Genomic DNA, 230686 nt, shown 5'->3' with positions numbered 1-230686 from the left:
GAGACCGAGGTCTGGGAGCGCCTCCGGATCATCCGCGACACGTTTGTGCTGCGCACCGACCGCGACTGATCCCTCTGCCCCCCTTGCCCATCCCCTCTTCCCCATCACTCTTGCCCATTCGCCAGGAACTACCAGGAATCGTCAGGAACGAAATGTCTGTGATGAAAGTCCCCGACGCCCGCGTCGTCATGGCCGGATACAGCGCGGGACTCCTCTCGGATCTCGACGGTCTGCTCCCGCCCCGGTCCGTGCTGGTGCTGGAGGAACCGGAAATCATCCGCGTCCGGCGCGTGCGCGAGCGCGCGGCGGACTTCGCCTGCCTCGCGGGCGTCCTCCCCGCCGCCACCCAGGACGAGGACGGCGCGGTGCCGATGGCCGCGGGGATGCCCCGTCCCGAAGGGGTCCGGGCGGTGATCCCGGGGGTCGAGTACGGAGTGGTCGCGGCGGCGGCGCTCGCGGCCGAGTGGGGCCTGCCGGGTGCCGGGCTGCCCGCCGCCCGTATCCTGCGGGACAAACTGGCGCTGCGGGACGCCGCCGCCGCGGCGGACATCCCGCAGCCCGCGTGGCGTCCGGCGTACGGCGCGGGCGACGTGGCCGCGTTCCGGGCGGCGCACGGCGGGGCGTGTGTCCTCAAGCCCGCCAACCGGCAGGCGAGCCTGGGCGTACAGCTCCTGGGGCCGGACGACGACATCGGCGCCGCATGGGCCCGTACCGCCACGGCGGACGAGCCGACGCTGCGGGCCGCGCATGCGATACCCGGCCGCTACCTCGTGGAACAGCGCTTGGCGGGCCCCGAAGTGAGCGTTGAGACGCTGGTCCGGGAGGGCGTGCCGGTGTTCTTCAACATCACGGCGAAGAGCGTCCAGCCGGGCCGCCATCCGGTGGAGCTGGGCCATGTGGTCCCCGCCGACCTGCCCCCGCAGACGGGCGACGCGCTCCACGCGGCCATGAGCTCCCTGATCAAGGCCACCGGTTTTGAATGCGGCATCCTGCACGGGGAGTGGATTCTCGTGGACGGGGTCAGCCCGCATCTGGTGGAGTGCGCGGGACGCGGCCCCGGGGACAGCATCGACACCCTGATCGACCTCGCCCACGGCGGAAGCCTGCTGGAGCGGATGCTCACCCTCCTCCAGGGCGAGACTCCCGCGCTCCCGCAAGCCCCGGTCCGGGCGGCGGCGATCCGTTTCCTCACCGCCCCGCACGGGCGGGTGCGGGACGTCACGGGGACCGAGCGGGCGGCAGAGCTGCCGGGCGTGCTGGAGGTGCGCGTCGCCGTCGCGAAGGACGGGAACGTGGCCGCGGTCACCAACTCCTGGGAGCGCCCCGGGCACGTCGTCGCCACCGGCGCCACGGCACAAGAAGCGGCCGAGACCGCGGAGCGTGCCGTGGCGGCCATCGCCGTGACCGTCACGGACGACGTGCAGGGCGCCACGGATGCCGGTACGGGGGACGGCGCCGAGTGAACACCACCTGGGTGAAGCAGTACGTTCCGGCGCACGCCGCGGGCCGCACCTTCGCCTTCACCGCGCTGGTCGACTCCGTGGGCACCGGACTGTATCTCGCCGGTTCCGCCATCTTCTTCGTCCGCACCATCGGGCTGACCAGCGCTCAGGTCGGGGTCGGGCTGGCGGTCGCCGGATGCGCCGGTCTGCTCGCCACGGTGCCGCTGGGTGCCGTCGGCGACCGGTACGGGGCCCGGCGCACCCTGGTGCTGTTGCAGTTGTGGCGAGCGGTGTGCTTCACGGCGCTGGCGTTCGTCAACGGCCCGGTCGCCTTCGTCGCCGTCTCCGTGATGCTGGGTGCGGCGGAAGCCGCCGTGCCGCCGCTGACCCAGGCGGTGGTGGCGAGCACCACGCAGGACGGCGACCGTGTGCGGACGCTCGCCATCGTGCGTACGGTCCGCAACGTCGGCTTCTCGCTGGGCGCGCTGTCCGCGGTCCCGCTGCTGGCCACCGACTCGGTGTGGACCTACCGGGCCATCGTGCTCGGCGACGCGGTCACCTTCGTGCTGGCCGCCGGGATGCTCGCACGGATCCGGCTGATCCGGCGGATCGAGCCGGAGCGGGCCACATCGGTCCTGCGTACGGTGCGCGGTTTCCGTGACTGGCGTTACCTCCGACTGGCCGGCCTGAACGGAGTCCTCTCCCTCCACATGACGATCCTGTCGGTGGGCATCCCGCTGTGGACCATCCAGTCGACCGAGGCCCCGGCCGGCGCCGTCCCCGTCACGGTCATCGTCAACACGGTGCTGGCGGTGGTCCTCCAAGTCCCTTTCTCCCGGCTGGCGGAGACCCTGGACGGCAGCAGGCGTGCCCTGCGGCTGGCGGGCCTGGCGCTGGGTGGCTGCTGCGTCGCCCTGGCCGCGGCGGGCCGCGCCGGTCCGTGGACGGCGACGGCCCTGCTGCTCGGGGCCACGGTGCTGATGACCCTCGGCGAGCTGTGGCAGGCGGTCGGCTCCTGGGAACTGTCCTACCGGTACGCGCCCGAGGATCTGCGCGGCACCTATCTCTCGGTGTTCAGCCTCGGCCCGGCCCTCCAGGAGATCTGCGGGCCGCTCCTGATCACCGCGGGCGCGATCAAGGCGGGTCCGTACGGCTGGGGCGTGCTCGGTGTCGTTCTCTGCCTGACGGGAGCTGTGAGCGCCCGCGTGTCGGCTCCGAAGGCGCGACCGGTGCCGACGTCGGGTGGCGCGTGAACGACGTGTCCGGGGTACGGGGGCAGGGGGCTTCCACCTTGATCGTGGATTGCTCCGGCCGCGATCAGTCGGCCGAACGGATCAGCTCATTGATCGCACCGGAAACCTCGGCACTCTTCTCGAACATCAGTCCGTGACCACCGTCCAGCTCCAGCAACCGCGCACCCTTGATACCGGCAGCCATCTCGCGTGAGTGAACAGGGTCGACGAAGTTGTCATGGATGCCTGCAATGACCAAGGCCGGAGCCTCCACGAGAGCAAGATCCGCCTCAACATCGGTCGCGAGGGTGAGCGCGATCTGCTGTCGGGTGCCCGGCGTCGGAGCTGAACCAATCTGCCCGATCATGCCTTGCAACATCTCGTCCGGCATTTGCGCGGCCGCTTCCTCCGTCAGGCCGAAGAGCAGCAGCAACCGGCCCACAACGTCCTCTCCCAGGGGAAGTACGGACCGATAGATCTCCTGCCGCAGCCGCAAACCGGTCCTGGGGCGAGCGAATCCGCACACCGATACCACATGCGAGACCCGTTCCGGGAACATGGCCGCGACCTTGACAGCAATGGGGCCACCCAGCGAGGCACCGGCAATCGCGAAATTTTCCAGGCCCGCTTCCGTAGCGACATCAGCAATCTGTGCCGCGATCTCGCCCATGTCCAACTCCGCGCCATCGGGCAGAACGCTGTTCCCTGATCCCGGCAGATAGGGCAGCACCACCGTGTGTGAAGCGGCCAGCTCCGCGATGCACGGACCCCACGTTCCGGCCGGCGTACTGCCCGTCCCATGCACGAGCACCAGCCCGGGACCCCGCCCCTGCACTTCGAAAGCAAGCTCCGGCATAACGATCCTCCAGACACCAACAAGCCAACCATCGGAATGGTAGCCACACCCCCAATCCCCTGTGTCCTTGGTGGGCGTGGCTCAGATCGGGACTGAAGCCCTTGCCTTTGAGCGCTGTCCGCAGGCTCTGGTCCTCGTGGACGCGGCGGATCAGGGTGTGCCAGCGCATAGTACGGTCAGCGGCGGGTCGGGGATCGTTGCTGTTGGGGGCCTTCTTCAGGTCCAGGTGATGGCTCTCCTCGAACAGGCCGCCATCAACGGCGGCCTGTCCGGGCCGGGATCGCGCAGCGGGTTACGCTGCCCGCTGTCCCAGCACCCCGCAGTCTCCGTGAGGTTGCTCTACCTCCTCACCGGCGAGAGCCACCCGCACGGCATGGCCGCCCTCATCCTGGCCCGACAGAATCCATGCGAGTAGACCATGGGAGGTGAATGAACGCCGACGGTCACGAGAGGGCTTCCTCCAGGCAGGGGTAGTCGGTGTAGCCGCGGTGGTCGCCGCGGTAGAACGTGGTCTCGTCGGCCTCGGCGAGCGGCGCGCCGACGCGGAGGCGGTGGACGAGGTCGGGGTTGGAGATGAACAGCGTCCCGAACGAGAGGATGTCCGCCAGCCCGTCGTCGACCAGGCGCAGTTGCCGGGGGCCGGCGGGCCAGTCATGGTGGGTCTCGTGCGGATTGAGCATGAACACTCCTGACCAGTGCTCCCGCAGCTTCACCGTGAGGTCGCGGTGGCCCGGAAACTCGAATACGTGCAGGTACGCCAGGTCGCGTGGCAGACCGTCGACCAGGGTCAGGTAGAGCTCGTGCAGGTCCGGCTCGTCGAGGCCGAACGCGGTGCAGCCGGGGGAGATCCGCAGTGCGAGCCGCTCGGATCCGATGCGCGCGGCGACGGCATCGACGAGGTCGAGCGGGAACCGGACACGCCCGGCGACGCTGCCGCCGTAGCGATCGGTGCGGCGGTTGGCGTTGCCGGAGAGGAACTGCTGAATGAGGTAACCGTAGGCTCCATGCAGTTCGACACCGTCGAACCCGGCGTCGATCGCGTTCGCGGCCGCATCGGCGAAGTCGGCGATGGTATCCGCGATGCCCTGCATGGTCAGGACCTCTGGTGTCGGATACGGCTTGCGCACGGCCGGTTCGCCGCCGTGGACTCGCACGACGCCTTCGGCGGCACACGCGGACGGCGCGACCGGGTGCAGCCCGCCGCCGAGGAGTTCGGGGTGGCTGTTACGGCCGGCGTGCATGAGCTGTGTGTAGATCCGGCCGCCCGCATGGTGCACGGCGTCGGTGACCGGGTGCCAGGACGCGACCTGCGCCGTGTCATGCAGGCCGGGGGTGTCGGTGTAGCCCTGGCCGACACGACTGGGTTGGGCGGCTTCGGCGACGATCAGCCCGGCGGTCGCGCGCTGCCGGTAGTACTCGACCATGAGCGGGGTAGCCGACAGGCCGTCGCCGTAGGCGCGGCGGCGGGTCAGCGGGGCCATGGCGACGCGGTTGGGCAGGGTAAGCGGTCCGACGGTGATCGGGTCGAATGCGTTGGGCATCAGGAGTTCTTTCTCGGAGCGATGTATTTTCGTGCCCCGCCACAATCCCCTCGCGCTGAGCCCCTCGGCAGGAACACCGCCCCAGCGGGCGCTATCCGACACGAAGGGCCTCGTACGCGGCGCTATCCGACGGTCGGAGACGCCCCCTTGACCACCCGCATACTCGGCGCGGTCTCCACCGACAGCAGCCCGGGCAATGCCGCCACCGGGCCCGTCAGGTATTCGTACAGCGCCGTGCCAGTGGGACACTGCACGCTCGCGTACAGGTTGGACACACCGGTGGTGGCAGCCGCGAAGCTCACCTGCGGATGCTCCGCCAGCGCCTCACCCGCAGCCGCCAGCTCACCCGGAGCGACGGTCAGCCACAACCCCGCCGATGTCCACGACCCCAGCAACGCCGGGTCGACATCGACGTCGAAGTACACCACCCCGCCCGAGCGCAGCTCCGCCAGCCGCCGCCGCACAGTCGTCTGCGACCAGCCCGTCGCCCAGGCCAGCGACCGGAACCCCGCCCGCCCGTCCAGCGCGAGCGCCTCCAGCAACGCGTTGTCCTCCGCCGTCAGTTCCACGGGCCCGGTCACGCGTTTCGCCGCCGGCGGCGACAGCTGCGCGCACTGCTCCGCCGTGAGCGGCCCGTTCTTCGTCAGCGGACTCTCGCTTCCGCCGAAGAACGGGTGCAGCACCCGGTGCGCACTCACCCCGGTGACCCGGGGCGTGCGGGGCAGGCGAGACAGCACGGTCGACTCCGCGGCCGACGTGTCCGTCACCGTCTGAACCATGCACAGGACCTCCGCGCCGCCCGAGGCGATCTGCACCCACGACGTCTCCGCCCGCTTCGCCAGCGCTCGCGCGAGTCCCTCCACCGCCTCCGGTACGCACCGCACCCGCACCAGCCACAACTGCCGCCCCACCGCCTCCGGCCACACCGCACCGACCACCCGAACACCCGCCTCGTTCCGCAGCCGCGCGTACCGGCGCGCCACTGTCTGGTCCGAAACCCCCAGCACCGCACCGACCAGCGAGAACGCGACCCGCCCATCGATCTGGAGCGCCTGAAGCAGTCCACGTTCGACCGCGTCCAACATGTGTCCCGTCCTACCGATCCGACTCATCCGGCGCGCCCCGTGTGCGCCCCCGGGATAAGAAGATCGCACAGACGGGCTCGCTACCGTGTCTGACAGTTCAGGTGCGGCTGGTCAGCACCGTGTCCGTGGCGGGGGGCTGGTCTCTTCGACTCCGATTTTTCCGAGGTTGTCCTTGAACAGCTGATCCCACCGGCCGGAGGAGATTTCCTTCTCGAGGGCGTCGCACACCAGCTCATGCAGTACGGAGTCGTTCTTCTCCATGCCGATCCCGTATTTCTCATGGCTCATGTCGCCGCCGATGGTCACGAGTTGGTTCGGGTACTTGGCCTGATACCCGGCAAGGATCACGTCATCGGTGCTCAACACCTCGTAGGTCGTGTCCAACAGCCCCGAGATGCAGAGGTCGTAGTCCGTGAGCGGCGTGACGTCGAACTGTTTCTCGCCCGATTCGGTTTTCAGGCTCTCCAGCTTCTTCTGGGATGTCGAGTCCGCAGCGGTACAGACGTCCGTTTTTGGGGGCAGATCCACGTACGAACGCACCTCCTTGGTGTAGAGGGATCCCGTCTCATCATCGTTGACCCATACCGTCCCCTCGGTGTCGCCTCTGCGCATGAGCAGGCGCTGTCCGGTGAGGAGGTACGGGCCGGCGAAGGCGACTTCCTTCTCCCGTTCCGCGTTGATGCTGTAGGACCCCACGACCAGGTCCACTTTTTTGTTCTTGATCATGGTCTCGCGGGAATTGGTCCCTACCGGCACGAACTTGATCTTGTCTTCCGGGAAACCGAGGCGGTCGGCGATCCTTCTGGCCAGCTCCACATCGAACCCGGACCACTTCCCGTCCTTCTCCATGCTCAGTCCGGGCTGGCCCGCCTTGGTCCCGATGACGAGCTTTCCCAGCCTGTCCGCCCTCCGCAGCACCTGCGAATCGGAAGGTGACGGCTGCCACTGGTCCCGGGCGAACCAGACCCCGGCAGCCAGCAGGCTCAAACACACCATCCCCACCAGCACCGTCCGTCGGCCCGGGCGGCGTCGGCCTCGTGGCCCGCCGGCCGCACCTGCCGCCGAGCCACCGGCGCCCGGGGTGTTCGCACGGGTGCGGTCGGGAGAGGCAAGAGCGGCAGAGCCGTCCGCGTTGTCCGTGGAATCGGCGCGGACGGAACCGCTGCTGGTGGGGGCGTTGTCCGGGCTGTCCGTGGACGGGTCGGGGACAACCTGGCCGAGGATGGTTCGGGGCCGCTGGGATTGTGACGGGGCGGGGATGCCGAGCCGTTCCCGGATAGCGCTCAGGCGGGCGCTGTGGGCGTGGAGCTGAGCGTCAGCGGCTTCCAGGGCGTGGTCGTACTCCCACAGCTGTGGCAGCGTCACCGCACCGGTCTCCTCATCCACCGGCTCGGTGGGGGTGTCTCCGGTGCGCTGTTCGTAGGCGCGGCGGTGCTGTTCGGCTCGCTGGAGCGCGCGGATGCGTACGTATTCGGCTTCCTGCTGTTCCCAGCGGGTGCGGGCCAGCAGGTCTTCGACGCCTTCGAGTCGCTGTTCGGTCTCGGCCAGCTGTTGTTCGGTTGCGGCGAGGTGCTGTTCGGTCTCGGCCAGGCGCTGCTGGGTGACCGTCGCGTTCGTTTCCTCAAGGCGTTGGCGGGCCTGGTCGCGTTCGGCCTCCAGGGTGGCGCAGCGCTGCCGTAGATCGGCCACCATGCTGAGGAATGTATAGATGAGCCGGGTGAGGCTGTGCAGCGTCTGCTGCGCCTGGATCTGGCCCTGGCGGGCGTCGTCCAGACGGATCTGGAGTTCGTGCGCGGTGCCGTCGGGCAGCTGCGGCGCATGGGCCGCCCGACGTGCCGCATCGGCGTGTTCGGCGGCTTCCAGCAGTTCGCGTCCGATGGCCCGCTGCATCTGCTGATTCTGCGGGCCGGGGACCAGTGCGGTGACGACGTCTTCCAGCAGCCACAGAGGAATCAGCTTGCGGCCCCTCAAAAACTCGCTCCACTGGCTACGGCCATAGCGGAAGCGCTCGGCCAACTGCCGTACGGTCAGCCCGGCGGTGCGCTCCCGCAGCCACTGCGCCAGTTCAGCGGCCTGAGGTGTATCGCCTTCGACCGGGCCGGGCCGGGCTCCCTGTCGCTGCGAGGGCCGCTCCTCATCGTCATTCACCCATACCGCCTTCTTCCCCCTGCTGAGCCTGTCCGCGCTTTGTCCCCGGGATTCACGGCCGTGACGTGCGCGGACACCGACGGACGTAAATGGACATCAGATCACCAACCCACTCTGGCCTTCCACCAGTTCGACAAACTCGGAAGGCAACCGCAATGCCGAAGTCCTCCCACAACCGCAGCAGGCTCCTCGCCCGACGCAGGCTCGCCGTCACCATCGGCGTCCTGACCGCCATCGCGATCCTCGTCCCCCTGGGGCTTCTTCCCTCCTACTGGATCGACCTGGCCGCACTCGCCCTCGCCGCCGCGGCATCCCCGCAGGCCGACACCCACCACACCGCCATCACCGATCGCAGGCGACACCGCAATCGCACCACAAACCAGCGCCCGCACCACCGGCACCACAACGGCCAGGATCGGCGTGGCACAGAATGACCGCGCACAGCAGCACGTAGACGGGAAGGACCGCGGTGGCGTGTCGAGAACAGTCCGTTGCCGGTGGGATCGAGTCGAGTATCGCTCAGTCCGCCGGTCCGAGGACGGTCAATCGGCGGTCGGGTGCTTGCCTTGTGTCGACCGAACAGCGTGTTGGGCGAAAGGCACAGGCATGAGCACCGCGGACGTACAGGGGATCTCTCTCCACTACGAGACTCATGGAGATCCGGGGGCCCCGCCCATTCTTCTCATCTCCGGGTTGGGCGGGGTGGGAGCGAGCTGGGGCACGCAGGTCGCCCGCTTCGCCGAGAAGTACCACGTGATCCTGCCGGACCAGCGGGGCACCGGGCGCACGACCCGGGCTCTGGACGGCTACACCACGCAGCAGCTCGCGGCCGACATGGCCGCGCTCGTCGAGGAACTCGGCGTCGGCCCGGTCCACATCGTCGGTGCGTCGACGGGTGGCGCCATCGCGCAGTACATGGCGCTGGAGCATCCATCGCTTGTGCGCTCGCTGACGCTGAGCTCCACGTTCGCGCGTTTCGACGCGTTCACCAGGCGCGAGTTCGAGGTGCGGCGCAGGCTGGCCGCGGAGTGGGACAGGCGCGATCTGCTCACCGCCTACTCGCTGTTCCTGTTCGGCCCGCAATACACCCGTGAGCACCCCGAGGCCGTCGTGGAGTGGATCGACCACGCGGCTGCCCTTCCGGCTCACCCGGACGACCGGCGGATCGGCCTGGCGCGGATCGACATGATCGCGGCACACGACACGTCCGCCCGGCTCGGCGAGATCACCCGGCCAACCCTGGTGCTGTGCGGCGAGCACAACTTCTGCACGCCGCTGCCGCTGTCACGGGAGCTGGCGCACGGCATCCCGAACGCCGGGCTGACCGTCTTCGAGGACGCGGGCGAACTCATCGAGCTGGAGCAGCCCGCGCGGTTCTTCGCCGAGGTGAACGCCTTCGTCGAGGGGCTGAACGGCCCGGATCAGGGCTGAGGCGGGCCGCGTGATGAGACTCGACCTGCCCGACGCCTCCCTTGCCTACGAGGACTGCGGCGACACCGGCGGGGGTGAACCGCTGGTGTTCCTGCACGGTTCGCTGTGCGCCGACTGGTTGACGCCCATGGCCCGCGAGCTGATGGGCTTCCGATGCGTCGTCATCCACCGGGCCGGCTACGGCCGCAGTGAGGACCGCACAAGCGGTGGCGCCGGCGTGCCCGCACAGGCCGCCCACTGCGCCGCGGTGCTGGAGCGGTGCGGAATACCGCGCGTCCACCTGGTGGGGCACTCCGCCGGGGCGGACGTCGCCCTCCACCTGGCCCATGACCGGCCGGAACTGGTCGCCTCGCTGGTCCTCCTGGAACCCGCGCTGCCCCGGGCGGCGGGCGAGCCCGCGAGCGCGGCGATGCCGAACGCGATCGCCGCGGCCCGGGCCGCGGCGTGGGAAGCGGCGTTCGACGCCTTCCTCACCGGGGTGTGCGGGCCCGGCGTACGCGGACTGCTCGCCGACCGGCTCGGCGAGGAAGGGCTCACAGCGGCCGTCGGCACCAGCCGCCACTTCTTCACCCGGGAGTCCACCGCCTTCGCCGACTGGGAGTTCGGCGCGCCGCAGCTCAGCGCCGTGCGGGCGCCCGTGCTGCTCGTCGTCGGCGGCGGAGGAGACCGGCTCGGCACACCCCACCGGGCGCGGGCGGCGTCCATCGCGGCCCACCTCCCGCACGCCGAGACCGTGGTCGTCGACGGCCTCACCCACGCCATGCCGCTGGAGGACCCCGTACGGATGGCGGCCGTCGTCCGCGGGTTCGTCGCCCGTCATCCGCTGACCGGCCCGGCCGGCTGAGGCCAGGTCGCCGTCACGGCTCGCGGGCGCCGCGCGGAGACCTGGCGCGCGGCGCCGACGGACGGGGAAAGAGGGCCACGGCGCCCTTCACCGGGCGCAGGGCCGGCACCGTTTCGACGTCCCGCACGCCGGGCAGCGCTCCCACCACCGACGTCAGGAACCGCCACAACGCGGGCGTGTCCCGCGTCGAGACACTCGCGAACAGGTTGCCGGACCCGGTGACCCCCGCCGCGAACGCCACCTCAGGACGCGCGGCGAGAGCGGCGCCCGCCGCGGGCAGCGCGTCGATCCCGACGGTGAGCCACAGCAAGGTGCGCACCGGCACGTCGAAAGCGGTGAGCCCGACATCGACGTCGAAGTGCAGCACCCCGCCGGCCCGCAGCTCGCGCAGTCTGCGGCGCACCGTGCCCGCCGACGCCCCCGTGGCGGCCGTCAACTCGTCGAGCGGGGCCCGCCCATCCGCCCGCAGCACCTCCAGCATGCGGCGGCTGATCCGATCCATCCGCGGCGGCGGCCCGACCCCGGCCGGGACGTGCCGCGCAAGGCGGGCGGTCTGGCTCTCCGTGAGCGGCCCCCGCTTGGTGAACGGCTGGCCGGCACCGCCGTAGAAGACGTGCAGCACCTCGTGCGCCCACACATCGAGGATGTGACGGGTACGCGGCAGCGCCTCGAAGAGCAGCGACTCGACACCGTCGCCGCCGGCCGACGCGACGATCTCCGTCCCGCCCGAGCACAGGCTGATCCAGCTGGTGTCCGCGCGCCTGGCCAGCGCTTCGGCGACCTCCGTCGCGGCCTCGGGGGCCGCCCGGACACGCAGAACCCACTGGCGCTCGCACAGCACCACCGGATCGGCCAGGGCGAGCACACGCAGACCGAGGACGTCCGACAGCCGCCCGAATCGCCGCGCCACGGTCTGATCGGACACCCCGAGCACCTCGCCGATGCGCCGGAACGGGGCACGCCCGTCGACCTGGAGGGCGTGGATCACCGCCTGGTCGAGCTCGTCCACACCGTCCCGTGTCACACCGGCAACACTAGCCCGCAACTCGTCATCGACTTCCCACGGCTTCGGCCGCGCCACTCCACACCTCCGGATCAACAGTCGTCGACGCTGAGGGCCGGGACGGGGTCCGGCTTCGCCGTCCAGCGCCGGGGTGTTTCTACCCGGATGAGGAGCGAGGGGCGGCTCCGCTCCCGCCGGTGCGGTGACTCCCCCGCGCACCTCGACGGTTCGGTCCGGTTCTCCACCAGGGGACCGTTTCGCCGTGGAGGTCCAAGAACTGGAGGCCGGGGGCGCCGGTCTGTGCTTCGAGTACGTCAACGACGGCGGGGATGCTCTCCTGGGGAACGAGCGGTGCGCCAGGGCCGCCGAGCTGAGTCTGATTGTGGCCGGGGTCGATGAGCAGCTTGGTCTGTCCGTCGCCGGCATGGCGGGTGGCGTAACTGCGCATCAGCTGGTTGAGGGCTGCCTTGCTGGCCTTGTAGAGCTCATAGCCGCCCTCGGTATTCCGCGAGATGCTGCCCTGGTCGGAGGACATGACCGCGACGGTTCCGCCCGGTGCGACGAGTCCGCGGAGGGTTTCCAGGGCGCGTAGCGGGCTCAATGCGTTGGTGATCACCACCCCGACACCGACGCCACAATCGACGCCCTTATCGGCCCGATCGTCTCGGTGACCCTTTCCACGGCCCTCTGCATATAGAAAGCGTGAAATTCGAACAGATCGCCTCACGTACACGGCGCGCCACCGGCTTACCGGAATGAGGCATTCGACCATCAATTAACGACAAGGAGCAATGGACATTATTCCCTAAGTCAGACAAAACGACACGTTCCGCACTCGGAAATCCCTTGCTAGGACTGTCTCGATTGGGTAACTTTCCAACCAGGGAGAACCTGGGGGTAGTCATCAATCGGGATCAGTCTGAAACAGACAGTACACAATTTACTCACGACCCCGTGGAACACGCACTGCTGCAAGCGAGGAATCTCATCGATTCCGCCGTTCTTGAATTTCGTTCTCTTCCCGCGCCGCGTTTCGTGAAATTGTCCGCCGACAAGCGGCAGGAGGCGCCCGGTGCCACCCTGACGGACCTGGTGGCCCAGGCCCGCCGCACCGTGCTGATCTCGCTGTCCGGTCGGAGCGGGCAGCTGGCGGCCGTACGCACCATGCTGAGCGACCTCAGGGCCCGGGCCCAGGCCGGTCCGGGCCGGATTACCGTCCGCGTGCTCGGGTCCGCCTCGGCACTGCGGGAGCTGCCGGCCTGGGCGGGGGCTGCCGACCTGGCGGAACTGCGGGTGACCGGGCGCCCGCTCGCCGAGACCCTGGTGGTGGACGTCGCGGAGGCGCTGCTCCATGCGCCGGGCGACAGCACGGGGGGCCTGCTGGTTCGCGACCGGGCCGTGGTCCGCGTACTGACCTCGCTGTTCATGGGGGCCTGGGAAGCCTCGCTGCATTGGCCGGACTATCTGCTGCTGGACGCCTATCTCGCCACCGACACCGCGCGCGGGGTTCTGGCCCAGCTGTATGCCGGCTCCACCGACGCGGTCGCGGCCCGTGAACTGGGCCTGTCCCTGCGCACGTACCGCCGGCACGTCGCCAGAATCCTGGAGTCCCTGGAAGTCAGTTCCCGTTTTTCCGGTGGCACCCGAGCAGCCGAATTACAGCTGTTTGACACGCTCTGAAGGGAATAAACGTGTTGCCGACCACGAAAATTCTGGAGCAGGATCTGCTCAAGGTCCGGGGCCTGGTGGAATCATTGGCCGCACAATGGCGTAGCCAGACGACGAACGATTCACTCGTCACCCAGCTCTCCGTAAGCCGAGAAACCCTGGGAGAAGCGGCCGAAAACTTCATGTCCCAGGCTTCGGAATCCCTCTGTCTGATAATCGACGAACGCTCCGAGACGACCACCGCCGTCGTTGCCGCCCTTCGCCGGATCGCCCCGACGCTGGCCTCGGACGTCACCGTACGGGCGCTCGTCCCACCGGGCAGCCGGACCCGGTGGGCGCTCGACGCAGTGTTTCCGGAAGAGGCCGAGGTGCGGCTCGCGGCGCTCCCGGGGCTCACCGCGGTCGTCTCCGACACGGAGTCGACACTGGTGTCGAACACCCCGGGCGACCCGGCACTCATACGCAGTACGTCCGTGGCGACGAACCTGCGCGCGCTCTTCGACACCATCTGGCCGACCGCGCCGGTACTGGACCCACGTCTGCGCTTAAGGGAACTTACCCAGGCCGAAGAATTACGCCGGGTCCTCGGCTGTCTCCAGGAGGGGCTCATCGATGACGTCGCGGCCCGCAAGCTCTCCATGTCCGTGCGCACCTACCGGCGCCACGTCGCCGACATCATGGCACTGCTGCGCACCAACTCCCGGTTCCAGGCCGGCGCCCGGGCGATCGAGACGGGCCTGCTGCCACGGCGGTCGACGCGCATGGCGGATGGGCCCGTTCCGGCAGACATCGTCAACCGCGTATCCCCAGCGTGCAGCACTTGACGGCCGGCGTGGTGTCGAGGTGGTAGTAGCGCGGGTCGGTCAGGTCGGCGGTGTGGCCGAGTTCGCGGTACAGGGCGTACAGCCGCTCCCACCGGGCGACGGCCAGATTCGGGGTGAGCAGGGCTGACCCGGGGTGCGCGGCACGGTGGTGCCGGGCACCCCGGCGCCGGCGGGAAGGGGGCTGGAGGCGGCGCCCGCGGGTCAGCGAGCCGTGGCCAGCAGCTCCTCCATGTGCGGGAACCGGGACGCGATCGGGTCGCCGGTGAATGCCTCGTCCCAGTCGGTCTCGGCGACGTAGATGTGCAGGGCGGCGAAGTCGGGCGTCTCCCCCATGTCGAACCAGTGCCGTACGCCGGCGGGCGTGCACACCAGGTCGCCCGGCTCGGAGATCAACACGTGGACGGTCTCGTCGTCGGCCAGCCGCAGATAGAAGCCGCACCGGCCCTGGGCGAAGAACCAGACCTCGTCCGAGCGGTGGGTGTGCTCGTTGAAGTAGCGGTCACGCGAAGCGCGGGCCTCGGTGGCCCACCGCGGGTCGGAGTCGTCCGGTGCCATCCGGACCACCTCGACATGTCCCAGGCCGGTCTCGGCGGAGAATCGGTCCACTTCCGTCCGGTACAGGCCGAGCACATCGTCGTCGCCGAAGCCGGCCGCCAGGTCCTTGAGGGCCCACCGCTCGAACCGGGCGCCGTGCACTCCGAGTTCGGCCGCGATGCGGTCGGGGTCCTGGGTGGTGAGCAGCGGCTTCGCCTCGCCCGTGGCGGGCAGAACCTGGAGCAGTGTCATGGCAGTCGCCTTTCGAGGATGCGGACGTACGGCACGGCGCCCGGTCAGTGGCCGGGCTCGAAGTGCAGCTGGCTGAGGAAGCAGTCCCGGGGCTGGTTGACGGCGAAGGTGACGCATTCCGCGAGGGACTGCGCCGTCAGGGTGTCCTTGGGGGTGCGCGAGGCGCCCTCCCAGGCGGGCGACAGCGGGTCGATGTTGTCGAAGTCCGGCGGGAACAGGGAGATGACGCGGATGCCCTCCGCGCGCAGCCGCTTGGACAGGATGCCGGTGAACGCGGCCTGTCCGCCCTTGGCCGCGTAGAACGCCTCGTGGCCCGCGCAGCCGGTGTAGTTCGGCGTCGCGGCTGCCGACACCAGGGTGACGATGTCGGGCCGCCGCGAGGCGCGCAGTAGCGGGAGGAAGTGCTTGACCATCAGGACGGTGCCTCCGGCGGACGCGGTGGTGGCGAGGATGTCGGCATCGTCCGCGGTGGTCAGGTCCTCGCTCTCCAGCCAGTTGGCCCCGTTGTTCAGGAGTACGTCGACGGCTCCGGCCTTCTCCCGGACGCCGTCCGCGAAGGCGCGTACGGACTCCGGATCGGTGATATCGCAGGCGAAGGCGTGCACCCGGTCGCTGCCGAGGTCACGGATCTCCTGCTCGGTGCGGCGGGCGCCCTCCAGGCTGCGCGCCGAGAGGAACACCTCGGCGCCCTGCCGGGCGAAGACGATGGCCAGGGTGCGCCCGAAGTCCCGGGCGGCACCGGTGATGACGACGCGGAGGTTCTCCATTGCAGTGGTGCCTCATCAGTTCGGGGAGTCGGCCATCCGGCAGACCCCGGGTGGTAGCCGTCCGGCAGGTGAGCACTCGTGATTCCTGGACGTTGAGTCCTGACGAAAGACCGTGCCCCTGCCTGTCGGCCCGGAGAGTTGATCGCTGATGGGATGTCGTGCCCACCGCTGAGCGGCGGTGTGAGCACAGCTTGATCAGGTCGCGGACGGTTCTCCGGCAGGCCGCTGAAGGGGATCGGCATCGAGAGCGGAAGGACCGTTGCGACTGTTCGTGGGGGACGACTGGGGTTCTCCAGTCGATTGCTCGGAGGGGCATGCTCGTCGGCCGAGGAGGTGGGAGGTCACCGGCCGAGGGGCTGCCCGGCGTCGGCCGCGACGGCGAAGACGCCCTCCCGGTTGCGCTGTTGGCAGAACTCGACGTCGGCGAGCAGGATTTCCTCTTCCTGGTTCCTCAACAGGATGGCGCCCGCCCCGCCTTCTCCGGTGGTCGGGGTGATCGTCTCGCCCGGAGTCGGCAGGAAGATGTCACCGGCGTAGGAGCGCAGCGCCCGGATCTCGTCCAGCTCTTCGATGCGGACCAGCCGTCCGCCTTCGCGAGCGACGAAGGCGTAGTCGGCGACGAAGCCCGGCTCGGCCGGACGTCCGGCCAGTGCCCGGGAGCCGCCGGCGAGCGCGGCCGCCTGATCGGGCAGGCCGAGCAGGGAGCAGAGGTGCGGCAGGGGGTGACCCGCGGCCCGGGCCGCGAACTTGACCACTTTCACGGTCCCGCCGGCGCCCGTGACCGCCTCGAACGTGACGGGCCCCGAGGCCAGGCCGACGCCCTTCACCACGGGCGACAGCCGGTGGGCCAGTTCGCGCTCCCGCGGCGAGCCGGGCGCGAGGTTCACCACGCTGGTGAGCAGTGACCTGGGACCTTCCTCCAGCGAGAAGCACCGCCAGACGTCGGTGAGGTGGAGCACGCCGTCGAGGACGACACCGTTGACGAAGCACGGGGTGCCGGGCACATGGTCGTGGGCGACGATCCGGCCGCCCCGTTCCCACAGCCGCCGGATCTCGGGTTCCGGCGGCGCGGCTCCGGGCCGGACCAGCACGGCGGAGCCGGTGTCGTCGGAGATCTCCGGCCGCAGGACGACCGTACGGTCCCGGCGGGCCGCCAGGTGGGCGGTCAGCTCCGCCGGGCCGGCGAGAACGTGCAGGTCGAAGGCGAGATCCGGGTCGGCGGCCGCGACGGCCTCGTGCTGACGTATCTTGCTGGACCACGGGTCGGCCACCACGGTGCCGGCTTCGGACACGGTCGTCTCCTTCGGGTTGGTCCGGTGGATGCGGATCGCCTGCCGAGCCCGCGGCCGGGCTTACGGCCCGGGAACCGTCAGAGAAGCCCCGTTGGGCTCCTTCGGTACCTGGTGCAGCAGATAGTCGGCCGCCACCTGTGCCCAGGCTTCGGGGCCCGGGTACTCGGTGTGCTCGTCCGGCAGACAGGTGGCGAGCATGGCGGTGTCCACGCCACCGCCCGGGTCGACGGCGACGGCGGTGACGCCCGGCAGCAGTTCCTCGGCCTCCTGGGCGATGGCCCGGGTGAAGCCCTCGACGGCGAACTTGCTCGCGGTGTAGGCGGCCAGCCTGCCGCGCGGGTTGCGGCCCCAGCCCGAGGAGACGGCGACGAAGGTACCGCCGGTCGCCATCCGCGGCAGGAAGGCGCGGGCCAGGGTGTAGACGCCGACGACGTTGACATCGACGGTGGTGCGGAAGTCCGCCGGGCTGGTCTCCCACACCGGGGCCTGGGGGCTGATGTACCCGGCGTTGGCGACGACCAGGGCGGGCGCGCCGAGCCGCCGTACGGTCTCCCCGGCCCACCGCTCCACGGCGTCGGCGTCGGTGACGTCGGTGACGGTGATCAGGTGGCCCTCGCCGAGGTCGGCGCGGAGCCTGTCCAGGGCCTCGCGGTCGCGGCCGCAGCCGGCGACGCGGTGGCCCAGTGCGGCGAAGCGCCGGGCCAGGGCGGCGCCGAGACCCCGGCTCACGCCGGAGATGACGACGGACGTGCTGGTGCTGACGGAATTCATGGTGCTCTTTCAGGTGGTCTGTTCGAAGTGGAACGCCTTGATGAAGCAGTCCCGTGGCTGGTCGATCGCGAACATGACGCACTCCACGAGGGAGTGGGCGGTGAGCCCGCAGCCCGCCCCGCGGGGCGTCGTGTCCCAGTCCGGGCCCAGCGGATCCGGGTTGCTGAAGTCGGGCGGGTACAGCGAGATGACGCGCACGCCGTGCGGGCGCAGTTGGGGGGAGAGCAGGTCGGCGAGGCCGGCCTGCCCGTGCTTGGCCGCGTAGAACGCGGCGTGGGCCCGGGTACGGTGGTTGCCGGTGAGCCCGGCCGACGAGATCAGGTTGACCACGTCGGGCCGGTCGGACTTCAGCAGCAGCGGCAGCAGGTGCTTGGTGACGAGGACGGTGCCGGTCACGGTCGAGGCGACGGTGGCGGCGATGTCCTCGTCGGTGGCGGAGGCGAGGTCCCCGCCGGACAGCCAGCGGGCCCCATTGTTGACCAGCACGTCGACGTGGTCGGTCACCGTGGCGATCTCGTCGGCGAAGGCGCGTACCGACGCCGGGTCCGCCAGGTCGCAGCGCAGGGCGTGGACCCTGTCGGACCCGAGGCCGCGGATCTCGTCGGCCACGTGCTCGGCCGCCGCCAGGTCCCGGGCGGAGAGCAGGACTTCGTCGCCCCGGCGGGCGAAGAAGAGGGCGAGCGTCCGGCCGAAGTCCCGGCCGGCCCCGGTGATGACCACGCGCCGGGGGCGGGGCTCACGGCGGGCAGGGGCGGGCTCGTTGCCGTTCTGAGGTGTCACTGTGGGGTTTCCCGTGTTCGCGGTCTCAGGGTGTGCGGGGCTCAGGTCAGTGCCCCGGAGGACCCTCGTACGCTCCGGTGCCGATCAGCAAGCCGCCGGGGTCCAATCCGGCCGCGACGAGGGAGCTTTGGCGGTCCGCCCCGTCGAGCACCTGGGCGGGCGGGAAGAATCCGTGCCCGGTGACGAGCACGAAGCCCATGCCGACCGCCTGGGCGGCGAGGAGGTCCTGCCGCGAGTCGCCGAGCAGGACCGCCTCGCCGGGGTCGGCGCCCACGGCGGCGAGCGCTGTGGACAGCCGCCGCGCCTTGGGTTCCTCGCCGCCGAGCACGGCCCGGAACTCGCCGGCCAGCCCGTGTCCGTCCAGGACCCGTTCCGCCTCGGCGGTCAGGGTGCCGGTGCCCACGTACAGCGGCAGGCCGCGCTCGGACAGGCCGCGGACCAGCCGGTCGGCGTCGGGGCACAGCGGCGCCTTGGGGTAGCGCTCGGCGAGCAGCTCGGCATAACGGCCCGCGCAGCGCTGGTAGAACGTCTCGAATCCCTCCCCCGTGGCCTGTTCTCCGCCCAGGTGGTCCTGGTGGAAGGCGAGGAAGTGCTCACGGCGGGAGCGGCCGAAGGTCCGGCGGAACTCGTGGACACAGGGGTCCACGAGTTCCGGTCCGAACTCCGCCAGCGCCTCGCGCACGCACTCCACCTTCAGCTCATTGGAGTCCACGAGCACCCCGTCGAGGTCGAACACGACAAGGCGGTGGGTGGCCAGCGTCCGATCGAGGCGCTCGCCGGCGCGGTCAGACAGCGGCATGGCGGAGTGCGCCCTCCAGCGACGCCGCGGAGAAGGACGTCTTGCGGTTCCGGGCGAGGAAGTCCAGGGCGCGCAGTTTGACGTCGACGTCCCGCTCCAGGCCCTCCTCCAGACGCTGGACGTAGGTCGGGTGGATCCGGCGCATGCCCGCGATGGCGTAGAGGGCGCTGGCGCCCCAGCGGTACTTGTGCATGAGCGGTTCGAAGCGGCGGGCCACCAGGTCCAGCATCGGCTGGAGCGCCCGCTGGTCCGTGCCGAGCGCCGCCAGGAGCTGTTCGGTCCTGGTGTTGCCTGCGCCCCGGCCCATGCCGAGGACGGTGGCGTCCAGCCAGGTGGCGCCCGCCTGGGCGGCGGCAAGGGTGTTGTGCAGCGCGAAGCCCTGGTTGTCGTGGCCGTGCAGGCCCACGGGGGCGGCCTGGCCGGCCCTGAACTCCTCGACCAGTTCGGCGATCCGGGGGGCGTGCAGGGAACCCAGGGAGTCGGCGACGTACAGCGACTCCAGCGGGCCCAGGCCGGCCACCAGACGGACCAGGCCGGCCACTTCGGCGGGGGTTGCCAGGTCCACCTGCATCAGGTTCAGGCAGACCCCGAAGCCGGCCTCGCGCAGGGAGTCGACGGCTTCGGCGACACCGGCCGCCCGGCTGTGGTGGACGGCCACGCGGACCAGGTCGACCGGCAGCGGCCCGTCGGCCAGCAGCCTGCGCAGCCGCGGGCCGGCCTCGGCCGCCGGGACCTCGGCCAGCGCGGGCGCGTCCACCATGACGGCGAAGCGCAGCCGGTGGCCGTCGGGCAGGGAGTCGCGCAGCGCGGGCGTGACACCCGACGGGAACCTGCCGTACGGGCCGCGGTCGCTCGGGGTGAACTGGGTGTAGCCGAGTTCGACCACGTCCACGCCGGTCGCCACGCATGCCGTGAGGTACTCCTCGACGAGGGTGTCCTCGAACTCCCAGTTCGTGTAGTAACCGCCGTCCCGCAGCGTGCAGTCCAGGACGGTGACGTCCTGACGGGCCACCGCGCTCACTTGTCCTCCAGGTCCGGAAGGGTGTTGGTGAAGTCGACGTGGTGGACGCGGCGCATCGGCGCCCAGTTGAGGCGGCCGTCGTTGCCCGGGTGCCGGACCAGGAGGCTGCCCTCGCCGTCGTGCATCATGTCGTCCCACTCCTGAACCCTGGGGTGCAGGTCGTTGGCGCGCAGGAAGTCGTGCACGGGCTCGAAGTGGTCCTCGGCCTCGACGTACATGAAGAGCGTGAGCGGGTCGATGTAGAAGATCTGTAGCTTGCGGACGCCGATGGTCTCCAGGGCGCCACCCGGTCCGACGACCTCGGGCCACACCTCCCGGTGGAGCTCGATGTACTTCTCCGCGGCGGCCTCGTCCCGGAGGCGGATGGTGAAGGCGTGGTTCTTCATCGAGCGAGCTCCTTCGCAAGGGTGAGCAGGTGCCGGTACGTGTGGTGGACCTCGGTCCAGGACTCGTCGTCGAGGACGTGGCGGCTCGGACCGCGGACATGGGTGGTCTTGATCAGGCCACGTTCTTTCAGGAAGCGCTTGGCGATCGACAGGTAGTAGTCGGTGCTGTTCATCATGTGGCACATGAGGTACGACAGCGGGTAGCCGATCCGTTCGGCCTTCTCCCGCTCACCGGCCTCCAGCAGCCGCCACAGGGTCACCACGATCTCGGCGATCTCGGTGGCGGGGATCGTTCCGGCCAGGCCCCGGCGGTGACAGTCGAGGAGCATCATGCCGCCGTCGCCCTCGAAGATGCGGGCCCGCCCGCCGCTGGCGTCGCGCAGCTCGCTGACCCTGGGCGGCGAGGGCTGGGCCTCGGGCTTGAACAGCACCCGGTCGGGGCCGTACCGCTCCAGCATCCGGACCTGGGCGGCGATGGTCAGGGGCTGCTTGGCCAGGCTCTTGGCGTGATGGATGATCACGGGGATCCGGACCGACTCCACGACCCGGGTGAAGTACTCCACCATCCCGTTCTCGTCCAGCGGGATCGTGGCCGGGTGCATGACGAGCAGGGCGTCCACTCCGACGGACTCGGCGTGCCGGCTGTACTCGATGGCGGCCTCGGGTGTCTCGGCACCGGTGCTCATCACGGACACACCGCGTCCGACGGCGGCCTTCGCGCTCAGCTCGGCCACGCGCAGCCGCTCGGTGTGTGTCAGCCGCAGCACCTCGGAGACCTGGCCGACCACGAACCCGTCGCAGCCGACGTCGAACATGTGCTCCGTCTGGGCGAGGAAGTCCTCCTCGTCGAGGGCGCCGTCGTCGGTGAACGGCATGATGACGACCGGCAGAACCCCCTTGATCTCGCTGGTCCCGTCGGGCCGTTGCAGACTCATGGGTTCTCTCCGTTCATGTCGCGCCGCCTCCGCGGCCCCGTCCGACCGGTCATGCCAGACCGGCCAGCCTTGCGATCTCGGCGGCCGCCCAGGGCGCCATCTTGAATCCGCCCCCGTTGAAGCCGGTGGCCAGCAGCAGCGCGGGGGCGTCCGGATGCGCCGTGACACGGGCGCGGCCGCCCGGGGCCCAGCACTCCGCGGCGCGCAGCCCGCCGAGGTGGCGGCTGCCGGGCAGCCATGCCCAGCGCCGGGCGCCCGCCGCGGCGGCCAGCCGGGACTGGGCCGCGTCCATCTGCTCCCGGCCGGGCGGCGAGGGCAGCCGGTGGTACGTGGGGTGTCCGACGTAGACCCCGCCGGAGTCCGGGTCGGGTCGGCCGTTGATGTCGAACTCGTCGTCGGTGTAGGCGGGTTGGCCGGACACCGGCGCCTCGGGCTGGAACAGCTCGACCTGGACGGCCTGGGCCCACAGGTCGTGTGCCAGTCCCCAGGAGGTCAGCAGGTGCGCGGTGGCGGCGCCGGTGGCCAGGACCACCCGGTCGGCACGGACCGCTCCGGCGCTCGTACGCACCCCGGTGATCCGGCCGTCGCCCACGCGCATGAGGCTGTGCACGGCGACCCCTTCGAGGACCGTGCCGCCCCGGCGCCGGCCGGCGCGCAGGAAGCCGTGGGTCACCTCGGCCGGGTCCAGCCAGCCGGACTCCGGCTCCCACACCGCCCCGCGGCCGGCCGGTCCGGCCAGCAGGTGGCCGAAGTGCTTGGTCACCTCCTCGGCCTCCAACCAGGTCACGGGCAGCTGAGCGCCGAGCCGGGCCGCCTCCGCGCGGGCGCCCGCCGCGCGGTCCGGGGCCGGCAGGTACAGGAACCCGCTGGTGTGGAAGGCCGCCGGTTCCCCGGTGTGTCCGGCGAAGTCCCGGAAGTACCGCCAGCCGGCCGCCGCCCGGTCGGAGAGGACCGGGTCGTCGTGGTGGCAGCGGACGATGGCGCCGCTCCAGGCCGTCGTGCCCAGCCCGGCACGGTCCCGCTCGACCAGGGTCACACGGGCGCCGCGGGAGGCCAGTTCGTGGAAGACGGCCGTACCGACCACTCCGGCGCCGACCACGGCCACATCCGTCCGGTGGACAGGGTCAGTCATGCGCCGCACCTTCCAGGGCGAGCGGTTCGTCGTCGTTGTGCAGCGCCGCCTCCCGGTGCTCCAGCACCGAGCGGAGGATCTCGCCGGAGCGGACCGCGACCATCGACAGCAGCGAGGACGTGATGCCGTGCGTGTGCTCGGTGCCGCCCTGGATGTAGATCCCGGCGTTCTCCAGGCCGTCCACAGTCAGCCGGTAGTCGCGGCCGACGCGCAGCCGTCCGGCGGCGTCCCGGGCGCAGTACGGGGCCAGGGAGCCGAGCAGCGGCAGCGGGTCCTGCTCGTCGTAGCCGGTGGCGAAGACGGCCGCGTCGGCGGCGACCTCCTGCTCCGTGCCGGTGGCCTGCGAGCGGACGCGGACCGTGACGCCGGAGCCCTCGTCCCGTATGTCGGTGACCTCGCTGACGCCCTGTATGTGCAGCCGGGAGCGGCCGCGCACCTTCTCCTGGTACGCCCGCCGGTACAGCTCCTCGATCAGATCGAGGTCCACGACCGCGTAGTTGGTGTTGCGGTGGTAGGCCATCAACCGGTTCTTGGCGGCCTCGTCGGCGTCGTAGTAGACGTCGACGGCCTCGGGGTCGAAGACCCGGTTGGCGTACGGGCTGTCGTCGGCCGGGCTGTAGCCGTAGCGGGCGAAGACCGCCTCCACGTCGGCCTGCGGATAGGTGCGGTGCAGGTACTCGGCCGCCTCGGCGGCGCTCTGTCCGGCGCCGACCACCACGAACCGGCGGACGTCCGCGGTCCGCCCGGCGAGCCGGGTCAGCAGCTCGCTGCTGTGCCAGACGTTCGCGCCGGCCTTCACCCCGTCGGGCATCCGGGGCTGTAGGCCACAGGCGACGACCACATTGCGCGCACGGTGCACGGTGCTGCCGCCGGGGCCGGGGACGACCACTTCGAGCAGGTCGCCGGCCGCGCGGACCTCGGTCACCTCGCTGGAGTAGGAGACCAGGTGGTCGACCCCGGCCGCCGCCCACTCGAGGTAGTCGTGGAACTCCTCGCGAGTGGGGTAAAGGATCTTGTGGTTGATGAAGTCCACCAGCCTGCCGCGTGCGTGCAGGTAGGGGACGAACCCGAAGCGGCTGGTCGGGTTGCGCAGGGTGGCCAGATCCTTCAGGAACGACACCTGCATGGTGGCGCCGTCGATGAGCATCCCCCGGTGCCAGCCGAAGCTGGGCTGCCGCTCCAGGAAGAGTGCGGTGACCGCCTGGTCGCGTCGAGCGCTCTCATTGTGTTCCTCAAGGGCGATGGCCAAGGCCAGATTGGCCGGCCCGAAACCGATTCCCACAACGTCGTGAACCGGCGAGAAATTGTCGTGCGGATTCCCCATCAGGACATTTCCCTTTCCGTCGGACCGTTGGTTCGATATGCCATTGCCCGAGGCGAGTCAGAAAGCTATCCCGGATCCCGGCCGAGTAGCCGACAGGTAGCGGAGCGTGGCAGCGAGCTGCCATCCGGCACGTGCCCCACCCCGCCAAATGGTTCAATATAGCCACCTATTACACCCTTTGGTCGGTGACACCTTCCTGTAAGGTCACCCGACTCCGCTGGCTCAACGCCGAGGTCGGCACGCACAGTCGACCGGGACGGAAAAAGGCATGCAATTGCCCCTGCCCCACCAGCCGAGCGCTCCTTTACGGGATATGGATAATGCATGATCACCAAATTTCGGATACATGAAGGCGCCGCTGTCAGCGAGTTCGGCATGGCGTGCCAGCGGATCATTCCCTGGCAAGCACAGGAGGGCCAGGAGGAACCGCCTTTCGGCGGCATGGCCTGCTTCTTACCGGCCGGCGCCTCCTCGGACCCCGACTGCCACGACCAGGACGAGGTCATGGTGATCCTCTCCGGTTCCGGCAGCCTCGACCTCGCCGGCGAAAAGGCCGGGTTCACCACCGGAGACGTGGTCGTCCTGCCCCGCAACCAGGAGCATGTCGTGCACAATCCGGGGTCCGGGACCCTGACCTGGCTCTCGGTCTACTGGCCGCTGCACGAGCCGAAGCGGACCGAGGGTGCGGAGGGGACCGCGTGAGCGCTCCGGTCTGGATCACCGCCACCCCGCCCACCCCCAACGGCGACCTCCACATCGGTCACATCGCCGGACCCTACGTCGCCGGCGACGTACTGCGCCGCTTCCTCGCCGCCGACGGGACCGAGGTCCGCTACACCACCGGCCTGGACGACCACCAGAGCTATGTCCCGGTGCGCGGTCTGAAGGACGGCGGGCGCTCCGGCGAGGAGGTCGCCGACAGCTACGGCGCGTCCATCGCCCGGGTCTGGCAGCGGGCCGAGGTCGGTTTCGACCGCGTGGTGCGTCCGCGCGAGGAGGACGGCTACCTCGCCTACGTCCAGGACTTCCTGCGCCGCCTCCACGACGCCGGGCACGTCGTCGCCCGTACCCGGCCGCTGCCGTACTGCGCCCCGTGCGAGCGCTGGCTGTACGAGGCGTACCTGACGGGCAAGTGCCCGCACTGCGGCTCCTCGTCCAACGGCAACGCCTGCGAGCCCTGCGGCCGGCCCAACGACTGCGCCGATCTGGGCGAGCCGCGGTGCACCATCTGCGACACCCCGGCCGAGATCCGCGACGCCGCCCGGCTGTACTTCCCGCTGGCACCGTTCGCCGACCGGCTGGAGGCGTTCTGGGCAGAGGTCGACATGCCGCCGCATCTGCGGGCCCTGTGCGACCGGATGCTTGCCGACGGGCTGCCGGAGATCGCGGTGAGCCACCCCGGCGAGTGGGGCGTGCCGGTGACCGTGCCCGGCTTCGAGGACCAGCGGGCCTATGTGTGGTTCGAGATGGCGCCTGGCTATCTGTGGGAGCTGCCCGAGCAGGAGCGGGAGAAGGGCGACTGGCCCGCCCCGGTGCAGTTCTTCGGCTTCGACAACGGCTACTTCCACGCGGTGCTGTTCCCCGCCCTGTACGCCGCCCTGCACCCCGGGGCCGCCCTGGCGCGGGCCTTCGTGGTCAACGAGTTCTACCAGCTGGACGGGGCGAAGTTCTCGACCAGCCGACGGCACGCCATCTGGGTCCACGAGGCGCTCGCCGAGGCCGGCTCCGACGTCCTGCGCCACCATGTGCTCGCCGACCGGCCCAACGGCCGCCAGACCAGCTTCACCCGCGCGGACCTGGAACGCACCCAGGCGCTGCTGACCGCCCAGTGGAACGGCTGGCTGGAGCGGCTCTTCGCGGCGGTCGCCCGCCACAGCGACGGCCGGGTCCCCGAAGAGAGGCCCGAGGGACCCGCCTGGCAGCGGCTGCGGGCCTGGCTGGAGCGCACCGTGGCGGAGCTGCGCGAGGCATACGGCGTCGAGGGCTTCGACACACGCCGTGTCGTCGCCCTCCTCGACGAGATCGTCGCCGGCGCGAACGACTTCTGGTACGTCCACGAGCACGAGCGGGACCGGTCGCCCTCCGCGCACCGTGCCGGCCTGACCGCCCAACTGGCCGTCGCCGGCGCCCTGTCGGCGTGGGCCGCGCCCGTCATGCCGGCCGGCGCGGCACGGCTCGCCGCGCTGCTGGGCGAGGGCGCGGACCGCGCGGTCGACGCGGCCGCGCTGACCCCGCCCCCGGCGGGCCGGCCGCTGACCGTGCCCGACCGCCCGGTCTTCGGTGACTGAGGTCATGGCACGACAGGATGACACCGAGGTGCGCGTGGCCGTCGTCGGACCCTTCAGCGGTCCGCGGGCGGCCTGGGGCGAGCTGCTCACCCGGGCCGCTGCCGACCACGGCGATCCGGGCGTCGTCTGGGAGTTCCACGACGACCGGGGCGACGCCGACGCGGCCGAAGGCGTCGCGCGTGCCCTGACGGCGGAGCCCGTCGTGCGAGCCGTCATCGGGCACTTCAACAGCCTGGGCGCCGCACGGGCCCTGCCGCACTACCGGCGGGCCGGTCTCCCGGTGCTGCTGCCGCTGGCCACCGACCCGGACCTGCTCGCCTCCGGCGGCGGTGGAGCGCTGCGCTGGTGCCCGCATGACCTGGGTCAGCCCGCGGCGATCCGCCGGGCCGCCCAGGACCTCGGCATCGGCACCCTGGCCGCCGTCGACGACGGCAGCCCCTACGGGCGCCGGCTCGCCGAACGGTTCGCCGCCCTGTCCCCGGACCCGGCCGCGACGGGCCAGGCTCTCGTCGTCTGCGGCACCCACCACGGCGCGGCGGACACGGCCCGGCGCCTGCGCGCGGACGGGCACGACGGGCCGCTGTTCTTCACCGACGACTGCGCCGTGGCGGAATTCGCCGATCTGCTCGGCGCCCCGGCGTCTTCCGCCCGGGTCGTACGGCTGCGCGGCGGCCCGCACCGCCAGGTCGAGGCGGCCTTCGCGGCGCTCGTACGGGCCCTGCGCTCGGACCCGGCCGCCACGGGTGACCGGCTCCTCGCGGCCGTCCGCGCGGCCGCCCGCCTCTCCTTCGACGCGGACGGCGATCCCGTCGACGCGGACGACGACGCCGGCTGGGAGGTCGTCCCGGTCGCCCTGCTCTCGGCCCCGGCAGCACCACGCCCGGCCGGAGCCCCGGTCACCGGGTACGACGTCGTGGTCGTCGGCGCCGGTGCGGTGGGCGCCGCCACCGCGGCGGAACTGGCCTCGGCGGGCCTCAGCGTGGCGGTCGCCGACCTCGGCCCCGGCGCCGGGTCGGCCACCCGCGCCTCCGGGGGCCTGGTCCGGGCGTACGAACCGGAGCCCGTCGTACGCGCCCTGGCCGTGCGCAGCCACCAGTTGCTGTGGGGCACCGCCTCCCCGCCCCGGTCGGCCGGGTTCCGCCGCACCGGCTCGGTGGTGCTGCTGGGCCCCGACGATGTCGCCGAGGCCGAACGCGGCATCGGCGAGTTGTCCGCGGCCGGGATCAAGGCTGACCTGCTCACGCCCCGCGAACTGAGCGTGCGCTGGCCCGACTTGGCCGCGGACGGCGTGGCCGCCGCGGTGTGGGAGCCGGGCGGCGGCTACGCCGACCCGGTCGGCACCGCCGCGCTGTATCTCACCCGGGCCCTGCGGCACGGGGCCGTCCTGCTGCCCCCGGGACCGGTGCACGCCCTGGAGCCGCACCGGCGCGGGGTGCGCGTGTGCACCCCGGCGGGCGAGCTGACCGCCCGCTGTGCCGTGGTGGCGGCGGGCGGCGGGACCCCGGCGCTGCTCGGCGACCGGCTGCCGCCCCGCCCCGGCGGCCCGGCCCCCCGCACCAAACGCATCCGTTATGCCTTCTTCCGCGGACCCGGCCGGCCACTGCCCGCGGTCAGCGACCTGACCTGCGGCATCTGGGGCCGCCCGCAGCTGGACGAGCCGTTCGCCGGCGGTCAGCTGACCGGCCGACCGGTCGAGGAGTGGGACGTGTCGGCCGGCGTCGGCGACGCCCTCACCGACGAGCAGGTCGCCCATATCCGCGCCGGGGTCGTCCACCGCTGGCCCTGGGTCTCCCGAGCGCCGTACCTGGGCGGGCGGTTCGGGGCCGACCTGTACCATCCTGACGGGCCGTTCCTGGGCCTTCTTCCCGGTGAGCCCCCGGTCGTGGTGGCCGCGTGCTGGTCCGGAGCCGGTTTCAAGACGGCGCCTGGCGCCGCCGAAGAGGCGGCGGCCGCCGTGCGGTGTCTGCCGCGGTGGCAGGGTGCCACACCGTGACCGCTCCGCCCCCGGCACACAGCGAAGGTGACACCTTGAGCACTTCCCCGCACCAGCCCCTCGGCACCGAACTCCCGGTCACGGACCGGACACGTCTGCGCCGTATGAAGGAGAAGGGCCGCACCGCCCGCGCGGACCTGGACGCCGTCCTCGCCGCCGGGTTCGTCTGCCACCTCGGCGTCGTCGTCGACGGCGCCCCCGTGGTCGTACCCACCGTGTACGGCGCCGCCGAGGACACCCTCTACTTCCACGGCTCCGTCGCCGCGCGCAGCCTGACCTCGGCCCCGGGCCGGACCGTCTGCGTGACCGTCACCCACGTCGACGGGATCGTGCTGGCCCGCTCGCTCTTCGAGCACAGCATCAACTACCGCAGCGCCATGATCTACGGCGTCCCACGCCCGGTCACCGACCCGGAGGAGACCCTGGCCGGGCTGCGCCTGATCACCGAGCAGGCCCAGCCCGGCCAGTGGGACTACGCCCGCCGCCCCAGCCGCAAGGAACTGGCCGCGACGACGCTGCTGGCCCTGAGCCTGGAAGAGGCGTCGGTCAAGCTGCGCACCGGACCGCCGGACGACGGCGACAGCCCCGACGCCGCGCTCGGCCTGTGGGCGGGCGTCGTCCCCGTGCGCCTCGTACGCGGCGCCCCGGTGCCCGACCCCGCGCTCGCACCGGACATCCCGCTCCCCCACCACCTCGGCTGACGACCCCGCCCGGGGCCCGAGACGTAAGACGACGTCACACAGAAAGGCGAACGCCATGTGCGGTCTGAGCGGTTGGGTCTCCTACGGACGGGACCTGCGAAAGGAGCGGGAGACGGTCGCCGCCATGACCGCGACCATGGCCTGCCGCGGCCCGGACGACTCCGGCCTGTGGACCCGGCCGCACGTGGCACTCGGCCACCGCCGGCTCGCCGTCATCGACATCGAGGGCGGCCGCCAGCCGATGTCCTACGACACCGGCGGCGGCGAGGTGGCCCTCGCCTACACGGGCGAGATCTACAACTTCGTCGAGCTGCGCGACGAACTGCGCCACCGCGGCCACACCTTCCGCACCCGCAGTGACACCGAGGTCGTGCTGCACGCCTACCTGGAGTGGGGCGAGGCGCTGGCCGAGCGGCTGAACGGCATGTACGCCTTCGTCGTCTGGGACGGCCGCACCGAGCGGCTGCTGCTCGTCCGGGACCGCCTCGGCGTCAAACCGCTGTACTACTACCCGACCCGGGACGGAGTGCTCTTCGGCTCCGAACCCAAGGCCATCCTCGCGCACCCCTGCGCGGAGAAGGCTGTCGACCTCGACGGGCTGCGGGAGGCGTTCGCCTGGATCCGTACCCCCGGGCACGCCGTGTGGCGCGGCATGCGGGAGATCCGGCCGGGCACCCTGGTCACCGTCGACCGCGGCGGCGAACGCACCCACACCTACTGGAGGCTGGAGGCCACCGAGCACACCGACGACAGGGCCGCCTCCGTGGCCCGGGTGCGCGAGCTGCTCACCGACATCGTGCGCCGCCAGCTGGTCACCGATGTGCCGCGCTGCACCCTGCTCTCCGGCGGCCTCGACTCCAGCGCCATCACCGCGCTCGCCCAGCGGGAACTCGGCGACAGCGAGCAGATCCGCAGCTTCTCCGTCGACTTCGCCCGGCACGAGGAGAACTTCACCGCCGACCCCTTCCGGGCGGACGCCGACGCCCCGTTCGCCAAGGAGACCGCCGCGCACTGCGGCACCGCGCACGAGAACCTCGTGTTCGACGCCCAGAGCATGGCCGATCCGGCCGTACGGCGGGCCGTGGTGGCCGCGAAGGACCTGCCGGTGGGGTTCGGCGACGCCGACAACTCCCTCTACCTGCTGTTCAAGGCGATCCGGGAACGTTCCACGGTCGCCCTGTCCGGAGAGTCCGCCGACGAGGTGTTCGGCGGCTACAAGTGGCTGCACCAGCCCGAGGCCCAGCGAGCCGACACCTTCCCCTGGGTCGACCACACGCATGTGACCAGCCCGCACACCGGCACCGGGGTGTACGACAAGGGCCTGCTGGCCGCCCTCGACCTGCCCGGCTACATCCGCCGGCGGTACGCGGAGGCGGTCGCGGAAGCCCCCCGGCTGGCCGGCGAGGACGCGTTCGAGGCGCGGATGCGGCTGGTGTGCTACCTGCATCTGACCCGGTACCTGCGCATCCTGCTGGACCGCAAGGACCGGCTCAGCATGGCCGTGGGCCTGGAGGTCCGGGTGCCGTTCTGCGACCACCGGCTGGTCGAGTACGTCTTCAACACGCCGTGGTCGATGAAGACCTTCGACGGCCGCGAGAAGAGCCTGCTGCGGGCGGCCTCCGCCGATCTGCTGCCGCGGTCGGTGGTGGAGCGCCGCAAGGCCCCCTACCCATCCACCCGCGACCCGTTCTACACGGCCGCGCTCCAGCAGCACGCCAAGGAGGTGCTCGCCGACCGGGGTCACGCCGTGCACACGCTCACCGACCAGGCGTGGGTGCAGCAGACGGTGGCCCGGACCGCCGACGAGGTCGACGGCGCGACCCGCACCGGCCTGGAGCGCTGGCTCGACTTGGCGACCTGGCTGGAGATCCACGCCCCCCGGCTGGTCCTGTCGGACTGAGCCCACGCGGTCGGCCCGACACACCGATCGTCGCCGTCCGGGCCGGCGAGATCCGAGACAGGGAGGCGAACGATGAGTCAACCATCGATCAAGTTCCGCATTCTGGGGCCGGTCGAGTACCACGACGGCGACAACTGGGTCCCCATCAAGGCCGCCAAGCAGCGCGCGCTCATGGCACTGCTGCTCCTCAACGCGAACCATCTGGTTCCCGCACAGCAGCTGCACTCGGAGCTGTGGAGCGACGGACCCTCCAGCCACGTGGGCCGCTTGCTGGCCGGCTGTGTGTGGCGGCTGCGCGCCGCCATCGGCGACCCCGCCGGGCAGACCCTTCTCACCCGGCCCGCCGGGTACCAACTGGCCGTGCCTCCCGGGAGCCTCGACCTCCACGAGTACGAGTCACTCGTCGCCTCCGGCCGCACGCAGCGCGCCTCGGGGAATCTGGTCGAGGCCATGAAGTCCTTCAGCGCCGCGCTGGAACTCTGGCGGGGCTCGCCCCTCGCCGACGTTGCCCTCACCTCCTCGATCATGGCCGAGTCCGCGCGTCTGGAGGAGTCCCGGCTGGCGGTGATGGAGGCGAACTTCGGCGTGCGGATCGCCTTGGGGCAACACGAGGACGTACTGCCCGAACTCAAACTCCTGGTCGCCCAGCACCCGTTGCGCGAACGGCTCCACGAGCACCTGATGATGGCGCTGTACGGGACCGGGCAACAGGCCGAGGCGCTGGGGGCGTACCGGGACCTCCACCACCTGCTCGCCGACGAGCTGGGGATCGATCCGAGCCGGCCGCTGCGCGAGCTTCAGCAGCGCATCCTGGAAGAGGATCCGCGTCTGAACGACCGGGGCGCCCCGCATGGCGCGACGGCATCCGGTCCCAGGGAGCGTGCTGTGTCATCGGATGCGGCACCGTGTCCGCTCCCGCACCAGCCCTCGCTGTTCGTCGGCCGGACGTCCGAACTGGCCACGATCGCCGAGTACTTGGCGGAGGGGCGCCCGGCGGTCGCGATCCACGGGCTGGCGGGATCGGGCAAGAGCGCCTTGGCGATCGCGGCCGCGCATGCCGCGGCCGGTGACTTCCCCGGCGGGCAGGTCTATGTGGACATGCGGGGTACGACAGGCGACTTTGCCCTGCGGCCCGACCAGGCGATGCGGCTTGTGCTGCGTTCGTTCGGAACGGAGCAGGGCGGCGGTGGCGCGGCGGCGCCGCATACGTGGGCCGGTCCGGCCGGGGGCAGGGCTTTGATCGTGCTCGACAACGTCCGCGACTCCGACCAGATCCAGGGATTCCGCGCCGCGCCGCCGGGCTGCTCACTTCTCATCACGAGCCGCTCGCCCATAGGAGGCGTGGACGGGCTCATGCATCTGCGTCTGGGACGGCTGACCGTGTCCGCCTCGATCGACCTGCTCCGGCGAAGCGTTGGCGTAGCGCGCATCGACGCGGAACCCGCCCCCGCTTCCGAACTCGCCAGGTCCTGCGATTACCTGCCCTTCGCGCTCCGCCTCGCCGCCGACCGGCTCGCGACACGGCCCGACTGGTCGGTCGCGGACTTCGCACGGTATGTGGCCGAGCCGCACCAGCGGCTCGACTTCCTGGCCGGCGGCAACGTCAGCCTGCGCGACTCACTGCTGGCGAGCCTCCCCCTTCTGTCCGACGAGTCGGGCGGGACGGCGGTGACAGCGGTGACGGCACTGCGGAGACTGGGCTTCCTGGATCTGACCATGGTCACCGTCGAGGCGCTGGCCGTGCTTCTCAGTACGACGGAGGGTGAGGCGCACAAGATCGCCGAACGGCTTGTCGATGCCGGGCTCATCGAGTCGCTCGCGATCGACCGCTACCGCGTTCCGCAGAGTGTCCGGGCCCTGGCGCGAGAGATCACAGGTTCGGACCACGAGGCCACCGAGGCCGTACAACGCGTTGTCGACCACTACGCCATCGCCGCGCGGGAACAGCCGAGGCCGACTCTGGGAGCGTGGTACCGCCGAGAGCGGGAGACTCTCAACGCCCTGGTCACATCCGACAGGACCGGGACCTTGATCGAATCTCTTGACAGAATGCGTTGCGTGCTGGGCGCGAGCGGATCTACCGTGCGGCGGGAGCGGACCGGGTCAGCACCCGGACTCCGCCCACCGGGCGGTCCACGTCCGCCGCGGCCATGACCAGGACGTCATCCATGTCGCGCATCATCCGCACCACGGTCTCCTCCTCGTAGACCTCGGTGTTGTACTCGATCTCGGCGAGGGTCCCGTCGTCGCCGTCCCAGTAGGCGACGGTCATATCGGCCCGGGCGGCGCGGTTCGGGCCCTGGAGCATGGTCAGGCCGATGTCGCCGAGCGTCAGGTCCCGGCCGATCGGCCCGAGGTAGTTGAGGGTCAGCTTGATGTTGGCCAGGCGTGACCGGGTCTCCTCCGGGAGGGCCGCGTGCACGACCGGGAAGGGCACGCCCTGGTGGGCCAGCAGGTTCCAGGTCGCCTCCCGTGCCGCCGTGGCCACCTCACGGATCGATGCCTGATCGTCGACCGTGGCGCGGACCAGGCAGGAGTTGCTGACGAACCCGACCAGTGCCTGCTCGCTGCGGGTGCTCCGGTTCATGGTGATGACCCCGACGGTCGGCTCGCGTTCCCCGCCCCGCGCCAGAACGATCTGCCAGGCGGCCAGCATCACGGAGAACGGAGTGGCACCGAGTTCCTGGGCCAGTGCCGCACGTCCCGAGTCGGCCTGTGAGGTGAACCGGTATTGCACGGTCCTGCCGGGATCGCCGACCGCCGTGGGCCGGCGGGGCTCGCGATCGTGGGCCACCGTGGTGAGGACGGCCCCGTCAAGTGCCGTACGCCAATGGTCGAGGCTTCGTCGCCATCGGCCCCGTTCTTCCTCCGAGCGCAGCTTCTCGGCGTAGCCGTGGAAAGTGACGGCGTCGCTGATGAAGACCGGCTTCTCGCCTCGGACCAGGCTCGCGTACGCGGCGGAGAGGTCGTTGAGCAGAACGGTCGTCCCCCAGCCGTCCACAATGATGTGATGGACCGTCAGGATCAGTTCTTCCCGCGCCCCGATCCTGACCAGGGCCAGCCGGGCCAAGGGGCCCGCGTCCAGATGGAACTCCTGTGTGTGGAGTTCCACGGCGAGGCGCAGGAACTCCTGAGCGGCCTGGTCAACGTCCGGTACGTCCGGTTCGACCAGCCGCGCGGTAACGTCCAACGCCGGTTGGATGACCATGTCCAACTCGCCGTCGTGCGCGACGAACCGGGCGCGCAGGCTGTCGTGGCGGTCCGTCACCGTCTGCCAGGCGGCGGCGAGGGCGTCGAAGTCGACGCGTCCGGCGCACCCCAGTCGCCAGGTGATGTGGTACACGGAACGATCCCTTGCGCTCCGCAACGCATTCCAGCGGGCGGCCTGTTGGGCCGTCGCCGGGATGACCAGAGGTCTGGCGTTCACACTCGTCTCCTCGGTCACTCGGTGACTTGTACAACAACTGGTCGGGTCGGACACTGAACCCTCGTCAGGCCGCGAACTCGTCGGTCAGCCGCTTGCGGTCCACCTTCCCGACGGTGGTCAGCGGGAGCGACTCGCGGTGGTGGTAGCTGCGCGGACGCATATAGCGGGGCAGGGCGGAGACCAGCTTCGTGAATTCGTCCGCCGGGACCTCCTTGCCGGTGTACACGGCGCGCAGTTCGTTCTCGCCATCAGCGGCGGGGACGACGAGGACTATGGCCTCCTCGATCGAGAGGTGACACCGCAGCGCCGACTCGATCTCACCGAGTTCGATCCGGTTGCCGCGGATCTTGACCTGTCCGTCGACGCGTCCGAGGTGGACCAGTTCGCCGCCCTCGAGCCGGCACCGGTCGCCCGTGCGGTAGTAGTGTTCCGGCGTGACCGGCTCCCGGCCGTCGTGGACGCGGCCGCGGTCCGGGTCGGTGTCCGAGCCCGATTCCATCAGGACGAACCGCCCGGCGTTCTCCCCGGGGTCCAGATAGCCGGGGAAGCGCTGCGGGCCACGCACACACAGCTCACCGTCGTCGGCGGGCCGCAGGTCCTCGTCCAGCAGGAGCCAGTCCATACGCGGGTGCGGGAGGCCGATGGGGATGGACCGGTTGGTGGTCTCCGGCCAGTCGGCCCGCTCCCGCGGAACCTCGTACCCGGTGATGACGATCGTGGTCTCCGTCGGGCCGTAGCAGTTGGTCATGACCGCGTTCGGCGCCGCGGCGCACCAAGCCTCGGCCTGGTCGACGCCGAGCCTCTCCCCGCCGAACAGGCCACGCCGCAGCGTGGGCATGCTTCCGGGGGCCAGTGCCCGCAGGCGCTTGGCGAAGGAGATGACGGACGGCACCGACATCCAGTGGGTGAGCCGCCTGGTGTTGACGATCCGCACCGGGGTGAACACATCACCGTGCTGCGCCACGCAGAGGGTCGAGCCGGACCCCCAGGTGCTGAACATCTCGGACACCGAGCCGTCGAAGGACATCTCGAAGTTCTGCGAAACCCGGCAGCCGGGGCCGAGTTCATAGCGCGGAATGACCTCCGTGAGGAACGCGTTCACGCTGGCGTACGTGGTGGGCACGCCCTTGGGCCTGCCGGTGGTTCCGCTGGTGAAGATGATGTACGCCGTGCCGGTCTCGGGCTGGTGGACCTGGTCCGGGATGTCGTCCGAGGGGTCCGGTGCGAGCAGGGGGCGCCACTTCTCGCCCGTCATGTCGAGCAGCCCTACTCCGGCGTCGCGCCGGTACTCCGCCGCGCCGTCACCCGCGGTGTCGTCGAACACCGTGAGATCGAGTCCGCCCTCCTTGGTGATGTCGACGTTGCGCGACGCCGGGGCGGCGGGATTCAGCGGCACCGCGGTGGCACCGAGCCGCTGCACCGCCAGATAGGCGACATAGCTGACCGCGGTGCGTGAGGTGAGCAGGCCCACTCGATCCGGCCGGCCACCCATCGCTTCGACCATGCGGGCCGACATCCACTCGGCGGCGGCCCGCAGTTCCGCGTAGGTGAGGGTGACGTCGAGCACCTCAAGGGCCGGGTCCTCCGGACGCGCCTCGGCGGAGGCCCGGAACCAGTCGTAGAGGGTGCGGGTCGTCATGGTGCTTCCCTTCCGGAGGAGACGCTGATCGAGAGGTCCAAGGAGTGGGGTACTGCTCGCGCCCGGACGTGCCGCCGTGCGCCCGTCACCACATGAACTGTCCGCCGTCCACGACGAGCTTCTGTCCCGTCATATACGCGCTGTTCGGGCCGACGAGGAATTCGAGGGCGTCCGCGATCTCCTCCGGGTCGGCGATCCGCCGCTGCGGTATCTCGTCGAGCATTCCGCGCCGGGCGTCCGGATCGTTCAGGTTGAACCGCTCGACCAGTTCGTCGGTCTCGGTGTTGCCGGGGATCAGGCAGTTGACCCGGACGCGGGGGGCCAGTTCGAGCGCGAGGCACTTGGTCAGATGCAGCAGACCCGCCTTGCTCGCACAGTAGTTGGCGCCGTTGCGACGGGGGCGGATGCCCGTGGTGGCGCCGACGTTGACGATCGTCGCGTCGGTCTCGGAGTCCACCATCGCCGGGGCGAGCGCGCGGGTCAGATAGAAGACACCGGAGAGGTTGGTGTCGATGACCCGCCGCCAGTCGTCGTGGCTCATCTCCAGGAACGGCCGGTCGACGTTCATCCCGGCGTTGTTGACCAGGACCACCGGCGGCCCGTACTCCGCCACAACGGCCTCCGCCGCTTCGGCCACCGAGGCTCCGTCGGACAGGTCCACCCGTACGGTGTTCAGCCTGGGGCCCAACTCCCGCACCGCACCGCGCGCACCGTCCTCGTCGGACCGGTACAGCGCGTTCACCCGGAAACCCAGCTTCACCAGACGGCGGCTGAAGGCGAGGCCGATACCGCGGGTTCCGCCGCTGACGACGGCTGTTGGAGGCCGAGTCGCCGCTGTCGTCCCGGCAACAGCCGCGGCCGTCATGCCCGGGCCTCGCCTTCGGCGTCGTCGGCATCTCGTGCGTCCCGGGCGTCTCGTGCGTCTCGTGCGTCCCGGGCGTCTTCGGCCAGGCTCGCCCGTACGAGTTCGGCGAGCGTCGCGATGGTGGGCGACCGGAAGAACTCGGGTACCGGGACCGTCGTGCCGTACTCCTCCTCGATCTCGGCGAAGGCCGTGAAGATGTTCAGGGAGTGGGCTCCGTAATCGATCAGGGACCGGTCGCGGGCGATGCTGTCGGTCCCCAGGATCGACGACCAGATGGCGGCCAGTCCGCGCTCCAGATCGGAGGCGTATTCGACCGCGGTCGTGGCCGCGTTCGTCTTCCGCTCGGTGATGAGCCGGTCCGCCAGGGCGGCCAGGGCTTCCCGGTCGGTCTTGCCGGTGCGCGACGTCGGTATCCCGTCGGTGTCGAAGATCCAGGACGGCGACATGTACGACGGCAGCGCCGCGGAGATCCGGGCCTGGAGCTCCGCGTGATCGGGGTCGGCGCCCGGCTCCGCATCGAGGAAGAGGACCAGTTCCCGGTCGGCCCCGAGCCCCCTCGCCACCGCGACGGACTGCCTGACTCCGGCCGCGGTGTTGGCGATCGCCTCGATTTCGCCGAGCTCCACCCGGTAACCGCGGATCTTCGTCTGGCCGTCCCGCCGGCCGAGGAAGATCAGTGTCCCGTCGGCGTCCCGCACCACCTGGTCACCTGTGCGGTACATGCGCGAGGCGGCGTCGCCGGAGAACCGGTCGGGCAGGAAGCCGGCCGCCGTCCGTTCCGCGTCGAGATAGCCGTCCGCGGGGCTGACGCCGCCGAGGTGGAGCTCGCCGGGTACGCCGACGGGTGCGAGATGGCCCGTCCCGTCGACCACGTACGCCGCGACACCCGGCAACGGGCGGCCGATCGGTGCGTGGGCGGGCCACCGCGCGTCGTCGCCCCGCATCTCGTGCACCGTGGCGGCGTTGGTCTCGGTGGGACCGTAGAGGTTGACGAGCACACACTCCGGGTGGTCGGCGAAGAACCGGCGGATCTCGTCGTCGACGAGGAGCTGCTCACCGGAGACGCAGACGCGCCGCAGGCCGGGAAAGCGGGCCGAGGCACGACGTGCGGCCTGGACGAACGGGCGGAGGGCCGCCACCGGCAGGAAGACGTGGCTGACCCGTGTCTCCTCGACGCGCCGGATCAGCGCCGGGAAGTCCCGCCGGTCGGCCGGCTCGCGGGAGACGACGGTGCCGCCCGAGGCGAGTGTCGGAATGATCTCCTGGAAAGAGACGTCGAAGCCGAGGGGCGCGTACTGGAGGAAGCGCGTCGTCGCGTCGTGCTCCATGGCGGAGATCTGCCACGCCGCCAGGTTCAGCAGGGGCCGGTGGCCCATCACCACCCCCTTGGGGACGCCACTCGATCCCGACGTGAACATCAGGTACACCGCCGAGTCGGCGGAGCCGCCCACGGCACGGGGCCCGTCGCCGGGGACGGAGAGTTCGGCCAGGCCGGTGGTGCGCGTCCCGGGGAGGCCGATGCCGCGGCCGACGATCAGGCGACAACCTGCCTGGTCCACCATATGAGCGAGGCGTTCCCACGGCAGGCTCGTGTCCAGCGGCAGATAGGTGGCACCGCGGCGCAGGATCGCGAGCATCGCGATCACGGTGTCGCACAGCCCGTCCAGGCACAGGCCGACGACCTGCCCCGGTGTGACGCCCTGCCGGGCCAGTCCGTCGGCGGTTCGCCCGGCGGCGGCCAGGAGTTCGCCGTACGTCAGGTTCCGCAGGGGCTCCTCGACGGCGATCGCGTCGGGCGTACGGCGAGCGGCCTGCTCGATCCACTCCGCGAGACCGCCTGCCGGAACCGGTGCCGGACGGCCGGCATCCGCCGGCTCGACCGCCGTGCCCGGAAGGTCGCCATCGGTGATCCAGTCGGTGAACAGATCGGCCAACGGACGGGTGCCGTCTTCGAGCGTGCGACGCAGTGCCGTGCGCAGCGACGCGAGCAGCGCGTCCGCGACAGCCTCCGAGATCAGATGCCGGTCGTACTCGAGCTCCAGCAACCAGCGGCTCTCCACCTTCGTGGCACCGAGCCACAGGTCGAACTTCGCCGTTCCGTTGCCGGGTTCCCGCACCCCGACGACGGCGCCGGTCGATTTCCCGTCGAAGGTGTCCTGCATCGCGAGCATGCAGGAGAACAAGGGGTTGCGGTTGCTGGTGCGGTCCTGTCCGACACCCGCCACGAGCTGGTCGAGCGTGACGGCGACCCTGGCGCGGCAGTAGTCGACGGCTTCCCGGACGGTCCCGGCGATGTGCTCGTCCACCGTGCGCGACCAGTCCACGTCGACCGTGACCGGCAGAGTGTTGACGAAGAAGCCGCAGAGGTCGTACGAGCGGACCGTGCGCCTGGCCGACAGGGGACTGCCGATCAGGACCGTGGACACACCGCCGTGCCGGGCGAGTACGGCCCCGTAGACGGCGCTCAGCAGGACGAAGGGCGTGACGGAGAGCCGCTTGCAGGTCTCCTGGAAGTCGATCGCTTCTCGCTCACTGAGCAGCCACGAAAGGCGTGCGCCGGAGAAGTCCGTCTCCTCCGGCCGCCCCGGCCGGGGATTCAGCACAAGAGGCGGTACAGCACGCAGCCGCTCGGCCCATACCTTGACCTGCTCGGCCGTCTCCGGCGAGCCGGAGGCCCGGTTCTGCGCCTCGAGTTCCCTGAGGAAGGCCGATTCGCGTGCTTCGCGCAGCGTCTCGATGTCCTCCGTGGTGAGCTTCGAGGTCAGCGCGGATTCCAGGTCACGGATGATCGGCCCCGTCGAGACGCCGTCGCCGATGAGGTGATGGCCGCACAGCAGAATGGCGGCCGCGGAGCCGTCAGTGGCGCGTACGAATCCGAATCGATAGGCCGGCCCTGCCGCGAGGTCGAACGGGCGTTGCCCGAGCCGCCTCGCCAATGCCTCGGCAGCGGCGGCGTACTCGTCCGGCGGTACGTCCACCCGCTCGACCGGCACATGTCCCGTCTCCGGCGGAGGGGTGAATCTGGAATGCATCCTCGGCAGGTGGCCGAAGACCTGGCGCAGCGCCGGCTGAACCGTGACCAGTACCGCGAGGGCATGGTCCACGACATCGTCCGACAGCCGCGGATCGAGGTCGAACTGCATGATCTGGTTGTAGATCTCGCGGGTCGGCACCCTGCTGTCGACGACGAGCAGCCCCTTCTGGGCATTGGTCAGCGGCAGCAGGGCCGGGTCCGCCGCGCCAGGGGCCGTGGTGTTCTTCAGCATGCGGCACCGGTCTCATCCGCGTCCTTCGGGAACAGGCTGATGAGCCAGACCTTGAGGTCCCCGACCGTCCGTACGTCGACCAGGCCCGCGGCGTCGATCTCCGCATCCTCGTCGGCGACCTCAACAGCAAGGCGCAGGAGCGACAGTGACTCCAGACCGGCCTCCTGGATCAATGTGGAGTCGACGAAATCCGCCGTGGCGTATTGCGCGATCCTCGAATCAAGGTCTGTCGGTGTGATCAGCACGTTGTCTCCACCTCATGCCGATGGCTCGTACGCCGAGCGTGGGTCCGCTCGTGCAACGGATAACGGCGGGCGCGGCCCGCGAAGGGGCCCCGCCGGGCGCTTACGACGCCTGCACGGAGATTCTTCCGAGCCGAGTTGTTCTCTCGATGTGCTGTCGATGCGCCGGCCCTGTGACGTGCGTCGACCGTCACATGCCGAGTCGCTTGCCGAAAGAGCCGGCCTCCTCCCGACCGTCAGCGGGCAGCGATCCGCGCTTCGACTTCGATGAGTGCCTTCGGCGTGAAGACCCGCAGGAAGGGAACGATGACCACCGCCGTGGCCACGGCGAAGAGGCCGAACGTCACCCGGTACCCCAGCCACTGGGCGAGCGCCCCCGACACCGCGGCACCGACCGGGATGGAGCCCCAGGAGAAGAGCCGGGCGGCGGCGCTGTAGCGGCCCATCAACTCGGCACCCACCAGTGTCTGACTGATGCTGCGGGAGTTGACCACCCACAGGGTGCCCCCCATGCCGCCGAGGAACGCGGCCGCACCGATGGCCCAAACGTTGCTGGTCAACGCCGGGACAGCGACCATGGAAGCGGAGAAGAAGACGTTTCCGAACATGACCCACCGCCGGCCGAGGAGCCGGTTGGCGAGGCCGACGCTCATCGTGCCCACGACACCGCCGACGCCCAGCGCCCCCACGAGCATGCCGTAACGGTCCGCGCTCAGGCCCAGCTCCTTCGTCGTGATCAGCGGCATCAGGGCGAACCAGGCGGCCCAGCAGGTGATGAGCCCGGTGACCGTCAGCGAGAGCATCCGCAGCAGCCGCTGGTTCCACAGGAACCGCAGACCTTCGCCAATCTGCTGATTGACGGTCAACTCCGGCTGGCCGGAGCGGCGCGGGACCCGGAACCGGCCCACCAGGAAGGGAAGGACGAGGATGGCCAGCGCATATCCGCCGATGGTCGCGCCGAGCGCGATCGAAGCGCTCCCGGCGACGAGGATGCCGCCCACGAACGGCCCGGCGAACTCGTTGCACAGCGTCTCCGCCGCTGTCACCCAGGTGTTGGCCCGCTCGCGACCGGCCGGTGCCACGGCGTCCGGGACCAGCGCCGCGGCGGATGTCAGGGCTATCACCTCCGCGACACCGAGGATCAGCCCGCCCCCGTAGAGCATGGGAAGGCTGACCACGTCAGCCACCAGGGCAGTGAAAAGGCCGAGCACCACGGTCATGCGCATGGCGTTGGCCAGCCACAGCAGCTTGCGGCGATCGGACCGGTCGACCAGCACGCCCACATGCAACGCGACCAGCAGCCACGGCAGGGTCAGGGTGAGCAGCACACCCGAGACCAGCGCGGGTGAGTCGGTCAGTGACGTGGCGATGAGAGGGAGCGCCACCTTGGTCACGCCGTCGGTCAGGTTGGTCACGGCGGTGAACGACACCAGCACCCAGGTGTTGCGCGTGCTGGCGTCCGCCGGGGGCGACTGTGGGGACAGTCCCGGCGACGAAGTGCTGGACACCGTAGGTTCTGCCATAGGAACTCCCGATTCCGATCCGCCTCGTGGCCGGGGCACACAGCACGACGTCAGATAAGTCCCGAACAAGTGACCTTCCCGATAGATCAGGCATCAGCCCGTGGGCGAGTTTAGCCAGTTGGCGATATGGCGCAACGCGCCGAATAGCCGCCCGCGCAAGGGCGGACGTCATGGAAAGCGCTGAATTCCGCGGGTGCGCGAGCGCCCGACAGCGGCGGCGAATCGGCAGCACATTGAGAGAACACCACCCCCGGCAACCATCTCTTCCTGGAAGCGGCCACCGCCTCTCCGATCTCTCATATCGACTGCCTAGGTTCAGGCGAGGAGACCATGCGGGATGGAATCAACGACGGCACTGGCAACCGGGTCGTCATCAAGGTCGGAACTTCATCCCTGATCACTCGGGGAAAGGTGGACCCCGTCAAGCTCGACGCCCTCTGCGCGACGGTGTCGAAGGGAATCGAGGCCGGTTTGGCGCCGGTGCTCGTCACCTCGGGGGCCATCGCACTGGGCCGGACCATGCACAGCACTTTGGCACAGGACACGGCGGAGGCCGCACAGACCGCGGCGGCGCTCGGCCAGGGAGTGCTGTACTCCGCGCTCCACGCCCGATTTGCCGCGCACGGCCTGGAGACAGGACAGATCCTGCTGACGCCGCGCGCTCTCGTCGCACCGGAACGCGGTGGGGGCGTCCGCCGCACGCTCGACCTGATGCGGTCGCTGGGCATGGTGCCCATCGTCAACGAGAACGACGCGCTGGGCGTGCGCAACAACGACGTACTGGCCGCTCTGCTCAGCGGGTTCATCGAAGCGCGGCTGCTTCTGCTGCTCACCAACGTGGCCGGCCTCTACGACGGCAACCCGCTGCTCGGCGAGGACGCCGTGCGCATCGCCGAGGTGACGGGGCCGATCTCCGAGGTCGAGGCGGTGGCCGGGGGATCCACCGGGGACAGCGGAACCGGCGGCATGCTCGTGAAACTGAGCGCCTGCTGGATCGCCACGCACGCCGGGGTCCGCACCGTGGTGGCCGACGCCATGGACTCCACCGCCCTGGTCGCGGCCTTCCGGGGCGACGAGGTGGCGGGGACCGTCTTCCCGCCGCGCACCTCTCACTCCACCGCACCCGATCTGGGCCGCCTGTGGCGTGCGTTCCGGAACCCCCCGAGCGGGTCCGTGGTCTGCGACGCCACGGGGCAGCAGGCCATCGAGTCGGGCCGAGCCCTGCTCGGCGGGAGCGTCGACGCGATCAAGGGGTCGTTCGGCAGTGGCGACGTCGTGGACATCGTCGGCTCGGACTCCCGGGTGATCGCCCGCGGCAGCGTCCGCCTCAGCTCGGCGGAGGCCGGGGCCGGCGGCCGGCCTGCCTCTGCATTGTTCAACCACTGTGACTACGTACGGATTTTGGAGGGCTAGTCGTGTCGGTAACCGAGATCTGCCGTGCTGCCGCGGAGGCGTCCGCCGCCGTCAAGCAGCTGACCACGGCCCAGAAGAACCAGGTCCTCCTGGACATGGCGGCCGCCATCGAGCGCCACCGGGACTCGATCACCAAGGCGAACGAGCAGGACATCGGGGCCGCCCGCGCGGCCGGCGTCACCCCCACCCTCATCGACCGCCTGACCCTCACCGAGAGCAGGATGGCCGGCCTGGTGAAGGCCGTCCACACGGTGGCATCGCTGGCGGACCCGGTCGGTGAGGTCGTCAAGGGCTGGACGCGGCCCAACGGGCTGCTGGTCGAGCAGGTGCGGGAGCCGCTGGGTGTCATCGCGGTGATCTACGAGGCTCGGCCCAATGTCACGGCCGAGGTCGCGGCGCTGTGTCTGAAGACCGGCAACTGCGCGGTGCTGCGCGGCTCGTCCATGGCCGCTGCCACCAATGCCGCGATCATGGCGGCCCTGGCGGAGGCCGTCTCCGAGCACGACGAAGTGCCCGCCGCGGCCGTTCAGCTGATATCCGACCCGTCCCGTGACGCCGCCATGGAACTCATGCGCGCCAAGGGGTACGTCGATCTGCTCGTTCCGCGAGGCGGCCCGGAGCTGATCGCCTCCGTCGAGCAGAACGCCACCGTACCCACGGTGATCGACGGCGCGGGCAACTGCCACACCTACATCGACGGCTCCGCCGACCTGGACATCGCGACCGCGGTGACCATCAACGCGAAGACCTCCCGGCCCAGCGTGTGCAATGCGATGGAGACCCTGCTGGTCCACGAGGACCTGGCGGAGTCCTGGCTGCCCGGTGTCCTCGAGCTACTGGCCGAGGCGGGCGTGGAGGTCCGCGGCGACGAGACCGTGCGGCACGTCTGGCCGAAGGCGGTCGCCGCGACCGAGGAGGACTGGGGCACCGAGTACCTGCGGCTCGTGCTCGCGGTCAAGGTCGTTCCCGATGCCGACGGCGCCATCGCGCACATCCGCCGGTGGGGCACCTCCAACGCGGAGGGCATCGTGGCCAAGGACATCGACGTGGCGCGGCGCTTCACCCGGGAGGTCGACTCCGGCAGCGTCTTCGTCAACACCTCCACCCGCTACTCCGACGGTGGGGAGTTCGGCTATGGCGTGGAGATCGGCGTCTCCACCCAGAAGCTGCATGTGCGGGGGCCCATGGGGCTGGACGCGCTCACCACCGTGAAGAACGTGGTCTGGGGCAGTGGCCAGACGAGGACGATCTGATGGGGGGACAGCCGCACACCGCGACGAAGCAGCCGTTGCGCACCTCCTTGCTGATGGAGGACATCGGCCAGGCACTGTCGGTCCAGTACAACAACCTCGTCTACGACATGAAGGCCGCCGGACGGGACATCATCACGCTGTCCCTCGGCGAGGCATTCTTCGACCTGCCGCTGCCGGCGTTCGACGGGCTCACGACGCCCGGTCTGCACCACTACTCGCACTCCCGGGGACTGCCGGAGCTGCGGCGGCTGCTGGCCAAGTACTACGAGACCAGGTTCGCGCTCCCGGTGGACCCCGACACCGAGGTGATCGTCACCGCCGGATCGAAGGCCGCCATCCACATGGCGCTCATGGCCATCCTCGACCCCGGCGACCAGGTGATCGTGCCGGAGCCGTACTGGCTGAGCTATCCGGCGCAGATCCGTATGTGCCGTGGCGAGCCGGTGATGGTTCCCCACGATGTGCCGGTCTTCGACTTCGAACGGTTCATCACCGCGCGCACACGTGCCGTCATCATCAACAACCCGAACAACCCGAGCGGGCACATCTACACCCGGGCGGAGCTGGTGTACCTGCACGAACTGGCCGACCGTCATGGGCTCTTGCTGATCGTCGACGAGGCGTACAACGAGTTCGTGCCGCCGGGCACCGAGTTCCTCGCGGCCGGGGCGCTCGACCCGGACAAGGAGCACACGGTCACGGTCAACTCGATGTCGAAGAACTACGGCGTCTCGGGCTGGCGGATCGGATACCTCATCGCCAACCAGCGGCTCACCGACCAAGTTCTGAAGATCAACCAGCATCTGGTCACCTGTGCGCCGACCATTCTGGCCGCCTATCTCGCCGAACGTTTCGACGACCTTCTGGACATCACCAGACCGCAGATCCAGCACACCGTCCAACTGCGCAACCGCGTCGGTACCTGGTTCGCGGACCACGGCATCGACACCCTGCCCGGCACGTCGACGTTCTATCTCTTCGCCTCCCTGGGCGGATCCAGCCTCGACTCCACCGAGTTCGCCGGCCGGCTGCTGAAGGAGAGCGCGATCAGCGTGGTGCCCGGCATCGGGTACGGGGACTCCTGCGATCGCTACATCCGGGTCTCCGTGGGCAGCGAGTCCGAAGACCGCATCACCCGCGGCGTGGCCGCGATCCGCGACCTCGTCGAGACCACCACTCCCGCGCACCTCGCCGCTCGCCCGGGTTCGACATCGTTCGCCGGAGGGCCGAATCCAGGGGTGTGACCCGGATCGCACTCCGGCTCCGTCCCCCCGACGAGGACACCTCCCCCGACCTCGGGACGCGCATGGATTCCGAGGTCGATGTCGGCGAACATCGCCCTCGGCGCGCGGACCCCGCCCGCGGCCGCGGGTGGGATGTGGTGGACCTCCTGACGCGGCAGCCGCAGCGACACCGGCTGCACTGCTACCGCCCGAGCCGCCGCGACGGGGTTTGCCGGACCATCCCCGGCCGGCCCTACCAGGTCGCCGCCCCCGCCGGTGATGACCAGGGGGTACGGGCTGCCGATGGCCAGGACGTCGGAGAGGAGCCGACGGTGGAGATCGCTGAGGTTCACGCCGCGGCTGCCGGACGAGCCGAAGCCAGCTCGGGGAAAGCCTCTTCCCACACATCGCGGATGGCGCGGCTGATCAACGTGCGCAGGACAGGCCACTGAGTGACCAGGAGGTCCCGGTTCAGCAGGGCGATCAGGTCATCGTGCTGCCCTTCGGCCAGCACCGTGCGGTACATGCTCATCCGCGACCGCGGCCGGTCCAGATCGAACCGCGTCAGGCCCGACCACGCCACATGCAGCGGCAGCTGGACGGAGCCATGCGCCGGCCCGGCCAGCTCGCCGAGCGCGCCGGGAAGCCTTCGTACATAGCGCTGCCGCAGCACCTCGGCAGCGGACGGTGGCGGCTCAGCCGTCGGCATGGCAGACATGCCACCAGTATGAGCGATGAGCACGCGGTTCGTGGCAGAGGGAACCGGGTGGCTGGGGATGATCCGCCATCGGGCCACAAGTGCTAACGACGGACTAGCGGCGCAGGACACTGGTGATCTACCCAGTCCGGACGTGTCGGCGAAAGAGTACCGTACCGACATGTATCCACCGTTGAGGGGAGCGCTCGTGCGTGAGCAGGACAACGCCAAGGAGCGGGACCGCGGGAACGGGCTGGCGGGGCACCGGCCGCGGCCGCATCGGGTGCCCGAATGGGCAACCCACATCCTCTGCCGGACACCATCCGCACGCGGGCGGAGACGTTCTACGGCAACGACGTCTCAGCCGCCGTTCTCCACGACGGACCGGTGGCCCCAACGCGCCGCGGAGACGATGGGGGCTCAGGCGATGACGGTGGGCAGGTGCTGTGTATAGCGGTACCTGCCGTGAAGGATACGAACTCGTCGCACGCGAGGACGAACTCGGTATTCTACAGAGGTCTCTGGAACAAGCGAGCAGCGGCCAGGGCGTCGTGGTCACCGTCACCGGCCCAATCGCCTGCGGCAAGACAGAACTGCTTGACGCGGCTGCCGCGAAGGCTGAGGCCATCATTCTGCGCGCGGTGTGCGCGCCAGAAGAGCGGGCTATGCCGTACGCCATGATCGGGCAGCTCATCGACGACCCGGCGCTCGCGCATCGGGCGCCGGGGCTGGCTGATCGGATAGCCCAGGGCGGGCAGCTGTCGCTGAGGGCCGAGAACCGACTGCGCAGGGATCTCACCCGTGCCCTGCTGGCGCTTGCCGTGGACCGGCCTGTGCTGATCGGCGTCGACGATGTGCATCACGCCGACACCGCCTCTTTGAACTGTCTGCTGCATTTGGCCCGCCGGGTCCGTCCGGCCCGGATATCCATGATCTTCACCGAGTTGCGCAGCCTCACCCCTACTCAGTCACGATTCAAGGCGGAGCTGCTCAGCCTGCCGTACCACCACGAGATCGCGCTGCGTCCATTCGGACCGGAGCAATCGGCGGAGCTGGCTCGCGCCGCCTTCGGCCCGGGCCTCGCCGAGGATGTGCTCGCGGGGTTGTATAAAACGACCAGGGGCAATCTGAGTCTCAGCCGTGGACTGATCAGCGATGTGCGGGAGGCCCTGGCCAACGGAGAGAGCGCTTTGGAGGCGGGCCGCGCGTTCCGGCTGGCGTACCTCGGCTCGCTCTACCGCTGTGGCCCGGTCGCGCTGCGGGTCGCCCGAGTGGCTGCCGTGCTGGGCCCAAGCGCCACCACCACGCTGGTGCGCCGGCTAAGCGGGCTCAGCGCGGAGACGATAGACCGGGCAACCAAGATCCTCACTGAGGGCGGGCTGCTGCTCGACCAGCAGTTCCCGCACCCGGCCGCCCGCTCGGTGGTGCTCGATGACATGTCCGCCCAGGAACGACGCAGCCTGCACACTCTCGCCCTGGAACTGCTGGACGAGGCGCCGGTTGAAGTGCTCGCGCACCACCAGGTCGGCGCCGGTCTCATACACGGGCCCAAGGCTGCGGAGATGTTCGCCAAGGCCGGCAAGGCTCTGGTCGTACGCAACGAGTTGGGCGACGCGGCCGAATACCTGCAACTGGCTCACCGGGCCTCCGACGATGTCTCCACCCGGGCCGCCTTACGGGTCGAGGCCGTGGCGATCGAGCGCCGCCGCAATCCGCTGGCCTCCAGTCGGCACATGGACGAGCTGAGCGCCGCCGGCCGCGCCGGTCTGCTTTCCCCCAAGCATGCGGCGCTGGCCGTCTTCTGGCTGGCCGACGGCGGGCGATCCGGCGAGGCAGCCGAGGTGCTGGCGTCGGAACGCCCGCTCGCGACCACCGATCAGAACCGGGCCCACCTGCGATTTGTCGAGGTGACTCTCGCGCTGTTCTCTCCCGGCGCCTTCGGCTCGGACCGGCGCCCACCTCCGCTGACGCCGGACGAACTCGCCAGCCTGCCGAAGGCGGCCTGGCAATGCGCGGTCGCCGACAACGCGGCCATGACCGCCTTGCACGGTCATCCAGAACTTGCCACCGCTCAGGCGGAAACAGTTCTGCGGCAGGCTGACTCGGCAGCCGACGCGATCCCCGCCGCGCTGATCGCCCTGTTGTACGCGGAGAACACCGAGTCCGCTCATATCTGGGCCGACAAGCTGGGCAGCATGAATGCCGGGGTATCGAACGAGGCGGAAGCGGGCTACGCCGGCCCATGCGCCGAGATCGCCCTGCGGCGCGGCGACCTGGCCACGGCGTTCGAGGCTGGTAGCACCGTCCTGGACGGCCGGTCACTGCCGTCGCTCGGCATCACCGCCGCATTGCTGTTGAGCAGCAAGACGGTCGCCGCTGTCCGGCTGGGCGAACTCGAGCGTGCGGAGAAGCTGCTCGCCGAGCCGCTTCCGAACGGCGTCCAGGACAGCCTTTTCGGTCTGCACCTGCTCTCGGCGTACGGCCAGTACAGCCTCGCGATGGGCCGATATGAATCGGCTCACCGGGCGTTTCAAACCTGCGGAGAACGTATGCGCAGCTGGGATGTTGACGTGCCTGGTCTGGCCCTGTGGCGTGTCGACGCCGCCGAGGCGCTGCTCAGCCTCGACCGGAACGAGGGCCAGCGGCTCATCGACGAACAACTCACCCGTCCGATGGGACCTCGTTCCCGCGCGTTAACGCTGCGGATCAAGGCGGCATACCTCCCGCGGACGAAGCGGATCCCCCTGCTCCATGAGGCGGCTGAGCTGCTGCTCCCCTGCCCCGACCCGTACGAGCAAGCGCGGGTGCTCGCCGACCTGGGCGACACGCTCAGCGCGCTCAGACGCTATAGCCGGGCGCGTGGAGTTCTCCGGCAGGCTCGTCACCTGGCCACCCAGTGCGGTGCTGTCCCGCTGCTGCGCCGACTCGGGGGCGAGCCCGGCCGGATCGACGACGCCGGCCTGCCGCAGCGGAGCACATCGTTGACCGATGCGGAGCGGCGGGTGGCGGCGCTGGCCGCGGCCGGACAGACCAACCGGGAGATCGCCGAACAGCTGTTCGTCACGGCCAGCACAGTGGAACAGCACCTCACAAGCGTCTTCCGCAAGCTGGGCGTCAAGGGCCGCAAGCAGCTGCCGACCGCGCTGGCCGACGTGGAACAGACCTGAGCTTCCTCCATCCCCGGACACCCGAGGTCTGGGGTCAACAGCCGTGATCTGAGGGGGCCGGTGAACATGTCCGTCTCGGCGGCCGGCGCCACGGCTGCCCGGGAACTCCCCGGCACCGGCAGCGCCTCGATCTCCTCGGCGGTGGCGGAGGCACCGAGGACGGTGTCGAGCAGTTCTCTCATCGGACCCCTCAGGTCACATGGGGAATCAGATCGTCGGATTGCCGAACTCCCGATCGATGAAGTCGAGGATCTCGCCGGCATCCGCGTTCGCCAGCGCGACAGTGGCCACATCGGCCGAACGGGAGATCTGCTGCCATTTGCCGAGGGCAGCCGACAGCCGGTCCTTCACCAGGGATGCCTGCTTCTCGTCGAAGGTGACGGAGTCGAACATCCCCTCGATCCGGTCGAGTTCGGCCAGCAGAGCCGTGGACGAGACGCGCGGATTCATCAGGTCGTCAAGCCGAGCGGCCAGACTGGCCGGGGTCGGATAGTCGAACACCATCGTGGCCGGCAGCCGCAGCCCCGTGCTCTTCGCCAGGCTGTTGCGCAGCTCGACCGCGGTCAGCGAGTCCAGGCCCAGATCCTTGAACGCGGCGGTCACCGGGATCGTGCCGGCGTCGGCGTGGCCGAGGACCACCGCGGCGGTATCCCGCACCACCTTCATGAGCGCGCCTTCGCGCTCCTCCGGCGCCAGCCCGGCCAGCCACTGAGCCGACGCGTCGGCGGTGGTTCCCCGCCGCGTGGCCCTGCGATGCAACGACCGCAGCAGGGCGGGAACCTCGCCGTCCCGGACCGGGGCCATGGGGGCGGCAAGCAAGACCGGCTCGCCGTGCTGGGTGGCGGTGTCGAACATCCGCATGCCGCGCTCGGCGGTGATGGTCTGCAATCCCCCGCGACGGATCCGGTCCCGGTCGGCGCCGGTCAGATTCGCCGTCAGGCCGGTCGTTTCCTCCCAGAAACCCCACGCCAGCGAGAGCGCGGGCAAACCCTCCGCACGACGTTCTACCGCGAGCGCGTCCAGGAAGGCGTTGGCTGCCGCGTAGTTGCCCTGTCCGGGGCTGCCCATGAGGCCCGCGGCGGAGGAGTACATGACGAACGCCGCCAGATCCCGGTCGCGGGTGAGCTCGTGCAGATGCCAGGCACCGTCCGCCTTGGCCCGCAACACCGTGTCGAGGCGCTGCGGGGTCAGCGATTCCATCACCCCGTCGTCGAGGACTCCCGCGGTGTGGATCACCGCCGTCAGGGATGGCACACCCGCCAGCACCCGCGCCAGCGCCGCACGGTCGGACACGTCGCAGACCGCGGTACCGACCTCGGCGCCCAGCTCGGTCAGCTCGCTGATCAGGGCGTCGTCGGGGACGCTACGCGAGACGAGCAGCAGGCGGCGTGCCTTGTTCTCGGCCACCAGATGCCGGGCGAGAATACCGGCCAGGGCGCCGGAGCCACCGGTGATCAGCACCATGCCGTCGGGGTTCCAAGCGGCCTCCTGCACGGGTTCCGCGCTGAGGCGGATCAGCCGCGGCACCTCGTACCGGCCGCCGTCGACCCGCAGCCACGGCTCGTCCGGTCCGATCGCCACTGGCGAGCTGTCGCCCTCGACCAGGATGAACCGGTCGGGATGCTCCGACTGGGCCGAGCGGACCAGCCCCGACACCGCGGCGGAGGCCAGGTCGGTGCCGGTCCGCACGACCAGGGTGCTGTCGGCGAAGCGCGGCTCGCCGAGCCACCGCTGAATCGCCTCCAGAACCCGGGCTGTCAGCGCACGGGCCCGCACCAGTGGGTCTGCGTCGACGTCGGGCAGCGCGGTGAACACCACCAGCTCGGGGACCGGGCCGTCGTCGGCGAGGTCCTCGAACCGGCCAACCGTCCGGCCGCCCTGCCCGGGAGGTGGGATCTCGTTCCAGGTCAGCGCGAACAGGTCCTCGGCGGTGGCGCCGAGCCCGGCCACCGGCCTGGCCACCACCGAGCCGACAGTGGCCACGGGCCGCCCGGCATCGTCGGTGGCCTGGATGGTCCAGCCGTCGGCCACCGGAGTCACCGCGACCCGCAGCGTCGCCGCGCCGGTCGTATGGAACTGAACCTGACCCCAGGAGAACGGCAGCCGCAGGTCGCCGGACGCGTTCAGGATGTTGGCCTGTAGGGCGGCGTCCAGCAGCGCGGGATGCACCGTAAACCGGGCCGCCTCCAGCGTCTGATCCTCGGCGAGGACGACCTCGGCATAAATGGTCTCCCCGGCACGCCAGGCCGCCCGCAAGCCCTGGAAAGCGGCCCCGTACTCGTAGCCCGCCGCCGCCAGCTCGTCATAGAAGCGGGCCACCTCCACCGGCTCCGCCTGCGCGGGCGGCCACACCTCGAACTCCGGCAGCGAGACGATCGGACCGGACGGGCTGATCGTGGCCGTGACGTGCCGGACCCATGCCTCGGTCTCGTCCGCCTGCGAGTGGACGGTCACCGGCCGATGACCGGCGTCGTCGGCCTCACCGACCGACACCGACAGCTGGACACCGCCGCTCGCGGGAAGCAGCAGCGGAGCCTCGATCACCAGCTCGTCGACGACCGCACAGCCGACCTCGGCCGCGGCCCGGGCCACCATCTCCACGAACCCGGTGCCCGGCAACAGCACCGTCCCCCGCACCGCGTGATCGGCCAGCCAGGCATGCGTGGCCAGCGAGATCCTGCCGGTCAGCACCACACCGTCCGCGCCCGGCAACGCCACGACGGTGTCCAGCAGCGGGTGTCCGTCGCCGGCGGGCCGGTCGGTGCTCGCCGCCCAGTAGCGCTGGTGCTGGAAGGCATAGGTGGGCAGGTCCAGCACCCGCCCGGTGGTGGTCCCCAGGATCGCCGGCCAGTCGATGGGTACGCCCTGTACGTGCAGTTCCGCCAGTGCGGCGACCACGGCGTGTTGCTCGTCGTCGCCGTGCAACGTCGGGATGCCGTCGATCAGCCGCGACAGTGTCCGGTCCGGACCGATCTCCAGGAAGACCGCATCCTCGAACGCGGCGACCTGGTCACCGAAGCGGACGGTGTCACGGACCTGCCGCACCCAATACTCGGGTGTGGTGACCTGCTCACCGGCGGCCATCACGATGCGCGGTTCCTGGTAGGTCAGCTGGGATGCCACTTGCCGGAACTCCTCCAGCATGGGCTCCATCCGCGCCGAGTGGAAGGCGTGGCTGGCCGACAGCCTCGTCCACCTGCCCAGCCCCTCCGCGACCTGCAACACGGCGGATTCGTCGCCGGAGAGCACCACCGAGGCGGGCCCGTTGACCGCGGCGATCTCCACACCATCGACCAGCACCGCCCGCGCCCGCTCCTCCGAAACCGGCACCGCCACCATCGCACCACCGGCCGGCAACGCCTGCATCAGCCGGGCCCGCGCAGACACCAGCGCACACGCGTCCTCCAACGACCACACCCCGGCCACATACCCCGCGGCAACCTCACCAACAGAATGACCGATCACCGCCCGCGGACGCACACCCCACGACTCCAGCAACCCGAACAACGCCACCTGCAACGCAAACAAAGCCGGCTGAACATACCCCGTATCGTCCACATCAAGATCGGGAACATCCAGCAGATCCCACACCTGCCGATGCAACCGCGCGAACAACGGGAAAGCCGCAGCCAACTCCTCACCCATCCCAACCCGCTGCGACCCCTGACCGGAGAAGACGAAAACGATACGCGGATCCGGGATCGCAGTGCCGGTGACGGTCTCCTCGCCCAACAGCACGGCGCGATGCTCGAATACCGACCGGGTCGTCGCCAGTGTTGATGCCACGGCGGGCAGGTCGGTCTCGGGTGTGGCGGTCAGGTAGGCGCGGAGCTGGTCTTCAAGGCCGGTCAGGGCGGGCAAGCTCTTGGCCGAGATCGGCAACGGCACCACACCGGTCGTGACGGTCGGCGCCGGAGTGTCCACGGGTGGGGTGGGCTGGGCGGGTGCGCTTTCGAGGATGACATGCGCATTGGTGCCACTGAAACCGAACGAGGACACCGCCGCCCGGCGGGCCCGGCCCGTCTCCGGCCACGACTGGTTCTCCGTCACCAGCTCGACAGCTCCAGCAGTCCAGTCCACGTGTCGTGACGGTTCCTCGACGTGCAGGGTGCGGGGCACCACGCCGTTCTGGAGGGCCATGACCATCTTGATGACACCGGAGACACCCGCGGCGGCCTGGGTATGGCCGAGGTTCGATTTGAGTGAGCCGAGCAGCACGGGCTGGTCACGGTGCTGGCCGTAGGTGGCGATCACCGCCTGGGCCTCAATCGGGTCGCCGAGTGTGGTGCCGGTGCCGTGGGCCTCGACCACATCCACCTCGGCCGTGGTCAGCCCGGCGCTGGTGAGCGCGGATCGGATCACCCGCTGCTGAGAGGGGCCATTCGGAGCGGTCAGACCGTTGGACGCACCGTCCTGATTCACCGCCGATCCCCGTACCACAGCCAGGATGTTGTGGCCCTTGGCCTGGGCGTCGGACAGCCGCTCGACCAGCAGCACACCGACACCCTCGGACCAACCGGTGCCATCAGCGCTGTCGGCGAACGCCTTGCACCGGCCGTCGTCCGCCAGGTTTTGCTGCTGGGAGAACTCCACGAACATGACCGGCGTGGGCATCACCGTGACACCGCCGACCAGAGCGAGCGAACACTCGCCCTGCCGCAGCGCGTAGGCCGCCTGGTGCAACGCGACCAGCGACGACGAACACGCAGTGTCCACCGTCATGGCAGGGCCTTCAAGACCGAAGAAGTACGACACCCGGCCCGCCAGCACGCTGCCCGCACGCCCGGTCAGCATGAAACCGCCAAGCTCGGCGCCGATGCCGTAGCCGCCGGGGTAGGCACCCATGAACACACCGGTGTCGCTGCCCCGCACCGACCCCGGTTCGATGCCAGCACGCTCGAAGGCTTCCCAGGAGACTTCCATGGCAAGACGTTGCTGCGGGTCCATGGCTACAGCTTCGCGGGGGCTGATGCCGAAGAACGATGCGTCGAAGCCGGCGACGTCGTCCAAGAACCCGCCGTGCAGGGTGGTGGACTTGCCCGGCGCGTCGGGGTCCGGGTCGTACAGGTTGTCCACGTCCCAGCCGCGGTCGGTGGGGAACCCGGTGATGGCGTCGAAGCCGGACTCGACCAGGCGCCACAGGTCCTCCGGCGAAGACACTCCGCCGGGCAGACGGCACGCCATGCCCACGATCGCCAGCGGCTCGTCCGAAGCCGTGGCCCTGCGCACCACAGCGGCCGTCGCGGGTGTCGTCTCGCCTGCGAGCAGTTCGCCGAGCCGTCCGGCCAGCGCGGCCGGTGTCGGGTAGTCGAACACCATGGTGGCGGGTAGTCGCAGGCCGGTGGCCTTGGCCAGGCTGTTGCGCAGCTCGACCGCGATCAGTGAATCGAGGCCGAGTTCCTGGAAGGCGGTTGCTGCGGGAACGGTGTCGGCGTTGGCATGGCCCAGGACCATGGCGGCGCTGTCGCGCACCACCTTCAGGAGCGCTTCCGGTGTCAGGTCGGCCGGACGGCCGTTGGTGGTTGCGGCTCGGCGGGCGACCGGGCGATGCAACGTACGCAGCAGCGCGGGGACTTCGCCCTCCCCTGCCGGGTTCATTGCGGTGGCGACCAGTACCGGTTCGCTGCGGCCGGACGCCTTGTCGAGCAGGCGCATCCCGTGTTCGGCGGTGATGGCCCGCTGGCCGCTGCGGCGGATGCGGCGGTGGTCGGTGCCGGACAAGGACGCGGTCATACCGTCTGCGTCGTCCCACATACCCCATGCCAGGGAGAGCGCGGGCAAGCCGTCAGCGCGACGGTGCTCGGCCAGGGCATCGAGGAACGCGTTGGCCGCCGCGTAGTTGCCCTGGCCCGCAGCACCCATCACACCAGCCGCGGAAGAGTACATGACGAACGCCGCCAAGTCCCGGTCACGGGTGAGCTCGTGCAGATACCAGGCACCGTCCGCCTTGGGCATCAGGACGGTGTCGAGGCGCTGCGGGGTCAGCGATTCCACCACACCGTCGTCCAGAGCGCCTGCCGTGTGGAACACCGCGGTCAGATTGACGCCGTCCAGGACGCGGGCCAGCGCGGCGCGGTCAGAGACATCGCAGGCCGCGACATCGACGTGGGCGCCCAGCTCCCTCAGCTCGTCGATCAGGACCGTGGAGGGGACGCTGCGGGAGACCAGTAGCAGGTGACGCACGCCGCGTTCGGTGACGAGGTGCCGGGCGAGGATGCCGGCCAGGGCGCCGGAGCCACCAGTGATCAGCACCGTGCCGTCCGGGTCCCAGACAGGCTCGGACACGGCGGTGGCGGCGGTGGTGGTGGTTTTGGTCAGCCGGGGTACTTCGTAGTGGCCGTCGGTGATGCGCAGCCAGGGCTCATCGAGCCCGGCGACCGCGGCGAGTTGATCCGGGGTGAGGGTCTCGCCGTCGGATTCGACCAGGATGAATCGGTCGGGATGTTCGGACTGGGCTGAGCGGACCAGGCCGGATACTGCGGCGGAGGCCAGGCCGGTGCCGGTGTGCACGACCAGCGGCCGGTCCTCCCCCGCCAGTGATGCCTGGATGCTGTGCAATACCTGGGCGGTCAGGGTGCGGGTCTGGGCCAGCGGATCGCCGTCGGGCTCGGGCAGAGCGGTGCACACCGCGACGTCGGCGGGATCGCCCGGCCCGGGGGCGGGGATCTCGGTCCACGTCAGGGCGAACAGGTCGTCGGTGTTGGAGCCGAGCGTCTCCGCGGTCACCGGGCGACTCACCAGCGCGCCGATCGTGGCCACCGGCCGACCCGTGCTGTCGGCGGCGTGCACGATCCAGCGGTCGGCCACCGGTGTCACCGCGACGCGCAGTATCGCCGCGCCGGTCGCGTGGAACTCGATCTGGTTCCAGGAGAACGGGAGCCGGAGGTCGTCGGGTGTCTTCAGGACGCTGGTCTGGAGGGCGGCATCCAGCAGGGCGGGGTGCACCAGGAACTGGTCTGCTTCCCGCGCCTCCTCGTCGGCCAGAACGATCTCGGCGTAGATGGTGTCCCCGTCACGCCACGCGGCCCGCAAACCCTGGAACGCCGGACCCCACTGCCAGTCGGCCCTGGCCAACCGCTCGTAGAAGTTCGACACGTCCACTGGCTCGGCCTGCACCGGCGGCCATACCTCGAGCTCCGGCAGCGAGACGGCAGGGCCGGCGGGGCTGATCGTGGCCGTGACCTGCCGGACCCAGACCTCCGCGTCGTCCGCCTGGGCGAACACGGTCACCGGCCGACGCCCGGCGCCGTCTGCCTCACCGACCGACACCGATAGGTGGACACCGCCGTGCTCCGGCAGCAGTAGCGGAGCCTCGATCAGCAACTCGTCGATGACCCCGCAGCCGACCTCAGCCGCGGCCCGGGCCACCATCTCCACAAACCCGGTGCCCGGCAGCAGCACCGTCCCCCGCACCACGTGGTCGGCCAGCCAGGCATGCGTGGCCAGCGAGATCCTGCCGGTCAGCACCACACCGTCCGAGTTCGGCAACGCCATCACCGAACCGAGCAGTGGATGCTCCACCTTCCCCAGCAGCGGATGTCCCTCGTCCGCGTTCGCCATCCAGTAGCGCTCGTGCTGGAAGGCATAGGTGGGCAGGTCCAGCACCCGCCCCGTGGTCGTCCCCAGGATCGCCGGCCAGTCGACCCCGACCCCTTGGACATGCATCACGGCCAGCGCGGCAACCGCAGCGCGCACCTCATCGTCGCCGTCCAACATCGCGATGCCATCGATCAGCCGCGACAGCGTCCGGTCCGGACCGATCTCCAGGAAAACCGCATCCCCGAACGCAGCAACCTGGTCACCGAAGCGGACGGTGTCACGGACCTGCCGCACCCAATACTCGGGCGTCGTGACCTGCTCACCGGCGGCCATCACGATACGCGGTTCCCGATAGGTCAGCTCGGATGCCACCTGACCGAACTCCTCCAGCATGGGCTCCATCCGCACCGAGTGGAACGCATGGCTGGCCGACAGCCTCGTCCACCTCCCCAACCCCTCAGCCACCCGCAACACGGCGGATTCGTCGCCGGAGAGCACGACCGAGGCGGGCCCGTTGACCGCCGCGATCTCCACACCATCGACCAGCACCGCCCGCGCCCGCTCCTCCGAAACCGGCACCGCCACCATCGCACCACCCGCCGGCAACGCCTGCATCAGCCGGGCCCGCGCAGACACCAGCGCACACGCATCCTCCAACGACCACACCCCGGCCACATACCCCGCAGCAACCTCACCAACAGAATGACCGATCACCGCCCGCGGACGCACACCCCACGACTCCAGCAACCCGAACAACGCCACCTGCAACGCAAACAAAGCCGGCTGAACATACCCAGTATCATCCACATCAAGATCCGGAACATCCAGCAGATCCCACACCTGCCGATGCAACCGCGCAAACAACGGGAAAGCCGCAGCCAACTCCTCACCCATCCCAACCCGCTGCGACCCCTGACCGGAGAAGACAAACACAATGCGCGGATCCGGGATCGCGGTGCCGGTGACGGTGTCCTCGCCCAGCAGCACGGCGCGATGCTCGAACACCGACCGGGTCATCGCCAATGTCGACGCCACAGCGGGCAGGTCGGTCTCGGGCGTGGTGGTCAGGTAGGCACGCAGCCGGTCTTCGAGATCGGCCAGGGCGGGCACGGTCCTGGCCGAGATCGGCAACGGCACCACACCAGCCGTAACAGCCGACACCGGAGTGTCCACGGGTGGGACAGGCTGGGCGGGTGCGCTCTCCAGGATGACATGCGCATTGGTGCCACTGACGCCGAAGGCTGAGACCGCTGCCCGGCGCGGTCGGTCGAGTTCAGGCCAGGGCTGGTTCTCGGTGACCAACTCGACAGCGCCGGCCGTCCAGTCGATATGCCGTGACGGCTGGTCCGCGTGCAGGGTGCGGGGCACCACGCCGTTCTGGAGGGCCATGACCATCTTGATGACACCGGAGACACCCGCGGCGGCCTGGGTGTGGCCGAGGTTCGATTTGAGTGAGCCGAGCAGCACGGGCTGGTCGCGATCCTGGCCGTAGGTGGCGATCACCGCCTGGGCCTCGATCGGGTCGCCGAGTGTGGTGCCGGTGCCGTGGGCCTCGACCACATCCACCTCGGCCGTCGTCAGGCCGGCGCTGGTGAGCGCGGATCGGATCACCCGCTGCTGAGAGGGGCCATTCGGAGCGGTCAGACCGTTGGACGCACCGTCCTGATTGACCGCCGATCCCCGTACCACAGCCAGGATGTTGTGCCCCCTGGCCTGAGCGTCGGACAGCCGCTGAACCAGCAACACACCGACACCCTCGGACCAACCGGTGCCATCAGCGCTGTCGGCGAACGCCTTGCACCGGCCGTCGGCGGCCAGGCCGCGCTGGCGGGAGAACTCGATGAAGATCTGCGGGTTGGCTATCACGGTCACTCCGCCGACCAGGGCCAGGGAGCACTCGCCCTGTCGTAGAGCGGATCCCGCTTGGTGCAGGGCGACCAGCGATGAGGAACAGGCGGTGTCGACCGTCATGGCAGGGCCTTCGAGGCCGAAGAAGTACGACAGGCGGCCGGAGAGCACGCTGCCCGCGCCCGCGGTGGCGCCGAAACCGCCGAGGTCGGCGCCGATGCCGTAACCGCCGGGATAGGCACCCATGAACACACCGGTGTCACTGCCCCGCACCGAGCCCGGTTCAATACCCGCGCGTTCGAACGCCTCCCAGGCGGCTTCCAGCACGAGCCGCTGCTGCGGATCCATCGCCCGCGCCTCACGCGGACTGATGCCGAAGAACGATGCGTCGAAGCCGGCGACGTCGTCCAGGAAGCCGCCGTGCACGGTGTAGGTCTTGCCGGGGGTGTCGGGGTCCGGGTCGAACAGGTCGTCCATGTCCCAGCCGCGGTCGGTGGGGAAGTCGGTGATGGCGTCGGTGCCGGACTCGACCAGGCGCCACAGGTCCTCCGGAGACGACACTCCGCCGGGCAGACGGCACGCCATGCCCACGATCGCCAGCGGCTCATCCGAAGCCGTGGCCGTCCGTACGGTGGCGTGCCTCTGGGGTGCCACTCCCGCGAGCAGTTCGCCGAGCCGCCCGGCCAGCACCGTCGGAGTCGGATAGTCGAACACCAACGTGGCAGGCAACCGTAGGCCAGTGGCCTTGGCCAGACTGTTCCGCAACTCGACCGCGATCAGCGAATCCACGCCCAGATCCCTGAACGCGGTCGTTGCGGCGATCGCGTCGGTGTTGGGGTGGCCGAGCATCAGGGCGGCGCTGTCGCGCACGATTTTCAGGAGCGCTTCTGGTGACAGTTCTTGGATCGGCTGGCTCTTTCGTGCTGTTTTGGGATACAGCGAGCGCAGCAGGGCGGGCAGGTCCGTGTCCGGGATTGGGTTCATTGCGGTGGCGACCAGTACCGGTTCGCTGCGGCCGGACGCCTTGTCGAGCAGGCGCATCCCGTGTTCGGCGGTGATGGCCCGCTGACCGCTGCGGCGGATCCGGCGGTGGTCGGTGCCGGACAAGGACGCGGTCATACCGTCTGCGTCGTCCCACATACCCCATGCCAGGGAGAGCGCGGGCAACCCGTCAGCGCGACGGTGCTCGGCCAGGGCATCGAGGAACGCGTTGGCCGCCGCGTAGTTGGCCTGGCCCGCGGCACCCATCACACCGGCCGCGGAGGAGTACATGACGAACGCCGCCAAGTCCCGGTCGCGGGTGAGCTCGTGCAGATGCCAGGCACCGTCCGCCTTGGGCATCAGGACGGTGTCGAGGCGTTGCGGGGTCAGCGATTCCACGACACCGTCATCGAGGGCGCCTGCCGTGTGGAACACCGCGGTTAGATTGACGCCGTCGAGGATTTCGGCCAGTGCGGCGCGGTCGGAGACGTCGCAGGCCGCGGTTTCGATGTGGGCGCCCAGCTCCCTCAGCTCGTCGATCAGGATCGTGGAGGGGGCGCTGCGGGAGACCAGCAGCAGGTGACGCACGCCGCGTTCGGTGACGAGGTGCCGGGCGAGGATGCCGGCCAGGGCGCCGGAGCCACCGGTGATCAGCACCGTGCCGTCCGGGTCCCAAACAGGCTCGGACACGGCGGTGGTGGCGGTGGTGGTGGTTTTGGTCAGCCGGGGTACTTCGTAGTGGCCGCCGGTGATGCGTAGCCAGGGCTCATCGAGCCCGGCGACCGCGGCGAGCTGTGCTTGCGTGAGTGAGTCGTCGGATTCGACCAGGATGAATCGGTCGGGGTGTTCGGACTGGGCCGAGCGGACCAGGCCGGATACGGCGGCGGAGGCCAGGCCGGTGCCGGTGTGCACGACCAGCGGCCGGTCCTCCCCGGTCAGTGATGCCTGGATGCTGTGCAATACCTGGGCGGTCAGAGTGCGGGTCTGGGCCAGCGGATCGCCGTCGGGCTCGGGCAGGGCGGTGCACACCACGATGTCGGCGCCATCGCCCGGCCCGGGGGTGGGGATCTGGGTCCATGTGAGGGTGAGCAGGTCGTCGGCTGGGGTGGTGGGTGTGTGGACGGGGATCGTGGTCGGGGTGGCGGCATGTGCGGTCAGGACGGGTTGTCCGGTCGTATCGGTGGCGGTGATGGTCAGTGTGCCGTCGTCGCCCGGGGTGATGTGGGTGTGGAGTTCGGTGGCGTTGCCGGTGTGCAGGGTCAGGTCGTGCCAGATGGCGGGTGCCTCGTCGCCGGTGAGGGTGAGGGCGGTGGTGATGAGGCCGGGATGCGGGGTGTGTGTGGTGGCGGGTGTGGTGGTGTCCAGGGTCGCGGTGGCCAGGCGGGTCCACGGCTCGGTATCGCGGTAGCGGGCGTGGATGGTGAGCCGGTGCTCGCCGACCCAGGTCTGGAGCTCGGCGGTGCCGTCGTCCGGGATGTACAGCAACGCGTCCACGGACAGTTCACGGATCGGCTGGCCGCCGCCCGCGGCGAAAGCCATTTCCACGAACGCCGCCACGGGCAGCACAGGCCCGTCCTGCCGAGCGACCCTCCCCGTATACAACCTCCCGCCAGCCTCCGCGACCGGCACCCCCCAGCCCAGCAACGGATGCCCTTCCCCACCCACCCGACCAGTACTCACCATCCAGTAACGCTCGTGCTGGAAGGCATACGTGGGCAGATCCAGCACCCGCCCCGTGGTCGTCCCCAGGACCGCCGGCCAGTCGACCCCGACCCCTTGGACATGCATCACGGCCAACGCGGCAACCGCAGCGCGCACCTCATCGTCGCCGTCCAACATCGCAATGCCATCGATCAGCCGCGACAGCGTCCGGTCCGGACCGATCTCCAGGAAAACCGCATCCCCGAACGCAGCAACCTGGTCACCGAAGCGGACGGTGTCACGGACCTGCCGCACCCAATACTCAGGTGTCGTGACCTGCTCACCAGCGGCCATCACGATACGCGGTTCCCGATAGGTCAGCTCGGATGCCACCTGACCGAACTCCTCCAGCATGGGCTCCATCCGCACCGAATGGAACGCATGGCTGGCCGACAGCCTCGTCCACCTCCCCAACCCCTCAGCCACCCGCAGCACAGCGGATTCGTCGCCGGAGAGCACGACCGAGGCGGGCCCGTTGACCGCCGCGATCTCCACACCATCGACCAGCGCCGCCCGTGCCTGCTCCTCCGATACCGGCACCGCGACCATCGCACCACCGGCCGGCAACGCCTGCATCAGCCGGGCCCGCGCAGACACCAGGGTGCACGCGTCTTCCAACGACCAGACCCCGGCCACATACCCCGCGGCAACCTCACCGACGGAATGACCGATCACCGCCTGCGGGCGCACACCCCACGACTCCAGCAATCCGAACAGCGCTACCTGCAACGCGAACAAAGCCGGCTGAACATACCCGGTATCGTCGACATCAAGATCCGGAACATCCAGCAGATCCCACACCTGCCGATGCAACCGCGCGAACAACGGGAAAGCCGCAGCCAACTCCTCACCCATCCCAACCCGCTGCGACCCCTGACCCGAGAAGACAAACACCACCCGCGGATCCGACACCGCGATACCGGTAACGGTCTCCTCCCCCAGCAGCACGGCACGATGCTCGAACACCGACCGGGTCATCGCCAGCGTCGACGCCACAGCAGGCAGATCAGTCTCGGGTGTGCTGGTCAGGTAGGCACGCACCCGATCTTCGAGATCGGCCAGGGCAGGCACGGTCCTGGCCGAGATCGGCAACGGCACCACACCAGCCGTAACAGCCGACACCAGAGTGCCCACGGGTGCGACAGGCTGGGCGGGCGCGCTCTCCAGGATGACATGCGCGTTGGTGCCACTGATGCCGAACGAGGACACCGCTGCCCGGCGGGCCCGGCCCGTCTCCGGCCACGACTGGTTCTCCGTCACCAGCTCGACAGCGCCGGCCGTCCAGTCGATATGCCGGGAGGGCTCGTCGATATGCAGGGTGCGGGGCACCACGCCGTTCTGGAGAGCCATGACCATCTTGATGACACCGGAGACACCCGCGGCAGCCTGGGTATGCCCAAGGTTCGACTTCAGGGAGCCGAGCAGCACGGGCTGATCGCGGTCCTGGCCGTAGGTGGCGATCACCGCCTGGGCCTCGATCGGGTCGCCCAGCGTCGTACCCGTGCCGTGCGCCTCGACCACATCCACCTCGGCACCGGCCAGACCCGCGTTGGCCAGGGCCTGCCGGATCACCCGCTGCTGAGAGGGGCCATTCGGAGCGGTCAGACCGTTGGACGCACCGTCCTGATTCACCGCCGATCCCCGTACCACAGCCAGGATGTTGTGACCCCTGGCCTGAGCATCCGACAACCGCTCGACCAGCAGCACACCGACACCCTCAGAGAAGCCGGTACCATCAGCGCTGTCGGCGAACGCCTTGCACCGGCCATCGGCCGCCAGACCACGCTGGCGGGAGAACTCCACGAACGTCTGCGGCGTGGGCATCACCGTCACCCCGCCGACCAGAGCCAGCGAACACTCACCCTGCCGCAACGCCGAACCCGCCTGATGCAACGCCACCAGCGACGACGAACACGCCGTGTCCACCGTCATCGCAGGGCCTTCAAGACCGAAGAAATACGACACCCGGCCCGCCAGCACACTCACCGCGACCGACGTCATCCCGAAACCACCCAGATCCGTACCCACGCCATAACCGCCCGGGTAGGCACCCATGAACACACCCGTGTCACTGCCCCGCACCGACCCCGGCTCAATACCCGCGCGTTCGAACGCCTCCCAGGAAACTTCCAGCACAAGACGCTGCTGCGGATCCATCGCCTGCGCCTCACGCGGACTGATCCCGAAGAACGACGCATCAAACCCCGCCGCCCCATCCAGGAAACCACCCCGCACCGCGTAACTCTTACCCGCCGCATCCGGATCAGGATCGAACAGATTCTCCACGTCCCAGCCCCGATCGACCGGGAAACCGGAAATCGCATCCCCACCGGACTCGACCAGACGCCACAAATCCTCCGGCGACAACACCCCACCCGGCAGACGACACGCCATACCCACGATCGCCAGCGGCTCATCCGAAGCCGCAGCCCTGCGCACCACAGCGGCCCTCACCGGCGCCGTCCCGCCCGCGAGCAGCTCACCGAGCCGCCCGGCCAGCACCATCGGAGTCGGATAGTCGAACACCAACGTGGCAGGCAACCGCAGACCCGTAGCCTTCGCCAGACTGTTCCGCAACTCAACCGCAGTCAGCGAATCCACACCCAGATCCCTGAACGCCGCCGCCACAGGAACCGCATCGGCATCCACATGACCCAGCACAGCTGCCGCACGACCACAGACCAGTTTCAGCAGCGCTTCGGGCGTCAAGTCGGCCGGGCGGCCGTTGGCTGTTGCGGCTCGGCGGGCCACGGGGCGGTGCAACGTACGTAGCAGCGCGGGGACTTCGCCCTGCCGCGTCAGGTTCAAGGGTGAGGCGAGCAGGACCGGCTCGCCCTGTCGCGTCGCGGTGTCGAACAGCCGCATCCCGTGCTCGGCGGCGATGGCCTCCAGCCCGCCGCGGCGGATCCGGTCGTGGTCGGTTTCGGTGAGGCCAGCGCTCAGGCCGCTGGTGTCCTCCCACAGGCCCCACGCCAAGGAGAGAGCCGGCAAGCCCTCACGACGGCGGTGTGCGGCCAGAGCGTCCAGGAAGGCGTTGGCCGCCGCGTAGTTGCCCTGCCCGGCCGCGCCCATGATGCCGGCGACCGAGGAATACATCACGAACGCGGCCAGGTCGGCGTCGCGGGTGAGCTCGTGCAGATACCAGGCAGCGTCGGCCTTGGGCCGCAGGACCGTGTCGACGCGCTGCGGGGTCAGCGATTCCACTACGCCGTCGTCGAGCGCCGCGGCGGTGTGGAAGACGGCCGTCAGCGGCACCCCGTCCAGCACCTGCTCCAGCGCGGCCCGATCGGACACGTCGCAGGCCGCGGTCTCGACCTGAGCCCCCAACGCGGTCAACTCACTGATCAGAGCCTCGGACGGGGCGCTGCGGGAGACCAGGAGCAGGTGACGCGCGCCGCGCTCGGCGACGAGGTGGCGGGCGAGAATCCCGGCGAGGACACCGGAGCCGCCGGAGATCAGGACCGTGCCGTCCGGATCGAGCTGCTGGGGGATGGTGAGCACGATCTTGCCGATGTGGCGGGCGCGGCTCATCCAGGTGAACGCGTCCCGCGCTTGGCGGATGTCCCAGGCTTGAACCGGCAGGGGGCGCAGGACGCCCTGCTCGAACAGGCCGAGCAGTTCGGCGATGATCTCCCGTACCCGGTCGGGGCCTGCGTCCATGAGGTCGAAGGCGCGGTAGGTGGCGTGCGTGATCTGTTCCGCATCGCGGATGTCGGTCTTGCCCATCTCGATGAACCGGCCGCCTTCGGCCAGCACGTCGAGGGACGCGTCGACGAAGTCGCCGCTGAGGGAGTTCAGGACCACGTCGACGCCGCGGCCCTGGGTGCTGTCGCGGAAGGTCTCGCGGAAGCCGGTGGTGCGGGAGTCGGCGATCCGGTCGTCGCCCAGACCGGCGTCCCGCAGGATGTGCTGCTTGGCGATGCCCGCGGTCCCGTAGATCTCGGCGCCGAGGTGCCGGGCGATCTGGGTGGCGGCCATGCCCACGCCGCCGGTCGCGGCGTGGATCAGCACCGATTCGCCCGCTCGCAGCCCGGCCAGGTCGACCAGACCGTAGTAGGCGGTGGCGAACACGACCGGAATGGATGCCGCCGTGGTGAACGACCAGCCGTCGGGGATCACGGCCAGGAGGCGGCGATCGGCGATCGCGACCGAGCCGAATCCGCCGTCGAGGATGCCGAACACCCGGTCGCCCGGGCTCAGATCCTCCACGCCGGGGCCGGTCTCGAGGACGACGCCCGCTGCTTCGCCGCCGGCCGGGCGGGGGTCGGTGACCATGCCGAGGGCCACGACCACGTCGCGGAAGTTCAGACCGCCGGCGCGTACGCCGACCCGAACCTCACCCCGCCGCAGCGGCCGTTCGGCGGTGTCGGTGGGGATCACGCGGAGATCCCGCAACGTACCGCTGCCGGGCAGTTCGAGCAGCCACGCGCGGTCCTCGGGAACCGTCAGCGACGCATCCTCGCGGGCTAGGCGTGGCACCTCGTAGTGGCCGCCGTCGATCCGGATCCGGGGTTCGTCCAACCCGGCGGTTCCGGCCAGCTGTTCCGGGGTGAGCGCGTCGTCGCTTTCCACCAGGATCAACCGGCCGGGATGTTCCGACTGGGCCGAGCGCACCAGACCGGATACCGCGGCCGAGGCCAGGTCGGTGCCGGTGCGCACGACCAGGGGGCGGTCCTCGCCGGCCAGCCATTGCTGGACGGTCTGCAACACCTGGGCGGTAAGCGCACGGGTCTGCGTCAGCGGATCGCCGCCGACCTCGGGCAACGCGGTGAAGACTCCGACGTCGGAGGGATCGCCGGGTTCGGGGGCGGTGATCTCGGTCCAGACCACGGCGAACAGGTCGTCGGTAGTGGAGCCGAGCATGTCGGTGGTCACCGGCCGGGTCACCAGCGACCCGATGGTGGCCACGGGGCGGCCGTTGTCGGCGGCGGCGCGCACGCTCCAGCCGTCGGCCAGCGGCGTCACCGCGACCCTCAGCGTCGTCGCGCCTGTCGAGTGGACCTGGATCCCATTCCAGGAGAACGGCAGTCGTACTCCCTGCCCGGTCCCCGCGGTGTTGACCATGCTGGCTTGCAGAGCCGCGTCCAGCAGGGCGGGGTGGACCGCGTACCGGTCCACCTCGTGTGCCTGCTCCTCGGCCAGGACGACCTCGGCGTAGACGGTGTCGCCGTCACGCCACGCGGCCCGCAGGCCCTGGAACGCCGGCCCGTACTCGTAATCAGCCGCGGCCAACTCGTCGTAGAAGCCGGTGACGTCGACCGGCTCGACCTGCGCGGGCGGCCAGGCGACAGGATCCGGCAGCGACGCGGCGCGGCCGATGGTGGCGGTGACGTGCCGGGTCCACGCGTCGGTGCCGTCCGCCTGGGAGAACACGGTCACCGGTCGGCGGCCGGACTCGTCGGCCTCCCCGACCGTCGCCGACAGCTGGACAGCGCCGGTCTGCGGCAGCGGCAGCGGAGCTTCGATCACCAGCTCGTCGATGACCGGACAGTCCACCTCGGTGGCCGCGCGGGTCACGAGCTCCACGAACGCGGTGCCGGGTAGCAGCGCGGTGCCCCGGACCGCGTGGTCGGCCAGCCAGGCGTGCGTGGCCAACGAGACCCGGCCGGTCAGCGCCACGCCGCCGGACGCCGGCAACGGCACGACCGTCTCCACCATCGGGTGCCCGGCGTCGGACGGCCGGTCGGCGCTGACGGCCCAGTACCGCTGATGCTCGAAGGCATAGGTCGGAAGGTCCAGCACCCGGGTGGTGCTGCCGAAGACTCGGGGCCAGTCGACGATGACGCCATGGGCGTGGGCCTCGGCCAGAGCGGTGAGCATCCGGTCCGGGGTGCCGTCGTCGCGGCGCAGGGTGGCGACGGTGACCGCGTCGTTCATGGCCGGCAGCAGCACCGGGCTGGCGCTCATCTCCAGGAACACGTTCTCGCCGCGGGCCTGGAGCAGGTCGACGGCCGGGCCGAAGCCGACGGGTTCGCGGAGGTTCCGCCACCAGTAGGCGGGGTCCAGGGGTGCTTCGATCCATATGCCGTCGGCGGTGGACAACCACGGCACCACCGGCGTGCGGGACGGGATGCTCGCGCTGATGCCGAGCAGTTCGGTGCGGATCTTCTCGCCGAGCGGTGAATGCGAGGCGACGGCCGCGGTGATCCTCCGTACCCGAGCCCCTCGCTCCTCGCAGGCGGCGACAACAGCCTCGACGGCCTCCGGCGTGCCGGAGATGACCGTGGAGGACGGGCCGTTGCGGGCACCGATCCACACCCCGTCGACCAGGGGGATGTCGTCGGCGGGCAGAGCGACGGCCGCCATCACCCCGTGACCGACCATCTCGCGAGCGAGCAGTTGACTGCGCAACGCCACGATCCGGGCGGCATCGCGCAGCGACAACGCCCCGGCCACACATGCCGCCGCGATCTCGCCCTGCGAATGGCCGATCACCGCGTCCGGGCGGACCCCGGCGGCCTGCCACACCGCGGCCAGCGACATCATGACCGCCCAGCAGGCCGGTTGGAGCACGTCGATGCGGTCGATCACAGCGGGGTCGTCGAGCATGGTGAACAGATCCCAGTCGACGAACTCGCTCAGTGCCGCCGCGCACTCGGCCATCCGCGCGGCGAACACCGGCGACGACTCGCGCAGCGCCCTGCCCATGCCGAGCTGCTGCCAGCCCTGGCCGGGAAACACGAACACCACTCGCGGGTCGGCGCCCGCCACGGTGCCCGTGATCGTGTTCTCGCCCAGCAGCACGGCACGGTGCTCGAACACCGACCGGGCGGTCGCCAGCGTCGACGCCACCGCCCGCGGGTCGGCCCCGGGGGCGGCGGCCAGGTAGGCACGCAGCCGGTTCTCCATCTCGGCCAGGGCCGCCGGGGTCTTCGCCGAGATCACCAGCGGCACCCGGTCGGACGCGACGACCGGCGCCACGGCCTCCGGCGGCGAGACGGGCTGCTCGGGTGCGCTCTCGAGGATGACGTGCGCGTTGGTGCCGCTGATCCCGAACGAGGACACACCGGCCCGACGCACCCGGCCGGTCTCCGGCCACGGCCGGTTCTCGGTCACCAGTTCCACCGCACCGGCGGTCCAGTCCACGTGCCGCGACGGCGCATCCACGTGCAAGGTGGCCGGTACGGTGTCGTGTTGCAGCGCCATGACCATCTTGATGACACCGGAGACACCCGCTGCGGCCTGCGTGTGACCGACGTTGGACTTGAGCGAACCGAGCAGCAGCGGCTGCTCACGGTCCTGGCCGTAGGTCGCGATCACGGCCTGGGCCTCGATCGGGTCGCCCAGCGTCGTACCCGTGCCGTGCGCCTCGACCACATCGACCTCGTGCGGCGCCAGACCGGCGTTGGCGAGCGCCTGCCGGATCACGCGCTGCTGGGACGGCCCGTTCGGCGCGGACAGGCCGTTGGAGGCCCCGTCCTGATTGACCGCCGAGCCACGGATGACGCCCCAGATCTGGTGGCCCTTGGCCCGGGCGTCTGACAGCCGCTCGACCACCAGCACACCGACGCCCTCGGCCCAGCCCGCGCCGTCCGCAGCGTCGGCGAAGGCTTTGCTTCGTCCGTCGAGGGCCAGGCCACGCTGGCGGGAGAACTCCACGAACGTCTGCGGGGTGGCCAGCACGGTCACGCCACCGACCAGGGCCAGCGAGCACTCACCCTGCCGCAGCGCGGAACTCGCCTGATGCAACGCCACCAGCGACGACGAGCACGCCGTGTCCACCGTGATAGCGGGGCCTTCGAGGCCGAAGAAGTACGACACCCGGCCCGACAACACGCTCACCGCGTCGCCGGTCATGCCGAACTCCTCGAGGCCGGCGTTGTACCCGCTCGGGAAGGCCCCCATGAAGACGCCCGTGTCGCTGCCGCGGACGGAGCGAGGCGGAATGCCGGCATGTTCGAACGCCTCCCAGGAGACCTCGAGCATGAGGCGCTGCTGGGGATCCATCGCCAGGGCTTCCCGCGGGCTGATGCCGAAGAACGACGCGTCGAATCCGGCGACCCCGTCCAGGAAGCCGCCGAGCACGGTGTACGTCTTGCCCGGCGCGTCCGGATCCGGGTCGTACAGGTTGTCCACGTCCCAGCCGCGGTCGGCGGGGAACTCGGAGATCGCGTCCGTGCCCGCCGCGACCAGACGCCACAGATCATCCGGCGACGACACGCCACCCGGCAGGCGGCAGGCCATGCCCACGATGGCCAGCGGCTCGTCCTGGGCCACCGCCCGCGCCGCCGTACGCGCCGGGGCCGGGTTCTCCCCCGCGAGCAGCTCCCGCATCCGGCCGGTCAGCACGGCCGGGGTCGGGTAGTCGAACACCATCGTGGTCGGCAACGGCAGCCCAGTGGCCTTCGCCAGGCTGTTGCGCAGCCCGACCGCGGTGAGGGAGTCGATGCCCATCTCACGGAAGGTCCGGTCGGGGGCGTAGCGGTCGGCCGTGGGCAGGCTCAGGATGTCCACGACGTTTGCCCGGATCAGATCGAGCAGCGCCTCTTCCCGATCGGCCCCCGCGGCCTCGAACCGGTGCGGCCATGCCGGCTGCCCGGTTTCCTCGGGCTCGGCACGGATCAGGTTCCGGAGGAGGGGCGGGAGCGCGTTGGCCGCGGTCAGGGCCCGCAGACCGGCGGTGTTCACGCGCGCGACGATCTGAGCCTGCTCGGCGGAGGCCAACGCGCGGCCCAGCAGGTGTTCGTCGGCCACGACCGGGTCGGCTTCCGGGATGCCCCAGGCGATGGTCCGGACCGGCAGGCCGTGGGCCCGGCGGCTGCGGGCGAACGCCTCGACGGCGGCGGGCGCGTCCTGGCTGAAGACGACGAAGTCGGTGAGGTCGAGGCTCTCGGTGAGATCGTGCAGCCGGCGGATCTCGTCGGTGACCGCGGCCCCACCGGTGTGGATCACCGCCGTCAGCGGGTGATCAGGCGACAGGTCGGCCAGCACGCGCTCCAGCGCGTCATGATCCGACACATCGCACACCACGGCGTCCGGCGCCGCGTCCGCGACGCCTCGGTCCAGCAGCAGATGTCGTACGCCCAGGTGCCGGGCGGCGATCCGGGCCAGTGCCTCGGAGTCGCCGGCGATCAGCACCGTGCCGCCGGGGTCGATCCGCTGGGGCATGGTGAGCACCATCTTGCCGGTGTGGCGCCCGCCGCTCATCCAGCTGAACGCCTCACGGGCGTGGCGGATGTCCCAGGTGTGCACCGGCGACGGCCGTAAGACCCCCTGCTCGAACAGGGCGAGCAGCTCGGCGATGATCTCTCGCAGGCGGTCCGGTCCGGCGTTCATCCGGGTGAAGGAGTGATAGGTGGTGCCGGGTCGCTCGGCCGCGATCTCGCCGGCGTCGCGGATGTCGGTCTGGCCCAGCTCGAGGAACCGGCCGCCGTCCGCCAGCAAGTCGAGCGAGGCGTCGACGAAGTCGCCCTTGAGGGAATTGAGAACCACGTCGACGCCGCGGCCCTGGGTGCTGCCGCGGAACGCCTCCCGAAAGTCCGTGGTGCGCGAGTCGGCGATCCGGTCGTCGCCCAGACCGGCGTCCCGCAGGATGTGCTGCTTGCCGACGCCGGCGGTCGCGTAGACCTGTGCGCCGAGGTGCCGGGCGATCTGGGTGGCGGCCATACCCACGCCGCCGGTGGCCGCGTGGATCAGCACCGATTCGCCCGCCCGCAGCCCGGCCAGGTCCACCAGCCCGTAGTAGGCGATGACGAACACTTCCGGCACCGAGGCCGCCGTGGCGAACGACCAGCCCTCGGGGATCACGGCCAGCATGCGCCGATCGGCGATCGTGATCGACCCGTGCCCGCCTTCGAGGAGGCCGAATACCCGGTCGCCCGGCCGCAAATCCCGTACGTCGGAGCCGGTCTCGAGGACGACACCGGCGCCCTCGGCGCCGAACACGCCGTCGCCGAGATCGGTGCCCAGTGCGACCAGCACGTCGCGGAAGTTCAGGCCCGCGGCACGCACCTCGATCCGTACCTCGCCGGGCCGCAAAGGACGCACATCGGTGTCGGCGGCGACCAATGCCAGCTCCTGAAGGACGCCGCTGCGGTCGGGCTCGAGCACCCACGCGCGCTCGCCGGGAATGGTGAGGGCCGGGGACTTCTCACGGGCCAGTCGCGCGACGAGCGGTGTGTCGTCGCGTACCACGATCTGCGGTTCTCCGAGCGAGGCGAGAGCGGACAGTCGCGCGTCGTCGACGTCCGCGCCGTCGAGGTCGATGAGGACGGGGCCGCCCGGCCCGGTCTGCTCCCCGCGGAGCGCGTCCCAGGTCGCTGCCTGCTCCTGGTCGGGGAGGTCGGCGGGCCCGGTGGCCACCGCACGGCGAGTCACGTGTACGGCCACAGGGTCGCCCGTGCCGACCGGGGGCGTCTCGGCGGGCACCCATTCCAGCCGGTACAGGGACCCGTTTCCGCTCGCGGCGGAGAGCAGCTCCGCCGGCGCTTCGGTGAGGGCGGCCCGCTTCACCTTGCCGGACAGGGTTCTCGGAATGGCGTCGACCCGGTAGATCTCCTCGGGCACCTTGAAGTACGACAGCTTCTCCCGGCACGCCGCGAGCACCGCCTCGGCGTCCACGCCGTCCGCGTCCGGCACGAGGTACAGGGCGGGGATCTCCCCCAGGACGGGATGCTGCTTCCCGGCCGCGGCGGCGTCCCGCACCCCGGGCAGCTCGAGGGCGACGGCCTCGATGTCGCGCGGGTGGACGTTCTCGCCACCGCGGATGATGAGTTCCTTGACCCGGCCGGTGATGGTGATGTGTCCCGTCTCGCTTCGGCGGGCCAGGTCACCGGTGCGGTACCACCCGTCGGAGAGCACCTCACGGGTGGCGTCGGGACGCCCGTGATAGCCGATCATCAGGCTCGGTCCGCTCGCCCACAGCTCGCCCTCCTCGCCCTCCGCGACCTCGGCGCCGGTGTGCGGATCGACGAACCGCAGAGCGATCCCCGGCACGGCCTGGCCGCAGGAGCCGGGCATTCGCGGACCGCTGAGCCGGTTCACCGTCAGGGAACCGGTGGTCTCGGTGCAGCCGTAGGTGTCCAGCAGCGGCACCCCGAAGACCCGCTCGAAACCCTCGATCAGTGCGGGCGGCGAGACGGCGCCGGCGACCAGGCCCATCTTCAGCGAGGGCAGCCGCGGTCCGGCCTCGCCGACAGCGCCGAGCAGGTAGTGGTACATCGTCGGCACGCCCACGAGCACGGTGCACGCATGCTCCTCGAGCTCGTGCAGCACCTCACCCGCCACGAAACCGCTCATGATCCGTGCGGTCGCGCCGACGGCGGTGGTGGCCAGCAGGCAGAGGTGGTGCGCGAGGCTGTGGAACAGCGGTGCCGGCCAGAGCAGGACGTCGTTCTCGGTCAGTTCCCAGGCGGGCACGTCGCAATTGGCCGCGGACCACAGGCCGCTGCCCTGGGTCGACACGACGCCCTTCGGGGTGCCCGTGGTCCCCGAGGTGTAGAGCATCCACGCCGCCTCGTCGAGGCCCAGATCGTCTCGGGCCGGCGTAGGCGGCTCGGCGGTGGCCAGTTCCGCGAACGACCGCGTCCCCGCCGGGAGCGGTCCCTCGTCCACCAGGACGACGGTCACCGCGGGAGCGGCACGCCGCACGTCGTCCAGGTGGGCGGAGTCGGTGATGACCAGCACGGCGCCGCTGTCCGCCAGGAAATGCGCGACCTCGGCCCCGGTCGCATCCGGATTGAGGGGTACGGCGATCGCACCGGCCCGGGCGATCGCCAGGTAACTCTCGATGGTCTCGACACGGTTGCCCAGCAGAATGGCGACCCGGTCCCCGCGCTCCACGGCGAGGTCCACCAGGTGCCCGGCGATCCGCCCGGTCCGGGTCCGCAGTTCGGCGTGGGTGAGCTCGCGCCGCGAATCCACGTAGGCAATTTTGTCCCCGAGGCGTTCGGCATTCACGCGAAGCAAATCATGAATCGGTTGAATAAATTCCTCGCGAGACATTCATACCCTTCCGGCGAAGTGCAGTTCACCCGGTAATGCATTCCGGACCGTAGCAGTCCGATACAGACGTCCGCCATGCCGTGCCACCCTTGTTTTTCACCCCCCTACGCCCGTTTCGCCTGGCCGGAAACCTAGGGGGTTGCGTGGAAAGCACCGGCGGGTGTTCGCTTGCACAGCGCCACCTCGGGCATTTTCTGGATGCGCGAGCAATACCTTTCCGGGAGAGGTGAATGGCTTCCAAAAGTCCCCGGCTGCGCCGTAAACCGGACGGCAATGGCATCGGTCCGGTGGACCGTAACCGGCCTCTTCCGGCGTCCTTCGCGCAACAGCGCCTCTGGCTGATGCACCAGATCGCACCGGCGAGCAACTCCTACAACCTGCCGATCGTGCAACGGCTGCGGGGCCCCCTCGACCCGACGGTGCTGGGGCGGGCGCTGCGTCTCGTCGTGGACCGTCACGAGGCCCTCCGGACCGTGTTCGACACCGACGACGGCGAACCGCGCCAGCGGATCCTGCCGGGAGGTGCCACCGGCTTGCGGCAGGTGGACGCCCGGGACGAGGAGCACGCCCGGACGTTGATCCGGCGGGAGACGGCCGAGCCGTTCGACCTGAGCACCGGCCCCGTCCTGAGGGCGTTGCTGGTACGGCTCGCGGACGACGACCACGTGCTGGCACTCACGGTTCATCATGTGGCCGGTGACGGCTGGTCGCTGGCCATCCTCCAGATGGAACTGTCGGCGCAATACTCGGCCCTGCTCCGCGGTACGCGGGCCGACCTGCCCGAGCTGCCGGTGCAGTACGCGGACTTCGCCCAGTGGGAACGCCGCATGCTGTCCGGCCCCCGGCTCGAGAAGCGGCTGGCCTACTGGCAGGACCATCTGCGGGGCGCTCCCCCGGTGCTGGACCTGCCGGCCGACCGGCCCCGACCGGCGATCGGCGACTCCGACGCGGGCAGCGTGTCGTGGTCCCCGCCGGCGGAGCTGGTGGCCGCGGCCCGGGAGGTGGGCCGCTCGTCGGGCACCACGTTGTTCATGACCCTGTTGGCCGCCTTCCAGGTGACGCTGTCGCGCTACGCGCGTACCGACGACGTCCTGGTCGCCACCCCGACCGCCAACCGCAACCGCGCGGAGGTGGAGGGGCTGGTCGGCATGTTCGTCAACACGCTGGCGCTGCGCGGGGACCTCTCCGGCGATCCCACCTTCCGTGAGCTGCTGCGGCGGACCCGGACGGCCGCCACCGGCGCGTTCGCCAACGCGGACCTGCCGTTCGACCTGCTCGTGGAGCGGCTGGCACCGCCCCGCGACCTCGCGATCAACCCGGTCGTGCAGGTGCTCTTCCAGCTCCTGCCGATGCTGCCGAACCCCGTCACCCTGCCCGGGGTCACGGCCGAGCCGTTCGCCATGGACCAGTTCTTCACCCGCATGGACCTGGAGTTCCATGTCTACGAGGACGCCGCCGACGACCGGCTGCTGGGACATATGTGGTACAGCCGGGCGCTGTTCGACCAGGCCCGGATCGAGCAGCTGCTGGATCATCTGACGCTCGTTCTGCGCAGCGTGCTGAACCGCCCGGACGATCCGATCTCGACGGTCCCGCTCACACCGGACGGCGAGACCCGCCTGCCCGCGCTTCCGTCCAACGACACCGAGCGGGCCCTGCCGGTCGACTCGCTCCCGGAGCTGCTGGCGGTCGCCGCGGCCCGGACCCCGGACGCCGTCGCCGTCATCGACGAGCAGGTCACCCTCACGTACGCCGAACTCGGCCGCCGGGCCAACAGGCTGGCACACCTGCTCATCCACCGGGGTGTCCGCCCCGGCACCCTGGTCGGGCTCTGCCTCGACCGGGGCGCCCAGATGATCGTCGGGATGCTCGGCATCCTCAAGGCCGGCGCGGCCTACGTGCCGATCGACCCGGAGCATCCCCTCGAACGCACCCGCTTCGTGCTCGCCGACTCCGACATCGCCACGGTGGTGACGCAGCCGGAGCACCGGTCCCGGTTCGAGGACGTCCGCGACGTCATCCCGCTGGACGACCCGGGCCTGCGCGAGCAGCCGGACAGCGCGCCCGACGTGCGGCTGGACCGCGACAGCCTGGCCTACGCGATCTACACCTCCGGCTCCACCGGCCGCCCCAAGGCCGTGCTCATGCCCGGCATCAGCGTCGTCAACCTGCTGCTGTGGCAGGAGCGCACGATGGGCCGCGAGCCGGACAGCCGGACCGTCCAATTCATCACGTCGACCTTCGACTATTCGGTGCAGGAGATCTTCTCCGCGCTGCTCGGCGGCACGCTCGTCATCCCCTCCGACGAGGTGCGGCTGGATCCCGCCCGGCTGGTGCGGTGGATGGACGACAACCGAATCACCCGCATCTACGCGCCGACCACGGTGCTGCGCGCGATCGTCGAGCACGTCGACCCGTACGGGAACGGCCTGTCCGCCCTGCGCCACCTCTGCCAGGGCGGCGAGCCGCTCGTGCTGGACACCAGGCTGCGCGAGCTGTGCCGGCACCGTCCCCACCTGCGGGTGCACAACCACTACGGTCCGGCGGAGAGCCAGCTGGTCACCGGCTATACGCTGCCCGCGGACGTCTCCACCTGGCCGGCCACGGCGCCCATCGGGCCACCGATCGACAACACCCGCATCCACCTCCTCGACGACGCCCTGCGTCCCGTGCCCGACGGCGTTCCCGGACAGCTCTGCATCGCAGGCATCGGTCTGGCCCGCGGCTACCTGGCCCGCCCCGACCTGGTCCGGGAGCGGTTCATCGCCGGGGGAACCGGCTCGGAGCCCCGGATGTATATCTCCGGTGACCTGGCCCGCAGGCTGCCGGACGGCAACCTCGAGTTCCTGGGCCGGATCGACAACCAGGTCAAGATCCGCGGCATCCGGATCGAGCTCGGCGAGATCGAGACGGTCCTGTCCGAACACGAGGCCGTCAGGCAGGCCGCGGTGGCCGTGCACAAGGACGACCGCGGTGACGATCGTTTGGTCGCGTACGTGGTGACCGACGCGGACGCCGCGACGATCGGCGCCGAACTGCGTGACCACGTCGAGCGGCTGCTCCCCTCGGCGTTGACGCCGTCCGCGTTCGTCGTCCTGGACGCGATGCCGCTGACGACGAGCAGAAAGACCGACCGCCGTGCGCTGCCCGACCCGGAGACCTGGTCGACGCCCTCGTCCTCACCGGTCGCCCCGCGCAATCCGACGGAGTCCGCCGTGTGCGGCATCTACGCCGATGTCCTGGAGACGCCGGCCGTCGGCGTGAACGATGACTTCTTCGCCCTGGGCGGGCACTCCCTCCTCGCCTCCCGCGTGGTGTCCCGCATCCGCGCCGAACTGAACTGCGACCTGCCGATGCGGACACTGTTCGACGGTCGGACGCCTGCCCGCCTCGCCGAGGCCATCGACTCGGCCTCGGCGACCGGCATACCGGCCATCACACCACGCTCGGGGGCCACACCCGCACCGATCACGCTCGCCCAGCGGCAGCTGCTCATGACCCGTGACTCGCTGCTCGACGAGGCGGTCTTCCCCGTCAGCCCATACGGATTCCGGCTGAGCGGCAGGGTCGACCGCGACGTCCTCGACCGCGCCCTGACCCGGATCGTCGCCCGCCACGAGTCGCTGCGCACCGGGTTCCGCGACGACGGCGACGGCTTCGTGCTCATGGTCCGCGATCCCGCACCGGTCAGCGCCGACGTCGTGCACGTCACGGCCGAGGACGCGGCGGCCGACGCCATCCGGGCCGAGCTCGCACGTCCCTTCGACCTGACCGGCGGCACCCTGCTGCGCGCCGTCCTGGTGCGGATCGCCGAGGACGAACACCTCCTGCTGCTGATACTGCACCACATCGCGGGCGACGGCTGGTCGTTCGATCTGCTGGTCCGCGAGCTGTCGGCCCTGTACACCGAGCTGGCCGGTGGTCCCGTCGCCGTGCTGCCGGAGATCACCACGACGTACTCGGACTTCGCCCAGTGGGAGCACGGCGTGATGTCCGGGCTCGTGCTGGCCGAGCACCAGGACTACTGGCGTACGAACCTCTCAGGCGCCGCGGCCCTGCGACTGCCGACCGAGCGGCCACGCGGGCACGGGGCCCCGGCCGGCCGCTCCCAAGCCTGGACCGTCTCGCCCGAGGCGACCTCGGCGGCCCGGCGGCTCGCGGAGGCGGAGGGCACGACGCTGTACGAGACCCTGCTGGCCGCCTTCGCGCTCGCGGCGGCCGGCCTGTCGGGCCTGGACGACATCGTGGTGACCACCCCGTTCGCCAACCGCGGCCGGCCCGAGACCGACCACCTGATCGGCTTCTTCGCAAAGGTCGCCGCCCTCCGCGTCGACCTGTCCGACGATCCGACGTTCCGCGAGGTCCTGCGGCGCGTGCACACGACCGTGCTGGGCGCGCACACCCATCAGAACCTCCCCTACGCGTCGATGCGGGCCGCCACGCCCGGCCTGCCCGAGCCGTTGGTCCAGTTCCAGCTGATCAGCTCGCTCGCCTCCGACCTCGTCCTGCCCGGCGTCACCAGCCGGCGGTTCTGGATGATCGAGACCGACCTGGGCATCACCAACGGTGAGCTGGCGATGTGGTTCTTCGACGATGCCGGCACGCTGCACGGCACGGTCGTCTTCGACGAATCCCTGCTTGCCCCGGCCACGATCGAGAAGCTGCTCGCCGCGCTGGAGTCGACCCTGCACGTCGTCTCCGCCACTCCCCTTGCGCGCGTATCCGAGGCACACGCTGCGAACGTCTCTGTAAGGAGTTAGCGCCAATGCCCGATCACGACAAGCTGGTCGAGTATCTCCGTTGGGCGACCGCCGAGCTGCACACGACCCGCGCGAAGCTGCAAGCGGCCACCGAGGCCGGCACCCAGCCGCTGGCGATCGTGGGCATGGCGTGCCGTCTGCCGGGTGGCGTGTCGTCGCCGGAGGACCTGTGGCGCCTGGTCGAGTCCGGTACGGATGCGATCTCCGGTTTCCCAGTCGATCGGGGCTGGGACGTGGACGGCCTGTACGACCCGGATCCGGACGTGCCCGGGAAGTCGTACACCGTCGAGGGCGGCTTCCTCGACGCGGTGACCGGGTTCGACGCGCCATTCTTCGGTATCAGCCCCCGCGAGGCTCTGGCCATGGATCCGCAGCAGCGGCTGGTGCTGGAGGCGTCCTGGGAAGCCTTCGAACGCGCCGGTATCGAACCGGGCTCGGTGCGGGGCAGTGACACCGGTGTCTTCATGGGCGCCTTCCCCGGCGGCTACGGCACCGGCGCCGACCTCGGCGGGTTCGGGATGACCGGCGGCGCGGCGAGTGTGCTGTCGGGCCGGGTGTCGTACTTCTTCGGCCTCGAAGGCCCCGCCATGACCGTGGACACGGTGTGCTCGTCGTCGCTGGTGGCGTTGCATCAAGCGGGATACGCGCTGCGGCACGGCGAATGCTCCCTGGCCCTGGTCGGCGGTGTCACGGTGATGTCCACGCCGCAGACGTTCGTGGAGTTCTCCCGCCAGCGCGGCCTGGCCGCCGACGGCCGGTGCAAGGCATTCGCCGACAACGCGGACGGCACCGGATGGTCCGAGGGTGTCGGTGTGCTGCTGGTCGAGCGGCTGTCCGACGCCCAGGCCAGGGGCCACAACATCCTGGCTGTGGTCCGCGGATCGGCGGTCAACCAGGACGGAGCATCCAACGGTCTGACCGCCCCCAACGGCCCCTCCCAGCAACGGGTCATCCGACAGGCCCTGGCCAACGCCGGTCTGACCAAGGCCGACGTGGACGTGGTCGAGGCCCACGGCACCGGCACCACACTCGGCGACCCGATCGAGGCCCAAGCGGTGATCGCCACCTACGGCCAGGACCGCGACCGGCCGATCCTGCTCGGCTCCCTGAAGTCGAACCTCGGCCACACCCAGGCCGCCGCGGGTGTCTCCGGTGTCATCAAGATGGTCATGGCCCTCCAGAACGGCGTGGTACCCCGCACCCTGCACGTCGAAGAACCGTCACGACACGTCGACTGGACGGCCGGAGCTGTCGAGCTGGTGACGGAGAACCAGCCCTGGCCGGAGCTCGGCCGGGCCCGCCGGGCAGCGGTGTCCTCGTTCGGGCTCAGTGGCACCAATGCGCATGTCATCCTGGAGAGCGCGCCCGACCAACCCCCGGCGTCGGCCACGGACACCCCGGCGCCAGCTGCCACGGCCGGTGTGGTGCCGTTGCCGATCTCGGCCAAGACCGTGCCCGCCCTGGCCGATCTCGAAGACCGACTCCGCGCCTACCTGACCACCACACCCGAGACCGACCTGCCCGCCGTGGCATCAACACTGGCGACGACCCGATCGCTGTTCGAGCATCGCGCCGTGCTGCTGGGCGAGGACACCGTCACCGGCACCGCGATCCCCGATCCACGGGTGGTGTTCGTCTTCCCCGGCCAGGGCTGGCAATGGCAGGGCATGGGCAGCGCCCTCCTCACGTCATCGACCGTGTTCGCCGAACGGATGGCGGAATGCGCTGCCGCCCTGAGCGAGTTCGTGGACTGGGACCTGCTCACCGTGCTCGACGACCCCTCCATAGTCGATCAGGTGGACGTCGTGCAACCGGCCTGCTGGGCGGTCATGATCTCACTGGCCGCCGTCTGGCAAGCCGCCGGTATACACCCCGACATCGTCCTCGGCCACTCCCAGGGCGAAATCGCAGCAGCCTGCCTCGCCGGAGCCATCAGCCTGCCCGACGCCGCCCGCATCGTCGCTCAACGCAGCCAACTGATCGCCCACCAGCTCACGGGCCACGGCGCCATGGCATCGGTATCCCTCCCCGTCGATGACATCCCCATCACCGACGAGGTCTGGATCGCCGCCCACAACGGCACATCCACCGTCATCGCCGGTGACCCACAAGCCCTCGAGGCCGTCCTCGCCACGTGTGAAACACGCGGCGCACGCGTCCGGAAGATCAACGTCGATTACGCCTCACACACCCCGCACGTCGAACAGATCCGCACCGAACTACTCGACATCACCACCGGCATCGAAGCCCACACCCCGGCAGTGCCCTGGCTGTCGACCATCGACAACACCTGGATCGACCAGCCCCTCGACCCCGCCTACTGGTACCGCAACCTACGCGAACCCGTCCGCTTCGGCCCCGCCATCGACCTGCTGCAAACCCAGGACAACAACCTATTCATCGAAATCAGCGCCAGCCCCGTCCTCCTCCAGACAATGGACAACGCCGCCACCGTCGCCACCCTGCGCCGCAACGAAGACACCACCCAACGGCTCCTCACCGCCTTCGCCGAAGCCCACGTCCACGGTGCCACCATCAACTGGCCCACCGTCCTCAACACCACCACAACACCGGTGCTGGACCTGCCGACCTACCCCTTCCAACGCCAGCGCTACTGGGCCACCAGCAACGGCCGCCCCACCAGCCAGGGCCACCCGTTGCTGGAGACCGTCGTGGCACTGCCCGGCACCGACGGGGTGGCACTGACCGGCCGAATCTCACTCGCCACCCACCCCTGGCTAACCGACCACACAGTCCGCGGCACCGTCCTACTACCCGGCACCGCATTCGTGGAACTGGCAACCCGTGCCGCAACCGAGGTGAACTGCCAAGTCATCGACGAGCTGGTAATCGAGAAGCCTTTGACGCTGCCGCAGACCGACGGCGTCCAGCTCTCGGTCACCGTCGGGGAAGCCGACGAGGCCGGTCACCGCCCGGTGACCGTGTACTCCCAGACGGACGAGTCCGATGATTGGGTCCAGCACGTCACCGCCATCATCGGCCCCGGCGCGTCACTGCCGGAAACCGCCGCCTGGCCACCCGCCCACGCCGAACCGGTCAACGTCACCGGCCTCTACGACAACCTGGCCGCGGCGGGCTACGAGTACGGGCCCGCGTTCCAGGGTTTGCAGGCCGCGTGGCGTGCGGGCGACACCGTCTACGCCGAGGTCACTCTCGCCGAGGAACAGGCCCAGGAAACAGCCCGCTTCACCATGCATCCCGCCCTGCTCGACGCCGCCCTGCACACCATCGCCCTGCACGACACCGCCGACCTGCAACTCCCGTTCTCCTGGCGCCAGGTGCAGTTCCACGGCACCGGCGCGGCGACGCTACGGGTCGCGGTGACCCCGGCGGCGGACGGCTGGAACATCCGCGCCACCGACGACACCGGCCAGGCCGTAGCCACCATCGGCTCGCTCGTGACCCGGCCGATGGCCGCCGAGACAACGGACGACCTGCTCGCCCTGACGTGGACCGAGATCCCGGCTCCCGAGCCCGTCGATCCCACCGACGTGGTCGTGTTCATCGCGTTGCCTGACACCGTCGAGGACGTGCCGGCCCAGACCCGCGCGCTGACCACCCGGGTCCTGCACACCATCCAGGAATGGCTCGCCGACGATGACCGCACCCTGATCGTACGGACCGGCACCGACCTGGCCTCCGCCGCGGTATCCGGGCTGGTGCGCTCGGCCCAGTCGGAACACCCCGGCCGGTTCATACTCGTGGAAAGCGACGACGAAACCCTCACCCCGGAGCAGATCGCAGCAACCCCCGGGCTGGACGAACCCCGACTACGTATCACCGGCGGCCGTTACGAGGTGCCCCGCCTGACCCGCGAGGACACCGCACTCGCGGTTCCCACGGATCGCGCATGGCTGCTGGAACAACCCCGTAGCGGCTCGCTGGAAGACCTGGCCTTGCTACCCACCGATGCCGCCGAGCGTCCCCTGCAAGCCGGTGAGGTACGCATCGGCGTACGCGCCGCCGGCATGAACTTTCGCGACGTCGTGGTCGCCCTCGGCATGGTCACCGACACCCGCCTGGCCGGCGGCGAAGCAGCGGGCGTGGTCCTCGATGTCGGCACGGACGTGAATGACTTCCGTCCGGGCGACCGGGTGTTCGGCATCCTGGAGGGCGGATTCGGTTCCGTCGCCATATGCGACCATCGCACCCTGGCCGTGATCCCCGACGGCTGGTCGTTCACCACAGCGGCATCCGTCCCGATCGCGTTCGCCACCGCCTACTACGGTCTGGTCGACCTGGCCGGGCTGCGAGCGGGCGAATCGGTGCTGATCCACGCGGCCACCGGCGGCGTCGGCATCGCGGCGACCCAGATCGCCCGGCACCTCGGCGCCGAGATCTACGGCACCGCGAGCGTCGGCAAGCAGCACGTGCTGCGCGACGCCGGTCTGGCCGACGACCGGATCGCCGACTCCCGCACCACCGACTTCCGGGACACCTTCCGCGACGGCACCCAGGGCCGCGGCGTCGACGTCGTTCTGAACTCGTTGCGCGGCGACTTCATCGACGCCTCCCTCGACCTGCTGGTCGACGGCGGCCGGTTCATCGAGATGGGCAAGACCGACATCCGCGACGCCGCACAGATCCCGGATGCCACCTACCATGCCTTCGACCTGATGGATGCCGGCCGCGACCGGCTCCGCGAGATCATGACCGAGTTGCTCGCCCTGTTCGAGCAGGGTGTCCTGCACCCCATGCCGGTGCATGCCTTCGACATCCGGCAGGCTCGTGAGGCGTTCAGCTGGATGAGCCGGGCCCGCCACATCGGCAAGCTCGTACTCACCATCCCCCAGCCGATCGACCCCGACGGCACCGTGCTGATCACCGGCGGCTCCGGCGTCCTCGCCGGTATCGTCGCCCGGTATCTGGTGACCGAGAACCGGGCGCGGCGCCTCCTGCTGCTGTCACGCAGCGCCCCCTCCGCATCCCTGATCGACGAGCTGACCGCGTTGGGCGCCCACGTCGATGTCGCGGCCTGCGACGTCGCCGACCGCGCCGCGCTGGCCGAAATCCTCGACGGCGTCGACCTGACCGCGGTGATCCACACCGCCGGCGCCCTCGACGACGGTGTCGTGGAATCACTGACCCCGCAACGCCTCGACACCGTCCTGACCCCCAAGGCCGACGGCGCCTGGCACCTGCACGAGCTCACCCGCGACCGGGACTTGGCCGCATTCATCGTGTACTCGTCCGCCGCCGGCGTCCTGGGCGCCGCCGGACAAGGTAACTACGCTGCGGCCAACGCGTTCCTGGACGCTCTGGCCGTACACCGCCGCCTTGAGGGTTTGCCTGGTTTGTCCCTGGCCTGGGGACTGTGGGAGGACGCGAGCGGCCTGACCGCCGATCTCACCGACGCCGACCACGACCGGATCCGCCGCAGCGGCCAGCGTGCCATCACCGCCACGTACGGGATGCGGATGCTCGATGCCGCCACCCGGCAGAGCGAGGCGGTCCTGCTCGCCGCGCCGATCAGCCCGATCCAGGACGGGGACGTCCCCGCGATCCTGCGGTCACTGCACCGCCGGGTCGGCCGCCGAGCGTCTGTCGCTCATGGACACCCGGCCGATCTGACACCGGAAGCGCTTCTGAAGGTGGTGCGTGACAGCGCCGCCATGGTCCTGGGCCACGCCAACGCCGACACCGTCCCCACAGCAACCGCCTTCCAGGAACTCGGCCTCGATTCACTGACCGCGGTCGAACTCCGCAACAGCCTCACCAAAGCCACCGGCCTGCGACTGCCCGCCACCATGGCCTTCGACTACCCCACCCCGGACGCGCTGGCCGCCCGGCTCGGCGAACTACTCGCGGGCGAGGCGGCACCCAAGGCGGCCGCCGCGGTGCGCAGGGCCACGGCTTCGGATGAGCCGCTGGCGATCGTCGGCATGGCCTGCCGCCTGCCCGGCGGAGTGTCCACACCGGAAGACCTGTGGCGCCTGGTCGAGTCCGGCACCGACGCCATCACCGACTTCCCCACCGACCGCGGCTGGGACACCGACACCCTCTTCGACCCGGACCCCGACACCCCCGGCAAGACCTACACCGTGCACGGCGGCTTCCTGGACGACGTCGCCGGCTTCGACGCGCCGTTCTTCGGGATCAGCCCCCGCGAGGCCGTCGCCATGGACCCGCAGCAGCGCCTCGTGCTGGAATCTTCTTGGGAGGCGTTCGAGCGCGCCGGTATCCAGCCGGACTCAATTCGGGGTAGCGACACCGGGGTCTTCATGGGTGCCTACCCCGACGGCTACGGCATCGGTGCCGACCTCGCCGGATTTGGGGTCACCGCGGGCGCGGGCAGCGTGCTGTCCGGCCGCGTGTCGTACTTCTTCGGCCTCGAAGGCCCCGCCATGACGGTCGACACCGCTTGTTCGTCGTCGCTGGTCGCCCTGCACCAGGCGGCCTACGCGCTGCGGCAGGGCGAGTGCTCCCTCGCCCTCGTCGGCGGCGTGACCGTGATGCCATCCCCACGCACGTTCATCGAGTTCTCCCGCCAGCGCGGCCTGGCCACCGACGGGCGCAGCAAGGCGTTCGCCGACGCGGCGGACGGCACCGGCTTCTCCGAGGGTGTCGGCGTGCTCTTGGTCGAGCGGCTGTCCGACGCACAGGCCAAGGGCCACAACATCCTTGCTTTGGTGCGCAGCTCCGCGGTCAACCAGGACGGGGCATCCAACGGCCTGACCGCCCCCAACGGCCCCTCCCAGCAGCGGGTGATTCAGTCCGCACTGGCCGGCGCCGGGCTGACCAGCGCCGACGTGGACGTCGTGGAAGCACACGGCACGGGTACGACGCTGGGCGACCCGATCGAAGCCCAGGCCGTCCTCGCCACCTACGGCCAGGACCGCGACCAGCCCGTACTGCTCGGCTCACTCAAATCGAACCTCGGGCATACCCAGGCCGCCGCGGGTGTCTCCGGTGTCATCAAGATGGTCATGGCACTGCAACACAACACCGTCCCGGCCACCTTGCACGTGGATCAGCCGTCGCGGCACGTGGACTGGACGGCCGGCGCAGTGCGACTGGCGACCGAAAACCAGCCCTGGCCGGAAACCAACAGGCCACGACGAGCAGGCGTCTCGTCATTCGGCGTGAGTGGCACCAACGCGCACGTGATCCTCGAGCAGGCGCCCGCCGCGGGCCCGGTCGAGCCGGTGGACACAACCGACGTGGTGATCCCGCTGGTGGTGTCCGCGCGGAGTTCGGGCTCGCTCAGCGACCAGGCCGACCGGCTCGCGGCGCTCGTCGGCTCTCCGGACGCGCCCGCTCTCACAAGTCTGGCGGACGCGTTGCTCACCCGGCGAACCGTATTCTCGCAACGTGCGGTGGTGGTGGCGGATTCGCATGGGCAGGCGGCGGCCGGTCTGCGTGCGCTGGCCGCGGGCGATTCGCATCCTGCCCTGGTGACCGGCGCGGCCGGCCCCGCCCGTGGGGTGGTGCTGGTGTTCCCGGGCCAGGGTTCGCAATGGGCAGGCATGGGCGCCGAGCTGCTGGACGCCTCCCCGGTGTTCGCCGCCCGAATCGCCGAGTGCGCCGAGGCGTTGCGCCCGTGGGTCGACTGGTCGCTGGACGAGGTGTTGCGGGGTGACGCTTCCGCCGATGTGCTGCGGCGCGTCGACGTCGTGCAGCCGGCCAGCTTCGCGGTCATGGTGGGTCTGGCCGCCGTCTGGGAGTCGGCCGGTGTCAGGCCGGACGCGGTGCTGGGGCATTCGCAGGGGGAGATCGCCGCCGCGTACGTCGCCGGAGCTCTGTCGCTGACGGACGCAGCGAAGATCGTCGCCGTACGCAGTCGGCTGATCGCCGCCCGGCTGGCCGGGCGGGGCGGCATGGCGTCGGTCGCGCTCGCGCCGGAGGAGGCGGCGGCGAAGCTCGGCCGGACCGAACTGGCGGCGGTGAACGGTCCGGCCTCGGTGGTGATCGCCGGCGACGCCGAAGCCCTGGATGAGACGCTCGCGATGCTGGAGGGCGAGGGTGTCCGGGTCCGGCGGGTGGCGGTGGACTACGCCTCGCACACCCCGCATGTGGAGGAGCTCGAGCAGTCCATGGCCGAGGCGCTCGCCGATGTGCGGAGCCGGCAGCCGCGGGTCGGGTTCCTGTCGACGGTGACCGGTGACTGGGTGACCGACGCCGGTGCTCTCGACGGCGGCTATTGGTACCGGAACCTGCGGCAGCCGGTGCGGTTCGGCCCGGCGGTGGCGTCGCTGGCGGAGGCCGGGTACGCCGTGTTCGTGGAGGCCAGCGCACACCCGGTGCTGGTCCAACCGGTCACCGAGACCCTGGACCGGACCGATGCCGTGGTGACGGGAACGCTGCGTCGCCGGGACGGCGGCCTGCCGCGTCTGCTGACGTCGATGGCCGAGCTGTTCGTCGGCGGTGTGCCGGTCAACTGGCCGGTCCTGCTGCCCGCGGGCGCCGTGCGCGGCTGGGTGGACCTGCCGACGTACGCCTTCGACCACCAGCGCTACTGGCTGGAGAACAGGGTGGCCACCGACGCGGCGGCCCTCGGCCTGGCCGGAGCCGACCATCCGCTCCTCGGCGCGATCGTCGCCGTACCGCAGTCGGGTGGCGTGGCCATGACGTCGCGGCTGTCGCCGCGGAACCATCCGTGGCTGGCGGAACACACGCTCGGGGGTGTTCCGACGGTGCCGACGTCCGTCCTGGTCGAGCTTGCGGTCCGGGCCGGGGACGAGGTCGGCTGCGGTGTCGTCGAGGAGTTGACCGTCGACGCGCCGCTGCTGCTGCCCGAACGTGGCGGCGTACGCGTCCAGGTCATCGTCGGGGCGACCGACGCGAACGGCCAACGCGGCCTGGACATCTTCTCGGCCCCCGAGGACACCGGTCAGGAAGCATGGACCCGGCACGCGACGGGCACTCTGGCGCCCGGCGGCGACATCGCTGCCGACGTCGACCTCTCGGCCTGGCCACCGGCGAACGCACAACCGGTCGACGTGACCGACGGCTACGACCTGCTGGAACGAGCCGGGTACGGCTACGGCCCGGCGTTCCAGGGCGTACGCGCGATCTGGCGCCGTGGCGAAGAGCTGTTCGCCGAGGTCGCGTTGGAGCCGGAGCAGACCGACACAGCGGCGAGGTTCGGTCTGCATCCGGCCCTGCTGGACGCGGCCTGGCATCCGGAGCTGCGCGACGAAGTGGCCGAGACGAGCCCGGACGGCCGACGCTGGTGGTCGCAACCGTCGCGATGGGCCGGGCTTCGTCTGCACACGGCGGGAGCGACCGTCCTGCGGGTGCGGCTGGCGCCGGTCGACGCCGACTCGATGTCGCTCCAGGCGGCCGACGAGACCGGTGCCCCGGTGCTGACGGTGGACTCGCTGTCCTTGTGCGCGGTGTCCGCCGACCAGCTGACCACGGCCGAGAGCAGCGACGACGCGCTGTTCCGCCTGGAGTGGACGCCGCTGTCCAAGGCTCCGACCGCGGCGAGGTCGTGGGTGCCGGTGGAGACCGGCGCCGACGTGGCCGCCCTCGACGGGCAGGCCGTCGTCGACGCGGTGATGCTGGAGGCGGCCGGCACCGGGGACGCGCTGGAGCTGACCTGCCGGGTGCTGGAGGTCGTCCAGGCATGGCTGACCCTGCCGGGCTGGGACGAGTCGCGGCTCGTGGTGGTGACCCGGGGTGCTGTCGGCGCCGTCGGCGATCCGGCGGGGTCGGCGGTGTGGGGTCTGGTGCGTGCCGCGCAGGCGGAGAACCCGGACCGGATCGCGCTGCTGGACCTCGACGCCGGACGGCCGGTTGAGCCGCTGCTCGCCGAGGGTGAGCCTCAGCTGGCGATCCGGGGTGCTGAGGCGCTGGTCCCCCGGCTCATCCGGGCAGCCGCGGCAACGGATGCGCCCGCCCTGTTCGACGAGTCGCAGACGGTTCTCATCACCGGCGGAACCGGCTCGCTGGGCGGACTGCTGGCCCGGCATCTGGTCGGCCGGTACGGCCTGCGGCGTCTGGTACTGGTGAGCCGCCGCGGCCCCGACGCACCCGGCGCGTACGAGTTGGCGGCCGAACTGGCCGCGCACGGCGCCGAGGCCGCGCTGGTCGCGTGCGATCTGACCGACCGGGACGCGGTTGCCCGGCTGTTGACCGAGCACCACCCGACCGCGGTCGTGCATGCGGCCGGTGTGTCCGACGACGGCGTGATCGGCACACTGACTTCCGACCGGCTGGCTTACGTGTTCGGGCCGAAGGCGACCGCGGCCCGGCATCTGGACGAGCTGACCCGCGAGTTGCTCCCCGACCTGGCGGCGTTCGTCACCTACTCCTCCATCTCCGCGGTGTTCCTGGGCGCGGGCTCCGGCGGTTACGCGGCCGCGAACGCCTACCTCGACGGCCTGATGGCCAGGCGGCACGCCGAAGGGCTGCCCGGCCTGTCCCTGGCGTGGGGCCTGTGGGACCAGGAAGCCGACGGTGGCGGCATGGCCGCCGGCCTCCAGGACATCACCAGGAACCGGATGCGGCGCCGCGGCGGCGTGCTGTCGTTCACCCCGGCCGAGGGCATGGCGCTCTTCGACGCGGCCATGGCCACCGGCGAGGCGCTGGTGGTGCCGGTCCGGCTCGACCTGCCCGCCCTCCGCGCCGAAGCGGTCGCCGAGGGCCGCAGCGCTCCCGTCCTGCTGCGCGGCCTGGTCCGGCCTGGCCGACGGCTGGCCCGCACGGTGTCCGGCGGTACGGGCGTCCTGGCCGACTTGACGCCCGAAGCGCTGCTGAAACTGGTCTGTGGTCGTGCGGCAGCTGTGCTGGGTCATGTGGATGCGGATGCGGTTCCTGTGGCGGCGGCGTTCAGGGATCTGGGTGTGGATTCGCTGACTGCGGTTGAGTTGCGGAACAGTCTGGCGAAGGCTACGGGTCTGCGGTTGCCTGCCACGTTGGTGTTCGACTATCCGACTCCGACGGTGCTGGCTGGGCGGCTCGGTGAGCTGCTCGCGGGCGGGACGGCGCCGGTGAGGGCCGCTGTGGTGCGCAGGGCTGCGGCTTCGGATGAGCCGCTGGCGATCGTGGGTATGGCGTGCCGTCTGCCGGGTGGGGTGTTGTCGCCGGAGGATTTGTGGCGTCTGGTCGAGTCCGGTGGGGATGCGATTTCCGGTTTCCCGGTCGATCGGGGCTGGGACGTGGAGAATCTGTTCGATCCTGATCCGGACGCGGCGGGTAGGACGTACGCGGTGCGGGGTGGTTTCCTGGATGGGGCGGCGGGGTTTGATGCGTCGTTCTTCGGGATCAGTCCGCGTGAGGCGCAGGCGATGGATCCGCAGCAGCGTCTTGTGCTGGAAGTTTCCTGGGAGGCGTTCGAACGCGCGGGTATTGAGCCGGGGTCGGTGCGGGGCAGTGACACCGGTGTGTTCATGGGTGCCTACCCGGGCGGTTACGGCATGGGTACCGATCTGGGTGGTTTCGGGATGACGTCGGTCGCGGTGAGTGTGCTGGCGGGCCGGGTGTCGTATTTCTTCGGTCTTGAAGGCCCTGCGATGACGGTGGACACGGCGTGTTCGTCGTCGCTGGTGGCGTTGCATCAGGCGGGTTCGGCGTTGCGGCAGGGTGAGTGTTCGCTGGCTCTGGTCGGCGGGGTGACGGTGATGCCCACGCCGCAGACGTTTGTGGAGTTTTCCCGCCAGCGTGGTCTGGCGGCCGATGGCCGGTGCAAGGCGTTCGCCGATGCGGCGGATGGTACCGGCTTCTCCGAGGGTGTCGGTGTGCTGCTGGTCGAGCGGTTGTCGGATGCTCAGGCCAGGGGCCACAACATCCTGGCTGTGGTACGGGGATCGGCGGTCAATCAGGACGGGGCGTCCAACGGTCTGACCGCCCCGAACGGCCCCTCTCAGCAGCGGGTGATTCAGTCCGCACTGGCCGGCGCCGGGCTGACCAGCGCCGACGTGGACGTGGTGGAAGCACACGGCACGGGTACGACGCTGGGCGACCCGATCGAGGCCCAGGCGGTGATCGCCACCTACGGCCAGGACCGCGACCAGCCCGTGCTGCTCGGCTCCCTGAAGTCGAATCTCGGGCATACCCAGGCTGCCGCGGGTGTCTCCGGTGTCATCAAGATGGTCATGGCCCTCCAGAACGGCGTGGTACCCCGCACCCTGCATATCGACGAGCCCTCCCGGCATATCGACTGGACGGCCGGCGCTGTCGAGCTGGTGACGGAGAACCAGTCGTGGCCGGAGACGGGCCGGGCCCGCCGGGCGGCGGTGTCCTCGTTCGGCATCAGTGGCACCAATGCGCATGTCATCCTCGAAAGCGCACCCGACCAGCCCCAGGCGTCGGCCACGGGTATCCCGGTGTCGGACGTTACGGCCGATGTGGTGCCGTTGCCGATCTCGGCCAAGACCGTGCCCGCCCTGGCCGATCTCGAAGACCGACTCCGCGCCTACCTGACCACCGCACACGAGACCGACCTGCCCGCCGTGGCATCGACGCTGGCGATGACCCGGTCGGTGTTCGAGCATCGCGCCGTGCTGCTGGGGGAGGAGACCGTCACCGGTATCGCGGTGTCGGATCCGCGGGTGGTGTTCGTCTTCTCCGGTCAGGGGTCGCAGCGGGCTGGGATGGGTGAGGAGTTGGCTGCCGTGTTCCCGTTGTTCGCGCGGTTGCATCGGCAGGTGTGGGATCTGCTGGATGTTCCCGATCTTGATGTCGACGATACCGGGTATGTTCAGCCGGCTTTGTTTGCGTTGCAGGTGGCGCTGTTCGGGTTGCTGGAGTCGTGGGGTGTGCGTCCCCAGGCGGTGATCGGCCATTCCGTCGGTGAAGTTGCCGCGGGGTATGTGGCCGGGGTCTGGTCGTTGGAAGACGCGTGCACCCTGGTGTCTGCACGGGCCCGGCTGATGCAGGCGTTGCCGGCCGGTGGTGCGATGGTGGCGGTGCCGGTTTCGGAGGAGCGGGCACGGGCGGTGCTGGTCGATGGTGTGGAGATCGCCGCGGTCAACGGACCCGCCTCGGTCGTGCTCTCCGGCGACGAATCCGCCGTGTTGCGGGTCGCGGAGGGGCTGGGCAGGTGGACGAGGCTGTCGGCCAGCCACGCCTTCCACTCGGTCCGGATGGAGCCCATGCTGGAGGAGTTCCGGCAGGTTGCATCCGAGCTGACCTACCAGGAACCGCGCATCGTGATGGCCGCCGGTGAGCAGGTCACCACCCCCGAGTATTGGGTGCGGCAGGTCCGTGACACCGTCCGCTTCGGTGACCAGGTAGCCGCGTTCGAGGATGCGGTCTTCCTGGAGATCGGTCCGGACCGGACACTGTCGCGGCTGATCGACGGCATCCCGACATTGCACGGCGACGACGAGCAACACGCCGTGGTTACCGCACTGGCGGAACTGCACGTACAGGGCGTACCCATCGACTGGTCCTCGATTTTGGGTGTGAACCCGGCTCGCGTGCTGGACCTGCCCACCTACGCCTTCCAGCACGAGCGTTACTGGATGGTGAGTACTGGTCGGGTGGGTGGGGAGGGGCATCCGTTGCTGGGCTGGGGGGTGCCGGTCGCGGAGGCTGACGGGAGGTTGTACACCGGGAGGGTCGCTCGGCAGGACGGGCCTGTGCTGCCCGTGGCGGCGTTCGTCGAAATGGCCTTCGCGGCGGCCGGTGGCCAGCCGATCCGTGAACTGTCCGTGGACGCGTTGCTGTACATCCCGGACGACGGCACCGCCGAGCTCCAGACCTGGGTCGGCGAGCACCGGCTCACCATCCACGCCCGCTACCGCGATACCGAGCCGTGGACCCGACTGGCCAAAGCGACCCTGGACACCACCGCACCCGCCACCACACACACCCCGCATCCCGGCCTCATCACCACCGCCCTCACCCTCACCGGCGACGAGGCACCCGCCATCTGGCACGACCTGACCCTGCACACCAGCAACGCCACCGAACTCCACACCCACATCACCCCGGGCGACGACGGCACACTGACCATCACCGCCACCGATACGACCGGACAACCCGTCCTGACCGCACATACCGCCACCCCGACCACGATCCCCGTCCACACACCCACCACCCCAGCCGACGACCTGCTCACCCTCACGTGGACCCAGATCCCCACCCCCGGGCCGGGCGATGGCGCCGATGTCGTGGTGTGCACCGCTCTGCCCGAGCCCGACGGCGATCCACTGACCCAGACCCGCACCCTGACCGCCCAGGTGTTGCACAGCATCCAGACAGTACTGACCGGGGAGGACCGGCCGCTGGTCGTGCACACCGGCACCGGCCTGGCCTCCGCCGCCGTATCCGGCCTGGTCCGCTCAGCCCAGTCCGAACACCCCGACCGCTTCATCCTGGTCGAATCCGACGACGGGACCCTCACCCCGGATCAACTCGCCGCGGCCGCCGGGCTCGATGAGCCCTGGCTGCGCATCACCGGCGGCCGCTACGAAGTACCCCGGCTGACCAAAACCACCACCACCGCCACCACCGCCGTGTCCGAGCCTGTCTGGGACCCGGACGGCACGGTGCTGATCACCGGTGGCTCCGGTGCCCTGGCCGGCATCCTCGCCCGGCACCTCGTCACCGAACGCGGCGTGCGTCACCTGCTGCTGATCTCCCGCAGCACCCCCTCCACGACCCTGATCAACGAACTGAGGGAGCTGGGCGCCCACATCGAAACCGCGGCCTGCGATGTCTCCGACCGCGCCGCACTGGCCCACGTCCTGGACGGCGTCGACCTGACCGCGGTGTTCCACACCGCCGGAGCCCTCGATGACGGTGTCGTGGAGTCGTTGACTCCGCAGCGGGTTGATGCTGTTTTGCGGCCCAAGGCGGATGGTGCCTGGTATCTGCACGAGCTCACCCGCGACCGGGACTTGGCGGCGTTCGTCATGTACTCCTCTGCGGCCGGTGTGATGGGTGCCGCGGGCCAGGGCAACTACGCGGCGGCCAACGCGTTCCTCGATGCCCTGGCCGAACACCGTCACGCTGACGGGTTGCCCGCGCTCTCCCTGGCATGGGGCATGTGGGACGACACAGACGGCATGACCGCATCCCTGTCCGACACCGACCACCGCCGCATCCGCCGCAGCGGCCAGCGCGCCATCACCGCCGAACACGGGATGCGCCTGCTCGACAAGGCGTCCGGCCGCAGCGAACCGGTACTGGTCGCCACCGCAATGAACCCGATCCCCGACACGGACCTGCCCGCCCTGCTGCGCTCGCTGTATCCCAAAACAGCACGAAAGAGCCAGCCAATCCAAGAACTATCGCCGGAAGCGCTCCTGAAAATCGTGCGCGACAGCGCCGCCATGGTCCTGGGCCATGCCAACGCCGACACCGTTCCCGCAGCAACCGCCTTCCAGGAACTCGGCCTCGATTCACTGACCGCGGTCGAACTCCGCAACAGCCTCACCAAGGCCACCGGCCTGCGACTACCCGCCACCATGGTGTTCGACTACCCGACACCGACCGCGCTGGCCGGACGGCTCGGCGAACTGCTAGGCGAGACGACACCCGCGACGGCCGCCGTGGTGCGCAGGGCCACGGCTTCGGACGAGCCGCTGGCGATCGTCGGCATGGCCTGCCGCCTGCCCGGCGGAGTGTCCACACCGGAAGACCTATGGCGCCTGGTCGAGTCCGGCACCGACGCCATCACCGACTTCCCCACCGACCGCGGCTGGGACACCGACACCCTCTTCGACCCGGACCCCGACACCCCCGGCAAGACCTACACCGTGCACGGCGGCTTCCTGGACGACGTCGCCGGCTTCGACGCATCGTTCTTCGGCATCAGCCCCCGCGAAGCCCTCGCCATGGACTCCCAACAACGCCTCGTACTCGAAGCCGCCTGGGAGGCGTTCGAACGCGCGGGTATCGAACCGGGCTCGGTGCGGGGCAGCGACACCGGCGTGTTCATGGGCGCCTACCCCGACGGCTACGGCATCGGCGCCGACCTCGGCGGCTTCGGCGCCACCGCAGGCGCGGGCAGCGTGCTCTCCGGCCGCCTGTCGTACTTCTTCGGCCTCGAAGGCCCTGCCATGACGGTCGACACCGCCTGTTCCTCATCGCTGGTCGCCCTGCACCAAGCGGGATCCGCTCTACGACAGGGCGAGTGCTCCCTGGCCCTGGTCGGCGGAGTGACCGTGATAGCCAACCCGCAGATCTTTGTCGAGTTCTCCCGCCAGCGCGGCCTGGCCGCCGACGGCCGGTGCAAGGCATTCGCCGACAACGCGGACGGCACCGGCTTCTCCGAAGGCGTCGGTGTGCTGCTGGTCGAGCGGCTGTCCGACGCCCAGGCCAAGGGCCACAACATCCTGGCTGTGGTCCGCGGATCGGCGGTCAACCAGGACGGGGCATCCAACGGTCTGACCGCCCCCAACGGCCCCTCCCAGCAACGGGTCATCGGACAGGCCCTGGCCAACGCCGGTCTGACCACGGCCGACGTGGACGTGGTCGAGGCCCACGGCACGGGTACGACACTCGGCGACCCGATCGAGGCCCAGGCGGTGATCGCCACCTACGGCCAGGACCGCGACCAGCCCGTGCTGCTCGGCTCCCTGAAGTCGAACCTCGGCCACACCCAGGCCGCCGCGGGTGTCTCCGGTGTCATCAAGATGGTCATGGCACTGCGCCATGACACCGTCCCGGCCACCCTGCATATCGACGAGCCCTCCCGGCATATCGACTGGACGGCCGGCGCTGTGGAACTGGTGACGGAGAACCAGCCCTGGCCTGAACTCGACCGACCGCGCCGGGCAGCGGTCTCAGCCTTCGGCGTCAGCGGCACCAATGCGCATGTCATCCTGGAGAGCGCGCCCGACCAACCCCCAGCGTCGGCCACGGACACCCCGGCGCCGGCCGTCACGGCCGGTGTGGTGCCGTTGCCGATCTCGGCCAAGACCGTGCCCGCCCTGGCCGACCTCGAAGACCGACTCCGCGCCTACCTCACCACCACACCCGAGACCGACCTGCCCGCCGTGGCATCAACACTGGCGACGACCCGATCGCTGTTCGAGCATCGCGCCGTGCTGCTGGGCGAGGACACCGTCACCGGTATCGCGATCGCGGATCCACGGGTGGTGTTCGTCTTCCCCGGCCAGGGCTGGCAATGGCAGGGCATGGGCAGCGCCCTGCTCGCGTCATCGACCGTGTTCGCCGAACGGATGGCGGAATGCGCTGCCGCCCTGAGCGAGTTCGTCGACTGGGACCTGCTCACCGTGCTCGACGACCCCTCCATAGTCGACCGAGTGGACGTCGTGCAACCGGCCTGCTGGGCGGTCATGATCTCACTGGCCGCCGTCTGGCAAGCCGCCGGTATACACCCCGACATCGTCCTCGGCCACTCCCAGGGCGAAATCGCAGCAGCCTGCCTCGCCGGAGCCATCAGCCTGCCCGACGCCGCCCGCATCGTCGCCCAACGCAGCCAACTGATCGCCCACCAACTCACCGGCCACGGCGCCATGGCATCCATATCCCTCCCCGCCGACGACATCCCCACCACCGACAAAGTCTGGATCGCCGCCCACAACGGCACATCCACCGTCATCGCCGGCGACCCACAGGCCCTCGACACCCTCCTCGCCACATGCGAAACACGCGGCGCACGCGTCCGGAAGATCAACGTCGACTACGCCTCACACACACCCCACGTCGAGCAGATCCGCACCGAACTACTCGACATCACCACCGACATCACAACCCACACCCCGACAGTGCCCTGGCTGTCGACCACCGACAACACCTGGATCGACCAGCCCCTCGACCCCACCTACTGGTACCGCAACCTACGCGAACCCGTCCGCTTCGGCCCCGCCATCGACCTGCTGCAAACCCAGGACAACAACCTATTCATCGAAATCAGCGCCAGCCCCGTCCTGCTCCAGACAATGGACAACGCAACCACCGTCGCCACCCTGCGCCGCGACGAAGACACCACCCAACGGCTCCTCACCGCCTTCGCCGAAGCCCACGTCCACGGTGCCACCATCGACTGGCCCACCGTCCTCGACACCACCACAACACCGGTGCTGGACCTGCCGACCTACCCCTTCCAACGCCAGCGCTACTGGGCCACCAGCAACGGCCGCCCCACCAGCCAGGGCCACCCCTTGCTGGAAACCGTCGTAGCACTGCCCGGCACCGACGGGGTCGCACTCACCGGCCGAATCTCACTCGCCACCCACACCTGGCTAACCGACCACACAGTCCGCAGCACCGTCCTACTACCCGGCACCGCATTCGTAGAACTGGTAACCCATGCCGCAACCGAGGCGAACTGCCAGATCATCGACGAGCTGATAATCGAGGCACCACTGCCGCTGCCGCAGAACGGCGGCGTCCAGCTCTCGGTGACGGTGGGCCAGGCCGACGAGGCTGGGTGTCGCCCGGTGACCGTGTACTCCCAGACGGACGAGTCCGATGATTGGATCCAGCACGTCACCGCCACCATCGCCCCCGGCGCGTCACTGCCGGAAACCGCCGCCTGGCCGCCCGCCCACGCCGAACCGGTCAACGTCACCGGCCTCTACGACAACCTGGCCGCGGCGGGCTACGAGTACGGGCCCGCGTTCCAGGGTTTGCAGGCCGCGTGGCGTGCGGGCGACACCGTCTACGCCGAGGTCACTCTCGCCGAGGAACAGGCCCAGGAAACAGCCCGCTTCACCATGCATCCCGCCCTGCTCGATGCCGCCCTGCACACCATCGCCCTGCACGACACCGGCGACCTGCACCTGCCGTTCTCCTGGACTCGGGTGCAGTTCCACGGTACCGGCGCGGCGACACTACGGGTGGCGGTGACCCCGGCGGCGGACGGCTGGAACATCCGCGCCACCGACAACACCGGCCAGACCGTAGCCACCATCGGATCCCTGGTGACCCGGCCGATGGCCGCCGAGACAACGAACGACCTGCTCGCCCTGACGTGGACCGAGATCCCGGCTCCCGAGCCCGTCGATCCGGCGGATGTCGTGGTTTTCACCGCATTGCCCGAGCCCGGCAGTGACCCGCTGACCCAGACCCGCACGCTGACCACCCGGGTCCTGCACACCATCCAGGAATGGCTCGCCGACGATGACCGCACCCTGATCGTACGAACCGGCACCGACCTGGCCTCGGCCGCGGTATCCGGGCTGGTGCGCTCGGCCCAGTCGGAACACCCCGGCCGGTTCATACTCGTGGAAAGCGACGACGAGACCCTCACCCACGAGCAGCTCGCAGCAACCGCCCGGCTGGACGAACCCCGACTACGTATCACCGACGGCCATTACGAGGTCCCCCGCCTGACCCGCGAGGACACCGCACTCGCGGTTCCCGAAGTCGGTGCCTGGATGCTCGATCAGCCGTCTCGTAGCGGCACCTTGCAGGACCTCCGCCTGGTCCCCACCGATGCCGCCGAACGGCCGCTGCGGCCCGGGGAGGTACGCGTCGGTGTACGCGCGGCGGGTTTGAACTTCCGCGACGTGGCCGTCGCCCTCGGCATGGTCACCGACACCCGTCTGATCGGCGGTGAGGGCGCCGGTGTCGTCCTCGAGGCCGGCCCCGGCGTGGAGGATCTGAGGCCGGGCGACCGCGTGTTCGGCCTTCTCGAAGGCGGATTCGGGCCGGTCGCCATCGCCGACCGCCGTGCCCTCGCCCTGATCCCCGACGGCTGGTCGTTCACCACAGCGGCATCCGTCCCGATCGCGTTCGCCACCGCCTACTACGGTCTGCTCGACCTGGCCGAGCTGCGAGCGGGCGAATCGGTGCTGATCCACGCCGCCACCGGCGGCGTCGGCATGGCCGCCACCCAGATCGCCCGATACCTCGGCGCCGATGTCTACGCCACCGCCAGCACCGGAAAGCAGCATGTCCTGCGGGACGCCGGTCTCAGTGACGACCGGATCGCCGACTCCCGCACCACCGGCTTCCGCGAGACCTTCCGCGACAGCACCGACGGCCGCGGTGTCGACGTGGTCCTCAACTCCCTCAAGGGCGACTTCGTCGACGCGTCCCTCGACCTGCTGGTCGAAGGCGGCCGGTTCATCGAGATGGGCAAGACCGACATCCGCGACGCCGCTCAGATCCCGGATGCCACCTATCGGGCCTTCGACCTCATGGACGCCGGCCCGGAGCGCCTGCGGGAGATCATCACCGAGTTGCTCGCCCTGTTCGAGCAGGGCGTCCTGCGGCCGTTGCCGGTGCATGCCTTCGACGTCCGGCAGGCCCGCGACGCGTTCGGCTGGATGAGCCGGGCCCGCCACATCGGCAAGCTCGTACTCACCATCCCCCAGCCGATCGACCCCGACGGCACCGTGCTGATCACCGGCGGCTCCGGCGTCCTCGCCGGCATCGTCGCCCGCCACCTCGTGACCGCCGAGGGCCTGCGGAACTTGCTCCTCCTCTCCCGCAGCGCCCCGTCCGAGGCTTTGATCGGTGAGCTGACCGCGTTGGGGGCTCGCGTCGAGACCGCGGCCTGCGACGTCGCCGACCGCGCCGCGCTGGCCCGAGTCCTCGACGGCGTTCCGCTGACCGCGGTGATCCATACCGCCGGCGCCCTCGACGACGGTGTCGTGGAGTCGCTCGACCCGCAACGCCTCGACTCCGTTCTGACGCCCAAGGCCGACGGCGCCTGGCACCTGCACGAGCTCACCCGCGACAGGGATCTTGCCGCGTTCATCATGTACTCCTCCGCAGCCGGTGTGCTGGGCGCTGCCGGACAGGGCAATTACGCGGCTGCCAACGCGTTCGTGGACGCTCTGGCCGTACACCGCCGCCTTGAGGGTTTGCCTGCTCTTTCCCTGGCCTGGGGCTTGTGGGACGACACGAGCGCCCTGACTGCCGGCCTCACGGACAGCGACCACGGCCGGATCCGCCGCAGCGGTGCGCGGACCATCACCGCCGAGCACGGGATGCGGATGTTCGACGCCGCCACCCGGCAGAGCGAGGCGGTCCTGCTCGCCGCGCCGATGGGCCCGATCCGCGGCGAGGACGTCCCGGCTCTGCTGCGCGGGCTGGCGACGGTGCGGCAACCGCGGACGAGGGCCAAGCGCGACATGGGCCCGGAGCGGCTGCGGGATCGGCTCAACGGCCGGACGAGCGTCGAGCAGCACCGCATCATGGTCGAACTGGTGCTGGCGCACGCGACGTCGGTACTCGGCCACGAGTCGCCGGACGCGATCGCGCCGGACCGGGCGTTCAAGGATCTGGGCATGGACTCGCTGACCGCGATCGAGCTCCGCAACCACCTCGTGGCGGAGACCGGGGTGCGGCTGCCCGCCACGACGGCGTTCGACCACCCGACCGCGGACGACCTGGCCAAGCGGCTCCTCGCAGAGGTCGGGCTCGCCCAGGCGCCGCAGCGCACCGAGGCCGGCATCCGCGAAGAGGTCGTGGTCCGCGAACCGGCCGGCGACGACTCCTGGACCAGCGAGCCGATCGCCATCGTGTCGATGTCGTGCCGCGCACCCGGTGGGGTCGATTCTCCCGAGAGCCTGTGGCGTCTGGTCGAGTCCGGCACCGACGCGATCACCGACTTCCCCGGCGACCGCGGCTGGGACGTGGCCGGCCTGTACTCGCCGGACCCCGACACCGGTTACAAGACCTACTGCGTGCAGGGCGGCTTCCTGGACGCCGCGGCCGACTTCGACGCCGCCTTCTTCGGCATCAGCCCGCGTGAGGCGCTGGGCATGGACCCGCAGCAGCGGCTGCTGCTGGAGACCTCCTGGGAGGCGATCGAGCGGGCGAGGATCGATCCAAGGTCACTGCGTGGCCGCAATGTCGGTGTCTACGTGGGCGGAGCGGCCCAGGGGTACGGCGTGGGCGCCATCGATCAGCAGCGGGACAACGTGATCACCGGCAGCTCGATCAGCCTGCTGTCCGGACGGTTGTCGTACGCGCTCGGTCTGGAGGGCCCCGGCGTCACCGTCGACACGGCCTGCTCCTCCTCTCTGGTGGCCCTGCACCTCGCGTGCCAGGCGCTGCGGCAGCGCGAGTGCTCGATGGCGCTGGTGAGCGGGGTTTCGGTGATCCCCACCCCGGACGTGTTCGTGGAGTTCTCACGTCAGCGCGGCCTCGCGGCCGACGGCCGGTGCAAGTCGTTCTCCGCGTCGGCGGACGGCACGATCTGGGCCGAGGGCGTGGGCGTCCTGGTGCTGGAGCGGCTTTCCGAGGCGACCCGGCTGGGCCACCGGGTCCTGGCCGTCGTCCGGGGCAGCGCGGTCAACTCCGACGGCGCCTCGAACGGGCTGACCGCACCGAACGGCGTCTCCCAGCAGCGGGTGATCCGCCAGGCGCTGACCGGCGCCGGCCTCACCGCGGCGGACGTGGACGTGGTCGAGGCGCACGGCACCGGCACGAAGCTCGGTGATCCCATCGAGGCGGAGGCCATCCTGGCGACCTACGGGCAGGACCGTTCGACGCCCGTGTGCCTGGGCTCGCTGAAGTCGAACATCGGCCACGCCATGGCGGCGTCGGGCGTCCTCGCCGTGATCAAGATGGTGGAGGCGATGCGGCACGGGATGATCCCGCGGACCCTGCACGTGGAAGAGCCGTCGCCGCACGTCGACTGGGCGTCGGGCGACGTCGCTCTGCTGACCGAGAACCAGCCGTGGCCGGATGACGCCAAACTGCGCCGGGCCGGGGTGTCCTCCTTCGGGCTCAGCGGCACCAACGCGCACGTGGTGCTCGAACAGTACCGGGCGCCGGCGGCGCCCGACATCACCACCACCGAGCACCAACCGCTGGCCTGGACGCTGTCGGCCCGCGACCCGAAGGCGCTGCGCGAGCAGGCGGGCCGGTTGCATGCCGCCCTGACCGAGTCCCCGCAGTGGCGTCCGCTGGACATCGGCTACTCCCTGGCGACGACCCGCTCGAACTTCGCGCACCGGGCCGTCGCGGTCGGCTCCGACCGCGAAGACCTTCTGCGCGCACTGTCGAAGCTGGCGGACGGCTCCGCGTGGCCGGCCCTGGTCACCGCGACCGCCAAGGACCGGCGGGTCGCCTACCTGTTCGACGGGCAGGGCAGCCAGCGGCCGGACATGGGCAGCGGCCTGTACGAGCGCTTCCCTGCCTTCGCACGCGCCTGGGACCGGATCAGCGCCGAGTTCGGCAAACACCTCGACCACTCGCTGACCGACGTCTACCTCGGCCGGGGCGACGCGGCGACGGCCGACCTCGTCGACGACACCCTCTACGCGCAGGCGGGCCTCTTCACCATGGAGATCGCGCTGTTCGAACTGCTGGCGGAGTGGGGCGTGCGCCCCGACTTCGTCAGCGGGCACTCGATCGGTGAGACGGCCGCGGCGTACGCCGCGGGAGTGCTCTCGCTCGAGGACGTCACCACGCTGATCGTCGCGCGGGGACGAGCGCTGCGGCAGGTCCCGCCCGGCGCCATGGTCGCGCTGCGGGCGGGCGAGGACGAGGCGCGGGAGTTCCTCGGGCGTACGGGTGCGGCGCTCGATCTCGCAGCGGTCAACAGCCCGACGTCGGTGGTGGTGTCGGGTGCGTCCGAGGCGGTGGCCGGCTTCCGGGCCCGGTGGACGGAGTCCGGGCGGGAGGCCAGGACCTTGAACGTCCGCCACGCCTTCCACTCGCGCCATGTGGAGGCCGTGCTCGGTGAGTTCAGGGAGGTGCTGGAGTCGCTGACCTTCCGTACCCCGGCGCTCCCCGTGGTGTCCACCGTGACCGGACACCTGATCGAGCCGACAGAGCTGAGCACATCGGAGTACTGGCTGCGCCAGGTCAGGCAGACCGTACGCTTCCACGACGCCGTCCGCGAACTGTCCGGTCAAGGCGTCGGCACGTTCGTGGAGATCGGCCCCTCGGGTGCGCTCGCCTCGGCCGGGCTCGAATGCCTCGGCGACGAAGCCTCGTTCCACGCGGTGCAACGCCCGGGGTCACCGGGAGACGTCTGCCTGATGACGGCCGTCGCGGAGTTGCACGCGGGCGGGACGACCGTCGACTGGGCGACGGTCCTGGCCGGCGGCCGGGCCACGGATCTGCCGGTCTATCCGTTCCAGCACGGGTCCTACTGGCTCGCCCCGGTCACGCGTGCCGCCGACGGTGCCCCGTCCGCGGGTGTGCCGGCCCCCGGCGAGTACGCCCGGCCCTCCGCCCCGGAGGAGCCCCGGACCATGCTGGAACTCGTCCGGCTGGAAGCGGCGATCGCCCTGAGCATCACCGACCCCGGCCTCATCGCGGACGACTCGTCCTTCCTCGATCTGGGCTTCGACTCGATCAGCGCCCTGCGGCTGAGCAATCGGCTGGCCGCGGTCACCGGCCTGGACCTGCCGCCCTCCCTGCTGTTCGACCACCCCACACCGGCCGAACTGGCCGCGCGGCTGGACGAGCTGAGCGCCGCCGACCTCGACGGCGCCGGTGTGTACGCCCTGCTCGAGGAGATCGACGAGCTGGACGACGAGGACTTGGACATGACCGAGGAGGAACACACCGCCATCTCCGAGCTGCTGACAAAGCTCTCCGCCAAGTGGAGCCGATGACGCGGCTGATGCTGGGCAGCACCGCCGCCGGCCAGGCGTGGCCGGCGAGGCGCCGCCCAACGGCGCGCGCTCTCGCGGCGGTGAACCTCAGCCCTGCAACGAGTACGGGTCGAGGACGTCCTCGGGAGTGGACTCGATGGCCATCTTCTGACCGAGGCCGAGTTCGTCGGCGAAGCCGAGCAGCACGTCGAACGCGATGTGGTCGGCGAACGCGCTGCCGGTCGAGTCGAGAACACTCAGGTTTTCCCGGTATGCGACGGCAGTCTCGGGCGCCGCGCACAGCTCGGCCAGGGACGGGCCGAGGTCCCGGTCGGGCAGCTGCTGGAACTCGCCCTCGGCCCGTGCCTGCCCGGGGTGGTCGACGCAGATGAACGCCTCGTCCAGCAGCGCCCGGGGCAGCTCGAATTTGCCCGGCTCGTCCGCACCGACCGCGTTGATGTGCAGATGCTGTAGGCGCGGCGCCGCCGGAACGACCGGTCCCCCACCGGCCGGCACCGACGTCACCGTGCAGAGGACGTCCGCCGAGGCGGTCGCGGTCGCCGCGTCGGTGACCTCGACGGGCAGGCCGAGGAAGCCGGCCCGGCCCACGAACGACGCCGCGTGCTCGGGCTTGATGTCGCTGACCAGGATGCGCTCGAGCGGAAGGATGCGGCTGAGCGCGTGCGCCTGGGTGACCGCCTGGGCGCCGGCGCCGACCAGGGCGAGGGTGGTGCTGCCGGGCCGGGCGAACAGCCGGGTGGCGATGGCGGCGACCGCGCCGGTCCGCATGGCGGTGATGGCGCCGGCGTCCGCCAGCGCGACCAGGCTGCCGCTGTCGTCGTCGAATCGCGTCAGTGTTCCGACGATTGTCGGCAGGTGCAGACGTTCGGGATTCCGCGGGCTGTAACTGACCGTCTTCATCGTCACGCCCGCACCCGCCGCGCGATGGGGCATGAATTCGATGACGCCGGGAACGTTGCCGTCGCGGGTGAATCCGGTGCGCGGTGGCGGCCCGCCGACCTCACCGCGGCCCAGCCGCGCGAAGGCGCTGTACAACTCGCTGATCAACCGGTCCATCAGGACATCGCGGCCGACGACCGAGAGGATCCGCTTGATGTCGCGCTGGCACAGAATCCTGGTTTGCACGTGTTCCCTCTCCCATGGCAATAACCATTCACGAAACGCATTCATCGGGGACTCACGCCCAAATAATGGGAACGCTAGCAGCCGGTCGGCGACCATAACCCCCCGATGATCCCCCTGAATCGCCCGGCGATTACCAGCGCCCGTTCTAGGGGGTTGCGGGGAGTGGCGCGCACATATTTCGCTGTGCTGGTGCGTACCCCAGGACCGCGAAGGCGGTCGAGACGATCAGCCACGCCGCACTGCTCCTTCGAGAAGATCGCGTCGCCCGACCTCGCCGACGACGAGACGGTGCTCGGCGTCATCGAACACCGCACCGGGCACAGCGGGGTGGCCCTGATCGACGGCCGCCCGCACACCGCGGTGCACACGACCACCGACGAGAGCGAGTCGTTCGCCGAGGTGTGGCGGGTGGACGGTCCGAAGGAGTCGGGCAGCCACGGCGGCATCGCCTGGGCCCGGACGGCCGACTATCTCTTCGGCGTCGCCCGGGTTCCGGAGGGAGACCGGTACGCGGACGGCACCACGGCCGTCTACACCGGGATCTTCGACCTGATCGGCGAGCTGGGACACCCCCGGCTGGCCCGGACCTGGAACTACGTCAGCGGCATCAACACGCTGAACGCCGACGGCATGGAGGTCTACCGCGACTTCTGTGTGGGCCGCGCCGAAGCGCTGGACGCCCGCGGGGTCGAACCGGCCGGCATGCCGGCGGCAACCGGCATCGGCACCCACGGCGGCGGCATCGCCTGCTACTTCCTCGCCGCCCGCGCCGGTGAGCGGGTCAACCTGGAGAACCCCGCCGTGCTGACGGCTCACCGCTACCCACGGCAGTACGGCCCCCGCCCGCCGATCTTCGCCCGCGCCACCTGGCTCGCGCCGCCCGGATCGGACGACGGCCGGCTCTATGTCTCGGCGACCGCCGGCATCCGCGGCCACGAGACCGTGCACCACGGGGACGTCGCCCGGCAGTGCGACGTGGCGCTGGAGAACATCGCCCAGGTGATCAGTGCCGAGAACCTGCGGCGGCACGGGCTTCGGCGGGGGTACACGCTGGCCGACGTCGACCACCTGAAGGTCTACGTACGACACCGCGAGGACGTTCGGGCCGTACGCCGGATCTGCGCCGAGCGGTTTTCCCGCGAGGCCACAGTGGCCGTGCTGCACACCGACATCGCACGCACCGACCTCCTGGTCGAGATCGAGGGAGTGGTGGCGTGACCGCACCTGCCCGCCCACATCTGGAGGACCGCCGATGAGCACCGAGGTTCAACAAGAGACCACCCCCGTCGGCCGCTGCCCGTTCGCGATCCAGGACGAGCAGCGCGCGCTGCTGGACAGCGGCGTCATCGGCTCGTACGACCTCTACGGCGTCAAGCACTGGCTGCTGGCCTCGGCCGAGGACGTCAGGCTGGTCACCAACGACCCCCGGTTCAGCTCGGCCGTGCCGTCCGAGGTGCTGCCCATCGACCGCCCGGGCTGGTTCTCCGGCATGGATTCGCCGGAGCACAACCGCTACCGGCAGAAGATCGCCCGCGACTTCACCCTCCGAGCGGCCCGCAAGCAGGAGGAGATCGCGATCCGGGTGGCGAATGCCTGCCTCGACGACATCGAGGCGGCCGGACCCGGCACCGACCTGATCCCCGGCTACGCCAAGCGCCTGCCCTCCGAGGTCATCAACGAGGTCTACGGCCTGAGCGAGGAGGAGGGCGCCGCGCTCGAGGCCAGCATGCGGGCCGTCGTCGGCGCCACCGACATGGCCGCCATCAAGACGCTGAGCAACGAGTTCTTCACTCACGCGGTGTCGCTGGTCCGCCTCAAGCGGGACCAGCAGGGCGACCGGCTGCTGCACCGGCTGGCCGAGGCCGGCGACGACGAGGTCCTGCTCAGCGAGGAAGAGGCGACCGGTGTGTTCGCCGTGCTGCTGTTCGCCGGGCACGACTCGGTGCAGCAGATGGTCGGCTACTGTTTGTACGCGCTACTGGCCCATCCCGAGCAGCAGGCGGCCCTACGGGCGAACCCGGATCTGATCGACGGCGCGGTCGAGGAGATGCTGCGCTATCTGCCGCTCAACCCGCTGGGCGTCCCGCGGGTCTGCGTCGAGGACGTCGAGCTGCACGGGCAGACCATCAAGGCCGGTGACAACGTCATCCCGCTCTACTCCACGGCCAACCGGGATCCCAAGGCGTTCGACGAGCCGAACACCTTCGACGTCACCCGCCGGCCCGAGCAGCACCTCGCGTTCGGGCACGGCATCCACAAGTGTCCCGGCCAGCATCTCGCCCGTGTGCTGATCAAGGTCGCGGCGCAGCGTCTGTTCGAGCGTTTCCCGGACATACGCCTGGCCGGCGACGTGCCGATGAACCCCACGGGCCTGTTCAGCCCGGCCGAGTTGCAGGTCACCTGGGGTCCGGCCGCCTGACCCCGCCTACCTGGAGGACCACTGATGAGTACCGAGGTTCAGCAAGAGAGCAAACCCACCGATCGCTGTCCGTTCGACCTCGAGCAGGGGCAGCGCGCGCTGCTGGACAGCGGCGTGATCGGCTCGTACGACCTCTTCGGCGTCAAGCACTGGCTGCTGGGCTCGGCCGAGGACGTCAAGCTGGTCACCAACGACCCCCGGTTCAGCTCGGCGGCGGCGGCCGGGATCATGCCTGACGAACGCCCCGGCTGGTTCTCCGGCATGGACTCACCCGAGCACAACCGCTACCGGCAGAAGATCGCCCGCGACTTCACCCTCCGAGCGGCCCGCAAACAGGAGGAGATCGTCGTCCGGCTGGCCGACGCCTGCCTCGACGACATCGAGGCGGCCGGACCCGGCACCGACCTGATCCCCGGCTACGCCCGACGCCTGCCGTCCCAGGTCATTAACGACCTCTACGGCCTCACCGAAGAGGAGGGCGCCGCGCTCGAGGCCAAGATGGAGGCCGTCGTCGGCGCCACCGCCGACAACACCGACCTGGAGGCATCGGCGCGGGTGCTGGGTGAGTTCTTCGCCCACGCTCTGTCTTTGGTACGCGCGAAGCGCGACCAGCCGGGCGACCGGCTGCTGCACCGGCTGGCCGAGGCCGGCGACGACGAGATCCTGCTCAGCGAGGGCGAGGCGACCGGTGTGTTCGCCGTGCTCCTGCTGGCCGGCCACGGCTCGGTACAGCAGATGGTCGGCTACTGCTTGTACGCGCTACTGGCCCACCCCGAGCAGCAGGCGGCCCTACGGGCGAACCCGGATCTGATCGACGGCGCGGTCGAGGAGATGCTGCGGTTCCTGCCGCTCAACACCCTGGGCATCCCGCGGATCTGCGTCGAGGACGTCGAGCTGCACGGCCAGACCATCAAGGCGGGCGACAACGTCATCCCGTTGTACTCCTCGGCCAACCGCGATCCGGGCGTCTTCGACGAGCCGGACACGTTCGATATCACCCGCAAGCCGGAACAGCATCTCGCGTTCGGGCACGGCATCCACAAGTGCCCGGGTCAGCACCTCGCCCGGCTGCTGATCAAGGTCGCCGTGCTACGCCTGTTCGAGCGCTTCCCGGACGTACGGCTCGCCGGTGAGGTGCCGATGAACGAGCACCACGGCCAGTTCGGCCCGGTCGAACTGCGGGTCACCTGGGGCGCGGCCGCGTGACCGGCGTCCGGACCGCGTCACCCGTACGTCGGCGACGCGGTCCGGTGCCCGCCGGGCCACCGCTCGGCGTCGGTCAGCGCCTGGCCCCTCGAGGCGGGCCGGGGGCACCGGCCTGTTCGGGCTCCGCCCCGAGTCGCAACTCGCCGCGGCCTTCAGGATCTCGTTCGCCCGCTTCAGCTCGGCGTTCTCCTTCTTCAACGCCTCGAACCCCGGAGCGGTTCATCATCTACTGCCCCGCCATCGAGCGCGCATCACCCAGCCACCGGCCACCGCCAGGGCCACCACCATGCCGACCGCAAGCACTCGCCCGCGGCCCGAACCGGTCCCGCTCACCGGTGCCGCCGCGGCAGCCGCCACCACGCCGGCCCCCGCCCAGGCCGCGGCCGCCTCCGCCCACACGCGCGCCGTCCCTCGCCCCCACCGCCACGGCCATGTCTCACTCATCACCAGGTAGGCGACCAACAGCCCCGCCACACAGGCCCCCTCCCACCACGCCGGATCCCCGAAGGCCGCGGTCACCACAATGGCGCCCGCCAGCACCGTCGTCCGGTGCCGCAGCAGCCGGTAGGACCACCGGGCGGACTCCAGCGACGGCCGCCGGTCCAGCGCGGGCGCCGCCCACACCGCGAACGCGGCCACACATCCGGGCAGTACCGCGTCCCCCGCCGTATCCACCGTCGCCCACGGCCGCCACGCCATCACGACAGCCGCCACCGCGATCACCCTCACCGGCAAGGTGCCGACCCAGTACCCCGGGTACTCCCGCAGCCCGGCCCGCCTGTCCAGCGCCGTCATCCCGCGCGCCCCCTCCCGCCGATCCGCCCCGACAGCAGCGGTGCCAGCGCCAGATCCAGTGACTCACCCACGACGTGCCGCACCACCGGCACCCCGCTGTCCCGCAGGGCGAAGCGCATCGCGTCCCGCTCCGCGCGCCACAGTCGCAGACCCAACTCGCCCGCCTCGTCACCGGGTTCCACCTGTGGGTCGCCGCTCGGGATCTCCACGACGACCGGGCGCCGCCCCCGCGACTGAAGATCCCGCAGCACCTTCAGGATCCGTGCGTCGCTCAACGGGGTGAACACGTACACCAGTGCCCCCTCCGGCAGCGCGGGCGGCGGCACCCGCTCAAGGCCGGGCCCCTCGAACCGCCGGTCCTTGCGGACGTCGAGGACGCTCTCGACAATGCGGTAGAACGCCGCGTCCCCGGTGCCCGGTGCCAGCCATCGTGTGGTGCCCCCGGTCGAGACGACCCCCACCCGGTCGTGGGTGCGCAGATAGGCGCGGGCGAGTCCGGTGGCGGCCCGCACCGTCTCGTCAAGAGCCGACCCCCCGGTCACCGGGTCGACGATGTCCACGAACGCGTCGATCAACATCACCGCGTCGGCCGCCCGTTCGGCCGCGAACCGGTGCAGCTGCACGCTCCCGCGCCGGGTCGTCGACGGCCAGTGAATGCGCCGCTGCCGTTCCCCAGGCACCCATGGCCCCACCCCGATGACCTCGACCCCTTCACCGGCCTGCGGCGACGCGTGCTCGCCGAGCCGCTGCGGAAGCCGCGCCGGGATCGGCGTGAACCGGGCCTGCGTCGCGTATGGGAACACGGACACCTCGGCCGCCTCGACGCGCACAGTGCGGCGCACGGTGCCCCCGGCGTCGTACACGTCGAGGTCCACCGGGCCGAGCGTCCATCGTCCCCAGTGCAGCGCGGTGTGGCGCAGCATCACCGACGACGGGCCGACGACGACCTCGTCGAGCCGCATGCCGGGGCCGAGCGTGACGCCGGGGTCGAGGCGGACGGCGTCACCGCCGTGGGCCACCGAGACGCGGAGGGTGACGGTGTCGCCCTCGAAGCAGCGCTCCGGTTCGACGGTCGTCGACGTCTCGACACGGTGGGCGTACGCGCGCGGCAGCGCGAGCGCGAGCAGCACCAGCGGCGCCGCCGCGAGCGCGAACAGCCACGCCCGGCCGGTCAGCAGCGCGGCTGACAGCGCGACCACGGCGACGGTCAGCAGACGCAGCGTCCGCTCGCCCGGGCGCGGTCCGCCGGGCGGCGGGGGCGGCGGCTGGACCGGGGAGGTGCGCCCCTCCAGGGCGCGGACCACCGCGGCGCCCGGCCGGGGCACGGGTGTGGGCGCGGTCACGACGGCACGGCGGCCGTACGCCGCGTCGTCGGTGTGCCGACGCTGCCGACGATCTCGCGCAGCACGTCGTCCGTGGACATCTCGCGCACCCACAACTCCGGCCGCAGCGACACCCGGTGGGCCAGCGCGGGCACCGCGAGGCTCTTGACGTCCTCCGGGACGACGTAGTCGCGGCCGTCCAGCACAGCGCGGGCGCGCGCGAGCTGGACCAGGGCGAGTCCGCCGCGCGGCGAGGCGCCGATGCTGATCTGGGGGTGGTCGCGGGTCGCGCCGACCAGGGCGACGGCGTACTCCAGCAGGTCGTCGTCGATCTCCACGCGTTCCACGACGGCCCGCCACGCCACGACGTCGTCCGGCCCCGCGAGCCGTTCGAGCACGGCCTCGGGCGCGGCCCGGTCGACCCTCGCCCGCAGCATCGCCAGCTCCTCCGGCGCGGCCAGGTATCCCATCCGCACCCGCAGCTGGAACCGGTCGAGCTGGGCTTCGGGAAGTGAGTACGTGCCCTCGTACTCCACGGGGTTGGCGGTCGCGACGACCAGGAACGGCTCGGCCAGCGGCCGCGTCTCGCCGTCCACGGTCACCTGCGACTCGGCCATCGCCTCCAGCAGCGCGGCCTGGGTCTTGGGCGGCGTCCGGTTGATCTCGTCGGCGAGCAGCAGGTGCGTGAAGACCGGGCCGGGGTGGAACACCATCTCGCCGGTGCGCTGGTCGTACAGCGGCGTTCCGGTGACGTCCGACGGCAGCAGGTCGGGCGTGAACTGGATCCGGCGGAAGTCCAGTCCCAGCGTGGTGGCGAAGGACCGGGCGAGGAGCGTCTTGCCGAGCCCCGGCAGGTCCTCGACGAGGACGTGCCCGCCGGCCAGCACGCCCAGCATCACCAGTTCGAGGGCGTCCGGCTTGCCGACGACGGCACGGCCGATCTCGCGCAGTACGGCGCCCGCCTGCTCGCCGACCTGTTCGGCGGTGCGCGGCTGGGGCGTGGGGTCAGTCGTCACGTCGCTTCGTCCTTACCAGTACGAGGGCTGCGGGGGTACGGGTGCGGGCTGCGGGGCGCGCCGAGTGTCTCGAGCCGGTCGACGAGGCGGCGCAGCACGTCGACGGGGATCTCGCCGTCCGGTCCGGTCCGCGGTGTCTCGAACCCGAGCCACGGCCACAGTTCGGGGCCGATCAGCTCGGCGGCCTTCTCGGGCTGCTGGTCGAGCGACACATGGTGGTGCTCGGTGAGCGCGGCGGCGTACAGGCGGCGCAGTTCGGGGCGGAGCACCGCACGGTAGTAGAGGGCACCGTCGGGTCCTGTGGAGGTCCGTACGTTCCGCCGCCACTCGCCCATGCCCGGCACCCGCGTCCGCAGCAGCCACACCTCGTGGCGCTGCCCGGAGTCGAGGGCACCCGCCCCGGCGGCGTACCGGGCGACGAACAGCGCCACGGCGGTGAGCAGGGCCACGAGGGCCCCGGCCGCCTCCGGGCCGTCGAGGAGGAGGACGAGCACGACGCCGGAGCCGACGACCGCGCCGCCCAGCCATCCGAGCCGCCGCAGTGTGAGCATGTCCTGGCCTCCGGTTGCCTCCACTCCCCGCGTCTTCTCGGTTGTCTCCGTTTTCCCCGCGGACCGGTTCACCGTCCGGCCTCCGGCTCCTGGTGCCGCACCGGAGGCTGATCCTGCGCGGGCTCCTGGTTATGCGGCAGTGACGCGATCTCCTTCAGGGCGCCGACGGCGACCTCCCGGTGCGAGCTGTCCATCGGGTGCGAGGAGTAACGGGCCTCGCGGAACAGCGCGGCCAGGCGCTGCGCGGCGGGACCCGGTGCGAGGCCCGCGTCGGCGGCGCGGGTCAGCAGGTCGGCGGGGCTGTCGGAGGCGTGCCGCGGCACGCCGGACGCGACGAGGGCGTCCTCCATCGCGGCGTAACAGGCGATGACGGCCGTACGGGCGTCGGCGCCCGTGTCGGCCAGGGCCCGGCGGCCCGACCGCACGGCGGACAGGAGCAGGTGCGCGTCGTCGTCCTGAGGCACCGCGCCCACCGGGTCGAGGCGGTGCGGCACCCTCAGCCCGAGCCGTCGCAGCCGCCGTACGACGGCCACCGCGACGAGCACGACGACGACCGCAGCCAGCAGGCCGAAGACGAGATACAGCGGCAGGGAGGGGGGCCCTGAATCTCCCGCTTCCTGCTGCGGCACGGCTGCGCTGGGGGCCGCCGGTGCGTGGTCCTGCGCCGGGACGGCGTGCGGTGGAGTGCTGTCGCGCGGGAACCGGTGCAGGACCAGGGTCAGGACGCCAATGGCACCCGCCGTGACAAGCAGCAGCGGCCCGGCCGCCTCACGCAGTCTTTCCTCGCCCGGCGGCAGCGACATGCGGTCGGCGCCGAAGAAGGGCCGAAGGCGCCGGACGACCAGCATGGTTGCGAGCGTCCAGGCGACGGCCAACGCGATCGCGACGATACCCCAGCGGCCGAGAGGCCCCTTGCCGGAGTGCAGCAGCACCTCTGCGGGCCGCAGCGCCAGCGCCGCGACGGCCAGCGTCCCCACCACTCCGAGGGCCACCACCGCCCCCGGCACCGTCCGGTGTCCCGTCCGCTCCCCATACTCCATGCCGCCCCCCGGGTGAACGCGCCGCCCCCGAAAGCCTGTTCACTGCCATCTTGGCACATGCCCCGCCGGCTATTCCCTGGACAAAACGCCTCCGCGATCGGTGTGATCGTGCCGGAGCCGGACGGAGTCCAGAGCGCGGACGAGGCCCCGGGCATCGGTAAGGCCCGGGGCGGCGGAGATCAGCGTCCTCGGGGGCATCAGCGAGTCGGAGCGGCAGCACGTCCAAGCGCGTGTGCGGGCCGGGAAGGGCGCTCAGGTGGTCAACGAGGGACCGTGCCAAGGGAGTCGGCACCGTGCGCGTTGGTGTTCGGGTTCTGTCATCCCATGACGGTTCCGGTCGTGCGCCCGCCGGCCCGGCGGAGCCGGGAGAAGGCGCTGAGGTCGATCCGGTGCCCGCAGTACATCCCGGTGAACGTCACCGGCTCGGCGTCGTGGTCACCGCCGAGCTCGCAGTACTCGATGATCGCGGCCATGAACTTGCCGACGAGCGGGGCATTCTTGAACTGATTTCCGCTGGTGCCGATGGCCACGTAGAAGCCGGGGACATCGGTCTTGTCATAGACCGGGATCCAGTCATCGGACACGTCGTAGACGCCGACGATGCCCCTTGGGCGGTTCGGCACGGCCACCTGCGAGAACCGGCGCGCGGCCCGGGTCACCTGGGCGTTGAACAGGTCGCTCGTCACATGGAGGTCCACGGCGTCGGGGTCCTCGGCCCACTGGAACGGATCGCACTCCGGCTCCGTTCCACCGACGAGGACGCCTCCCCCGACCTCGGGACGCGCATAGATTCCGAGGTCGACGTCGGCGAACATCGCCCTCGGCGCGCGGGCCCCGCCCGCGGCCGCGGGCGGGATGTGGTGGACCTCCTGACGCAGCGGCCGCAGCGACACCGCGAAATCCCCGCCAGCGCCGGCCAGTTGGTTCACCCGGCCCGACCACGGCCCGGCAGCGTTGACCACGATGTCGGCGTCGATGCGCGTCCCGTCATCGAGGACCACACCTCCCACCCGGCCACCGCGGCGTACGACCTCGACAACCGCCTTACCCAGCAGGAAGGTCGCACCGTGCCGGGCGGCGGCTTCCGCGAGGTTCGCGGCAGCCAGCTGCGGATCGGACACATAGCCGGCGTCCGGCGTGTGGACGGCCCCGAGCCGGCCGGCGGCGTCATCCCAGAAGCGCGGGTCCTCGAGGCGCTTGGGCGGCCAGTACCGTCCGTTGTCGACACCTGAAACCTCCTCGGCGAGCCGGTCGGCATCCCACTGTTCATAGGGGACGCCAACGTCGTCGAACAGCGGCAGATACAGCGAGCGCGGAGCAATGTCAACATCGAGGAAGACCAGGCCACAGCGGACGTACTCGGCGAGGTTCCCGCTGTCGGTGCCGAGGTGCTCGGCCCAATTCTCCCAGTGGAACCTGGACTCCCAGGCCGTGGCAACGCCCGACCAGGTGGAGAAGTTGAACCGCACCACCGCGCTGGAGGCACTCGTCGAGCCGTGCCCGATGGCGCGACCCTTGTCGACAACCCGGACGCGGTACCCGGACTTTGCCAGCTCCAGAGCGATCGATGTACCCATCACGCCCGCACCGATGACGATTGCGGCACTATGCATGTCTTGCCTCCGGGCCCGGATGACCGGCTGAGCCTCAGCCATGCAACAGGGCAGTCAGGAAAACGGGGTCAGAGAGCCTGTTCAGGCGGTTCGAACACCACGCTAACGAGCGCGACCTCAACGAAACAGCTCACCATGTCGCGCATTCCGACGATTTCGTTCTACACATGATGATCGTGTCAGGAAGGGCGGCCGGGGCTGAGCCGGCTCAGTTTCAACGCCAGGTGCAGGGTCAGCCGGTCCAGACCGTTGTCGAGGTCCAGTCCGGTGATGACCTCGACACGCTTGAGGCGGTGATAGAGCGTCGTCCGGTGGACGTGCAGGGCAGCGGCCGTCCGGCTGACGTCGCCGGCCCGGTCGAGAAACTCCTCCAGGCTCGAGACGAGAATCTGCTGCTCCGGGTCGGCGAGCAGGTCGCGCACACCGGGGAACGGCAGGTCCTCGGTCAGCTGGTCGAGGTCGATCCGCAGCAGCAGGGCGAACGGACCCAGCGAGGCCCAGGACGTCACGTCCCCGAACATGGGCAGGAGCAGTGCGGCGCGTGCCGCGGTGGTCGCCTGCCGGTGGGAGTCGGCCGCGCCTTCGAGCCCCTGTGCGTCACCACCGACACCGACGGCGCAGCGGTAGCGGGCCGAGTCGGCGAGCTGGAAGAAGCGGTCGCGCAGTTGCGCTGCAAGCTCGCGCGCCGCCTGATCACCGAGCGGCCGCGCGCCGCTGACCAGCAGGACGAGTCGTCGTCCGCGGACGAAGCCCAGCACCGATCTCGGCGTGAGTCTGCGTTCCACGTACTCGGCAGCAGCCTCCAGCGCGACGGTCGCGTCCTCGCCGGGGTTCCTGTCGATCTCGGCGACGAGGACGGCGGTGTGGGCGGTGCTCGCGAGCAGGGAGTCTTCCTCGATCTCGGTGACCGCGCGGGCCCGGTCTTCCCGGTCCGGGGAGAGCAGCAGGCGCAGCGAGGATTCGGCCTGCGAGCGTTCGCGCTCGTGCAGCAGCATCTTGCGGTAGAGGAGGACCGCGATGCTGTCCGCGGCCTCCTCCACCAAGGCGATCAGGCCGGGGGCGACATCGTCGATGGTGCCGACCGACTCGATCAGCCACAGGAAGCCGAGCAGTATCCCGTTGCAGCGGACCGGGCAGCACAGCCTGGGGGCGAAGTCGTACTGTCCGTCGCCGTTGAGGATCCCCGGGCCGGTCCAGTCGCTGATGCCGCTGGCGAGCACCTGCTGCTGGAGTTCGGCCGGGATCTGGCGATCGAGCACCGAGCGCACTCGCAGAGCGTCCTCGTCACCGAAGTGGCGGCTCGCGGCGATCAGGCGGATGGCAGGGTCGTCGACGGCCACGGAGCGGCCCAGACGCGTCGCCAGTGCGTCCACGACCGCCTGGATGCCGTCACCAACCACCGTGTCACCTCGTTGCCTGGGAGCCGCGCGACGATCGTTTCGTGATTCGTCGCCCGACGCAACGAGTGCCGTCTGCCGCTTCAGCATCACTGCGCTCCGCCGGTCGCGAGGTGTTCGTCGAGGAAGCCGATCATGCGGGCGCACTGGTCGACGAGCGCGGCGCTCCCCCGGACGCCGTGTCCCTCGTCCTGGTAGATCACCAGGGTGCTGTCGGCGCCGTGCTCGACCAAGGCACGGTGGAACATCGACGCCTGCTCCGGAGGCGTGGCAAGGTCGTGCGCACCGGCGATGAGGAGCATGGGTGTCCGCACGTGAGCGGCCAGGTAGAAGGGGCTCCGGGCGCGATAGCTCGACTGAGGGTCCAGGGGATGGCCGGTGAGGCACATCCGGTCGAAGCCGGGGATGTTGGACGTGTAGTGCTGGCTGACCCAGTCCGTGACGGGCGAGCGGGCGATCGCGGCGGCGAATCGGTTCGTCGTGGCGACGAGCCATGCCGCCATGAACCCCCCGTAGCTGTTGCCGGTGACCCCGACGCGTGCCGGGTCCACCCGGCCGGTCGCCGCGAGCGCGTCGATCCCCGCGACGACGTCGGCCGCGTCGACTCCGCCCATGTCGTGCAGCCCGTCCCTGATGAACTTCTGGCCTCGGCCGAGGCTTCCGCGCATGTTCGGGTGGAGGACGGCGTAGCCGCGGCTCGCAAGCAGCGGGGTGTGGGGGTAGTGCATGGACCATTCGTCCCGCCAGGCCCAGACGGGGCCGCCGTGGATGTTGATGACGAGCGGGTGCGGGCCGGGCCCGTGGGGACTGACGAGCAGGCCCTCGATGGTGACACCGTCGGGAGACTCCCATGCGACGCGCTCGATCGTGCCGCCTACATCGGCGAGATGGTCGGTGCCGTCGTGGGCGAAGCTCACGAGTTCGCGTGGAGCCGTACCGGTCTCCAGCACGGTCAGTGCGGGAGGGCTGCCGTACCCGCTCGTCGTGCAGGCGATGATGCCTGAGCTGCCTGAGCTGACGGTGATCTCCGGCGTCATCGCCCCGCAGGTCGCTTCCAGGACGCCGAGTACCTCGGTTGTGCACGTGTCCACGTGGTACCGCCCGATCACGGTGTCCAGTCCACGCATACCGGCGAAGACGATCGTGGTGTCACCGTCCCAGTGCTGGCTGGTGACATCGACGCCGCCGAGGGCGACCGCGGTGTACGTTCCGTCGTCCGGGTCGATCAGGACCAGGTCGCCGACGTACAGGCCGCGGTCGCTCATCGCGCCGATCACCGCGGACAGACGGCTGCCCGAGGGATTCGCGGCCGGGAGCGCGGCCTGGCCATCGCCGGAGGGCAGCGGACGCAGCGTGCGGGTGGCCGGGTCGAGTACGACCAGTTCGGCGCCGTACCAGGCAGATTCCGAAGGGTCGTCGGAGGTCACGCACAGGATCGACGATCCACCCGCCCAAGCGGCCTGCCAGACGGTGGCCTCTGGCGGCGACACCCTGGTGCCGTCCCCGGAAGCGGGATCCAACAGCCACACGCCCCGCCCGCCCGAACGCGGCCGGGCCCGGCCGGCTTCGACCACGGGCACGCCGGGCTGCCGCTCGGCCGCGTCGACCCGCATGAGGCCCGATCCGTCGACATCCGAGCGAGCCGCCCCGTACTCGGCGACGCCTACCAGCAGGGCACTCCCGTCGGGGCGCCAGAGGAGATACTCGGGCACGCCCTCGACCGGGAAGGTACGGGGCCGGGAGTCGGAGTCGAGCTCACGGACGGTGATGTGCTTGTCGGTCAACCAGGCGAGCCGGCTGCCGCTCGGGTCCCAGCGCGGTGCATGTCCCGGTCCCCAATGGGTGAGCCTTGAGGTGGCTACGTCGATGACCGCGATGTGGCGTACGGGATCGGGCTCACCGGCGGTGGCGACGACCGCGGTGAACGCGATCCGTCCCCCGTCGGGTGCGAGGTCGAGATCGGTGGCGGTGGTGATGACGAAGTCCGCGCCGCCGCGCGTCCGGGCGAAGAACTCCTCGACGTAGGCGGTGGCGTCCGTGTGGGAGGTCGATGCGGTGTTCACCGGCGCTCCGGCATCGCGGCGGCGACCTCGCGCTCGGTCGTGAACGCCCCGCTCTCGAAACGGTCCAGCCGGTAGGGGGAAGGGTCGACCCAGTTCGATCCGCCGCCGTGGACGATGTCGGCCATCATCGCTCCCAGGCCGGGGCCGTGGGTCACTCCGGCCTCGTTGTCGCCGCCGAGGAAGTAGAGGCCGCCGACGTCCGGGACCGGCCCGGCGAGGAAGCGGCGGTCCGGGGTCATGCACGGGATGCCCTGGATCCACCAGCCGATGGAGGTGTCATGGACAGGCACGAGCTTGCGCAGCTCCGGGCCGAATTTCGTGCTGAGTCGCTCGACCAGCTCGGGGAACCGCGGTTGGCTCGTCGCGCCGACCGTGTCGTCCAGGTCGTACGAGGGACTGTAGCCGTCGCCGTTGCCCCACGTCAGTCCGCCGCGGTGGGAACGCAGCCACAGCCCGAAGAGGTCGGGGACCATCACGGTGGGCATCGTGTCCGGGACCCCGGAGGGCGGGGAGATCACCCGGGTCGCGACGATGCGCAGCAGCGGCGGGCGGTATCCGAACGGGCGGAGCAGCTCGGCCGACCAGGCGCCGCAGGCGAGCACGACGCTCCGCGCGCGGATCGGGCCGCCGGCGGTCCGCACGCCGGTCACGGCGCCGTCGGTGGTGAGCAGCCCGGTGGCCTTGGTCCTCTCGCGGATCTCCCCTCCCATGCCGCGAACGCGCGCGGCGAGCGCGCGGGTGGCGCGGCCCGCGCTGATCTGGATGCCGCCGGGGTGGAGCACTCCGCCGCATACGCTGGTGGCGGGGATGACGTCACCGGTGAGCGCCGCGACCTCGCGCGGTTCGAGGTCCCGGGTTCCTTCGGGCGCGAGCGGGTGACGCAGGACCGGCTCGACCCACTTGGACCACCCGGTGTAGTTGGTGCCGAGGAAGAGGTTTCCGTTGGTCTTGCAGTCGATGTCGGCGCCGTCGGCGGACAGCCGCCGGTAGAAGTCGATGCCGTACTGCTCCAGCGTGAGGTCGTCGCCGGTGAAGAAGTCGGCGTAGCCGGCTCCCCAGAGTCCGACGAATCCGGCGCCTGCGCCGCTGGTAGCCGACGCGGGGGCCCCTTCGTCGAGCACGACGACGCTTCCGGCCCGGCGTTGCAACAGGTGGTAGGCGAGTGAGGTGCCGAGGACGCCGGCCCCCACGATGACGACGTCAGCATCCACGAAGTCAGACATCATGCTTCCTTGTCCGGTCGGATCGGGTCGGGTCCGGTCGCGTCAGAGATCTTCGGCCTCGAGGAGGTCGGCGTAGGCGCGGTAGAAGTCGACGACGGCGGTTTCATCGGCGGAGAGCGGCCCGGGTACGTAGGACCGTGAGCGCACGCCCAGTTGCGCGCGTTCGCACAGCGCCCAGTCCTGCTGGTTGGTCTCGTTCCATACCTTGACGAGGATGTCGAGGTCGTAGTCGGTGCCGTCGACGGCGTCGTCGTGGACGAACCAGCTCATCCGGACTTCCGTGCGGTCCACGGAGACCGGGCGTTCGGACAGTACGACGGCGTAGTCGGGGCAACCGACCAGCGCGAAGGTCGGCTTGAGGTGGATCGATGCGGTGTAGGGCGCCAGTCCCGCGCCGAACGCGCCGAGCGGTTTGCGGGACGCGTACCGGCCGTCGAGGGTGAGCGACACGGCTCCCGGGCGCAGGGGGAAGCGACCGTGCACCACCCGCGGGTCGAGGCTGGGCGTGGTCTTCGTTTCAAGGCGGCCGGTGGCGTTCAGTCCGGCCACGTCGAACGTCTTGATCAGCTCGGGGTGGTTGACGTTGCAGTGGTAGCACTCCTGGGCGTTCTCCCAGACCAGCTTCCAGTTCGCCTCGACCTGGTAGCTGATGGTGTGCGCGACCTTGGTGTCGGCGATGCCGAAGGCGGCCATCAGCTCCTCGCCCGTGCCGAGCAGATCCGCGATGGGTTCCGGAGCGGCGTCGCCCAGATGAACGAAGACGAGGCCGTGCCACACCGCGACATGTGCGGTCGGCAAGGGGTGGCGCGCGGGGTCGAAGGAGTCCGGCATCCGTGGCGCGCCCTGTAGCGTTCCGTCGAGGCGGTAGGTCCACTGGTGGTAGGGGCAGACGAACCGCCGCTTGGTTCCGCATCCGGGGTCGACCAGGCGCGCGCCTCGGTGCCTGCACACGTTCGAGAAGGCCGTCAGCCGGCCGTCGCGTCCTCGGGCCACGATCGCGCTTTCGGTGCCGCACTCGACGGTCAGGTACTGTCCCGGCCCGGTCAGTTGGGACTCATGGCCGGCGTACAGCCAGCTGCGTCCGAAGATTCCGGTCATTTCCTCGGCGAAGAGCTCCTGCGAGAGGTAGAGCTCACGCGGTATGCCGATGCCCCGCTCGATGTGGTCGCGCACGGTCCGGCTGTAGGAGATGCCGTCTGCTGCGGCTGCCATCACTGCTCCCATCCGTTCAGGAATTCTCGAATGATCCCCAGGTAGGTGGCCACGTTGTGGGCTTCGAACATGTCATGGCTGTTGTTGTTCATGGTCAGCCACTCGGCGTGGCGGATGCCGTGGGCGAGGGCCCTGTTGGACTCGGGCGAGGACATGTCGCTGCCGCCGTGGATGACCAGTGTCGGCGCGGTGATCTCGCCGAGGCGTGGTTCGACGTCCCAGCCGCGGACGGCCCCGTTGGCGAACCACAGTCGGTCGCCCCACAGCCCGTGTCCGGCGGGGCCGGGATCGAGGGCCTCGGATGTCAGGGCGGCCAGTCCTTCCTCGTCCGCCGTCCCGTAGCGCCCGAGCCACTTGGCGACCGCTTCGAGGTAGTCCGGGCTGTTGTGCTCGCCGAGCGCGTCCGCGGTGACCGCGGCGCATGCCTTCGCCGGTGGCATGAGGGTGGAGAGCTGCGCGATGGCGTCAAGGGTGATCCGTGCGCTGCTTGCGGTGGTGTTGGACAGGACGAGGCGGCCGACCCGGTCCGGGTGGTCCAGGGTGTACTGGAGCGCGAGCATGCCGCCGTAGGAGTGGCCGAGGAGGTCGATCCGCTCGGCGCCGCAGGCTCGGCGGACGGCGTCGACGTCGGCGACCGCCGCCGAGAGGGTCCACGCGTAGTCGGCGGGCGGGGTGTCGGACTGGCCGGTGCCGAGCTGGTCGAAGGTCACCACCTTGCGGGCGGGGGACGCCAGCCGGTGCAACGGCTTGAGGTAGTCCCCGCCGGCCCCGCCGGGGCCGCCGTGCAGGCCGATCAGCGCGTGGCCGCCGTCGCCGGACACGACGGTGTGCAGTGCGTGGCCGTCGGGGCCGGTCACCCGGGCCGGGCGCGGAGTGTCAGTCGGCATGGGCCACCACCATGGGGGTGCGGGGCAGGGAGGACAGGAAGCGGGGCCCGCTGTCCTCGAAGACGACGGTGTCGACCATCGCGAGGAACGCGCCGGTCTCGTAGTTGGTGACCAGGCCCGCCTCGATCACTGCTTCAGTGCTGTCGTCTTCACTGGACCAGCAGAACTCCCCCACCCAGTCGGGCATCAGCGACACTCCGAGTTCGTAGCCGCCCGCCCAGCCCTCGATGCCCGCCTCGGCGAAGTACTTCCTCAGGGCGCGGTGCACGTCGCGGAAGGGCACGCCCACCTTCGCCGTGGACTCCATGACCTCGTAGGAGCCGGCGAGGACTTCGGCGAGCCGGGTGAAGGCCACGGGGGGTTCCCCGATCAGAAACGGGCGGGTGAGCCGGGCGTGGTAGCGGTCGACCGCGCACGCCGCATCGGGGTGGAACACCTCCCCGCGTCCGATCGGCCGCCTGCTGCTGAGCGCGTGTACGGCCGGCATCGCGGGCCCGGTGGCGACGGTCTCATGGATGGCCGCGGGCTCTCCCCCGGCCTCGATGACCCCGGTCATCAGGAGGTTCCATGCCTGTAGTTCGGTCATACCGGGCCGGATGTGGTCGCGCAGATGGAGCAGGCCCGCGTCGCACGCGGCGGCCGCCTCTTCGATGATGCCGAGTTCCTCGCGTGACTTGAGGCGCCGGAGCGAACGGATCGGCACCGAGGCGTCGACGATCGTGGCGCCGTGGTCGGTCAAGGCCGAGGTGATCATCTCGGCGACGGCCGGGTTGGGCACGCTGCTCCAGCGCTCGACCCCGATCCTGCCGCCCAGCCGGCCCCGGGCGCCCAGCTCGCTGAGCAGGACCGTGAGGAAATCGGGCACCGTCGGCTCGTCGGCCTGGTCCGGGACGCCGATGAACTCGTCGGCGCAGGAGGTCAGCCGTACCAGCTGTTCGTGGCCGGCGGTCTCGATGAGCACGATCCGGTCGTGGTCGACGTGGACGACCGTGCAGTGCACCGGGGGGAGCTTGGTCGAGGAGTGCGAGCGGTACCAGCGGGTGGTGAAGCCGTGCAGCCAGCACATCGTGTCGGGGGCGGTGAGCAGCACCGTGTCGATGTGCTCGTCGGCCATCTTCTTGCGCAGGCGGGCGAGGCGGTCGGCGTACTCGCCCCGGGTGAAGGGCAGATCGGGAGCGCGGGAGGCGAAGTCGGCTCCCTGCGCCGCGATGTAGTCGCTGATCTCGTCGAGGGATGCGGTCACGACAGGGCCTCCGGGGTCGGGTCCGGCAAGGTGGGCGCGGCGTCGACCAGGCGCCTGGTGTAGGGGTGTTCCGGTGCGGACAGCAGTCGCTCGGTCGGTCCGTTCTCGCGGATGCGTCCTCGTTCGAGAACAATGACCCGGTCCGCCACCACGGACACGACGCCGAGGTCATGCGTGATGAACAGCATCGAGACCCCGAGGTCGTCGCGGAGTTCGGCGAGGACCTCCAGGACGGCGGCCTGCACCGAGACGTCCAGGGCGGAGGTGACCTCGTCGCACACCAGGACATCCGGTCGGGCTGCCAGGGCCCGGGCGATCGCGACCCGCTGGCGCTCTCCCCCGGAGAGCTGCGCCGGGTACCGGTCGGCGGCGCGCTGCGGCAGTCGCACTCGTTCCAGGAGGCCGGGGACTTCGGCCCTGGCCTGGTCGAGGGAGAGGCCGCGCAGCACCTGCCCGGGGCGGGCCAGGTCCTCGCCGATGCGCCGCCGCGGGTTGAGCGACTGGAACGGGTTCTGGAACACGTACTGGATGCCGCGCCGCTGGTCGAGGGTGCGGTCGCGGATCCGTGGCGGCAGCTCCCGGCCGTGCAGCAGGATGCTGCCCCGGTCGGTTCGGTGCAGCCCCACGATCGAGCGGGCGATCGTGGTCTTCCCGCTGCCCGACTCGCCGACCAGCGCGAGGCATTCGCCCCGGCCGAGGTCGAAGGAGATATCCGCGGCGGCCACGACCGTCCCGCCCCGTCCGCGGTGCGTGGCCGTAAGACCGCGGACGGAGACCGTGGGCGCCGGGTCGGTCGACCTGCGCTCGACGGTCGCGCGGACCAACGGCGGCTCGGTCCGGCGCCAGTGCGTGCACCGCACCTCGTGCCGCTCGGTGACGGGTTCGAGCAGCGGCGGGGCCACGGTGCAGTCGTCGGTCCGCTGCGCGCAGCGGGGAGCGAACGGGCATCCGGCAGGCCGGTCCTCGAGCCCGGGCGCGGTGCCCGGCATCGGGGCCAGGCGGACACGTTGCCGGTGGTCGGGGATCGACTGGAGCAAGCCACGGGTGTAGGGGTGCCTGGGGCGTGTCAGCAGTGCGGATGTGGGTCCCTGCTCCACGACGCGGCCGGCGTACATCACCGCGATCCGGTCGGCGAGCTGGGAGACGACAGCGAGGTCGTGGGAGACGTACACCAGGGAGGCACCTTCGTCGTCGCGCAGTCGGGCGATCTCGGTGAGCACGCTGCGCTGGGTGACGACGTCGAGTCCGGTGGTGGGCTCGTCCATCACGATGACGGGAGGTTCGCAGGCCAGCGACATGGCGATGGTGACCCGCTGCTGCTGGCCGCCCGAGAGCTGGTGGGGCAGGCGCCTGGCGAACTCCGGTGTCCCGGGCAGGTCGACGGCCGACAGCAGGGAGGGCACGTCCGCGGGCTTCTCGCGCGGGCGGCGGCGCAGCACATCGGTGAGCGAGCCTTTGATCCGCAGTGCGGGGTTGAGTGCCTGGGCGGCGTCCTGCGGCACGTAGGAGATGATCCTGCCGCGTACCTCCCGCAGGGCGGGCGGGGCCAGTGCGAGCACATCCTGACCGGCGATGGTCACCGTGCCCTCGGCGATACGGGCCCCGCGCTGGGCGTAGCCGAGCAGGGCCAGTGCGGTCGTGGTCTTGCCGCTGCCGGACTCGCCGACGATGCCGAGGATCTCGCCGCGGCGAAGGTGGAGGTCGACGCCGTCGACGATCGTGGTTCCGGAGTCGAGGGCGATCCGGAGACCGCTGACGTCGAGGATGGTCTCGTGGGTGGTGGTCACTCCTTGCCTCCTGCCAGCGCGTCACCGAGGAGGTTGATCCCCAGCGTGAGGGCCCCCAGCAGGGCCGCGGGAACGAGCATCACGGCCGGGTTGGTGGCGATGCCGCCCCGGTTTTCGGAGACCATCAGGCCCCAGTCGGAGGCAGGTGGTTGCAGTCCCAGGCCGAGGAAGTTGACGCTCGCGATGAGCAGGACCGACCAGCTGAACCGCACGCCGACATCGGCGGACAGGGGCCGCGCGATGTTCGGCAGGATCTCCCGGCGCAGCACCGAGAGTGTGCTCTCGCCCCGGGAGACGGCGGCTTCGACGTATCCACGGACGGATTGCTCGAGCGTGGCCGAGCGCACGATGCGGATGATCGGTGGCAGCTGGATGATCGCGGTGGCGACGACGATGCCCGTGATGCCCGGTCCGAAGGCGGTGGCCAGCAGGATCAGGAAGACCAGCGCGGGAAAGGAGAGCAGGACGTCGGTGGATCGCATCAGCACGGTTGCGAGCCAGGTCCGGGTGTAGCCGGCGAGCAGGCCGGCCAGTAGTCCCACCGTGTAGGCGGCGATGGTGGCGATGCCCGCGTAGAACACGACGGTCAGACCTCCGTACAGCACCCGGGACAGAACGTCCCGGCCGAGGAAGTCCAGCCCCAGCCAGTGGGCTCGGCTGGGTGGTGCGTAGGGGATGCCGACGGTGAGATCGGGCTGGTCCGGCGCGGCCAGCGGGCCGAGCAGGGCGACCGCGAGGACCACGACGAGGATGGTGAGCCCGGCTTTGCCGGACGGCGATGCCGGTATCCACTGGCGAACGCGCGCGCAGAGGGTGTTCATCGCGAGGCCCCCGTCCTGAGCTTCGGTACGACGATCATGACGAGGAGGTCGGCGACGATGGTCACGGCCACGTAGAACGCGGCGAGCAGCATCGTCACGGATTGGACCTCGAGGTTGTCGTGGATGGTCACGGCGTCGACGAGTTCCTTGCCGATCCCCGGATACCCGAACAGGTTCTCGACGATGAGGAGGCCACCGATGAGGTACTGGGCGATCAGGGCGAACACCTGGATGCTCGGGGCCAGGGCGTTGCGCAGTGCGTAGCGTCGGACGACCCGGCCTTCGCGCAGTCCGTTCAGCCGGGCCACCGTCACGGTGTCGGCTTCCAGCGCCTCCAGCATGCCGGCCCTGATCATCCGGGCCGCCGGGCCGACCGTGACGCCCACCAAAGTGAGTATCGGCAGGACGAGGGTGGCGGGGTTCGAGAGGGGGCTGGTGCCCGGTACGACGAAGGACACCGGCGGCAGGAAGTCCAGCCAGGTGAACAGCACCGCGAGCAGCACCGTTCCGAGGACGAACTCCGGGAGCGCGGCGGGCACCAGCGTCACCGTGGTGAGCAGCTGGTCCTGCCAGCGCCCGGCCTTCAGCGCGGTGTACACGCCGGCCAATACCGACAGCACGACGATCGGTACGAAGGCCATGCCGGCGATGATCAGCGAGTGGCCGAGCTTGCCGCTGATCTGGCTCCAGACGCTGACCTGCCCGCCCGCGGCGTAGCCGGCGGCGGTGTTTCCCAGGTCGCCGTGGAGCAGGCCGGACAGCCAGTGTCCGTATTGGCTGATGAGGGGCTGGTCCGAGCCCATGGCGTGGCGCATGGTCTTGAGTGCGGGACCGGTGGCCTGCTTGCCGAGCATTGAGCTGGCCGCGTCGCCGGGGAGTACCGCGGTGGCGAGGAAGACGAGGAGGGACAGCGCGAACAGCGTGATGATGCCCTCGAGTATTCGGCGCCCCGCGAGGCGGGCCGGCGGATATCCGATCTTCTTCGCCGGAGTGGTCTCGACGGCGGCTGTCGCGGCGCTCATGAGGCCAGGAACGCTTCGGTGAGCCCGGTCGGGAGGCCGAGGTTCTGGTATGGGCCGGGGACGAGGCCGCCGACCTTGTTCGACGCGGCGTCGATGTTGTCGATGTTGCCCCACCAGATGTAGCCGCCGCTGTCGTACTGCTCGGCTTGGACCCGGGCCCAGGCTGCCTGCGCGGCACGGGCGTCGGGAGCTGCGATGGCGGCTGCCACGAGGGCGTCGGTGTGCTTGTTCGCCCAGTGGGTCTCGTCCCCGACCGCACCGGTGACCACTGATGAGCTGTAGAAATCGCCCAAGGTGTAGAACCCCTGCCAGAACGACTGCGCGAACGGCATCTTCAGGTAGTCGCGGGTCGGGTCGAAGTACGAGGTCGGGTCGACCTGGGTGACGTTGATCGTGACGTTGGCCTTCTTGGCCTGCTGCTGGAAGAGCGTCGCGGCCTCGACCATGCCGGGGGCGACCGTGGACGTCCGCAGATTCAGGGTCAGACCTGTCGCGTGGCCTGCCGCGGCAAGCAGTTCTTTTGCCCTGCGGATATCGCGGGTGCGTTGCGGCAGGGCGCCGTCGAAGTAGGGCAGGCCCTTGCCGAACAGGTCGTTCGCCACTGAGCCGTAGCCGAGGAGGGCGACGTCGACCAGCTGCCGGCGGTCGACGATGAGTCGCATCGCCTGGCGCACTCTGACGTCGTTGAACGGATGCCGGTCGACGGCCATGTAGAAGCACTGCGCACTGGTGCCGGTGCTGCGTATCAGCCTCAGGTCGCCGTACAGCTGCGTCCTCGCCTGTGTGGCGGGGACCTGCGCCATGATGTCGATCTCTCCGGCCAGCAGGGCGTTGAGTCGGGCGGTGTCGTCCTGGAGGGAGTAGAGAGTCAGCTGGTTGACGTAGGGCTTGCCGGTGTCCCAGTAGGCGGGGTTGCGTCGGCAGGTGGACCGCTCGCCCCGGGCCAGCGAGCCGAAGACGAATGGCCCGGTTCCGACCGGCCTGGTGAAGTCGGTCGTCTTGTTCTTGATGATCCAGGCCATGCTGAGGCTGTACGGGAACAGCGGGCCGGCCTGCTTCAGCGGGATCGTGACGGTGTACGGGCCGGTCTTCTTCAGATGGTCGAGGTCCACGGCTGCCACGTTGGCGTTCATGCCGTTGCCGGGTTTGGCCATCCAGCGCAGGGAGTAGAGGACGTCGTCCGCGGTGAACTCGGTGCCGTCGTGCCAGCGGACGCCCTGCCTGAGTTGGAAGGTCCAGGTCTCAGATGCCGCGTCGGCCGACCATGACGTCGCGAGCATGGGCCTGAGCCGGCCGCTCGGGGTGATGCTGAGCAGGCAGTCGAAGACGGCGCAGCACATCGCTACGTTGATCAGTGCTGATGTGGCTTGGGCGGGGTTGAACGACTCGTTCTTGCCGGCACCCACCATCCCGACCCGTAGGTTGCCTCCCCTCCGTGGTGGGCCGGCCGGTCCCCCTGCCGTCGTCACCGGTTGGCGGCCGCAGGAGGCAAGCCCCGCGCCGCCCGCCAGGACGAGACCAAGCGCGGCCGATCGGCGCAGCAGACTCCGACGAGCAACCATGCGAACGGATGGGGTCGCCATGGGTGGACCGCTCATCGTGGCTCCTGGGTTCTTGCGACCTGACGGGATGCCGAGGCCCGCAGGATCGCGAATCCGCTCGTCACTGCGGGGGCCGAACGTGGAGATGAGTCTGACACCGCGGTCCCGCGAAAGCATGCATCAGTTGATGCGTGATGTGACGGCCTCGCGCAGCATTGCGTGAAGCGGTGAGCGGTCGCCCCCGGACCGACGCCATGCCGGTGCCCGGGAGCGCGGTGATCAGCTGCTGCCGGCGGCCCCGGGCCTTGGCCCAGTGGAGGAGCCGGTGGGCGTCCAGCGCGCTGCCGACCTGGCGGTCGGTGCGGTAGTCCGGGCCCTCGCGGCGGGCTCGGACGGCGGCCTGTTCGTCCATGGCCGGGCCCTGCGGGCCGAGGGGCGCCGCCTGAGGGGACGGGGACGATCAGCTCGACGTCGGCGCCGCGAGCGGCCTCGTGGGAATCTCCTTGGCGAAGGCCGTGAGGTTGCGGGATGAGGTGTCGACGGGGTGTCCGGACGTCAGCGGACGAGATGGCGGCTGATGACCAGCCGCTGGATCTGATTCGTGCCCTCGAAGATCTGCATGATCTTCGCCTCACGCATGTACCGCTCGACAGGGAAGTCGCGGGTGTAGCCGTAGCCGCCCAGTACTTGGACGGCGTCGGTGGTGACCTTCATCGCGGCGTCTGTGGCCACCAGTTTGGCGACGCTGGCCTGGCGGCTGAAGGGGCGTCCCAGGTCGCGTCGATGCGCGGCGTCCAAATAGGTGGCGCGGGCGGAGTCCACTGCGGCGGCCATGTCGGCGAGAAGGAAGCCCAGGCCCTGATGATCGACGATCTTACGGCCGAAGGTGGTGCGCTCGTTGGCGTAGGCGACGGCCGTGTCCAGGGCTGCCTGAGCGAGCCCAGTGGCGCAGGCGGCGATGCCCAGTCGCCCACCATCCAGGGCGCTGAACGCGATCTCAAGGCCCTGTCCCTCGTCGCCGATCAGTCGGTCGGAATCAATGACCGCACCGTCCCACATGGCTGAGGTGGTCGGGATGGCGTTCAGGCCCATCTTGCGTTCGGGTCGGCCGAAGGCGAGGCCCTCTGTCGCGCCTGGTGCGAGGAAGCAGGAGACGCCACGGGTACCCGGCGCCGTTCGGGCGAAGAGGGCGTAGAAGTCGGCCTTGCCGCCGTGGGTGATCCACGCCTTGGTTCCGCTGATGCGATATCCGTCTTCGACACGTTCGGCCTTGCAGGTCAGGGCTGCCGCGTCTGAGCCGGCTTGCGGCTCGGACAAGCTGTAGCCGCCGAGGAATTCGCCGGCCAGCATGCGGGGCAGCCAGCGTTCTCGCTGTGCCGAGGTGCCGAAGGCGTGCAAGGGGTAGCAGGCCAAAGTATGCACGCTGGTGGCCACTGCGACGGCGGCCCACTGGATCGCCAGTTCTTCCAGAACTTGCAGGTATACCTCGTACGGCTGACCCCCACCGCCGTGCTCCTCCGGGTACGGCAGGCCCAGAAGTCCAGCCCGGCCGAGCAGCGCAAATAGCCCGTCCGGGTAGCGCTCGTCCACCTCGTGCTCATCGACCCGTTTGCCGAGTTCCTTCTCGGCGAGTTCGCGGGTCAGATCGATCAGGTCCTCGGCCTCCTGCGTGGGAAGCGTGCGGTCGACGGCCATCATAGCTCCAAGTGGTACTCAAAGCGGTACGCCAGTACCGCTCAAGGTAGCGCTTAACGGCCGTGGCGTCACCTCTGGGATACTTACCGAATGATCAAGACCTCCCCACCAACCGGCCCGAAGCTCACGGGCCGGGGTTCCGCCCGGCGCTCCGAGTTGTTCGAGGAGCTCGTGGCACTGCTGATCGAGGAAGGTTTCGCCGGCTTCACCCTGGACGAGGTGGCGGCACGTCTTCGCTGCTCCAAGCGCACCCTGTACGGGTTGGCCGACAGTAAGGAGCAGCTGGTCCGCGCCGCGGTGGTGCACTTCTTTCGGGGAGCCACCGAGCGTGTCGAGGCCGCCGTGGCCGCCGAAAGTGATCCCGCGGCTCGGCTGGCGGCGTATCTCCACTCCGTGGCGGCCGAGCTCGGTCCGCTGTCTCCTCAGTTCTTCGAAGATATGGCCGTTTTCGAGCCCGCTGCGGAGATCTATGAGCGCAACACGCGCGCGGCCGCCCGCCGTGTGGAGCAGTTGATCGACGAGGGCGTCACGGCGGGTGTGTTCCGCGATGTGCACGTGGCGTTCGCCGCCGATGTCATCACTGCGGTGATGGTGCGGATCCAACAGCGCCAGGTAGCCGCGGCCACCGGCCTTGGCGATGCCGAGGCATACGCTCAGCTCTCCGAGCTCCTGGTGCGCGGTTTGGCCCGCTAGTTGTACTGACCTGGAGGGTTGCCGATTCGGGTGATGGGTGGCCGGCCCGCGAGTGCGGTGCGGCCGCGTGAGGGGATCCCGGCGGCGGCTGAGCGTTTGGGTTACTCGCGGACCTGAGCGTTCACTGTGGGGTGCGCGTCATCGCTTTCCGCGTCCAGGCTCGCGAGCAGGCGCAGCCCGTCCTCGGCGGGGCTGCCGGGGGCCGCGGACAGCACCAGCAGCTCCATGCCTGATTCGTCCGGTAGCGCGAAGTTCTCCTGGTGCAGTTCCAGCAGTCCGACCAGCGGGTGCCGGTACGTCTTGCGTCCGTGTGTGCGGGCGCGCACGTCCGCACGGGCCCAGAGGCGGCGAAAGCGTTCGCTGCCCATCGCCAGCTCGCCGATGAGCGAGGCCAGGCGGGGGTCCTCGGGATATTTGCCGGCAGCCAGGCGCAGGTGCCCGACCACGTCGAGGGTGCATTTCTCCCAGTCCACGTAAAGGCCGCGCTCGGTCTCCTCGAGGAAGATGTGCCGGGCGATGTTCAAACCCGGCGTCGACCGGCCGTAGAGGAGCCCGGCGAGGCGGTTCTCGGCGAGCACGTCCAGGCGGTGGTTCATGATCATCACGGGTGCGTCGGCGACCAGGGCGAGGATGCGCAGCAGCTCCGGCCGGACCCGCCCGCCCGGTACCTTCGCGCGGCGGCGGCGCTGTTGGGAGAGCCGGTAAAGGTGCCCGCGTTCGGTCTCGTCGAGGCCGAGGACGCGGGCGAGCGCGTCGAGAACCTGCTCGGAGGGCTGGGTCGCGCGGCCCTGCTCCAGGCGTACGTAGTAGTCGACGCTGACTCCGGACAGATGCGCGACCTCTTCACGGCGCAGCCCTTCGACCCGGCGGCGGCTGTCCGTTGGGATGCCGACGACAGCCGGGTCGACCCGGGAACGCCGGGTCCGCAGGAAGCCCGCGAGATCGTCCATGATCCCAGTATGGCGCGTTGCTGTCCGGGAGGGTGGTCCTGCCATTACCAGGAAGTCCCGTCCGATGGAAGAAGTGTCCCTGGATGCCGGGCGCCGCAGTACCCAGGATCGAACACCGCCGATCCGAAGGAGTTTCAATGAAGACGCTGATCGTCTACGCCCACCCGGAGCCGAGGTCGCTCAACAGCTCGCTGAAGGACCACGCGGTATCCACACTGGAGACCGCCGGGCACGAGGTACGGGTGAGCGATCTGTACGCGATGAACTGGAAGGCGGTCGTGGACGCCGCGGACTTCGGCCCCAACGCATCAAATCCGCTGAACGTCGCCCACGACTCCGGCCGGGCCTTCAAGGCCGGGACGCTCGCCCCGGACATCCTCGCCGAGCAGGAGAAAGTGCTGTGGGCCGACACGATCATCATGCAGTTCCCGATGTGGTGGTACACGATGCCCGCGATTCTCAAAGGCTGGGTGGAAAGGGTGTTCACCTTCAACTTTGCGTACGGCGTCGGCGAACACAGCGACGCCAGGTTCGGCGACCGCTTCGGAGAAGGCACCCTCATGGGCAGGAAGGCTCTGCTGTCGGTGACCATCGGCGCCCCGGAGCCGCATTACGCCCCTCGCGGGATCCAGGGCCCCATCGATGATCTGCTGTTCCCGATCCAGCACGGCATCCTCTGGTATCCGGGCATCGAGGTGCTGCCGCCGTTCGTGGTATTCGGTACCGCGCGGATGACCAGCGAGGACTATCCGGACATCGCCAAAGCCTGGGAGCAGCGCCTGCTCACCCTGGAGTCGACCGAGCCGATCCCGTTCCGGCCGCAGAACTTCGGCGATTACGAGATGCCCTCGCTGCACCTGAAGGAGGGGCTGGAGCCCGCGGGCCGCACGGGTTTCGGGCTGCACGTGCGCGGCTGACCACCGACGGTGGTACCCCTCAACCGCCACACCGCCCCCAAGTCCCGGAGAACGTTGGCTTCACCCAGTCGGCTACCGAGGGCACGGAACCGCTCCAACACCTGCCCTAGCAGGTCGGCCGCACCCCTGTAATCACCCATCGGCTGTCGCACACCACCCAGGTCCCACAGGGCGCCCGCCTCGCCGAGGCGATCTTGGCGTGGTGTGCGACTGGTGGTCGGCCTAGAGGGTTTCCAGGCGGCGTCGTGCCTGGGCCCCTCGGCCGGATCGCCACCATGGAGGAAGACCTCAACGCATACGTGACGGTCGTTGCCGAATCCGCGCGCCGCGCAGCGGCCCGGGCCGAGCGGGAGATCGCCGCGGCCGGTCACCGCAGCCCGCTCCACGGGCAGCCCCAGAGCGCGCCCATCTCATGGATGTACGCGCCAGAAACATTCGGGGCGAGTGGGGAGGACGGCTTCGGCTCCGGCGGGCGCCGGTGTTGTCGAGGCGGTCGGCGCTCAGGTGCCGGCAGGCGCCGACGGCGTGTTGCGGAAGCGCCTTGCCGCTCGCTATGCGGGGCCTTCCAGACCGTGGGCGCGGGAGCCCAGAACGCGTCGTGACACTTCCGCCTCCATCGTGCCGTCGAACGGCGTTGCCGATGCTGCTTCGCGGGCCTCGGCGGCACGTCGGGCGTCTTCGAGGATGAGGTCCATGTTGATGGCGCCGCCTGCGGTGTTTCCCGCACCGGCCGACTGGGGCACGGCAGCGAGGACGTCGCTGACGTTCCCCGCGGCCCACACACCTTGGACGCCGGTGAATCCGGAGGGGTCGACGGCGACCTGGACGCCGGGGACGGCGGGGTGGGGGTTGAGTGTGAGGCCGAGGTCTTCGAGGAAGCCGCCGCGGGCGGTGAAGGTGGGGGCGACGACGAGGGTGTCGAGGGGGATGACGGTGCCGGAGGCCAGACGGGCGCCGGTCAGCTTGTTCTGTTCGGTGTCGGCCTCCAGGGCGGTGACGGCGCCGTGGACCACTTCGATGCCGAGGGCGGCGAGCTGTTCCCACTGCTCGTCGGTAAGTTCCCCCGGTGCGTGGTGGGCGAAGAGGGTGACCCGGTCAGTCATCTGACGGAACAGCAGGGCTTGGTGGAAGTTGCCCAGGACGCCGACCTTGGTATCGCGTGCTTCCCAGCCGTGGCAGTACACGCAGTGGATCACGTCGTGCCCCCACCGCTCGGCCAGGCCGGGGATGTCGGGCAGTTCGTCGATCAGGCCGGTGGTCACCAGGACGCGCCGGGCATGGACGCGCCGTCCGTCCTGGGTGGTGATGGTGAAGGTGCTGCCGCCACGCTCGACGCGCTCGACCCGGCCGCTGACGACTTCTCCTCCGTAGGAGGCGGCTTCCTCCCGGCCTATCCGAAGGAGTTCCAGGGGGGAGATGCCTTCGCGGCCCAGGATGTTGTGGGCGCCGACTCGCGCGGCGGGGGCGTTGCGGGGTTCGCCTGCGTCGATGACGAGGACGGAGCGCCGTACGCGAGTCAGCAGCAGCGCGGCGGACAGGCCGGCGACGCCCCCGCCGACCACGACGACGTCCCAGGTACGGCCTTCGGTGCTCTTCAGCTCATTGGTGTCCATATCGGCACTGTCACCCCGCACCACCATCCACAGCAAACCGTTTTGCTGTTTCCGCAACGAACCGGATCACGGGTTCGCGTCTTGCGTATTCAGCAATTGTGTTCGCTGCTTTCGGGCGATGCGGCGCACAGTGAGGCCGCGCTTGAGGAAGGAGCCGGGCCGATGAATTCGCCTGCCGCGCTCTCTCCGGAAAAGGAGATCTTGATGACCACGCCCGACAGCATCGAGCCGGCCCGGTTCTGGGAGGACCGCTACCGCAAGTGCGGACGCGTCTGGAGCGGTGAGCCGAACGAGCTGCTGGTCCGCGAAGCGGGCAATCTGGCGCCGGGAAGTGCGTTGGAGCTGGGCTGCGGCGAGGGCGCGGACGCCTTGTGGCTGGCGTCCTGGGGCTGGCAGGTGACCGCTGTCGACATCTCCACCACAGCCCTGCGACGGGCCGCCGCCCAGGCGATCGAGCTGGGCCTGTCCGGGCGGGTCACCTTTCAGCACCACGACCTCGGGCAGACGTTTCCCGGCGGCAACTTCGACCTCGTCGCCGCGCAGTATCTACAGTCACCGGTCGCTCTGAACCAGACGGCCATCCTGCGGCAGGCGGCGCGCGCCGTCGCACCCGGCGGCACATTGATCATCACCATGCACGCCGGATGGCCGACCTGGAGCAGCGCCGCGCAGCAGCCCGCCAATGTCGCGTTCCCCACTCTGGAGGGCCTGCTGACCGCCCTTGCCCTGCCTCCCACCTGGAAGGTGGACACCCTCGCCAGCGTCCGGCGGCCCGCTCCCTCACCCGAGGGATGCACCGGCACCCGCACCGACCATGTGTGGCGCCTGACCCGCACCACCTGAACCGCCCCGCCTCCGTACCCCCGCAGCGAGCGGAGCCCTACCGCCCCACCCGACGAAGGAGAGCCATGTCCACTACACCGGCAGACGACCAACTCGTTCACGACACAGAGGCCGTGCTCGGCTCGGTCGGGCCCCATCTGCGCGACGCCCGCCAAGCCCTCGCTGCGCAGGCATGGCGGTTACGAATGGCTGTACGTCCTGACCGGCGCCATCGTCCTCACCCTCGGCACCACGACCACCCGAGTGCGCGCCAGTGAAGCCGCCGAATTCGACACCCGCATACCCCACGCCATGACCAGCGCCGACCACGACGCGGCAGCCGAAGTCCTGGCTCTGTTCTCCACCAGCGGCGAACAGCTCCACGTCCGCCAGTGCTGACACTTCGCTCGCCCCCGCGGCCCTCGCCCTGATCGCGCGAACCGAATTGCCGATTCAGCAAGGCTGTTTGCCATCCTTGGGCTTGTGCGTGCAGGCTTTATCCAGAAAGTGCTGGCTCACAAGCCAAAACCGGTACCTCTCGACTCGGCCGTGTTCCCTCATTCGCCTGAAACCTGCCCGGCTCGAGCGGTACGTCAGACGTCGTAATTGCCTTACAGGACAGAGGAGCGGCAGATGGAAAATCACCACGTCGTGATCATTCCGACTGAGATCGACGAGGAGAAGGAAAGCGCTTATCTCGACACCTGGCAGGGCGCTGCGGCCGTGATGGCCACTCAACCCGGTTTCATTCGGACGTACATGTTCCGCACAATCATCCCGGGGAGCAAATTCCTTCTCGTCAACGTGGCGGAATGGGAGTCCACCGCACACTGGGAAGAGGCGATGAACGTCTGCCCGATGCTGGAACAGCAGATAGCCGTCGCCCATGCCTCGAACTACGTGGCGATCCGGACGGTCCTGCCCGCCACGCAGCAGGGCCCGGGCTCCGGCGACGGTCACACGCCCGCTGACCTGTCTCCTGCCGAGGCGCGTCGCCGCGTCGCGGACGGGGAACTCACTCTGGTCGATGTCCGCGAAGACGATGAATGGGCGGCGCGTCACCCGGTCGGCGCCGTCCACGCCGCGCTCAGCACCTTGCCGGCCTCGCTGTCGGATTTGCCTGACGGCCCGCTGGCCTTCGTATGCCGCACGGGCACACGCAGCGTGCGGGGTGGCGCACAGGCGATCCGCGCGGGCCGGTCCTCCGTTTACAGCGTGGCAGGCGGCCTTGAGGCATGGGAAGCGGCAGGGCTGCCGGTCACCTTTCCCGGCCGCGAGGCCGCGGTGAAAAACGGCGACCGTGCCAAAGCCGCGGTACGTGAGGACTAACGAAAGCAGAACCGGCGGATGACCGCCGGACACGTCCGCTGACATGAGGCCGGCCAGGCACGCCATCCGCCTTGCGCCCTCGGGAAACTGCTTCATTTCAGGCGCTGATCGTTTGCGCAAATGGCGGCGGTTTTCCGAGACGGGAATTTCCCGGGTACGCCATCCCGGAAAGGAGTCATACCGTGTTTTTTGTCGATACCCTGGAGTTTGAGGGGCTGGGCAATCGCAGTTACCTGGCCGGCGGTCCGCGAGCGGCGGTCGTGGTCGATCCACCGCGGGACGTCGACCAGGTGATCGCCACAGCCGCCCGGCGAGGGGTGCGTATCGCCTACGTAGCGGAGACGCACTTGCACAACGACTACGTCACCGGCGGGCTGGAACTGGCCCGCCTCACCGGCGCCCGTTACCTGGTCCCAGCCGACGCCGGCGTCTCCTTCTCTCGCACTCCTGTCGCGGACGGCGACACGGCCGAGGTGGACGAGCACCTGACGCTGCGTGCGATAGCCACCCCCGGCCACACTCCGCACCACACCTCATACGCGCTGGAGGAGGACGGCCGCGCGATAGCGGTCTTCACCGGCGGCTCACTGCTGATCGGCACCGTGGGGCGTCCGGACCTGGTGGACCCGCGGCTGACCGAACACCTGGCCCGCGCGCAGCACGCCTCCGCCCACCGGCTGGCGGCAACGCTCGACGACGAGGTACCCGTGCTGCCCACGCACGGCTTCGGCAGCTTCTGCGCCTCCTCCCAGACCGAGGGCGATGCGACCACGATCGGCGACGAACGCACCAGCAACGACGCTTTCACCCTGGATGTGGACACCTTCGTGAAGCGGCTCCTGGCCGGGCTGGAGGACGTGCCCGCCTACTACACGCACATGGGCCCGGCCAACGCCGCCGGCCCCGGGCCCGTCGACCTGACGCCGCCCGAGCCCGCCGACGCCGCACAGATCGCCGAACGACTGGCGGCGGGTGAGTGGGTGGTGGACCTGCGCAGCCGGGTCGCCTTCGCCGACGGCCATGTGGCCGGATCGTTCAACTTCGAGGGCACGGGGAAGCCGGCCACCTATATCGCCTGGCTGATCCCGTGGGGCAAGCCGGTCACCCTGCTCGGCGACACTCCGGCGCAGATCGCCGACGCGCAACGAGAGCTGACCCGGGTCGGTATCGACCGCCCGGCTGCCGCCGCCACGGGAGATCCAGCCGCCTGGGTCCGTGAGGGGGAACAGCTCGCCTCCTTCCCCCGCGCCAGTTTCGCCGACCTCGCCGATGCACACGAGCGCGGCGGGGACGTGGTGGTGCTGGATGTGCGCCGGGATTCCGAACGCGCGAACGGCTTCATCGAGGGCTCTGTGCACATGCCACTCCACGAGCTGCACGGCCGGGTCGGCGAGGTGCCGGACGGCACGGTGTGGGTGCACTGCGCCGGCGGGATGCGCGCGGCGATCGCCGCTTCCCTCCTGGACGCGACCGGACGAAAGGTGATCGCCATCGATGACGGCTTCGAGGCCGCCGCCAACGCGGGCCTGAGCGTTGCCCGACCATGAATCCCCTGCTCCACCTGCACAGAAGGCACGCGATGCTCCTCTCCCGCCAGGGTCCTGGCCGCCTCGTCCCCGAATCGGCCCACCCCCGCGTCACCGGGATCGGGCTGCCGGCGGCCGACGACGGCGGACGCAGTGGGGGAACAGCGTGACCGCCCTGATCCTGGCCCTGATCGCCGGAGCCGTCGTCGGCCTGACGCTCGGCGCCCTCGGCGGCGGCAGCAGCGTCCTGGCGGTGCCCGCCCTGATATACCTGCTCGGCTTCACCCCCGCCGCGGCCACCACCGCCAGCCTGATCATCGTCACCGCCACATCTCTGACCGCCCTGTACGCGCATGCCCGTGCCGGGCAGGTGCGGTGGAAGGCCGGAGCGGCGTTCGCGGCCGCCGGGATTCTCCCGGCGGCCGCCGCTGGAGCCGCCTCCACCCACCTGCCCCCAGCCGTCCTCACCATCGCCTTCGCCGCTACGGCCGTCCTCTCCGCCGTCAACATGCTCCGGCCTGCTGACACCGTCCGCCCCGGGAGCGGCGACGTGCAGCCGGGCAAGGCAGCCGGGGCCGGTGCCGGCCTGGGCACGCTGACCGGACTACTTGGTGTGGGCGGCGGCTTTCTCGCCGTCCCCGCCCTGGTCACCGTCCTGGCCTTCGAGATGGAGGCCGCAGTCGGCACCAGCCTGCTGGTCATCACGGCCAACTCACTGGCGTCCCTGGCCACTCGCTCCGGCGCCGCCACCTCGCTCGACTGGACGGCGATCGGCCCGTTCATCGGAACCGCGATCCTGGGTGCCTGGGACGGCAAGCGCATGGCCGCGAAGGTCTCCGGGCCCCGCTTGCAGCGCATTTTCGCGGTGGTCCTGCTGACCGTGGCTGCCTTCATGCTCGCCGACGCCGTGACGTGATGGCCGGCGCGTACTGGGTGTTGCCGTTTCGGCATGAGAATCCGGTGCTCCGTGAGCGCGATCGTTAGCCTGTGCCCGCCCTCGCAGCAGGGCATCAAAGCGACATGAGAACGGAAGGCGCGCTATGGGCTTCAACCGTGAAGAACGATCCAAAGTATCTGGAACATGCGACGCGCGCTTCTTGGCGGTCCGTGAAGTCTTCGCAGAGGCGGTCGCGTCGGGCGAGGAGCTCGGCGCGAGCCTTGCCGTCGACGTCGGTGGGCACAGCGTCCTCGATCTCTGGGGTGGGTTCCGTGACCCGGAGCACACAGCCCCCTGGGAGGAGAACACGATCACGAACCTGTGGTCGACCACGAAGACGGTGACCGCACTCGCCGCGTTGTTCCTCATCGACCGTGGCCTGCTCGACCCCTACGAGCGTGTGGCCACGTACTGGCCGGAGTTCGGGGTCAACGACAAGGAAGACATCGAGGTCCGGCACATCCTCAGCCACACATCCGGGGTCTCCGGCTGGGATCCGCCCTTCACGATCGAGGATCTCGACGACCACACCAGCGCGGCATCGAGGCTGGCCCGGCAGGCCCCGTGGTGGGAGCCGGGCACTGCTTCCGGCTACCACGTCGCGACCTACGGCACCCTGATCGATGAGCTGGTGCGCCGTGTGACCGGCGCGCCGCTGAACGATCTCATCACGGGCGAACTCGCCGTTGCTCTGGATGCCGACATTCAGTTGGGAGCGCGGGAGACGGACTGGACGCGGATCGCTCCGATCGTTCCACCGCCACCGGTGAAGGCCGATCTCAGCGCGGTCTCTCCGGACAGCCCGGCCTTCCGAACGTTCAGCGCACCGGTCCTCCTGGCGGAAGCCGCGAACACCGCTTGGTGGAGGCGAGCTCGGCTCGGTGCGATGAACGGGCACGGGAATGCCCGCTCGCTAGTGCGCTCGCTCCGGGTGATTTCGGGTGAGGGGGTCGTGGGCAGCGAGCGCCTGCTGTCCCGCGACACGATCGACCTCGTTTTCCACGAGCAGAGTGAGGGCTCTGATCTCGTACTTGGCGTGCCTTTGCGGTTCGGGATCGGATTCGCGCTGTCGGGATCGAGTGCGATGCCCTATGTGCCCGAAGGGCGTACGTGCTACTGGACCGGATGGGGCGGGTCGGCCGTCATCGCCGATGCGGACCGCGGTGTCACGATCGGCTATGCGATGAACAGAATGTCGTCCAGCTTCATCGGGTCGTCTCGGCTCCGTCGATACGTCGAGACGGTCGTCGACTGTCTCGCATCGTCATAGCCGGGGTGATCCGTCGGGCCGTCGGCGGCAGGTCCGCGGGCAACGCCGACCTACAGCGGGAAGTCCCCAAGGCGGCGGCCGTCGTGAGACACCGGGCGGCCAGGTTGGCTGAACCATCGCGGGCAACCCTACGAAAGCCATACCCGGTGTCTGTGGGCCTCCAGACCCTACAGGTGGCCTTGATCAACCCGATCAAGAAGGTAGAGCCCGTCTGAGATTCGGGAAGTCCGTGTCCCACCACTCCTGCTTTGATGACCTCGGGCTCTCAGCGATCTCGAGCTCGCGCATCCGGAGCTCGACTCGCCGGATCTTCCCCGAGATCGTCTTCGGCAGCTCAATGAACTCGATCCGACGGACCCGCTGATACGGGGCGAGGTGCTCCCTGGCGTAGCGCAAGATGGAGAGCGCCGTATCGTCGCTCGCTTCATGGCCCGGGGCGAGCGCGATGTACGCCTTCGGGACCGCGAGGCGAACAGGATCCGGAGCCGGCACGACCGCCGCCTCCAGGACCGCGGGGTGCTCGACGAGGACTGATTCGACCTCGAACGGGCTGATCTTGTAGTCCGATGCCTTGAAGACGTCGTCCGTACGGCCGACGAACGTGATGTAGCCGCGTTCGTCGACGGTCGCGACATCGCCGGTGTGATAGAGCCCGCCGTGCGTGGCCTCGACATTGCGCGCTTCGTCGTCCAGGTATCCGCGCATGAAGTTCACCGGGTGCTGAGCCAGGTCGAGGCAGATCTCGCCTTCCCCGGTGCCCGCCACCCGAGTCCCGGTGGCGGGGTCGACAAGCACGACCGGCACGCCCGGGAGGGGGCGGCCCATTGAGCCGATCTTGATCGGAATGCCCGGTGGGTTTCCGATCTGCGCCGTCGTCTCGGTCTGGCCATAGCCGTCCCGGATCTCCAGGCCCCAGTACGTGCGCACCTGATCGATCACTTCGGGGTTAAGGGGCTCTCCGGCCCCGATCACCTCCCTGAGCGAGCCGCGGCCTCCAGAGAGGTCCGCGTTGATGAGCATCCGCCAGACGGTCGGAGGCGCGCAGAAGGTCGTCACGCCGTGCATCCGTATCTGCTCGAGCAGCGTCTTGGCGTCGAATCGGGCGTAGTTGTAGACGAAGACGGTCGCCTCTGCGATCCATGGTGTGAAGAAGCTCGACCAAGCGTGCTTCGCCCATCCCGGCGACGAGATGTTCAGATGCACATCGCCAGGGCGCAGACCGAGGTAGTACAGCGTCGAAAGGTGCCCGACCGGGTACGAGACCTGTGTGTGCTCGACGAGTTTCGGCCTCGAGGTCGTGCCCGAGGTGAAGTACAGCAGCAGTCGATCGGCCGGGGCCGTCTCCGGATGCGGTACCCGCACATCGTCGGGCAACCGGTACGCATCGGCCAACGGACGCCAGCCCTGGACGTCGCGCACGCTGATCCTGATGTAGTCACCGGGAGCGTCGTCGAACTTCACCGTGTCCGAGGGGTTGCAGATCACGAACTTCACATCTGCGCGGGTGATGCGATCGGCGAGGTCCGCGCCGGAGATGGCCGCTGCGGTGGGCATCACGACAGCGCCCAGCTTCATGAGGCCGAGCATGCAGTCCCACAACTCGACCTGGTTCCCGAGCATGAGGACGACCGAGTCCCCCTTCTGCACGCCTTGCTGCATGAGCCACGCCGCCACCTGGTTCGATCGACGGAAGATTTCCTCGAAGCTCAGGCTTGAAGACGAGCCGTCTTCCTCGACGATCACGAGGGCGGACCGATGGTTGCCCTCGGCGATCGCGTCGAACCAGTCGACGGCCCAGTTGAAGGAGGCTTCGAACTCAGGCCAACGGAACTCCTCGATCGCACGCTCGTAATCCCCCCTCAGTGAAAGGACTTGATCTCGGGCGTCGCGGAACACCTGGGTGGCGGCAGTGATCATGGGAGTTCCTTCCTTGAACTCGATTCGGCTGTGACGCGCAGCGTCGTCTCCGCAGTCGATCAGCAGACCGTCAAGCGACCTCACGAGCGAGCCAGCCGGTGATCAGGGCGATCGTGTCGTCCCACTTGGTGACCACACAGTGCGTTTCGCCTTCCGCCATCACCACCAGCGTGTCGCGGCGCCCCGAGAAGACGAGACTGTCCTCGACCGGCACCAGCGCATCGGCGGTTCCGTTGATGACGAGCATCTTGCAGTTGTCATCCCTGTCGAGCAGTGGCCGCAGCGAGTGGGGTCCGACCTGTCGTTGCATCTCCTCCGGCGTGGGCTCCTGGTCGAACCCGAAGAGGTTCCCGATGATCCCGACCGCTCCCTCGGCCCAGGTCCTGCCTGGCGCGAAAGCCGCCTCGACGGGACCCCCGCAATTGACCGCCGCGTCCACCAACCCGGAAAGCCCGGAATAGGCCGAGAAGTAGCCGCCCATCGACAGCCCGAAATGCACGACGCGTCCGTTGCCGAGAGACCGGCAGAAGCTGATCAGGCCATCGATGACCTCCCGGCTCTCGGGAATCATGGCGATCTCGGATTCGCCGGTGCCCGGGATGTCGAATGCGACGACGCGGGCCCTGGTTCCCTGCGCGAAGCTCATGAACATGTGGTGGACGTCGATCTTGTGACCGTCCGCGCCCCCACTGGCGAGAATCACGGGGGCATCGAGCGGAAGTCCCGGCGCCGAGAAGATGTGCACCGCCACGCGAGTGGTTGACCTCTGGTACGGAATGTCGAGCACGCGGCGTTCGAAGTCCACCGGGAAGGAGGGCGCCGCGAGGAGGTACTGCTCGATCTGGTGCCGCAACGCGGTCCGCCTGGCATCATCTGCGAGCACGGGGAACTTGGCATAGCCGTAGGCCAAGGCCGCGAGGGTCGGGTTGCCGTCATCCGCGTACCGCGCGCCGAGCTTCGACCATTCATGGACCCAGCCGCCGGGCCCGTCCAGCCACATGTCCGTGACGACCGAACGCACCTCGTCGACATCCCGAGCCGGCAGTCCAAAATTCACCATCTGCTTGTATCGCGCGGGGAAGATAACCTCTGGCGACACCGACCACTTGTAAGGCATGTGCTCTCCTCATTGAGAACTGACTGATCAACACAATTTGACTTGCGTCAAGGCTGGACGGTGGCGTTCATCGCGCGCGGGTACGGGCGCCGATCAGGAACACCCGAATCCCGCGCCGACAATGCGCGGGGCGACTCGGAGCCGGACAACGGCGTGGCGAACGGCACTGCTCCGAACGGTCACGGTGGCCGGCCGGCAGCCATGGCTTCTGGTGGCCTCTCAGGCGACCAGAAGGACGATCTTGCCGTAGGCGCGGCCGCTCTCCAGGCGCCGGTGGGCGTCGGCGGCATCCGAGAGGGCGAAGGTCGAGTCGATCGTCGGCGCGCCGAGGCGACCTTCCGCGACCAGGCGGAAAAGGCCCCGGAAGTCCGCGGGACTCCCCATGGTCGTTCCGAGCAGCGAGTACTGGCCGAAGTAGAAGGGGCGCGCAGCGAGCGTCGCCTGCTCGGCCTGCGAGGCGCCGAGCACCACCAGACGTCCGCCGGGACGAAGCGCACGCAGGGACTCCCCCCATGTGCCGACGCTGTCGAGGACGACGTCGTAGCCATCGCCCCCAGGGCTCATTGCCCGAGCTTGGTCGATCCAGTCCTCGTCCGTGTAGCGCACCCCGGCGACGGCGCCGTGAGTCCGCGCGACCGCGATCTTCTCATCGCTGGATGACGTGACGAAGGGGAGAGCGCCGATGGCCTTCGCGATCGCCGTGGCACCAGGGGCGAGGCCCCCGCCTGCGCCGAGAATCAGCACGGATTCGCCCGCCGCCAGCTCCGCTCGCGTCACGAGCGCCCGGAAGGCGGTGGCGCCGACCAGTGACAGGGCCGCCGCCTCCGCCCATGAGAATCCAGCAGGCCGGGGGGCAAGGCATTCATCCGGCACCGAGACAAACTGGGCGTAGGTGCCGTGACGGGCGTCTCCGAGGAGCTCCCACCCCGGTGCAGGGGCGGCCTCTCGGGCGCCCCAGAACAGCGCGGGCAGAATCACGACTGGCTCGCCGTCAGGCGTTGTGCCTGCGCCGTCCGCGCCGGGCAGGTGCGGGAGGGGCGAGGCGTACAGGCCGCGCCGGACGAGCACGTCATGCCAGTTCAGCGCGGCGGTATGGAGTCGCACGGTGGTCCAGCCGGGCCGGCTCGGCGGGTCCGGGACCCGGCCGGGACGAAGAACTTCGGCATCGCCGAACTGCTCGATCACGATGGCGTCCATCAACGCTCCCTATCGAGGAAGGCGGCAATCGCCTTCCGACTCTGCTCGGACGGGTTGCGTCCTGGCGGGCGGGTGGCGCCCGGCTCGCCCATCGATTCCGCGCACCTCACGGCGCTTGCGCCGTCGGTCCATGTCATGAAGGAACCCTGTTCACCGGGCCGGAGGCAGGAGCCGCTCATTGTCGGGTCGTGCGGCTCAGCGGGATCAGCTCTTCCGCGGCGGTCACCTTCGCCCGGATGGACCCGAGCTGGGCGACCGTCAACTCGACCACATCGTCTTCGACCAGGTACGGATAGCGCTCGGACCCATGCACCCGCGCCAGTTCGATGATGCATCCCGTCCCGACCGTTCCAGCACCAATGACATCGCCCGCCACAAGGGTCGTGCCGCGCGACGCATAGGCGATGAGATCGGCGAACGACCAGTAGATCGACGACCAGTTGCCGCTGCTGTACTGCTTCCCGTTCACGCTCGCGCTCATCGGCAGGTCGAAGCCCCTGGCGACCGCGAAGGGCGCCAGTTCGTCCTTCGACACCAGGTAGGGGCCGAGGCTGGTCGCCGTGTCCTTCCCCTTCGCGGGTCCGATCTGAAAGCTCATCTCAGCCTCTTGGACGTCCCGGGCGCTCCAGTCCGACAGGATGGTGTAGCCGGCGATGTGGTTCTCGGCCTTGTCGGGACTGATGTTGCTCCCGGGCCGGCCGATCACCGCGGCGACCTCGAGCTCGTAGTCGAAGTCCGAGCTGCCGGGGGCTATACGGACGTCGTCGTTCGGTCCCTGTATCGCGGCGGGGTTGCTGAAGTAGAAGACGGGTTGCTGGTAGTACAGCGGGTGCGTCGGGACGCCGAGCGCTGCCATCGAGGTCACGTAGTGGTTCTCGAACGCCATGAAGTCCCGGACCGAGGGCGGTCGGGGGATCGGCGCCAGCAGACGGACGCCGTCGAGCTTGGCGACTTGGAACGGCTCCCGTATCGCTCGTTCGGCCGCAGCAGCCTGGCCGTCGTCGCCGTCGGCGATCACGTCGATGAGTGTCTCCGTGGGCGGGAGCGCATAGATCGTCCCGTCCCGGACGAGGCCCACGAGGGGTGACGCGGAACCTGGCTTCTGGAAGGTTGCCCAGCGCATGGTCGACTACCTGCCTGCCATCTCGGACCAGTGCACCAGCGGCAGCCCCGCGACTGGCGACCGGAAGTGCGGGAGGCGCGTCTGCCGCAGACTGCCGACGTAGACATCCCGCAGGTCGGGGCCGCCGAAGGTGACCGATGCGCACCAGGTCGCCACTGGACCGCCCATCGACAGCATGAGATCCATGTCGACCGTGCCCGCGCGGAAGCGGCGATCGAACCGCTCGATGTCCTCCGGAGTCGAGTCGTCGAAGAGGAGGCGCACGTCGCGTTCGGGTGTGATCGCGAAGATCCCGTCAGTGAAGATGTAGGTCCCCCAGAGGTTGCCGAAGCTGTCGAACGCGATCCCATCGATGAACCGACCGTGATCCTCAGGCCCATAGACCTCGCGGTCGGCGAGGCTTCCGTCCTCTTGGATGCGGAACCTCAGGATGTTCCGCCCGCAGGTCTGGGCGACGTAGATGTACTCCTCCGCGGCGTCGAGCTTGCACTCGTTGGCGAACCGCAGGCCGTCCGCGACGACGCGCAGCTTCCCATCCGTATAGACCAGGAGCTGCCCGTCTTCGACCTCCGGCGTCAGCTGGCGCCGCCAGTCATGTGCCTTCGTCGATACGGTGACCCACACGCGGTCCTGGCTGTCCCGGCAGACGAAGTTCACCTTGCCGATCGGGCCGCCATCGAGCGTCTCGAAGATCGGCGTGGTGCGACCATCGCGCGTCATGTGCTCCAGTCGATCCGTGCCGAAGTTGGAGACGAGGAAGTCACCCTCTCGGTCGAACGCGAGGCCATTGGGCAGGGTGCCGTCGACCAGCCGTGAGCCGGCGTCGTCTGTGGTGAGGCCGGCGAGCGCGGTGGATTGCGTGATCAGCCGCTGCGTGCCGTCAGCGGCGATCCGCATCACTCCTCCCCGTGCGTCCGCGGACCACAGCGTGCCGTCCGGCTCCGCGAGGATGCACTCGGGTCGCCGCAGATCCGTGCCTACATAGTCGAAGTCGTCCTGGGTGATCGAGAAGCCGTCCAGTGGGTTCGTCGGGTCAGTCAAAGTAGTACCCTCCATTGATGTCGAGGTGCGCCCCGGTGATGTAGGCCGCCTGTTCCGAGGCCAGCATGGTGACCATTGCGGCGAGTTCCTCTCGTTGGCCGAGGCGTCGCATCGCCGTCTGCCGAGCTACCTTGTCGGTGTTCCGCGTATCGTGATTGCCCAGCAGCATCGGGGTCTCGATCATGCCCGGATTGACACAGTTGACCGTGATCCCCGACGGGCCGGCGGTGAGGGCCATCGACCGTGCCATACCGCCCAGGGCGGCCTTGGATGCCGCGTAGTCGGCTCCTGCCCCGAAGCCGCCCATCTGCCCGGATACCGAGCCGATCAGTATCACCCGACCCCAGCCCTTCTTCGCCATGGAGGGAATCGCCGCCTGGGCGGCGAGAAACGATCCGCGCAGGTTCACGTTCAGGGTGCGGTCCCAGTCAGCCGGCGTGATCTCGCTCGCGCCCACCCCCTCCTCGGCAGCGAAGACGCCGCCGCGAGCGTTGCCGAAGATCCCTCCGGCGCAGACGAGGACGTCGACCCCGCCGAAGCGCGCCACGGTGTGAGCCACCGCGCCGGCGGGGCCATCCGGGTCGGCGAGATCGGCGACGACGGAGCTGAAGCGATCAGGATTCCCGGCCTCCAGACGCTGAATGCCGTTCTCGGTGATGTCGGTGCCGACGACGCGACAGCCCTCATCGGCGAGCGCCAGCGCGCAAGCCTGTCCGATGCCGCTCGATGCTCCGGTGACCAGCGCCACGCGATCGGAGAGTCCAAGGTCCACGTGTGTTCCTCCTCTTTGGGAACTCCACAATTAACGCAGGTCGACTTGCGTTAGACAGTACGGGGACCGCCGGTGAGCCGCAAGAGCGCGAGGCAGCGGGGTATTCTCGAGCCGTGACGGAAGCAAACGTTCGACGCCGAGTGAACGGCCGCTCCGCGCGAGTTCGCCGATCGGTGATCGAGTCCACGCTCGGGCTCCTCCGCGAAGGAGGGATCGATCAGGTCACCGTCGCCGAGGTGGCGTCCCGGGCAGGCGTGCACGAGACGTCCATCTATCGGCGGTGGGGAAGCCGCGAGCGGCTCCTGATCGACGCCATTCTCGACCTGAGTGAAGCCAATCTCTCGGTACCCGACTCCGGCTCGCTGCGCGAGGACCTGACCATCCTGGCAACTGAATTGTGCGGCTACATGTCCACCCCTCTGGGGCTGGCCGTCGCGCAACTGCTGTCATGGCCCGCCAAGGACCCGGCGGTCACAGAGATGCAAACCGAGATTTGGCGCGACCGCATCGCCTCAGCGGCCAAGGTTGTGGAACAGGCCATTGATCGCGGAGAAGCACCCCGGAACACGGATCCTCGATTCATCATCGAGCTACTCGTCGCTCCGATTCACTGGCGGGTCTTGGTGTTGAACGAACAGCTTGAGCCGGACTTGCCTGCCAAGCTGGCGCAGGCGGTCATGGATGGGGTCCAGCCACCTCGCTAGGGATTGGCCCCTGGACCCCGGCCCCGGCCGCGCGGTCGAGGAAGCCCCGGACGCGTGCGGCGTGCGCGGCGTGGACCAGGGGACCCATCTCGGTGCCGGGGTCGGCGGGAGCGCCCACACGCGGCGAGGAAACCGCCCGGACCTGTTCCTCCGCGACACAGTCGTGGAATTGGGCCGTGACGATGACGCGGGACGCGGCGCCGCAGTCGGAGCGCGGTCAACGGAGTCTGCTCGGACGGCTTGAGGACGACCGCGATGCCTGCGACCAGGGCCGGTCCGAGCTTGGTCACCATGGCCAGCAGGGGGTAATCCCACGGTGTGATCAGGCCCGCGACGCCGATCGGCTCACGGCGGACCATGGAGGTGTGGCCGGGCACGGGGCACCCGCCACCGACGCCCGCATCCACGCCCGCGCCTCCCGGCCAGACATCCTGCCCGGCTCGCTGAACCTGCTCGGTGTAGTCGATGCCGAGCTCGCGAGCGGCCTCGATGGCCCGCTTCTCCCGCTCGGCCCCGGTCAGCCACATGGCTCTCCAGAAGCCGGCGTGCGGCGCGGGGGGTGCTTAGCCTCGGCAAAGAGGCAGCCGACCGAAAGAAGTCCGCTATGGCGATGCCATCGTTTGAGCCGGGCCGGATGGGCCTGCTATTGATCGACACGGTCAACGAAGTGTTCTCGGAAAAAGGAAAGCTCTATCCGACGTTCAAAGACGAGTTCGACAGGATCGGCACATTCGAGAACCTCAAGCGGCTGCTGACCGGCGCCAGGCAGCACAAGCTGCCGGTGTTCTTCGCCCCGATGTCCTACACCGAGCACGATTACACCACGTGGAAGCACCTGTCCGGCATTCACCGGGAGATGTTCGACAACCGAGAATTCGCCGCGGGCAGCTGGAACGCCGATTTCCACCCGGAGCTCTCGCCCATCGATGGCGAGGTCGTGATCACCCCGCACAAGAACATCGACGTGCTCGCCAACACCGACCTCGGGGTCCAGCTGCGCCAGCACAACGTCGAGTACATCGCGATCGCCGGGATGATCGGCACGCACTGCGTGGAGTCGACCGCACGTAGCTGCATGGAACTTGGCTACCACGTGACCACCTTCACGGACGCCACCGCGGCGCTCGGCGGGCGCGCCGCCTACGACGTGATGGTCCAGCGCTACCCGACCATCTCCCACGCCACGTTGAGCGTCGATGAATACCTCAGCGCTGTAGGCGCGGCGCTGAAAAATTAAGCCCACCCCCAGTAATGCAAGGACCGAACGATTTTCAGTCCCTCGTCGAGTACCGAACATCTGAGGGGCTCTCCGCACTGTTTCACCGGCACAGCGCAGAGATCGCCTGATATCGGTGCGCAAGACGCCATAAGCGCGTGCCCGCTCATAGCTACCGTGAGTTGCCCCGTACCCGAAAGAACACGGAGGCAGTCATGAAGGAACTCGTGCGAGCGGCCGCCGTCCAGGCGGAGCCCGTCTGGTTCGACGCGTCTGGTACGACTGGGAAGACGATCGCGTTGATCGAGGAGGCGGCGCGAGGGGGCGCCGAGATCGTCGCCTTCCCCGAGGTCTGGATCCCCGGTTACCCGGCCTTCATGGTGTTTGCCGGCGAGGCCGAGTTGCCGCTGGTGGCGGAATACCGGGCCAATGCCGTCTCGATCGACGGACCTGAGCTCGGCGCGATCCGTCACGCGGCGGCCGAGAACCACATCATGGTGGGGCTGGGGTTCGCCGAACGCGCCGGCCGTTCTCTCTACATGTCCCAGGCGGTGATCTCGAACACCGGCGAATTGCGGATCGCGCGACGGAAGCTCAAGCCGACCCACCGCGAACGGGCGCTGTACGGCCAGGGCGACGGCAGCGATTTGCAGGTCATCGACACCCCCCTCGGCCGCGTCGGCGCGCTGATGTGCTGGGAGCACCTCCAGCCATTCAACAAGATGGCGATGATCGCCGAGGGCGAGCAGATCCACATCTCATCATGGCCGATGCTCGACTTCTTCGGCGCAGGCATGATGTCGAGCGAAGCAATCACCACAGTCAACCGCGCCTACGCCATGGAATCCGGCACCTTCGTACTCATGGCCTCTCAGACCATCTCCGCGGCCGGCCGGGCCGCGATGAGCCGCCACGGCGTGGAACTCCCCGAATTCCAGGGAGGCGGTGCGGCATGCATCATCGCGCCGGACACGACGGTTCTCACCGAACAGCTCGCGTCGGACGCGGAGGGCATCGTCTACGCAGACCTGTCCATGAGGCTGCTTGAGATCTCGAACTACCTGACGGACCCTGCCGGTCATTACAGCCGCCCCGACGTGTACCGCTTCACGATCGATCGCACCCGGCGCCGCTCCGTGGAGTACCTGGACGATGCCCTGGCGCAATCGAACGAACGGACATCCGCGGCTCCCGCCGGGGAGGACGACCCGGCCGTGGCGACCGCACCGGTCGCCTGATCCGCTTCTCTTAGGCAAGGCCCTCCGCTCAGGCTGAGCGGAGGGCAAGGTGCTGGCGTCGCCAGGCACTCGGGGTGACGTGGTGCGCCCTTTTGAATGCGCGGACGAACGTCGAGAAGTCACCGAAGCCGCACTCGGCGGCGATCGTGCTCAACAACAGGTCGGTCTGTTCGATCAGCTGCCGGGCACGGCGTAGCCGAGCCGAACGGATACGCTCGGCCGGGGTCGCCCCAATGCTGGCGAAGGTGCTGTGGACAAGGCGAGTCGAGACGCTGAAATGGCCTGCCAGCGCCGACACGTCGAGCCCCGGATCGGAGCAATGCCGATCGATATGGTGCTGCATCCGCCCAAGCAGCGCCGAGTGACTTGGGGCGCTTCCCTCGGCGCCTGACCTCAGCAGGGACGCCAGCAGGTCGAGAAGCGTACCCGTGACCGCAGCTTGACCGTTCCAGTCCAACCGCGACACTTCCTCGCGAGCCGATTCGAGGAGCGCTACGCACACACGCAGCAGCGGCTCCCCCATGAGTGGCCGGACGACGAAGCGTCGCAGTTCCGAGTCGCTCACGGGCAGGAGCTCCCGGGGCATCTGAACCAGGTAGCCGTCGTTGCCGTTGGAGAACTCGAACCCGGCGGGGCGGTCCGTGGTGTAGACGGTCGCGGACAGTCCGTCCAGTCGGCAGTCGCGATCACCTTGTGATACTCGGCCCGCACCCGCGATGTTGAGTTGGAAGATCGCGAAGCCGTCGTCGCTGGATGTGATATCGCGTGCCGTACGCCGAATGGCCGACGCTGCCGCCGAGGCCCTCGTGATCCGCACGTCGTCGCCCAGATCCCGACGATCGACCGAGGCGTGGAAGCCGCTCGCGATGCGCCGCACACCCAGCGGAACGATCTCCGTAGTGATCGCAGCCGCCCACTCCTCCGCGGACCGGATCTCAATCATCGAGCGCGCGGCCTCCCTGACGAGGCGTCCGACTCGTCAGTCACAGATCCTCCGACGTGGCGCTGGGGAAAAGCCAGCATGGTCAACATGGGTTGAGATGGTTTCGGAGTCTACTACTTGCCTTCGTTACCTCGGAGTTACGCCAACAGCTGTGGGCGCCATGGTGAGGGGAGGGCGCGAGAGCGTGTGTGACCGGGCAACCGGCGTCACGTAAATGGCCCACTGGAAGTGAGCACAAGTGGCCCACGCCTTTGGGCCGCTTTCCTTCTAGGGTTCAAGGCGTGACCACAACAGCGCCTGCCAGCCGTCCTCGGTCCGCCGCTGTGTGCGGTGGCGGACCGGGGCGAACGGCGCTGGGATTGGTCAGGGCGGCCGGTCGGCCTCCCGCCGGGCCGATGCCCGCGCCCACCAGGCGCGATGGCCGCTCCCTGAGCGTCCCCCTACTCAGAGGAACTCCTCATGCAAGCCATCACCGTCCAGGACCGCGACGCCGGTGTCAGCGGCCTGACCCTCTCCGAGCTGCCCCACCCGCACGCCGCCGAGAACGACGTGATCGTGGAGGTCCACGCCGCCGGATTCACCCCGGGCGAGCTGGACTGGCCCGGCACCTGGACCGACCGGGCCGGTCGTGACCGGACCCCGAGCGTGCCCGGTCACGAGCTGTCCGGCGTGGTCACCGAGCTCGGCTACGGCACCACCGGCCTGACGGTCGGGCAGCGCGTGTTCGGCCTGGCCGACTGGACCCGCAACGGCTCACTGGCCCAATACACGGCCGTCGAGGCCCGCAATCTCGCCCCACTCCCGGCCGATGTCGACCACCTCACGGCCGCAGCGCTGCCGATCTCCGGGCTCACCGCCTGGCAGGCCCTCTTCGACCACGCCCACCTGATCACCGGCCAGAGCGTGCTCATCCACGGCGCCGCGGGCGGCGTCGGCTCCATCGCCGTACAGCTGGCCCGCGAGGCCGGCGCCCGGGTGATCGGCACCGGCCGGGCCGACGACCGCGACACCGCCCTCGGCCTGGGCGTGGACACCTTTGTCGACCTCCAGGCCGAGGAACTGGCGGACATCGGCGAGGTCGACGTGGTGCTCGACGTGATCGGCGGCGAAATCCTCGAACGCTCCACCGCACTGGTCCGCCCCGGCGGCACCCTGGTCACCATCGCCGAACCGGTCACCGTCCACCCCCGCGACGGGCGAGCCGTCTTCTTCGTCGTCGAACCCGACCGGACCCGCCTGACCGACCTCGCCCAGCGGCTGCGGGACGGCCGCCTCAAGCCGATCGTCGGCGCCGTCCGACCGCTCGCCGAGACGGCCTCCGCGTTCACACCCGACAAGCGCACCCCCGGCAAGACGATCATCCACATCACCGAAGACTGACCGAGAAAGCCCCCGTGTCCCGTATGACCAACGGCCAGGTCGAGGAGCGCGCCTTGGCCCACCTGCACCGGTTCCGCCGCCCGCATATCCCTGGAGATACGTGAGGACATCCACGAAGCCTCCTGCCGACGGCGTCCGAAATCGGCGCGGCAGTCATCTTCACCGCATGTGAGAGCAGTCGGAGCCAGGGTTCCGCGTGATGGCGATCACGTCGTCGAGCCGGTCGCGCACAGCGAGCAGGTCGGTGATCCGCTCGTCGATGCGGACACGCTCGGCCACCAGCTGCTCCAGGAGTGCCGGGGACGCTTCACCCGAGTCCACGCACGGCAGCACCTGGCGGACCACTCTGCTCGACAGGCCCGCGGCATACAGCTGCTGGATCAGCCGGACCCGGCTGACGGCGGTGTCGGGGTAATGCCGCTGACCGCCGGGGCTGCGGCGCGCCTGGAGCAGATCCTGTTCCTCGTAGTAGCGCAGCGCCCGGACGCTCACTCCCGCCTTGTCGGCCACCTCACCGATGCGCACCGGTCCTCCTCTGCCCGGGCGGTCCGCCCGACTTGCACCTGACGCCAACGTCAGCTTTTAGCGTAGTGGGCGTCGGCGTTGGCCGAGCATTCACCTCACTGATCTTACGAACGGCCGGTTCAGGCCGCGTGGAAAGGCAGAACGTCATGCGCGCAGTCCGCTATCACCAGTACGGCGGTGTGGAGACCCTCGTGGTCGAGCAGGTGCCGGATCCGCACCCCGGGCCCGGCGAGATCCGCATCCGCGTCGCGGCGGCCGGCGTCAATCCCGTCGACTGGAAGGTGCGTTCCGGCGCGGCGCGCGAGGTGCTCCCCGTGGGCCTGCCCGCGATTCCCGGACGTGATGCCGTCGGCGTGGTCGACGCGATCGGTGCGGGCGTGCAGGGGGTGAGCACCGGCGACCGGGTCTTCGGGCTCGGCGGCGTCACGGGCGCGACAGCGGAGCTGGCCGTGCTCTCGGCCTGGGCCCACGCGCCCGCCACATGGAGCGACGAGGAGGCCGCCGGCGCCGCTCTGGCATCCGTGACCGCGATGGGCGGGCTGAAGGCGCTCGGTCCACTGCGGGGGCGCACCCTGCTCATCGAGGGCGCCGCCGGAGGCGTGGGCAGTGCCGCGGTCGAGATCGCGGTGGCTCAGGGCGCCACCGTGATCGGGACGGCCAGCGAGCGCAACCACGAGTTCCTCGCCTCCCTCGGAGCCATTCCCACCACCTACGGCACCGGTCTCGCCGAGCGCCTCGCCACCCTGGCTCCGGGCGGTGTCGACATCGCGCTCGACACCGCGGCCTCCGGCTCCCTGGCCGACCTGGTCGCGATCGTGGGCGACCCCACCCGCGTATCGACCATCGCCGACCACGCCAACGCGCAGCGCCTGGGTGTGCATCTGGCCAACGCGGAGAACGACTCCACGCTCCTCGCCGAGGCGGGTGAACTCGGCCGGCAAGGCCGCTACACACCGCGCATCGAGCGGACCTACTCGCTCGAACAGACCGCACAAGCGCACGCCGACGCCGAGCGCGGACACACGCGGGGAAAGATCGTGGTCCGCATCTGAGCCTGCCCCCCGTGCAGGGCTCCCCCTGCGGCTTCGGCCGCAGGAGGCGACGTGGATCTCAACCATGAAAACGTGCGGGTCCGGGCAGCACACTGCCCGGACCCGCACGCATCGGACCCTCAGCGGCCCATGAGCGCGAAGACCCCCCAGCCGAGGTATTCACGCTGGTACCGCGTGTAGCGGGCGGGACCGGTGGTCAGCTCGGCCCGTACCTCGGCGGCCAGCTCGTCGTTGCCGGCGGCGAGGCAGGCATTGGCGGTTTCCTGGTCCGGCACTTCCCGACGCCAGTACGGCTCCCCGATCAGCATCAGACCGCCCGGGCGGAGACTGCTGACCAGCAACTCGACCGTGCCGGCCACGCCGCCACCGATCCAGGTGGCACCGACACACGCGGCGAGATCGACCAGCTCATGGGAGACATAGCCGCAGGCGTCGCCGTGGACGAAGGTGACCTGGTCGGCGACGCTGAAGCCCGCAACGGGCCTCACTGGTCACGGTCCACTGTGGATCATCGAGGCCCACAGGTCCGGGCGATCCGGGAAGCGAGCGCGCAACTCCTTCGTGACGCGATGGAGCGTGACCGCGGCGGCGTCGGCGTTGGGGGCGTCGGGCAGGCGCTGATAGAACCGGTGTGCCGCCGTGGCGGCGAACTCATCGGCCAGTGGCCATAGGCTGGCCACGACGTGGCGGTATCCGGCCAGGTGGAAGGCCGTGGCCAGGTGGATGGACTCCTCCGCGTGCTTGATGTCGTGGTTCGCCGTGGAGCAGGCGGAGAGGTAGGCCAGTTCGGCGTTGGTGGGGCGCAGGCGGTTGATGTCCGCGATGGTCAGGGTGCCGTCGTGCAGCCGTAGGCCGGTGTTGGACGGAGTGGCCTGGTCCACGGTCGCGTGGCACGCGAAGTGCGCCCAGGTGGCAGCGGGTAGGGCCGCCGCCACGCGGGCGGTGGTCGCGTCGTCGTTGGTCAGCAGTGGGGTGTGCGGGTGCTGGGTGTGCAGGTCCATGGCCTCCGCGACGGTTCCGGGCAGGTCGGGCAGACCTGGTGCGCGCGCGATGGCCACGCTGAGCTGGTGCCGTGTGGTTGCCGGTTCCCGGGTTCGGGCATGGGCGAGCGCCCGCAGTGTCGGAGTGTAGGAGGACACGACCTTGTCGAGCGCTCCGGGATGCCCCAGGTGCCCTGCCGCATGCAGCGGGAACAGTCCGAGCAGACCGACGGGCAGCCACCACAGCCGGTCTCCGGTGTCATGTGCGGCCAGCACGGGTTCGACGATCGTGTCCCACAACCAGCTCGCGGTCTCGGCGAAGACTCGCTGCCGACGCAGCGGGCCCGCGAGCCGCGTGGTGTCGTAGGCGGCGCCGATCACCTCCGAACCGTGCAGCAGCGTGTCGTCGAGGGTGAGGTCGGGCAGCGGCACGAGCACCGGATCGGAGTCGGCGGTGACGACGATCGCGTCCGCGCGGACGCTGCCGACATTGACCATGACTACCGCGCCACCGGACGCCGCCGCGCGGAGGTCCGCGAACCTCGGTGGACGCAGGAACCGGGTGAAGCGCGGATCCTCGCGGATCTCGGCGAGCAGATTGTCGTGTTCGGCCCACAGTCGCCTGCGTTCCTCGACGCGATCGACGGACTCCGCCGCCTGGCCGTCCGGGGCGTCGAGTTGGTCACGGACATCGCGCAGGCGTGCCGCCAGCTCAGGACGGGCCGATTGGAGGTCGCTGAGTTCGCTGCGCGCGTCCAGGTGGTTGGCCAGCAGGATCCCGCGTCCGAGTTCGGCTACTTCCAGTGCGCCGCGGGGATCGCCGAGCGCACAGTGGGCGGCGATCGCGTCCCAGACCAGGCCGATGTGTTCGCCGAGTCGGTGTTCTCCGTCTGTCTGTCCGGCCTCGCGCGGCACGACCAGCGGCAGCATCGCGACCGCGCGGTCCAGCAGTTCGACAGCGGTGTGATGGTCACCCATCACATGGGCCAGCGAGCCGATGGTGCGCCCGGCCCAGATGCGGTCCGTCGGCGGGGCCGCCGTCGTCCTGGCCACCTGGTCGCTGAGCTGTCGCAGCGTCCGTGGGTCGAGTGCTCGCTGGTCGATGTCGAACCGCAACCGGTGGCACCGGCCGAGGTTGTGGAGTGTTCGCGCGAGGCCCGGGTGCCCCTCCGGAGTGGTGGCGATGGCCTCGTTGATGGTCTCGACGGCGCGATCCAGGTCGTAGGTCTCGCCTGACCGTTCGAACCGCATCTGGTATGCGGAGCCCAGGTTCGACAGCGCTCCGCGCCGGATCGGATGGTGCGGCGGGGTGGTGGCCACGGCCTGCCCCAGCAGGTGGATGCACCGGTCCAGGTCGGCCGTCCGGCGGTGGGCGATGCATCGCCCCAAATGGGCGAAGCCGAGATTGGTCAACAGCAACGGCCGTTCCGGATCATCGGCCGCAGTGTCGGCGAGCGCTGATTCCAGCACGTCAACGGCATGATCCAGGTCCGCGTCGGTCTGTCTGCGCCGGTAGCGGTCGAGGTAGGCCAAGCCGAGATTCGACTGGAACAGCGGCCGACCGGAGAGGCCGTCGGCGGTCGCGACCGCCTCGCTCAGTGCGTCGATCGCCTGGTCGAGGTCTGCGGTGGCCCCGCTGTGCTCATAGCGCTTGCGGTGCGCGATACCGGTGATGGACAGCCGGCTCGGACGCTCCGGTGCGTTGCCGGGCGTGATCGTGACGGCGCGGCGGCCCACGTCGATACAGCGGTCGAGATCGTCGCTGTCACCGGCGATCTCGTATCGGAGAAAGTACGCCGTGGCCAGGTCGTACAGCCAGCGTGACGTGGAAGGGTCCTGGGGCGGGGTCGCGGCCACCGCCAGGTCGTACTGGTGGATTGCCTGGTCGAGGTCGGCGACCGCACCGTTGTGCCGGCCGCGCAGGAAACAGACCCGGCCGAGGTGCGCCAGTGTCGTCGGCCGGGCCGGGTCGTGCGGCGACATGACCGTCAGCGCCTGGCTGACCAGGTCGAACGCTCTGTGGAGGTCGGCGACGGCTCCGGACCGTTCGAACCGGGCCCGATGAGCGCTGCCGAGGTTCGCCACCCGCCCCGGTAGCCCTGGATCGTCGGCCGCGGTGATCGTCACCGCATTGGTCAGGGTGGTGATCGCCTGTTCCAGGTCCGTGGCGACCTTGCCCCACTCGTACCGCATGAGATAGCCGTCGCCCAAGGTGGTCAGGTGCGTGGCTCGGGCCGGGTCCTCGGGGCCGGTCGCGGCGACGACCTGCGCGCTGATCGCGATGAGGTGGTCGAGGTCCTGCGCGTCCCGGCGTAGCACATGGCGTTCCAGGTAGCACTGCGCGAGGTTCGACAGGCGCGCCGTGCGGCTCGAATCGTCGGCCGGAGTCGCGGACACGACGTGATCCAGCAGTTCCATCGCGCGGTCGAGGTCGGTGGCAGTTCCACTGCGCCGATATCGCTCAGCGTGTGCCGCACCGAGGTTGCCGAGAATCGCCTGCCGTTCCGGATGCGTGTCAGTGGTGGTTTCGGCGAGCGCGGCGATCGTCTCGATCGCGGTGTTCAACGGCGTCGGATCGGAGGTGCGCATGGCGTCGGCGAGCAGCGCGAAAGCGGCCGAGGTGTCCGGCCCGCGCTCGTCCCGTTCGGTGGTCTTCGGGGCGCTGTCGCCGACATATGCGCTGCCACCGACATATGCTTCCCGCCGCGCGGCGTCGAGTACGGCGAGGTACCGCGTTCGTTCCGGATGATTCGCCGGAGCCGCTGCCACTGCCTGCTCGGCCGCGGCGATCGCACGCTCACGGTCCTCGGGTGAACCGGTGTGCGCATGGCGAGCCCGGTAGTCGCTGCTGAGGTTCGCGAACAGCGCGGCACGCTGCGGATGGTCGGCGGGTGTGGCCACGAGTGCCTGTTCAAGCAGCTCAGCGGCCCGGTCGACGTCAGCGACCGTCTTGGTCCGCTCGAACCGGGCGGTGTAGGCATGGCCGAGGTTGGACAGAAACCTCGGCTGGTCGACGTCGTCGGCCGAGGCGGCTGCCACCGACGCCTCGCCCAGCTCGATGGCCCGGTCCCCGTGCTCGGCCAGCCCGCTTCTCCGGTACCACGCCCCGTACGCGAGACTCAGATCCGACAGGCATCTCGCCCGCTCGGGATGGTCCGGAGGGATGGCCGCGACCGCGGGCTCACCCACATCTATCGCCCGCATCACGTCGTCGAACTGCCCGGTGAGCGAGTGCCGGACCTGGAAGGCGATGCCGAGATCGGACAGCATGGTCGCCCGCTCGACGCGATCGTGCGCCGTGTCCGCGATGAAGAGCATGAGGATGTCGATGGTCGCGTTGAGCAGGGCGAGATCGCCCGTCTCCGAGGCGCGGGTCAGAAAGCTCCCGGCGAGGCCCGCACGGGTCTCGACAACCGCGGTGGGGCCAATGAGAGTTCGCATGCGTTCGGGAACCAGGTCCGGATCCTCGGCCACCGAGCTGAGGAAGAACGCCGCCTTCGCGAGGTCGACAAGAGCAGCGTCTCCCGGTGACACGTTGAACCGGTGGTAGTGCAGCCAGCCGATCGCACGGCACGCCTGGTCGAAGAACTGCCGCTCCTCAGGCATGAACTCGCCGACGGGATCTGGCCGAATTCCTTCGGCCAGCAGCTCAGCGTCGGCGACCGCGTCATCCCCCAGGATCCGCGACGGGTCGCCGGATCGCTCGTAGTCGAGAAGACGTTGCCGGACCTGACGAAACGCCACGTCGAGCGGCCTTTCGGGCTGTTCTCGCGGTTCCGGCCGCCGTCGAAATGCCCTACGCACAAGAACAACATGCCACCTCACACCTACACATAGCTAGTGGCTCGCGGCTAGGCTCTTCAGATCATGGAGCATGGTCCCCCCGATACCGCTGAACGGCTCGCACTGGCGGCATTGTGCGACGAGTTGCGCGAACTCCGGCGGGAGTGCGCTGTCCAGACCGAGGAGAAGCGGCTCCTCCTGTCCCGAATCGAGGCCGAGGCTCGCGAGCGCCGCCCGATCCTGGCCCTGCTGGATCAACTGCTCGGCACCAGCGGAGCCGACACGGTTCGGGGATTGAGCAGCGGCCTGCCGGGAGCGGGCTCCGGACGAACCGACGAGGAGACGTTCGCCTGTCCTGACGGCGCCTGCGACCGGGTCGTCCACGCCGTACCGGCAGGCCCGATACCGCGATGCGAGCTCACCGGTCTGCCATTGATCTCCCGTTGACGACATGGGCAACTTCTTCGGTGAACTGGCCAAGAAGCTGGCAGAGCGCTGGGTCGGACTGCTCGCTGTGCCCGGTCTCTTGTTCGTCTCCTGCGCCTGGGCAGGTCTACAACTCGGCTGGAGGTACGCCCTCGACCTGCGCCTGCTCGCCTCGAAGGCATCCACGCTCGGCGCCTCCCTGAACAAGGCGTCCGGTCCGGCTCAGATCCTCGCCATCGTCGCATTGCTGCTCGCCGCCGCAGGCGTCGGACTGATCGTGCAGGCACTCACGGCGCCGCTCCGCGCGTGGTGGCTCGGCCAGTGGCCGACGGGATTGCGGTGGGCGGCGCGGTGGCGGACCCGAGCACGCGCGGGCCGATGGGTCAGGCTGGTCGAGCACCGGCAGCAACTCCAGCGGCGGTACCCGCTGCCCGACCGAACTCCCGAGCAGCAGCACGACGTCGACACCATCGCGCACCGGATCAACCGGCTGTCCCCGGCGAAGCCCGCCCGACCCACATGGATGGGCGATCGCATCGCCGCCGTCGAGCAGATCAGCCTTGACAGGTACGGGCTCGACCTCCGATTCGGCTGGCCACGCCTCTGGCTGGTGCTGCCGGAGCACATCCGGGCCGAACTCACCACGGCCAACGGTCAGTTCGCCACCACCATCGTCACCGGGGCATGGGCTCTGCCCTACCTCGTACTCGGCACGCTGTGGTGGCCGGCTCTGCTGATCGCATTGGTCACGGGCCTCAGCGCATGGACACGAGCCCGGACCGCGATTGCCGAGCTCACCGACCTGAGCGAATCGGCGGTCGACCTCCATGGCCGCACCCTCGCCGTGGCGCTCGGCACCGCACCTGCTGACAGCACCGGCTCCCTCACCCCCGCCGAGGGTCAGCAGATCACCCGCCAAGTGCGCAAAGGCAGGTGATCGGGCGGCTCCGGCCCCGCCTCGCCGCCCGCGGGCCGACCAGTCTGATGTTGGTAGCGCCTCAGTGCTGGATCAGGCCGCCGACAGGGACGGCAGCGACGTGACCGGTCGCTGGAAGCGTCTGTGCCAGCGTGAGGCCGATATCGACCAGCGATGACCGGCGCAGAAAAGCCACGTCGGGAATCGGAGTCCACACCGACTCGGCGATCTCTCCGTTCGGCTCAGGCCGGAGCCGGCCGCCAGTGATACGGACCCGGTAGAAGATGCCGACATTCTGGTGCTCGACTCCCGCACGCGCGCAGGCCGCGGGAATCAGCCGTGAGTCCACTCCCAGCAGGCGATCCACCACCGCCGCGCATCCGGTCTCCTCCGCCACTTCCCGGATCACCGCATCGAACGGATCCTCTCCCTGCTCGACCCTGCCGCCCGGAAGAGTCCAGTTACTCCCGCCCTCCGGCGGTACGTGGCGGGCGAGCAGCACCCGCCCGTCCTCGATACACACGGCATACGCCGCCAACCGGAAGCTCATCCCCGCACCTCCTCGCCGGACCCTATCCGACTCCCAAGGTCCGCGTGGCCGCATAATCACCCGGCTCACTGAGTGCCGACCATCGCAGCGGCGACCCCGCGAGGGGAATTTCCGGTGTCGTACAGCTGAACGCGAAATGTGACTTCGAAAAGATCGGTGAAGGGGGTACGGAAGTGGCACAACCCAGCGCGGATTTTCCACGTCGAAACGGGTGATCGGAAATCAGATCCACTCCCCACGGAGGTTTTTCGTGTCCACCCTTGGCCCCTCCCACCGCGTACGCCCGGCCGGCGTCGCCGCCTTACTGGCCGTCGCGGCGAGCACCGGACTCTTCGCCTGGAACGCCCAGGCCGCCACCGCGCCCGCGTCGGCCTCCCCGGTGTCGTCGGCCGCCTCGCCGGCCACCGTGACCGTCACCGACGGACGGATGACCTACACGGCGGCCGACGGCCAGACCAACAAGCTCACCATCAAGCGGGTCAGCGAGACCGACACCACGCTGACCTTCGCCGTCGACGACGTTGTCGAGATCACCGCCGGCGCCGACTGCAACCACCCCACCGCCACCGACCTGACATATGTGACCTGCACCGTGCCCGTCCCCGACCCGGACCACGGCGGCGACCAGGGCAACGTCGAACTCGGCGACGGCAATGACAGCGTCAAGATCTCCGGCGGCGATGTGAACGTCTACGGCGGGGCCGGGGACGACACCATCATCGGCGCTTCCGTCGCGGTGGGCGGTGACGGCGACGACACCATCAGCCACGCCACGAACGCCAACGGCAACGCCGGCGACGACACCATCACCGACTCGTTCGCGGTGTGGGCCGGAGACGGCGACGACACCGTCATCGGCGATGACGTGGCCAACGAGATCTACGGCGGCCCCGGCAACGACTACCTCGACGGCGCCGGCAACGACGACTCGATCGACGGCCAAGAGGGCGACGACACCATCAAGGGCGGACCGGGCAACGACTACCTCTTCGGCGGCCCCGGCCAGGACGACATCGACGGCGGCCCCGGCGACAACGTCATCGACCAGGACGGATCCATGCCCGAGGGATTCTGAGGAAACCTCGAGAGACCACAAGAGATCTCAAAAGCCTGAACAATAAGACGGCCCGGGTCGACGACCCGGGCCGTTCCACCGCCGAACGGGCGACGGACCTCGCCCTCACCCCCGCACAGACCATCCGCCGGCCGGTGGCCTCGCGGTGCTCGGCGGACGGGAGCCCGTCGAGGGCGGCCTCGTAGGGCCCGTACGGCGTGCAGTGCGGGCGGGCGGGCGGTCCAGCCGTCGACCTCCCGACCCGGTGCTATCCGGATCCGGGCGCCCGCCGCTCCGTAGAAGCCGACGTCGGGGTCGCCGAGGCGGACCACGACGGAACCATGGCGCGTAGCCGTTCCGGCGTGACCTCCTCCAGGCTGGCCAGCACCGTGCGTCCGGGCGCTTGATCGATGGGCGCGAGGGAGGGCACGGCGAGCACCGCGCACCCCGCCGCCTCCGCGGAGCTGACGCCGGTGGGAGTGTCCTCCACGGCCACGCAGCGGACGGGGTCGGCGCCGAGGGCGCGGCAGGCGGTGAGGTAGGGGTCAGGAGCGGGCTTGGTGCGCTCGGTGTCGTCGGCAGTGACGGAGACCACGAACCGGTCGGCGCCCAGGACGGCCAGGACAATGTCGGCGACGGCCCGGGATGAGGCGGTGACCAGGGCGGTGGGGACACCGTCGCGGGCGAGGGCGTCGAGGAGGTCGAGCGCACCCGGTCGCGGCACGATGCCGGTAAGCACCCGGTGGGTGAACTCCCGGTGCAGCGCGTCGGCCACGTCCGCGGCCGGCCGGCTCGTGGCCGCGCCCAGCCACCCGGCGGTGTGCTCGACCGGGCGGCCGAGCACCTCCGGCCGGTCGGGCACGGTCAGGGGTCTGCCGAGACCCGCGGCGACCTGCTCCACCGCCTCCCACCACAGCCGCTCGGTGTCGACGAGCGTGCCATCCATGTCGAACAGGACGGCCTGGAGCGGGAGTCGAGTCACGGTGGTCTCTTTCAGATCGGGGAATTCGCGGGGGAGCTTCAGCGCGCGCGTTCGGCCACCAGCACCGGCCGCCCGGGCAGTGACACCCGTACGGCGGTCCCGGTGGCCAGTGCGGCGGCCTCGTGGGTGGACAAGTCGGCCTTGATCTCCACGCCGTCGGCCATCCGTACGGTGAGGCGGGTGGTCGCGCCGAGGAACGCGGTGGCGACCACGCGGGCGTCGCCCTGTCCTTCCGCCGCGACGTGGACGGCTTCGGGCCGCACCAGCACGTCCACCTCCGGCGTCGCGGGCACCTCGCCGTCGGCCGGCAGCCGCTGCCCGAGCACCTCGACGGTCGTACCGTCCAGGTGTCCGGGAATCCGGCTCATGGTGCCGACGAACTCGGCGACGAAGGCGGTGGCGGGCCGTCCGTACAACTCGGACGGGGGTGCGCACTGTTCGAGCCGTCCGGCGCGCATGACCGCGACGCGGTCGGCCATGGACAGTGCCTCTTCCTGGTCGTGGGTGACGAACAGGGTGGTGATGCCGAGTTCCCGTTGCAGTCGGCGGATCTCCTCGCGCAGGGTCAGGCGCACCTTGGCGTCCAGCGCCGACAGCGGCTCGTCGAGCAGCAGGACGCGCGGGCGCAGGGCGAGCGCGCGGGCGAGGGCCACGCGCTGCTGCTGGCCGCCGGAGAGCTGGTGCGGGAACCGCTCGCCCTTGTCCCCGAGGCCGACCAGCTCCAGCAACTCCGCTGCTCGCGCCCGCCGTTCGGCCGTACGCACCTTGCGCATGCGCAGCCCGAAGGCCACGTTGTCGACGGCGCTGAGGTGCGGGAAGAGGCTGTAGGACTGGAAGACCATCCCGGCGTCGCGGCGATGGGCCGGAACACCGGTGACGTCCTGGCCATCGACCAGCACCTCGCCGGCGTCGGGGTGTTCGAAGCCGGCGAGCAGGCGCAGGGCGGTGGTCTTGCCGCAGCCGGACGGACCGAGCAGGGCGAGCAGTTCGCCCGGTCGCACGGTCAAGTCGAGCCCGTCGAGGGCGACGGTCTTCCCGAACTCACGGCGCAGGCGCCGGAATTCGACGGTGGCCGCCTTCTCGGCAACTGCCTTGTCAGGTGTGGTGGCGGTCATGGTTCATCCCCGGGAAGCGGTACGGGAGCGCCCGCCGAAACCGGCGAGTGCGAGGAGAAGTGCCCAGGTGACGAGCAGACTGAGCACGGAGACGGCGACGGAGAGCTGGGCCTGGGAGCCGCTGACGGTCACGATCCACACCGCGAAGGGCTGGAAGCCGAGCAGCTGGGCGACGGTGAACTCGCCGAGTACCAGTGCCAGTGTGAGGAAGGAGGTGTTGAGCAGTGCCCCGCGCAGGTTGGGCAGTACGGCCCGGACGAGTGCCTGCGGCCAGCTGGCGCCGCAGCTGCGGGCGGCCTCGACGAGGGTGGGCACGTCGATGGCGCGCAGTCCGGCGTCCAGCGCCCGGTATGCGAAGGGCAGCGCCATCACCACGTACGCGAGGACGAGCACGAACGGGAAGCTCGGGTTCTGGATCGCCACGAAGGTCTGGAACAGCGGGGTACGCGAGAGGTGTTCGGGTCCCCACTTCAGCACCGTGCCCATCCCGGCCGCCAGCGCGATCGGCGGGACGACCAGCGGCAGTGAGCACACCACGTCGACGACCGGCCGCAGCTTCGGCGCACCGAGCCGGAGCGCGACCATGGCGGGCACCATCAGCAACAGGACGGCGGCGATGGTGGCGGCGGCCAGCTCCAGCGACAGCAGCAGGCTGGAGAGGAAACCGTCGGCGGAGAGGATGTGGGTGTAGGCGTCGAAGGTGACCCCCTGGCCGGGTACGTCCACCGTGAAGACCGCGGACGCGGCGAGCGGCACCAGGAAGTACAGCCCGGCGCAGGCCAACACGCACCAGCGCCATGGATTCAGGCGAGCCATCGCGCACTCCGTCGTTGCAGAGGCAGGTACATGGCCATGACCAGGCCCGCGACCAGGACCATGTCGAGGCTGAGGGCGAGCGCCACGTTCTCCTGGCCGACCAGCACATTGCCGGAGATGGCGTCGGCGATCTGAAGGGTGACCAGCGGCACCGAACTGCCCACCATGGCCGCGGCGGTGGCGTACGCGGCGAAGGCGCTGCCGAACAGCAGCACCAGCCCGCCGAGCAGCGAGGGCGCCAGCACGGGGAGGGCGACGTGCCGCCAGTACTGGAGGGTGGTGGCGCCGTTGTTGCGGGCGGCCTCGCGCCAGTGGGAGCGCAGTCCCTCCAGGGCGGGGGTGATGGTGAGGACCATCAGAGGAATCAGGAAGTACAGGTAGACGATGATCAGTCCCCAGAAGCTGTAGAGGTCCCACCCGTGCTCCGCCAGCCCCAGGTGCCGGGTCAGAACGCCCGAGTTGCCGAGCGTGGCGACGAAGGCGAAGGCCAGCGGGACACCGCCGAAGTTGGCGAGCACCCCGGAAGCGGTGAGCACCGCCTCGCGCAGCGCCCGGAAGCGCGAGGTCACCACGGCCTGGGCGAGCGACAGCCCGAGAACGGCGGCGATGGCGGCGGAGACGGCGGACAGCTTGACGCTGCCGAGCAGGGCCGTCAGGTACGCGCCGTGCAGCGAGGTCGTCAAGTTGGACAGGCTGTAGGAGGTGGCGCCGGTGGTCTGGGCCTTGACGGTGAAGGCGCCGTTGAACATGGCCAGGGCGGGCAGTCCGAAGGCGAGTGCCGTGAACACCAGCAGCGGCAGCACGGCGAGCCATCCGGGGGCGCGGCGCCGCCGCTTCATCGAAGCGACGGGCACCGCACCGGCCTTGGGAAGGGCGGCGGTCATCCGGAGACGGCCTTCGCCCAGCCCTGCGCGAGCACCTTCTTGGCCTTGCTCTGCTGGGCCTCGGTCGGGAATTCGGGGGTGCCGGACACCTCCGGCAGCTTGGCCGCGGCGGTCGTGTCGAGCGTGCCGGCCTTGTCCATGGCGGTCATCATGGCCGGGCGGGCGTAGCCCTTGAGCCACAGGTTCTGGCCCTCGGTGCTGTAGAGGTACTCCTGCCACAGGCGGGCGGCCGCCGGGTGCGGGGCGTCCTTGTTGATGGCCTGTGAGTAGTACTGGGAGAACTTGCCGTCGCCCGGTACGGCGACCTTCCAGTCCACCCCCTTGGACTTGAACTCCTCGGCGTACCCGGCGTTCAGGTAGTCCCAGTCGATGCTGATCGGCGTCTCGCCCTTCTCGACGGTGGCCGGAGTCGACTCGACAGGTGTGTAGTTGCCGTTCTTCTTGAGCTTCGCGAAGAAGTCCAGGCCGGGCTGGATGTCGTCGAACGAGCCCCCGCCGGCGAGCGCGGCCGCGTACACACCGCCGAAGGCCGAACCCGACTTGGTGGGGTTGCCGTTGAGCGCCACCCGACCCTTGTACTCCGGCTTGAGCAGGTCCGCGAAGGTGGTCGGGCAGGTCTTGACCCGCTTCGCGTCGCAGCCGATGGAGATGTAGCCGCCGTAGTCGTTGTACCAGCGGGCCTGCGCGTCCTTCTGCCCCTCGGGGATGTCGGCGAAGTCGGCCACCTTGTACGGCGCGAGCAGCCCTTGCTGGGCGGCGCTGAGAGCGAAGGAGCTGCCCAGGTCGAGGACGTCCGGGGCGCGGTTCTGGCCCTTGCGGGAGGTGACGGCGTTGATCTCGTCCTGACTGGAGCCGTCCGGGTTCTCGACCTTGATCTTGATGCCGTACTTCTTCTGGAAGCCGTCGATGAGGGCGCCGTAGTTGGCCCAGTCACGGGGCAGCGCGATGGCCTGAAGCGTGCCCTCCTTCTTCGCCGCCTTCACCAGCGCGTCCATGCCGCCGAAATCGGCGGCGGAGGTGGCGGTGGCGGCACTCTTGCCATCGGCGGTGCTCGACGCGTTGTCGGGTGCGGCGCCGCAGGCGCTCAGGGCGAACGCGGCGACGACGGCGAGGGAGCCGCTGAGGACGGCTGTTCTCGGCAGGGACACGGTCACGGTCACTCCAGGGGGACGCACGAGGGTTCAAGGAGATGAAACGGAGAACTTGTCTGAACAAGTTGGCCTCAGTAAGGCCGTCTCGGATGTCGTCCCCGTAAACACTGGCGAAACCCTTCCCCCTGTTTCCCTGCATAATTGCGGACGGTGCCATCACCTCCAGGTCTCGATTAGGCTGTCCATGCTGTGCACACTCGTCGACTCAGAGGGGAAGCATGCCGGCGCGACACGAGGAGATCGCCGATGCACTGCGGCAGGCGATCGACCGCGAGGAGTACACCGTCGGCAGCCTGCTGCCCCCCGAGACGGAACTCGCCACCCACTACGGCGTCTCGCGCGGCACGGTCCGCCAGGCCATCGCGACCCTCACGGCCGAGGGCCTGATCGGCTCCCGCCAGGGCGCCCGCCGCGTGGTGCTGACCAGCCGCCGCAGCCAGACCTTCGCCGAACTGCGCAGCTTCGCCCAGTGGGCGCGTGCGATGGGCCGGGAAGCGACGGGCCGGGTGGTGGCACAGGAACACCGCCCGGCGACCAAGGAGGACTCCGTACGCCTCCAACTACCCGTCGGGACACCGGTGTTGCACGTTCTGCGGGTCCGCGGCCTGGATGGCGAGCCGGTCCTCGTGGAGCGGACCGTGTACGCCGACTGGATCTCCCCCGCCGTGGCGGCGATCGAGCCCGACTGCCCGTCGGTCACCCAGCGCCTCTACGACGACACGGACTTGGTCTTCGCCTACGGCGAGCACGTCATCGACGCGGTCGCGGCGGGCGCCCAGGACGCCGAACTGCTCGGTATCCGCCGCACGAGCCCGTTGCTACGGGTCCGCAGGGTCACGACCACCCGCGAAGGGCGACCGGTGGAGTGGTCGGACGACCGCTACCGCTCGGACGCCGTGAGCTTCAGCGTGCACAACTCGATCGGGAACAACGCGCTGGCCCGCAAAACGGCGGACTGACGAGCTCGTGCGGGGTCGAGGCCAGGAATCAGTCCGACCGGCGGTGGCGGCGGGCAAGGGCGGAGGTCGCGATCGAGTTGTGCACGGTGAAGGCGACGGTGCCCGGGAGGTAGCGGTCCTCGGACCATTCCACCGGTGTCCCGGCCGGATCGGTGGAGCGGCGGCGTTCGCGCAGCAGCGCGTCCCCGGCCTCGCAGCCGAGCAGTCGCGCGTCGTCGGCGTCCGCCACCACCAGATCGATGGTGTGGTCAGCGTCGGCGAAGACCACACCGTGTTCCTGGAGCGGCTCGGTGTGCGAGACCGCGTCGGGCGGGATCCGTGCCACCAGCTCACCCACCCACAGTGGATAGAGTGACCGCTCCACCATGACCGGCCGGCCCGACAGGGTGCGCACCCGCAGGACGAGGACCACCTCCGCGCCGGGCTCCAGCCGCAGCTGCTCGCGTTCCCGGGCGTCGGCCGGGCGCCTCTCGACCCGCTCCACCCGCCCGCCGGGCTCCTCGCCGAGGGATCGCGCCCAATGGGTGAAGCTCACCAGTTCGGCGAAGCTCTGCACCCGGGCGGTGCCCAGCACGACGCGGCGAGTGCCGCGCCGGGAGGTGACCAGGCCGTCGGCGCGCAGCGCCCCCAGCGCCTGGCGGATGGTGCCGCGGGAGACTCCGTACCGCTCGGCCAGCGCGCTCTCGGCCGGGAGCCGGCCGCCCGACCCGTATTCGCCGGCCGCGATCGCCTCACGCAGGTCGGCCGCGACCCTGCGGTACAGGGTGCCCTTCGGCGGCTCCGCACGCCCGTCCTGCAACGTTCCTCCCTGGTCGGCTCGACACCGCGGCGTACCCCCGGTCCCGCTGGACCCTATCCGCTTCGTGTCAGCTGGTCACCGCCGTCCGGCTCACTGTCCGAAGTCGCGACCCTGATGTGTCGACGGTCCGACTGACCGGCCCGCGCCGCCCATCGGATGGGGCGAAGTCTTCGGCTCTCTTCCGGTTGTCCGTCATCTGCGGTTCACAGAACAGTCTCGGTCGGGCCGCTTACTTGGGTCGAAGTTGTACAGCCAACATTGGCGTGAAGGACACACGCCACCACGTACACCGGAAATCGACAACCTCGCAGCCGACGCTCCGCTGATCACCACTCGGCCGGTGTGCATACAGAGTTGGTGACACCTCGCTCCCACGAGAGAGCTGAGCGCGGCACTCGTTTCCGAGCATCCATGCCCATGTAAGGAGATTCCGTGGTTCGCAATCCGAATATCCCCAAGCCCGAGTCCGAGCCCGGCGACAGACCCGAGACGACGACCGGCGCCACCCGCCGTCGCTTCCTCCAGGGCGCGGGGGTCGCCGCCGGGACGCTGGTGCTCGGCGGGACCGCCGGGGCGAGCGGCGCCTACGCCGCCTCGAACCCCCGGTACATCTTGCCAAAGGGCTTCCAGGGCGACATGTCCGACCTGAGGCATGTCGTGATCCTGATGCAGGAGAACCGGTCCCTCGACCACTACTTCGGCACGTTCCCCGGTGTACGCGGCTTCAACGACAAGCAGGCGCTCCGGTTCCAGGACGGCACCACCGTCTTCCAGCAGAAGGACCGCAACGGCAACATCGTCACCCCGAAGGCCGATGACGGCACCTGGGGCAACAACCACGAAGCCTGGGGCGACGTCGACCATCGCAAGTGGGATCTGTGGGTTCAGCACAACGGCGCCAGCTGCATGAACTACCACAGTGACGCCTACATGGGCTTCTACCATGCGATCGCCGCCCAGTACACCATCGCGGACCAGAACTTCTGCTCCGAGTTCGGGCCGACCGACCCCAACCGGAAGTACCTGTGGAGCGGCACCGCCAACAGCGAGACGGGCAACACCGACGAGTCCAACTACTCCCGTCCCTGGACCACGGTGGCCGAGCAGCTCCAGCAGGTCGGCATCGACTGGCGGCTCTACTCCGACAACAGCGGCAACGGGCGACAGGGTTACATCAGCACCTGGGTCGGTGACTACGGCGACAACGAGCTGAAGTACTTCAAGGGGTTCGACCCGCAGGGGCTGAGTGCCGACGACCCGAAGCTGCGGCCCGGCACCGGCCTGATCTGGCGCGGCAACGCCACGTACTACTCCGGCAAGACCTCACCGAATGACGACTCCGACGCGAACCTCGACGCGGTCCTCAAGAACCTCCATGACGCCTGCCGGCCGGGCGCGGAACACCCGCTGCCGGCCGTCTCCTGGATCGTGGCGCCCTACGGCTGGTCCGAGCACCCGAGCGCGGACACGCTGCACGGCGAGCGCTACGTCAAGAAGACGCTCGACATCCTCCAGAGCAACCCCGACATCTGGAATCACACCCTCTTCATCCTCAACTACGACGAGAACGACGGGAAGTTCGACCACGTGCTGCCGCCCTGGCCCGAGGCGGGCACGGCGGGCGAGTACACCGGCGACTATCCGCTCGGCTTCGGTCCGCGGGTGCCGATGCTGCTGGTCTCGCCGTGGACCCGCGGCGGGTACGTCGCCTCGGAGGTCTTCGACCACACCTCGACGATCAAGTTCCTCGAGATCTGGGCGGCCCACCTCGGCAAGCCGTTCCGCTGCCCCAACATCAGCGACTGGCGGCGCTCGATCGCAGGTGACCTGACCAGCGCACTCGACTTCGCCCACCCGCAACCGGGGCCGGCCGCCCTCCCGGACCCGCGCGCCGAGCGGCCGGTGTCGATCGCCGCCGACCATATGAAGGCGCGCCCGCTGAGCTTCCACCCGCACGCGACGATCTCGGAGGACCGCGCGTCGGGCACGGTCACCGCCAGGATGACCCTGACCGGCGGCCCGAAGGACAAGGCCCTGAGCTTCCAGGTCTTCCCCGACAAGTACAAGGCGTTCTCCAGCACGCCGTTCACCGTCGCCGCGCGCAAGCCCCGCGACTACACCTGGGACGCCAACGCCACCGACGGCAAGTACGCGTTCTCGATCTACTCCAACGACGGCTTCGTGCGCTCCTTCGCCGGCCAGGTCGCGCCCGCCGGAAAGACGGACGGTGCCCTCCCGCGGGTCGAGGTCGCCCTGCTGAGGGGCGAGGGCATCACACAAGAGGCCCAGGTGAAGCTCACATTGCACAACGACGGCACCGAGCCGGTGGACTACACCCTCACCGCCCATGACTACCTCGGCCGTACCCGGAACGTCACCGTGGCCCCCGGCCGGACGAAGGTCGTCATGTGGCCCACCCAGCAGGGCTACTACGACGTGGTCATCACGGTGAACACCGACACCACCTGGACCCAGCGCTACGCGGGGCGGATCGCCACCATCTGAGAGGACCCCGCACTCGGCCGACCCACCACCGCCTCCAGCGTCGAATCCGGCCTCGGCCGGTGTCCGGTGTGGCGAACGTGCGGTGGACCCGGCTGAGAACACGTACGGCCACCGCGTGATCCTCGGGGGTTGTGTGAACTCCTGAAGATCATGCGGTGGCCGCGGGCCATACGGGATGGGCGGTTGGGGGTGGAAGCATGTGATCGGCTCGGCTGAAGGCTGCTGATGGTCTTCGCTCGCTGTCGGGCCGATCGTCTGCTTCCGTCTTCGGGTCTTCTGCCGCTGGCTGTCTTGACCCTGCTCACCGCCGTTGCCGCCGCCGGCCTGGCCACCACGTCGGGAACCATGCGACTGATCGGTTTCGGAGCGCTCGCAGGTGCCGCCGCCCCGCCCATCGTGGCCAGCATCCGGCCCTTGTGGGCGCGGACGGTATCCCAGGATCTGGTGCACAGCGCCTACGCTCTGGAGGCGGTCCTCACTGAAGTGTCCAAGATCTGCGGACCGCTCCTCGCGGCTGCGGCTGCCGCGCACTCCCCGCGCCTGGGTGTGATCACCGCCGGGGAACTCCTGGTGACCGGCACCTGCCTGGTGGGGTTCCATCCGCCGACGACCGATCGCCCCTCCACGATGTGGATAGTCGCGGCGGAAGAACTCGGGATCGCTGCCGGGACAGTCGGCGCAGGGGCCCTGACCCAGCACATGGGTGCGTGGCCGGCTCTCTTGAGTGCGGCGGTCGGCGGTGGACTCGGTGCTCTTGTCATCGCCACGCGCAAGACATGCCTGGCCTCCAGCGGCAAGCCCCCGGCGGCTGCACCGGAGACGCCATGACGTAAACCGGATCTGGGTCGGGCCCCGGCGGCGGCTCTGGTCGCGGGGAGGGGTCAGGTGGTGGTGGTTGCGGGGTCGCTGGTGCTGGCCGTGCCGGTCTCGACGTGCCCGGCGAACCGTCGCACGAACGCGCTGTCGGTGTTGGAGGTGACGGTGACGTCGTACCAGTGGTGACCGGCGGGCACGCCCCAGGCGGGGACCGTCCGGGAGGCGCCGGGCTGCACGGTGTAGGAGTAGTGGTCGTCGGGCGCGTACGCGTCGGTGGCGGTGAAGGTGACGGAGGCGCTTCCGGCGTTGGTGAACGTCAGCGTGACCTGCCCGGCGGCGTTGTCGTGGCGGGCGGTGACCTCGGGGCCGACGGCGGTGTTGGTGCCGGCCTGGCGGCGCAGGAACCCGTTGGGGCCATGGACGGAGAAGTCGTAGCGGCTGCCGGGCAGCGCCCAACTGTCGGTCAGGCTCTTGCCGCCCTCGACCGTGTACGGCCAGGGACCGTCGCTGCGGGTGGCCGACGTGACATGGAATGCCGCCCCCGCCGCACCGAGGCTGGTGAAGGTGAACTGCATCCTGCCGCCCACCGCCTTGGTGTCCACGACCAGGTCGTACGGCAGCGGCCGGGCGTTGCGCAGCCCGCTCTCCTGCCTGGGCAGCGTGCCGGTGGCCGGCGGCGCGGGCACGTAGTCGCCGGGGTTGTCGTGGTTCGGCGGGATGTAACCGGTGGTGTCGGGCAGGGCGGGCACGCCGGCATCGCTGCCGGAGAAGTCGAACGCGGAGGTGAGGTCGCCGCACACCGCTCGGCGCCACGCGGACACGTTGGGGTTGTGAACGCCGAAGCGCTTCTCGATGAACTGCACGATGGAGGTGTGGTCGAACGTCTGCGAGCACACCCACCCTCCGGTGCTCCACGGGGAGATGACGAGCATCGGCACGCGCGGACCGAGCCCGTACGGTCCCGCGCCGTAGCCGGAGGACCCGGCGAACAGGTCCTGCGTCACATCGGCGGTCGACAACCCCCGGGCCGCGGAGGCGGGCGGGAACGGCGGGGTCACATGGTCGAAGAACCCGTCGTTCTCGTCGTAGGTCACCAGCAGCGCCGTACGGCTCCACACCTGCGGGTTGGAGGTCAGCGCGTCCAGAACCCGCGAGATGTACCAGGCACCGTAGTTCGCCGGCCAGTTCGGATGCTCGGAGAACGCCTCGGGGGCGGCGATCCAGGAGACCTGCGGCAGCGTGCCGGCCGCGACGTCGGCGCGCAGCCGGTCGAAGAAGCCGTCGCCGGCGGCCGCGTTCGTGCCGGTGCGGGCCTTGTCGTACAGGGCGTCGCCGGGCTTGGCGTTGCGGTAGTTGTGGAAGTACAGCAGCGAGTTGTCTCCGTAGTTCCCGATGAACGGATCGCTGGTCCACCCCCAGTGGCCGGCGGCGTCCAGCCCGGTGCCGATGTCCTGGTAGACCTTCCAGGACACACCGGACTGCTGAAGGATCTCCGGGAAGGTGGTCCACGCGTAGCCGGCCTCCTCGTTGCCGAGTACCGGCCCGCCGCCTCTGCCGTCGTTCCCGGTGTAACCGGTGTACATGTAGTAACGGTTGGGGTCGGTGGAACTCAGCATCGAGCAGTGGTAGGCGTCGCACACCGTGAACGCGTCCGCCAACGCGTAGTGGTACGGGATGTCCTCACGGGTCAGATACGCCATCGTGGTCGTCGACTTCGCCGGGATCCACCGGTCGTACGCGCCGCCGTTCCACGCCGCGTGCGTGCCGGACCAACTGTGGTCGAGGTCCTGGATGAACTTCAGACCCAGGTCGTCCGCGTCCGGGCGGAACGGCAGCGTCTCACGCCCCGACGTCGCCGCCTGGTGGAAAACGGTCTTCCCCGACGGCAGCACGAGCGGGCGCGGATCACCAAAACCCCGCACCCCGCGGAGCGTCCCGAAGTAGTGGTCGAACGACCGGTTCTCCTGCATCAACACCACGACATGCTGAACATCGGCGAGCGTGCCGCTCCCGGCGGCAGGCGGAATCGACGCGGCCCGCGCAATCCCGGCGGACAGACTGGACGCCGCGGCTGTACCCGCGGCAAGTTGCAGAAACCTACGGCGACTGACGTCGGTCACAAGCACTCCTGGAGATCCGGTGGGGGCTCAGAGTCAGGGACTGCTGCCGGGCAAGTGCCCGGGGTGACGTGGAACGTGGTGACCACATTCTCGAACGGTGGGGCTCCCGGCCCGATGTCCGGGGCGCCGGGCCGGGAGCCTGTCCGAGGGTACGGGCCGACCGGGCTGGATCAGAAGTGCCAGCAGGCCCAACTGTGGGGATCGTCGGCGTCGGCGGCGCGGGAGAAGACGCTCGCCGCGTACGGGTAGCCGTAGGTGCAGGCGTCGTCCATGCTCATGGAGACGTGGTTGCCGTCGGGGGCGACACAGTGCCAGTCACTGGCGGTGGTGCCGTCGAGGCTGACGCCGCCGGTGTTTCCGACCGACTTGCAGTATCCGTCGAGGTCGAGACCGCCGGAGCTCTGGAAGGCGGGGGGCTTGGTGAGGGTGACGGTGGTGGAGGTGGTGCCGGCCGGGAGGGTGACCGTCCCGGCGGCCGAGTTCACGGTGCCCGCGGTGGCGGAGGCGATGTTCCCGACGAAGCCGGGGACCTGGAAGGACACCCCACCGGCGGGCGTGTCGCCGTTCAGGGTCAGCTTCACCGCGGAGCCGGTGCTGGTGATGGTGGCACCCATGCGGTGGCCACCGGCGATCGGGACGTTGGTGGCACTGGTCGTGGCGCCGGAGCGCAGCCATTCGGTGGGCAGGCCGCGGCCGACGATGACCTGCCCGTCGGACTTCTCGGCGACGAGGGAGTCGAGCAACACCTTGGAGGCATTGGCCTGACCCCACATATGAGGGCTGGAACCGGTGCCGGCGGTGGCGTGCGTGCCGGGTGACCAGTTGGTGGACCCGGCGGTGGGGATGCCCTCCCACCAGGAGAACGGCGCGCTCTGCGAGTTCGTGATCATGAACTGGTAGTCGTACACGCCTTCGGCGCGGTAGTCGGCGGAAGCGAGCCCGGCCTCCCCGTACCCGGCGTTGTAGCCCGTGCTGAAGCCGGTGTAGCCGCCGTAGGTGTGCGGGGGCAGCCCGGAGAGCTTGGCGAATCCGTTCTTGTAGGTGGAGTCGAGCATGGTGGTCATCGGGCCGCTCTGCTGGGCGCCGAAGAGGTAGCCGTCCCAGTTCCAGCGGCCGAACAGGAACAACGCGGCCCAGTTGGCGTTGTTCTTCTGCCCGCAGGCATTGCCGTCGTTGGGCGCGTTCACGGCGCAGGGGATGTAGTCGAGGTGGTTGGCGTCGATGGTCTTGGTCAGCGCCGTGTTCACCGCGGACAGCAGGGACTTGTGGGTCCGCTGCGCCCAGTTCGCCTCGGAGGTCTTGCCGAGCTTGGCCGCGATGTAGTGGTAGGCGGTCAGGCCCATGAGGGCCTCGGCGTTGTCGACGGTCCAGTAGCCGTCGCTGTCGATGTCGTAGGTGGCCTTCATGACGCCGCCGGGCCCGGTCCGGTCGGTCTGGATCCGGTGGGCCTCGGTCTGGATGCGGTTGAAGTTGCTCTGCACGAAGGCGGTGTCGCCGGTCTTCTCCAGGTAGACGGCCCAGGGCCAGGGGAAGGTCCAGTGCCCGTCGTCGTAGTCGACCGGAGAGTTGCTCGGGTCGAACTCGGTGAGCTGGGTCTTGGCGTCGGAGAGGTCGCCCTGGGTGAAACGGTTGACGAGCATGCCGACGAGGTCGTGGTTCCAGACCTGGTCGTAGCCGTTCTCCCCGACATGGAGCGCGGTGCCGTCCTTGACGATCTCGCCGTAGATCATGCCCGCCTTGTAGGCGTTGACCAGCCGGGGGTCCGGCAGGTCGAGCTGGGCGATCTCCCCGAGCCGGCCGTCCCAGTGGTTGGTCATGTGCGCGTAGTGGGAGTCGTACGAGCCGGCCGCGGCCAGGCTGCTGTCGGAGGGCCACGGGTACGAAGCCCCGAAGCGGTCGACCGCGATGACGTAGTCGTGCGAGACCGACTCACCCGGCTGCACCGTGTTGCCCACGTCGTTCAGCGGGATCAGGCCGGATGAGGGCGCCGGGTCCTCGGTGTGGGCCACCGTGTCATGGTTGTCCACGGTGACGCGGGAGTAGACGGCGACATAGTCGTTGCCACCGGCCGTCACCTTGTCTCCGAAGTTGGTGATGGTGACGGTGGTGTTGTCGCGCTGAAAGCGCGTCACCAGCGCCGGGTAGTAGCCCTCGGCATTCGACCACTGGAGAGACGCGGGGTTGTTGTAGATCCCGAATCCGGCGGTCGTGTTCTTCCCGGCGCGGATGTCGAAACTGCCGTCCCGATGGGCGATGGCGGCGTCTTTGTCTCCGTCCCAGCCGATGACCGCGCTGTCGACCTGGTTCGTGCCGGCACGGGCCGGAGCGGCCTGGAGGGTCTGGACACCGGCGGCGAAGCCGACGAGGGCGAGTCCGATGACCGCGCTGAGGAGGCGTCGGCGCAGGGTTCTGAGGCGGGGAGGTCCGTCGGCCGGCACCGGCGACGGTGTGATGCGGCTCATGGCGATTCCTGGGGGCGTCGGTCGCCAGGATCAGAGGCGACAGGGTCTGATCGTGCTCTGCGGTGGCCATAGAGGCCGGGCGCCGCGGTCAGTGAGAGCCCACAGTTTTTGAGCGCTCAAACGCGGCGCCCCTAAGGAACCAACCGATGCCGGACCTGTCAAGAGTTCGCGCACCGATTGCTCTGGGGTGCCCGGCATCGGCCGGGTTGTCGGTGGGACGGGCGGGGCTACCGCCGCGGGCTCGCGGGCCGGGCGCTGGAGGACCGGATGACCAGCTGGGGTTCCAGGAGCTTGCGTCCGGGTCCCACCTTGTCAGTGCCGAGCAGGGCCGCGACGACCTGCCGGGCGACCAGCTCGATGGGCTGCCGGATGCTGCTGAGCTCCAGGGCGGCCGCCGTGGGCGTGTCGTCGAAACCGACGACAGCGAGGTCGCGTCCCACCTCGAGCCCCCATCGCTGAGCCGCCTGCATGGCACCCACGGCCAGCGTGTCGGTGGCCGTGACGATGGCGGTGGGGGGCTCGGAGTGTTCGAGCAGTCTGAAGGTGACCTGGATGGCCGCCTGGACCGAGTCCTCGCTCCGCACGTCCAGGACTCCACAGGTCGAGGCGAGACGGTGGCTTTCGACGGCTTGGTGCCAGCCACGTGCCCGGCGGTCGCCGATGGTGCGACCGGACGGCCAGCCGAGGAACGCGATGCGGCGATGACCGCGATTGACCAGGTGGTCCACGGCGAGGCGAGTGCCCAGGACATTGTCCACGTCGACCCAGGGATAGGTGTCGGCGCCGGTATCCGTCCGCCCGAACGCGACGAACGGAACCCCCATGTCGAGCAGCGCCTTCGGGCGTTGGTCGTCGGCCGTCAGGTCGTACAGGACGAATGCGTCGGCAGCTCCTCCGCGGTGGAGCCTGCCGACGCTGTCGATCTCCGCGGACTCGTCCTCGGCCGCGAACAGCAACAGGTGGTGGTCGGCCGCCCGGCCGGCCTCGGCCAGAGCATGCAGAAACCTGTCGTGCATCGAGGTGAGGGCTCCGGGAGTCAGCGGGCGGATCCGGCAGCCGATCATGTGTGAGGCGCTGCGCGCCAGAGCCTGCGCCTGGCGATTGGGCTGGTAGCCGAGCCGGGAGATGAACTCCACGACGCGCTCGCGGGTGGCGGGGCGCACCCGCTCGGGCGCGTGCAGGACATTGGACACGGTTTGTCTGGACACTCCGGCCGCCTGTGCCACGTCCTGGAGAGTGGGAGCGCCTCCACCCACTGGCTCGTGGTGTCCCGGCTCCGCCATGTACGCCTCCAGTTCCTTCTGCTGCACCCGCAGTGCATTGTCCCTGAACTCGGTCCCTGGTCGGCGGTCGTCCGGTCTGCTACGGTTCGCTTCCTCGCGATTTGCGCGCTCAAATTTTACCGCAACTCCACCCGTCCGAGTTCACGGAGGCGATGTGAGCCACTTCCGCCAGAGCTCTCTGCACGAACTGGTCACGTTGCTCTGGGCACCCTCCGTGTGCCTGAGTTCCGGCGACGGCCAGATACGTGCGCAGGGGCTCGACGGCTTCTACACCAATGATTACCGGGTGCTCTCCGGCCTGGAGGTGGAGGTGGCCGACGCTGTGGTCGAGCCGGTCGGATGCCGGCTTCAGGGCCCTGCGAGTGCCGTGTTCACCTCCCGTGTACGCCTGGACGGTGACGAGGGCGCCGATCCATCGGTGGTGATGCACCGCTACCGGTCGGTGGGCCAGGACGGGCTGGAGGAACGACTGGAGCTGGTCAATTACGGTGCCGCCCCCGTGCGGGCGACCGTGCGGGCGCGTGCCCGAACCGATCTGGCACCGGTCCATGTCGTGCGCGGCGGCCGGCAGGCGCCTCACGTGGATCCTCGGCCCGTGGCCGGAGGCGCGTGCTGGGCCGGAGCGGTACAGGAGGTTCTGCTGACCGCGGAACCGGTTCCGGCGCGGATGACGTCCGAGGACGCGGACGTGGTGCTGTCGTTCACCGTCGACCTGGCGCCGGAGCAACCGGCCGGGGTCACCTTGCGGGCGATCGCCCGGAACAACGATCCGGAGACGGCCCAGCGTACGTTCCTGTCCGTCGCTCCGCGGAATCCGCCCGTACTCCCCCACCGGACCACCGGGGCGGAGGAGCCGCGCGACCCCCAGCGCCGCAAACTGCTCCAGGCGAGTGTGCGGGATCTTCAGCGCATGCTGCTGGCCGATCCCCTGGAGCCCGCGGACTCCTTCCTCGCCGCCGGCAGCCCCTGGTACTTCACCCTCTTCGGCCGCGACGCGTTGTGGTCGGCCTCCCTGCTCCTGCCCGGTGCCCGGCGGTTGGCCCTCGGAACACTGCGTACCTTGCAGCGGCGCCAGGGGGAACGTCACGACGCCGTGGCGGAGGAGGAGCCGGGCAAGATTCTGCACGAAGTCCGCCGGGAGACTCTGCGCCTGAACGACATGGTCATCCCTCCCCTTTACTTCGGCACGATCGACGCCACCATGTTGTGGGTCCGCCTCCTGCACAGCACCTGGCAGGCAGGCGTGGACGAGGCCGAGATCGAGGCGCTTCTCCCGAGCCTGCTCGCGGCGCTGGAGTGGATCACGGCCCACGGCGACAGCGACGCGGACGGTTTCATCGAGTACCGGTCCTCCACCCGGGGCGGCCTGGCCAATCAGGGCTGGAAGGACACCCCGGACGCCGTGCGCTGGGCGGACGGGCGACGCGTGGCATCCCCGCTGGCGCTGTGCGAGGTGCAGGGCTACGCGTATGCGGCCGCCACCCAGGGCGCCACCCTCCTCGACGCCTTCGGCCTGCCCGGAGCCGACCGCTGGCGGGACTGGGCAGCCCGGCTTCAACAGCGGTTCCGCGCCACCTTCTGGATCGACGACGCCACCGGCGTCTATCCCGCCATAGCCCTGGACGCGGACAAACGGCCGGTGGACGGAGCGGCCTCGAACATGGCGCATCTGCTCGGCACCGGCCTGCTCAACTCCCGTGAGGCGGACCTGGTGGCGCGTCGCCTGTCGCGCCCCGACCTCGACTGCGGCTATGGACTGCGCACCCTGTCCTCGACCAGCAGGGCCTTCAACCCGCACAGCTACCACTGCGGCAGCGTCTGGCCACACGACACGGCCATCGCGGTGCTCGGGCTGGCCGCCGAGGGTCACCACGCCGTCGCGCATTCGCTGGCGGAAGGCGTCGTCACCGCCGCCGAAGAGTTCGCTTTCCGCCTTCCGGAACTGTACGCGGGCACCTCCGCCCATGATGGTGAGCCCGTTCTCGCCTACCCCAACGCCTGCCGTCCGCAAGCATGGGCCTCGGCCGGGGCCGTGGCGATGATCGACTACCTCGAAAGCCATGACTCCACGAGCGCGGGCACCGAATCCGGCGATCGCCCGGGCCTCCTGACGGCCGTTCCCGAGCCTCGACACACCTGACCGGGACTCCCCCTCCCGGCTCTGCGACGCCCCCCTCGCGAGCCGCACCCGCTTCCCCGCCCGTACCCTCCCTCACCGCAAGGAGCCCGCATGAGCCGCATCCGCACCACCTGGCGCACATCGAGAACCGCCGGCCTGGCGGCCCTGGCAGCCACCGGTGCCCTGATCCTGGCCGGCTGCTCCGGCAGCGATGCGAAGGACGGGACGTCCGCGTCAGGCGGTGGCACCGATCGTGGCCCCATCACCTTCGCGGTCGGCAAGGACACCTCCGGCGCCTTGCAGAAGCAGGTGGACGCCTGGAACGCCGCCCACCCGTCGGAGAAGGTCACGCTGAACGAACTCCCGGCCGCCGCCGACGCCCAACTACAGCAGCTCCAGCAGAACGCCCAGGTCAAGTCGAGCGCGTTCTCCGTGCTGGGGCTGGACGTGACGTGGACCTCCGCATTCGCGGCCAACCGGTGGATCGACCCGATACCCGCCTCGACCAGCACCAGCGGCCTGCTCCCGGCCGCCGTCGAATCGGCCAAGTACCGCGGCACCCTCTACAGCGTGCCGTGGCAGACCAACGGCGGCCTCCTCTTCTACCGGAGCGATCTGCTCACCGCCGCGGGAATCAAGTCGCCACCGACCACCTGGCGCGAGATGCAGGCCGACTGCGCCAAGATAAAGGCACAGCCGCAGGCCAAGAAGGCCGCCTGCTACGCGGGGCAGTTCGACAAGTACGAGGGCCTGGTCGTCAACTTCTCCGAAGCCGTGCAGTCCTCCGGCGGGCATGTCTTCGACGCCAACGGCAAGCCGACGGTCGACACCCCCCAGGCGAAGACCGCACTCACCTGGATGGCGGACGCCTTCAAGGACGGCACCATCCCGCACGAGGACCTCACCTATCAGGAAGAGAACGGACGACAGGCGTTTCAGTCCGGAAAAGTGATCTTCATGCGCAACTGGCCCTATGTGTGGGACCTGGCCAACAAGACCGACGGCTCCTCCAAGGTCACCGGCAAGTTCGACGTCGCACCCCTGCCCGGCCTCGACAGCACCGGCTCCTCGACCCTGGGCGGCTACAACCTCGCCGTCTCCTCGTTCACCAAGCACAAGACGACCGCCCGCGACTTCATCACCTACCTGACGAGCGACAGGTCCGAACGCGCCAACCTGCTCGCCGCGTCCACCGCTCCCACCCGAACCGCCCTGTACCAGGACCCCGCCCTCCAGAAGAAGTTCCCCTACCTGGCCGGCCTCAAGAAGTCGCTGGACACCGCGGTCGCACGTCCCCAGGCCGTTCGTTATGGCGATGTGTCCGCGGCGATCCAGGACGCCGTCTACCCTGTGCTCTCCGGCCGGACCGATCCCGCCACCGCGCTGGCCTCGCTACAGGACAAGCTGACGCAGCTCACTTCTCAGCCGTGAACGGACGGGCCGGGCGCGTCTCCTCCCCTCGCGTCCGGCCCGTCGTCTCCTCCCGACTGATCGCACGGAAGACCGAGCCTTTCATGACCACTTCCGCACCCGCCGCAGCTCCACCGCACGCAAAGCCCGCACCGAAAAACCGAATCCGCCGCGCCCATCGCGGCGAAGGCCGCCTCGCCGCCCTCCTGCTCTCGCCCACACTTCTCGTCCTGGCCCTGGTCATCGGCTACCCGCTGGTGTCCGCGCTGCGCGGGTCCCTCTACCAGCGAGGAGAGGGACTGGACGCGAACGGCTTCGTCATCAGCGGCGAGCACTTCGTCGGCCTGCGCAACTACACCGACGCCTTCACCGGGGCCAACGGCTCCCGCTTCTGGAACGCCTTCGGCAACACCACGTTCTTCACGGTCACCAGCGTGGTTCTGGAAACCGTCATCGGCCTGGCCATGGCCCTGATCATGCATCACGCGCTGCGCGGCCGTGCCCTTCTGCGCGCCAGCATCCTCGTGCCCTGGGCGGTTCCCACCGCCGTATCCGGCCTGCTCTGGCGATGGGTCTTCGACGCCAACGGCATCGCCAACAACCTTCTGGGGCAGCAGATCCTGTGGTCCGCGGACGGCTGGCCGGCCAAGTGTGCCGTCGTCATCGCCGACACCTGGAAGACCGCCCCCTTCATCGGCCTGCTCACCCTCGCCGGCCTCCAGCTCATTCCCGCCGAACTCCACGAGGCCGCCCGGGTGGACGGCGCGAATGCCTGGATTCGGTTTCGAAAGATCACACTGCCTCTGATCAAGCCGGCCCTCCTCGTCGCCGTGCTGTTCCGCCTTCTCGATGTCCTGCGCATGTTCGACCTGCCCTACCTGCTGGTGGGAAACCAGAAGTACTCCGTGCAGACGCTGTCGGTGCTCGCCTTCAACGAAGCCAACAACCTGCACTACGGGCCTGCCGCGGCCTACGCCACGCTGCTGTTCGTGTACGTCGTCATCGTCGCGTACGCCTTCGTCAAGATTCTCGGCGCAGATCTCCTCGCCGGAGCGCGGACCAGGACTCCGGCACGTCGGCGCCGGTCGGCAACGCGCCCGCTCGCAGGAAGGGGAACTCCCGCATGACCACCCACGCCACGGACCGGCCCAGCAGGAGAGCGGGTGCCAAGGGCCCGGGTGCCGCGGCCGTCCTCCGCTACTTCGGCATAGCCGTCATCGTCGTCTACTGTCTGGCACCGTTCTTCTGGATGGTGGTCTCCGCGTTCCGCCGGCCCTCCGACCAGTTCCAGCTCTCCGCCCTGCCCAGGCCCTGGTCCACCGCGAACTTCCGCGCGGTGTTCAAACCCGAGGTCGGATTCGGACGGGCTCTGCTCAACAGCCTCGTGGTGGCGGGCATCACCACGGTCATCACGCTGGTGATCGGTACCGTTGCCGCCTACGCGCTGGCGCGGTTGGAGTTCCGCTTCAAGAACCTGGTCGCGGCCGTCATCATCGCGATATCCATGTTCCCGCCGATCTCCATCGTCGTGCCGCTGCTGAAGCTGTTCACCGACATCAAATGGATCAACACCTATCAGGCCATGATCGTGCCGAGCCTGTCGTTCGCCCTTCCGCTGGCCGTCTGGTACCTGACGTCGTTCTTCCGCCAGCTCCCCGCCGAACTGGAACAAGCGGCGATGATCGACGGATGCACCCGGGGACAAGCCTTCCGCAAGGTCATCCTCCCGCTCGCGGCACCCGGTGTGTTCACGACCGCGATCATCACGTTCATCGCGGCCTGGAACGACTTCATCATCGCGCTTTCCATGGTCAACAAGAAGGACATGCAAACGGCCACCGTCGCCATCTCCCGCTTCACCGGGGCCTACGGCTTCGACCAGCCCTACGGAACTCAGATGGCGGCCGGTGTCGTGGTCACCGTCCCCCTCGTCCTCGCGGTTCTGGCGTTCCAGCGACGCATCGTCTCCGGCCTGACCGCGGGAGGACTCAAATAGGGAGCGGAGCAAGCGGCCGCGGAGGCGTCCTCCCGGCGGGCCGCCGATGGCGTCGGCGGCCCGCCGGGGAGTCGCTAGATCCAGGGAGTGGGTGCGCCGAGGGTGGCGAAGTCGATCGCATCGATCTCGGCGTAACACGTGCCCTTGGCGAAGCGCAGGGTGTTGGCGCCCTGCCGGAGGTGGACGTCGACGCCGGTCATCGACCACTCCTCCCAGCCGTAGGAGGGGTAGGCGACGGTGACGGCGGGGGCGTCGTCGACGGTGAGCAGATGGGTGCAGGTGGAGCCCATGCCGTTTCCGGCACGTACGTACATGCGGTAGGCCCCGGTGTAGGGGGCGGTGATGACGTACTGGAGGTAGCTGTCGGCGTTGTCGATATGGCCGGCCTTCACACCACCTGACGCGGTGGGGCTGGACAACAGGTCTGCGTCGTGCACGGACGCGTAGGCGGAGTTCTCCGCCTCCCAGCGGGTGACCGGCGAGGAGACCAGCGCGGAGTACCAGCGCGCGGCCATCTTGGAGTAGCCACCGGCCGTCGGGTGCACCCCGTCGGCCAGATCGGCGGTGGTGAGCGCGGAGTGCATGGCCACGAAGTGCACATGCCGACCCTGCGCGGCAAGCGCGGAGACCACGCCGGGGACGGCCGCGTTGTACTGTGCCGCGCGGCTTTCGAGGACCGGGTCGGCGAGCGGGACCAGGTCGGAGACCAGCACATCGGCGGTGGGAGCCGCGTCGGTGATGTGCGTGAGCAGCGTGGACAGCCGGGCCGGGGCGCCGGCCGGGTCGTGGTTCTGAACCATGTCGTTGGTGCCGATGTGCAGCAGGACCGTGCGCGGTGACGTGGCGCGCACCCAGTCGGCGGCGTGTGCGTCGATCTCGTCGATCCGCCAGCCCGGATGGCCCTCGTGGTCGTGGTCGCCCAGACGCGCGGGGCCGTTGGACTGCGAGCCGACGAAGTCGTCGGTGTGACCGTCGGCGACCAGGTACTGCCACAGGTCCGAGCGGTAGCCGCCGGGCACGTTGAACCCGTCGGTGATCGAGTCGCCCAGCGGCATGATGCGCACGCCTGCGTCGGACTCACCGCCGGAGGACGTGCCGAGGCGGACCCGCTGGTCGGGGCCGGCGGGCGCGGCGTACGCCTGTCCGGCGCCGAGGAGCAGCGTCACGGCCAGCAGACAGAGGGCGGCCAGGACGGCGCCCGGGGACATGTGGTGGCGACTTCGCAAAAGCGGTGGCATGGGACCTGGCATGGTCGTGTCCCTCCATGGGGGTCGGGGATGGGGCCGGGCCAGGCACGCCTACTCGAAGAACTTCAGGCTCCAACCGGTGTTGCTGGTGTCGCCGGGGACATTGGCCCGGGTGTACGTGGTGTTGCCCCACCAGCAGAAGCTGCCGGTGAACCAGTAGCGGGCGGACCAGGAGTACGGGGTCCCCTTCGGGACCGCCGTGAACATCAGCGGGAAGGTCGGGCCGGCCGGCGGGCTGGTGTCGATGTCACCGTTGAGCAGCACGAAGCTGTGGCTGCCGGACCCGTCGACGTAGAGGGTGGGGTCCCACCCCTTCATCATCGTGGCCGCGTGCGACCCGAACAGGCAGCCGTTCGACTTGTACCAGTCCCATACGTACATCGGGTCACCGCCGGCCCGCAGCCGCAGGTCGGCCATGCAGTACTGGTCGCTCCAACTGCCATTGGCCGAGTACACGATGTGCAACTGGCCGTTGGGATCCTTGATCGCGTTCGGCGCCTCGTTGATGTACGGGTTGCCGACCACACGCTCCCAGCTCTCGCGCGGCTGCGAGATGATGTACCGCGCGCCGGTCGGCGTGGTCGGGCTGCTCATCCTGGTCAGGTAGAGGTTCTGCTCGACGTTGGTGTCGCCCGCCCAGCCGGACCAGACGAACCAGCGCTGGCCCTCGAAGGTGAACATGTTGCCGTCGATCGCCCACTTGTCGTCCGGGAGGGCCAGTTTCGTCTCGTTCCCGTACCCGCTGCTGGCGGTGGCGGAGCTGATCACGTACATCCGGTGGGCCGCGCCGGCGCCGGCGGTGAAGTAGATGTAGTACCGGCCGCCGTCCACGACGATCTCCGGTGCCCACACCTCGCCGCGACCGCTGGGGTTCGTCCATACCTTCCGGGCGGTGGCCGCGCCGAGCGCGCTCGGGGAGGACGCCTCCCGGACGGCGATGCCGCCGCCGGAGGTCTCCGCCGAGATGTACGTACCGCCGACCCGGATCACGCTCGGGTCGGCGTTGTGGATGGTGGTCTGGGATGCCTGGGCGGGCGCGGGGCTCAGCAGCGACAGCACGGCGGCCAGGGCACCGCACACGCTGACGGCGAGGAGGCTGTGGAGACGTCTCAGTCGCTTCATGATCGCGCTCCAAGGTCGTCCGTACGGAAGTCGGATCCACCGCTTCCGCACATCGGTCAACAGGGTGATTGCTCCATCGGGCCGCTGTTCGTAGCTATTTGAGCGCTCAAAATAACCTGTCGTGTACAGAACCAACCGCATGGCGCTCTGTCAAGGGTTCGCGCAGTCATCGGCCCGGGCGCAGTCCGGGCCGAGCGTGCCCTTCACCGGCTCCGCTCGCCCGTCCCCGTGTGGCCGGACACCGACGGGCTGAAGGCGCGGGCGACCGCGCGGCTCAAGCCTGCCGTCGGTGAAAAGGTATTGCTCTCCCGAAGCCGCGGCGAAGCGAAAAGCAGCCCTCTGTAATCAGAGTGACGCTCTGTCAGGGAGGGTGAGGCGGGGCCCGGGGACTTCGCCGCCCCTCAGGACGGCGAAGTCGGCGTGGGCCTGCTCGACGGCTTCGGGGTACGCCTCGCGCTCGGCGACGTCATCCGCACCTCATCCTCGACGGACACCCGGTAGTACGCCCTACCTCGGTTCCTGGAAGCCGCCGATCTTCTGCTCGAGCAGTTCGGCCAGCCGCAACGGGGTGCGGTCCTCGAACATCGGGCCGATGAGCTGCACCCCCATCGGCAGGCCATCGGAGGTCCGGCCCGCTGGTATGGCGGTGGCGGGCAGGCCGGGCATGGTGGCCAGACCAGCCCAGACGAGCTGGTCGAAGTACGGGTACTCGACGCCGTCGATGTCGATCCGGCGTTCCAGCGGATTGGGGTTGTGGTCGTGCGGGAACGCGGGAGTCGGTGTGATCGGACACACCACGGCATCGAACTCGGCGAAGAGCCGCCGCCAGCCGTGGCGGTGGAGCTCGCGATGGTTGTTGGCCTCGATCCAGTCGCGGTGGCTGAACACCATCCCGCGCAGCCGCGCCGCGTCGAGACTCTGGTCGTCTGCGCTCAGTCCGGCGGCGCGGGTCCGCAGCTGCTCGTAGGCGTCGACGGGAAAACGTGCGACAGAGCCCGAGAACTGCAACTGCGTGTAAATCACGGCGGCTTCGGTCAGATCGGGCAGCAGCGGAGTGTGCCGTTCGACGCGGGCGCCGCCGTCGGCAAGCGCGTCGGCCACCCGGTTCACGCCCGCCCGCACAGCGGACCCGGTCGGAATGAGCGGATGCTCGTCGACGACCAGGACCCGGAAGTCGCCGAGCCGCTCGTGGCGCGCGGGCGGCAGCGTCACATCGTGCGCCTTGCCGAGCGTCAGCGGGTCCGGTCCGGCCATGACGTCGAGCAGGAGCGTGAGGTCGCGGGCAGTGCGCGCCATCGGACCGACGACGGCGAGGTCGAGGTCGACCGGCAATGGCGGTGCCGGCGGCGCGACCATGCCGCGGGTTGCCGCCAGTCCGAGTGTCGGCTTGTGCGCATAGATACCGCAGAAATGCGCGGGGGTGCGCAGCGAACCGGCGAGGTCGGAGCCGATGGACAGCGCACAGAATCCGGACGCCAGGGCCGCCGCTGATCCGCCGGAGGATCCGCCCGACGTGCGACCGTGATCCCACGGATTGTTGGTGGTGCCGTAGATCTCGTTGAAGCTCTGGATATCTTGCAGCCCCAAGGGCACATTGGTCTTACCCAGCACCACCGCGCCCGCGGCCTTGAGCCGCGACACCTGTACCGCGTCCTCGGCCGGCACATAGTCCCGGTATTGCGGCATGCCCCAGGTCGTGGGCAGCCCAGCCATGTTGTAGGACTCCTTGACCGTCACCGGAATACCGAGCAGCGGCCGGACCTCGCCGCGGGCGCGCGCCTGGTCGGCATCGCGCGCGGCGGCCCGCGCACGGTCGAAGTCCGGCACACAGATCGCGTTGATCACCTTGTCGTCGCGCTCGATACGGGCAATCGCCTCATCGGTCAGTTCCGCCGAGGTCACTTCACCGGCACGCAACGCGGCCGCCAATTCTTCGGCCGTCTGAAAACTCCACTCCATGAATCCGACGCTACCGGCCTCTGAAGCAGGTCACGAAATACCACTTCGCGCAACGGGATAGACGTCACCCAGGCCAACGATTGCCGCGCACCGTGATTCTCATAAATGACCGTGGAGCGGGGCCCCGCAATTCGTCACCGCCCACCCCCGCGATCGCCTGGGCGATCATCGAGGCAGGGGCGACAGTCGGCCTGCCGATCGCCGCTGACCGGCAGGCCGCGGCCTCAGCTCGCCTGCGGCGGGAAACCCGTGACTCCCACCAACGGGACACTCTGCGTACTGACGACGAACGAGTCGCCCTTGGTGCGTTCGGCCAGGTTCTTCTTCCAGCGCGGATCCTCGTGGAAACCACGCCAGTTCGCGTCGATGTCGCCGGTTCCGCGATGTTCGACGACCCAGTAGAGAAAGCGCTCGTCGGCTGTCGACCACAGTCCGACGATCCGCATTCCGTACTCGGGCATCAACGGGGCGGCGAGCTCCCTCAACGTGTCCTCGAGGGATGGCATCTTCCCGGTCGCGGCTTCGTAGACGCGAAGCTCATACACGGTCATGCTCGGGCCGCCTCGAACGTGTCTCCGTGTGATCCCACGTTGTCGACGACCTGGCTGCCCATGTTGCCCGTAGGGGCGGTGATGACAATCAAGAGAAATCTCCTGGTCAGATGAAGGCGGAGCCGCCGTCCACGACGAGGGTCTGGCCCGACATGAAGGCGCTTTCGTCGGAGAGCAGGAACTTCATCACACCGACGAGGTCCTGGGGGGTCTGCTCGCGCGGCAGGCACCGGCTCGCGATCTGCCGCTCGGTGAACACCTGCGGGAAGCTCTCCGCGTGGTTGAGCACGCCATCGCTCGCGGTGAGCCCGGGAGCCACGCAGTTCACCCGTATCCCATCCTCACCGAGCTCCCGAGCCAGGGAGCGGGTGAGGGCGACAATCGCCCCCTTCGACGCGACGTAGTGCGCCCACAGCGGGATTCCCTTATAGATGGTGCCCGAACCGATGGTCACGATGGAGCCGGCCCCCTCGCGGCGCATGACCGGTGCGACGGCGCGAACCATCTCGAAGGTGCCCCGCACATTGACCGAGAGAACCCGATCGAACTCCGCGGACGGAATGTCCTCGAACCGTTGGGGTCGCAGGCTCGTGAACATGGCCGCGTTCGTGATCAGGCCGTCCACAGTGCGCTGTCGCGCAAGCACCTCACCGATGAAGCGGTTCACCGAGTCGGTGTCGGTCACGTCGCAGACGCCGCCGAGGGCCTCCCCTCCCGCGCGGTGGATCGCTTCGACGGTCGAGTCCGTCGGTAGTACGTCCGCGACGGCGACGAAGGCTCCGTCGGCCGCCAGGGAGGTTGCCAGCACGGCACCGATTCCCTGGGCGCCGCCGGTCACCACGACTGTGCGCCCGGTGAATCGACTCATGTTCCACTCCTTGCTCCATGTGAAGGTCACACCATGTACTTGGTAAACCAGTCGAGCATCGGCTCCGGCCGCCGCTGGAATTCGAGGTAGCCGTCCCACCGCGCCGTTGTGCCCTCGATCCAGTGCAGGGTCTTCTCCCACACCGGGATGTTGTCGAACATCGCCTGTACATCGCTCGGATGCGTCAGCACATCGTCGCGCACCTGGTAGAGGTACGTCGGCACGCTGACATGACCGGCCCACTCCCGAACGTTCCGGGCCGCGAACCCGATGCCGGTGCGTTGGACGATGCGCTGCTCGAAGTCGTCGATGCGGTCGCCCAGTCCGATGGCTTCAAGGCGTCGCTCGACGATGACCCGCGCGGTCACCGGCTGAGGGGCGACCAGGCAGCGCACCGGCTCGAACACCTCCGGGAACTGCTTCATCGCGGCGAACGTGGAGCCGGCACCCAGGCACCGGCTGAAGAGGCCGATCGTCATGTCTCGCAGGTCCGGATGGCTGCGCGCGTAGGCCACCGAGCCGGCCACGTCGCGGGCCTCGAAGATCCCGCTCGAGGTGATGCCCCCGTTCGCGGCACCGCTGAGGCCATGGTTGCGAAGGTCGTAGGCGAGGACGTTGTACCCGGCCCCGTGCAGGATCACGTAGTCGGGTACGAAATCAACCTCGAACCCGTTGCCGCTGGCCGCCCACTCCGAGTGCCACGGTTCCAGGTGGGTGGGCATGCCGGACCGTGTGAACCCCATGGGGTGGTTCGCGATCACGAGCTTGTTCGACCCGGGCGCCGGGATGAACCAGCCCTCCAGCGGAACCCCGTCCCGGGAGGGAAAGCTGACGTCCTCGTGAGCGAGTCCGTATTCAGCGGGCGAGTGCAGGAGCGGGGACCGCCGCTGATGGCTGAAGCCATCGGCGAATCGCCCCAGCACGGCGTCGATCTGCTCCTCGGTCCACGTCCGGTGTCCTTCGGCCATGATCTGTCCTTCCCCGCCCCGGTCTGTCGGCGTTCCCTGGGAGATGTCGTTGGTGCCCGGGGCCGATGGTGCTTCGTGCCCGCACGTCCCATCGCGAAGTCCGCGACGTCGGGTCCGGCCGAGCGTGAGCTCGTGGAAAGTCGAGGACGCTTCCACGTCGGGGCTTGTGATGTCCAGCGAGGCGAGATGGCAGAGCAGCCTGGTCATGTCCCGCCCTCTCCCTTGCGGCCTGCGAGGATGCTATGACCGCGATCGCCACGGCGGAACTGATTGCTGGCGATGGCTCCCATCACTGGCAGCGATACGAGTTGCTTGCTACGCACTTCGGTCACCGGCCGTCTCGCGCGACGACGTGCGGTCGGCACGCCACGAGAAGCGATTGATGGCATGCTGATCATCACGCGCGTCGATGCGGGCGAAGCTCCGGCTGGGATGACGCGACGATCTGCGCTGATCACCCTATTCCTATCTATTCATTTCATTAATACTATCGATGGTGCCAATGCATCGAAAGGGCGGGTAAAGATGAGCTTGGATGGGGTTGACCTGAATCTTCTGCCGGCACTGGACGCCTTGCTGAGCGAGCGCAACGTGACCCGTGCGGCCGAGCGCATGTCTGTGGGACAGCCCGCGATGAGCGCGTCGCTCGCCCGGCTGCGCAAGCACTTCGACGATCCGCTGCTCGTGCGCGAGGGCAGGACGCTGACCCCCACACCCCTCGCCCTCTCGCTCACGCCCCTGGTCCGCGAGGCGGTCGCGGCAGCCGAGGCCGTGCTCGGCCGGGCGAGGGACTTCGACCCGCAGGTCAACCGCCGCTCGTTCACGATCATGGCCAGCGACTACGTCACCCTCATCCTGCTGCGCCCCTTGGTCGCCCGCCTCGCGCAGGAGGCGCCGCTACAGCGGGTGAACGTCATACCGGTGCAGGCCGACTGCGCCGAGCAGCTGCACAAGGGCCAGGTCGATCTGCTGGTGTTGCCGACGGAAGCGGCCGGAGGGCGGTTCAACTACCCGCATCGCCATCTGTTCAATGACCGCTACGTCCTGGTGGCGGATCCGGATAACGACGCGGTCGGGCCCGAACTCAGTACGGAGGACTTCAGCCAGCTGCCCTACGTGGCCTACAGCGGCCCGCTTCAGTCGATCGCCGATGCCCAGCTCGACTCGCTGGGGATTTCGCGGGCAGTGGAGATGACCACCCACAGCTTTGTCATCATCCCTCTCCTCGTCGCCGGAACGCCCCTCGTGTCATTGGTGCACGAGCGGCTGACCCGCTGTGTTGCCGAGCAGATACGTCTGAGGGTGGTCGACCCCCCGATGCCGCTGCGTCCGATCAGCGAGGCGCTGTTCTGGAGCCCGCGCCACACGGACGACCCCTCCCACAGCTGGCTACGAGAGCGGATCGCCGAACTCGCCGGCGAACTGTAGAACCACGCCATCATCGAAGGGGATCTGATGGGCGAGATCGGAGCCGGTCGGGCCCACGGCCTCATCCCTTCTGTTCGCTCAGACCATCGGGCGGGAGCGTTCGGCGGACCCTGCGCACAGCACGGGCCAGCAGCCCGGATGAGCGGCCAAGGGCTCCTTGACGCTTCGCCGCGGCGACCGCGACGAGGAGCGCCGCCCCGTTGAAGGCGTCGGGGATCCAGACCGGAACCTGGGACAGCTGTAGCCCCTTCACCCCGGCGGCAAGGACGTACACCGAGAGCACGGTGCCCCAGACGTTGAACCGCCCGCGCTTGAACTGCGTTGAGCCGAGGAAGACCGCCGTGAACGCGGGCAGGAGGTAGCCAGGTCCAAGAGTCGGGTCGGCATTGGCCAGCTTCGAGGTCACCAGCATGCCGGCGAAGCTCGCGAGGATGCCGCACGCGACGAGGGAGCCGATGATGACCAGGCTGGTGTTGACACCCGTGAGCCGTGCCGCGTCGACGTTCCCGCCGGTGGCGTAGACCCGCCGCCCTGACGGCGTCCGTTCGAGCAGGTACCAGACGACCAGGCAGACGGCGAAGAGGCAGAGAACCGGGTAGGTGATGCCGCCGATCTCACCGGTGCCGAACGACGAGAACCCCTTGGGCATCCCGAGGATCTGCTCGCCGCCGGAGATGCCGGTGACGCACGCGCCGAGGAGCGAGCTGACGCCGAGCGTGGCGATGAACGAGTCGATACGTGCCTTGGTGATGAGCAGCCCGCTGACGAGGCCGATCGCCGCGCCGAGCAGGGCGGTGGCCGGGACCGCCACCGCCACCGGCATGCCCTGTTTGACGAGCAACCAGCCGACGACGATGGAGGCGATGCCGACCTGCAATCCGATGGCCAGGTTGAAGACACCGGCCGCCAGCGGCACGACCAGCGCCACCGCGGCCACTCCGGTGACCGCCTGATTGTCCAGCAGAGTGCGCCAGGTGGTCGCGGTAAGAAACTTGTCCGGGATCGTCGCCGAGAAGATGAGCACGATGGCTATGAGGACATACACGGCACTGATGTTGCGCCAACTGAGCGCGCTGAGAACCTGGCGCCTCCAGGAGGCTGTCGGTCTCCGCGCGAATTCGCGCTCGGCCGTGCCATTCCGGTTGTGCACGACTGTGGTGTCGCTCATCGAGATCCTCCATGCGCGAAGCTGGGATGGGCGGCTTCAGCGCCGCCCAGGGTGGCCCGGACGAGATCGGCCTCGGTGAGACCGCGTCCGCTGAGTTCGGCGGTGATACGTCCTTGGCCGAGGACCAGAACACGGTCACAGAGCCGGCAGAGTTCTTCAGTGTCGGAAGAAGCGACCACCACTGCGGCTCCATCGGCAGCTGCCGTCTCGATGAGCTGGTAGATCCCTGCCAGGGCGCCGACATCGACTCCTTGGGTGGGCTCTTCGAGGAGCAGCACCTTGGGCCGTGTCCGGAGCCATTTGCCCAGCACGATCTTTTGCTGGTTGCCCCCGCTGAACAGCCCGAAGGGTTTTTCGATACTTCCCCGGGGGCGGACATCGACGTCGTCCATCCACTGTCGGGCCTCTCGCTTCTCCGCTCGAAAGTCGAGGCGCCCGGATGCTCGACGCAGTGGGGAGAGAAGCGGGAGTGTGATGTTCTCCCGCGCGGTCATCGTCACAAAGGCGCCAAGACGACGCCGATCGGCCGGTGCCAGCACTACACCTGTTTTGACGGCGGCACCGGGGTTCTCGGGGGGAATGGCGGTGCCGTCGACCAGAACGCGCCCGGAAGTCCGAGCCGAGCTTCCGAAGACGGCGCCGGTGAGGGTTTCCGCCCCGGACCCCAGCAAGCCGGAAATTCCAACGACCTCACCGGCTCTGGCGGTGAACGATACGCCTGCGAGCTCCGGTCCCGTCACCTCCTCCACGCGCAGACGAATGGGCCCGAAGTCGCGCCCGGACGCGGTGCGGTGGCCTTCAAGGTGCCCACCGGCGATGAGCTCGGTGAGTGATGCGCGATCGAAGTCGCCGCGCAGCCGCTCCGCCGCCACGCGACCGTCCCGAAGCACCACGACACGGTCGGCGAGTTCGACGACCTCTTCGAGGCGGTGTGAGATGAAGAGGACTCCTGTGCCGTCGGCGGCGAGCCGTCTGACGGCGGTGAAGAGACTGCCAACCCCATCGGCGTTCAGGGCCGCTGTCGGCTCATCGAGGATCAGGACGTTGTGCGTCGACTGCCAGTCCCCGAGGGCCCGGGCGATGGCGACCAGCGTTCGCTCCGTGGGCGACAGCCCGGAGACCGGAACGGTGACATCAAGATCCGTGCCGAAGCGGGCCAGCAGGTCCTTCGCATGGCTGCGTTCCTGTCGCGTCCGGAAGGGCCGCAGGGCCCTCTTCTTGAGGTGCTTCGCGAGGTCGATGTTCTCCACGGCCGTGAGCGAGGCGATCAGCCCGAGGTCCTGGTGGATGAAATGCAGGCCGCGACCGGACGATTCCGGGGCGGGCACCTGGATCTCGGCCCCGTCGTCCGCGTCGTACACACCGGCCAGGATCTTCACCAGGGTGCTCTTGCCACTGCCGTTGTGGCCCAGCAAGGCCACGACCTCGCCGGAGGAGACGGTCAACGACACGTCCTGGAGGGCCCTGACACCGGGGAACGTCTTACTGAGTCCCCTGACCCGCAGCAGAGGTCTGCTCATGGATGCCTCTTCCTCATGTGGGAGCGAGCCGTCACGACGCCGCGGACCAAAGTGCCGCGAAGCGCTTGGCGTAGTCCGGGTAGGCCACCCAGCTGTGGCTGACGTCGCCCGTCAACTCCTTGCGGGTGAGGAACTGCTGAGGGATGACATCGGCGACGGCGCCGGGAGCGGGCTTCTGCCCCGTCGACAGGCGTGCCAGGGAGTCCATGAGCGTCCAGGCGATCACCGGAAGGTCGCTGCCCAGACCCGCGGAGAAGTCACCGTCCTTGATGTACTGGAGCGACAGCGGGTCCGGAGAGTTGGCGATCACCTCGACGGACAGGCCGGCCGTCTTGAGCGCGGCCGGGAGACCGGCCGCCTGCTCTCCCACCGCGAAGACGGCCGTCTCGGTGTCGGGGTTGGCCTGGAGGTCGTCCACCACGACGCTGGGTGCCGTGGTCCCGAACGCAGCGGCTGGGATCTTGGCCGTGCGCACCTTGCAGCGCGGACAGAGTGTGGCGATCTCGGACACGAACCGCTTCTGCAAGAGGTTGGAGAAGGCGAGTTCGGGGGTGTTGTAGAAGACGACGTTCGTGTCGTTTCCGTGCTGTGTGATCACATAGTCGGCGAGGAGTTTGGCGCTTCGGTCGATCGCGTCTGTATCGAACGCGGCAACCGGGATCTTCGATCTGTCGGTCCCCGTGATTCCCGCGGTCACGACGGGGATGTGTGCGGCATTGAGCTTGTCGAGGCTCGCCTGCCACAGCGGCATGGGAATGGCCGGCACAAAGACGCCGTCATACTTGTCCTGCACAATGGTGTCGAACGCGCCGGCCACACTGTCCGCGGCCATGGTGGCCTTGATGCGGGTCAGCTTCACCCCCAGGGCCTTTGCCGCCGGCTTGGCGAGCGTGTAGAAGAGTCCGCAAATCGTCGTGCCGCAGTCCACCAAGGCGATGCGCTTGCCGGTCGGCTTCCGAACCAGAGGAGTGTCGATCGGAAAGGGGCTGGGATGCCCCACGTAGCCCGCGATCGCCGCCTTGGCCCGTTTGATGTCAGCCGTCGGGCCGGCGGCACCGCCGCCGCTCTGGGAGCTGCTGGCCGCGCCGCCGCATGCGGAAAGCGTGAGGCATATCGCGGCAGCCATGGCGGCGATCTTCGCGCCCAAGGTTGGTGCCTTCATATCGGTCCTCTTGGGTTGGGTGGTATCAGCCACGAAAATGGGAGGCAGTTGCCGGCCACGGAGCGGGATTGCGTACGTTCTCCGCATGGCCCTGTGGGTGACGCAAGAATGGCGGACGGCCTCGTATCGGGATAGACCGAATATGTTGATGTCACTCATCACTGCTACTGATGCCTGAGCGAAGGTGAGAGTGGAGAAGCGGGCGAGACTGCCCGTCGTCGTGCTTCTGGTTCGGCGAGCCCCGACTGATCGGCCCAGCGCACCACGAAGTCTCATATAGTAAGAAAGTAGAAATCTAGGGGTAAATGGGCTTTCCGGAACAGCAGGGGCATCCATGGACGAGGCCACCTGCGCGCGGCTGCGCACCATCATCAAGGCGGGCGAGGAGCTGGCCGACTCCGAGCTGGCCGCCTTCACGCTCGACGCCGCCGTGACGGAGTCCGGCGGGCTGGGCGGCATGGTGCATCTGCGCGTCCCCGGCACCCGGCGTCTGGTGCTGGTCGCGGCGCACGGGCTGGCGCGGACGGTGGCCCGAGCCCGGGACTGGGCCGAGCTCACGGAGGGCGGCCCCAGCGCCCCGGCCCGGGCCACGGCACTGCGCGTGATGCGCTGGGCGCCCGGGAGCGGCCGGGGCGGTACGGTCCCGGCGCTGCCCGGCGCCGGCGGGCTGCTGGCCGTCCCGCTGCTCCCGGCCGCGGACGGCAGCGGCGGCGCGGCGCTGGGCGCGCTGTCCGTGCTGGCCGCCCAGAAGCCCCCGCCGCGGCGGCGCGCGGCCGTCGAGGAGCTGGCCACCTGGGCGGGCCCGCGGCTGCGGCCCCCCGACCGGGCACTGGCCGACCAGGCAACGGCCGACGGCACGGCGGGCCCCGTCGCGGCCGACGCCCCGGTGGCCCGCACCCTGCGGCAGATGACCGACGCACTGTTCACCGTCGACCGCGACTGGCGGCTCACCTTCGTCAGCCGCGGCGCCGAGCGGCTGCTCGGCGGCTTCCGCGCCCCGCTCGGCCGCGTCCTGTGGGACGTACTGGCCGACCTGGGGATCGACTCCACCGAACCTGACCTCGGGACGCGCTACCGGCGGGCCGTCGCCGACGCCGCCCCGGCCGGCTTCGACATCCACTGGCCCACGGACCGGCGCTGGTACCGGATGCGGCTGGTCCCGGTGGTCGACGGGCTCACCGTGTACGCCGCCGACATCACCGAGCGCCGACTGCGCGAGGCCGGGCAGGCGGCCGCCGAACGCGCCGCGGCCCAGCGCACCGCCCGGGTCACCGAGCTGACCACCGCCCTCGCCGAGGCCCTGACCATGCGTGATGTGGTGAACGCGATCGCCCAGCGGGTGCTGCCACCGTTCGGCGCCTCCGGGTTCGTGGTCCAGCTGATCGAGGGCAGCATCATCCGGATCGCCGGGTCGGTCGGCTATGGGCGGGACTTCCTCGACACCATCGAAGGCTCCTCCGTCGACGACGTCTCCCCGGTCTCCGAGGTGTACCAGAGCCGTCGGCCGGTCTTCATCGACTCACCCGAGGAGTACATCGCGCGCTATCCATCGATGGGCTGGCGCCCCTCCGCGGCCGCGAAGTCCGCCTGGGCCTTCCTCCCGCTGACGGTCTCCGGCCGCGCCATCGGCTGCCAGGTCGTCTCCTTCGCCGAGCCGCGCCATCTCAACGGCGAGGAGCGGGCGCTGCTCACCGCGCTCAGCGGGCTGACGGCCCAGGCCATCGAACGGGCCCGGCTGTACGACACCGAGCACACCCGGGCCAAGGAGCTCCAGCGCGGACTGCTGCCGCGCGGCCTGCCCGCGCTGCGCTCGGTCACTGCCGCCGCCCGCTATCTGCCCGCGAGCGAGGGCATCGACGTGGGCGGCGACTGGTACGACGTGATCCCGCTGTCCGGCGCCCGGGTGGCGCTGGTCGTCGGCGATGTGATGGGGCACGGGCTGGCCGAGGCGGCCACCATGGGGCGGCTGCGGACCGCCGTACACACCCTCGCCGACCTCGACGTCCCGCCCGCCGAACTGCTCACCCGGCTGAACGACCTGGTCAGCGATCTCGGCGACGACTTCTACGCGACCTGTCTGTACGCGGTGTACGACCCGGTCGCGGGGCGCTGCGTCTTCGCCCGCGCCGGGCATCCACCGCCCGCGGTCGTACGCCCCGGGGAGCCCGTCCGGTTCCCCGGCCTCACCCCGGACCCGCCGCTGGGCGCGGCGCTGCCGCCGTTCGAGACGGTCGAGGTCGAGCTGCCCGCGGGCAGTCTGCTGGTGCTCTACACCGACGGGCTGGTCGAGTCCGTCAACCAGGACATCCACCGCGGGATGCGGCATCTGGCGAGCGCACTGTCCGTCGCGTCTTGCCGCCCGGGGGCCGCGCCCGGCCCGGCCGGGCTGGAGCGGATGTGCGACGAGGTGCTGGCCGAGCTGCTGCCGGAGAAGCAGCGGACGGCGGACGACGCCGCGCTGCTGATCGCCCGGACCCACGCCCTCGCACCCGGTGATGTCGCGGTGTGGTGCCTGCCGGACGGGCCGATCGCGGCGGGCGAGGGCCGGGAACACGTCCGCGAGCAGTTGGACCGCTGGGACCTCGAACCGCTGGTCATCACCGCTGAACTGCTGGTCAGCGAGTTGGTGGGCAATGCCATCCGGCACGGCAAGGGCCCCTTCGAGCTGCGGCTGCTGCGCGGTGACGGGCTGATCTGCGAGGTGTCCGACACCAGCCCCACCACTCCCCGGATCCGCCATGCCTCCGAGACCGACGAGGGCGGGCGGGGGCTTCAGCTGATAGCCGCCCTCTCCCAGCGCTGGGGCACCCGCTACACGGCCGAGGGCAAGTGCATCTGGACCGAACAGCCCCTGCCGTGACGGCCCTGACTCGATCCCCTTCTTCCCCCTCCGACCGATACGCGAGGCGATGTTCCGGCCGCCCGGCGCCGATACCGGTCCGGGACGCCGGTGGCCGCGAGCCCGGGTATGACGTGCCGCGGAGGCGTTGGGCCGAATCCATCGATGCCGTTGATGATGTGCATCGATAGTCATCGCTATCAGGTTGTGAGTCGGCGCGGTTAACGTCACATGTCATCGACAGGACTCGGGCCGGCGCGGAAGACGCCGACCTCGCCGCATCCGCCCCTTCGGCGGACCGCGCCGGCACGCTCGTGGTCACTGCCGATGCCACGGACAGCACATCGAAGTGGGGACCCCATGGAATTGGCAGTGAAGTCACCGCTCACCCGCGTCCGCCATGTCGCGCTCGCGGTTCCCGACTTCAGGGAGACTGTCGAGTTCTACCGCACCGCTTGGGGCCTGGAGGTGGTGGAGAGGGACTCGGACGTGGTCTTCTTCGGTACGCCCGCCCATCCCGAGCAGTACATCCTCCGGGTGCGCGCAGACGCCGACAAGCGGGTGGACCTGATCGCGTTCGCCGCGGAGAGCGCGTCCGCGGTCGATGTTCTCGCCGAACGGCTCGGGTCGGCAGGGGTGCGCCTGGTGACCGAGCCCGGCAGCATGGCCACGCCGGGCGGCGGCTACGGATTCCGGTTCTTCGACCCGGACGGACGGCTGATCGAGGTGTCGAGCGATGTGGAGCAGCGGCCGTCGCGCGAGCTGGAACCGCGGGAATCGATCCCGCAGAAGCTGAGCCATGTCGTCATCAACTCTCCTGACGTCCAGGCCACCAAGCGTTTCTACGAGCAGTACCTGGGTTTCCGGCTGTCCGACTGGCTGGAGGACAAGATGTGCTTCATGCGCGTCCGCGAGGACCACCATATCCTCGCCATCGGACAGGGCCCGCACACCTCACTCAACCACGTGTCGTTCGAGATGCGCGGCATCGACGAGTTCATGCGCGGAACCGGACGGCTGGTCCGTCAGGGCAAGGAGCCGCTGTGGGGGCCGGGCCGGCACAGCGCGGGCGACAACACATTCACCTACTTCACCGACCCGGTGGGCAACGTCGTCGAGTACACCACCGAACTCGAACGCATCGAGGACGACGAGACCTGGCAGCCGCGCACCTTCTCCACCGAGCCGGCCGAAGCCGACCAGTGGGGCACCGCCGGCCCGATCGAGCAGATGATCCCGGCGATGCTCAACTCCCCCGACCAGGGGCTGTGGACCCCGTCTCCGCTCTAGCCGACCTCACAAAGGAAACATCGAGATGACAAGAGTGCTCATAGTCGGTGGCGGCATCAGCGGGCTCGCCACCGCGCTGCTGCTCTCGCGGCAAGGGGTTGAGGTCGACCTCGTCGAGAGGCAGGAGCGTGTCGAGGCCCTCGGCAGCGGTATCACCCTCATCGGTGCCGCGCTGCGCGTTCTCGACACGCTCGGCGTATACGAGGAGTGCCTCGCCCATGGTTTCGGCGTCACCGACTTCGAGACCTACAACGCCGACGGCACGCTGGACTCCAGTTTTCCGCTGCCCTCTCCCTTCGGCTCCGACGGGCCCGGCATGCTCGGCATGATGCGCCCCGTCCTGCACCGCATCCTCCTCGACCGTGCGGCGGTGGAAGGAACCACCGTCCGTACCGCGACCTCTCCGGTCCGTATCGAGCAGGACGCCGACAGCGTGACCGTCGAGTTCAACACCGGCGAAACCGGGGTCTACGATCTGGTGGTCGGCGCCGACGGCTTCCGGTCCACCGTTCGCCAGCTGGTCTTCGGCCGTATGACGCCCGAGTTCCAGGGCCAGGGCATCCTGCGCGTGGTGCTGCCGCGTCCGGCCGAGGTGACGGCCGAGATCCAGTTCCGCACGGTCGGCGACGTCTTCATCGGCTTCACCCCGACCGCGTCCGACCGCATGTACATGTACATCACATTCCCGGTCGAGGAGGGCTACCGCCCGGACCGCGCCGAGCTGGTGGAGCTGGCCCGCAAGCACATCCAGCCCTTCGGCGGCGTCGCCGCCCTGATCCGCGACGACATCCGCGACCCGGAGCAGATCAACTACACCTCCTTCGAGACCATGGTGGTTCCGGTCCCCTGGTACCGCGGCCGGGTCGTCATCACGGGCGACGCCGCTCATTGCCCGACCCCGCACCTGGCCGCCGGCGCGGCCATGTGCCTGGAGGACGCGGTCGCGCTCGCCGAGGAGCTCGCCACCGCTCCCGCGCTGGAGAAGGCGTTGAACGCCTACAACGACCGCCGCTACCCGCGCTGCAAGTTCGTCGTCGAGACCGGCAACCAGCTCAGCTACTGGCAGACCCACCCGGACACACCCGGCGCTGACCACGGGGGCGTGATCGCCGCGGCGTTCGAGAAGCTCGCCGGGCCCTTCTGATGGAAGACACCACCGCCATGGACGTATCCGAGCAGGACGACGCCCGCCTGCTACAGCGCTATATCGACGCCTGCTCCAACTGGGGGCGCTGGGGCGAGGACGACCAGATCGGCACCCTGAACCTGGTCGGCCCCGAACAGATACGTCGCGCGGCCCGGCTGGCGCGGCAGGGCAGGACCATCTCCCTCAGCCTGCCCTACGACCAGAGCGGGCCCCAGCCCGGAGGTTTCCGCAACAACCCGCAGCTGTATCTGACCGCCACCGGCACGGACCACGTCGCCGGCGCCCAGGATGTGCTGCCGGCCGGCTGGGGCCCCGCCAAAGGGCTGGGCTTCTCCGACGATGTGCTGGTGATGCCCACACAGTGCGGCACGCAGTGGGATTCGCTGTCCCATATCTTCTGGAACGGGAAGATGTGGAACGGCCGCCCCGCCGACCAGGTCACCACCAAGGGCGCGCAGGCCAACGGAATCGAGAACTACACCGGCCGCATCGTGATGCGGGGCGTGCTGGTCGATATGCCGTCCCACCGTGGTGTCGACTCGCTCCGGCCCGGTGAGGCGATCACCGCCGCGGACATCGAGAACTTCCTGGCCGACCACAGCCTCGGCGTGGAACCCGGCGACGCCCTCCTCGTGCGGACCGGCTTCATGGCCGCCCGACGGGACGACTGGGGCGACTACGCCGGCGGCCACGCTCCCGGGCTGTCGCTGCACGCGGCACCGTGGCTGCGCGAGCACGACATCGCGGCGGTGGCCACCGACACCTGGGGGGTGGAAGTCCGCCCGAACGAGATCTCCTACTTCCAGCCGCTGCACATCGTCTCGCTGGTGCACGGCGGGATCGCCTTCGGCGAGATGTTCGACCTGGATGCCCTGGCGGCCGACTGCGCACAGGACGGCGTCTACGAATTCATGTTCGTCGCTTCCCCTCTCCCGCTGACCGGTGCTTCGGGCGCGCCGGTCAGCGCCCTGGCGATCAAGTAGCGACGTCCGCTCCACGAGCACCGCAGAGCAACGAAAGGCTGGGTCCAGCATGTTCGAACCGTTTCCGGACAAGTACGTCTGGAATCTCTCCGTCGGAATCGCCCTGGCCGTCGGCGGCCAGATCGGCGAGGTCGACGCGGCCTGCCGCCCCCTGCGTGACCTTCCCGCGGGCAGCGAGCACGACGCCACCCAGGCATTCTTCCGTTCCTGGTGCTCCGTGGCCGACAACCTCGTCGAACTCGCTCAGGAGGACGAAAAGCACCAGCGCCGGCGCAGTGCCGGCCACAAGTACCACCGGGCCGCCGTCTACTACCAGACGGCCGAGCGCATGCAGGCCCATGGATACGGGCCCCGCAAGGTCGTCTACCGCAAGACGCTCGACTGCTTCGCCCGGTACCTGGAGCTCACCGAGCAGCCCGCCGAACGGGTCGAGATCCCCTACGGTGACACCGGTCTGCCCGGCATCCTCACCCTTCCGCGGGGAGCGCGAGGTGAGTCCGGCCCCGTCCCCTGCGTCCTGTTCTTCAATGGACTGGACAGCACCAAGGAGCAGATCTACGGCACCGGGACGCCCGACGAACTGCGCCGCCGCGGCATCGCCACCCTCGTCGTGGACACCCCCGGGGCGGGCGAGGCGCTCCGGCTGCGCGGTCTGACCGCCACTCCCGACACCGAGCGCTGGGCAGCGGCCTGCATCGACTACCTCGCCACTCGGCCCGAGGTCGACGACGGCATGGTCGGCATGCTGGCCTGGTCCCTCGGCGGGTACTACGGCCCCCGCGCCACCGCGTTCGAACCGCGCATCCGCTTCGGCGTCGCCTGGGGCTCGAACTATGACTGGGGCCAGGTGCAGTTGCGGCGCCTGGAGAACCAGGGCGCCCGCCCGGTGCCCCACTACTGGGATCACGTCCAGTGGGTGTGGGGCTGCAAGGACCTGGACGAGTTCCTCGAGCTCGCCCCGAAGATCACCCTGCGCGGCGTCGTCGACCGGATCAAGGTGCCGTTCTTGGTGGTCCACGGCTCAGGCGATCGGCAGATCCCGGTCCACTACGCCCACGATCTGTACAACGATCTTGTCAACAGCCCCAAGCGCGCCCTGAAGATCTTCACTGAACGTGAGGGCGGCATTGAGCACTGTAGCGTCGACAATATCCCCGTCGTGCGTGACTACATCTGCGACTGGATCGGGGAGACCGTGGCCGAGCTGACGGCCGCCCGGCCCTGACCGGAACGGGGACAGGCCGCTACCGGGAGGCGCATGCGCTGCCGGGACCGCGCCGCCGCGCCCTGAGCCGCAACTCGCACCCTCCCCCGTCCGAAGGCGGGGGCATCCTCGAAGGAGACCATGTGAGGCCGCTGCCCGGCGGCAAGCCGTTCCCTCCGGTCGCCGCTCTCGACGACGGCACCGGCCACGCACGAGGGAACCGGAGCCCGTACTCATGAGCACCGAACAGCCCACTCCCCTGTGGACGCCCGATCCGGACCGCGCGGCCGCATCCCGCCTCAGCGCCTTCCACAAGTTCGCGGCAGAGCGCCACGGCTCGCCCCGGGCGGCCGACCTGCCACCGCGGGCCGCGTACGCCGCCCTGCACCGCTGGTCCGTCGAGCGGACGGAGGACTTCTGGCGGGCCGTCACCGAATGGTTCGACGTCCGCTTCACCACCCCGCCGACCGCGGTCCTCGGCAGCACCGCCATGCCCGGCGCACAGTGGTTTCCCGGCGCCACGCTCAACTACGCCGAGCATGTGCTGCGCCACGGCGAGGACGCGAGCACCGCCGACACCCCCGCGATCGTCCATGTGGCCGAGGACACCGCCACGCCCTCCGCCACCACCTGGTTGGAGCTGCGTCGTCAAGTCGGCTCGCTCGCGGCGGAGTTGCGTGCCCTGGGCGTACGTCCCGGCGACCGCGTCGCCGCTTACGTACCCAACATCCCGCAGGCCGTCGTGGCACTCCTGGCGACCGCCGCGGTCGGCGCGGTCTGGGCGAGCTGCGCACCCGACTCCGGCGTGCGCAGCGTCCTCGACCGGTTCCAGCAGATCGAGCCCGTCGTCCTGTTCACGGTCGACGGATGCCGCTACGGCGGCAAGGAACACGACCGCCGCGCCGTCGTCGCCGAACTGTGTGCGCAGCTCCCGTCGGTACGCCATGTGGTGCACATCCCGCTGCTCGGCTCCACCGCGCCCCAGCGGGCTCACGAGTGGGAGGCGCTCACGGCCGCACACGTCGAGCCGGTCTTCGAGCAACTGCCGTTCGACCACCCTCTGTGGGTGCTGTACTCCTCGGGCACCACCGGCCTGCCCAAAGCCATCGTGCACAGCCACGGGGGCATCACCATCGACCATCTCAAGCAGGCCGGCCTCCATCTCGACCTCGGCCCCGGCGACCGGTTCTACTGGTACACCTCGACCGGCTGGATGATGTGGAACTATCTGCTGGCCGGTCTGCTGGTGGGCGCGAGCATCGTCACACATGACGGCAGTCCTCGATACCCGGCCGCCGACGCGCAGTGGCGCGTCGCCGCCGACACCGGTGCCACGGTGTTCGGCACCTCCGCCGCCTACGTCATGGCCTGCCGCAAGGCCGGCGTCCGCCCCGGTCGCGACCTCGACCTCGCCGGTCTGCGCACCGTCGGCACCACAGGGTCTCCCCTGCCACCGGACGGCTTCCGATGGATCTACGACGAGATCGGTTCGGACGTCTGGCTCGTCTCCATGAGCGGCGGCACCGACGTCTGCGGCTCGTTCGTCGGCGGTGTGCCCACGCTCCCGGTCCACCTCGGTGAGATCCAGGCACCGAACCTGGGCGTCGCCGTCGAGTCCTGGAGCCCGGACGGCAAGCCGGTCGTGGACGAGGTCGGCGAACTGGTCGTCACCAAGCCGACGCCGTCCATGCCGCTGTACTTCTGGAACGACCCGGACGGCCGCCGCTACCACGACAGCTACTTCGACATGTTCCCCGGCGTCTGGCGGCACGGGGACTGGATCACCCACACCTGTCGCGGCTCGGTGGTCATCCACGGGCGTTCCGACTCCACCCTCAATCGGCAGGGTGTGCGGATGGGCTCCTCGGACATCTACGAAGTCGTGGAGCGCCTGCCGCAGATCGAGGAGTCGCTCGTGATCGGGCTGGAACAGCCGGACGGTGGCTACTGGATGCCGCTTTTCGTGGTCCTCGCACCGGGTGCGACCCTCGACGACGACCTGCGCGGGGCTGTGACGGCCGCGCTGCGCACCGAGCTGTCACCGCGTCATGTGCCGGACGAGATCATCGCCGTACCCGCGGTCCCGCACACCCTCACCGGCAAACGCATCGAGGTGCCCGTCAAGCGGATCCTGGCCGGAGCCCGCGTGGACCAGGCGGTCAACCCGGCGTCCCTGGACCGCCCCGAGGCGCTCCACTTCTTCGAGCAGTACCGCCGGACCCGCCGCCAGGGCCGGACCTGAGCGGCTGTTGTTCCCGGTGCCGCCGGGCCGCCGCCCGCTGACGCGACGTGGATGTACTCCCGTTCCCGGGCCGTCCCGTGCTTCCGCGCAGCGGAAGGGAGCCGGTTCCCGCTCAGCGGGAAAGTGGCAGTTCACAGCGGACTGGGAATCCGTAGTGTCCTGACCGGAAGCTCGGAGGGACGAGCGGCTCATTACGACGATGTTTTCCGGAGAAGGCGCATGAGCGAACACGAAGTACTGGCGGCGGTCGGTCAACTGCTCCCCGCGATACGAGAGCGGGCGTCGGACGCCGAGGCAAGGTGCTCCGTACCGGAGGCCACGATCAAGGAGCTTGCCGAGGCCGGGGTCTTCAGGCTGTTGCAGCCCCGGCTCTACGGCGGTTACGGCGCCGATCCGGTGGTCTTCTACTCCTGTCTGCGGGAGCTCGGCCGTGCCTGCGGTTCCACGGGATGGGTCGCGGGCGTGCTGGGGACCACCACCTGGCAGATGGCCCTCTTCGACCCTCAGGCCCAGGAGGATGTCTGGGGTGCCGACCGCGATGCCCGGTTGTGCGTGTCGCTGGCCCCGATGGGCAAGGTGACTCGTCTGGCGGACGGGTACCGGCTGTCGGGGCGGTGGGGCTTCTCCTCCGGGAGCGACCACACGGACTGGGCGATGGTCGGTGCCATCGTGCGCAACGACGACGGCAGCCCGCTGGAGATGCGCACTTTCCTCGTACCGCGCCGCGACTACCGCATCGACAGGGTGTGGGACACGGTGGGGCTGCGGGGCACGGGAAGCAACGACATCATCGTCGAGGACGTCTTCATCCCCGCATACCGGACGATCGGCGCGGACCAGGTCGCGTCCTGGACCCGGCCCGGCCACGCGGTGAACCAGGAGCCGGTATACCGCCTCCCACTGGGTTCGATCTTCACTTCGGCCATTGCGACGCCCATCGTGGGCATGGCCGAGGCCGGCTACGAGGCGTACCTGACCGCCATGCGCAAGCGCATCCGCGCCTCGGGTGGCGGCCCCGTCTCCGAGGATCCCTTCGCGCAGGTCCGTGCCGCCCGCGCGGCGAGCGACATCGACGCCGCCTGGTTGCAGTTGAGCCGCAACATCAGCGACCTCTACGAGTGCGCCAAGCGCGGGGAGCAGCCCCCGATGCGGCTGCGCACCCGCCTGCGCCGCGATCAGGTGCTGGCCACCGAGCGGGCCGTGAAGGCCGTGGACCTGCTGATGGACAACGCGGGTGGAGGCGCCATGCGCACCGGGGGCAATGTGCTCCAGCGGGCCTGGCGTGACGTGCACACCGGTCGGGGCCACATCACCAATGACCCGGAGAAGGCGCTGGTGCTCTTCGGCCGGGAAGCGTTCGGTCTGGACGTCCGTGACCCCATGCTCTGACTCCCCATCGCCAAGTGCCCGTGACCACACCCGTACAGGAGGAGACCATGAGCCATCAGATCGCGAACCGTGACGTCGGCCGCACCATTGACGAGCGTGAGTTCCGCACGACCATGAGCCGTTTCGCCTCCGGGCTCACCATCGTGGCCGGCCTGGACAAGAAGGGCGAGCCCGCGGGGCTCACATGCCAGTCCTTTTCCTCCCTCTCGATCGAACCGCCGCTGATCCTGGTCTGCATCGGGCTGGGATCGGGAAGCTGGGCCCAGATCGAGCCCACCGGACGGTTCGGAGTCAGCATCCTCGCCGAGGAGCAGAAGGACATCTGCGCGGCACTGGGACGGCGGGCCGAGGACAAGTTCAGCTCCATCCCCTGGCGCGCCTCCCCCACCGGGGCCGTACACATCGACGGCGCGCTGGCCACGATCGACTGCCGGATCAGCGCCATCCACGAGGCCGGAGACCACATCGTGGTCATCGGCGAGGTGACCGACCTGTCCATGCGTGAGGGCGGTACGCCGCTGCTGTTCTTCGGCGGCTCGTTCGGCAAAGGAGCGTTCTGAACCATGACCCGCAATGTGGCGTTCGCCGGTCCCTTCGCCCTTGGGACCTTCTCCCTCGCCGAAGCCGCGCCCTTCCCCGGACTGGTTGTCGGGGACCGCGCTCTCGACCTCAGCACGCTGGGGTCACCCGCCGGCGCACGCACCACGCGTGAGCTGCTGGAGAACTGGGACGAGGCGCTCACGGAGCTGCGGCGTCTCGCCGACGCGCCGCGGCGGGAGGACTGGCTGCCCCTGGAGGAGCTCCGTGTGCACCCGCCCGTGGAGCCCCACCAGATCCTCCAGGCCGGCGCCAACTACCGCAAGCACGTGATCGAGCTGACGCTGGCGCATCGGCTCGCGGACGACGACCGTCCCGAGGAGGTGGCCCGCGCCGAGGCCGCGGCCGGGGTCGACCGGCGCGCCGCCGAAGGCGAGCCGTACGTCTTCACCGGGCTGCACTCCTCGCTGGCGGGCGCCTATGACGACCTGCGACTCCCCGGCTGGTCGGAGCAGGTCGACTGGGAACTGGAACTGTGCGCGGTCATCACCAAGCCCGCCTACCGCGTCCGTCGCGAGGAGGCACTCGCCCATGTGGGGGCCTATACGATCGCCAACGACGTCACCGCGCGCGATGCCGTCTTCCGCGACGACCTCGGCCGGATCGGCGCCGACTGGCGACCCGGTAAGAACCTGCCCGGATTCACCCCGCTGGGCCCCTTTCTCGTCCCGGCGGAGCACATCGGGGCCCCGGAGGGCCTTCGCCTCACCCTGAAGCTCAACGGCGAGGTGAAACAGGACGACTGGGCCAAGGACATGATCTTCGATGTCGCCGCCCTCGTCTCCTACGCCTCGCAGACCACCCAGCTGCTTCCCGGGGACCTGTTGCTCACGGGCAGCCCCGCCGGCAACGGCATCCACTGGGGCCGACTCCTGCGGGACGGCGACGTCATGGAGAGCACCATCACCGGACTCGGCACACAGATCACCCGTTGCGCCGCCGAGCGGCACTGAAGGGACGACACGATGACACAACGTCTGCTGACCCACCTGCGCCACGTCGACCTCGCTGTTCCCGACTACGAGGCCCAACTCGACTTCTACCGCGGCCTATGGGGTCTGGTGCCGGTCGCCCAGGACCCGGGCATCTCCTTCCTGGCGGCGGAGGGCTCACCCGAGCACTACGTGGTGCGGCTGCGCCGGGCCGAGGAGAAGCGACTCGATCTCCTCTCCTTCGGTGCCGCCACACGGGCGGATGTCGACACCCTCGCCGAGCGGCTGCTGGCCCGGAGCGTGCCGCTGATTTCCCGGCCGGACACGCTACAGACTCCCGGCGGTGGCTACGGCTTCCGGTTCTTCGACATCGATGGCCGCACGGTGGAGGTCTCGACACAGGTGGAGGCGCGCCGGCACCGCAAGATCGAGGCAAAGGAGTCCATCCCGGTCCGCCTCTCGCACGTGGTCGTGAACTCCCCGGACATCGCCGCAACCCGCGCCTGGTACGAGCGCCACCTCGACTTCGCGCTGTCCGACGCGATCGGCTCACCGCACACCGGCGACGTCATGAACTTCATGCGGATCAGCTCGCAACACCACAGCCTGGGCATCGCCGCGGGACCGCACACCTCCGTGCACCATGTGTCGTTCGAGATGCGTGGCCTGGACGAGTTCATGCGCGGCACCGGACGGCTGCTGCGGGCCGGAGCACACATGACATGGGGTCCCGGACGGCACCTCGCCGGGGACAACACCTTCTCCTACTTCCTCGACCCGCACGGCAACACGCTCGAGTACACCACCGAGATGGAGGAGCTCGACGAGGACACCTGGCACCCTCACCAGTACACCTTCATGGACGACGACGTCAGCGACCAGTGGGGCACAGCGAACCCCATGACCGAGGTCATCGCCAAGGAACAGCACAACGACGTCGACCGAGGCGTCTTCGTGGCCCCGCCCGTGTGATACGGCGAACACCCCCCGCACCGACCCGACACCCCTGAAACACCGGAGTCCACCGTCATGCGTCTGATCGCGTTGGAAGAAGCGTTCGCTCTACCCGATTTCCTGTCCCGGCAGCCCCTCACCAAGACGTCCACCTCGGCGGACCTGCTCGCCCTGTGGAACCGCCAGCTGGTGGACGTCACCGAGGAACGGCTGCCGCTCATGGACAAGCACGGCATCCAGGTGCAGGTCCTCTCCCTCACCGTCCCCGGCATCCAGGGGCTGACGAACGCCGAGGAGGCCATCGCCGAGTCCCGACGCGCCAACGACTTCCTCGCCGAAATCATCGCCCGCCATCCGGACCGCTTCAAGGGATTCGCCGCCGTCCCCCTCCAGGAGCCCGAGGCCGCCGCGGCAGAACTCGAACGAGCGGTCAGCGACCTCGGACTGAGCGGAGCCCTGGTCAACGATCACACCAACGGGCACTACTACGATGAACCCCAGTTCGATGTGTTCTGGGACAAGCTCGAGGAACTCGATGTCCCGCTATATCTGCACCCCGGCGCGCCGGCGGCCGACAGCTGGCACATTCTCAAGGGTCACCCCGAACTCGTCGGCCCTGTCTGGACCTGGGGTCCGGAGACGGCCGGGCACACCCTTCGGATGGTCCTGGGCGGCGTGTTCGACCGGCACCCTCGGGCCAAACTGATCCTGGGGCATATGGGCGAGGGGCTTCCCTTCCACCTCGCGCGTCTCGATTCGCGGTACGCGTGCCAGAGCGATCAGCCGCTGGGACGCCGCCCCTCCGCCTACTTCGGCGACAACATCCGCATCACGGTCAGCGGCGTGTGGTCCCATGCGGCGCTGGTGGGCGCCATCAACGCGATCGGCGCCGACGCCGTCATGTTCGCCGTGGACTACCCGTACGAGTCCACCGAGGAGGCCGTCGCCTTCCTGCGATCGGCCCCGATCAGTGCCGACGACCGCGAGAAGGTCGCCCATCTCAACGCCGAACGCCTGCTCCACCTGAGCTGAGGGAATGCCAGGCCGCCTGGCTCGCCGGCCGGGCCGCGGCCCGCACCGCGACCGACCGGCGGGCGATCGCGGTCCGGCATCATCCGGCGATCCGCCCGCAAGCGATGCACACCGGTTCGAATCCGGTTGCGGCCTCAGGAATCACTCAGCTGGGGAGTCACGGCTGAGAACGTCACCCCGGTGAGCTCCTCGGAGACGGTCCACAGGCGCTGCTGGGCGGCCTGGTCGTGGGAGTCGGGGCTGGAGGTGACCAGCTTCGGGTAGCCGCGGATCTCCCCCCGGTTGCCGGGGCCGTAGTACTGGCCGCCGGTGACGGCCGGATCGGTGGCGGCGCGCAGGGTGGGCAGGGCGCCCATCTCGGCCTTCTGGGTGAGCAGCGGCGCGAGCCAGGTGACGGGCACGCGAAGGGCGGCGGGCGTGTTGCGGGCGAGTTCGGTGTTGGACACGCCGGGATGGGCGGCCACCGCGACCGTGGTGCCGTGCGGTGCGAGCCGGCGCTGAAGTTCGTACGTGAACATCAGGTTGGCGAGTTTGGCCTGGCCGTAGGCGGCGACGCGGCTGTACGAGCGCTCCCACTGCAAGTCGTCGAAGTGGATGGCGGCCCGGATGCGGTGACCGGTGCTGCTGACCGTCACGACGCGGGAGCCGGGGACGGGCAGGAGCCGGTCCAGCAGCAGGCCGGTCAGGGCGAAGTGGCCGAGGTGGTTGGTGCCGAACTGCAACTCGAAGCCGTCGGCGGTGGTCTGCCGCGGGGTATACATCACCCCCGCGTTGTTGATCAGAAGGTCGATACGCGGGTGGGCCGCGCGCAAGTCTGCCGCCGCGGACCGGATCGAGTCCAGGGAGGCCAGGTCGAGGGCCTGGACGGTGACGTCGCCGGTGATGCGGGCGGCTGCCCGCTTGCCCTTCTCCACATCGCGGACCGCCAGGACCACCGTCGCCCCGCGCGCCGCCAGCATCCGGGCGGTCTCGAAGCCCAGCCCGGTGTTCGCGCCGGTCACGATCGCCACCCGGCCATGCTGATCAGGGATGTGCCGCTCGGTCCAGTCACTACTCATGACGCACTCCTAAAGAACCATCGGTCTGTTATGAGTCACGAACGTAAAAGACCGCCGGTCTCCTGTCAAGGGACCGGCGGTCTTTAAGCTAGGCTGTGGGCGTGACGTTTCAGCGGGCGCGAAGCGAGGAGCAGCGGGAGATCCGCCGCCGGGCGATCCTGGACACGGCGGCGGCGATGCTCGACGAGATGCCCGTGGCCGAGGTGAGCCTCAACGAGCTCAGCCGGCGGGTGGGCCTGGCCAAGTCGAACGTCCTGCGGTATTTCGAGTCGCGCGAGGCGGTGCTGCTCGAACTGCTGGACGTTTTTCTGGAGAGCTGGCTCGCCGAGCTGGCGGACGAGCTGGCCGCGGGCATCGAGGCACATGCGGCGCCGGAAGTGCGGGCGGGCCAGCTCGCCGAGATCCTCAGCCGGTCACTGGCGGACCGGGTGGTGCTGTGCGGCCTCTTCGGCGCGCAGGGCGGCGTCCTCGAGCACAACGTCTCGGTCGAGGTGGTCAAGCGGCACAAGCGCTCCTCCCTCACCCGGCTCGCGGCCATGACCGAGCTCATGCGCCGCCACGTGCCCGAGCTCGGCGACGACGCACAGCTGTTCTGCCTGATGAGCCTGGTCTCGGCGGGTGCCCTGTCGGCGTATGTCCCGCCGCCGCCCAGCCTCCTTGCCGCCTACGCGGACGAGCCCGCCCTCGGCGTGCTCCACCTGGACCTCCGCGACGCTCTGCGGATCTCTTTCACCTCGGCGCTCCTGGGCGTGCTGCCGCGCGCCTGAACCGTTCCCCTGCTACGTCAGATACGTGGCGAACCAGTCGAGCATCAGGCTCGGGTCCTTCTGGAAATAGGTGTATCCATCCCAACGTCGAGTCGACCCTTCGATCCAGAAGAGCTTCTTCGCCTCGATCGGCATGTTGTCGTAAATCGTCTGGACATCCTTGGGCGTAGTCATCGCGTCGTCACGCACCTGGTACAGGAACGTGGGAATCCGGACGGACTTCGCCGCGGGCGCCGGCGACAGGTCATCGATCGTGAAACTGGTCTTCAGCCTCATCAGCTCATCCAGGTCGTCGACCCGTTCCGCCGGGATTCCCCGGGACGCCATGACCTTCTCCAGCAGATACCGCGGCGACAGCGGCTGACAGCCCACCAGGCATCGGACGTTCTCGAACGCATCGGGATACCGCGCCATCGCGACGAGTGTCGCATTGCAACCGAGGCAGCGGCTGAACAGACCGACACTCATCTCACGCAGGTCCGACCGGCCGCGTACGTAGTTCAGCGACCCCACGACGTCACGGCATTCGAAGTTTCCACTGGACGAGACTCCGCCGTTCGCCGCACCGCTATGCCCGAAATTACGCAGATCGTAGGCGAGCACGTTATACCCGGCATCATGCAGGATCTTGAAGTCCGGCACAAAGTTGACCTCGAAGTCGTTACCGAAGGCGGCGCCGAGCGACTTCCACGGCTCGAGGTGGGACGGGAGCCCGGACCTGCTGAACCAGCGCGGATGATTCAGGATCACTATCCTGTCCGAACCGGGCGCGGGAATGAACCAGCCCTCCAGCGGAATTCCGTCCAGGGACGGAAAAGTGACGTTCTCGTAGGCCAGACCGACTTCGGCCGGCGAGTGCAGGATCGGTGAGCGGTTCGAGAAGGAGAAGCCCTCCGCCATCGCCTGAAGTGCTCGCTCGATCGAGTCGTCAGTCTGTATTGCCTCAGACATTGGACATCCTTTCCTGATTACTCCGGCAGTGAGACCGGGCAGCTCCACGCAGCCGTTCAGCCTTTACACGGCCAACCGCCCGGGCGCATGGCCGATCGGACCGATCCGGGTGGCCCTGGCTGCGGTGAACTTTATGGCGCCGGACGCACGGTAGTCCGAGCCTTATTCCGCTGAGCGGACATTTGTTCCGAGACCGGCGGCCGCGGCGTGCCGCCGCCGCGACTTTGGGACGTGTCGCGTCTCATCACTCCCACTCGCTGAAGAACAGCCATGCCATGACGCTCTCGGCGTCGGAGTCAGGCACTGGTTCGGCGACCTCGCGCCGGGCCTCCTCGAACCGTCGGCTGGAGTCGAACAGCAACGCCCATGTCGCGCCGGCGCACCGGGCGACCTGCCTCGCCAGGCGGTCGAGGTCCCCCGGCCCCGGCCCCCGGGAGAGCGAGACCGCGGCCAGTGCCCGCCCTGAGCCCCGTAGCGGTGCCGCCACGCAGGTCACGCCTTGAAAACACTCTTCACGGTCGTAGGCCACTCCCGTGCTGTGCACTGTGGCCAGTTCGCTGCGCAAGGCGTTGCCGCGGATGAGGGTGTTTCGGGTGCGCGGGAGGAGTCTGCCCGCGAGCAGTCGCTCGACCGTGGTCGCGCCACCGAAAGCGAGCAGCGCCTTGCCCGCCGCGGTGCAGTGGACCGGCAGGCGCGTGCCCACCTGGTAAGGGAGCGAGGAGCGGCGCGGGTCACCGATTTGCTCCAGGCACAGGACCTCGGCCCCGTCCTGCACGAAGAGCTGTACCCAGTGGCCGGTGGCCTCATGAAGAGCGATCAGATGCGGCAGAGCCGCCCGGCGCAGCCGATTGTGGTGGGAGGCGAAGGCGCCCAGCTCCAGCAGGCCCAACCCCAGGAAGTACCTGCGGCCGTCCTTTCCGAGCCAGCCGAGCTCCACGAGCTGTCCCATCAGCCGGTGCACCGTCGTTCGTGACAGGCCCGTGTGCCGGACCACATCGGTCAGGCTCAGCGTGGGGCGCCGGCCTTCGAACGCACTGAGGATGCGCGCCGCCTTCTCCAACACCGGCGCCGCCGACGCGTCCGGGTCAGCGGATGCTTCCGGGCGAGGCACGCCAGAGGTCATGGACATCCCCTCTCAGAGGCCGACGAGCGACCGGTGTCATACCCCAGACCCTAACTAAGCCTCTTTAATTAAGCTAGCTTCGGTACGACGCCGACGCAGTGGTTGGCGAGCCTCTTCCGTGCTGCCTGCCGGCGCTGGACCGTGGCAGCCTTCTCGATATGTCAGAAGACGCGCGCTTGGCCACCTACAGCACTGTCTCCACGTCGCTCGCCCTTCGAAGTGATCGCCAGCTGAGCGAGCTTGTGGACGCTGCCGTGCCGCTTGGCTCCGGTATCGGCGGGAGGTCTGCGCTGCTGGAGGTCGAGGGCAAGCCGGTCTTCGTGAAGCGGGTGCCGCTCACGGATATGGAGCGGCTGCCGGAGCATGCACGATCCACGGCCAACCTGTTCGGGATACCCACTTTCTGCCAGTACGGAGTCGGTGGGGGTCCTGGTTTCGGGGCATGGCGGGAGCTCGCCGCACACGTCATGACGACGAACTGGGTGCTCGGAGGGCAGTACCAAGGGTTCCCGATGATGTACCACTGGCGCGTACTGCCGGACACGGCCGCGCTGCCCGAGGAACTCGCGGATGTGGAGCGGGTCGTGGCCTATTGGGGAGGCAGTCCGGAGGTACGTCGTCGCATCGAGGCCCTTCAGCGTTCCTCTGCGAGCCTCGCGCTGTTCGTGGAATACATCCCGCAGACTCTCCACGAGTGGCTCATCGAGCAGGTACAGGCTCATGAAGAGTCTGCCGACCGGGCCTGTTCCCTGGTGGAGGGCGGGCTGGAGGCCGGCACGTCCTTCTTGAACGCTCGCGGGCTTCTGCACTTCGACGCCCATTTTCACAACATCCTGACCGACGGCCGACGCCTTTACTTCGCCGACTACGGCCTCGCCCTCTCCTCCCGGTTCGATCTCTCACCGTCCGAGACCAGCTTCTTCGAACTGCACCGGACCTACGATCTCTGCTACACGCGCAGCTGGCTGGTGAACTGGTTGATCACGAATCTGTACGGCTACGAGCGGAAGGAACGCGAGGCGCTCATTCGCGCATGCGCGGAGGGGGAGGACCCGCCGGACGGACCGCGAGAGGCCAGGGCGATCCTCTCCCGCCACGCACCGCTCGCCGCAGTGATGACGGACTTCTACGTCATGGTCCAGGACGAGAACAGGGAGACCCCGTACCCGTTGAAGGCGCTCCGCCGGGCCCTCCATGCGGACAGGTCACGTCGCGGCTCGGAGCATGATTCCGAGTCCGGGATGTGAAAAGGAGCGCGCTGCCGCCGTGCGCTCGGGGATGTTCCCGTCCCGCGCAGACCGGGGAACGCCCCGGCTGGGTCTCCCTCATACGGCGCCACTGACGGCCCCAGGCACTGCGAGTCCCACACTGGCCGTAGTCCGACCGCCCGCCCGTGCACCCGGGACGGGCCGCGTGTCCATCGCCGGACGGGCCAGTGGATGACCCGCACGTTCGACATCCGGGCCGGGGGTGCGGGCTGGACGGGTGCTGAACGATGGGCGGCCAACCGACGAACCGCGCTCGATGGCACTCGCGATGTGGCGAAGCAGCGCAGGCTGCATGCCACGGGCGCGCGAGGAGCCAGATGACCGCCCGCGCCCTGCCCCGGACCAGCCGCCGTTTCACGCTGCTCGGCGCCCCCTTCGACGGTGCCGCCACCCTCGGCTGGCCCGGCAGCCGCTACGCCCCGGACCGCATCCGCGCCGCGATGCGGTGGATCCTCCAGCGGCGCGAGGGAGGGCAGATCTACTGCCTCGACCACGCCGCGCTGCACCCCTTCCCCGATGACCTGCTCACCGACGGCGGCGATGTGCACACCGTCGCCCACGATCTGGAGGCCACCCTCGCCGGCGCCGCCGCCGGTGTGCGCGACACGCTCGCCGCCGGGCATACGCCCGTGCTGCTCGGCGGCGACGACAGCCTGCTCTACCCGGCGGCCCGCGGCCTCGCGGAGTCGACCGCGGGCACCGTCGCCGTGGTCCACCTCGACGCCCACCTCGATCTGCTCGACCGCAGCGAACAGCAAGGCGCCCACAGCCATTCATCCGGTATGCGCAGGGCGAGCGAACTGCCGAACGTCGACCTCGCCGCCAGCGTGCAACTCGCCTCCCGGCACTTCAACTTCCCCTCCTCGCTCTCCTTCCGCGAGCAGGCGGGCCTGCGCAACATCCCCGCGGCCGAGATCCACCGGCGCGGCACCGAGGCCATCGCCGAGGACGTGATCGCCCAGATCGCCGCCGCGGACCGGGGGCTGCTGGCCTTCGACATCGACTGCGTCGACCCCGCGCACGCCCCCGGCGCGGGTGCGCACGAGCCCGGCGGGCTGACCTCCTTCCAGGCGCTCGACCTGGTGCAGCGGCTGGCCCCGTACGTCGACGCCCTCGTCCTCACCGAGGTCAACCCGCTCACCGACCTGCACGACCGGACCGCCAACCTGGCCGCCTATCTCGTGGCACATTTCGTCGTCCACGGCGGGTCGCCCGACGCGGCTCCCGAAGGAGCGCTCTCATGATCGACAAGCTCATCATCCTGCTGTACCTGCTCCTGATGGTCGGGGCCGGTTACCTCGGCATGCGCCGGAGCCGGACCTCGGAGGACTTCACGGTGGCCGGCCGGCGGCTCGGCCCGTTCATGTACACCTCTGCCATGAGCACCGTGGTGCTGGGCGCGGCGTCCACCGTCGGCGGCGTCAGCCTCGGATACCAGTACGGAATCTCCGGCATGGTGCTCGTGCTGTCCCTCGCGATCGGCATCGCCGCCATCGGTGTGCTCTTCGCGGGCAGGCTCTTCCGCAGCGGTGTCTACACGGTGCCGGACGCCATGAGCCGCCGCTTCGGCCGCCCGTCGCGAATCATGAGCTCCGTCATCGTGGTCTTCTACACGCTCATGGTCGGCGTGGGCCAGATCATCGGCATCGGCACGGTACTGACCGTCGTCTTCGACATACCGCCCACGACGGCCGCGTTCATCGGCTGGGCCACGATCATGCTGTACAGCGTCGCGGGCGGGATGTGGTCGATCACCCTCACCGACGTGGTGCAGTTCATGGTCAAGACGCTCGGCGTCTTCGCCGTGCTGCTGCCGCTCGTCGTCCACGAGGCAGGTGGCCTCTCGGCGATGCGCGCCGAGCTGCCGGGAAGGTTCTTCTCGCCGACCGGCATCGGTATGAGCACGATCGGCGCCTACTTCCTGCTGTTCTTCTTCGGCTTCATGATCGACCAGGGCAACTGGCAGCGGCTGCTGACCGCCCGCTCCGAGAAGGTCGCCCGCTGGGGCGCCATCGTCTCCGGCCTCTACTGCGCCCTGTACGGCCTGGCCGGCGCCCTCATCGGCACGGCGGGCCGGGTGGTGCTGCCCCACCTCGCCAACCCCGATGACGCCTACGCCCGCATCTCCTCGCTCGTTCTGCCGGTCGGGCTGTTCGGGCTGGTGATGGCGGCCGCCCTGGCCGCGTCCATGTCCACCGCCAGCGGCCTGCTGATCGGGGCGTCCACCGTGCTCACCAACGATGTGCTGCGGCCGCTGGGCGGGGGGCGGCTGAGCAGCGTGCGCGCCAACCGGATCACCCTGTTCGCCGTCGGCCTCGTCGCGCTGGCGGTGTCGTACGCCGTGGACAGCGTGGTGGGGGCCGTGACCGTGGCGGCGGATCTGCTGGCCGCGGCGCTGCTGGTGCCCGTCGTCGGGGCGATGTTCTGGCGGCGTTCGACGGCGGTCGCGGCGATCGGCGGAGTGCTGGCCGGCTCCACGGTCTGCGTCGCCTTCATGGCGATCTCGGGACTGTACGCGAACGAACCCGTCATGTACGGCATGGCGGCGGCCCTCACCGTCTTCGTGACGCTGAGCCTGGCCACCCGGCCCGACCCCGCCGTCGCGAGGCTGGCCTTCGAGGAACTGCCGGACTCCGCCGGAGTCCGTGATGCGGCCGGCGTCCCTGCCGCTCAGGCCGTGCCGTCCGCGCCGAGCGCGTGAGCTTGCAGGGCCAGGGCCAGTTCGAGGCGTACGTACGCGGAGTCCAGGTCACGGTCCAGCACCCGGCCCACCACGCCGAGGCGGTGGTGCAGGGTGTGCCGGTGGATGCCGAGTTCCGCGGCGGCCCGGGCCAGTGATCCGTTGTTGTCGAGGAAGGCGCGGACCGTGGCGATCAGCGGGACGCCACGGTCCTCCTCGGCGCGGCGCAGCGGATCGATGACCCGGGCCACCAGGATGTCGGGAACCGACCGCTCAGCGGAGGCCAGCAACAGTTCGATCGCGCCCAGTTCGCGGATGGAGGTGACGGCGCGGCCCTCCCGCAGGCCGATCGCGAGCGCCTGCCGGGCCTGCCGCAGCCCCTGCGTCAGGCTGCCGGTCGACACCGCCTCGCTCACCCCCGCGGGTCCGGGGCAGACCCGGTCGAGCGGCCCCGCGGGATCCCGGAGCGCCGCCAGCACCTCGGCCGGCCGCGAGGTCAGCAGCACCGTCTCCCCGCGATCCGTCGACGTGGCCAGCACCGGGGGCTCGTAGTCGGTGAGGACGTCGTACGTGCCCGCGGCGGGCGGTGTCCGGAGCACCATCACCGTGATGTCCTGCGGATCGAGCCCCCATGCGGTGAGCAGCCGCGTGGCCGTCACGGGGTCGGCGCCCTCCTCGAGCGTCTCGCGCACCGCCTCGGCGGCGGCCCGGTGGCCCTCGGCCCGGGTCCGGCGCCGCTGCTCCACGTCGTAGGTGACCAGCGAGGCCGCGGCCGCCACGACCGTGTAGTCCGGGCGGGCGAAGGGCTCCTCACGCCACACGAGGAGCCGTCCCCGTACGGCCCCCGCTCCCAGCGTGTGGCCGACGAGATGGCCGTGGGAGTCCACGACGGAGAGCGACTGGCCGGAGACCGCGGCGGCGGACGCGGCGCGGGCGGCGTCCGCCACCGCGGTCTCCGGCGCCACCGCCAGCACCTCGCCCGCCGGGTCCACGACCGCCGCCCAGCCCCCGTACTCCCGCGCCAGCTCCCGCGTGGTGCCCCGCATCGCGCCCAGCTCCAGCGCCGCGGCGGTGAGCCGCGGATAGAGGTGCAGAGCGCGGTGCAGCGCGGAGCGTTCCTCACTCGCGATCCGGCTGGCCACGGCCTGGGCGAGCGCCACGAACGGGGTCGTGTACGGCACCACGAGCACCGGCAGACCGGTCTCCGCGCCGACCCGCACGACCTCCGGCGGCACGTCGTCGTAGACGAGGTCGACGGCGATCCCGATGCCCGCCGCTCCCGACGCGGCGAGTCGGCGGGCCGTCGCGGCCACGGACTCGGGCCCCGCGCGCCCTATGCCGGTGGTGAGCACCAGAGAACCGGCCTCCAGCCATGGCGTGGGATCGCACACCTCACTCGCGTGCACCCAGCTGATCGGCCGGTCGAGCCCGCTCGCGCCGGCGGCCACGGTCAGCCCGAACTCACGGCGCGCGACGAGTTCCCGGACGCTGAGGGGCATGGGCGCGGCTCCTTCCGACAAGAACAGGCACCCATTACGCCATGTCCTGCCCGGCCGTCACACCCCGGCCCCTTCCACGGCGGGGTCCGCCCCGGCGGACACCTCACCACGCGGCCGACCCGACGGGCCCGCCCATGAACCGCCGCGGCCTGGCCCGGTCAGGGGCCGCAGGGCTCATCCTCGTTTGGCGCGGGGGGACCACACGCCCATCCACTGTTCGGCGCCCCACGCCTCGTACCGTCGCGCCTCGGTGAACCCCAGCTTGGCCGCGAGGCGCATCGAGCGCTCGTTGGCGGTCCGGGTGCAGAGCACCACCGGCTCGCCGGGAAGCGCGTCGGCGAACCAGCCGAGCGCCGCCGCGCACGCCTCGGCGGCGTACCCGCGTCCCCACGCCTGGGGCAGGAACAGGTAGCCGAGTTCGGCCTCCCCGGCATCCGGGCGGACATGGCTCCGACGCTCCGCGTCGCGCCGGTTGAGTTCGATGGTGCCGATCATCGCTCCGTCGAGTTCGACCACGAAAAGGCCGGGCCGCCTCTCGGGCGTCTCGGGCAGCACGCGCTCCACCTCATCGCGCGGTCGAGGGCCGCCTATGTAGGTGCCCACCTCCGGCGAGGCGAACAGCTCGATGAACGCCGCACGGTCCCGGGCCTCGGACTCGCGGAGCACGAGCCGCTCGGTCTTGATCGGGGCAGGTGGCCAGGCGACGGACGCTGGTTCAGCCATGGCGGGCAACCTATCGCACGCTCGCCGGGTACGGGGCCCGGCGATCCGCGGCCGCGCCGTGTGGGCGCGAGTGGCCGGAGGCGATGCCGCGGGCAGGCAGCGGGTCCCAGGACCCCGGCCGCATGGCCGCCGGGACGGGGTGTCAGACCACGACGAGCCGGTCCACCAGCAGCTCCACCCTGCGCTCGGTGTCCTCCGGCGGGAGCCGTCGCGCCCGGGTCAGGGTGGCCAGTCCGTGCAGGGCCGCCCAGAACGTCTCGGTGAACAGTGCCGGGTGGACGCCGTCCCCGGCGACCTCGCCGAGGTTCTCCAGCAGGGCGGCGAAGGCGTCCTTGAGCGGCTCGGGGGTGTCCTCGCGTGCGAACGCCAGGCCGCCGTCGAGCTGGAACATGGCGTCGTAGACCGCCGGGTTGCGTTCGGCGAAGTCGAGGTAGGCGCGGGCCAGGGCGGTGACCCGGACTCGGGGGCCGTCCGCGGCGGAGGTCACGGCCCGCAGCGCCGCGGCCATCTCGGCGGCACCCTCAAGGGCGACGGCGCCGATGATCTCGCGCTTGCCGCGGAAATGGCTGTAGAGGACGGGCTGGCTGTACTCGATGCGCTCGGCGAGCTGGCGGGTGGTGACCGCGTCCCAGCCCTTCTGCTCGGCGAGTTCGCGGGCCGTTGCCACGATGAGCCGTTCGCGGCTCGCCCGTTCGCGCTCCTTGCGTTCCTGTACCGACATGATTCGATCCTAGCACCGCTAGACAATCAAGCGACAGCAGCATTAGCGTTGCCTTGCCAGCTAGCAGCGCTAGATCCCTGGAGGGGTCATCATGCTCAACGCACTCGAGGTGTTCACCACCGTGGTCGTCGGCCTGATGGTGGGGGTGGAGTTCTCCGTCGCCTTCGTCATCAACCGGATCCTCGACGCCCTCCCGGAGGACAGCGGCCAACTCGGCCGCGCCCACGGGGGTCGGATGCTCGGCGCCGTGATGCCGGTCTGGTACATCGGCTCACTCGTCCTCGTCGGCATCTGGGCTGTCGCCAGATGGCACCACCACGGCACCGGCCTCGTCGTCACCGCCGGCGCACTGCTGATCCTCAGCGTGATCATGTCGATCCTGCTGCTCGTCCCGATCAACAACCGGGGCAAGACGTGGACCCCCGAGAACCGGCCCGAGGACTGGAAGGAGCAGATGAACCGGTGGGACCGCTTCCACTACGCCCGCGTCGCCGTCATCATCGCCGCCTTCGCCCTGCTGGCCACCGCCCTCGCCTGAGCCCGCGGGCCGCCTGCGCCCCCTCCTCGACCGCACCCTGGCCAACAGCCGAGGCTCCGGCTCGGAGCGCACACCCGACGAGAGCGCGCACGTCACGCGGCGGGGTCCGCGCTCTTACGGTCTCCGGCCGGCCCTTCGCCTGTCGGCACGGCGGCCAGGGCCGGGCCGGCCAGACCAGGTGCCAGGAGCAGGATGGCAGCGCCGACGAGCCACGGGGCGCGCAGGCCGAAGTGGTCGACCAGCATGGCCCCCAGCACCGCGCCGATGAGGGCCGTGCCCGCCGACAGCAGCCGGAAGACACTCATCACCCGCCCCTGGAAGTGCCGCGGGATGACGCTCTGGCGCAGTGAGAGGGTGACCACGGTCCACGTGGTGCCGCCGAATCCGACCAGGGCGAGCATCGCGGCCGTCACGACGACGTTCCCGCTCAGACCGATGGCCAGGCTCGCCACCGCGGGGACCCACAGCGACAGGAGCAGCAGCGGGCGGTGGCGTAACCGGCGGCGAGCGGACCCGGCGGCCAGGCCCGCCGCCGCTCCGCCGGCCGCGGAGGCCCACATGAGCAGGCCGTATCCCACCTCGCCGGTGTGCAGGACCTCCACCGTGAAGAGCGCGAAGGTGGCGAAGCAGCCCGTGATGACGGTATTGATCACTCCCCCGACGGCGGCGAGCGACCGGCAGGCCGGGTCGGCGGCGAGCCACCGGAGGCCCTCACGGATCTCGCGCCGAAGCGTGGACGCCGACGCCGCCCTGGCGACCTCGCCCGTCGCCCGGCCTCCCCTGAGTGACAGGAGCACCAGGAAGGCGAGGGCGAAGGTGAGCGCGTCGAGCAGGAACGGCAGACCGGGCGAGACGACGAAGACCACTCCGGCCAGCGGGACGGCGATCAGCTGCCCGGTGACGATCTCGGCTCCGACCAGACGTCCGTTGGCGGTCGGCAGCGCGTCCGCGGGGACCAACTGGGGCAGCAGCGCGGTCGCCGCGTTCTCGGCGAAGGTCTGACAGCAGCCGAGGGCGAACGCCAGGGCGTAGACGGTCGGCAGCTGAAGACCGCCCGCCGTCGCGGCCGCGGCCAGCACGGCCGCCAGCAGGCACTGAAGAGCGGCGCTGACCGTCATCACCAGCCGTCGGTCCAGCCGGTCGACCAGGGCACCGGCGGGAAGCGAAACCAGCAGCCAGGGAAGGGCTTGCGCGACGGCCATGCCGGCGAACGCGGTGGGATCCGGGGCCACGCCGGCGATGAGCAGCGGTAAGGCGGTGAGGTGCAGACCGTCGCCCAGCCGTGAGACCGCCGTCGCGGCCACCAGCTTTCGGAACCCACCCGGGTCGACGGTCCGCACGCTGTCGTCGGAACAGCGGGCCCGCCGCCTCACTCCGCCGGACCGAGCCCACCGCGCAGGGCGGGGTGGGCACCGCGCCCATCGAGCTCCTCGCGTGCGCGCCGCCATTCATCGAGCGCGTCCCGGACGAAGGCGCGCACGGCCGGCAGTCCGCCGTTGTCCTCGGCCCAGGCGTCAATGGCCCGCTGCTCGAACCGCCATTCGCCATCGACCAGCACGGCGGGCAGTCCGCGCAGCATGATCAGCCAGTAGATCTCCTCCGCCGACAGGTCCCAGTACTCCCGGAGACCGGCGAACGGCATCAACCCGGCGGTGGCCTCCAGGAGTTGGCTGTGGCTCAGCTGGTGCCACGGTGTCGTCACGATGTGCTCCCTTCGGGTCCGTAGCGCTCAGCGGGTGCCCACGTGCAGGCCGTGGAAGAACGGCAGATCCGTGAAGCGCTCATATCCGCCGAAGCCCGCTTCACGGATCCAGGACTCGTACTCGGCCCAGCTGTACAGGCGCCCCTGCCCCGAGGCGATGGTCAGGAAGTACGGTGCCGCCAGCATGGTCGTGGCCGGTCCGTCCTTGGCGTCGTTCTGCATCATGTTGAGCACGGCGACCTTCCCTCCCTCGGGGAGGCAGTCGTACGCCTTGCGCAGCAGCCCCACGCTCGTCTCCGGGGTGAAGATGTTGAGCAGGTGGGAGAAGAGCACCCCGTCGAGGTCCTCAGGGAAGGGGTCGGAGAACATGTCACCGCTGTGGGTACGGACACGGTCCCGCAAACCGGCCCGCGCGATGTTCTCCTCCGCCATCTCCGTCACGCTGGGGAGGTCGAACACCGTCACCGAGAGTCCGGGATGGCTGCGCACCAGGGCGATGGCGTTGGTGCCGTCGCCGCCTCCGATGTCCGCCACGTGGTGTAACCCCCTGAGCGCCCCGCAGGTGCCCAGGGCCTCGTTGGCCAGCGAGGAGAGGCCGCTCATCGCGTCCTGGAAGACCGCCCGCAGATCCGGGTGGTCGGCCAGCCTCTCGTAGAGCGTCTCCCCCGGACCCGGGAAGTGCCGCAGCCCGACGCTGCTGCCGCTGCGCAGGGCCGCGGTGAAGTCGCGCATCCCCGGGTAGACGATGTGGTGCTGCCAGCCGAGCATCGGGACGAAGGAGCCCGGTTTGCCGGGGACCAGGCGGGCTTCGGCGAGCGGTGCGTTGCGCAGGCGGCCGTCGTGGACCTCCACCAGACCGACCCCGCGCAGGGCTCCGAGCAGGACTTCCATCGGATCGGGCTCGATACCCAGGGCCTTGGCGGTCTCCTCGACCGGGGCGTCGGGGTGGGCGGACAGATGGCCGAACAGACCGAGTTCATGCCCGGCCCACAGCGCCTGGAACGCCACATGGCCCTGCATCAGCAGGCCGAGCTTGTCCTCGGTCAGTTCGGTGGTCGTCGTGGTGTGCATCTCGTGCGTCCTCTCATGGGGTGTGAAGGAGTCGGTGCCCGCTCGGCCCGGCCCGACGGATGTGTAGCGGATGGGCAGTCGGGCCGGCCCGCGCATGGCCAGCGTCGGACGGTAGGTGAGCCGGGCTTCCAGCCGTTCGGCCCCGCGCACCCGCCGTGCGAACTCCCGCAGCGCGATCTCACCCTCGCTGCGTGCCAGGGCCGCACCGAGGCATGCGTGCAGGCCGAGCCCGAAGCCGAGGTGGCGGTTGTTCCGGCGGTCGAGGTCGAAGACGTCCGGGGAGTCGAAACGCCTCGGGTCGCGGTTGGCGGCGGCCAGCAGCAGTACCAAGGTGGCCCCGCGCGGCACCACCCGCCCGGCGATCTCGATGTCGGACAGCGCCACCCGGGTGCGGAAGTGCAGTGGGGGATCGAACCGCAGTACCTCCTCCACCATGGCCTTGGCCGCCCCCGGCCGGTCGGCGACCCGCCGCCGCAACCCGGGGTCGCCGAGCAGAAGCAGCACACCGTTGGCGATCAGGTTGACGGTCGTCTCGTGACCGGCCACGAGCAACAGCGCGCAGATGGAGGCCACTTCCTCGGTATCGGCCGCGCCCTGGTCGGCCAGGGCGACGAGCTGCGAGATGACATCGCCGCTCGGAGCCGCGCGGCGGGCGGGAATCAGCTCGTGGAAGTAGTCCAGTATCGAGGCGCGGGCACGGGTCCCCTCCGCGCGGGCCGCGGCGTCGAGGTTGAACGCCTGGTCCATGTTCCGTGCCATCGCCCCCGACCAGCGGCCCAGCCGGGGAAAGTCCTCCTGCGGCAGACCGAGGAGTTCGCAGATGATGCGCACGGGCAGCGGAAACGCGAAGTCGGCGACGACATCCATGAACTCCCGCTCACCGGCGGCATCGAGCAGCTCGGCCACAATCCGCTCGATACGCTCCGGCAACCCGGCGAAGGCGGGAATCAGACAGGTGTGGGCCAGCCGGCGCAGCCGCGTATGTGCGGGCGGGTCCAGCAGCATGAAGGGGGCCTTCGCCAGCAGCGCGGCATCCTCGCCGCTGAGCTCGCCCCGGCCGCGCATCCGGTGGAACATGGTCGACCCGGTCTCGTCACTGCTGCACCGGGCGTCGCGCAGCAAGGCGTGGCATTCGGCGTAGCCGCTGACGAGGTGGACACCGGAGGGGTCCTCGACGACGGGCTCGCCACGGCGGTGCATCCGCTCGTACAGCGGGTAGGGGTGGGCGATCGAGGTGGGGGACATGAGGTCCCTCAACGACACGGCGGCGTCAGTCATGGTCGTCAGCTCCTGGTGTCGACGCCCGCACCGCCGGATCCAGGTGGTCCGCGAGCGCGGACGCGAGCACGTGGTAGAGGCGTGGCGGCGGATCGGTCATGTAGTAGTCGAAATCGCCCGGCTGCACCTGGTCGTAGGCCAACGACACCCCCGGCACCTGCCGCAGCAGCGCTCCGAAGCCCTCGAGGTGACGGGCGATGTCGGGCTTGGCCTCGAACAACAGGTGGGGGCGTCCGCGGGCGAGGGACCATCGGGCGGCCGCGTGCATGACCAGGGGCGCGCCGAACGGCACCGTGGAGATCCAGCGGGTGATCTGGGCCGAGGTGGCGGGCGTGTAGCCGGGTGCCACGTCCACGCCGTCGCAGCCGTATACGCGATGCAGCTCCGGGGGCGCGTCGGCGCGGCCGAGATCGACGCCCACGGTGGCCACGATCTCCCGGTCGCTCTCGGCGTACCACAGCGCTTCCGGTTCGCCGGGAGAGGTGTTGTAGACACGCAGGTACTCGCCGCGGACGAAGTCCATCACCCGGGAGCGGTCGGCCGGTTCGGTGGCGAGGGCGACGGTCAGCGCGGGTCCGCCTCCGGAAGGGGCACGGCTCATGAGGGGGGACCTCCGATTCCATACCGGTGGGGTGCGATGACGCCTCCGGGATCCAGCGCCTTCTTGAGCAGGTCCAGCGTCTCGGCCTTCCCGGGGTCGGCGTACCGGGTGCGGCAGGTGTCGATGGCGTTCTTCCGGTAGGGCCGTGCGCCGATGCCCTCCAGCGCCTCCACCAGGTGGCCGTAGCACTGGTGGGCGCGTGCCACATCATCCTGGCGGTGTTTGTCGAAGGTGAGGCCGAGGACGCCCACGATGCGGTCCGGCGTGGCGAGGATGAAGCTGGCGGAGAACGCGAAGCCATGCTCCCGGTAGACCGGTTCGGCGGCGCGGACCAGGTCGCGTACGGCCGCGCCGTCCGCGGCGACGGTGGGTGAGCACCAGATCAGTCCCAGACGCTCCCACCCCAGGTCACGGCTGATGTGATCGAAGGCGGCGTCGGACGGTACGCCGCGCATGAGGTCATGGATGTCCTGATGGTTCTCGAGGAACTGACGCACCGCGTCGGCCCGCGTGGTGAGCGCCCGGAGGGGGCCGAGCGGCAGCCGGGCGAGCCCGTCCAGCGTGTGGGCCAGCCGTCGGCGGCGGGAGAGCGAGGCGTCGGTGAAGTACTGGACCTGGCCGATGGGGCGCAGCGCCGCCGTGATCCGCCGGCGCTGAGCGGTCAGCTGCCGACGGGAGCCGTAGAGGGCGCCGTACGCGCTCCACGCGGCGGGCGGGCGGTAGGCCGTGGCGTCGCGCGACTTGGCGGCGCCGATGGCCCGGAGCGGGTTGGAGATATGCGTCAGACACCCCAGCTGCCCGTGCACCTTGAGCCGTACCAGGGCGTCCACGAACCGCTCGAGGTGCTGGTCGTGCGGCACCTCGACGCGGATCGACGCGTATGCCTCCGGCATCGGGACCAGTTCGACGCGGGCGCAGGTGACGATGCCGAAGTTGGACTGCACGAACAGCCCGCTCAGATCGGGGCCGACGCCGGGAAAGGTACCGGTGCGCAGCAAGGTGCCGGTGCCCAGGACGACTTCCAGGTCGGACAAGGTGTTCCGGTGGTTCCCCCGCTCCGTGTAGCCGAGTCCGCCTTCCAGCGCGTTTCCCAGGATGCTGGCACCGGTGGCCGCCCCGGTCATGTCGGCGAAGAAGGGCGCGCCGAGCTCCTCGAGGCGTGTCGCCAGGCCGAGTTGGGTCACACCGGGCTCGACCTCGGCATAGCCGTGGTCGATGTCGACGGACCGGACGCGGGACAGCCGGCTCAGGTCGACGAGCAGTTGTCCGTCGCCGGAGGGCAGGCGGGTGCCGTTGCCCACGTTCATCCCGCGGCTGATGGGGTACAGCGGCTGGCGGTGCGCGTTGGCCGCGTGTACCACCTCCTGGACCTCGGTGACGCTTCCGGGCCGGACGATGCCGACCATGGTCCGCTTCATGCCGAGCGTGTTGTCCAGACCGGCCTCGATCTCGTCGGGGGCGGAGGTGAGGTGCTCCTCCCCCACGATGCGGGCGAGGCGCTGGAAGAGGTCGGTTTCCGTATCGGTCGATGACGTCATTGGTTCGTCCCCTCGTTGCTGCTCCGCGCCGGGAGGCCGCACAGATACGCGCTGAGCCGCCCGACGGTGGGGTGGTCGTAGATGAGGGTGACCGGCAGCGGCACGCCGAGGCTGTCGCTGAGCCGACCGCGCAGTTCCATGCCCAGCAGCGAGTCGATGCCCAGGTCCGCGAGCGCGGTGTCGTCGTCCTCGTTTCCCCCGGCCGGTGCGGGCCGTACGGCGTCGGTGGCGGATGAGCCCATCAGCTCGGCCAGGTGCTCACCCAGCAGGTGCCGGATGAAGGGCCGCCGCTCGGTGGCGGGGATCGTGCTCCACTCGGTGCTCTCCTCCCGGGGTCCGGCCGTCAGGTCACGGGCTCGCGGCAGTCGCAGCGCCGCGGTCGCCGCGTCCCAGTCCACGCGGCCTACGGCGCTGTGGGCCCGCTCGCCGAGGAGCAGTGCCTCGAAGGCGGCCAGGCTCTCTCCGGTGCCACCCGCGGTCAGTCCGATGCGCCGCAGATGGTCCCGCACCGGCGCGGACAGCCTGGCGGCCATGCCGACGTCCCACGGCCCCCAGGCGATACTGGTCCCGGGCAGCCCTTGTGACCTGCGCAACTGGGCGAGGCCGTCCAGGAAGCCATTGGCCGCGGCATAGTTGGCCTGCCCGACCGTCCCCAGAAGCGCGGCCAGCGACGAGAAGCAGACGAAGAAGTCCAGCGGATCGTCCCGGGTCGCCAGGTGCAGATTCCACGCACCGTCGGCTTTGGGGGCGAGGACGGCGGCGAAGCGCTGCCAGGTGAGCCGCTCGATCCCATCGTCGTCGAGCACACCCGCCGCGTGCACCACACCGCGCAGCGGTGGCCCCTCGTCGCGCAGCTTGACCAGCAGCTCCCGGCACGCGTCGGGGTCCGAGACGTCGCAGGCGCAGGCGCGGACGCGCTTGTCCTCGGCGAGCGCCGTGCTCCCGTCCCCTTCGTGGCCGGGGCCGCTGCGGCCCACAAGCGCGACGCGCCCCGCTCCCCTGGCCAGCAGCGTCTCGGCGGTGAGCCTCCCGATGGCGCCGAATCCGCCGGTCACGAGGTAGGTGCCGTCGGGTGACAGACGTGCCGCGGCGGGATCCGCCGGCTCCGGCGCCACGGCGATCCGGGTGGCGTACGCGACGCCGGCGCGGACCACCACCTCGTCGTCCGGCCGGTCCAGGAGCAACTCCCCCACCAGCGCGTCGAGGTCACCGTCGTCGGCCATGTCGAAGCGCCTGCATCCAAGTTCCGGGCGTTCGTTGGCCACGACACGCCCCAGGGCCCACAGGGAGGCCGCCTCCGGGCGTACGGCGTCCTCCGGCCGGTGTGCGAGCGCCTGGCGGGTGAGCAACGTCAGCCGGTGGCCCTCTGCCGACCCGGTCAGGCGGTGAACGGTATCGACGACATCCCGCACGGTGTCATGGCGCCCGCGGCCGGGTTCCGGACCGGGAACCCCGGCGTCCAGGCACACCACGCCCCAGGAGCCGTGCGGCAGGGACATGGGCAGCGCGGGCTCCACCCGGCAGTCCTGACCTCGGGAGCGCAGCAGATCCGCCAGCCGCCCGGCCCGCTCCGGCTCGCCGCCCACCAGCAGCCAACGGCGCACTTCGGCCGATGGCTCGGCCTGGTCGAGACGGCGGAAACCGGTGTGGTACGTCCGCAGGAGTGGCTCAGCGGGCCGTCCGGCTCCGGCGGGCGAACGCTCCCCGGCGTCCCGCCCGCCCAGGAGCGTGGCCGCGGGAGCGGGCCTGAGACAGACCCCCTCCAGCCGCAGGACGGGAGCGCCACCGGCCCGCCGGAGGGTGATGTCGCCACGTCCGTCGGACGCTCCGGCCGGGCCGTGGTGTGCGACCGCGTGTGCCCACAGCTCGCCGCCGGGTACGTCGTAGGACACCACCCGCTCCACCGCCACCGGCACCATGGCCTGGCCGGGTTCCGCCGCTCCGAACGCTTCCGGCAGGGCGAACACCAGAAGCTGGAGGAGCGAGTCCAGCAGGCCGGGGTGGCAGCGGTAGTCGGCCAGGTGATCGGCCGGTTCATCGGGCCGGATCAGCGCCAGGGCCTCACCGGGTGCGCGCCGGACCCGCCGGATCCACCGGAAGTCCCGGCCGTAGGTCAGGGCGTGCTGTGCGAACCGGGTGTAGAAGGAGGAGTCGTCGACCACCTCCGGACAGCGGTTCCGGATCTCCTGTGACGGGTCGGCGAAGTCCGCCGCCGGGTCCGCGGCTCGCAACCGGCACCGGGCGTGCAGTGTCCAGTCCTCGGCCTCCCGTCCGGTGGTGCCGCGGGCGTCGCTGCTCGCGACCCGGACCGACCATGCCCGCTCATGGTCGGGGTCCGGTGTGACCACGGTGTGGGTGCGCCGCAGGTCCCCCTCCCTCAGGGACATCGCCTGTGTGAATTCCACTCGTTCGGCGGCCACGGGGCCGGTGCGCAGAATGCGTACACCGGCGGCGAGAGCGCGGGCGATGTGGACCGCGCCCGGCACCACGACGGTGTCGTAGACCAGGTGGCCGGCCAGCAGAGCCGGTGCGGTGGTGCTGTGTTCGACCGCGAAGACGGTGGTGTCGGTGAGCGGAGACGGGCCGCCCGTGCCCACCAGGGCGTCGTCTCCGGCCGACTTCCCCGCCCCATGGCCGTTCGCCGGAGCGACCGGTGCCGGCCGGGGGATCCAGTGCCGTCGGCGTTCATACGGATAGCCGGGCAGGGACACCTTGGAGGGCCGCCGCTCGCGGTGTACGGCCTCCCAGTCGAGGGGCAGCCCATGGGTGTGCAAGGCGGCCGCGCTCATGAGCAGCTGACGGGGGGCCTGATGTTTCGGATGGAGCGAGGGAAGCCAGCACTTCACCGACGCCCCTGGCAGACACCCCCTGGTGAGCTGGAGCAGCGTGGGCGCCGGTCCTATCTCCACCAGGTGGTCGACGTCGGCGAGGTGCTGTGCGCCCTGTCGGTACCGCACCGTGCCGCGGGCATGGCGTGACCAGTAGTCGCCGCTCATCTCGGCCGTGGTGCGGATTTCCCCGCCCGTGAGATTGGAGATCAGAGGGATCCGGGGCGTTCGGTGGGTGACGGTGCGGGCCGCCGCGGTCAGGTCGTCCAGGATCGGGTCGAGCAGTGCGGAGTGAAAGGCGTGGGACACCTTCAGCGACAGACACCGCACGCCCTGGGCACGGAGCGCCTGGATCGTCTGCTCCACCGCCGGCCGATGGCCGGAGATCACGGTGTGCGACGGGCCGTTGTCCGCCGCGACGCACACCGTCCCCGCCTCCGTGTGGGCCATGGCCTCGGCCACGGTGTCGGGATCGGCGAAGACGGAGGCCATGGTGCCGCCCTCGGGCAGTGTCTGCATGAGCCTCGCGCGCTCGGCGAGCAGGCCGAGGGCTTCGGGCAGGGAGAGGACACCCGCGGTATGGGCGGCCGCGAACTCGCCGACGCTGTGTCCGATGACGATGTCGGGGCGCACTCCCCAGGATTCCCACAGCCGCACCAGCGCGTATTGCAGGGTGAAGAGCGCGGGCTGGGTGTACTGCGTCCGGTCGAGCACCTCCCCCTGGGCGGGATCGAGGAGGGTGGGCAGCAGGGGCCGGGGCAGCGAGCCGTCGAGGATCCGGGCGCAGGTGTCCATCGCCTCGCGGGCCACGTCGTAGCGCTCGTACAGCTCCCGGCCCATCCCCGCGTACTGGGAGCCCTGCCCGGTGAAGAGGAAGGCCACTCGGCCCGGCTCCCCCGTGGCCTCACCAGTGATGAGCTGGGCGTGCCGGGTGCCGCGCGTGGCGCTGCCGAGAGCCTCCCGGACCGCTTCGACGGTCTCGCCGAGCACCGCGAGGCGGTGCGGCAGATGGGCGCGGCCGACACCGGAGGTGTAGGCGATGTCGGCGAGGGAGTCTCCGGTCGACTCCAGGTGAGAGGCGTAGCGGGCGGCCAGGCTCCGCAGACCCTCGGGGCTTTTCGCCGAGACCAGCAGGACGTTCGGCCCGTCGGCGTCCGCGGCCGGTTCCGGGGTGGGGTGAGGTCGGGGGGCTTGTTCGATGATGGCGTGTGCGTTGGTCCCACTGATACCGAACGAACTCACCGCCGCCCGCCGGGGCCCATCCGTGACAACCCACGGCATGGCCACCGACGGCACCACCACACCCAAACCATCCCACGCCACCAACGGATTAGGACGCACCAAATGACGATGCGGCGGAATCACCCCCTCCCGCACCGCCAACACCGCCGCAATCAACCCCGCAACCCCAGCCGCCGCCTCCAAATGACCCACACACGTCTTCACCGACGACACCGCAAGCCGACCACCCTCACCACGCCCCACCGCCAACGCCCGCGCCAACGC

The 230686-nt window shown here is 69.8% G+C and carries 147 protein-coding genes and 6 pseudogenes (1 of these 153 cut by a window edge); 63 read left to right on the top strand and 90 right to left on the bottom strand.

Annotated elements, in window-relative coordinates; all coding sequences use genetic code 11:
* From AB0E24_RS26595 to AB0E24_RS26585, 3 genes are all read left to right on the top strand, one after another.
* A protein-coding gene (locus AB0E24_RS26595) for an ATP-grasp domain-containing protein (protein ID WP_359380619.1) crosses the window boundary here: on the top strand, nt 1-69 show its 3' end. Its footprint begins 1143 nt before the window's first position; only the last 69 of its 1212 coding nucleotides appear in the window; its start codon lies beyond the left edge, outside the window; it ends in the stop codon at nt 67-69.
* An 83-nt stretch (nt 70-152) separates the two neighbouring features.
* A complete protein-coding gene (locus tag AB0E24_RS26590) occupies nt 153-1463 on the top strand; it encodes an ATP-grasp domain-containing protein (protein WP_359380616.1) in 1311 nt (436 codons plus the stop codon).
* Complete coding sequence (locus AB0E24_RS26585; protein ID WP_359380613.1) at nt 1460-2695, top strand: MFS transporter; 1236 nt, start codon at nt 1460-1462, stop codon at nt 2693-2695. Before AB0E24_RS26590 ends, AB0E24_RS26585 begins: the two co-directional genes overlap by 4 nt.
* A gap of 64 nt (nt 2696-2759) precedes the next feature.
* On the opposite strand, the gene AB0E24_RS26580 is transcribed toward AB0E24_RS26585, so the two are convergent.
* The 4 genes from AB0E24_RS26580 to AB0E24_RS26565 form a co-directional block, all read right to left on the bottom strand.
* On the bottom strand, nt 2760-3530 hold the full coding sequence (locus tag AB0E24_RS26580) for an alpha/beta fold hydrolase (protein ID WP_069871914.1): 771 nt from the start codon (nt 3528-3530) through the stop codon (nt 2760-2762).
* Between the two features lie 443 nt (nt 3531-3973).
* Nucleotides 3974-5071, bottom strand: a complete 1098-nt coding sequence (locus AB0E24_RS26575; RefSeq protein WP_359380609.1) for an alkene reductase — start codon at nt 5069-5071, stop codon at nt 3974-3976.
* 122 nt (nt 5072-5193) lie between these two features.
* Entirely contained in the window at nt 5194-6156 is a 963-nt protein-coding gene (locus AB0E24_RS26570; protein ID WP_174884268.1) for an Lrp/AsnC family transcriptional regulator, read from the bottom strand.
* Between the two features lie 111 nt (nt 6157-6267).
* Entirely contained in the window at nt 6268-8304 is a 2037-nt protein-coding gene (locus tag AB0E24_RS26565) for a transporter substrate-binding domain-containing protein (RefSeq protein ID WP_435865322.1), read from the bottom strand.
* 155 nt (nt 8305-8459) lie between these two features.
* On the opposite strand from AB0E24_RS26565, the gene AB0E24_RS26560 reads away from it, so the two are divergent.
* The 3 genes from AB0E24_RS26560 to AB0E24_RS26550 all read left to right on the top strand — a co-directional run bounded on the left by AB0E24_RS26560 (nt 8460) and on the right by AB0E24_RS26550 (nt 10579).
* Nucleotides 8460-8738, top strand: coding sequence for a hypothetical protein (locus tag AB0E24_RS26560; protein WP_102935832.1), 279 nt, complete (start codon nt 8460-8462; stop codon nt 8736-8738).
* A 172-nt stretch (nt 8739-8910) separates the two neighbouring features.
* Nucleotides 8911-9735, top strand: coding sequence for an alpha/beta fold hydrolase (locus AB0E24_RS26555; RefSeq protein WP_359380603.1), 825 nt, complete (start codon nt 8911-8913; stop codon nt 9733-9735).
* A 13-nt stretch (nt 9736-9748) separates the two neighbouring features.
* On the top strand, nt 9749-10579 hold the full coding sequence (locus tag AB0E24_RS26550; RefSeq protein WP_359380600.1) for an alpha/beta fold hydrolase: 831 nt from the start codon (nt 9749-9751) through the stop codon (nt 10577-10579).
* A gap of 13 nt (nt 10580-10592) precedes the next feature.
* On the opposite strand, the gene AB0E24_RS26545 is transcribed toward AB0E24_RS26550, so the two are convergent.
* Nucleotides 10593-11603 carry an Lrp/AsnC family transcriptional regulator gene (locus AB0E24_RS26545; RefSeq protein WP_359380597.1) on the bottom strand — a complete coding sequence of 337 codons (1011 nt, stop codon included), beginning with the start codon at nt 11601-11603 and terminating at the stop codon, nt 10593-10595.
* Nucleotides 11604-11739: 136 nt separating this feature from the next.
* Nucleotides 11740-12117 carry a Rossmann-fold NAD(P)-binding domain-containing protein gene (locus AB0E24_RS26540; protein ID WP_359380594.1) on the bottom strand — a complete coding sequence of 126 codons (378 nt, stop codon included), beginning with the start codon at nt 12115-12117 and terminating at the stop codon, nt 11740-11742.
* A gap of 419 nt (nt 12118-12536) precedes the next feature.
* Here AB0E24_RS26540 and AB0E24_RS26535 point away from each other — a divergent pair, with 419 nt between their 5' ends.
* Both AB0E24_RS26535 and AB0E24_RS26530 read left to right on the top strand, forming a co-directional pair.
* Complete coding sequence (locus tag AB0E24_RS26535; RefSeq protein WP_232639348.1) at nt 12537-13262, top strand: helix-turn-helix domain-containing protein; 726 nt, start codon at nt 12537-12539, stop codon at nt 13260-13262.
* 11 nt (nt 13263-13273) lie between these two features.
* Nucleotides 13274-14074 (top strand): helix-turn-helix domain-containing protein, encoded by an 801-nt coding sequence (locus tag AB0E24_RS26530; protein WP_069871890.1) that lies wholly within the window; start codon nt 13274-13276, stop codon nt 14072-14074.
* A gap of 201 nt (nt 14075-14275) precedes the next feature.
* Here the strand turns inward: AB0E24_RS26530 and AB0E24_RS26525 are convergent, their stop codons facing one another.
* The 11 genes from AB0E24_RS26525 to AB0E24_RS26475 all read right to left on the bottom strand — a co-directional run bounded on the left by AB0E24_RS26525 (nt 14276) and on the right by AB0E24_RS26475 (nt 24067).
* Nucleotides 14276-14860 carry a cupin gene (locus AB0E24_RS26525; protein ID WP_187286741.1) on the bottom strand — a complete coding sequence of 195 codons (585 nt, stop codon included), beginning with the start codon at nt 14858-14860 and terminating at the stop codon, nt 14276-14278.
* A 44-nt stretch (nt 14861-14904) separates the two neighbouring features.
* Nucleotides 14905-15627: an SDR family oxidoreductase gene (locus tag AB0E24_RS26520; protein WP_069871885.1), complete on the bottom strand. Its 723-nt coding sequence runs from the start codon at nt 15625-15627 to the stop codon at nt 14905-14907.
* A gap of 341 nt (nt 15628-15968) precedes the next feature.
* Nucleotides 15969-16919 carry a hypothetical protein gene (locus AB0E24_RS26515; RefSeq protein WP_359380590.1) on the bottom strand — a complete coding sequence of 317 codons (951 nt, stop codon included), beginning with the start codon at nt 16917-16919 and terminating at the stop codon, nt 15969-15971.
* Nucleotides 16920-16979: 60 nt separating this feature from the next.
* A complete protein-coding gene (locus AB0E24_RS26510) occupies nt 16980-17690 on the bottom strand; it encodes an SDR family oxidoreductase (RefSeq protein WP_232639350.1) in 711 nt (236 codons plus the stop codon).
* A gap of 9 nt (nt 17691-17699) precedes the next feature.
* Nucleotides 17700-18470 carry an SDR family oxidoreductase gene (locus AB0E24_RS26505; protein ID WP_359380586.1) on the bottom strand — a complete coding sequence of 257 codons (771 nt, stop codon included), beginning with the start codon at nt 18468-18470 and terminating at the stop codon, nt 17700-17702.
* A gap of 46 nt (nt 18471-18516) precedes the next feature.
* Nucleotides 18517-19269, bottom strand: a complete 753-nt coding sequence (locus AB0E24_RS26500) for an HAD family hydrolase (RefSeq protein ID WP_359380583.1) — start codon at nt 19267-19269, stop codon at nt 18517-18519.
* The gene (locus tag AB0E24_RS26495) at nt 19256-20290 is read right to left on the bottom strand and encodes a hydroxymethylglutaryl-CoA lyase-like TIM-barrel protein (RefSeq protein ID WP_359380580.1); all 1035 of its coding nucleotides are present in this window, start codon (nt 20288-20290) and stop codon (nt 19256-19258) included. The genes AB0E24_RS26500 and AB0E24_RS26495 overlap by 14 nt, the downstream gene beginning before the upstream one ends.
* Nucleotides 20287-20676, bottom strand: a complete 390-nt coding sequence (locus tag AB0E24_RS26490) for an L-rhamnose mutarotase (RefSeq protein ID WP_046089762.1) — start codon at nt 20674-20676, stop codon at nt 20287-20289. The genes AB0E24_RS26495 and AB0E24_RS26490 overlap by 4 nt, the downstream gene beginning before the upstream one ends.
* Complete coding sequence (locus AB0E24_RS26485) at nt 20673-21611, bottom strand: dihydrodipicolinate synthase family protein (protein ID WP_069871871.1); 939 nt, start codon at nt 21609-21611, stop codon at nt 20673-20675. Before AB0E24_RS26485 ends, AB0E24_RS26490 begins: the two co-directional genes overlap by 4 nt.
* Before the next feature lie 49 nt (nt 21612-21660).
* Complete coding sequence (locus AB0E24_RS26480; RefSeq protein WP_359380576.1) at nt 21661-22743, bottom strand: NAD(P)/FAD-dependent oxidoreductase; 1083 nt, start codon at nt 22741-22743, stop codon at nt 21661-21663.
* A complete protein-coding gene (locus AB0E24_RS26475; protein ID WP_359380573.1) occupies nt 22736-24067 on the bottom strand; it encodes a lysine N(6)-hydroxylase/L-ornithine N(5)-oxygenase family protein in 1332 nt (443 codons plus the stop codon). Before AB0E24_RS26475 ends, AB0E24_RS26480 begins: the two co-directional genes overlap by 8 nt.
* Nucleotides 24068-24391: 324 nt before the next feature.
* Between AB0E24_RS26475 and AB0E24_RS26470 the strand changes: the two genes are divergently transcribed.
* The 6 genes from AB0E24_RS26470 to AB0E24_RS26445 all read left to right on the top strand — a co-directional run bounded on the left by AB0E24_RS26470 (nt 24392) and on the right by AB0E24_RS26445 (nt 33103).
* Nucleotides 24392-24769, top strand: a complete 378-nt coding sequence (locus AB0E24_RS26470) for a cupin domain-containing protein (protein ID WP_069871866.1) — start codon at nt 24392-24394, stop codon at nt 24767-24769.
* Nucleotides 24766-26355, top strand: a complete 1590-nt coding sequence (locus tag AB0E24_RS26465) for a methionine--tRNA ligase (RefSeq protein WP_359380569.1) — start codon at nt 24766-24768, stop codon at nt 26353-26355. The genes AB0E24_RS26470 and AB0E24_RS26465 overlap by 4 nt, the downstream gene beginning before the upstream one ends.
* Nucleotides 26356-26359: 4 nt before the next feature.
* Complete coding sequence (locus AB0E24_RS26460) at nt 26360-28348, top strand: FAD-dependent oxidoreductase (RefSeq protein ID WP_359380567.1); 1989 nt, start codon at nt 26360-26362, stop codon at nt 28346-28348.
* Between the two features lie 104 nt (nt 28349-28452).
* Nucleotides 28453-29049 carry a pyridoxamine 5'-phosphate oxidase family protein gene (locus AB0E24_RS26455; RefSeq protein WP_100809030.1) on the top strand — a complete coding sequence of 199 codons (597 nt, stop codon included), beginning with the start codon at nt 28453-28455 and terminating at the stop codon, nt 29047-29049.
* Between the two features lie 55 nt (nt 29050-29104).
* On the top strand, nt 29105-30949 hold the full coding sequence (asnB, locus tag AB0E24_RS26450) for an asparagine synthase (glutamine-hydrolyzing) (protein WP_359380564.1): 1845 nt from the start codon (nt 29105-29107) through the stop codon (nt 30947-30949).
* Nucleotides 30950-31021: 72 nt separating this feature from the next.
* On the top strand, nt 31022-33103 hold the full coding sequence (locus AB0E24_RS26445; protein ID WP_359380562.1) for an AfsR/SARP family transcriptional regulator: 2082 nt from the start codon (nt 31022-31024) through the stop codon (nt 33101-33103).
* Here the strand turns inward: AB0E24_RS26445 and AB0E24_RS26440 are convergent.
* The 6 genes from AB0E24_RS26440 to AB0E24_RS26415 form a co-directional block, all read right to left on the bottom strand.
* Nucleotides 33027-34376, bottom strand: a complete 1350-nt coding sequence (locus AB0E24_RS26440) for a condensation domain-containing protein (protein ID WP_359380558.1) — start codon at nt 34374-34376, stop codon at nt 33027-33029. The genes AB0E24_RS26445 and AB0E24_RS26440 overlap by 77 nt on opposite strands.
* 64 nt (nt 34377-34440) lie before the next feature.
* A complete protein-coding gene (locus tag AB0E24_RS26435; protein ID WP_359380555.1) occupies nt 34441-36015 on the bottom strand; it encodes an AMP-binding protein in 1575 nt (524 codons plus the stop codon).
* An 85-nt stretch (nt 36016-36100) separates the two neighbouring features.
* Nucleotides 36101-36880 carry an SDR family NAD(P)-dependent oxidoreductase gene (locus AB0E24_RS26430; RefSeq protein WP_359380552.1) on the bottom strand — a complete coding sequence of 260 codons (780 nt, stop codon included), beginning with the start codon at nt 36878-36880 and terminating at the stop codon, nt 36101-36103.
* On the bottom strand, nt 36877-40146 hold the full coding sequence (locus AB0E24_RS26425; protein ID WP_359380549.1) for a non-ribosomal peptide synthetase: 3270 nt from the start codon (nt 40144-40146) through the stop codon (nt 36877-36879). Before AB0E24_RS26425 ends, AB0E24_RS26430 begins: the two co-directional genes overlap by 4 nt.
* Complete coding sequence (locus tag AB0E24_RS26420) at nt 40140-40391, bottom strand: hypothetical protein (RefSeq protein ID WP_197710358.1); 252 nt, start codon at nt 40389-40391, stop codon at nt 40140-40142. The genes AB0E24_RS26425 and AB0E24_RS26420 overlap by 7 nt, the downstream gene beginning before the upstream one ends.
* 233 nt (nt 40392-40624) lie before the next feature.
* Nucleotides 40625-41911: an MFS transporter gene (locus AB0E24_RS26415; RefSeq protein ID WP_093700804.1), complete on the bottom strand. Its 1287-nt coding sequence runs from the start codon at nt 41909-41911 to the stop codon at nt 40625-40627.
* 330 nt (nt 41912-42241) lie between these two features.
* Between AB0E24_RS26415 and proB the strand changes: the two genes are divergently transcribed.
* Genes proB through AB0E24_RS26400 form a run of 3 tightly spaced genes read left to right on the top strand, consistent with a single transcriptional unit; the run spans nt 42242 to nt 45821 of the window.
* Nucleotides 42242-43324 carry a glutamate 5-kinase gene (gene proB / locus AB0E24_RS26410; protein WP_359380545.1) on the top strand — a complete coding sequence of 361 codons (1083 nt, stop codon included), beginning with the start codon at nt 42242-42244 and terminating at the stop codon, nt 43322-43324.
* A 2-nt stretch (nt 43325-43326) separates the two neighbouring features.
* Nucleotides 43327-44577 (top strand): glutamate-5-semialdehyde dehydrogenase, encoded by a 1251-nt coding sequence (locus tag AB0E24_RS26405; RefSeq protein WP_174884242.1) that lies wholly within the window; start codon nt 43327-43329, stop codon nt 44575-44577.
* Nucleotides 44577-45821 carry a pyridoxal phosphate-dependent aminotransferase gene (locus AB0E24_RS26400; protein ID WP_100804695.1) on the top strand — a complete coding sequence of 415 codons (1245 nt, stop codon included), beginning with the start codon at nt 44577-44579 and terminating at the stop codon, nt 45819-45821. The genes AB0E24_RS26405 and AB0E24_RS26400 overlap by 1 nt, the downstream gene beginning before the upstream one ends.
* A 248-nt stretch (nt 45822-46069) precedes the next feature.
* On the opposite strand, the pseudogene AB0E24_RS46025 reads toward AB0E24_RS26400, so the two are convergent.
* Both AB0E24_RS46025 and AB0E24_RS26395 read right to left on the bottom strand, forming a co-directional pair.
* A pseudogene (locus tag AB0E24_RS46025) lies at nt 46070-46153 on the bottom strand (nucleotidyl transferase AbiEii/AbiGii toxin family protein); the annotation flags it as partial.
* Entirely contained in the window at nt 46150-46509 is a 360-nt protein-coding gene (locus AB0E24_RS26395; protein ID WP_093701017.1) for a hypothetical protein, read from the bottom strand. The gene AB0E24_RS26395 and the pseudogene AB0E24_RS46025, both read right to left, overlap by 4 nt.
* A 434-nt stretch (nt 46510-46943) precedes the next feature.
* Here AB0E24_RS26395 and AB0E24_RS26390 point away from each other — a divergent pair, with 434 nt between their 5' ends.
* Entirely contained in the window at nt 46944-49664 is a 2721-nt protein-coding gene (locus tag AB0E24_RS26390) for a helix-turn-helix transcriptional regulator (protein WP_359380540.1), read from the top strand.
* 207 nt (nt 49665-49871) lie between these two features.
* Here the strand turns inward: AB0E24_RS26390 and AB0E24_RS26385 are convergent, their stop codons facing one another.
* The gene (locus AB0E24_RS26385) at nt 49872-73676 is read right to left on the bottom strand and encodes an SDR family NAD(P)-dependent oxidoreductase (RefSeq protein WP_359380537.1); all 23805 of its coding nucleotides are present in this window, start codon (nt 73674-73676) and stop codon (nt 49872-49874) included.
* Between the two features lie 230 nt (nt 73677-73906).
* On the opposite strand from AB0E24_RS26385, the gene AB0E24_RS26380 reads away from it, so the two are divergent.
* Together AB0E24_RS26380 and AB0E24_RS26375 are read left to right on the top strand one after the other, a co-directional pair.
* Nucleotides 73907-78436: a non-ribosomal peptide synthetase gene (locus tag AB0E24_RS26380; RefSeq protein WP_359380534.1), complete on the top strand. Its 4530-nt coding sequence runs from the start codon at nt 73907-73909 to the stop codon at nt 78434-78436.
* Nucleotides 78437-78480: 44 nt separating this feature from the next.
* A pseudogene (locus AB0E24_RS26375) lies at nt 78481-102678 on the top strand (SDR family NAD(P)-dependent oxidoreductase); the annotation flags it as partial.
* A 255-nt stretch (nt 102679-102933) separates the two neighbouring features.
* On the opposite strand, the gene AB0E24_RS26370 reads toward AB0E24_RS26375, so the two are convergent.
* Nucleotides 102934-103971 (bottom strand): ornithine cyclodeaminase family protein, encoded by a 1038-nt coding sequence (locus AB0E24_RS26370; protein ID WP_359380528.1) that lies wholly within the window; start codon nt 103969-103971, stop codon nt 102934-102936.
* 189 nt (nt 103972-104160) lie between these two features.
* On the opposite strand from AB0E24_RS26370, the gene AB0E24_RS26365 reads away from it, so the two are divergent.
* From AB0E24_RS26365 to AB0E24_RS26355, 3 genes are read left to right on the top strand one after another with little or no spacing between them, the layout of a single operon-like run.
* Nucleotides 104161-105189, top strand: coding sequence for an FkbO/Hyg5 family chorismatase (locus AB0E24_RS26365; protein WP_359380526.1), 1029 nt, complete (start codon nt 104161-104163; stop codon nt 105187-105189).
* Nucleotides 105190-105223: 34 nt separating this feature from the next.
* Nucleotides 105224-106390, top strand: a complete 1167-nt coding sequence (locus AB0E24_RS26360; protein WP_359380524.1) for a C9 hydroxylase cytochrome P450 — start codon at nt 105224-105226, stop codon at nt 106388-106390.
* A 24-nt stretch (nt 106391-106414) separates the two neighbouring features.
* On the top strand, nt 106415-107596 hold the full coding sequence (locus AB0E24_RS26355; RefSeq protein ID WP_359380522.1) for a C9 hydroxylase cytochrome P450: 1182 nt from the start codon (nt 106415-106417) through the stop codon (nt 107594-107596).
* A 222-nt stretch (nt 107597-107818) separates the two neighbouring features.
* Here the strand turns inward: AB0E24_RS26355 and AB0E24_RS26350 are convergent, their stop codons facing one another.
* From AB0E24_RS26350 to AB0E24_RS26270, 17 genes are all read right to left on the bottom strand, one after another.
* On the bottom strand, nt 107819-108391 hold the full coding sequence (locus AB0E24_RS26350) for a hypothetical protein (RefSeq protein WP_069867977.1): 573 nt from the start codon (nt 108389-108391) through the stop codon (nt 107819-107821).
* A complete protein-coding gene (locus AB0E24_RS26345) occupies nt 108388-109734 on the bottom strand; it encodes a DUF58 domain-containing protein (RefSeq protein ID WP_359380518.1) in 1347 nt (448 codons plus the stop codon). Before AB0E24_RS26345 ends, AB0E24_RS26350 begins: the two co-directional genes overlap by 4 nt.
* Complete coding sequence (locus AB0E24_RS26340; RefSeq protein WP_100804705.1) at nt 109731-110729, bottom strand: AAA family ATPase; 999 nt, start codon at nt 110727-110729, stop codon at nt 109731-109733. The genes AB0E24_RS26345 and AB0E24_RS26340 overlap by 4 nt, the downstream gene beginning before the upstream one ends.
* On the bottom strand, nt 110726-111304 hold the full coding sequence (locus tag AB0E24_RS26335) for a hypothetical protein (RefSeq protein WP_069867980.1): 579 nt from the start codon (nt 111302-111304) through the stop codon (nt 110726-110728). Before AB0E24_RS26335 ends, AB0E24_RS26340 begins: the two co-directional genes overlap by 4 nt.
* A 44-nt stretch (nt 111305-111348) precedes the next feature.
* Entirely contained in the window at nt 111349-112320 is a 972-nt protein-coding gene (locus tag AB0E24_RS26330) for a DUF4129 domain-containing protein (protein WP_359380515.1), read from the bottom strand.
* A 317-nt stretch (nt 112321-112637) separates the two neighbouring features.
* On the bottom strand, nt 112638-113933 hold the full coding sequence (locus AB0E24_RS26325; protein WP_359380513.1) for an NAD(P)/FAD-dependent oxidoreductase: 1296 nt from the start codon (nt 113931-113933) through the stop codon (nt 112638-112640).
* Between the two features lie 179 nt (nt 113934-114112).
* Complete coding sequence (locus tag AB0E24_RS26320) at nt 114113-115333, bottom strand: PucR family transcriptional regulator (RefSeq protein WP_283881071.1); 1221 nt, start codon at nt 115331-115333, stop codon at nt 114113-114115.
* An 86-nt stretch (nt 115334-115419) separates the two neighbouring features.
* Nucleotides 115420-117393 carry a S9 family peptidase gene (locus AB0E24_RS26315; protein ID WP_359380511.1) on the bottom strand — a complete coding sequence of 658 codons (1974 nt, stop codon included), beginning with the start codon at nt 117391-117393 and terminating at the stop codon, nt 115420-115422.
* Entirely contained in the window at nt 117390-118619 is a 1230-nt protein-coding gene (locus AB0E24_RS26310; RefSeq protein ID WP_359380509.1) for an NAD(P)/FAD-dependent oxidoreductase, read from the bottom strand. The genes AB0E24_RS26315 and AB0E24_RS26310 overlap by 4 nt, the downstream gene beginning before the upstream one ends.
* Before the next feature lie 39 nt (nt 118620-118658).
* Nucleotides 118659-119828, bottom strand: a complete 1170-nt coding sequence (locus AB0E24_RS26305) for an aromatic ring-hydroxylating oxygenase subunit alpha (RefSeq protein WP_359380506.1) — start codon at nt 119826-119828, stop codon at nt 118659-118661.
* Nucleotides 119828-120715: an alpha/beta fold hydrolase gene (locus tag AB0E24_RS26300; RefSeq protein ID WP_206334538.1), complete on the bottom strand. Its 888-nt coding sequence runs from the start codon at nt 120713-120715 to the stop codon at nt 119828-119830. The genes AB0E24_RS26305 and AB0E24_RS26300 overlap by 1 nt, the downstream gene beginning before the upstream one ends.
* Entirely contained in the window at nt 120705-121958 is a 1254-nt protein-coding gene (locus tag AB0E24_RS26295; protein WP_359380502.1) for a M24 family metallopeptidase, read from the bottom strand. Before AB0E24_RS26295 ends, AB0E24_RS26300 begins: the two co-directional genes overlap by 11 nt.
* A complete protein-coding gene (locus AB0E24_RS26290; RefSeq protein WP_359380499.1) occupies nt 121955-123745 on the bottom strand; it encodes an ABC transporter ATP-binding protein in 1791 nt (596 codons plus the stop codon). The genes AB0E24_RS26295 and AB0E24_RS26290 overlap by 4 nt, the downstream gene beginning before the upstream one ends.
* Nucleotides 123742-124566 carry an ABC transporter permease gene (locus AB0E24_RS26285; RefSeq protein ID WP_100804715.1) on the bottom strand — a complete coding sequence of 275 codons (825 nt, stop codon included), beginning with the start codon at nt 124564-124566 and terminating at the stop codon, nt 123742-123744. Before AB0E24_RS26285 ends, AB0E24_RS26290 begins: the two co-directional genes overlap by 4 nt.
* Entirely contained in the window at nt 124563-125588 is a 1026-nt protein-coding gene (locus AB0E24_RS26280) for an ABC transporter permease (protein WP_359380496.1), read from the bottom strand. The genes AB0E24_RS26285 and AB0E24_RS26280 overlap by 4 nt, the downstream gene beginning before the upstream one ends.
* Nucleotides 125585-126997 carry an ABC transporter substrate-binding protein gene (locus AB0E24_RS26275; protein WP_359380494.1) on the bottom strand — a complete coding sequence of 471 codons (1413 nt, stop codon included), beginning with the start codon at nt 126995-126997 and terminating at the stop codon, nt 125585-125587. The genes AB0E24_RS26280 and AB0E24_RS26275 overlap by 4 nt, the downstream gene beginning before the upstream one ends.
* A gap of 687 nt (nt 126998-127684) precedes the next feature.
* Nucleotides 127685-128824, bottom strand: coding sequence for an acyl-CoA dehydrogenase family protein (locus AB0E24_RS26270; RefSeq protein WP_359380679.1), 1140 nt, complete (start codon nt 128822-128824; stop codon nt 127685-127687).
* Nucleotides 128825-128995: 171 nt separating this feature from the next.
* On the opposite strand from AB0E24_RS26270, the gene AB0E24_RS26265 reads away from it, so the two are divergent.
* On the top strand, nt 128996-129517 hold the full coding sequence (locus AB0E24_RS26265; RefSeq protein WP_373567814.1) for a TetR/AcrR family transcriptional regulator: 522 nt from the start codon (nt 128996-128998) through the stop codon (nt 129515-129517).
* 101 nt (nt 129518-129618) lie between these two features.
* Here the strand turns inward: AB0E24_RS26265 and AB0E24_RS26260 are convergent, their stop codons facing one another.
* Nucleotides 129619-130467: a helix-turn-helix transcriptional regulator gene (locus AB0E24_RS26260; RefSeq protein ID WP_359380491.1), complete on the bottom strand. Its 849-nt coding sequence runs from the start codon at nt 130465-130467 to the stop codon at nt 129619-129621.
* Nucleotides 130468-130604: 137 nt separating this feature from the next.
* Here AB0E24_RS26260 and AB0E24_RS26255 point away from each other — a divergent pair, with 137 nt between their 5' ends.
* Complete coding sequence (locus AB0E24_RS26255) at nt 130605-131384, top strand: NAD(P)H-dependent oxidoreductase (RefSeq protein WP_347236228.1); 780 nt, start codon at nt 130605-130607, stop codon at nt 131382-131384.
* Nucleotides 131385-131935: 551 nt separating this feature from the next.
* Here the strand turns inward: AB0E24_RS26255 and AB0E24_RS26250 are convergent.
* Nucleotides 131936-132997, bottom strand: a complete 1062-nt coding sequence (locus AB0E24_RS26250) for an NAD(P)/FAD-dependent oxidoreductase (RefSeq protein WP_359380487.1) — start codon at nt 132995-132997, stop codon at nt 131936-131938.
* Between the two features lie 204 nt (nt 132998-133201).
* On the opposite strand from AB0E24_RS26250, the gene AB0E24_RS26245 reads away from it, so the two are divergent.
* The 6 genes from AB0E24_RS26245 (at nt 133202) to AB0E24_RS26220 (ending at nt 138881) form a co-directional block, all read left to right on the top strand.
* A complete protein-coding gene (locus AB0E24_RS26245; RefSeq protein WP_359380486.1) occupies nt 133202-133840 on the top strand; it encodes a class I SAM-dependent methyltransferase in 639 nt (212 codons plus the stop codon).
* 135 nt (nt 133841-133975) lie between these two features.
* Entirely contained in the window at nt 133976-134218 is a 243-nt protein-coding gene (locus tag AB0E24_RS26240; protein WP_102935886.1) for a cupin domain-containing protein, read from the top strand.
* 234 nt (nt 134219-134452) lie between these two features.
* The gene (locus AB0E24_RS26235) at nt 134453-135148 is read left to right on the top strand and encodes a rhodanese-like domain-containing protein (RefSeq protein WP_359380483.1); all 696 of its coding nucleotides are present in this window, start codon (nt 134453-134455) and stop codon (nt 135146-135148) included.
* 182 nt (nt 135149-135330) lie between these two features.
* On the top strand, nt 135331-136695 hold the full coding sequence (locus AB0E24_RS26230) for an MBL fold metallo-hydrolase (protein WP_174884533.1): 1365 nt from the start codon (nt 135331-135333) through the stop codon (nt 136693-136695).
* Nucleotides 136696-136840: 145 nt separating this feature from the next.
* Nucleotides 136841-137590 (top strand): sulfite exporter TauE/SafE family protein, encoded by a 750-nt coding sequence (locus AB0E24_RS26225; protein WP_359380479.1) that lies wholly within the window; start codon nt 136841-136843, stop codon nt 137588-137590.
* A gap of 124 nt (nt 137591-137714) precedes the next feature.
* A complete protein-coding gene (locus AB0E24_RS26220) occupies nt 137715-138881 on the top strand; it encodes a serine hydrolase domain-containing protein (RefSeq protein ID WP_359380477.1) in 1167 nt (388 codons plus the stop codon).
* Nucleotides 138882-139073: 192 nt separating this feature from the next.
* On the opposite strand, the gene AB0E24_RS26215 is transcribed toward AB0E24_RS26220, so the two are convergent.
* The 6 genes from AB0E24_RS26215 to AB0E24_RS26190 form a co-directional block, all read right to left on the bottom strand.
* Nucleotides 139074-140798 (bottom strand): AMP-binding protein, encoded by a 1725-nt coding sequence (locus AB0E24_RS26215; protein ID WP_359380474.1) that lies wholly within the window; start codon nt 140796-140798, stop codon nt 139074-139076.
* 70 nt (nt 140799-140868) lie between these two features.
* Entirely contained in the window at nt 140869-141915 is a 1047-nt protein-coding gene (locus AB0E24_RS26210; protein ID WP_202542982.1) for an alpha/beta hydrolase, read from the bottom strand.
* A 219-nt stretch (nt 141916-142134) separates the two neighbouring features.
* Nucleotides 142135-143112 carry a zinc-binding dehydrogenase gene (locus tag AB0E24_RS26205; RefSeq protein ID WP_359380472.1) on the bottom strand — a complete coding sequence of 326 codons (978 nt, stop codon included), beginning with the start codon at nt 143110-143112 and terminating at the stop codon, nt 142135-142137.
* A gap of 175 nt (nt 143113-143287) precedes the next feature.
* A complete protein-coding gene (locus AB0E24_RS26200) occupies nt 143288-144130 on the bottom strand; it encodes a fumarylacetoacetate hydrolase family protein (RefSeq protein ID WP_359380469.1) in 843 nt (280 codons plus the stop codon).
* A gap of 111 nt (nt 144131-144241) precedes the next feature.
* Nucleotides 144242-145276 (bottom strand): SMP-30/gluconolactonase/LRE family protein, encoded by a 1035-nt coding sequence (locus tag AB0E24_RS26195; RefSeq protein ID WP_359380466.1) that lies wholly within the window; start codon nt 145274-145276, stop codon nt 144242-144244.
* Nucleotides 145269-146048: an SDR family NAD(P)-dependent oxidoreductase gene (locus tag AB0E24_RS26190; RefSeq protein ID WP_359380462.1), complete on the bottom strand. Its 780-nt coding sequence runs from the start codon at nt 146046-146048 to the stop codon at nt 145269-145271. Before AB0E24_RS26190 ends, AB0E24_RS26195 begins: the two co-directional genes overlap by 8 nt.
* A gap of 113 nt (nt 146049-146161) precedes the next feature.
* On the opposite strand from AB0E24_RS26190, the gene AB0E24_RS26185 reads away from it, so the two are divergent.
* On the top strand, nt 146162-146752 hold the full coding sequence (locus AB0E24_RS26185) for a TetR/AcrR family transcriptional regulator (RefSeq protein WP_159033516.1): 591 nt from the start codon (nt 146162-146164) through the stop codon (nt 146750-146752).
* On the opposite strand, the gene AB0E24_RS26180 is transcribed toward AB0E24_RS26185, so the two are convergent.
* Both AB0E24_RS26180 and AB0E24_RS26175 read right to left on the bottom strand, forming a co-directional pair.
* The gene (locus AB0E24_RS26180) at nt 146724-146936 is read right to left on the bottom strand and encodes an aldehyde dehydrogenase family protein (RefSeq protein ID WP_359380676.1); all 213 of its coding nucleotides are present in this window, start codon (nt 146934-146936) and stop codon (nt 146724-146726) included. The genes AB0E24_RS26185 and AB0E24_RS26180 overlap by 29 nt on opposite strands.
* Nucleotides 146937-147020: 84 nt before the next feature.
* Nucleotides 147021-147111 (bottom strand): annotated as a pseudogene (locus AB0E24_RS26175) (aldehyde dehydrogenase family protein); the annotation flags it as partial.
* A gap of 245 nt (nt 147112-147356) precedes the next feature.
* Between AB0E24_RS26175 and AB0E24_RS26170 the strand changes: the two are divergent.
* Both AB0E24_RS26170 and AB0E24_RS26165 read left to right on the top strand, forming a co-directional pair.
* Nucleotides 147357-147989: a cysteine hydrolase family protein gene (locus AB0E24_RS26170; RefSeq protein ID WP_359380460.1), complete on the top strand. Its 633-nt coding sequence runs from the start codon at nt 147357-147359 to the stop codon at nt 147987-147989.
* Between the two features lie 194 nt (nt 147990-148183).
* Nucleotides 148184-149206, top strand: coding sequence for a carbon-nitrogen hydrolase family protein (locus tag AB0E24_RS26165; RefSeq protein ID WP_359380457.1), 1023 nt, complete (start codon nt 148184-148186; stop codon nt 149204-149206).
* 28 nt (nt 149207-149234) lie between these two features.
* On the opposite strand, the gene AB0E24_RS26160 is transcribed toward AB0E24_RS26165, so the two are convergent.
* On the bottom strand, nt 149235-150149 hold the full coding sequence (locus AB0E24_RS26160; RefSeq protein WP_359380454.1) for an AraC family transcriptional regulator: 915 nt from the start codon (nt 150147-150149) through the stop codon (nt 149235-149237).
* A gap of 459 nt (nt 150150-150608) precedes the next feature.
* On the opposite strand from AB0E24_RS26160, the gene AB0E24_RS26155 reads away from it, so the two are divergent.
* Nucleotides 150609-151529: an NADP-dependent oxidoreductase gene (locus tag AB0E24_RS26155; protein ID WP_359380452.1), complete on the top strand. Its 921-nt coding sequence runs from the start codon at nt 150609-150611 to the stop codon at nt 151527-151529.
* A 159-nt stretch (nt 151530-151688) separates the two neighbouring features.
* On the opposite strand, the gene AB0E24_RS26150 is transcribed toward AB0E24_RS26155, so the two are convergent.
* A complete protein-coding gene (locus AB0E24_RS26150) occupies nt 151689-152054 on the bottom strand; it encodes a MerR family transcriptional regulator (RefSeq protein WP_351380641.1) in 366 nt (121 codons plus the stop codon).
* Nucleotides 152055-152200: 146 nt separating this feature from the next.
* On the opposite strand from AB0E24_RS26150, the gene AB0E24_RS26145 reads away from it, so the two are divergent.
* Complete coding sequence (locus AB0E24_RS26145) at nt 152201-153106, top strand: NADP-dependent oxidoreductase (protein ID WP_359380449.1); 906 nt, start codon at nt 152201-152203, stop codon at nt 153104-153106.
* A 119-nt stretch (nt 153107-153225) separates the two neighbouring features.
* Here the strand turns inward: AB0E24_RS26145 and AB0E24_RS26140 are convergent.
* Nucleotides 153226-153582 (bottom strand): annotated as a pseudogene (locus tag AB0E24_RS26140) (SAM-dependent methyltransferase); the annotation flags it as partial.
* A 15-nt stretch (nt 153583-153597) separates the two neighbouring features.
* Nucleotides 153598-157830 (bottom strand): CHAT domain-containing protein, encoded by a 4233-nt coding sequence (locus tag AB0E24_RS26135; RefSeq protein ID WP_359380447.1) that lies wholly within the window; start codon nt 157828-157830, stop codon nt 153598-153600.
* A gap of 123 nt (nt 157831-157953) precedes the next feature.
* Between AB0E24_RS26135 and AB0E24_RS26130 the strand changes: the two genes are divergently transcribed.
* Nucleotides 157954-158316, top strand: a complete 363-nt coding sequence (locus AB0E24_RS26130; protein ID WP_359380445.1) for a hypothetical protein — start codon at nt 157954-157956, stop codon at nt 158314-158316.
* Between the two features lie 4 nt (nt 158317-158320).
* On the top strand, nt 158321-159232 hold the full coding sequence (locus AB0E24_RS26125; protein WP_069868018.1) for a hypothetical protein: 912 nt from the start codon (nt 158321-158323) through the stop codon (nt 159230-159232).
* Between the two features lie 61 nt (nt 159233-159293).
* Here AB0E24_RS26125 and AB0E24_RS26120 read toward each other — a convergent pair whose 3' ends face one another.
* Nucleotides 159294-159761: an NUDIX hydrolase gene (locus AB0E24_RS26120; protein WP_102935901.1), complete on the bottom strand. Its 468-nt coding sequence runs from the start codon at nt 159759-159761 to the stop codon at nt 159294-159296.
* 250 nt (nt 159762-160011) lie between these two features.
* Between AB0E24_RS26120 and AB0E24_RS26115 the strand changes: the two genes are divergently transcribed.
* Nucleotides 160012-160836: a calcium-binding protein gene (locus AB0E24_RS26115; RefSeq protein WP_359380443.1), complete on the top strand. Its 825-nt coding sequence runs from the start codon at nt 160012-160014 to the stop codon at nt 160834-160836.
* A gap of 76 nt (nt 160837-160912) precedes the next feature.
* On the opposite strand, the pseudogene AB0E24_RS26110 reads toward AB0E24_RS26115, so the two are convergent.
* The 5 genes and pseudogenes from AB0E24_RS26110 to AB0E24_RS26090 form a co-directional block, all read right to left on the bottom strand.
* Nucleotides 160913-161797: pseudogene (locus AB0E24_RS26110) on the bottom strand (HAD family hydrolase); the annotation flags it as partial.
* A 38-nt stretch (nt 161798-161835) separates the two neighbouring features.
* Complete coding sequence (locus AB0E24_RS26105) at nt 161836-162912, bottom strand: ABC transporter ATP-binding protein (RefSeq protein ID WP_359380440.1); 1077 nt, start codon at nt 162910-162912, stop codon at nt 161836-161838.
* A gap of 3 nt (nt 162913-162915) precedes the next feature.
* On the bottom strand, nt 162916-163728 hold the full coding sequence (locus AB0E24_RS26100) for an ABC transporter permease (protein ID WP_359380438.1): 813 nt from the start codon (nt 163726-163728) through the stop codon (nt 162916-162918).
* Nucleotides 163716-164612: an ABC transporter permease gene (locus AB0E24_RS26095; protein ID WP_102935904.1), complete on the bottom strand. Its 897-nt coding sequence runs from the start codon at nt 164610-164612 to the stop codon at nt 163716-163718. Before AB0E24_RS26095 ends, AB0E24_RS26100 begins: the two co-directional genes overlap by 13 nt.
* Entirely contained in the window at nt 164609-165766 is a 1158-nt protein-coding gene (locus AB0E24_RS26090; RefSeq protein ID WP_359380436.1) for an ABC transporter substrate-binding protein, read from the bottom strand. Before AB0E24_RS26090 ends, AB0E24_RS26095 begins: the two co-directional genes overlap by 4 nt.
* A 215-nt stretch (nt 165767-165981) precedes the next feature.
* On the opposite strand from AB0E24_RS26090, the gene AB0E24_RS26085 reads away from it, so the two are divergent.
* A complete protein-coding gene (locus tag AB0E24_RS26085) occupies nt 165982-166722 on the top strand; it encodes a GntR family transcriptional regulator (protein ID WP_069868026.1) in 741 nt (246 codons plus the stop codon).
* 28 nt (nt 166723-166750) lie between these two features.
* Here the strand turns inward: AB0E24_RS26085 and AB0E24_RS26080 are convergent, their stop codons facing one another.
* Nucleotides 166751-167521, bottom strand: coding sequence for a GntR family transcriptional regulator (locus AB0E24_RS26080; protein ID WP_069868027.1), 771 nt, complete (start codon nt 167519-167521; stop codon nt 166751-166753).
* Between the two features lie 432 nt (nt 167522-167953).
* On the opposite strand from AB0E24_RS26080, the gene AB0E24_RS26075 reads away from it, so the two are divergent.
* Nucleotides 167954-170026, top strand: a complete 2073-nt coding sequence (locus tag AB0E24_RS26075) for an alkaline phosphatase family protein (protein ID WP_359380434.1) — start codon at nt 167954-167956, stop codon at nt 170024-170026.
* Nucleotides 170027-170317: 291 nt separating this feature from the next.
* Nucleotides 170318-170854 carry a hypothetical protein gene (locus AB0E24_RS26070; RefSeq protein ID WP_359380431.1) on the top strand — a complete coding sequence of 179 codons (537 nt, stop codon included), beginning with the start codon at nt 170318-170320 and terminating at the stop codon, nt 170852-170854.
* 53 nt (nt 170855-170907) lie between these two features.
* Here the strand turns inward: AB0E24_RS26070 and AB0E24_RS26065 are convergent, their stop codons facing one another.
* The 3 genes from AB0E24_RS26065 to AB0E24_RS26055 form a co-directional block, all read right to left on the bottom strand.
* Nucleotides 170908-172962 (bottom strand): phosphocholine-specific phospholipase C, encoded by a 2055-nt coding sequence (locus AB0E24_RS26065; RefSeq protein ID WP_359380430.1) that lies wholly within the window; start codon nt 172960-172962, stop codon nt 170908-170910.
* Nucleotides 172963-173132: 170 nt separating this feature from the next.
* Nucleotides 173133-175424, bottom strand: coding sequence for a hypothetical protein (locus tag AB0E24_RS26060; protein WP_359380427.1), 2292 nt, complete (start codon nt 175422-175424; stop codon nt 173133-173135).
* 227 nt (nt 175425-175651) lie between these two features.
* A complete protein-coding gene (locus AB0E24_RS26055; RefSeq protein ID WP_250849124.1) occupies nt 175652-176734 on the bottom strand; it encodes a LacI family DNA-binding transcriptional regulator in 1083 nt (360 codons plus the stop codon).
* 127 nt (nt 176735-176861) lie between these two features.
* Between AB0E24_RS26055 and AB0E24_RS26050 the strand changes: the two genes are divergently transcribed.
* The 4 genes from AB0E24_RS26050 (at nt 176862) to AB0E24_RS26035 (ending at nt 182232) form a co-directional block, all read left to right on the top strand.
* A complete protein-coding gene (locus tag AB0E24_RS26050; RefSeq protein ID WP_251771499.1) occupies nt 176862-178847 on the top strand; it encodes a glycogen debranching N-terminal domain-containing protein in 1986 nt (661 codons plus the stop codon).
* Nucleotides 178848-178937: 90 nt separating this feature from the next.
* The gene (locus tag AB0E24_RS26045; protein ID WP_359380423.1) at nt 178938-180257 is read left to right on the top strand and encodes an ABC transporter substrate-binding protein; all 1320 of its coding nucleotides are present in this window, start codon (nt 178938-178940) and stop codon (nt 180255-180257) included.
* 83 nt (nt 180258-180340) lie between these two features.
* A complete protein-coding gene (locus AB0E24_RS26040; RefSeq protein WP_099017305.1) occupies nt 180341-181363 on the top strand; it encodes a carbohydrate ABC transporter permease in 1023 nt (340 codons plus the stop codon).
* Complete coding sequence (locus tag AB0E24_RS26035; protein WP_069868034.1) at nt 181360-182232, top strand: carbohydrate ABC transporter permease; 873 nt, start codon at nt 181360-181362, stop codon at nt 182230-182232. The genes AB0E24_RS26040 and AB0E24_RS26035 overlap by 4 nt, the downstream gene beginning before the upstream one ends.
* A 74-nt stretch (nt 182233-182306) precedes the next feature.
* Here AB0E24_RS26035 and AB0E24_RS26030 read toward each other — a convergent pair whose 3' ends face one another.
* The 6 genes from AB0E24_RS26030 to AB0E24_RS26005 form a co-directional block, all read right to left on the bottom strand.
* Nucleotides 182307-183440, bottom strand: coding sequence for a GDSL-type esterase/lipase family protein (locus tag AB0E24_RS26030; RefSeq protein ID WP_347236255.1), 1134 nt, complete (start codon nt 183438-183440; stop codon nt 182307-182309).
* A gap of 90 nt (nt 183441-183530) precedes the next feature.
* Nucleotides 183531-184601: a glycoside hydrolase family 43 protein gene (locus AB0E24_RS26025; RefSeq protein ID WP_359380419.1), complete on the bottom strand. Its 1071-nt coding sequence runs from the start codon at nt 184599-184601 to the stop codon at nt 183531-183533.
* 507 nt (nt 184602-185108) lie between these two features.
* A complete protein-coding gene (locus tag AB0E24_RS26020) occupies nt 185109-186560 on the bottom strand; it encodes an amidase (protein WP_359380417.1) in 1452 nt (483 codons plus the stop codon).
* Between the two features lie 224 nt (nt 186561-186784).
* Nucleotides 186785-187111, bottom strand: coding sequence for an NIPSNAP family protein (locus tag AB0E24_RS26015; protein WP_359380415.1), 327 nt, complete (start codon nt 187109-187111; stop codon nt 186785-186787).
* A 106-nt stretch (nt 187112-187217) separates the two neighbouring features.
* Nucleotides 187218-187949, bottom strand: coding sequence for an SDR family NAD(P)-dependent oxidoreductase (locus AB0E24_RS26010; RefSeq protein ID WP_359380413.1), 732 nt, complete (start codon nt 187947-187949; stop codon nt 187218-187220).
* A gap of 56 nt (nt 187950-188005) precedes the next feature.
* The gene (locus AB0E24_RS26005; protein WP_359380411.1) at nt 188006-188947 is read right to left on the bottom strand and encodes an alpha/beta hydrolase; all 942 of its coding nucleotides are present in this window, start codon (nt 188945-188947) and stop codon (nt 188006-188008) included.
* A 387-nt stretch (nt 188948-189334) separates the two neighbouring features.
* On the opposite strand from AB0E24_RS26005, the gene AB0E24_RS26000 reads away from it, so the two are divergent.
* Nucleotides 189335-190375 (top strand): LysR family transcriptional regulator, encoded by a 1041-nt coding sequence (locus tag AB0E24_RS26000; RefSeq protein WP_214659735.1) that lies wholly within the window; start codon nt 189335-189337, stop codon nt 190373-190375.
* A gap of 61 nt (nt 190376-190436) precedes the next feature.
* Here AB0E24_RS26000 and AB0E24_RS25995 read toward each other — a convergent pair whose 3' ends face one another.
* Genes AB0E24_RS25995 through AB0E24_RS25985 form a run of 3 tightly spaced genes read right to left on the bottom strand, consistent with a single transcriptional unit; the run spans nt 190437 to nt 194225 of the window.
* A complete protein-coding gene (locus AB0E24_RS25995; protein ID WP_079153296.1) occupies nt 190437-191543 on the bottom strand; it encodes an ABC transporter permease in 1107 nt (368 codons plus the stop codon).
* On the bottom strand, nt 191540-193063 hold the full coding sequence (locus tag AB0E24_RS25990; RefSeq protein WP_359380406.1) for a sugar ABC transporter ATP-binding protein: 1524 nt from the start codon (nt 193061-193063) through the stop codon (nt 191540-191542). Before AB0E24_RS25990 ends, AB0E24_RS25995 begins: the two co-directional genes overlap by 4 nt.
* Nucleotides 193064-193094: 31 nt before the next feature.
* Nucleotides 193095-194225 carry a sugar ABC transporter substrate-binding protein gene (locus AB0E24_RS25985; protein ID WP_176743271.1) on the bottom strand — a complete coding sequence of 377 codons (1131 nt, stop codon included), beginning with the start codon at nt 194223-194225 and terminating at the stop codon, nt 193095-193097.
* A gap of 334 nt (nt 194226-194559) precedes the next feature.
* On the opposite strand from AB0E24_RS25985, the gene AB0E24_RS25980 reads away from it, so the two are divergent.
* From AB0E24_RS25980 to AB0E24_RS25930, 11 genes are all read left to right on the top strand, one after another.
* Nucleotides 194560-197085, top strand: a complete 2526-nt coding sequence (locus AB0E24_RS25980; protein WP_359380401.1) for a SpoIIE family protein phosphatase — start codon at nt 194560-194562, stop codon at nt 197083-197085.
* 339 nt (nt 197086-197424) lie between these two features.
* Entirely contained in the window at nt 197425-198354 is a 930-nt protein-coding gene (locus tag AB0E24_RS25975; protein ID WP_206334498.1) for a VOC family protein, read from the top strand.
* 25 nt (nt 198355-198379) lie between these two features.
* Nucleotides 198380-199498 carry an FAD-dependent oxidoreductase gene (locus tag AB0E24_RS25970; protein WP_359380397.1) on the top strand — a complete coding sequence of 373 codons (1119 nt, stop codon included), beginning with the start codon at nt 198380-198382 and terminating at the stop codon, nt 199496-199498.
* Nucleotides 199498-200484, top strand: coding sequence for a cyclase family protein (locus tag AB0E24_RS25965; RefSeq protein ID WP_359380394.1), 987 nt, complete (start codon nt 199498-199500; stop codon nt 200482-200484). Before AB0E24_RS25970 ends, AB0E24_RS25965 begins: the two co-directional genes overlap by 1 nt.
* 49 nt (nt 200485-200533) lie before the next feature.
* Nucleotides 200534-201709: an alpha/beta hydrolase family protein gene (locus AB0E24_RS25960; RefSeq protein WP_069868046.1), complete on the top strand. Its 1176-nt coding sequence runs from the start codon at nt 200534-200536 to the stop codon at nt 201707-201709.
* 214 nt (nt 201710-201923) lie between these two features.
* The gene (locus tag AB0E24_RS25955) at nt 201924-203930 is read left to right on the top strand and encodes an acetoacetate--CoA ligase (RefSeq protein ID WP_359380391.1); all 2007 of its coding nucleotides are present in this window, start codon (nt 201924-201926) and stop codon (nt 203928-203930) included.
* Nucleotides 203931-204149: 219 nt separating this feature from the next.
* Nucleotides 204150-205319: a 3-hydroxy-9,10-secoandrosta-1,3,5(10)-triene-9,17-dione monooxygenase oxygenase subunit gene (hsaA, locus tag AB0E24_RS25950; protein WP_100804765.1), complete on the top strand. Its 1170-nt coding sequence runs from the start codon at nt 204150-204152 to the stop codon at nt 205317-205319.
* 47 nt (nt 205320-205366) lie between these two features.
* The gene (locus AB0E24_RS25945) at nt 205367-205879 is read left to right on the top strand and encodes a flavin reductase family protein (protein ID WP_093700470.1); all 513 of its coding nucleotides are present in this window, start codon (nt 205367-205369) and stop codon (nt 205877-205879) included.
* Nucleotides 205880-205882: 3 nt separating this feature from the next.
* Nucleotides 205883-206869, top strand: coding sequence for a fumarylacetoacetate hydrolase family protein (locus AB0E24_RS25940; RefSeq protein ID WP_069868050.1), 987 nt, complete (start codon nt 205883-205885; stop codon nt 206867-206869).
* A 12-nt stretch (nt 206870-206881) separates the two neighbouring features.
* Nucleotides 206882-207820, top strand: a complete 939-nt coding sequence (locus AB0E24_RS25935; RefSeq protein ID WP_069868051.1) for a VOC family protein — start codon at nt 206882-206884, stop codon at nt 207818-207820.
* A 57-nt stretch (nt 207821-207877) separates the two neighbouring features.
* Complete coding sequence (locus AB0E24_RS25930; RefSeq protein WP_359380385.1) at nt 207878-208834, top strand: amidohydrolase family protein; 957 nt, start codon at nt 207878-207880, stop codon at nt 208832-208834.
* Nucleotides 208835-208968: 134 nt separating this feature from the next.
* Here AB0E24_RS25930 and AB0E24_RS25925 read toward each other — a convergent pair whose 3' ends face one another.
* On the bottom strand, nt 208969-209892 hold the full coding sequence (locus AB0E24_RS25925; protein WP_359380382.1) for an SDR family NAD(P)-dependent oxidoreductase: 924 nt from the start codon (nt 209890-209892) through the stop codon (nt 208969-208971).
* 101 nt (nt 209893-209993) lie between these two features.
* Here AB0E24_RS25925 and AB0E24_RS25920 point away from each other — a divergent pair, with 101 nt between their 5' ends.
* Nucleotides 209994-210659 (top strand): TetR/AcrR family transcriptional regulator, encoded by a 666-nt coding sequence (locus AB0E24_RS25920; RefSeq protein WP_359380380.1) that lies wholly within the window; start codon nt 209994-209996, stop codon nt 210657-210659.
* Nucleotides 210660-210671: 12 nt separating this feature from the next.
* On the opposite strand, the gene AB0E24_RS25915 is transcribed toward AB0E24_RS25920, so the two are convergent.
* Both AB0E24_RS25915 and AB0E24_RS25910 read right to left on the bottom strand, forming a co-directional pair.
* Complete coding sequence (locus AB0E24_RS25915) at nt 210672-211610, bottom strand: alpha/beta hydrolase (protein WP_093700475.1); 939 nt, start codon at nt 211608-211610, stop codon at nt 210672-210674.
* A gap of 244 nt (nt 211611-211854) precedes the next feature.
* A complete protein-coding gene (locus tag AB0E24_RS25910; RefSeq protein ID WP_159398830.1) occupies nt 211855-212733 on the bottom strand; it encodes an IclR family transcriptional regulator in 879 nt (292 codons plus the stop codon).
* A 158-nt stretch (nt 212734-212891) separates the two neighbouring features.
* On the opposite strand from AB0E24_RS25910, the gene AB0E24_RS25905 reads away from it, so the two are divergent.
* From AB0E24_RS25905 to AB0E24_RS25895, 3 genes are all read left to right on the top strand, one after another.
* Nucleotides 212892-213980: a protein kinase family protein gene (locus tag AB0E24_RS25905; RefSeq protein WP_359380376.1), complete on the top strand. Its 1089-nt coding sequence runs from the start codon at nt 212892-212894 to the stop codon at nt 213978-213980.
* Between the two features lie 338 nt (nt 213981-214318).
* Entirely contained in the window at nt 214319-215245 is a 927-nt protein-coding gene (locus AB0E24_RS25900; protein WP_359380373.1) for an arginase family protein, read from the top strand.
* Nucleotides 215242-216702, top strand: coding sequence for a sodium:solute symporter family transporter (locus AB0E24_RS25895; RefSeq protein WP_351380560.1), 1461 nt, complete (start codon nt 215242-215244; stop codon nt 216700-216702). Before AB0E24_RS25900 ends, AB0E24_RS25895 begins: the two co-directional genes overlap by 4 nt.
* Here the strand turns inward: AB0E24_RS25895 and AB0E24_RS25890 are convergent.
* The 3 genes from AB0E24_RS25890 to AB0E24_RS25880 form a co-directional block, all read right to left on the bottom strand.
* Nucleotides 216672-218180, bottom strand: coding sequence for a PucR family transcriptional regulator (locus AB0E24_RS25890; protein WP_359380369.1), 1509 nt, complete (start codon nt 218178-218180; stop codon nt 216672-216674). The two genes, AB0E24_RS25895 and AB0E24_RS25890, sit on opposite strands and share 31 nt — an antisense overlap.
* A gap of 174 nt (nt 218181-218354) precedes the next feature.
* Nucleotides 218355-218903: a GNAT family N-acetyltransferase gene (locus AB0E24_RS25885; protein ID WP_206334488.1), complete on the bottom strand. Its 549-nt coding sequence runs from the start codon at nt 218901-218903 to the stop codon at nt 218355-218357.
* A 142-nt stretch (nt 218904-219045) separates the two neighbouring features.
* Entirely contained in the window at nt 219046-219624 is a 579-nt protein-coding gene (locus tag AB0E24_RS25880) for a TetR/AcrR family transcriptional regulator (RefSeq protein WP_069868059.1), read from the bottom strand.
* A 91-nt stretch (nt 219625-219715) separates the two neighbouring features.
* Here AB0E24_RS25880 and AB0E24_RS25875 point away from each other — a divergent pair, with 91 nt between their 5' ends.
* A complete protein-coding gene (locus AB0E24_RS25875) occupies nt 219716-220162 on the top strand; it encodes an anthrone oxygenase family protein (protein WP_069868060.1) in 447 nt (148 codons plus the stop codon).
* A gap of 92 nt (nt 220163-220254) precedes the next feature.
* Here AB0E24_RS25875 and AB0E24_RS25870 read toward each other — a convergent pair whose 3' ends face one another.
* From AB0E24_RS25870 to AB0E24_RS25840, 7 genes and pseudogenes are all read right to left on the bottom strand, one after another.
* Nucleotides 220255-221502 (bottom strand): MFS transporter, encoded by a 1248-nt coding sequence (locus AB0E24_RS25870; protein ID WP_359380366.1) that lies wholly within the window; start codon nt 221500-221502, stop codon nt 220255-220257.
* A 29-nt stretch (nt 221503-221531) separates the two neighbouring features.
* Entirely contained in the window at nt 221532-221864 is a 333-nt protein-coding gene (locus AB0E24_RS25865; RefSeq protein ID WP_093701397.1) for a helix-turn-helix domain-containing protein, read from the bottom strand.
* Nucleotides 221865-221891: 27 nt separating this feature from the next.
* A complete protein-coding gene (locus AB0E24_RS25860) occupies nt 221892-224213 on the bottom strand; it encodes a cytochrome P450 (protein WP_359380362.1) in 2322 nt (773 codons plus the stop codon).
* The gene (locus tag AB0E24_RS25855) at nt 224206-224814 is read right to left on the bottom strand and encodes a hypothetical protein (protein WP_359380360.1); all 609 of its coding nucleotides are present in this window, start codon (nt 224812-224814) and stop codon (nt 224206-224208) included. Before AB0E24_RS25855 ends, AB0E24_RS25860 begins: the two co-directional genes overlap by 8 nt.
* Nucleotides 224811-226352 (bottom strand): FAD-binding oxidoreductase, encoded by a 1542-nt coding sequence (locus AB0E24_RS46020; RefSeq protein WP_435865321.1) that lies wholly within the window; start codon nt 226350-226352, stop codon nt 224811-224813. The genes AB0E24_RS25855 and AB0E24_RS46020 overlap by 4 nt, the downstream gene beginning before the upstream one ends.
* Nucleotides 226349-230521 (bottom strand): SDR family NAD(P)-dependent oxidoreductase, encoded by a 4173-nt coding sequence (locus tag AB0E24_RS25845; RefSeq protein WP_359380673.1) that lies wholly within the window; start codon nt 230519-230521, stop codon nt 226349-226351. The genes AB0E24_RS46020 and AB0E24_RS25845 overlap by 4 nt, the downstream gene beginning before the upstream one ends.
* Nucleotides 230522-230533: 12 nt before the next feature.
* A pseudogene (locus AB0E24_RS25840) lies at nt 230534-230665 on the bottom strand (hypothetical protein); the annotation flags it as partial.
* Nucleotides 230666-230686: the final 21 nt, after the last annotated feature.

The sequence above is a fragment of the Streptomyces malaysiensis subsp. malaysiensis genome, assembly GCF_040653035.1.
GTDB classification, from domain to species: domain Bacteria; phylum Actinomycetota; class Actinomycetes; order Streptomycetales; family Streptomycetaceae; genus Streptomyces; species Streptomyces malaysiensis.
This window is presented reverse-complemented; position numbering and strand designations above follow the sequence as displayed.

Excerpts from the sequence above, each read along its gene's own strand:
- AB0E24_RS26035 (WP_069868034.1), top strand. The coding sequence starts at position 181,360 with ATGACCACCCACGCCACGGACCGGCCCAGCAGGAGAGCGGGTGCCAAG.
- AB0E24_RS26275 (WP_359380494.1), bottom strand. The coding sequence starts at position 126,997 with ATGGTGGGTGCCGGCAAGAACGAGTCGTTCAACCCCGCCCAAGCCACA.
- asnB (WP_359380564.1), top strand. The coding sequence starts at position 29,105 with ATGTGCGGTCTGAGCGGTTGGGTCTCCTACGGACGGGACCTGCGAAAG.
- AB0E24_RS26205 (WP_359380472.1), bottom strand. The coding sequence starts at position 143,112 with ATGGACGCCATCGTGATCGAGCAGTTCGGCGATGCCGAAGTTCTTCGT.
- AB0E24_RS26120 (WP_102935901.1), bottom strand. The coding sequence starts at position 159,761 with ATGAGCTTCCGGTTGGCGGCGTATGCCGTGTGTATCGAGGACGGGCGG.
- AB0E24_RS25905 (WP_359380376.1), top strand. The coding sequence starts at position 212,892 with ATGTCAGAAGACGCGCGCTTGGCCACCTACAGCACTGTCTCCACGTCG.
- AB0E24_RS26130 (WP_359380445.1), top strand. The coding sequence starts at position 157,954 with ATGGAGCATGGTCCCCCCGATACCGCTGAACGGCTCGCACTGGCGGCA.
- AB0E24_RS26045 (WP_359380423.1), top strand. The coding sequence starts at position 178,938 with ATGAGCCGCATCCGCACCACCTGGCGCACATCGAGAACCGCCGGCCTG.
- AB0E24_RS26085 (WP_069868026.1), top strand. The coding sequence starts at position 165,982 with ATGCCGGCGCGACACGAGGAGATCGCCGATGCACTGCGGCAGGCGATC.
- AB0E24_RS25940 (WP_069868050.1), top strand. The coding sequence starts at position 205,883 with ATGACCCGCAATGTGGCGTTCGCCGGTCCCTTCGCCCTTGGGACCTTC.
- AB0E24_RS26220 (WP_359380477.1), top strand. The coding sequence starts at position 137,715 with ATGGGCTTCAACCGTGAAGAACGATCCAAAGTATCTGGAACATGCGAC.
- AB0E24_RS26360 (WP_359380524.1), top strand. The coding sequence starts at position 105,224 with ATGAGCACCGAGGTTCAACAAGAGACCACCCCCGTCGGCCGCTGCCCG.
- AB0E24_RS25855 (WP_359380360.1), bottom strand. The coding sequence starts at position 224,814 with ATGAGCCGTGCCCCTTCCGGAGGCGGACCCGCGCTGACCGTCGCCCTC.
- AB0E24_RS26400 (WP_100804695.1), top strand. The coding sequence starts at position 44,577 with ATGGGGGGACAGCCGCACACCGCGACGAAGCAGCCGTTGCGCACCTCC.
- AB0E24_RS25860 (WP_359380362.1), bottom strand. The coding sequence starts at position 224,213 with ATGACTGACGCCGCCGTGTCGTTGAGGGACCTCATGTCCCCCACCTCG.
- AB0E24_RS26215 (WP_359380474.1), bottom strand. The coding sequence starts at position 140,798 with ATGATCACTGCCGCCACCCAGGTGTTCCGCGACGCCCGAGATCAAGTC.
- AB0E24_RS26155 (WP_359380452.1), top strand. The coding sequence starts at position 150,609 with ATGCAAGCCATCACCGTCCAGGACCGCGACGCCGGTGTCAGCGGCCTG.
- AB0E24_RS26470 (WP_069871866.1), top strand. The coding sequence starts at position 24,392 with ATGATCACCAAATTTCGGATACATGAAGGCGCCGCTGTCAGCGAGTTC.
- hsaA (WP_100804765.1), top strand. The coding sequence starts at position 204,150 with ATGAGCGAACACGAAGTACTGGCGGCGGTCGGTCAACTGCTCCCCGCG.
- AB0E24_RS26270 (WP_359380679.1), bottom strand. The coding sequence starts at position 128,824 with ATGGCCGTCGACCGCACGCTTCCCACGCAGGAGGCCGAGGACCTGATC.
- AB0E24_RS26395 (WP_093701017.1), bottom strand. The coding sequence starts at position 46,509 with ATGCCGACGGCTGAGCCGCCACCGTCCGCTGCCGAGGTGCTGCGGCAG.
- proB (WP_359380545.1), top strand. The coding sequence starts at position 42,242 with ATGCGGGATGGAATCAACGACGGCACTGGCAACCGGGTCGTCATCAAG.
- AB0E24_RS26490 (WP_046089762.1), bottom strand. The coding sequence starts at position 20,676 with ATGAAGAACCACGCCTTCACCATCCGCCTCCGGGACGAGGCCGCCGCG.
- AB0E24_RS26325 (WP_359380513.1), bottom strand. The coding sequence starts at position 113,933 with ATGCATAGTGCCGCAATCGTCATCGGTGCGGGCGTGATGGGTACATCG.
- AB0E24_RS26330 (WP_359380515.1), bottom strand. The coding sequence starts at position 112,320 with ATGGAGTATGGGGAGCGGACGGGACACCGGACGGTGCCGGGGGCGGTG.
- AB0E24_RS25895 (WP_351380560.1), top strand. The coding sequence starts at position 215,242 with ATGATCGACAAGCTCATCATCCTGCTGTACCTGCTCCTGATGGTCGGG.
- AB0E24_RS25930 (WP_359380385.1), top strand. The coding sequence starts at position 207,878 with ATGCGTCTGATCGCGTTGGAAGAAGCGTTCGCTCTACCCGATTTCCTG.
- AB0E24_RS26030 (WP_347236255.1), bottom strand. The coding sequence starts at position 183,440 with ATGTCCCCGGGCGCCGTCCTGGCCGCCCTCTGTCTGCTGGCCGTGACG.
- AB0E24_RS26475 (WP_359380573.1), bottom strand. The coding sequence starts at position 24,067 with ATGGGGAATCCGCACGACAATTTCTCGCCGGTTCACGACGTTGTGGGA.
- AB0E24_RS26480 (WP_359380576.1), bottom strand. The coding sequence starts at position 22,743 with ATGACTGACCCTGTCCACCGGACGGATGTGGCCGTGGTCGGCGCCGGA.
- AB0E24_RS25955 (WP_359380391.1), top strand. The coding sequence starts at position 201,924 with ATGAGCACCGAACAGCCCACTCCCCTGTGGACGCCCGATCCGGACCGC.
- AB0E24_RS25880 (WP_069868059.1), bottom strand. The coding sequence starts at position 219,624 with ATGTCGGTACAGGAACGCAAGGAGCGCGAACGGGCGAGCCGCGAACGG.
- AB0E24_RS26145 (WP_359380449.1), top strand. The coding sequence starts at position 152,201 with ATGCGCGCAGTCCGCTATCACCAGTACGGCGGTGTGGAGACCCTCGTG.
- AB0E24_RS26455 (WP_100809030.1), top strand. The coding sequence starts at position 28,453 with ATGAAGGAGAAGGGCCGCACCGCCCGCGCGGACCTGGACGCCGTCCTC.
- AB0E24_RS26580 (WP_069871914.1), bottom strand. The coding sequence starts at position 3,530 with ATGCCGGAGCTTGCTTTCGAAGTGCAGGGGCGGGGTCCCGGGCTGGTG.
- AB0E24_RS26570 (WP_174884268.1), bottom strand. The coding sequence starts at position 6,156 with ATGTTGGACGCGGTCGAACGTGGACTGCTTCAGGCGCTCCAGATCGAT.
- AB0E24_RS25945 (WP_093700470.1), top strand. The coding sequence starts at position 205,367 with ATGAGCCATCAGATCGCGAACCGTGACGTCGGCCGCACCATTGACGAG.
- AB0E24_RS26540 (WP_359380594.1), bottom strand. The coding sequence starts at position 12,117 with ATGTCCTCCGACCAGGGCAGCATCTCGCGGAATACCGAGGGCGGCTAT.
- AB0E24_RS26260 (WP_359380491.1), bottom strand. The coding sequence starts at position 130,467 with ATGGACGATCTCGCGGGCTTCCTGCGGACCCGGCGTTCCCGGGTCGAC.
- AB0E24_RS26255 (WP_347236228.1), top strand. The coding sequence starts at position 130,605 with ATGAAGACGCTGATCGTCTACGCCCACCCGGAGCCGAGGTCGCTCAAC.
- AB0E24_RS26575 (WP_359380609.1), bottom strand. The coding sequence starts at position 5,071 with ATGCCCAACGCATTCGACCCGATCACCGTCGGACCGCTTACCCTGCCC.
- AB0E24_RS25885 (WP_206334488.1), bottom strand. The coding sequence starts at position 218,903 with ATGGCTGAACCAGCGTCCGTCGCCTGGCCACCTGCCCCGATCAAGACC.
- AB0E24_RS25915 (WP_093700475.1), bottom strand. The coding sequence starts at position 211,610 with ATGTCTGAGGCAATACAGACTGACGACTCGATCGAGCGAGCACTTCAG.
- AB0E24_RS26305 (WP_359380506.1), bottom strand. The coding sequence starts at position 119,828 with ATGGCAGCCGCAGCAGACGGCATCTCCTACAGCCGGACCGTGCGCGAC.
- AB0E24_RS25960 (WP_069868046.1), top strand. The coding sequence starts at position 200,534 with ATGTTCGAACCGTTTCCGGACAAGTACGTCTGGAATCTCTCCGTCGGA.
- AB0E24_RS26250 (WP_359380487.1), bottom strand. The coding sequence starts at position 132,997 with ATGGACACCAATGAGCTGAAGAGCACCGAAGGCCGTACCTGGGACGTC.
- AB0E24_RS26380 (WP_359380534.1), top strand. The coding sequence starts at position 73,907 with ATGGCTTCCAAAAGTCCCCGGCTGCGCCGTAAACCGGACGGCAATGGC.
- AB0E24_RS26095 (WP_102935904.1), bottom strand. The coding sequence starts at position 164,612 with ATGACCGCCGCCCTTCCCAAGGCCGGTGCGGTGCCCGTCGCTTCGATG.
- AB0E24_RS26165 (WP_359380457.1), top strand. The coding sequence starts at position 148,184 with ATGAAGGAACTCGTGCGAGCGGCCGCCGTCCAGGCGGAGCCCGTCTGG.
- AB0E24_RS26350 (WP_069867977.1), bottom strand. The coding sequence starts at position 108,391 with ATGACGGCGCTGGACAGGCGGGCCGGGCTGCGGGAGTACCCGGGGTAC.
- AB0E24_RS25890 (WP_359380369.1), bottom strand. The coding sequence starts at position 218,180 with ATGCCCCTCAGCGTCCGGGAACTCGTCGCGCGCCGTGAGTTCGGGCTG.
- AB0E24_RS26235 (WP_359380483.1), top strand. The coding sequence starts at position 134,453 with ATGGAAAATCACCACGTCGTGATCATTCCGACTGAGATCGACGAGGAG.
- AB0E24_RS26485 (WP_069871871.1), bottom strand. The coding sequence starts at position 21,611 with ATGAGTCTGCAACGGCCCGACGGGACCAGCGAGATCAAGGGGGTTCTG.
- AB0E24_RS26460 (WP_359380567.1), top strand. The coding sequence starts at position 26,360 with ATGGCACGACAGGATGACACCGAGGTGCGCGTGGCCGTCGTCGGACCC.
- AB0E24_RS25980 (WP_359380401.1), top strand. The coding sequence starts at position 194,560 with ATGGACGAGGCCACCTGCGCGCGGCTGCGCACCATCATCAAGGCGGGC.
- AB0E24_RS25900 (WP_359380373.1), top strand. The coding sequence starts at position 214,319 with ATGACCGCCCGCGCCCTGCCCCGGACCAGCCGCCGTTTCACGCTGCTC.
- AB0E24_RS26415 (WP_093700804.1), bottom strand. The coding sequence starts at position 41,911 with ATGGCAGAACCTACGGTGTCCAGCACTTCGTCGCCGGGACTGTCCCCA.
- AB0E24_RS26520 (WP_069871885.1), bottom strand. The coding sequence starts at position 15,627 with ATGGAGAACCTCCGCGTCGTCATCACCGGTGCCGCCCGGGACTTCGGG.
- AB0E24_RS26005 (WP_359380411.1), bottom strand. The coding sequence starts at position 188,947 with ATGGCCGAAGGACACCGGACGTGGACCGAGGAGCAGATCGACGCCGTG.
- AB0E24_RS26000 (WP_214659735.1), top strand. The coding sequence starts at position 189,335 with ATGCTGATCATCACGCGCGTCGATGCGGGCGAAGCTCCGGCTGGGATG.
- AB0E24_RS26170 (WP_359380460.1), top strand. The coding sequence starts at position 147,357 with ATGGCGATGCCATCGTTTGAGCCGGGCCGGATGGGCCTGCTATTGATC.
- AB0E24_RS26300 (WP_206334538.1), bottom strand. The coding sequence starts at position 120,715 with ATGCCGACTGACACTCCGCGCCCGGCCCGGGTGACCGGCCCCGACGGC.
- AB0E24_RS26590 (WP_359380616.1), top strand. The coding sequence starts at position 153 with ATGTCTGTGATGAAAGTCCCCGACGCCCGCGTCGTCATGGCCGGATAC.
- AB0E24_RS25970 (WP_359380397.1), top strand. The coding sequence starts at position 198,380 with ATGACAAGAGTGCTCATAGTCGGTGGCGGCATCAGCGGGCTCGCCACC.
- AB0E24_RS25925 (WP_359380382.1), bottom strand. The coding sequence starts at position 209,892 with ATGAGTAGTGACTGGACCGAGCGGCACATCCCTGATCAGCATGGCCGG.
- AB0E24_RS26245 (WP_359380486.1), top strand. The coding sequence starts at position 133,202 with ATGACCACGCCCGACAGCATCGAGCCGGCCCGGTTCTGGGAGGACCGC.
- AB0E24_RS25965 (WP_359380394.1), top strand. The coding sequence starts at position 199,498 with ATGGAAGACACCACCGCCATGGACGTATCCGAGCAGGACGACGCCCGC.
- AB0E24_RS26040 (WP_099017305.1), top strand. The coding sequence starts at position 180,341 with ATGACCACTTCCGCACCCGCCGCAGCTCCACCGCACGCAAAGCCCGCA.
- AB0E24_RS25995 (WP_079153296.1), bottom strand. The coding sequence starts at position 191,543 with ATGAGCGACACCACAGTCGTGCACAACCGGAATGGCACGGCCGAGCGC.
- AB0E24_RS26445 (WP_359380562.1), top strand. The coding sequence starts at position 31,022 with ATGAGTCAACCATCGATCAAGTTCCGCATTCTGGGGCCGGTCGAGTAC.
- AB0E24_RS26355 (WP_359380522.1), top strand. The coding sequence starts at position 106,415 with ATGAGTACCGAGGTTCAGCAAGAGAGCAAACCCACCGATCGCTGTCCG.
- AB0E24_RS25975 (WP_206334498.1), top strand. The coding sequence starts at position 197,425 with ATGGAATTGGCAGTGAAGTCACCGCTCACCCGCGTCCGCCATGTCGCG.
- AB0E24_RS26500 (WP_359380583.1), bottom strand. The coding sequence starts at position 19,269 with ATGCCGCTGTCTGACCGCGCCGGCGAGCGCCTCGATCGGACGCTGGCC.
- AB0E24_RS26025 (WP_359380419.1), bottom strand. The coding sequence starts at position 184,601 with ATGAAGCGACTGAGACGTCTCCACAGCCTCCTCGCCGTCAGCGTGTGC.
- AB0E24_RS25910 (WP_159398830.1), bottom strand. The coding sequence starts at position 212,733 with ATGACCTCTGGCGTGCCTCGCCCGGAAGCATCCGCTGACCCGGACGCG.
- AB0E24_RS26060 (WP_359380427.1), bottom strand. The coding sequence starts at position 175,424 with ATGAGCCGCATCACACCGTCGCCGGTGCCGGCCGACGGACCTCCCCGC.
- AB0E24_RS25935 (WP_069868051.1), top strand. The coding sequence starts at position 206,882 with ATGACACAACGTCTGCTGACCCACCTGCGCCACGTCGACCTCGCTGTT.
- AB0E24_RS26560 (WP_102935832.1), top strand. The coding sequence starts at position 8,460 with ATGCCGAAGTCCTCCCACAACCGCAGCAGGCTCCTCGCCCGACGCAGG.
- AB0E24_RS26425 (WP_359380549.1), bottom strand. The coding sequence starts at position 40,146 with ATGCTGAAGAACACCACGGCCCCTGGCGCGGCGGACCCGGCCCTGCTG.
- AB0E24_RS26015 (WP_359380415.1), bottom strand. The coding sequence starts at position 187,111 with ATGACCGTGTATGAGCTTCGCGTCTACGAAGCCGCGACCGGGAAGATG.
- AB0E24_RS26435 (WP_359380555.1), bottom strand. The coding sequence starts at position 36,015 with ATGACGACCCGCACCCTCTACGACTGGTTCCGGGCCTCCGCCGAGGCG.
- AB0E24_RS26385 (WP_359380537.1), bottom strand. The coding sequence starts at position 73,676 with ATGTCTCGCGAGGAATTTATTCAACCGATTCATGATTTGCTTCGCGTG.
- AB0E24_RS26525 (WP_187286741.1), bottom strand. The coding sequence starts at position 14,860 with ATGACACTGCTCCAGGTTCTGCCCGCCACGGGCGAGGCGAAGCCGCTG.
- AB0E24_RS25875 (WP_069868060.1), top strand. The coding sequence starts at position 219,716 with ATGCTCAACGCACTCGAGGTGTTCACCACCGTGGTCGTCGGCCTGATG.
- AB0E24_RS26430 (WP_359380552.1), bottom strand. The coding sequence starts at position 36,880 with ATGACGGCCGCGGCTGTTGCCGGGACGACAGCGGCGACTCGGCCTCCA.
- AB0E24_RS25990 (WP_359380406.1), bottom strand. The coding sequence starts at position 193,063 with ATGAGCAGACCTCTGCTGCGGGTCAGGGGACTCAGTAAGACGTTCCCC.
- AB0E24_RS46020 (WP_435865321.1), bottom strand. The coding sequence starts at position 226,352 with ATGACGTCATCGACCGATACGGAAACCGACCTCTTCCAGCGCCTCGCC.
- AB0E24_RS25985 (WP_176743271.1), bottom strand. The coding sequence starts at position 194,225 with ATGAAGGCACCAACCTTGGGCGCGAAGATCGCCGCCATGGCTGCCGCG.
- AB0E24_RS26550 (WP_359380600.1), top strand. The coding sequence starts at position 9,749 with ATGAGACTCGACCTGCCCGACGCCTCCCTTGCCTACGAGGACTGCGGC.
- AB0E24_RS26310 (WP_359380509.1), bottom strand. The coding sequence starts at position 118,619 with ATGATGTCTGACTTCGTGGATGCTGACGTCGTCATCGTGGGGGCCGGC.
- AB0E24_RS26160 (WP_359380454.1), bottom strand. The coding sequence starts at position 150,149 with ATGATTGAGATCCGGTCCGCGGAGGAGTGGGCGGCTGCGATCACTACG.
- AB0E24_RS26280 (WP_359380496.1), bottom strand. The coding sequence starts at position 125,588 with ATGAGCGCCGCGACAGCCGCCGTCGAGACCACTCCGGCGAAGAAGATC.
- AB0E24_RS26285 (WP_100804715.1), bottom strand. The coding sequence starts at position 124,566 with ATGAACACCCTCTGCGCGCGCGTTCGCCAGTGGATACCGGCATCGCCG.
- AB0E24_RS26555 (WP_359380603.1), top strand. The coding sequence starts at position 8,911 with ATGAGCACCGCGGACGTACAGGGGATCTCTCTCCACTACGAGACTCAT.
- AB0E24_RS26100 (WP_359380438.1), bottom strand. The coding sequence starts at position 163,728 with ATGGCTCGCCTGAATCCATGGCGCTGGTGCGTGTTGGCCTGCGCCGGG.
- AB0E24_RS26105 (WP_359380440.1), bottom strand. The coding sequence starts at position 162,912 with ATGACCGCCACCACACCTGACAAGGCAGTTGCCGAGAAGGCGGCCACC.
- AB0E24_RS26020 (WP_359380417.1), bottom strand. The coding sequence starts at position 186,560 with ATGGAGTGGAGTTTTCAGACGGCCGAAGAATTGGCGGCCGCGTTGCGT.
- AB0E24_RS26125 (WP_069868018.1), top strand. The coding sequence starts at position 158,321 with ATGGGCAACTTCTTCGGTGAACTGGCCAAGAAGCTGGCAGAGCGCTGG.
- AB0E24_RS26210 (WP_202542982.1), bottom strand. The coding sequence starts at position 141,915 with ATGCCTTACAAGTGGTCGGTGTCGCCAGAGGTTATCTTCCCCGCGCGA.
- AB0E24_RS26510 (WP_232639350.1), bottom strand. The coding sequence starts at position 17,690 with ATGAATTCCGTCAGCACCAGCACGTCCGTCGTCATCTCCGGCGTGAGC.